The organism is Kastovskya adunca (assembly GCF_059505785.1).
The window spans coordinates 1-226411 of record NZ_JCACLG010000033.1 but is presented as its reverse complement, the minus strand read 5'-3'; the positions used below and the strand labels follow the sequence as shown (position 1 = coordinate 226411).

The 226411-nt window shown below is 46.9% G+C and carries 193 protein-coding genes and 3 pseudogenes; 100 read left to right on the top strand and 96 right to left on the bottom strand.

All coding sequences use genetic code 11. The features are described from left to right. Positions 1 to 346 (bottom strand): calcium-binding protein (locus AC5JR3_RS13880; protein WP_495846992.1); only part of this gene is annotated, 346 nt, incomplete at its 3' end. Between the two features lie 330 nt (positions 347 to 676). On the opposite strand from AC5JR3_RS13880, the gene AC5JR3_RS13875 reads away from it, so the two are divergent. Both AC5JR3_RS13875 and AC5JR3_RS13870 read left to right on the top strand, forming a co-directional pair. Then, entirely contained in the window at positions 677 to 1210 is a 534-nt protein-coding gene (locus AC5JR3_RS13875) for a hypothetical protein (protein WP_495846909.1), read from the top strand. Between the two features lie 180 nt (positions 1211 to 1390). Beyond that, the gene (locus tag AC5JR3_RS13870; RefSeq protein WP_495846907.1) at positions 1391 to 1564 is read left to right on the top strand and encodes a hypothetical protein; all 174 of its coding nucleotides are present in this window, start codon (positions 1391 to 1393) and stop codon (positions 1562 to 1564) included. A gap of 180 nt (positions 1565 to 1744) precedes the next feature. Here the strand turns inward: AC5JR3_RS13870 and AC5JR3_RS13865 are convergent, their stop codons facing one another. From AC5JR3_RS13865 to AC5JR3_RS13850, 4 genes are all read right to left on the bottom strand, one after another. Next, the gene (locus tag AC5JR3_RS13865; protein WP_495846905.1) at positions 1745 to 2116 is read right to left on the bottom strand and encodes a hypothetical protein; all 372 of its coding nucleotides are present in this window, start codon (positions 2114 to 2116) and stop codon (positions 1745 to 1747) included. 111 nt (positions 2117 to 2227) lie between these two features. Beyond that, on the bottom strand, positions 2228 to 3928 hold the full coding sequence (locus tag AC5JR3_RS13860; protein WP_495846903.1) for an ABC1 kinase family protein: 1701 nt from the start codon (positions 3926 to 3928) through the stop codon (positions 2228 to 2230). 408 nt (positions 3929 to 4336) lie between these two features. Continuing rightward, positions 4337 to 4960, bottom strand: coding sequence for an adenylate/guanylate cyclase domain-containing protein (locus AC5JR3_RS13855; RefSeq protein ID WP_495846901.1), 624 nt, complete (start codon positions 4958 to 4960; stop codon positions 4337 to 4339). A 166-nt stretch (positions 4961 to 5126) separates the two neighbouring features. After that, entirely contained in the window at positions 5127 to 7733 is a 2607-nt protein-coding gene (locus AC5JR3_RS13850) for a M1 family aminopeptidase (protein ID WP_495846899.1), read from the bottom strand. Between the two features lie 402 nt (positions 7734 to 8135). Here AC5JR3_RS13850 and AC5JR3_RS13845 point away from each other — a divergent pair, with 402 nt between their 5' ends. Continuing rightward, positions 8136 to 9068, top strand: coding sequence for a class I SAM-dependent methyltransferase (locus AC5JR3_RS13845; protein ID WP_495846898.1), 933 nt, complete (start codon positions 8136 to 8138; stop codon positions 9066 to 9068). Between the two features lie 100 nt (positions 9069 to 9168). Here AC5JR3_RS13845 and AC5JR3_RS13840 read toward each other — a convergent pair whose 3' ends face one another. From AC5JR3_RS13840 to hisA, 3 genes are all read right to left on the bottom strand, one after another. Then, the gene (locus AC5JR3_RS13840) at positions 9169 to 9750 is read right to left on the bottom strand and encodes a DUF421 domain-containing protein (RefSeq protein WP_495846896.1); all 582 of its coding nucleotides are present in this window, start codon (positions 9748 to 9750) and stop codon (positions 9169 to 9171) included. A 76-nt stretch (positions 9751 to 9826) separates the two neighbouring features. Continuing rightward, positions 9827 to 10897 (bottom strand): ion channel, encoded by a 1071-nt coding sequence (locus tag AC5JR3_RS13835; RefSeq protein ID WP_495846894.1) that lies wholly within the window; start codon positions 10895 to 10897, stop codon positions 9827 to 9829. Positions 10898 to 10936: 39 nt separating this feature from the next. After that, positions 10937 to 11710: a 1-(5-phosphoribosyl)-5-[(5-phosphoribosylamino)methylideneamino]imidazole-4-carboxamide isomerase gene (gene hisA / locus AC5JR3_RS13830; protein ID WP_495846892.1), complete on the bottom strand. Its 774-nt coding sequence runs from the start codon at positions 11708 to 11710 to the stop codon at positions 10937 to 10939. Between the two features lie 199 nt (positions 11711 to 11909). Between hisA and AC5JR3_RS13825 the strand changes: the two genes are divergently transcribed. Both AC5JR3_RS13825 and AC5JR3_RS13820 read left to right on the top strand, forming a co-directional pair. Continuing rightward, a complete protein-coding gene (locus AC5JR3_RS13825; RefSeq protein ID WP_495846890.1) occupies positions 11910 to 12260 on the top strand; it encodes a hypothetical protein in 351 nt (116 codons plus the stop codon). 115 nt (positions 12261 to 12375) lie between these two features. Next, positions 12376 to 13638: a PQQ-dependent sugar dehydrogenase gene (locus AC5JR3_RS13820; RefSeq protein WP_495846888.1), complete on the top strand. Its 1263-nt coding sequence runs from the start codon at positions 12376 to 12378 to the stop codon at positions 13636 to 13638. A gap of 139 nt (positions 13639 to 13777) precedes the next feature. Here AC5JR3_RS13820 and AC5JR3_RS13815 read toward each other — a convergent pair whose 3' ends face one another. Together AC5JR3_RS13815 and AC5JR3_RS13810 are read right to left on the bottom strand one after the other, a co-directional pair. Continuing rightward, complete coding sequence (locus AC5JR3_RS13815; protein ID WP_495846886.1) at positions 13778 to 14275, bottom strand: hypothetical protein; 498 nt, start codon at positions 14273 to 14275, stop codon at positions 13778 to 13780. Between the two features lie 203 nt (positions 14276 to 14478). Then, on the bottom strand, positions 14479 to 16158 hold the full coding sequence (locus AC5JR3_RS13810; protein WP_495846884.1) for a transglutaminase domain-containing protein: 1680 nt from the start codon (positions 16156 to 16158) through the stop codon (positions 14479 to 14481). A gap of 277 nt (positions 16159 to 16435) precedes the next feature. On the opposite strand from AC5JR3_RS13810, the gene AC5JR3_RS13805 reads away from it, so the two are divergent. From AC5JR3_RS13805 to AC5JR3_RS13725, 17 genes and pseudogenes are all read left to right on the top strand, one after another. Further along, a complete protein-coding gene (locus AC5JR3_RS13805) occupies positions 16436 to 17161 on the top strand; it encodes a DUF928 domain-containing protein (protein ID WP_495846882.1) in 726 nt (241 codons plus the stop codon). Between the two features lie 18 nt (positions 17162 to 17179). Continuing rightward, entirely contained in the window at positions 17180 to 18007 is an 828-nt protein-coding gene (locus AC5JR3_RS13800) for a DUF928 domain-containing protein (RefSeq protein WP_495846881.1), read from the top strand. A 753-nt stretch (positions 18008 to 18760) separates the two neighbouring features. Further along, positions 18761 to 20965 (top strand): ShlB/FhaC/HecB family hemolysin secretion/activation protein, encoded by a 2205-nt coding sequence (locus tag AC5JR3_RS13795; RefSeq protein ID WP_495846879.1) that lies wholly within the window; start codon positions 18761 to 18763, stop codon positions 20963 to 20965. A 159-nt stretch (positions 20966 to 21124) separates the two neighbouring features. Next, positions 21125 to 23929, top strand: coding sequence for a cation-translocating P-type ATPase (locus AC5JR3_RS13790; RefSeq protein ID WP_495846877.1), 2805 nt, complete (start codon positions 21125 to 21127; stop codon positions 23927 to 23929). A 110-nt stretch (positions 23930 to 24039) separates the two neighbouring features. Beyond that, positions 24040 to 25182, top strand: coding sequence for a DNA replication/repair protein RecF (gene recF, locus AC5JR3_RS13785; RefSeq protein WP_495846875.1), 1143 nt, complete (start codon positions 24040 to 24042; stop codon positions 25180 to 25182). A 170-nt stretch (positions 25183 to 25352) separates the two neighbouring features. Next, positions 25353 to 25514 (top strand): annotated as a pseudogene (locus tag AC5JR3_RS13780) (WD40 repeat domain-containing protein); the annotation flags it as partial. Then, positions 25509 to 25778, top strand: coding sequence for a hypothetical protein (locus AC5JR3_RS13775; protein ID WP_495846990.1), 270 nt, complete (start codon positions 25509 to 25511; stop codon positions 25776 to 25778). The pseudogene AC5JR3_RS13780 and the gene AC5JR3_RS13775, both read left to right, overlap by 6 nt. Positions 25779 to 26114: 336 nt before the next feature. After that, positions 26115 to 26519: a hypothetical protein gene (locus AC5JR3_RS13770; protein ID WP_495846873.1), complete on the top strand. Its 405-nt coding sequence runs from the start codon at positions 26115 to 26117 to the stop codon at positions 26517 to 26519. Between the two features lie 119 nt (positions 26520 to 26638). Beyond that, entirely contained in the window at positions 26639 to 27586 is a 948-nt protein-coding gene (locus tag AC5JR3_RS13765; RefSeq protein ID WP_495846871.1) for a fused MFS/spermidine synthase, read from the top strand. A gap of 230 nt (positions 27587 to 27816) precedes the next feature. Next, on the top strand, positions 27817 to 29982 hold the full coding sequence (locus AC5JR3_RS13760) for a CBS domain-containing protein (protein ID WP_495846869.1): 2166 nt from the start codon (positions 27817 to 27819) through the stop codon (positions 29980 to 29982). A gap of 469 nt (positions 29983 to 30451) precedes the next feature. Beyond that, positions 30452 to 31063, top strand: coding sequence for a hypothetical protein (locus AC5JR3_RS13755; RefSeq protein WP_495846867.1), 612 nt, complete (start codon positions 30452 to 30454; stop codon positions 31061 to 31063). Between the two features lie 554 nt (positions 31064 to 31617). Further along, positions 31618 to 32229, top strand: a complete 612-nt coding sequence (locus AC5JR3_RS13750; protein ID WP_495846865.1) for a hypothetical protein — start codon at positions 31618 to 31620, stop codon at positions 32227 to 32229. Positions 32230 to 32320: 91 nt separating this feature from the next. After that, positions 32321 to 33040, top strand: coding sequence for a hypothetical protein (locus AC5JR3_RS13745; RefSeq protein WP_495846863.1), 720 nt, complete (start codon positions 32321 to 32323; stop codon positions 33038 to 33040). A gap of 540 nt (positions 33041 to 33580) precedes the next feature. After that, positions 33581 to 33715 (top strand): PEP-CTERM sorting domain-containing protein, encoded by a 135-nt coding sequence (locus AC5JR3_RS13740; RefSeq protein ID WP_495846988.1) that lies wholly within the window; start codon positions 33581 to 33583, stop codon positions 33713 to 33715. Beyond that, positions 33712 to 35001, top strand: coding sequence for an O-antigen ligase family protein (locus AC5JR3_RS13735; protein ID WP_495846861.1), 1290 nt, complete (start codon positions 33712 to 33714; stop codon positions 34999 to 35001). The genes AC5JR3_RS13740 and AC5JR3_RS13735 overlap by 4 nt, the downstream gene beginning before the upstream one ends. 135 nt (positions 35002 to 35136) lie before the next feature. Beyond that, entirely contained in the window at positions 35137 to 36333 is a 1197-nt protein-coding gene (locus tag AC5JR3_RS13730; protein ID WP_495846859.1) for an HhoA/HhoB/HtrA family serine endopeptidase, read from the top strand. 127 nt (positions 36334 to 36460) lie between these two features. Then, positions 36461 to 38185, top strand: coding sequence for a helicase HerA domain-containing protein (locus AC5JR3_RS13725; protein ID WP_495846857.1), 1725 nt, complete (start codon positions 36461 to 36463; stop codon positions 38183 to 38185). A 98-nt stretch (positions 38186 to 38283) separates the two neighbouring features. Here AC5JR3_RS13725 and AC5JR3_RS13720 read toward each other — a convergent pair whose 3' ends face one another. After that, positions 38284 to 38826 (bottom strand): hypothetical protein, encoded by a 543-nt coding sequence (locus AC5JR3_RS13720; RefSeq protein WP_495846855.1) that lies wholly within the window; start codon positions 38824 to 38826, stop codon positions 38284 to 38286. Between the two features lie 794 nt (positions 38827 to 39620). Between AC5JR3_RS13720 and ubiG the strand changes: the two genes are divergently transcribed. Next, a complete protein-coding gene (ubiG, locus tag AC5JR3_RS13715; RefSeq protein WP_495846853.1) occupies positions 39621 to 40406 on the top strand; it encodes a bifunctional 2-polyprenyl-6-hydroxyphenol methylase/3-demethylubiquinol 3-O-methyltransferase UbiG in 786 nt (261 codons plus the stop codon). 40 nt (positions 40407 to 40446) lie between these two features. On the opposite strand, the gene mutL is transcribed toward ubiG, so the two are convergent. Together mutL and purB are read right to left on the bottom strand one after the other, a co-directional pair. Continuing rightward, positions 40447 to 42189 (bottom strand): DNA mismatch repair endonuclease MutL, encoded by a 1743-nt coding sequence (gene mutL / locus AC5JR3_RS13710; RefSeq protein WP_495846851.1) that lies wholly within the window; start codon positions 42187 to 42189, stop codon positions 40447 to 40449. Between the two features lie 173 nt (positions 42190 to 42362). Beyond that, positions 42363 to 43658 carry an adenylosuccinate lyase gene (gene purB / locus AC5JR3_RS13705; protein ID WP_495846849.1) on the bottom strand — a complete coding sequence of 432 codons (1296 nt, stop codon included), beginning with the start codon at positions 43656 to 43658 and terminating at the stop codon, positions 42363 to 42365. A 391-nt stretch (positions 43659 to 44049) separates the two neighbouring features. On the opposite strand from purB, the gene AC5JR3_RS13700 reads away from it, so the two are divergent. Further along, positions 44050 to 44841 carry a cobyrinic acid a,c-diamide synthase gene (locus AC5JR3_RS13700; RefSeq protein WP_495846847.1) on the top strand — a complete coding sequence of 264 codons (792 nt, stop codon included), beginning with the start codon at positions 44050 to 44052 and terminating at the stop codon, positions 44839 to 44841. 79 nt (positions 44842 to 44920) lie between these two features. On the opposite strand, the gene AC5JR3_RS13695 is transcribed toward AC5JR3_RS13700, so the two are convergent. Continuing rightward, complete coding sequence (locus tag AC5JR3_RS13695) at positions 44921 to 45778, bottom strand: GNAT family N-acetyltransferase (protein ID WP_495846846.1); 858 nt, start codon at positions 45776 to 45778, stop codon at positions 44921 to 44923. Between the two features lie 126 nt (positions 45779 to 45904). On the opposite strand from AC5JR3_RS13695, the gene AC5JR3_RS13690 reads away from it, so the two are divergent. Beyond that, positions 45905 to 46807: a DMT family transporter gene (locus tag AC5JR3_RS13690; protein WP_495846844.1), complete on the top strand. Its 903-nt coding sequence runs from the start codon at positions 45905 to 45907 to the stop codon at positions 46805 to 46807. A 66-nt stretch (positions 46808 to 46873) separates the two neighbouring features. On the opposite strand, the gene AC5JR3_RS13685 is transcribed toward AC5JR3_RS13690, so the two are convergent. Beyond that, a complete protein-coding gene (locus AC5JR3_RS13685) occupies positions 46874 to 47365 on the bottom strand; it encodes a DUF4112 domain-containing protein (RefSeq protein WP_495846843.1) in 492 nt (163 codons plus the stop codon). Between the two features lie 36 nt (positions 47366 to 47401). Next, on the bottom strand, positions 47402 to 48301 hold the full coding sequence (locus AC5JR3_RS13680) for a YihY/virulence factor BrkB family protein (protein WP_495846841.1): 900 nt from the start codon (positions 48299 to 48301) through the stop codon (positions 47402 to 47404). A 148-nt stretch (positions 48302 to 48449) separates the two neighbouring features. On the opposite strand from AC5JR3_RS13680, the gene AC5JR3_RS13675 reads away from it, so the two are divergent. Further along, positions 48450 to 48974 (top strand): hypothetical protein, encoded by a 525-nt coding sequence (locus AC5JR3_RS13675; RefSeq protein WP_495846839.1) that lies wholly within the window; start codon positions 48450 to 48452, stop codon positions 48972 to 48974. Between the two features lie 231 nt (positions 48975 to 49205). Here the strand turns inward: AC5JR3_RS13675 and AC5JR3_RS13670 are convergent, their stop codons facing one another. Both AC5JR3_RS13670 and AC5JR3_RS13665 read right to left on the bottom strand, forming a co-directional pair. Further along, positions 49206 to 49661: a hypothetical protein gene (locus AC5JR3_RS13670; RefSeq protein ID WP_495846837.1), complete on the bottom strand. Its 456-nt coding sequence runs from the start codon at positions 49659 to 49661 to the stop codon at positions 49206 to 49208. A gap of 130 nt (positions 49662 to 49791) precedes the next feature. Further along, a complete protein-coding gene (locus AC5JR3_RS13665; RefSeq protein ID WP_495846835.1) occupies positions 49792 to 51033 on the bottom strand; it encodes a vWA domain-containing protein in 1242 nt (413 codons plus the stop codon). 203 nt (positions 51034 to 51236) lie between these two features. On the opposite strand from AC5JR3_RS13665, the gene AC5JR3_RS13660 reads away from it, so the two are divergent. From AC5JR3_RS13660 to recJ, 12 genes are all read left to right on the top strand, one after another. Continuing rightward, positions 51237 to 51896 carry an ATP-dependent Clp protease proteolytic subunit gene (locus tag AC5JR3_RS13660; RefSeq protein ID WP_495846986.1) on the top strand — a complete coding sequence of 220 codons (660 nt, stop codon included), beginning with the start codon at positions 51237 to 51239 and terminating at the stop codon, positions 51894 to 51896. 87 nt (positions 51897 to 51983) lie between these two features. Next, positions 51984 to 52580, top strand: coding sequence for an ATP-dependent Clp protease proteolytic subunit (locus AC5JR3_RS13655; RefSeq protein WP_495846833.1), 597 nt, complete (start codon positions 51984 to 51986; stop codon positions 52578 to 52580). A 154-nt stretch (positions 52581 to 52734) separates the two neighbouring features. Continuing rightward, a complete protein-coding gene (locus tag AC5JR3_RS13650; RefSeq protein WP_495846831.1) occupies positions 52735 to 53325 on the top strand; it encodes a J domain-containing protein in 591 nt (196 codons plus the stop codon). Positions 53326 to 53479: 154 nt separating this feature from the next. Beyond that, the gene (locus AC5JR3_RS13645) at positions 53480 to 55210 is read left to right on the top strand and encodes a glycoside hydrolase family 15 protein (RefSeq protein WP_495846829.1); all 1731 of its coding nucleotides are present in this window, start codon (positions 53480 to 53482) and stop codon (positions 55208 to 55210) included. Between the two features lie 54 nt (positions 55211 to 55264). Next, positions 55265 to 55525, top strand: a complete 261-nt coding sequence (locus tag AC5JR3_RS13640; RefSeq protein ID WP_495846827.1) for a MoaD/ThiS family protein — start codon at positions 55265 to 55267, stop codon at positions 55523 to 55525. 253 nt (positions 55526 to 55778) lie between these two features. Beyond that, positions 55779 to 57080 carry a threonine synthase gene (gene thrC, locus AC5JR3_RS13635; RefSeq protein ID WP_495846825.1) on the top strand — a complete coding sequence of 434 codons (1302 nt, stop codon included), beginning with the start codon at positions 55779 to 55781 and terminating at the stop codon, positions 57078 to 57080. Positions 57081 to 57179: 99 nt separating this feature from the next. Then, positions 57180 to 57455, top strand: a complete 276-nt coding sequence (locus AC5JR3_RS13630; RefSeq protein ID WP_495846823.1) for a MoaD/ThiS family protein — start codon at positions 57180 to 57182, stop codon at positions 57453 to 57455. 183 nt (positions 57456 to 57638) lie between these two features. Then, positions 57639 to 58454, top strand: coding sequence for a DUF2996 domain-containing protein (locus AC5JR3_RS13625; protein WP_495846821.1), 816 nt, complete (start codon positions 57639 to 57641; stop codon positions 58452 to 58454). A 281-nt stretch (positions 58455 to 58735) separates the two neighbouring features. Beyond that, positions 58736 to 59812: a magnesium-protoporphyrin IX monomethyl ester (oxidative) cyclase gene (gene acsF, locus AC5JR3_RS13620; protein ID WP_495846819.1), complete on the top strand. Its 1077-nt coding sequence runs from the start codon at positions 58736 to 58738 to the stop codon at positions 59810 to 59812. 474 nt (positions 59813 to 60286) lie between these two features. Next, positions 60287 to 60982, top strand: a complete 696-nt coding sequence (locus AC5JR3_RS13615) for a hypothetical protein (RefSeq protein ID WP_495846984.1) — start codon at positions 60287 to 60289, stop codon at positions 60980 to 60982. Positions 60983 to 61071: 89 nt separating this feature from the next. Further along, positions 61072 to 61503 carry a hypothetical protein gene (locus AC5JR3_RS13610; protein WP_495846817.1) on the top strand — a complete coding sequence of 144 codons (432 nt, stop codon included), beginning with the start codon at positions 61072 to 61074 and terminating at the stop codon, positions 61501 to 61503. Between the two features lie 255 nt (positions 61504 to 61758). Next, positions 61759 to 63810 carry a single-stranded-DNA-specific exonuclease RecJ gene (recJ, locus tag AC5JR3_RS13605; protein WP_495846815.1) on the top strand — a complete coding sequence of 684 codons (2052 nt, stop codon included), beginning with the start codon at positions 61759 to 61761 and terminating at the stop codon, positions 63808 to 63810. Positions 63811 to 63901: 91 nt separating this feature from the next. Here the strand turns inward: recJ and AC5JR3_RS13600 are convergent, their stop codons facing one another. Further along, positions 63902 to 64426: a pentapeptide repeat-containing protein gene (locus AC5JR3_RS13600; RefSeq protein WP_495846813.1), complete on the bottom strand. Its 525-nt coding sequence runs from the start codon at positions 64424 to 64426 to the stop codon at positions 63902 to 63904. 380 nt (positions 64427 to 64806) lie between these two features. Beyond that, complete coding sequence (gene psb30, locus AC5JR3_RS13595) at positions 64807 to 64932, bottom strand: photosystem II reaction center protein Ycf12/Psb30 (protein ID WP_495846811.1); 126 nt, start codon at positions 64930 to 64932, stop codon at positions 64807 to 64809. A gap of 203 nt (positions 64933 to 65135) precedes the next feature. On the opposite strand from psb30, the gene AC5JR3_RS13590 reads away from it, so the two are divergent. The 3 genes from AC5JR3_RS13590 (at position 65136) to AC5JR3_RS13580 (ending at position 66482) form a co-directional block, all read left to right on the top strand. Next, on the top strand, positions 65136 to 65486 hold the full coding sequence (locus AC5JR3_RS13590) for a YkgJ family cysteine cluster protein (RefSeq protein ID WP_495846809.1): 351 nt from the start codon (positions 65136 to 65138) through the stop codon (positions 65484 to 65486). Between the two features lie 60 nt (positions 65487 to 65546). Next, the gene (locus AC5JR3_RS13585) at positions 65547 to 65987 is read left to right on the top strand and encodes a TMEM165/GDT1 family protein (RefSeq protein WP_495846807.1); all 441 of its coding nucleotides are present in this window, start codon (positions 65547 to 65549) and stop codon (positions 65985 to 65987) included. A 204-nt stretch (positions 65988 to 66191) separates the two neighbouring features. Next, positions 66192 to 66482, top strand: a complete 291-nt coding sequence (locus tag AC5JR3_RS13580; RefSeq protein ID WP_495846805.1) for a TMEM165/GDT1 family protein — start codon at positions 66192 to 66194, stop codon at positions 66480 to 66482. A 51-nt stretch (positions 66483 to 66533) separates the two neighbouring features. On the opposite strand, the gene AC5JR3_RS13575 is transcribed toward AC5JR3_RS13580, so the two are convergent. Next, complete coding sequence (locus AC5JR3_RS13575; protein ID WP_495846803.1) at positions 66534 to 67493, bottom strand: phosphoribulokinase; 960 nt, start codon at positions 67491 to 67493, stop codon at positions 66534 to 66536. A 191-nt stretch (positions 67494 to 67684) separates the two neighbouring features. Beyond that, on the bottom strand, positions 67685 to 68041 hold the full coding sequence (locus tag AC5JR3_RS13570) for a 4a-hydroxytetrahydrobiopterin dehydratase (RefSeq protein ID WP_495846801.1): 357 nt from the start codon (positions 68039 to 68041) through the stop codon (positions 67685 to 67687). Positions 68042 to 68337: 296 nt separating this feature from the next. Here AC5JR3_RS13570 and AC5JR3_RS13565 point away from each other — a divergent pair, with 296 nt between their 5' ends. From AC5JR3_RS13565 to AC5JR3_RS13540, 6 genes are all read left to right on the top strand, one after another. After that, complete coding sequence (locus tag AC5JR3_RS13565; RefSeq protein WP_495846799.1) at positions 68338 to 70422, top strand: prolyl oligopeptidase family serine peptidase; 2085 nt, start codon at positions 68338 to 68340, stop codon at positions 70420 to 70422. Between the two features lie 144 nt (positions 70423 to 70566). Then, entirely contained in the window at positions 70567 to 71046 is a 480-nt protein-coding gene (locus tag AC5JR3_RS13560; protein WP_495846797.1) for a GNAT family N-acetyltransferase, read from the top strand. A gap of 161 nt (positions 71047 to 71207) precedes the next feature. Then, positions 71208 to 72566 carry an AAA family ATPase gene (locus AC5JR3_RS13555; protein ID WP_495846795.1) on the top strand — a complete coding sequence of 453 codons (1359 nt, stop codon included), beginning with the start codon at positions 71208 to 71210 and terminating at the stop codon, positions 72564 to 72566. After that, the gene (locus AC5JR3_RS13550) at positions 72559 to 73356 is read left to right on the top strand and encodes a ParB N-terminal domain-containing protein (RefSeq protein WP_495846793.1); all 798 of its coding nucleotides are present in this window, start codon (positions 72559 to 72561) and stop codon (positions 73354 to 73356) included. Before AC5JR3_RS13555 ends, AC5JR3_RS13550 begins: the two co-directional genes overlap by 8 nt. Positions 73357 to 73437: 81 nt before the next feature. Then, on the top strand, positions 73438 to 75006 hold the full coding sequence (locus tag AC5JR3_RS13545) for a rhomboid family intramembrane serine protease (protein WP_495846791.1): 1569 nt from the start codon (positions 73438 to 73440) through the stop codon (positions 75004 to 75006). 455 nt (positions 75007 to 75461) lie between these two features. Then, positions 75462 to 78140, top strand: coding sequence for a family 10 glycosylhydrolase (locus tag AC5JR3_RS13540; RefSeq protein ID WP_495846790.1), 2679 nt, complete (start codon positions 75462 to 75464; stop codon positions 78138 to 78140). A gap of 182 nt (positions 78141 to 78322) precedes the next feature. Here the strand turns inward: AC5JR3_RS13540 and AC5JR3_RS13535 are convergent, their stop codons facing one another. Beyond that, positions 78323 to 80977, bottom strand: a complete 2655-nt coding sequence (locus AC5JR3_RS13535) for a DUF3536 domain-containing protein (RefSeq protein WP_495846788.1) — start codon at positions 80975 to 80977, stop codon at positions 78323 to 78325. 385 nt (positions 80978 to 81362) lie between these two features. Between AC5JR3_RS13535 and cax the strand changes: the two genes are divergently transcribed. The 4 genes from cax to AC5JR3_RS13515 all read left to right on the top strand — a co-directional run bounded on the left by cax (position 81363) and on the right by AC5JR3_RS13515 (position 84263). Beyond that, complete coding sequence (cax, locus tag AC5JR3_RS13530; protein WP_495846786.1) at positions 81363 to 82481, top strand: calcium/proton exchanger; 1119 nt, start codon at positions 81363 to 81365, stop codon at positions 82479 to 82481. 58 nt (positions 82482 to 82539) lie between these two features. Further along, on the top strand, positions 82540 to 82695 hold the full coding sequence (locus tag AC5JR3_RS13525; protein ID WP_495846784.1) for a hypothetical protein: 156 nt from the start codon (positions 82540 to 82542) through the stop codon (positions 82693 to 82695). An 81-nt stretch (positions 82696 to 82776) separates the two neighbouring features. Continuing rightward, positions 82777 to 84147 (top strand): serine/threonine protein kinase, encoded by a 1371-nt coding sequence (locus tag AC5JR3_RS13520; RefSeq protein WP_495846782.1) that lies wholly within the window; start codon positions 82777 to 82779, stop codon positions 84145 to 84147. Between the two features lie 35 nt (positions 84148 to 84182). Beyond that, on the top strand, positions 84183 to 84263 hold the full coding sequence (locus AC5JR3_RS13515) for a hypothetical protein (RefSeq protein ID WP_495846983.1): 81 nt from the start codon (positions 84183 to 84185) through the stop codon (positions 84261 to 84263). 90 nt (positions 84264 to 84353) lie between these two features. On the opposite strand, the gene AC5JR3_RS13510 is transcribed toward AC5JR3_RS13515, so the two are convergent. Then, the gene (locus AC5JR3_RS13510) at positions 84354 to 85190 is read right to left on the bottom strand and encodes a pentapeptide repeat-containing protein (protein ID WP_495846981.1); all 837 of its coding nucleotides are present in this window, start codon (positions 85188 to 85190) and stop codon (positions 84354 to 84356) included. Positions 85191 to 85534: 344 nt separating this feature from the next. Between AC5JR3_RS13510 and ilvD the strand changes: the two genes are divergently transcribed. Next, positions 85535 to 87226, top strand: a complete 1692-nt coding sequence (ilvD, locus tag AC5JR3_RS13505; protein WP_495846780.1) for a dihydroxy-acid dehydratase — start codon at positions 85535 to 85537, stop codon at positions 87224 to 87226. Between the two features lie 342 nt (positions 87227 to 87568). Beyond that, a complete protein-coding gene (locus AC5JR3_RS13500; RefSeq protein WP_495846979.1) occupies positions 87569 to 87862 on the top strand; it encodes a DUF4342 domain-containing protein in 294 nt (97 codons plus the stop codon). Positions 87863 to 87902: 40 nt separating this feature from the next. On the opposite strand, the gene AC5JR3_RS13495 is transcribed toward AC5JR3_RS13500, so the two are convergent. From AC5JR3_RS13495 to AC5JR3_RS13485, 3 genes are all read right to left on the bottom strand, one after another. Beyond that, positions 87903 to 89699 (bottom strand): peptidoglycan D,D-transpeptidase FtsI family protein, encoded by a 1797-nt coding sequence (locus AC5JR3_RS13495; RefSeq protein WP_495846778.1) that lies wholly within the window; start codon positions 89697 to 89699, stop codon positions 87903 to 87905. 255 nt (positions 89700 to 89954) lie between these two features. Further along, positions 89955 to 90476 carry a hypothetical protein gene (locus tag AC5JR3_RS13490; RefSeq protein ID WP_495846776.1) on the bottom strand — a complete coding sequence of 174 codons (522 nt, stop codon included), beginning with the start codon at positions 90474 to 90476 and terminating at the stop codon, positions 89955 to 89957. A 227-nt stretch (positions 90477 to 90703) separates the two neighbouring features. Then, positions 90704 to 92866, bottom strand: coding sequence for a GAF domain-containing sensor histidine kinase (locus tag AC5JR3_RS13485; RefSeq protein ID WP_495846774.1), 2163 nt, complete (start codon positions 92864 to 92866; stop codon positions 90704 to 90706). Between the two features lie 597 nt (positions 92867 to 93463). Between AC5JR3_RS13485 and AC5JR3_RS13480 the strand changes: the two genes are divergently transcribed. The 3 genes from AC5JR3_RS13480 to glgB all read left to right on the top strand — a co-directional run bounded on the left by AC5JR3_RS13480 (position 93464) and on the right by glgB (position 97056). Then, positions 93464 to 93598 carry a hypothetical protein gene (locus AC5JR3_RS13480; protein ID WP_495846772.1) on the top strand — a complete coding sequence of 45 codons (135 nt, stop codon included), beginning with the start codon at positions 93464 to 93466 and terminating at the stop codon, positions 93596 to 93598. A gap of 509 nt (positions 93599 to 94107) precedes the next feature. Continuing rightward, positions 94108 to 94407: a hypothetical protein gene (locus AC5JR3_RS13475; RefSeq protein ID WP_495846770.1), complete on the top strand. Its 300-nt coding sequence runs from the start codon at positions 94108 to 94110 to the stop codon at positions 94405 to 94407. A gap of 348 nt (positions 94408 to 94755) precedes the next feature. Next, positions 94756 to 97056, top strand: coding sequence for a 1,4-alpha-glucan branching enzyme (gene glgB / locus AC5JR3_RS13470; RefSeq protein ID WP_495846768.1), 2301 nt, complete (start codon positions 94756 to 94758; stop codon positions 97054 to 97056). A gap of 296 nt (positions 97057 to 97352) precedes the next feature. Here the strand turns inward: glgB and AC5JR3_RS13465 are convergent, their stop codons facing one another. The 15 genes from AC5JR3_RS13465 to AC5JR3_RS13395 all read right to left on the bottom strand — a co-directional run bounded on the left by AC5JR3_RS13465 (position 97353) and on the right by AC5JR3_RS13395 (position 121026). Next, positions 97353 to 97958, bottom strand: a complete 606-nt coding sequence (locus tag AC5JR3_RS13465) for a pilus assembly FimT family protein (protein WP_495846766.1) — start codon at positions 97956 to 97958, stop codon at positions 97353 to 97355. A gap of 211 nt (positions 97959 to 98169) precedes the next feature. Beyond that, a complete protein-coding gene (locus AC5JR3_RS13460) occupies positions 98170 to 98886 on the bottom strand; it encodes a pilus assembly FimT family protein (protein WP_495846764.1) in 717 nt (238 codons plus the stop codon). 55 nt (positions 98887 to 98941) lie between these two features. Beyond that, the gene (hpsC, locus tag AC5JR3_RS13455) at positions 98942 to 99904 is read right to left on the bottom strand and encodes a hormogonium polysaccharide secretion pseudopilin HpsC (RefSeq protein WP_495846762.1); all 963 of its coding nucleotides are present in this window, start codon (positions 99902 to 99904) and stop codon (positions 98942 to 98944) included. Positions 99905 to 99969: 65 nt separating this feature from the next. Beyond that, entirely contained in the window at positions 99970 to 100701 is a 732-nt protein-coding gene (gene hpsB / locus AC5JR3_RS13450; protein WP_495846760.1) for a hormogonium polysaccharide secretion pseudopilin HpsB, read from the bottom strand. Between the two features lie 58 nt (positions 100702 to 100759). Next, entirely contained in the window at positions 100760 to 105406 is a 4647-nt protein-coding gene (gene hpsA, locus AC5JR3_RS13445; protein ID WP_495846758.1) for a hormogonium polysaccharide biosynthesis protein HpsA, read from the bottom strand. Between the two features lie 828 nt (positions 105407 to 106234). Further along, positions 106235 to 106471 (bottom strand): 50S ribosomal protein L28, encoded by a 237-nt coding sequence (gene rpmB / locus AC5JR3_RS13440; protein ID WP_495846756.1) that lies wholly within the window; start codon positions 106469 to 106471, stop codon positions 106235 to 106237. Positions 106472 to 106646: 175 nt separating this feature from the next. Further along, on the bottom strand, positions 106647 to 108665 hold the full coding sequence (gene htpG / locus AC5JR3_RS13435; protein WP_495846754.1) for a molecular chaperone HtpG: 2019 nt from the start codon (positions 108663 to 108665) through the stop codon (positions 106647 to 106649). A 116-nt stretch (positions 108666 to 108781) separates the two neighbouring features. Continuing rightward, positions 108782 to 109999, bottom strand: a complete 1218-nt coding sequence (locus AC5JR3_RS13430) for a hypothetical protein (RefSeq protein ID WP_495846753.1) — start codon at positions 109997 to 109999, stop codon at positions 108782 to 108784. Further along, on the bottom strand, positions 109999 to 111804 hold the full coding sequence (locus AC5JR3_RS13425; protein ID WP_495846752.1) for an asparagine synthase-related protein: 1806 nt from the start codon (positions 111802 to 111804) through the stop codon (positions 109999 to 110001). Before AC5JR3_RS13425 ends, AC5JR3_RS13430 begins: the two co-directional genes overlap by 1 nt. Before the next feature lie 17 nt (positions 111805 to 111821). Further along, positions 111822 to 112931 (bottom strand): polysaccharide pyruvyl transferase family protein, encoded by a 1110-nt coding sequence (locus AC5JR3_RS13420; RefSeq protein ID WP_495846750.1) that lies wholly within the window; start codon positions 112929 to 112931, stop codon positions 111822 to 111824. 98 nt (positions 112932 to 113029) lie between these two features. Then, entirely contained in the window at positions 113030 to 113950 is a 921-nt protein-coding gene (locus AC5JR3_RS13415; protein ID WP_495846748.1) for a glycosyltransferase, read from the bottom strand. A 217-nt stretch (positions 113951 to 114167) separates the two neighbouring features. Further along, a complete protein-coding gene (clpB, locus tag AC5JR3_RS13410) occupies positions 114168 to 116924 on the bottom strand; it encodes an ATP-dependent chaperone ClpB (protein WP_495846746.1) in 2757 nt (918 codons plus the stop codon). 229 nt (positions 116925 to 117153) lie between these two features. Continuing rightward, positions 117154 to 118362 (bottom strand): 4-hydroxy-3-methylbut-2-enyl diphosphate reductase, encoded by a 1209-nt coding sequence (locus AC5JR3_RS13405; RefSeq protein ID WP_495846744.1) that lies wholly within the window; start codon positions 118360 to 118362, stop codon positions 117154 to 117156. Between the two features lie 175 nt (positions 118363 to 118537). Continuing rightward, entirely contained in the window at positions 118538 to 119383 is an 846-nt protein-coding gene (locus AC5JR3_RS13400; protein ID WP_495846742.1) for a GDSL-type esterase/lipase family protein, read from the bottom strand. Positions 119384 to 119508: 125 nt separating this feature from the next. Then, positions 119509 to 121026 carry an ammonium transporter gene (locus AC5JR3_RS13395; RefSeq protein ID WP_495846740.1) on the bottom strand — a complete coding sequence of 506 codons (1518 nt, stop codon included), beginning with the start codon at positions 121024 to 121026 and terminating at the stop codon, positions 119509 to 119511. Between the two features lie 698 nt (positions 121027 to 121724). Between AC5JR3_RS13395 and AC5JR3_RS13390 the strand changes: the two genes are divergently transcribed. Then, positions 121725 to 123071, top strand: a complete 1347-nt coding sequence (locus AC5JR3_RS13390; RefSeq protein WP_495846738.1) for an S-layer homology domain-containing protein — start codon at positions 121725 to 121727, stop codon at positions 123069 to 123071. A 60-nt stretch (positions 123072 to 123131) separates the two neighbouring features. On the opposite strand, the gene AC5JR3_RS13385 is transcribed toward AC5JR3_RS13390, so the two are convergent. The 4 genes from AC5JR3_RS13385 to gcvT form a co-directional block, all read right to left on the bottom strand. Next, positions 123132 to 124436 carry a pentapeptide repeat-containing protein gene (locus AC5JR3_RS13385; RefSeq protein WP_495846736.1) on the bottom strand — a complete coding sequence of 435 codons (1305 nt, stop codon included), beginning with the start codon at positions 124434 to 124436 and terminating at the stop codon, positions 123132 to 123134. A gap of 287 nt (positions 124437 to 124723) precedes the next feature. Next, positions 124724 to 127594, bottom strand: a complete 2871-nt coding sequence (gene gcvP / locus AC5JR3_RS13380) for an aminomethyl-transferring glycine dehydrogenase (RefSeq protein ID WP_495846977.1) — start codon at positions 127592 to 127594, stop codon at positions 124724 to 124726. Positions 127595 to 127882: 288 nt separating this feature from the next. Next, positions 127883 to 128272, bottom strand: coding sequence for a glycine cleavage system protein GcvH (gcvH, locus tag AC5JR3_RS13375; RefSeq protein ID WP_495846734.1), 390 nt, complete (start codon positions 128270 to 128272; stop codon positions 127883 to 127885). Between the two features lie 668 nt (positions 128273 to 128940). Further along, positions 128941 to 130089, bottom strand: coding sequence for a glycine cleavage system aminomethyltransferase GcvT (gene gcvT / locus AC5JR3_RS13370; RefSeq protein WP_495846732.1), 1149 nt, complete (start codon positions 130087 to 130089; stop codon positions 128941 to 128943). 389 nt (positions 130090 to 130478) lie between these two features. Here gcvT and msrB point away from each other — a divergent pair, with 389 nt between their 5' ends. Further along, positions 130479 to 130877 carry a peptide-methionine (R)-S-oxide reductase MsrB gene (gene msrB / locus AC5JR3_RS13365; RefSeq protein ID WP_495846730.1) on the top strand — a complete coding sequence of 133 codons (399 nt, stop codon included), beginning with the start codon at positions 130479 to 130481 and terminating at the stop codon, positions 130875 to 130877. A gap of 74 nt (positions 130878 to 130951) precedes the next feature. Here the strand turns inward: msrB and AC5JR3_RS13360 are convergent. Further along, positions 130952 to 131092: pseudogene (locus AC5JR3_RS13360) on the bottom strand (CO2 hydration protein); the annotation flags it as partial. Positions 131093 to 131252: 160 nt separating this feature from the next. On the opposite strand from AC5JR3_RS13360, the gene AC5JR3_RS13355 reads away from it, so the two are divergent. After that, positions 131253 to 131909, top strand: coding sequence for a hypothetical protein (locus tag AC5JR3_RS13355; RefSeq protein ID WP_495846975.1), 657 nt, complete (start codon positions 131253 to 131255; stop codon positions 131907 to 131909). 53 nt (positions 131910 to 131962) lie between these two features. Here AC5JR3_RS13355 and AC5JR3_RS13350 read toward each other — a convergent pair whose 3' ends face one another. The 5 genes from AC5JR3_RS13350 to AC5JR3_RS13330 form a co-directional block, all read right to left on the bottom strand. Further along, complete coding sequence (locus tag AC5JR3_RS13350; RefSeq protein ID WP_495846728.1) at positions 131963 to 133255, bottom strand: CO2 hydration protein; 1293 nt, start codon at positions 133253 to 133255, stop codon at positions 131963 to 131965. Positions 133256 to 133360: 105 nt separating this feature from the next. Then, positions 133361 to 134908, bottom strand: a complete 1548-nt coding sequence (locus AC5JR3_RS13345) for an NADH-quinone oxidoreductase subunit M (RefSeq protein ID WP_495846726.1) — start codon at positions 134906 to 134908, stop codon at positions 133361 to 133363. Positions 134909 to 135040: 132 nt separating this feature from the next. Next, a complete protein-coding gene (locus AC5JR3_RS13340; RefSeq protein ID WP_495846974.1) occupies positions 135041 to 136882 on the bottom strand; it encodes an NAD(P)H-quinone oxidoreductase subunit F in 1842 nt (613 codons plus the stop codon). Between the two features lie 987 nt (positions 136883 to 137869). Further along, positions 137870 to 139228, bottom strand: coding sequence for an MFS transporter (locus AC5JR3_RS13335; RefSeq protein ID WP_495846724.1), 1359 nt, complete (start codon positions 139226 to 139228; stop codon positions 137870 to 137872). A gap of 517 nt (positions 139229 to 139745) precedes the next feature. Further along, positions 139746 to 140177 carry a ketosteroid isomerase family protein gene (locus AC5JR3_RS13330; protein ID WP_495846722.1) on the bottom strand — a complete coding sequence of 144 codons (432 nt, stop codon included), beginning with the start codon at positions 140175 to 140177 and terminating at the stop codon, positions 139746 to 139748. Between the two features lie 227 nt (positions 140178 to 140404). On the opposite strand from AC5JR3_RS13330, the gene queG reads away from it, so the two are divergent. Beyond that, on the top strand, positions 140405 to 141358 hold the full coding sequence (gene queG / locus AC5JR3_RS13325) for a tRNA epoxyqueuosine(34) reductase QueG (RefSeq protein ID WP_495846720.1): 954 nt from the start codon (positions 140405 to 140407) through the stop codon (positions 141356 to 141358). 96 nt (positions 141359 to 141454) lie between these two features. Then, positions 141455 to 142117: an HAD-IA family hydrolase gene (locus AC5JR3_RS13320; RefSeq protein ID WP_495846718.1), complete on the top strand. Its 663-nt coding sequence runs from the start codon at positions 141455 to 141457 to the stop codon at positions 142115 to 142117. Between the two features lie 223 nt (positions 142118 to 142340). Here AC5JR3_RS13320 and AC5JR3_RS13315 read toward each other — a convergent pair whose 3' ends face one another. Next, positions 142341 to 142748 carry a hypothetical protein gene (locus AC5JR3_RS13315; RefSeq protein WP_495846716.1) on the bottom strand — a complete coding sequence of 136 codons (408 nt, stop codon included), beginning with the start codon at positions 142746 to 142748 and terminating at the stop codon, positions 142341 to 142343. Between the two features lie 282 nt (positions 142749 to 143030). On the opposite strand from AC5JR3_RS13315, the gene AC5JR3_RS13310 reads away from it, so the two are divergent. The 3 genes from AC5JR3_RS13310 to AC5JR3_RS13300 all read left to right on the top strand — a co-directional run bounded on the left by AC5JR3_RS13310 (position 143031) and on the right by AC5JR3_RS13300 (position 147127). Continuing rightward, positions 143031 to 143915, top strand: a complete 885-nt coding sequence (locus AC5JR3_RS13310) for a phosphatase PAP2 family protein (RefSeq protein ID WP_495846714.1) — start codon at positions 143031 to 143033, stop codon at positions 143913 to 143915. A gap of 85 nt (positions 143916 to 144000) precedes the next feature. Beyond that, a complete protein-coding gene (mgtE, locus tag AC5JR3_RS13305) occupies positions 144001 to 145392 on the top strand; it encodes a magnesium transporter (RefSeq protein ID WP_495846712.1) in 1392 nt (463 codons plus the stop codon). Between the two features lie 151 nt (positions 145393 to 145543). Next, positions 145544 to 147127, top strand: coding sequence for a WD40 repeat domain-containing protein (locus AC5JR3_RS13300; RefSeq protein WP_495846711.1), 1584 nt, complete (start codon positions 145544 to 145546; stop codon positions 147125 to 147127). A 55-nt stretch (positions 147128 to 147182) separates the two neighbouring features. Here the strand turns inward: AC5JR3_RS13300 and AC5JR3_RS13295 are convergent, their stop codons facing one another. After that, positions 147183 to 147437, bottom strand: a complete 255-nt coding sequence (locus AC5JR3_RS13295; RefSeq protein ID WP_495846709.1) for a hypothetical protein — start codon at positions 147435 to 147437, stop codon at positions 147183 to 147185. A 161-nt stretch (positions 147438 to 147598) separates the two neighbouring features. Beyond that, positions 147599 to 148774, bottom strand: a complete 1176-nt coding sequence (locus tag AC5JR3_RS13290; RefSeq protein ID WP_495846973.1) for a M20 family metallopeptidase — start codon at positions 148772 to 148774, stop codon at positions 147599 to 147601. A gap of 269 nt (positions 148775 to 149043) precedes the next feature. Between AC5JR3_RS13290 and sfsA the strand changes: the two genes are divergently transcribed. Both sfsA and AC5JR3_RS13280 read left to right on the top strand, forming a co-directional pair. Next, positions 149044 to 149769: a DNA/RNA nuclease SfsA gene (sfsA, locus tag AC5JR3_RS13285; RefSeq protein WP_495846707.1), complete on the top strand. Its 726-nt coding sequence runs from the start codon at positions 149044 to 149046 to the stop codon at positions 149767 to 149769. A 58-nt stretch (positions 149770 to 149827) separates the two neighbouring features. Then, positions 149828 to 150286 carry a protein tyrosine phosphatase family protein gene (locus AC5JR3_RS13280; RefSeq protein WP_495846705.1) on the top strand — a complete coding sequence of 153 codons (459 nt, stop codon included), beginning with the start codon at positions 149828 to 149830 and terminating at the stop codon, positions 150284 to 150286. 205 nt (positions 150287 to 150491) lie between these two features. On the opposite strand, the gene AC5JR3_RS13275 is transcribed toward AC5JR3_RS13280, so the two are convergent. The 6 genes from AC5JR3_RS13275 to AC5JR3_RS13250 form a co-directional block, all read right to left on the bottom strand. Next, entirely contained in the window at positions 150492 to 151229 is a 738-nt protein-coding gene (locus AC5JR3_RS13275) for a phytochelatin synthase family protein (protein WP_495846703.1), read from the bottom strand. A gap of 196 nt (positions 151230 to 151425) precedes the next feature. Next, a complete protein-coding gene (locus tag AC5JR3_RS13270; protein ID WP_495846701.1) occupies positions 151426 to 152487 on the bottom strand; it encodes an endo-1,4-beta-xylanase in 1062 nt (353 codons plus the stop codon). Beyond that, the gene (gene dprA, locus AC5JR3_RS13265; RefSeq protein ID WP_495846699.1) at positions 152481 to 153599 is read right to left on the bottom strand and encodes a DNA-processing protein DprA; all 1119 of its coding nucleotides are present in this window, start codon (positions 153597 to 153599) and stop codon (positions 152481 to 152483) included. Before dprA ends, AC5JR3_RS13270 begins: the two co-directional genes overlap by 7 nt. Positions 153600 to 153613: 14 nt before the next feature. Then, positions 153614 to 154696, bottom strand: coding sequence for a WD40 repeat domain-containing protein (locus AC5JR3_RS13260; RefSeq protein WP_495846697.1), 1083 nt, complete (start codon positions 154694 to 154696; stop codon positions 153614 to 153616). Positions 154697 to 155185: 489 nt separating this feature from the next. Further along, entirely contained in the window at positions 155186 to 155479 is a 294-nt protein-coding gene (locus tag AC5JR3_RS13255; protein ID WP_495846695.1) for a hypothetical protein, read from the bottom strand. A gap of 168 nt (positions 155480 to 155647) precedes the next feature. Then, positions 155648 to 155818, bottom strand: coding sequence for a hypothetical protein (locus AC5JR3_RS13250; protein WP_495846693.1), 171 nt, complete (start codon positions 155816 to 155818; stop codon positions 155648 to 155650). A 314-nt stretch (positions 155819 to 156132) separates the two neighbouring features. On the opposite strand from AC5JR3_RS13250, the gene ald reads away from it, so the two are divergent. The 3 genes from ald (at position 156133) to AC5JR3_RS13235 (ending at position 158042) form a co-directional block, all read left to right on the top strand. Beyond that, positions 156133 to 157224, top strand: a complete 1092-nt coding sequence (gene ald, locus AC5JR3_RS13245; protein WP_495846691.1) for an alanine dehydrogenase — start codon at positions 156133 to 156135, stop codon at positions 157222 to 157224. Between the two features lie 156 nt (positions 157225 to 157380). Beyond that, positions 157381 to 157623 (top strand): hypothetical protein, encoded by a 243-nt coding sequence (locus AC5JR3_RS13240; protein WP_495846689.1) that lies wholly within the window; start codon positions 157381 to 157383, stop codon positions 157621 to 157623. Positions 157624 to 157625: 2 nt separating this feature from the next. Continuing rightward, entirely contained in the window at positions 157626 to 158042 is a 417-nt protein-coding gene (locus tag AC5JR3_RS13235; RefSeq protein ID WP_495846971.1) for a PIN domain-containing protein, read from the top strand. 100 nt (positions 158043 to 158142) lie between these two features. Here AC5JR3_RS13235 and AC5JR3_RS13230 read toward each other — a convergent pair whose 3' ends face one another. Next, entirely contained in the window at positions 158143 to 159021 is an 879-nt protein-coding gene (locus tag AC5JR3_RS13230) for a carbohydrate ABC transporter permease (protein WP_495846687.1), read from the bottom strand. Between the two features lie 114 nt (positions 159022 to 159135). Between AC5JR3_RS13230 and AC5JR3_RS13225 the strand changes: the two genes are divergently transcribed. Together AC5JR3_RS13225 and purN are read left to right on the top strand one after the other, a co-directional pair. Beyond that, positions 159136 to 160068: a type IV pilin-like G/H family protein gene (locus AC5JR3_RS13225; RefSeq protein WP_495846685.1), complete on the top strand. Its 933-nt coding sequence runs from the start codon at positions 159136 to 159138 to the stop codon at positions 160066 to 160068. A gap of 4 nt (positions 160069 to 160072) precedes the next feature. Next, positions 160073 to 160726, top strand: a complete 654-nt coding sequence (gene purN / locus AC5JR3_RS13220; protein ID WP_495846683.1) for a phosphoribosylglycinamide formyltransferase — start codon at positions 160073 to 160075, stop codon at positions 160724 to 160726. Between the two features lie 103 nt (positions 160727 to 160829). On the opposite strand, the gene AC5JR3_RS13215 is transcribed toward purN, so the two are convergent. The 12 genes from AC5JR3_RS13215 to AC5JR3_RS13160 all read right to left on the bottom strand — a co-directional run bounded on the left by AC5JR3_RS13215 (position 160830) and on the right by AC5JR3_RS13160 (position 169625). Then, entirely contained in the window at positions 160830 to 161420 is a 591-nt protein-coding gene (locus tag AC5JR3_RS13215; RefSeq protein ID WP_495846682.1) for a CPBP family intramembrane glutamic endopeptidase, read from the bottom strand. Positions 161421 to 161423: 3 nt separating this feature from the next. Continuing rightward, positions 161424 to 162485, bottom strand: coding sequence for a DUF3326 domain-containing protein (locus AC5JR3_RS13210; RefSeq protein ID WP_495846680.1), 1062 nt, complete (start codon positions 162483 to 162485; stop codon positions 161424 to 161426). Beyond that, complete coding sequence (locus tag AC5JR3_RS13205; protein ID WP_495846678.1) at positions 162482 to 162676, bottom strand: DUF8621 family protein; 195 nt, start codon at positions 162674 to 162676, stop codon at positions 162482 to 162484. Before AC5JR3_RS13205 ends, AC5JR3_RS13210 begins: the two co-directional genes overlap by 4 nt. Before the next feature lie 124 nt (positions 162677 to 162800). Then, the gene (locus AC5JR3_RS13200; RefSeq protein ID WP_495846676.1) at positions 162801 to 163121 is read right to left on the bottom strand and encodes a 2Fe-2S iron-sulfur cluster-binding protein; all 321 of its coding nucleotides are present in this window, start codon (positions 163119 to 163121) and stop codon (positions 162801 to 162803) included. Between the two features lie 228 nt (positions 163122 to 163349). Next, positions 163350 to 164297 carry a F0F1 ATP synthase subunit gamma gene (locus AC5JR3_RS13195; RefSeq protein ID WP_495846674.1) on the bottom strand — a complete coding sequence of 316 codons (948 nt, stop codon included), beginning with the start codon at positions 164295 to 164297 and terminating at the stop codon, positions 163350 to 163352. Between the two features lie 101 nt (positions 164298 to 164398). After that, on the bottom strand, positions 164399 to 165916 hold the full coding sequence (gene atpA / locus AC5JR3_RS13190; protein WP_495846672.1) for a F0F1 ATP synthase subunit alpha: 1518 nt from the start codon (positions 165914 to 165916) through the stop codon (positions 164399 to 164401). Positions 165917 to 166008: 92 nt separating this feature from the next. Continuing rightward, the gene (gene atpH / locus AC5JR3_RS13185; protein ID WP_495846670.1) at positions 166009 to 166566 is read right to left on the bottom strand and encodes an ATP synthase F1 subunit delta; all 558 of its coding nucleotides are present in this window, start codon (positions 166564 to 166566) and stop codon (positions 166009 to 166011) included. Next, complete coding sequence (locus AC5JR3_RS13180) at positions 166563 to 167114, bottom strand: F0F1 ATP synthase subunit B (protein WP_495846668.1); 552 nt, start codon at positions 167112 to 167114, stop codon at positions 166563 to 166565. Before AC5JR3_RS13180 ends, atpH begins: the two co-directional genes overlap by 4 nt. A 134-nt stretch (positions 167115 to 167248) precedes the next feature. Then, positions 167249 to 167740, bottom strand: coding sequence for a F0F1 ATP synthase subunit B' (locus AC5JR3_RS13175; protein WP_495846969.1), 492 nt, complete (start codon positions 167738 to 167740; stop codon positions 167249 to 167251). A 136-nt stretch (positions 167741 to 167876) separates the two neighbouring features. Continuing rightward, positions 167877 to 168122, bottom strand: coding sequence for an ATP synthase F0 subunit C (gene atpE / locus AC5JR3_RS13170; RefSeq protein ID WP_446338636.1), 246 nt, complete (start codon positions 168120 to 168122; stop codon positions 167877 to 167879). 125 nt (positions 168123 to 168247) lie between these two features. Further along, a complete protein-coding gene (gene atpB / locus AC5JR3_RS13165) occupies positions 168248 to 168988 on the bottom strand; it encodes a F0F1 ATP synthase subunit A (RefSeq protein WP_495846666.1) in 741 nt (246 codons plus the stop codon). Between the two features lie 64 nt (positions 168989 to 169052). Further along, positions 169053 to 169625 carry an ATP synthase subunit I gene (locus tag AC5JR3_RS13160; RefSeq protein ID WP_495846664.1) on the bottom strand — a complete coding sequence of 191 codons (573 nt, stop codon included), beginning with the start codon at positions 169623 to 169625 and terminating at the stop codon, positions 169053 to 169055. Between the two features lie 263 nt (positions 169626 to 169888). Here AC5JR3_RS13160 and AC5JR3_RS13155 point away from each other — a divergent pair, with 263 nt between their 5' ends. From AC5JR3_RS13155 to AC5JR3_RS13135, 5 genes are all read left to right on the top strand, one after another. Further along, the gene (locus tag AC5JR3_RS13155) at positions 169889 to 170569 is read left to right on the top strand and encodes a response regulator transcription factor (RefSeq protein WP_495846662.1); all 681 of its coding nucleotides are present in this window, start codon (positions 169889 to 169891) and stop codon (positions 170567 to 170569) included. A 140-nt stretch (positions 170570 to 170709) separates the two neighbouring features. Further along, positions 170710 to 171981 carry a sensor histidine kinase gene (locus AC5JR3_RS13150; protein WP_495846660.1) on the top strand — a complete coding sequence of 424 codons (1272 nt, stop codon included), beginning with the start codon at positions 170710 to 170712 and terminating at the stop codon, positions 171979 to 171981. 125 nt (positions 171982 to 172106) lie between these two features. Beyond that, positions 172107 to 172307 carry a hypothetical protein gene (locus AC5JR3_RS13145; RefSeq protein ID WP_495846658.1) on the top strand — a complete coding sequence of 67 codons (201 nt, stop codon included), beginning with the start codon at positions 172107 to 172109 and terminating at the stop codon, positions 172305 to 172307. Positions 172308 to 172598: 291 nt separating this feature from the next. Next, positions 172599 to 173375, top strand: a complete 777-nt coding sequence (locus tag AC5JR3_RS13140) for a fasciclin domain-containing protein (protein WP_495846656.1) — start codon at positions 172599 to 172601, stop codon at positions 173373 to 173375. Positions 173376 to 173569: 194 nt separating this feature from the next. Further along, complete coding sequence (locus AC5JR3_RS13135; RefSeq protein WP_495846654.1) at positions 173570 to 174214, top strand: fasciclin domain-containing protein; 645 nt, start codon at positions 173570 to 173572, stop codon at positions 174212 to 174214. Between the two features lie 171 nt (positions 174215 to 174385). On the opposite strand, the gene AC5JR3_RS13130 is transcribed toward AC5JR3_RS13135, so the two are convergent. Further along, on the bottom strand, positions 174386 to 175546 hold the full coding sequence (locus AC5JR3_RS13130) for a glycerophosphodiester phosphodiesterase (RefSeq protein WP_495846652.1): 1161 nt from the start codon (positions 175544 to 175546) through the stop codon (positions 174386 to 174388). A 317-nt stretch (positions 175547 to 175863) separates the two neighbouring features. Beyond that, positions 175864 to 177057 (bottom strand): class I SAM-dependent methyltransferase, encoded by a 1194-nt coding sequence (locus tag AC5JR3_RS13125; RefSeq protein WP_495846650.1) that lies wholly within the window; start codon positions 177055 to 177057, stop codon positions 175864 to 175866. 351 nt (positions 177058 to 177408) lie between these two features. On the opposite strand from AC5JR3_RS13125, the gene AC5JR3_RS13120 reads away from it, so the two are divergent. Then, on the top strand, positions 177409 to 180822 hold the full coding sequence (locus tag AC5JR3_RS13120) for a phycobilisome rod-core linker polypeptide (RefSeq protein ID WP_495846648.1): 3414 nt from the start codon (positions 177409 to 177411) through the stop codon (positions 180820 to 180822). 281 nt (positions 180823 to 181103) lie between these two features. Here the strand turns inward: AC5JR3_RS13120 and AC5JR3_RS13115 are convergent, their stop codons facing one another. The 3 genes from AC5JR3_RS13115 to AC5JR3_RS13105 all read right to left on the bottom strand — a co-directional run bounded on the left by AC5JR3_RS13115 (position 181104) and on the right by AC5JR3_RS13105 (position 182276). After that, positions 181104 to 181346 (bottom strand): hypothetical protein, encoded by a 243-nt coding sequence (locus AC5JR3_RS13115; protein ID WP_495846646.1) that lies wholly within the window; start codon positions 181344 to 181346, stop codon positions 181104 to 181106. Between the two features lie 15 nt (positions 181347 to 181361). Further along, a complete protein-coding gene (locus tag AC5JR3_RS13110; protein WP_495846644.1) occupies positions 181362 to 181622 on the bottom strand; it encodes a tetratricopeptide repeat protein in 261 nt (86 codons plus the stop codon). A 231-nt stretch (positions 181623 to 181853) separates the two neighbouring features. Next, positions 181854 to 182276 (bottom strand): hypothetical protein, encoded by a 423-nt coding sequence (locus AC5JR3_RS13105; RefSeq protein WP_495846642.1) that lies wholly within the window; start codon positions 182274 to 182276, stop codon positions 181854 to 181856. Between the two features lie 375 nt (positions 182277 to 182651). Between AC5JR3_RS13105 and apcA the strand changes: the two genes are divergently transcribed. The 4 genes from apcA to AC5JR3_RS13085 all read left to right on the top strand — a co-directional run bounded on the left by apcA (position 182652) and on the right by AC5JR3_RS13085 (position 185670). Next, on the top strand, positions 182652 to 183137 hold the full coding sequence (gene apcA / locus AC5JR3_RS13100) for an allophycocyanin subunit alpha (RefSeq protein ID WP_495846640.1): 486 nt from the start codon (positions 182652 to 182654) through the stop codon (positions 183135 to 183137). Between the two features lie 63 nt (positions 183138 to 183200). Then, the gene (apcB, locus tag AC5JR3_RS13095; protein WP_495846638.1) at positions 183201 to 183686 is read left to right on the top strand and encodes an allophycocyanin subunit beta; all 486 of its coding nucleotides are present in this window, start codon (positions 183201 to 183203) and stop codon (positions 183684 to 183686) included. Between the two features lie 353 nt (positions 183687 to 184039). Continuing rightward, positions 184040 to 184243: a rod-capping linker protein CpcD domain-containing protein gene (locus AC5JR3_RS13090; RefSeq protein ID WP_495846636.1), complete on the top strand. Its 204-nt coding sequence runs from the start codon at positions 184040 to 184042 to the stop codon at positions 184241 to 184243. 215 nt (positions 184244 to 184458) lie between these two features. Further along, positions 184459 to 185670 carry an FtsW/RodA/SpoVE family cell cycle protein gene (locus AC5JR3_RS13085; protein ID WP_495846634.1) on the top strand — a complete coding sequence of 404 codons (1212 nt, stop codon included), beginning with the start codon at positions 184459 to 184461 and terminating at the stop codon, positions 185668 to 185670. 156 nt (positions 185671 to 185826) lie between these two features. Here the strand turns inward: AC5JR3_RS13085 and AC5JR3_RS13080 are convergent, their stop codons facing one another. Both AC5JR3_RS13080 and AC5JR3_RS13075 read right to left on the bottom strand, forming a co-directional pair. Further along, complete coding sequence (locus AC5JR3_RS13080) at positions 185827 to 186162, bottom strand: hypothetical protein (protein WP_495846632.1); 336 nt, start codon at positions 186160 to 186162, stop codon at positions 185827 to 185829. A gap of 30 nt (positions 186163 to 186192) precedes the next feature. Continuing rightward, positions 186193 to 186807 (bottom strand): superoxide dismutase, encoded by a 615-nt coding sequence (locus AC5JR3_RS13075; RefSeq protein ID WP_495846630.1) that lies wholly within the window; start codon positions 186805 to 186807, stop codon positions 186193 to 186195. Positions 186808 to 187659: 852 nt separating this feature from the next. On the opposite strand from AC5JR3_RS13075, the gene AC5JR3_RS13070 reads away from it, so the two are divergent. Continuing rightward, on the top strand, positions 187660 to 188163 hold the full coding sequence (locus AC5JR3_RS13070) for a hypothetical protein (RefSeq protein WP_495846628.1): 504 nt from the start codon (positions 187660 to 187662) through the stop codon (positions 188161 to 188163). A 692-nt stretch (positions 188164 to 188855) separates the two neighbouring features. Then, on the top strand, positions 188856 to 189824 hold the full coding sequence (locus AC5JR3_RS13065) for a TIGR03885 family FMN-dependent LLM class oxidoreductase (protein ID WP_495846626.1): 969 nt from the start codon (positions 188856 to 188858) through the stop codon (positions 189822 to 189824). 233 nt (positions 189825 to 190057) lie between these two features. On the opposite strand, the gene AC5JR3_RS13060 is transcribed toward AC5JR3_RS13065, so the two are convergent. The 5 genes from AC5JR3_RS13060 to acpP form a co-directional block, all read right to left on the bottom strand. Continuing rightward, complete coding sequence (locus tag AC5JR3_RS13060) at positions 190058 to 190390, bottom strand: XisI protein (RefSeq protein ID WP_495846624.1); 333 nt, start codon at positions 190388 to 190390, stop codon at positions 190058 to 190060. Further along, positions 190378 to 190797: a XisH family protein gene (locus tag AC5JR3_RS13055; protein WP_495846622.1), complete on the bottom strand. Its 420-nt coding sequence runs from the start codon at positions 190795 to 190797 to the stop codon at positions 190378 to 190380. The genes AC5JR3_RS13060 and AC5JR3_RS13055 overlap by 13 nt, the downstream gene beginning before the upstream one ends. Before the next feature lie 339 nt (positions 190798 to 191136). Then, positions 191137 to 193140, bottom strand: a complete 2004-nt coding sequence (gene tkt, locus AC5JR3_RS13050) for a transketolase (RefSeq protein WP_495846620.1) — start codon at positions 193138 to 193140, stop codon at positions 191137 to 191139. Positions 193141 to 193478: 338 nt separating this feature from the next. After that, positions 193479 to 194738, bottom strand: a complete 1260-nt coding sequence (gene fabF, locus AC5JR3_RS13045; protein ID WP_495846618.1) for a beta-ketoacyl-ACP synthase II — start codon at positions 194736 to 194738, stop codon at positions 193479 to 193481. Between the two features lie 139 nt (positions 194739 to 194877). Then, positions 194878 to 195126, bottom strand: a complete 249-nt coding sequence (gene acpP, locus AC5JR3_RS13040; RefSeq protein ID WP_495846616.1) for an acyl carrier protein — start codon at positions 195124 to 195126, stop codon at positions 194878 to 194880. 270 nt (positions 195127 to 195396) lie between these two features. Here acpP and AC5JR3_RS13035 point away from each other — a divergent pair, with 270 nt between their 5' ends. Further along, complete coding sequence (locus AC5JR3_RS13035; protein WP_495846614.1) at positions 195397 to 196302, top strand: CoB--CoM heterodisulfide reductase iron-sulfur subunit B family protein; 906 nt, start codon at positions 195397 to 195399, stop codon at positions 196300 to 196302. A gap of 48 nt (positions 196303 to 196350) precedes the next feature. Here the strand turns inward: AC5JR3_RS13035 and AC5JR3_RS13030 are convergent, their stop codons facing one another. Continuing rightward, on the bottom strand, positions 196351 to 196647 hold the full coding sequence (locus AC5JR3_RS13030; protein ID WP_495846612.1) for a PepSY domain-containing protein: 297 nt from the start codon (positions 196645 to 196647) through the stop codon (positions 196351 to 196353). 417 nt (positions 196648 to 197064) lie between these two features. Here AC5JR3_RS13030 and AC5JR3_RS13025 point away from each other — a divergent pair, with 417 nt between their 5' ends. Together AC5JR3_RS13025 and AC5JR3_RS13020 are read left to right on the top strand one after the other, a co-directional pair. Then, positions 197065 to 197775, top strand: coding sequence for a response regulator (locus tag AC5JR3_RS13025; RefSeq protein WP_495846610.1), 711 nt, complete (start codon positions 197065 to 197067; stop codon positions 197773 to 197775). Next, complete coding sequence (locus AC5JR3_RS13020; protein WP_495846608.1) at positions 197775 to 198896, top strand: sensor histidine kinase; 1122 nt, start codon at positions 197775 to 197777, stop codon at positions 198894 to 198896. The genes AC5JR3_RS13025 and AC5JR3_RS13020 overlap by 1 nt, the downstream gene beginning before the upstream one ends. 480 nt (positions 198897 to 199376) lie before the next feature. On the opposite strand, the gene AC5JR3_RS13015 is transcribed toward AC5JR3_RS13020, so the two are convergent. From AC5JR3_RS13015 to AC5JR3_RS13005, 3 genes are all read right to left on the bottom strand, one after another. Beyond that, a complete protein-coding gene (locus AC5JR3_RS13015) occupies positions 199377 to 200216 on the bottom strand; it encodes a GGDEF domain-containing protein (protein ID WP_495846606.1) in 840 nt (279 codons plus the stop codon). A gap of 397 nt (positions 200217 to 200613) precedes the next feature. Beyond that, positions 200614 to 201906 carry an HhoA/HhoB/HtrA family serine endopeptidase gene (locus tag AC5JR3_RS13010; protein ID WP_495846605.1) on the bottom strand — a complete coding sequence of 431 codons (1293 nt, stop codon included), beginning with the start codon at positions 201904 to 201906 and terminating at the stop codon, positions 200614 to 200616. Between the two features lie 250 nt (positions 201907 to 202156). Further along, positions 202157 to 203011: a prephenate/arogenate dehydrogenase gene (locus AC5JR3_RS13005; RefSeq protein WP_495846603.1), complete on the bottom strand. Its 855-nt coding sequence runs from the start codon at positions 203009 to 203011 to the stop codon at positions 202157 to 202159. Positions 203012 to 203230: 219 nt separating this feature from the next. On the opposite strand from AC5JR3_RS13005, the gene AC5JR3_RS13000 reads away from it, so the two are divergent. From AC5JR3_RS13000 to AC5JR3_RS12985, 4 genes are all read left to right on the top strand, one after another. Next, the gene (locus tag AC5JR3_RS13000) at positions 203231 to 204805 is read left to right on the top strand and encodes a pentapeptide repeat-containing protein (RefSeq protein WP_495846601.1); all 1575 of its coding nucleotides are present in this window, start codon (positions 203231 to 203233) and stop codon (positions 204803 to 204805) included. A 228-nt stretch (positions 204806 to 205033) separates the two neighbouring features. Continuing rightward, positions 205034 to 206620, top strand: coding sequence for a helicase C-terminal domain-containing protein (locus AC5JR3_RS12995; protein WP_495846599.1), 1587 nt, complete (start codon positions 205034 to 205036; stop codon positions 206618 to 206620). A 130-nt stretch (positions 206621 to 206750) separates the two neighbouring features. Next, positions 206751 to 206963: a DUF2839 domain-containing protein gene (locus tag AC5JR3_RS12990; RefSeq protein WP_495846967.1), complete on the top strand. Its 213-nt coding sequence runs from the start codon at positions 206751 to 206753 to the stop codon at positions 206961 to 206963. Positions 206964 to 207465: 502 nt separating this feature from the next. Next, positions 207466 to 207810 (top strand): DUF1815 family protein, encoded by a 345-nt coding sequence (locus tag AC5JR3_RS12985; RefSeq protein WP_495846597.1) that lies wholly within the window; start codon positions 207466 to 207468, stop codon positions 207808 to 207810. A gap of 478 nt (positions 207811 to 208288) precedes the next feature. Here AC5JR3_RS12985 and AC5JR3_RS12980 read toward each other — a convergent pair whose 3' ends face one another. Continuing rightward, positions 208289 to 209935, bottom strand: a complete 1647-nt coding sequence (locus AC5JR3_RS12980) for a DUF1565 domain-containing protein (protein ID WP_495846595.1) — start codon at positions 209933 to 209935, stop codon at positions 208289 to 208291. A gap of 363 nt (positions 209936 to 210298) precedes the next feature. Continuing rightward, positions 210299 to 211333, bottom strand: coding sequence for a pyruvate dehydrogenase (acetyl-transferring) E1 component subunit alpha (gene pdhA / locus AC5JR3_RS12975; protein ID WP_495846593.1), 1035 nt, complete (start codon positions 211331 to 211333; stop codon positions 210299 to 210301). Between the two features lie 34 nt (positions 211334 to 211367). Between pdhA and AC5JR3_RS12970 the strand changes: the two genes are divergently transcribed. From AC5JR3_RS12970 to AC5JR3_RS12930, 9 genes are all read left to right on the top strand, one after another. Further along, positions 211368 to 211589 (top strand): hypothetical protein, encoded by a 222-nt coding sequence (locus tag AC5JR3_RS12970; RefSeq protein ID WP_495846591.1) that lies wholly within the window; start codon positions 211368 to 211370, stop codon positions 211587 to 211589. Positions 211590 to 211647: 58 nt separating this feature from the next. Then, entirely contained in the window at positions 211648 to 213984 is a 2337-nt protein-coding gene (locus tag AC5JR3_RS12965) for an IMS domain-containing protein (RefSeq protein WP_495846589.1), read from the top strand. A 231-nt stretch (positions 213985 to 214215) separates the two neighbouring features. Further along, the gene (locus tag AC5JR3_RS12960) at positions 214216 to 214602 is read left to right on the top strand and encodes an IS630 transposase-related protein (RefSeq protein WP_495846587.1); all 387 of its coding nucleotides are present in this window, start codon (positions 214216 to 214218) and stop codon (positions 214600 to 214602) included. A 36-nt stretch (positions 214603 to 214638) separates the two neighbouring features. Then, positions 214639 to 215091 carry an IS630 family transposase gene (locus AC5JR3_RS12955; protein ID WP_495846585.1) on the top strand — a complete coding sequence of 151 codons (453 nt, stop codon included), beginning with the start codon at positions 214639 to 214641 and terminating at the stop codon, positions 215089 to 215091. Between the two features lie 86 nt (positions 215092 to 215177). After that, a complete protein-coding gene (locus tag AC5JR3_RS12950; RefSeq protein ID WP_495846583.1) occupies positions 215178 to 215330 on the top strand; it encodes a hypothetical protein in 153 nt (50 codons plus the stop codon). A 400-nt stretch (positions 215331 to 215730) separates the two neighbouring features. Then, positions 215731 to 216999 (top strand): DUF4912 domain-containing protein, encoded by a 1269-nt coding sequence (locus tag AC5JR3_RS12945; RefSeq protein ID WP_495846581.1) that lies wholly within the window; start codon positions 215731 to 215733, stop codon positions 216997 to 216999. Between the two features lie 81 nt (positions 217000 to 217080). Next, the gene (locus AC5JR3_RS12940) at positions 217081 to 217647 is read left to right on the top strand and encodes a hypothetical protein (RefSeq protein WP_495846580.1); all 567 of its coding nucleotides are present in this window, start codon (positions 217081 to 217083) and stop codon (positions 217645 to 217647) included. Between the two features lie 61 nt (positions 217648 to 217708). Beyond that, positions 217709 to 218098 carry a C6orf136 family protein gene (locus tag AC5JR3_RS12935; RefSeq protein WP_495846578.1) on the top strand — a complete coding sequence of 130 codons (390 nt, stop codon included), beginning with the start codon at positions 217709 to 217711 and terminating at the stop codon, positions 218096 to 218098. A gap of 42 nt (positions 218099 to 218140) precedes the next feature. Further along, the gene (locus tag AC5JR3_RS12930) at positions 218141 to 219331 is read left to right on the top strand and encodes a TRC40/GET3/ArsA family transport-energizing ATPase (RefSeq protein WP_495846576.1); all 1191 of its coding nucleotides are present in this window, start codon (positions 218141 to 218143) and stop codon (positions 219329 to 219331) included. 158 nt (positions 219332 to 219489) lie between these two features. Here AC5JR3_RS12930 and dnaN read toward each other — a convergent pair whose 3' ends face one another. Both dnaN and dnaA read right to left on the bottom strand, forming a co-directional pair. Beyond that, positions 219490 to 220656 carry a DNA polymerase III subunit beta gene (gene dnaN / locus AC5JR3_RS12925; RefSeq protein ID WP_495846574.1) on the bottom strand — a complete coding sequence of 389 codons (1167 nt, stop codon included), beginning with the start codon at positions 220654 to 220656 and terminating at the stop codon, positions 219490 to 219492. A 533-nt stretch (positions 220657 to 221189) separates the two neighbouring features. Next, positions 221190 to 222560: a chromosomal replication initiator protein DnaA gene (dnaA, locus tag AC5JR3_RS12920; RefSeq protein WP_495846965.1), complete on the bottom strand. Its 1371-nt coding sequence runs from the start codon at positions 222558 to 222560 to the stop codon at positions 221190 to 221192. A gap of 276 nt (positions 222561 to 222836) precedes the next feature. Here dnaA and def point away from each other — a divergent pair. Continuing rightward, positions 222837 to 223370: pseudogene (gene def / locus AC5JR3_RS12915) on the top strand (peptide deformylase). 13 nt (positions 223371 to 223383) lie between these two features. On the opposite strand, the gene argS reads toward def, so the two are convergent. Next, a complete protein-coding gene (gene argS / locus AC5JR3_RS12910) occupies positions 223384 to 225141 on the bottom strand; it encodes an arginine--tRNA ligase (RefSeq protein WP_495846572.1) in 1758 nt (585 codons plus the stop codon). A gap of 264 nt (positions 225142 to 225405) precedes the next feature. Further along, a complete protein-coding gene (gene nadC / locus AC5JR3_RS12905) occupies positions 225406 to 226293 on the bottom strand; it encodes a carboxylating nicotinate-nucleotide diphosphorylase (RefSeq protein ID WP_495846570.1) in 888 nt (295 codons plus the stop codon). Between the last annotated feature and the right edge of the window lie 118 nt (positions 226294 to 226411).

The window sequence follows — 226411 nt, the reverse complement described above, 5'->3', positions numbered from 1 at the left end:
TGAGGATGTCATTCCCCTCATCGCCGTTGAGGACATCATTACCATTACCACCATTGAGGATGTCATTCCCCTCATCGCCGTTGAGGACATCATTACCATTACCACCATTAAGGATGTCATTCCCCTCATCGCCGTTGAGGACATCATTACCGTTGTCACCGTTTATAGTGTCGTTCCCGCCCTCACCAAATAATTGAGAGTCACCAAAGATTAAGTCGTTGCCGTTATCACCATTAAGTTTGTCATTTCCACCGCCACCGATAATGATGTCAACCCCATCGCCACCAGAGACGAAGTCGTCGCCATTAAGAGCAAACAAACCATCATCGCCAGCAAATCCAAAAATTTCATCGCTATCAAGAGTCCCAATGATCAGATCATTGCCAGATCCTCACCTTTCTTAGGCAACCTTCACTTTTAGTTCTTGGTTATTGGTCACTCATTATTCGCTGGTGACAGTTTGTGATTCATTGTTCCTGACTTCAAATAACGAACATCATCTCAATCTCGTTAATCGCCATGCAATGAAGTTAAAAATCTTTGTGGCTCAATTGTTATGCTCTGTTTTGCTTTCCCTTTGATCGCTGAAACCTTAGCGCCTATCAGTAATCATCTACTCGTCGATAGTGCCTCATTCAAAATTCGTCAGCCTTAGATTTAACCGCTTAAACGCTCCATGAAACGTAATTCCTTGTTGATGACCGCTCTTTTCACCCTTTCTCTGATCGGCTGTACAAACACTCCCAATGCTCAAAGCCGCATACAACCATCGCCTTCTGAAGCGGTGGGTGCTGTCCAGACGCAAACAGACCCTCTCGCTCAAGCACAAAGGCAGCCCAATATTAAGTTTGACGTGGAACGTCAGGCGGGGACTTGTCCCGACACCGTTGGACTTTGGATGTTCGTTCAGGGATTTGAAGGGGGTGCCGATCACACTGTTGTCGCCGATACGCAGGCGATCGCCTCTCAAAGCGCTAAGTTAGTAGTGAATCAGCCAAAACGCTTAGAATACGAAGCTCCGTTACGCAGCGAGTACGCTTCTTGTATCGGTCAGGCAAAATCTGACCAATTCCGCGCCTACAATTTCCAATTTGGCAATGGCAAGGTTCGTTTCCGCACGGATGTCGGTTGGTCGGATGGCTATACCGAAGTCTTGTATAAGGGCATATCTGCTTCTCGCCCCTATATCCACTGGCAAGCCACTGAGTAGTAGAAACTAAGATTGCTACTTTAGTTGAGGGTTGATTGCTAGATATGCCATCAACTCTCAACTAAACTTAACTATTCAATTGTCTTATTGGGCGCTAATCTGATTAGATTAAGTGATTATACGCATGTCAAGACGTTAACACCTCGATCTAGCAGATAGCAAAACAGGAGGGCAAGCTCGATGATTCAGTCTGCACAATCTAGACGGTTTAAGAAAAATTTGATGCTGTTTTCGGCGTTGATTTTTGGGGGATTGCTTCAAGGATTGTTGGTGCTTGCCCTCACCGCAAACTGGACTGGGGACGAGAGAGTTCAGGATTCAGCGTCTTACGTGATCGCGGCTCAAAATTCTTAGCAGGTCTGCTCGGTCGAAACCGTAATCCTACTTAAGGTGATTCTGTAACGTTCAGTGCGATCGCAAAACAGATCGCCCTTAGAATCACTGCATAGAAAAGCTAGCTTCGATTTCTCCAAGTGGTCGCAGTCCCCTTAACCAAAGGGGACTTTCCGAAGTGTTCAGAGTTTTTCCTCAAGGCTAGTTAAAGCTATCTAAATCGAGGGCTTTTGAGCCTCCCTGCTCTAGCTGTAGTAGAAGCTGACCGAGTTGTGACCAAACCAAGACGGCGATTAAAATGGTCATCGGCAAGGAGAGAGCATAAGACAGCCACATAGGGAATCCAAAAATCTCTAAGCCAGCCACTAGGAAGATAGAAATTCCCAGCACTATTCCTACAAATGGCACCAGTAACTGAACTCCCTGCATTTGAGCCAGGGTACGTGTCGAGCGACTTTTTACCCATTCCTGCACTTGTTGTTTGAGAGTGGCTTCAAAGGCTACACCAGAAGCAAGTCCAAAAAACAAACCAACAACAAGCAAAAAATAAGGCGGTTCTGGAAAGGTAAACACAAAGCACTCCTAATGTTGTTTGGGATATGGGCAGATTTTACATTGCTAAGTGCAATTCAATATTGTCCTAGCGTGCTTTGTATTAAGTAGGCAACTACGACGAGAGTACCCTTACTTGCCGATCAAAGCTGCAACTCCTTCCGTGGAGATTCCTGCTAGTGATCCGAGAGCAACATTAAACAGGCGTCCCGGTTTCAAATCATCCTTTACCAAGTTCCAGAGGCGTTCCACTTCAGCCGTATGCAAACGGTCATCTTCCGTTAGGGCTAGCAGTAATTGACGCCGTAGAAATTGCCCTTCTTCAGAGAGGAGATACTGCAAGGCAAGTTGAGCCGTGGGTAAGAGATCGAAGCTGCCGTCAGAACGAGCGATCGCCAGCATATTTTCCAGGCGCATCCACTGAAATCTGTCATCTTTAAATAGCACTTCAATCAGACGCCGACGCATTTCGGGTGATTCCCCTGTCAGTAAGCGTCGTGCTACATAAGGATAGGCAACTTCCACAATTTTGAAGTTGGGATTGAGGCTTAGTGCCAAACCTTCTTGGGTAATTAAGGAACGGATAATCAGGGCAAACTTTGCTGGAACCCGGAATGGATAATCATACATCAACTCCGAGAAGTGATCGGTAATCGTCTTCAAGTTGAAATTAGCCACACTTTCGCCCATCGCATCCCCTAAAACTGCTTCTAGGGCAGGGATAATCGGGTATATGTCTGTATTTGGGGTAAGAAAGCCGAGCTTAACAAAGTCTTCTGCCAGGTGACGGTAATCTTGGTTGATCAGGTGAACAATGGAACCTGCCAGAGTTTCTTTTGTGTACTGTTCAAGCTGATCCATCATACCGAAGTCGATGTAAGCCATCCGACCATCGGGAGTGGCAAACAAATTACCTGGATGAGGGTCAGCATGAAAAAAGCCAAACTCCAAAAGCTGACGTAAACCAGCCGTAACACCCGTTTCAATAATGGTGTCTATATCCAAACCCGCCGCCAAAATGCCAGCAACATCATTTAGTTTGTAGCCATTAATCCACTCTAGTGTCAGAACGCGAATACTACTGTAGCGCCAGTAGATTGCAGGGACTTTTACTGTCGGGTCATCGCGGAAGTTATTGCCAAACTTTTCGGCGTTGCGCCCTTCGTTGACGTAGTCAATTTCCTCAAATAACTTGATGCCAAATTCATCGACAATCAAGGTCAAATCATGCCCTAAATTGAGGGGAAGCCAAGGAGCAAGCCAGCTTGCTGCCCAACGCATCAAATACAGGTCTAGAGTGATAGTCGGCAGCAAGTTTGGTCGCTGCACTTTCACCGCTACTTCTTCACCCGTGTGCAAGACGGCTTTGTAAACCTGACCAAGGCTAGCCGCCGCAACAGGTTGGGGCGAGATCTGACGAAACAGTTGTCCGATAGATTGCCCTAGTTCCGCTTCAATAATCGATAGAGCAAGGGCACTAGAAAATGGTGGTAGCTGGTCTTGTAGCTTAATTAGCTCGTCTAAAAAGTCTTTGCGAATCAAGTCCGGGCGTGTAGAGAGGGCTTGACCAACTTTGATAAAGGTGGGGCCAAGGCGGATGAGCATCTGCCGCAGTTGAACAGCGCGTTTATACTTGTTTTCTTCAGCTCGGTTGAACCATTCATCCAACTTTAAGCCTAAGACAAATCTGATAAAGAACCAAAGAACAGTAAAAGTGCGTCGGATGACTAACCAGGGACGGTTGCGGTAATACTTCGCGATCGCTTCAGAGTCATAGCTCCGCAGTTTCTGTTCGCGTATCTCACTAGGAGAAATGAGTTGATACTGACTCACGCCTAATCTTGGCCTCTCGTTAAACTGATGACGTTATTTAAAGCAACCGACTATCCATAGCTCTGCTTTTGGATAGAACCCTTTGGGTTGAAATCTCTCACATTCTTTCGGTTGGAAGTCATCCCTTCAGGGTTTAGCTGAACTGGGTCAGCTTCTAATTCTTATTATTTCCTTAAATCTAGTATATAAAAATTTAAAAAAAACCCGTTTATTTTTACAAAACTTTGCCTAAAGTTAAACTGTATAAAAATTTTGTTAAAAGTGCAGATTTAGTGGTATAAAACGATCCCCTTCACTCAGCCTTGATCGATCAACAGCGATCGCCTGTCGGTTTTGGGCACTGGTTGAGGGTTGGTTGATTGAGGCGATCGCGTTGTCCCTTTAGCTGAGTAATAAGGGATGATGTCGTCAATAGCCTGGTGTGATGATCGCCTTATACGCCAGCAATTCCAAGCCAGAAATAGAGAAGTCTAACTGTTCCCATTGCTCGGCAGCAGGCTCCTGAAGCTGTCCAAAAGCTGATTCTGTAATCAAAACTTCATTGCGTTCCGCCAAATCTTCTCCTAGCTTTGCCGTTAAATTAAACTCGGAGCCATACATATCTTCCTCTTCGAGCATCAAAACATCTCCGTAGCCAATGCCAATACTCAGATAGATATCTTGTGAGTCAGGCAGCATTGTATTTACCGCCACTGCACGCTTGAGCAGATCACGAGCGCAATCCACCGCCGCTTGTACTTCAGGAAAGACGGCAAAGACGTTATCAGCTTCCTGTTTGACAATACTGCCACCATATTCTGCGATCGCTGGAGTAACAATTTCCTTCATACGATGAACCATCGCCAGGAAATGGATAATCCCGTAGCGGATGCTCGTCCGTGAAAAACCAGACATATCCAGCACAAAGAGTGCATGAGTTTGTTTGAAGGTGGCTTCGATTTGGCGATCGATCGCCTCACTCCGTTCTGGATGCTCGTTGCGTTCTTGCAGCAGTCGATTGAGTTCTAGACGGGTGTTCTTGTTTTTGTTCATAGAAGCTACAAAATTCATTAAAAAGTTTCCGGAACTAGCTATATCAGCCAGTGAAAACAAAGAGTAGTAGATACACCCTGATAATTGCCCCTAGCTCATCGCCAGGGGCTTTTTTTCTTTGAAGCACCACTCACCGCCCGCCGACAGACTGAAATCTGCGGCTACATTACGCTTGACTAACGACGGATAGAGACTTCGCTTCTAGATTTTCCAGGCGGCTTTTGAGTTCTTGGTTTTCTGTTTTGAGCTGATCCAGTTCTTCCCGGAGCTGCTTAACGGCTTGATCTGAACCAACATGCTTCTGGACTTCCTGGATTGATTCTTCCGCAATGCGGCGGACACGTCCATCGGGAGTTTGATCAGCAAGCGATCGCAACACGCCAATTGCCTTGGCTGTCTCCATTTGCCCCAAAGCCGAAGCCACCGCCACTTGCGTTAGGAAGAAGGGTTCCCCGGAAAGTTCTTCCAGTTGTTCCAAAATCCACTCAATATTATTCGGGGTTTGACCCGTCGAAATCGTGCCTAATGCCCGAATTGCCATTAACCGTAAAGCTTGCGGGACACTCACAGTGGTATATTCCAGAATCACTTCTAATGCAATTGAGGAAGTCTTCATCTGACTCAAACCACCAATGGCACCGCCGCGCACCACTTCATTCCAGCCAATCTTTTCTCTGAGGACACCAGTTAGCAACTGGAGAACTTCATCCTCTTTCTGCTTGAGGTTACCTGACACCAAGCCTCCCAATGCCCTAGCCGCAGACGCTTCTACGTAGTAGCTGGCATCGCCTTTTTCGACCACCTGCTTCAAGGCATCATAGCTGACAGTCGTCTTAATACTACTGAGGGCTTCCACCACCGCACGACGGACGCGGGCGTCTTCATCTTTTAACCCAGCAATTAAAGCAGGCGTTACCTGATCGAGTTTGATCGAGGCGAGTTGCTTTGCCACTTCCACCCGAACGCCCCAAAAAGCATCGCTCGTCAGGGATTCAGACAGTGCTTTGACAGCCTCTAATCCTCCCTTCTTCGCCAATGCCTTTGCCCCATAGATGCGGGAAATTGGGTTAGGGTCAGATTTTAGCTGTGCCTTTAGTTCCGGTGTGGGGTACTCTAGGACGACAGTTTTTAGATAGCTGTTCTCGTAGTCAAAGCTAATCAACTGAGGCTTTTTCTCTAGAGGGAAGTAGAAACTTTGCTCCCGTTCATGTATCCGTAGAGTGAAAGTTTTTAGCTCCGGAGAAGTACCGTCTTGCGTAAAACCGAAAGCAATGGGAATTTTTAGGTCAAAGAGTCCAATATTGCTGCCATTTTTACTGTCTTTGGCTTGTGTTTGAGTGACGGTTACTTTCGCTAAATGACTATCAGCATCCCAAGCATAGGCAACTTTGTAATCGGGATGACCGCCTCGGAAGACGTATTGATCGAAGAGGAAGAGAAGATTGCGCCCTGTCGCTTTTTCAATTGCCCTTAATAAATCAACGGTTTCTACTGTGTTGTGGGCATTATCTTGCACAAAGGTGTGGATTGCCTTCCAGAACAACTCATCGCCTAATTCCGCCCGGATCATGTGATAGACACAGGCTCCTTTTTCGTAAAGGTGGCGATCGTACAGTTCGATTGCTTCCCGATAGATATTGGTAACAATGGGACGGCGATAGCGGGAAGTGTCCTCTGCTAAATAACTACGTGCTTCATTCAAGAGGTAGTAGGCGGCATCGTCTTTGCCGTACTCCTCTTCTGTCCAAAACACCTCAGTATAGGACGCCATCCCTTCTTTAATCCAAGCGTGAGACCAGTGCTTGATGACGACTAAGTCACCGAACCACTGGTGGGCGAGTTCGTGAACAACAAGACTCTCGGTGCGCTGATTATCCAAAGCTGCGCGTTCGTCCAGCAAGCAGCGATCAGTTAGCAGGGTGGTGGAGGTGTTTTCCATCCCTCCAAAGATGAAGTCATCAACGCAGACTTGGGCGTATTTAGGATAGGGGTAAGGATAGCCAAACTTCTCGCTGAGGAATTCCATCATCTGAGGCGTTTTGCCCATGCTGCGACGAGCCTCTTCTTCCCGCAGTTTTTCGACGTAGTAGGTGACGGGTTTGCCGTTCCACTCATCTTTGATTTCCGCAAAGTCACCCACAGCTAGGGTCATTAAATAGGTGGGATGAACTTGCTGCTGCAACCAATGATAAATTCTGTCATCCCCAGCCTCTTCAGTAGCGATCAGTTCGCCGTTGGAGATTGCAATAAAGGGTTTGGGGACTTTAACCCGGATTTCTGAAGTAGCTAATTGTCCGGGATAGTCGAAGCAGGGGAACCAGAAGCGAGAGTCTTCATCTTCGCCTTGCGTCCAAACTTGGGTAGGTTTGTTGGGGTAATGTTCGTTAGGAGTGATGAAGTAAAGACCACGTTGAGGTTTTTCGACATGGTAGGCGATCGCTACCTTAATTTCTTTTTCGGCTTCTGTGGGGTTCTGTAGCTGAATATGCAGTTGTTCCCCATCATGGTCAAATTGCTGAGGCGTTTCCTCCACCTCCACGGAATCAATGGTTAAACTCACCGCATCTAGGGTAAATTGTTTGATGCCGTTACGTACTGGCATCAAGGTAATGGTGCAGGTTCCACTGAAACTCTGGTTAGGAATATCTAGAGTTAAATCTAGGAAAATGTGTCGGACTTGTCCAGGGCGATCGGGGTTGTAATGGGGTTTTGCCCCTGGCAATTCAAAGGATCTGTGACCGTTATTATCAGTATCAAAATAGGACTGTGGCATCGAAAATTTAAACCTTATATCGTTGATCCAGTTCCAACCCATTAGTAGGTATTCTTTCAGCGTACCGCGACTTTCTCAGTGCATCAGCTCAGAGAAAGGGGTGTTTTTGGGGCAAAGACAGGGTTGGAGTTGACAAACCCCAGACTACACGGAGGAGGAACAACAGAGGGTTGTCCTCTGTTTCTGAATTTTGAGTTTGCCAGAATGTCACAATGGGTCTAAATAGTATTGCCACCAATGGCAAGTCAATTTAAGCTCAAAGGCTGAAGCTCATAGCCTGTGTTCGGCGTAGCCGTTCTCGAAGAGTAGGCAAGCTTTGTACCTGTAGCCCCAGACTTCTAATCTGTGAGCTTTATCGCAAATTGCCACTAGTAATTAAACTAACTTGAGCGATCAAACTTTATGACGACTGCTGTAAACACTACTCCTCGCCTCTCTTCTCGGATAGTAAATGGCTTACTCTCAATTAAGCCTTTGGCAGACTTTGCCAAGCATAAAGCTCGTAACATGATGATTCAACGAGCGGAGAAAATTGGCGTACCTTGGACGCAACAGGTGCAGGAGTTACGGACTCTTGATTGGGATTCCCAGCTTCAGTTGGTGGAGAATCCGCAACTCGTCTACCCAGACTATTATGTGCGCTCATTCCATGCTTACGAAAAGGGCAATCTAAGCTGGGATGCGGCGTTGGAGGTAGAAGTTGCTGCTCATGCGGTTCACGCAGGGATTTGGCCCGGTGCGGGTGCTGATGGCGATCGCCAGCTTCGCCAGAGTTACCATGAGGTTCTCAAGGCCAATCTGCCCCAAGACCCCCAAGATATTGTTGATTTGGGATGCAGTGTCGGCATGAGTACTTTTTCTTTCCAGAAAACCTATCCGCAGGCAAAGCTAACAGGTGTAGATTTGTCGCCTTACTTTCTCGCTGTGGCTCATTACCGCACTCAGCAACGCCAATCTGAAGCAACTCAACCCTCTCCCCAATGGGTACATGCAGCGGCTGAAGCAACAAGTTTACCGGACGCTTCCTACGACTTGGTTTCGGCTTGCTTGATGTTCCATGAATTGCCCCAAGACGCCACTCGACAAATTTTTCGGGAAGCACGGCGTCTGCTGCGTCCCGGCGGTCATTTGGCAATTATGGACATGAATCCTCAGTCGGAAATTTATGGCAAGATGCCTCCCTACATCCTGACCTTGCTGAAGAGTACGGAGCCGTATCTGGATGAGTATTTCACCCTTGATATCGAGCAAGCAATGATGGATGCCGGATTTGAGCAACCGACGATTACAACTAACACTCCTCGCCATCGCACAATCATTGCACGGGCAAATTAGGTTAATTCTCTAGGAATAGGGTAGTTCCGTATCTGCTACAATGCCTCGGCGATCGCGTTGGGGCATTAATACTTCTTACCTCCCGAAACACCGAGCTGCCTTACCCCAGTTGAATTCTCACTGTCTGTACACCTGCTTCCACACTTACTTCCACTACCTGCGGTGACTTGTCTTTAGGCAGCACGCTAATATCACCACTGCTCTCTAAACGGGCAATTTTAACCTGTGAGGGGTCGCTCAGTTTTCCTGTCAAACGCAGAGTCGCATCTAAATCACCTTGGCTAATGTGGCTGTATCCCATTGCTTGTCGATGCAATTGACCATCTTGAATTAGCACGCGGGAGCGTCCTTTAAGCAAGGTGTCAAAGTATTCAAAACGAACAGCGATCGCATTAAACAACCAGTGCATTCCTACTAGTCCTGCTACCGCTGCCAAGGTGGAAAAAAAGGGTGCAGAGCCATTGATCGTCCGACTCAAAGTAGAACCTAAAATAACTGTCAAAAGAACATCAATTGCCGCATGTTTACCAATGAAACGGCGATCGCCCACCAGCCTAATTAAAGCAACAGCAAAGCCATAAACTATTACTGCTCGTAACCCTATCTGCCAGAAGCTGCGTTCCTGCGGACTGATACTGATTCCCAGCAGCCAGTCGAGTATATCTCCGAATCCTTCAAGCATTAAACTTTCTCCTTCCTTGACGAACCGACTTTATTCTTTTCTAGTAGTCGGTGCGCTTTTCAACATTCGCTTGGCTTTAATGCAGTACAACATCATCAATTAACGTTTCATCATCTAAGCTAGTCGCTCGATTTGTTGTTTGCATTGACGCCACTGCATCCCAAGTCCAACCGTCGTTTTGAATCAATGCCAGCAGCAACCGTCGCCGTAGAGTTAAATGCTTCGTGGCGGCAAAAAATTCCTGGTCGCTAACCGTGGGAATCCCTTCCTTCCGTAGTGGTTCTAGAGAAGGAAGCGGTGGATTTTCTGAGGCAGCTTCGATATAAGCTGACCGGATTGTTTTTATAAAGGCAGCATTGGAACGGCGCAGGGGACCAACAGCAGCGGGATCGAGTTGATGAGGCTCTTTAACTCCATATTGCAGCAGAGTCAGTGCCTCATCAAGAACGACGAAGCTTTGCACCATCACTCTTGAGCGCTCAATACCATGAAAGTAATGGAGGATTGGGTAAGCTAGGTGGCTTTCTCCTTGGAGGGTGATTTGAGACGTTAGGTTAATTAAATGTTGGTCAAACTGCCCAAAATCCTTTCCATTCCAAGCTCTAATCAGAATATCTTCAGCAGTGCCGCCTAATGAGGAGATATAAACAGCGAGTTGGCGTTTCTGGGTGGCGGCGGAAACGACAGGCAACAAATAAGCGATCGCCAAAGTTACTAAGAAAAATCCATTAGCCGCGGCAACGGCGGTGGCAATTTGCCAAACCACTCCTTGGGGCTGATAATCACCCAGCCCCAAAGTTGATAGGGTATACCCGACAAAGTAAATTCTTTCCACAATTCCTGCTGGCTGCTGAGTTGTAGCCTTCACTACAGCAGACTCAGTAGCACTAAACAGTAACACCCATCCTACCCAGGTCAGTCCAAACCACAAGAGTGCTGTCTGAGTCACTATGATCCAGCTAGTAACTAGTAAAAGCCGATGACTAGAACGCTGGCGATGAATCCGCAGTGCTACTTCCCACAGCCCCTTCGACACTCGGCTTGTTAGAGGACCACCACCACCACCCACCGTTAGGGTAGTCACAAGGACATCAATTGCCACTACCAAAAGAATTAACAGTCCTAAAATAACCGAGCCAAGTGTCATTACAGAAGTCTAAAGTGATGAAATCCTCCCAACGATACTTCAAGCAAATGTTGAAAAACCTGTATCGGGAGGGATATCCTGAAGGCGTCCGGAACCAACAGCTTGCACCGCTTCTTTGAGAGAGACATCCCCGGTATACAAAGCACGACCGACAATTACTCCCGTAATCCCTAAGCGTTCCAAAGCCAGCAGACTGAGCAAGTCTGTAATCGAACTAATCCCGCCAGAAGCGATGACAGGAATGGAGATCTTACTCGCCAGTTCCCGGAGGGCGTCCAGATTTGGTCCGCTCAAGGTGCCATCGCGGTGAATATCGGTATAAATAATTCCGGCTGCGCCGTACTTTGCCATCTGCTGGGCAAGGTCTGTTGCATTGACGCTGGATGTTTCTAGCCACCCGCGAGTGGCAACTTGTCCGTTGCGGGCATCAATACCGACGAAGATGTTACCTGGAAACTCCTGACACAACTCCTGTACAAGTTGCGGTTGTTCTACCGCAACGGTGCCGAGAATTACCTGACTGACGCCGCTATCTAAAAGTTGAGCAACGCTGATGCGATCGCGCAATCCTCCCCCCACCTGAATCGGCACGGAAACCGCCTGTACAATTGCCGCGATCGCTTGCTGGTTAACGACTTTTCCAGCTTTTGCCCCATCCAAGTCAACTACATGTAGCCGCGACGCACCTTGGTCTACCCACTGTCTGGCGACTTCTACAGGGTTATCATTAAACACTTGCGATCGCGCATAGTCTCCCTGATACAGCCGCACGCATCGCCCTTCAAGTAAATCAATTGCCGGAATAACATCCATAGATTCAGTTGTCCGTAGTCAGTTATTAGTGGTAACTCAAAGCCATTTCATCAATGACTGCAAGGTAAAGATAGGTTACATGAGCAACTAGCAAACAACAAAGAGATTTATCCCAGTCTCCGTTCATCGCAGCTTAAGCGCTAGCATAAAACATGAGTCAGTAGACTGGCGAAATACAAGCAAACGGAGCATTCAAGTTATGGTAGAACGTCCTATAAAGAAATCCGAGCGTCAGGCTGATGCTCCATCAAGCAAGAGTGATCGCCCTACCGAAGAGCGCCTTGACTCAACCCCCCGACGAGCGTTCCAGAAAACAGATAGATCAAAGGGAAGAGGTAAAGGTAATCAAGAGGATTCGCGTCCAAGTAATGTGAATCCAGCCTTGGTGCGGGGAAAGAAACCGACAAAACCCAAACCGCCAGTACTAGAAGAGACGCCTGAGCCAACAGCTGAGGATGCTGTTACCGAAACTTCTCCAGAAACGACAGCTGAGCCAACCACGGAGGATGCTGTTACTGAAAATTCTCCAGAAACGACGGCTGTGGAATAGGAATTAGTTCATTCCCCATTCCCAATCACTGCACTTTTGGAATTGGCGATCGCTACTTCCTTTATTGTTCAACTACCCTGCCTGAAGACAGACAGGGTTTTTTGGAAAAATTCTGATGACGTACACAAAAACCTTCACTACTTGGCTACTACTTGCCTTAGGCTTGATGGGCTTGGCGTCCTGCACCACTGCCTCTCCCAACCTCAACAGCTCCGGTAATGAGAACGCTCCGGCATCAACAACAGCCGACGATGCTAATCAGACCGAAACAGCATCGGCAACAGCAGATTCTGGCGATCGCGCCTGTACCCTAGTTGAAGATAACGCTAGTCCCCAAGGTCAGGTAGAAGTAAGGGCAGAAGAAGTTGTTTCTGGTCTAGAAGTGCCTTGGGGTATTCTCTTTCTATCAGAAGGAGATATGTTAGTCACCGAACGAGCGGGACAAATTCGGTTAGTGCGAGATGGGCAACTGCAAACTCAGCCCGTTGCTACCGTTGCCGTGACAGATCGCGGAGAAGGGGGGTTGCTAGGCATCGCCGCTCATCCCGACTTTACCCAAAATCGACTTTTTTACCTGTACTACACCGCCGATCAAAACGGGACACCCATCAATCGGGTCGAGCAGTGGCAGCTATCACCGGACGGACAGAGCGCCTCGCCCAACAAAATCATTCTTGACAATATCCCCGTCGCCCAATTCCACAATGGTGGTCGCATCCGCTTTGGGCCCGATGGAATGCTCTACATCGGTACTGGCGATGCTAGAGATCCACAACTTGCCCAGAATGTCGATAGTCTTGCGGGAAAAATTCTGCGCGTCACACCAGAGGGACAAGTTCCAGACGATAACCCCTTTCCCGGCAACCCCGCTTTCATTACAGGCATTCGTAACACTCAAGGATTTGATTGGTTCAACGACTCCATACTCTGGATAACCGATCACGGTCCCAGTGGCGAACTGGGCAGAACCGGGCACGATGAAGTCAGTGTTGCTCGTGCAGGCGATAACCTTGGCTGGCCCACCATTTACGGCTGCCAAACCCAGCCAGGATTAATTCCCCCTTCTCTTGCCTGGCGCGAAGCCTTGCCTCCGGGTGGAGCAACCATCTACACAGGAAATTCTATCCCAGAGTGGCAGGGTAGCCTGATAGTCAGTGGCTTGGGAGCCAGACATCTACATCGTGTTACTTTTGATCCAGCATCTCCTTACCGAGTTCAAAGTCATGAAGTATACTTGCAGGGCGAACTCGGTCGCCTCAGAGAAGCGATTATGGGGCCAGATGGCGAACTTTACGTCACAACCAGCAACTGCGATGGACGCGGAAGCTGTCCCCCAGACAAGGACAAAATTTATCGCATCACTAGCAACCCTGGATAAGTAATTACCCGGCTTCTAAAGTCTACGGTTAGGCAACTACAGACGCGTTATAAGCCATTCTCAAATAGTACTTCTGCATAGAATCAAGTGCCCTAGTTGAATATTCCAGATCAGTGCTATTTTGATTCGTTAGCGACCACTATCGCATTTTCAACCTGTAGAAGTAGCTGGAGATTAATGCTAGCAAACCAGGAGCAGCAAGCCATAACCAGAAACCCGGAAGCAGCTTATTTAGTGCTAGTTCACTAAAGGGATTACTACCATTAGGTAATCTTAACCAAAACGCTGATACTGTTCCTAGAAAACCCAAAGTAATCGCAATAAGTGCAACAATTGCCGAAAACTTATCTTGTTGTCGAGCAAAGAAGATACAACATAGCCAATAAGCTGGATTAGCCAGCCAACCGACTGCTGGAATTTGAAGAAAAATTAACCCAAATATTCCAGCAATAGTCAGCTCAATGCCTTTCACCTCATAGATATTATCAGGATATCCATAAGCATTAAGTTCACCTGTAGGTAAATTCGCTCCAGAAGCACCCGGCTTAGGAACAATATCAAAAAGAAGACAAGGTAAGCTAAGCGCTATTCCGTATAGTAAAAGTAACAATCCCAGAAACGCTATCCTGTACTTCACCGCCTACACTCCTCCATTCAACACCTATAGTTTTCTGTTGGTTCAATCCTTTAGAGACTGGAGCAACTGGCTAGGACGTGCCATCTTTACATCAAGATAAAGATCTGGATGATGAACGAACATGTAGTGTTCGTACTCATACCAATTCATCTCCCCTTTTCTTTGTTACAAATTTGGCAAATTACCTAACTACGATTAATAACTTATCTCTCCGGCTGTAACTCATTTAAGATCGTGAAGCGTACATGATTAATCGCCAGTTCTCCAATAGAAGCCGTTTCTTTTTTCACAGGAATTCCGTGGCTTCTAAGAGTTTCAAAAGGAATGCTTTTACCAATTTCTATGTGATACCAGGATAATCCCATAAAGAATCGATTGGGGTAGGGACCACCTTCAACAGTGTCGTCAGGATTTGACTCCATCGGTAGCCAACCGAAGCCAGGGATAAAAAATTCCATCCAAACATGATTAAAATCTGGTTCTAAAGGCACGCCTAGTTTATCGGGGTGGGCGGGACATTTGTAGCGCCCAACTGTCCGGCAAGCAATACCATTTAAGCGCCCAAATGCCAGTAAGAGTCCTAGATATTCGCCGCAGGAACCAACGCCGCGTTCTAAAACAACATCCGGGGTATCAATATGGGGCTTAATACCGTAGGACAGTTTGTCATAGACATAGTTGCGAATACTGTAGATTTTTCGCAGTGGATTCGTCTCACTACCTATGGCTTCCTTAGCCGCATCGCGGATGATACTGGTATCCATCGCCAATTGGTCATTATCCACCAAGTAACGAGATTGAAAATCGGCTGAGAGTTCGGGGATATTTTCTACATCTCTAGGGGTTAAGCGATATTTGATACTCCAGACTTCAAGTAAGGCTTTCCAGCCAAACAGATGACGTTCGCCTGCTTTGAGAGTGTCGAATTTAAAGACAGCAACTCGTTGACCGTCTTGGACTTCTTCGCTAAAAGGTCGTCCTACAGCTTCAATTTTTCTGAGTTTCTGTCGGTCGGTTTCTGCTGGTAAGGCAATGCGCCATTCTATGTTTTCCAGTTCTACATCTTCGAGGGGGGAAAGTTCCTCCACGTAGGACATCTCAATTAAATATCCATTGGAGAGGGTATAGCGCTGCTGAGGATCGTAGTGGAAGTAGAGGGGATGAATGAAAGTGCGATCGCGATATTGTAATTCATAGTTGGGTTCTGCATTTGGGTTATCCCGGATGTAGGGTTCCTCATCTGCATACGCTACAAAAAGAATCTCTTCCCCTGTTTGGGGATCGGTATAAAAGGCTAATCCAGTCGGCGATTCAAAGGGTGTCAAAACACTATATTGAATTTCTCCAGTTGCCCGATCTAGGCAGTAAACTGTTTGTTCAGTAGTATCTGAAACCCAAAGCTCTTCGCCGCGCACTGTGATATTCTCTACACCCACACCAGGGGCATACAAGCGCGTAATTTCACGAGCCGTGCTTTGGCTAAAAATTAGAATATATCCAGCTTTTTGACAGGTCACATAAATGGTGGAGTCTTTAACAGCTACCCCATCGACTAGATAGGGTAACGTGACAAAGTGCTGGGGTGACAAGCTACCGTTTAGCTTACAAAAGTAAACGCTGTTGTGTTGCGTTAGCCAGAGGGTATCTCCCGCTATGGCTAAACCACTGGCATCAAGAAAGTCTAACTCCCGCTCCGGATTTAAAATAGTTGTGTTATCGCTATAGGGATCAATTTGCAATAGGTAGCCGCTGGTAGCATCAATCGCTAGCAGTTTTTCTTGGTAAAACGCTATACCCTTTAAAGCAGAGGCACTGATGGGTCGGATCGTGCGTAACCAGGGATGGCGTTTCGAGGAGCGTGATGAAACAGAATCAGGAATCATGCTTAGTCCAGGTGAAGAATAGATTGGCTCGTCGATTGATAACTTGGGTTACTAGTGCTGCCGGCAATGTTGTAAATTCCTTTAACTTGCTGTCAGGACAGATACTCTTCCTTAAGGTTGATCTTATAAAGTTGTTGCATAGTTAGTGGAACTCTAGCTTTTGTTCTGCCATCTTTAATAAAAACCCGCTCTACCAGAAAATAGTTTTATCATGGCTTGCATTAATCGTTCAGCATGTTTCGTAACCTCGGCAGTGACTCTGGCACTGGGACTAGGAATGAATATTTCAGTCGGGGCGCAGACTCCTGCTGAGGTGCAGGCTCCGGTGTTTGCTCCCTCTCTTAGTCGTCGCTTACCGAACCAATGGGAGTTTACCCCCCCCAGACGAGGAACTCCCGGCAATACAGAAGGAGGAGCAACGCGCAGCCCTCAGCAGTGTGTTCAGGGAAAGAAGATGCTGACTGCCTTGGTGCCAGCGTCTGGCGGAGGAGAGACAATTAGCGCCTATCCAACATTTTTCTGGTATCAGCCTGAAACCTCGGCAAAATCCGTAGAGTTTGTGCTGCGGGATAGTAGAGGGCAAGAGGTTTATTCTACTCAGTATGCGATCGCTGGTAAGAAAGGCATCATGAGTCTAGAATTACCCGCTTTTGCTACCATGTCCCCGCTAGCGGTCGATCAAGAATATTACTGGCAACTGGCATTAATTTGCGATCCGTTTGATCGCTCAGCCGATTATCTCGTGGAGGGCTGGCTACAGCGAGTAGAAGCAAATCCTCTATTGGCGACACATACTAAGATGGCAAATCATCAAGACCGGGTTGCCATTTATGCCAATGAGCGGCTTTGGTATGAAACGCTGTCGGAATTAGTTGCACTTCGCCGTCAGCGTCCGAATGATGTCGCTTTAGCCGATGCTTGGGCAAAACTGCTCAATTCGGCAGGACTAGACATGATCTCCGAAGAGCCTTTATTTCAGGGTGCTGCAAGGACAAACAATTAATCACTATTTGTAACCGTTATGGCAGGCATCAAGTCTCTTCCCGTTAGGCTTTCCCTCGTCCTTTCCCAATCCCTGGCGATCGCTACTGTATTTTCCTTGATGCCACCAACTGCATCAACCGTTTTGGCGCAGGGAATTCCTCAAAGGTGGGAAGCTAACAAATATCAACCCCCAGCCAATATTGGCGCACCCGATCGCACCGAAACAGCAGGAACGCGTAGCGCTTCTCTAGGCACGGCTAACAGTTGCCCGGTTACTGGCAAACCGCTAACCGCCTTAATTCCTCGCAACCGCTTTGGTGTCACAGTTGCCGCCTATCCAACATTTTTTGTTTACCTACCTACGACAACGCCTCAGGCATCACCTCGCCTTGTTGAGTTTTTCCTCCAAGACGAAGCTGGCAACGAGATTTACAGAAGCACATTCCAAGCCAGTGGCAACTCAGGCATTGTTAGTCTCAGCCTTCCTAAGCAAGGGGATTTGTTGCCCTTAGCGATTGGAAACAACTATAAATGGGCTTTTTCAATAATTTGCCGTCCTGATGATCGAGCCACAGATATTGGGGTTGAAGGATGGATTAGGCGCGTTCCTATCAAAGCTGTTCTCAATCGTCAGCTAGTACAAGTCCCACCTAAACGACAGGTGGAGATTCTGGCGGAAGCGGAAATTTGGCACGATGCTCTGGCAATTCTTGCCCAGCTACGGCGTGATAACCCCAATGACTTAGCCGTTGCCGCTGAATGGGAAAAACTCCTGGGTGCGGCGGGTCTTGACAATATGGCGAGAGAGTCCCTCGTTCCCAGTGGCACAACCTCCGATCGCCAAATGAGCCAAATACAACCCTAGCAAGGTACAGTAACGTTGCCCCTTTGCCAAGAATTGCACAACCCACAAATGACGCAGTTCTGGCAATGCTTTGCTGTTACGATTTTTGCTTGATTTCGGACATATCGACTCAAAACTTAGTACTATCTTTCAGCAAGGTAGTTCTAGAAACATAATGTTTTCTCATCTCTTGTCAGGGCTTCTAGATGGATAAAGAACCGGAGGCTGTCAGCAACCAGAAAAACTCATCAGGTTTTTGAGAGAGATTATGGAATCTTGGACAAAATGCTTGTGGTGAGCGATAGGACAAGTCTGTCTAGTTAATACTCCCTTACCGTTTCTGGGAGGGGATTCTTTCTTCATTGAGAGTCCAACAACCTAACCTTCAGAAAGCCTATCTATACCGACTACCCGACGGTGTTGGGAGCGAGATTTATCAAATTCTCATTTCAATGCCTTCCACGTTTGTACAAAAAATACAGATTCTTGCTATCCGGGTGACGGCTCAGAAGCTGACCGCTAGACCTACTTCCCTTTTTAGATATGCGCTTTACCGCTTCTCTAACTTTATTACTATCAACTCTCCTAAGAATTCAACTCTGATTAACTTGAGTAAGCCGCCCTAGAGGTTACTGACTTGTGACTTCGGCGTGAGCGCTCAGTCGAACGCTGAACTTAGTCGAAGTAGCCTGTTTTACCTTGAGCTAGCCGAAGGGTCGAAGTAAGGGCAGGGATTTAAAGCGATTTTTTTGGTGAAAGGAGAAAACAAACCGAATGAACTGGAAGCTAGGAAGAGTTTTGCATCGTGATCCCCACCCGGAAGCAATAGGACTAAAAGATTGGGAACTAAAACAAGTCAGCTTTAACCGATCCTGCTATGACTTTCTTTTACAGCAATACTTACCTAAGTGTCGTACAAGTCACTCTTTCCCTCACTTCCTGACTCAGAAAGAGCCTTCTCAACTGAAAATAGCTGTAAATCATTCTCTATCTCTGCCAGAGAAAGCTAAAAACAAAGCGCTTTTGTCCTCCTACAAAAACTTAGTCAAGCAGGCATCAGGATTAATACCACTAGGTACAGCCAGGAAGCTAGTGTTCGGCATGACACCCCTTTGGGTAGGAATGGCTTGTGTTTACACTTCAGGAGCTTGGGCAACGTCCTTGGGGGAGCAGGTAGCTCAGCCATCTAACACCTCAGAACTGTTCACTCCTCTGGAATTTGTCCCCACCCCCTCAGTGGCATTTACTGAAGCCGTTACACACGAGACGACATTCACCAGCCACCCACTTCCAGCAATGCGTCAGTTGCAGGCGCAAAATTTGCCACCCAACCCACCCAACCCAGAAAACCTGCAACGTGACCCTAATCGCGATCGCTTTTTGCAACCGACCCCAACACCACTTCCATCGCCAGCCACTGAACCAGAAGCACCACTGATCACACCGCCAGCGCCAACTCGTTTACCCACAGACCCTGCTGAAACAGTTCAGATCGAGCGGCTCAATATCACAGGTAGTACAGTTTTTGATGCCGATGACTTTGACCAAATCACTCAACCCTTTGAGGGGCGTGCTGTTACTTTAGAAGAACTGCGAAGTGTTGCTGATGCCATTACCCAGTTGTACCTCGACCAAGGCTATCTCAACTCTCGTGCCATTCTGGTAGACCAGGTGCTTTCTAATGGAGTTGTAGAAATTCGCGTCTTTGAAGGCAGTTTAGAGCGCATCGACATTGAAGGGATACAACGCCTCAATCCTGAGTACATCCGCTCGCGCCTACGACTGGGTGCCGGAACACCTCTCAAACCGTCTGAACTCGAAGATAAACTGCGACTGCTACGGAATAACCCATTATTTGAAAACGTCGAAGCCAGCTTGCGGGCAGGAACGGGCTTGGGTCAGAGTATCTTAGTCGTTCGCGTGACCGAAGCTAATCCCTTTGAAGGCAGCCTCGGTGTGGATAACTACTCGCCGCCTAGTGTCGGTTCTGAGCGTTTGGGCGTTAATCTGCGCTATCGCAACTTGACAGGGAATGGAGATGAAATTGCCGCGTCCTACTACCACACCACTCGCAGTGGTGCAGATACCTTCGACTTTAGCTATCAGGTGCCAGTGAACCCAATGAACGGCACTCTTCAATTACGGACAGCCCAAAACCGCAATGAAGTTGTCCAAGAACCCTTTAATGCTTTTGGTATTGAAGGCGAGTCAGAACTGTACGAAATTAGTTTCCGGCAACCGCTAATCCGCAGCTCTCGCGAAGAGTTCGCTTTATCGTTAGGGTTTACCCTTCAGGATGGTCAGACCTTTACCTTTGCGGGAGGGACTCCCTTCGGTAAAGGGCCAGAAGCCGACGGACAGACCCGTACCCGCGTGGTGAAGTTTGGGCAAGAGTACGTCCGTCGTGATATCTCCGGTGCTTGGTCAGTGCGATCGCTCTTTAACTTCGGCATCGACGTACTCAACGCGACTCGTAACCCTGATCCTACTCCCGATGGAAGTTTTGTTAGCTGGCTGGGTCAAGTCCAGCGGGTGCAAGTTCTGAATGATAACAACTTTTTGATTATTGGTGCTGACCTGCAACTGACCCTCGATAGCCTCTTATCGTCTCAACAATTTGTCATCGGTGGCGGTCAATCTTTGCGTGGCTACCGTCAGAATGCCCGTGCTGGCGATAATGGATTCCGTGTCTCTATAGAAGACCGCATCACCCTAGAACGCGATGAAGCGGGTATCCCCACCTTTCAACTCGCTCCCTTCATTGATTTAGGTACAGTTTGGAATGTCTCTGATAACCCTAACAATGGCTCCTTACCGCGACAGCGATTTCTAGCCGGGATTGGCGTTGGCGTTCTTTGGCAACCCCTACCAAAAGTTAACTTGCGCTTAGACTACGGTCTTCCCCTAGTTAATCTGGATGACCGAGGCAACAATGCTCAAGATAACGGTTTTTACTTTAGTGTCAATTATCAGTTTTAGGGTGAACTTTAGTTCATAAAGAGTCTGCGCGTCAGTTGGTGGAGGATTGGTACCATGCCTGCTACACCAAACATTGCTTGTGTTAGCTAATAACAACAGACAATTGACCGCTGACCAACTTATGATTGAATCCTGTAGGTGTTATATTACACAGATCCCGTGACCCAATTAAGCCATTCCAATTCCCTGCCTAATCGGGCAAACGCCTGGCACACTTTAGATGTTGAGAAAACACTATCGAATCTGAGCAGCAATGCCGAAACAGGTCTGACTTCTCAACAGGTCGAAGAACGATTGCAGCAATACGGTTTTAATGAACTTGAGGAAGCTCCTGGTCGCAATTCCTGGGAGATTTTTCTTGAGCAGTTCAAAAACATCATGTTGGTGATGTTAATTGTAGTAGCGATCGTCTCAGGTGTTTTAGATCTGATCTCGCTACAACAAGGCAATGTTGAGGGAATTCCCTTCAAAGACACGACCGCTATTTTGTTGATTGTGATCCTTAATGGGGTTTTAGGTTATCTCCAGGAAAGCCGTGCGGAAAAAGCTTTGGCTGCCCTGAAGCGGCTTTCGTCTCCTAAGGTCAGGGTGATTCGGGATGGTAAGCCAACTGAGGTTGATGCTAAACAATTGGTGCCGGGAGACATCATGTTGCTCGAAGCCGGTGTCCAGGTATCTGCCGATGGGCGCTTGATTGAGCAAGCTAATCTACAAATCCGGGAAGCGGCGCTAACAGGAGAAGCCCATGCTACTAATAAGCAGGTTAATGTTCCTCTTTCGGAAGAAACCCCGTTAGGCGATCGCATCAACTTAGTCTTTCAAGGAACGGAAGTCATTCAGGGACGTGGCACCGTCGTTGTTACGAACACGGCGATGCAGACAGAACTTGGCAAAATTGCCGAGATGCTGCAAGGGGTAGAAAGCGAACCGACACCCCTGCAACAGCGGATGACCCAACTGGGTAATGTTTTGGTGACTGGCTCTTTAGTACTAGTTGCCTTAGTCGTGGGAGGGGGGTTACTTCAGAGCTACTTGAACCTAGGTCGTTTCGATTTAGGTGTTTTCCAAGAACTGGTGGAAGTTTCTTTAAGTATGGCAGTGGCAGTTGTTCCCGAAGGCTTGCCCGCTGTCATTACCGTCACCCTAGCGTTGGGAACGCAGCGGATGGTACGTCGTAATGCGTTAATTCGTAAGCTGCCAGCGGTGGAAACCTTGGGGTCTGTTACCACAATCTGCTCCGACAAAACTGGCACGCTCACACAAAACAAAATGGTTGTGCAGCGGGTGGATACCCTTGGTGATACATTTCGCGTTACTGGGGAAGGCTATGCTCCTGTAGGAGAATTTAGAATTAGCGATCGCCTCATTAATGCTGAACAGTATCCTGCCCTGCAAATGTTGATGATGGCTTGTGTCCTTTGTAATGACGCCATCTTGCAGCATGAGAACGACGAATGGGGAATTTTAGGCGACCCTACCGAGGGGGCGCTGATTGTCTTGGCGGGGAAAGGTGGCGTTGATAAGGAACCCCTAAGGCGGCAGATGCCCCGCGTTGGGGAGATTCCCTTTTCCTCTGAACGCAAGCGCATGAGCGTAATTTCTGAGTCTTCTGAACAAGGGCAATCAAGCCGTTACCTCATGTACACCAAAGGCTCTCCAGAGTTAGTTCTGGAGCGTTGCACAGCCTATCAAATGGGGGAAAGCGTAGATTCCCTTAGCGCACAACAACGGCAGCAGATTCTCGAACACAATGACCAGATGGCAGGATCAGGGTTGCGGGTGTTGGGTTTTGCCTACAAACCTTTAGACACTAAGCCACCAGAAGGACAAGAAGAAGGCATTGAGCAAGAATTGATTTGGCTAGGGTTGGTAGGAATGCTCGATGCCCCCCGCCCGGAAGTCCGTGAGGCAGTAAAACGTTGTCGGGAGGCGGGAATTCGCCCGGTGATGATTACCGGGGATCACCAACTCACGGCGCAGGCGATCGCTCACGATTTGGGAATTGCCCAACCTGGCGAGCGTATCCTGAGCGGCAGGGAATTGCAGCGACTCACCCAAGAGGAACTAGGGCAAGAAGTCGATCATGTCTCCATCTACGCCCGTGTCTCTCCAGAACACAAGCTACGCATTGTGCAAGCCCTCCAGAGTCGCGGTAAATTCACGGCGATGACGGGGGATGGGGTAAATGATGCCCCCGCTTTGAAACAAGCAGACATCGGGATTGCCATGGGCATTACAGGCACAGACGTTAGCAAGGAAGCTAGCGACATGATTCTCCTAGATGACAACTTTGCCACAATCGTTGCTGCTACTGAAGAAGGGCGAGTCGTATATACCAATATTCGCCGCTTTATCAAATACATCCTAGGCAGCAATATTGGGGAAGTGCTAACCATTGCGGCAGCACCGATAATTGGTTTAGGAGGAGTTCCCCTAACGCCCTTGCAAATTCTCTGGATGAACCTCGTTACCGATGGTTTACCTGCTCTGGCTTTGGCTGTAGAACCGGCTGAACCAAATGTGATGCAGCGTCCGCCCTTTAACCCTCGTGAGAGCATCTTTGCTCGCGGTTTAGGGTCTTATATGGTGCGGATTGGCATTGTTTTTGCGATTATCTCCATTAGCGCGATGGTAGTTGCCTATCAATACTTTCCTGGAGAGTGGAAAACCATGGTATTTACAACTCTCTGTCTTGCCCAGATGGGTCACGCGATCGCAGTCCGTTCCAATACTCAGCTCACCTTCCAGCTAAACCTCTTCTCTAATCCCTATCTGCTATGGGCGGTGATTGTAACAACAATCTTGCAGTTAATGTTGGTCTACGTCCCCTTATTGCGCGATTTCTTTGGCACCCAGTCCCTAACACTGACACAACTTGCCATTTGCGTCGGCTTTAGTAGCTTGTTGTTTGTTTGGGTAGAGCTAGAGAAGCTGTTTATTCGCGCCTATAAGCGGGGGAGATAGTAGGAGGGAACGGGGAAAAGGACGAAGGATGAAGGGAACAAGCACGACTCGCTTCTTACTAATCCCTAGTCGCTAATCCCCAAGGACATCCCATCGCCGACAATTGACCAATGTATTTAAAAATCCTGCACCTTCGACAATTTCGTAACTACCAAGATTGCCAGGTGCAGTTTGACGCTCCCAAAACAATCTTGGTGGGGAACAATGCTCAAGGCAAGTCAAACTTATTAGAGGCGGTAGAGTTACTCTCGACCTTAAAAAGTCATCGTTCTGTACGCGATCGCGATCTAGTTTTGGAAACTGCCTCAGTTGGGCAGATTCGCGCCCAGCTCGAACGTGCCTATGGTTCTATGGACATGGCCTTGACTCTCCGCAGCCAAGGACGCCGCACTGTTGCCCTGAACCGGGAATCTCTGCGACGGCAAATGGACTTTTTAGGCGTCCTCAATGCCGTTCAGTTTTCCAGCCTAGACTTGGAACTAGTACGTGGTGCCCCCGAACGGCGTCGCAGTTGGCTCGATTCTCTTCTCACCCAACTTGAACCAATCTATGCCTCTATTTTGCAGCAATATAACCAGGTACTACGGCAGCGCAATGCCTTACTAAAAGAAATCCGCAATGTGGACTCCGCAGACGAAAATTTTCCCTCCAGTCTGGGAAGTAGAAAAGAGCAACTGGCGCTGTGGGATGCCCAACTTGCTACAACAGGTTCGCGGGTGACACGACGCCGAGCCAGAGTATTGAAACGACTTGCTCCCATCGCTGCCGAGTGGCACACCAGTATTAGCGGCAAGACGGAAGTACTAGAGATTACCTATGCTCCCAATGTTACCCCTTCCAATGAGGAACCTGAAGAAGTACAAAAAGCATTTTTAGAAAAAATTCAACAACGTCGCTTCCCAGAACAACAGCAAGGAAAGACTCTCGTTGGGCCTCATCGCGATGAAGTCGAGTTCACCATCAACCAAACCCCCGCTAGGGCTTATGGTTCCCAAGGTCAACAACGAACCCTAGTACTGGCATTAAAACTCGCAGAACTCAAGTTGATTGAAGAAGTGGTAGGGGAGCCGCCGCTATTGCTCCTTGATGACGTTCTCGCCGAACTTGACCTCAACCGTCAAAATCAGTTATTAGACGCGATTCAAGACCGTTTTCAAACGTTGATTACCACAACTCATTTGGGAGCATTCGATTCCCAGTGGCTTAAATCTTCCCAAATCCTTTCCGTAGAAGCGGGGAAAATTTTTGCTTAGTTGAAGAGGTTTAGTATGTGAATATAGCAGCTTTTTGAAAGAAATGAATCACAGAAGATGTAGAGAAACCAGAGAATAGAAAAGAGAGTCTTATAACCCATTTGGATTGCTATGAAAATTTTATATAGCAGTCTTCGTAGAGGTTAAGACGCTCTTATTCCCTCAAACAAGCGTACCGATTGCAAGGTCAACAGGGTTGGGTGTGGTCGCTTCGCTTTAGCCCAGATAGAAACATGTTAGCCAGTGGTAGCGATGACCAAACAGTGAAGCTGTGGGATGTCAGTACTAGGGAATGTCTTAAAACATTAGCAGGGCATAGCGATCGCATCTGGTTTGTTGCCTTCAGTCCTGTAAATCTCTCTGAGCCTAGCTTTACCGTCAGTGGAGCATTACAAGAAAATGCTTACATTTTGGCTAGTGCTAGCCAAGATGAAACGATCAAGCTCTGGGATATTCATAGTGGTAAATGCTTGAATACGCTACGAGCGGATTGGCTCTACGAGGGGATGAACATTACTGGTGTTACGGGGTTAACACAAGCTCAGAAAGCCACACTGAAAGCTTTGGGAGCTGTGGAGTTAGACGATATTCTTTAATTACTAAGGAGTCGTTATGGCAACGTCCACCAGAATAGATGAAAATTGCCCTTGCAAGTGAGCCGCCTATTGGTCTCGCGCACAACGTAACATAATAAAATCTCTCCTCTTACTCAGCATCAAAACGTTCAACTAAGACGCCACAAGCCAAGGCTAGCAAGGAGTTTGGATAAACTTGTCTTCTTCCTTATCCCCATCTACCAATTCCAGCATCCGGAGTGAGTTTCAGCCACTTTGTATAAATAATTACCCCTATCTTCTTATGACTCCCCGGTCTCTGACATGCTTAAGAACTACTGGTTTAACCAGGCTGCTCGATACAAAATGGTTACAGTTATGAACCGAGATAAGATTACAGCTCTGGGTGCTTCCTTACGCTGGATCGATCAGACACTTTTATCTCCACCCAAGGAAGAGGGCGCAGTTAGAGTCTGGTATCAAGGTGGGGAACCTTATTTTGATGTTTTTGTGGACTTGCGCGACGATCAAATTGAGTGGTTTCAGTTTACCTTCCGGGGAAAATCGCTGTCGTGGCATAAAAAACGCGATCGCTGGCAAACTGGGGTAACCAATGAACTAGCCGTGAATGACGTAACCTATTTTCCGGCTAGCAAGGTGATCGAGAACGATACGGTACCCGATGCCGAGTTTATTAAGCTAGCTCATGCGATTTTGCAAAGCCGTGCCGGGGAAGAGATTTTTGACAAAATCCTGAAGCTGTTTGAATCTAAGCCCGAGTAAGAAAATACGACTTACCGACTAGCCTTTAAACAAGCTCCCTCATTGCGACCGATAGAAACTTAACCAACTTTTGTGATAATGACTATCTGTTTGTTCAATGAGCGCCAAGGAGGTGTTTTATGGCTGGTAGTAATACTGGTGCTGATTTATGGATTACGGAGTACATCACACCGTGGGATATATATTCTCACGGTGTAACAAAAGTGCTAGCTTACAAAAAAACGCCTTTTCAGGAAATGTACATCGTTGAAACAGGTGCCTATGGTAAAGGGCTAGTTTTGGACGGTAAGTGGCAATCCTGTACAGGCGATGAATTTCTCTACCATGAGCCATTGGTACACCCGGCAATGATTTGTCATGGTGCGCCTAAAAAAGTACTCGTACTAGGGGGCGGTGAAGGCGCGACGATTCGCGAGATTCTGCGCTGGAACACCGTCGAACAGGTAATGATGGTTGATATTGATGGCGAGGTGGTAGAAGCCTGCCGCGAACATCTGCCAGAGATGCATCAAAATGCCTTTGATGACCCTCGTACCAATTTAGTAATTGGTGACGCTTTGGAAGTGCTGGACAACACCACAGAGCAATGGGACGTGATCATTTCTGACTTGTCTGACCCGATCGAGTCTGGCCCGTCTTTCCAGCTTTTCACCAAAGAGTACTTTGAGAAAGCCAAGCGGGTATTAGCTCCTGGAGGCTTCTTTGTTCTGCAAGCAGGACCTGTTTCCCCGTCGGAACTGAAGCTACATGCCCGTTTGGTCAAAACTATGCAGGCAGTGTTTAGCAACGTTCACTCCTTTGCTTCTGCGGTTCCGACTTACGCTGTTCCTTGGGGATTTATTGTCGGTTCTGAGCAGGCGATCAACACTCGACCTGAACCCGATACTATCGACAAGTTGCTGGCTGAAAACACCACCGGAGGACTCCGCTTCTTAGATGGCATCACTCTCTTAGGCATTTTCCAAACCTCTGCCTATGTGCGTCGCGCGATCGCTGAAGAAACTGAGGTGTTCACCCTAAAAGAACCCCCGAAGTTCTTCGGTAAAGGTGCTGTAGAGGAGAAATAGGTCTTTCTCAAAAAAGATCGCCAAAGGTAAAAAGTCAAAAACCTTCTTAAGCAGATTACTTTTTGACTTTTGCCTTTTTTTGTTTTGACCACAGTAAAATCTGAGGGTGATGTAACGATTGATACCGTAATGTACTAATTTATTACAGAGTCTAAGGATTAATCACAAAATAGGGCATTGCCGCTTACAATAGCGGGCATTAACATACTTGGTATTCCCAGGCGGGACCCATGCCAGAAAAAGGTCTGCCTCTTCACTCTTTATCTTTAGATCCTGCAATTGACTCTCAGTTTTTGAGCGTGGGAGCAGATACTCCTTTAATTGAAGTGTTGGCTCTAATGAGTCGGGTTCGCAGTAGCTGTGTATTGCCAACGGAGAATTTGCAGTCACCACAGCTCAACCATCACGAAAGTGAAACGATAGAAGCTTCAAAATGTAACGGTGACTGTGTCTTAGTCATGCAAGGGTCTCAACTGCTAGGGGTGTTCACCGAGCGGGATATCGTGCGGATGACAGCGGCGGGCATTTCTTTAGGAGAAGTTGAGATATCTGATATTGTCACCTACCCGCCCACTACCCTAAAGCACTCCCAAGCACAAGATATTTTCACTGCATTGTCTTTATTCCGCCAGCATCGGATTCGCCACCTGCCGATTCTGGACGACCAGGGACGACCTCTAGGAGTGGTCACCCACGAAAGCATTCGCAAAAGCTTGCAACCTGTCAACTTACTGACACGGTTGCGGTATGTGGAAGACGTGATGACAACCCAAGTCATTCATGCACCGACAACTGCCTCTGTTCTGAAGCTGGCGCAGCTCATGACCGACCATCAGGTGAGCTGTATTGTGATTACTCAAGAGGAGCCGGGGAACCAGGGAACAACAGACTCAGCACTCAGTACTCAACACTCTCTTTCCAATCCCACTTCACCAATTCCCGTCGGCATCGTCACCGAGCGAGACATTGTACAGTTTCAGGCATTAGAACTGGATTTGCAGCGGACGCCTGCGGCTACGGTGATGAGTACACCCTTATTTTGCCTTCAGCCGTCTAATCCTCTATGGCAGGCTCATGAAGAGATGCACCGCCGTCACGTCCGGCGTCTAGTTGTTGCCGGGTCTCAGGGAGAACTGATCGGTATTGTCTCCCAAACGAGTCTGCTGCAAGTACTGAACCCCGCTGATATGTACGATGTCATTGAGGTGTTGCAGCAGGCGGTGGAAGAGCGAACCTCAGAGATCGAAGCCACAAATGAGTGCTTGCGCCATGAGATTTTAGAGCGTCAGCGAGCGGAGTTAGCCTTGTTGCAGGCGCATGATGAACTAAAACAACAAGTAGAGGAACGGACGGCACAACTGAGAGCGGCGAATGCCCAACTTCACCAAGACCTGTTAGAGCGTCAGCAGGTAGAGGCGGCGCTGCGGGGGAGTGAATCAAAACTTCGCCAAAAAGCCAGCCAACTAGAGCAGGCGCTGCACGAGTTGCATTCCTACCAGATGCAACTGATTCAGACAGAAAAAATGTCTTCTCTTGGTCAATTGGTGGCGGGGGTAGCGCACGAAATTAATAATCCAATTAATTTCATCTACGGCAATCTTGCCTACGCGCGTGAGTATGTCCAGGACATCATGCAGCTTTTGAAACTCTATGCCCAACATTATCCACAGCCCGTGCGAGAGGTTCAGCAAGCTGCGGAAAAGATTGATTTGGACTTTGTCAAGACTGACCTGCCAAAGCTGTTGAGTTCGATGAAGGGAGGGGCTGACCGGATTCGCGATTTGGTGCTTTCCCTACGGAATTTCTCCCGACTGGATGAAGCGGAGATGAAATCCGTAAATCTGCATGAGGGTTTGGAAAGTACGTTATTAATTGTGCAAAATCAGCTCAAAGGACGTAGCGATCGCCCAGAGATTCAGATTGTTAAAGAATATGGGGAACTTCCCCTTGTGGAGTGTTATGCAGGGCAACTCAATCAGGTGTTCATGCATCTATTGAGCAATGCGATTGATGCGCTAGATGAGTCAGTGGCGATGAGTCAGTTGTCAATCGTCAAGGGCAAAACAACCCACAAGAGACAACGCACAACGGACAAACAACAAACTATTCGTATCTCCACTAATGTCTCAACGGATGGGTTGAGCATTTTAATCCGGGTTGCGGATAATGGCTCTGGAATGACGGAAACGGTTCATCGGCGTTTGTTTGACCCGTTTTTCACAACCAAAACTGTCGGCAAAGGGACAGGGTTGGGTTTGTCGATTAGCTATCAGATTATCGTAGAAAAGCATGGTGGGCAGATACAGTGTGTTTCTGCGCCGGGAGAGGGGACGGAGTTCGTTGTGGAGATTCCAATCCGGCAACAACAGCAAGTAGCAAGATTTGCGATCGCCTAAGCCCAAAAGCACAAACTCTCAACTTCTACTACTTGCTTTTGTTCAGCTTGCTCTCTTGCTGAGAAAAACTGTCACTCCACATTGGCTGGCATCTTGGTTACCTCAAAAGCAATTCTCCTAATAGAAATTTGTCAACAAACCTTGACACTTCTCTGTAGCCTTCAGTCGCTACAGAAATTTATGCCGCTTCAAAGCTTCAACACTGGTGCCACGCCAACGTGAAGTTCATCATTACTTCCCAAATTTTAGAAAGCGAGCTATTGGTTCACACTCTCTTGATAATTCCACGCTCAACCCTTCAATAGATTTCTGGTTTGTAGTAACTCCAGCCAGAGCCTAGATTGATCTTCACCAAAGCAATTTAAGAGTGAAGATAAAAATCTGGCTGAAGTAGTTCCTGTTCTTAAGGAAGGAAATTTATGAGAATTGATGGTATGTAAAGATGTGATTTTTGAGAGGGTCACTTTCCATGACATCAGGACAATCAAGCAACAGCAATGCCGTTGAAGTGGATGGCATTGAGTTTGAAACTGTATTACCAGAGCAAGTGTTGAGCGTACCGAAAAAAAACGTTGTGCAGAAACTTCTATATGTATTGCAATGTCTATCACCGACACTACCTCAACACCCCTCCCCGTCTGTTTCCGTACAGATTGGTCTTCGTATAACTAATAACACCTCAATCCCTTATAACTTTCGCTTTTTTCAGACTTGGATTCCAGAACTTGTAGGAGCTAAGGGTCAAATAGAATTTGATGCTTCCTGGTTTCGCCCCGGATTTCTTAGAGACTCTGATTTTTTATTCATCATGCCAGGGGAGAGTAAAGTTTTCTTTCCTGATTCTCAAATTTATGAGATTTGGGGCAACCAATTTAGCCTGAACATGGCTATCGACAGCGAGCGCACTTTGACATTTAAACCTCTCAGGCTAGGGATATATCAATTTCGGTTTATCTATAGCAACCAAGACCCAGAGGTAACCGTATATGACTATGTTACTGAACAGGAAAAGTTAATCAAAGGGCTTTGGTTAGGCGTATTTACTACCCCTTTTGTAGAGTTTTACATAATCAAGTCTTGATTTATTAGGTCGCTCTTAAAGGGCAAGTCGGGGTCATCTCAATGAAGCGTTAGAAGCGGTAAGATTGGCGATCGCCTAAACCCAAAAGCACAAACTCTCAACTTCTACTATTTGCTTTTGTTCAGCTTGCTCTCTTGCTGGAAATAACTGTCACGCCACATTGGCTGGCATCTTAGTTACCTCAAAAGCAAATCTCATCAAGAAATCTGATATCTGTAAACAAACCTTAATACTTGTTTGCAGCGCCTCAGTAGCTACTGAGATTCAGGCAAAAGAGAAGCTTAAACCTTGAGGTAACGCCAACTTGAAAGCAAGGATACTTATCTCGCTTTAGATAAATGATGCCACTAATTCATAATTCCTTGATAATCTCACGCTCAAATATTCAGTAAATTTTGGGTTCTGAATTACTACAAGCAGGAATTAATTTTTAGTCATCAGATAAATTTCCTGGCTTTTTGAGAGCATGACCTCTCATGTTGCTTGTTGGTAGTAGGTGAATTGATGAGAATTAACGGTAGATGAAGATGTAGTTTTTGAGAGGGTAGCTTTCTATGTCATCAGAGCAATCAAGTGACAGCAATGCCGTTGAAGTGGATGGGATTCGGTTTGAAACTGTAGTACCAGAGCGAGTGTTGAGCATACCGAAAAAAAACGTTGTGCAGAAACTCCTATATGTACTGCAATGTTTATCACCGACATTACCCCAACACCCCTACCCGTCCGTTTCTGTGCAGATTGGTCTTCGTATAACCAATAACACCTCAACACCCCTTCGCTTTAGCTTCTATTTCACCTTAAGCCCGGAACTTATAGGAGTAGATGGTCAAATCCCATTGGAGGGTGGATGGTTTAGTACCACAGCTCCCATAGAATCTGATTTTCCTTCCATTATGGCTGGAGAGAGTGCAACATTTTTTCCTGATGCAAGAATCTTTTGGCTTTGGGGCAACCAGTTTGGACTTAGCCTTGCTACTGGAAATGGCGGCACAGTAAGTTTTCAACCTCTCAAACTGGGAACGTATCAGTTTCGTTTTACCTATAACAATCCAAACTCGGTAGAAACGAGTTATGGCTCTGCAAGTACAGATAAGACCTTAATAGAAGAACTCTGGACAGGGCACGTACCTACACCCTTTGTGGAGTTCTGCTTGGTCAAATCATGAACTGAAGTTGAATCACAATTGTAATTTCCACCTGAATTTCACCCTAAGGTTGCTATTCCTTTGAAACCTGATACATTGAGGAGCTACAAAAATGCTATTACGACACTATCCCCTAATCTTCCTAGCGTCTGCCTTGCTCGCTGCTTTAACTGGTCGGGCAAGTGTTGCATTTACCGTCATACCCGGAGGAGCTAATGCCAGTGAATTCTATAGAAAAGAGTCTCCTTACGAGGTAGATAATCTTCTGGGCGAGACAGTGCTGGATACGAGACTATGGTGGGACCCTGCTACATGGAATGATGAAGTTGGTGCTATTACTCCGATCAAACGAGGTGGGACGGGGGAGTTTCTACGAAATCTGAGTTTATGGTCTCTTACGTCTGAACTAGGCTTGTTTGGCTGGGATTTTGAGATTGCACAAGAGGACTTAGAGGGTAACTTTGAGATCGTAACTAATGAGGCTTGCGGTTATGACGATGGGTGTGGCGGCGCTAGTACACCGATAAGACCCATCCTAAGGGGAATTTACCGTGGAGTCGGCTCTCTTTTTCATGTAAAGTACCATCCAGCAGGCAACGATCCAAGACCAAGTGAAAGAAAACTCCACTGGATTCAGATGGTGCAAGCTAACTACAAGGGTACTCTTCCTGGTTTTCCTGTTGTTGTCATCGACAATGGCAGAAGGAAAGACACTCCCTACTATGACTATCCCAACTTCCGTTTTGCAGGCGAAGATTTCTTGATGGATCAAGCATACGCTTCAGGGAGAAGTAATGCTCGCAGCTCTAGATACTTCAATGCCCAACTATAGCTGGTTCAGGAGACTATAACTCCGGGAAGCGAGAAAAGGACAGTCACGATTTACAACGGGGTCAGATGGGGCTGGAAAAATAGAGTAACTCATCGCCGTTGTCCACGTTCTGCTCCCCCTCCAGTTAGCGCTGGTGGTAGCGGGGGTGGCGGTTTCGGTGCTGAGGGGCTGACGCAGCAAAATCCCCTACTGGCATCTGCAATCGAGCAAGGTTGGCAAGTCTTCCAGAATGTTCCTAACTGTCTTTGGTACGATCCACCAACAACTTACGGAGTTGAATTTCAGGCGCTTGGAGACACACTGTTTACTGATATTCTTGATTTTCCCAATGACATCGATACAGATAATCTTTTTACCGTTTCAGTGGGAGACACCATCCTTGGCGAGTTTAGCCCTGGAACTAGTGTAGATTTTGTTTCCTTGTTTGGTGAGGGAGTTCCAAGCTTCAAGATTGGTAGCATTAATTCCTTATTTCCTCTGGAAGGACCAACAGCTTTTCCTATTCGGCTAGGATTCAATAATGAGGTAGCAAGCTTCAAAATGCGTCCGTTTTCTGAGTCGGAATCCCCTGAACCGGAGTCGGTTCCTGAGCCGAGTTCTATCTTTGGTCTTTTTGCCCTGGGTTTTTGGGGTGTTAGGTCGCTCTTAAAGGGCAAGTCGGGGTCATCTCAATGAAGAGTTTCTACACCCTGCTATTTGCCCTCAGCCTCCTTCTCATCAATCCTTGGGGCACAAGCCGAGGCGAAATCTGGACGACGCCCAAGGTCTTGGTAATTGTACTCATTGTTATCGCGAACTTCTCACTGATTTGGTGGTCGGAGTGGTGGGAAGAAAGGAAAGCTTTGACGATACCCCGTAGCTGGTATATCAGCCTACTTCTATGGGGGCTATTTCTCTCTATTGGACTACTGGCAACGCTATACAGCCCTTTCCCACTACGCTCTTTTCTCGGTCAAGAGCAAATGGGCGATGGCTGGTTGTATTGGCTAATCATTGCCGCCTTTACTCTGAGCAATACCCTACTACTAAGAATTCACCCAGAACTACTGCGTCCGCAACTTATCGGTTTACTCCTCGGTGGGGTGATTCTGGCGATAAGCATTTTCCCCCAACTCATCGACTGGAGAATTGACTACACCGCGACAACGGGTCAACTCCTGAAAGAAAATATCCTGGCTAGTACCATATTCCGAGGTCAGCAGCCGATTGGTTTGTATTCCCATCGCGGTCATGCATCTTTTGTATTAGCAGCAGTGGCAGTGCTAGGGGTGGTTGCTTGGCGATGGGGTTGGTTTTCTGGAAAAGTAATGACCGCAATTCTCATCCCGATTATCTCAGCACTGCTGCTGACTCAGACTCGGATGGGAATTGTGGCGCTGTTGGTAGCTTTGGCGTACCTGTTAGGCAGGAAATACTACAAGCTATTAATTTCTGCGGCTTTGGTTTGTCTGCTTGTGGTTGGGATTACAACTACTACCCGACAAATTGCTGGTTTGCCCGCAATTAAACAAGTCACCTCAGACCGGGTTTATCTGTGGGAACTGTCTTGGCGTGGCATCAGTTCGCGTCCACTCCTGGGATGGGGGTTTGATGGCTTTGGTACGGCTTATCCCTATGTATTGAACCCGAAGCGATCGCTCAATGTTGTTTCTTTGGGTAACTTTAGTTTTGACTATGTTGGCAAAGATGGACGGCTATACGCGCTTCCTATCCCAACGGTGAAAGCCCACAATCTGATTTTGGATGCGACTGTCTCTGCGGGCGTTTTGGGGATGTTGACCTACTTGACGCTGTTGGGATTGTGTGTTTGGGGTGTTATCAATTCCCCTTTCCGTGGCATGGAGGCGGTAGCAGTTGTTTATCTCGTCTTCACCCTCACTTGGTTTGAATGCGCCCAGTTCACCCATCTCGCTTGGTGGGCGCTTAGTTTCTGGGGAGTAAGTAAGAAGGTTGTCGGGTAATAAACCAAAAAAGACCTGAAACCAAACCAGGATAACGACAATTTGTCTAGCAAGGGCAAGTAAGACTGGTCTTTCTCGAACATTTTTGATTACAGTGGAAAGAATAACCGAAAGCTATCGTTGAAGCCGAATACCATGAGTTTATCCGTGAAGCAACTGGCTATTTATCTGACCTTGCTAGGCTTGGGCGGTGGCGCAGGAGTTTTAGGGGGTCGCTATCTCATGGAGGAGCCGCTGTATGCGAGACGTCCTGAGGCAGTACAAGCGGTGTTACAACCTGCCCCGGTAGCTCCCCGTCGCGATCCTGACGAAAATCTTAACTTTATTGCCGCTGCTGTAGAAAAGGTGGGCCCTGCTGTTGTGAGAATTGATGCAGCGCGGACAATATCACCACAACAAATTCCCGAAGCCTTTAAAAATCCATTTTTCCGGCGCTTTTTTGGTAGTGATGCCCCAGAAGCGCCTGAAGAACGGGTAGAGAAGGGGACGGGTTCCGGTTTTATCCTCAGCGAAGATGGGCGAATGATTACCAATGCCCATGTTATTGCTGGAGCGGATACGGTCAAAGTCCGGCTCAAAGATGGGCGAGTTTTTGACGGAAAAGTTGTGGGGACTGACTCGGTGACTGATGTGGCAGTCATTAAGATTGATGCCAGTGATTTACCGACGGTCAATCTGGGCAAATCAGAAAGTCTGATACCCGGAGAATGGGCGATCGCCATCGGTAATCCTCTCGGTTTAGATAATACAGTTACGGTTGGCATTATCAGTGCCTTGGGTCGCTCTAGCACTCAGGTTGGGGTTCCAGAAAAACGGGTCAGCTTCATTCAAACCGACGCCGCGATTAACCCTGGAAATTCTGGCGGTCCCTTATTAAACGCCCGTGGCGAAGTAATCGGCATTAATACGGCAATTCGAGCGGGTGCCCAAGGTTTAGGCTTTGCCATTCCTATCGAAACTGCCGAACGTATTGCCAACCAACTCTTTGATAAAGGACGAGTTGAGCATCCCTATTTGGGGATTCAGATGGTGACGTTGACCTCTGATATGAAAAAAGAAATCAATGCTGATAAAAATTTGGCATTGAAAGTGACGCAAGACCAAGGTGTGTTGATTGTTCGTGTGGAGGAAAATTCTCCTGCCGCTAAAGCCGATTTACAACCCGGAGATATCATTCAAAAAGTGGGCGGTCAAGCGGTCAAAACGGCATCGGAAGTACAACAACAAGTTGAAGCTAGTGAAGTTGGCGTAGAATTGCCCCTGGAAGTGAAGCGCAATAATCAAGTCAAGCTAATTCAAGTCCGTCCAGGAGCGTTTCCATCAGACGAATAAACGATTGAGCTTTTCTCGGATTCAACTCCCAAGCGAGAGGGTAACTTAGGACTCGCTTTGGGCGATCGCGCTAAGTAATTAAACGGAGACGATAAGATAGGCTTGCCATCGTTGAGCAACTTCTGTCATGAACTTAGACAAGCCACTTGGTTCAGTAATTCAAGGTTCCCTCTCCTCAGGGCTGGAAGTGCGCTTGCATCCAGATGTGCTGGTGGAAGATATGCGGGTCGGTAAGTTTTTGGTAGTACAGGGAATGCGATCGCGCTTTTTCTGTATGCTCACGGATGTCTGTTTAGGAACATCTAGCCAGCGCATTCTTGCCAACCCTCCCCATCCGAACGACGACTTTTTGCGGGAGGTTCTGGCGGGGAGTGGCACCTACGGTACAGTCAGCCTCTCACCCATGCTGATGTTTACCCCCCAAGACCCCAGCGTCGCCTTCAGAGCTACTACACCAGATGGGAATGGGAATGGGAAAAGCCCCCTCGCTTCCTTCCAAGCACAAAGCAGCGAGAGCATGGAATTGCTCCCGGTTAAAACGGTTCCTAGCCACTTCTCTCAGGTCTATGAGGCAAGCGATCGCGACTTTCGAGCCGTTTTTGGTTGGGAAGATGACCCCCAGCGCCGCAACTTTGCCATCGGTCAGCCTCTTGACATGGAGGTTCCCGTGTGCATTGACCTCGATCGCTTCATTGAACGTAGCAACGGCGTCTTTGGTAAATCCGGTACGGGGAAATCCTTCCTCACTCGTCTCTTGCTCTCTGGCATTATTCGCAAGCAAGCGGCGGTGAATTTGATTTTTGATATGCACTCCGAATATGGCTGGGAAGCTGTATCCGAGGGCAAACAATTTAGCACCGTCAAAGGCTTGCGGCAACTATTCCCCGGACAAGTCCAGATTTACACCCTCGACCCCGAATCAACTCGACGCCGGGGTGTGCGCGATGCCCAAGAACTTTACCTCAGCTACGACCAAATTGAAGTTGAAGATATCATGCTAGTCCGACAGGAGCTGAACCTGTCGGAGGCAAGCCTGGAAAACTCGATTATTCTCCGCAATGAGTTCGGCAAATCCTGGATCACGCAATTACTCTCGATGACGAATGAAGAAATTCAGGAATTTTGCGAAGAAAAGCGGGGCAATAAGTCTTCTATCATGGCATTGCAGCGCAAACTGCTACGCCTAGATGAATTGAAATATATGCGGAGTGCCTGTCCGCACAACTACGTCAATCAGATTTTGCAATCCTTAGAAGCGGGTAAGCATGTAGTAGTGGAATTTGGTTCCCAGTCCAACATGCTCTCCTATATGTTGGCAACGAACGTAATCAGCCGCCGCATCCACGCCTCCTACGTGCGGAAAGCAGAACAGTTCTTGCAGTCAAAAAATCCCAGCGATCGCCCCCGTCCCCTCGTCATCACCATCGAAGAAGCTCACCGATTCCTCGATACTGCTACCGTCCGCCAAACTATCTTCGGCATCATTGCTCGTGAGATGCGGAAATACTTCGTTACCCTCCTCGTTGTGGATCAGCGTCCCTCCGGCATCGATAACGAGGTGATGTCCCAAGTAGGTACCCGCATCACCGCCCTGCTCAACGACGACAAAGATATTGAAGCGATTTTCACAGGTGTCTCTGGTGGTCAAAGTTTGCGTTCTGTACTATCCAAACTTGACTCCAAGCAACAAGCTTTGATTCTCGGTCACGCCGTTCCTATGCCTGTGGTAATTAGAACTCGTCCCTACGACCAAAACTTCTACGCAGAAATTGGCGATCCGGCTTGGGAAGAAATGCCAGATGAAGAAGTTTTCGCGGCGGCTGAAGCAGCAAAGGCAGATCTGGGGTTTTGAGTTAAAACAAGTTGTTAAGCATCTTAAGCTCACATATCGTCAGCCTAGGAGCATACAGCTATATAGTTTGGCAATGTGGCTTTTCCTGTAACGAGCTACTAGCTTTTTTCAAACTTTCTCATAAAGTCACGTATTAATTCTCTGCCAAGATTTTCATCATCCTGGTTCAGCCTTTTTGCTATTTCTGCAAAATGCTCTCTTTCCTTAGCTGTAGCAAACTTAATGATGAGCCAGTCAGGGTGTTTGTCTCCAGCAGAAAAGAACCAAAGTTGATTTAACTCATATTCATCAGCAAATCCTGATAATTTTTGTAACTGAGCTACACCATCTATTCCATAAAGACGAAACTCGTAATGTTCGTCATTGTGATTAAAGTAGTCTTGTCGTTGATATTTACTTTTTCGAGAAATTTCCTTGAGTTTTTCAACTATGGCATCTTTCTGTTCTTTGTTAGATGGCTTTGACCGCTCAATAAATTTTTTTAGCGTTTTTTCCCAAACCTCATCGAAACGAGCAATGAGTTCTTGCTCATTCATTACCTTCCGTTCATCTATATCTTCTCCAAAAATCTTATTTAGTCCCCATTGAGCGTGATAGACTTTCCCCTTGTTGGCAAAGGATTCACTAAACCGAATTTCCATATTTCTTTTATAGTGTAAGTTCTAAACTCAATCGCCTGACCTAACATAACCCTCTTCTGTCACTCTCCGGTTTTTCGTAGGATTAGTAATTCCCAAAGACAAGGTATGCTGAGCCATGCAGGGGTTGGCGATCACATTTTGACCAATTTCGTATCTCCAAGAATTTCTACTCAGAAAAAATTGCGCGATCGCTTGCTCCGTCTACACTCTAGGATTCAGAAAACGCAAGGCTTTTCGGAGAGTGACAGAAGAGGGATAACCTAGAGTTCAATTAAATAGCAATCTTAGTAAAGAAATACAAATGAGATACTCTTGCTAAAACCTATGCTGGTCAAAACTCCTAAGTAACCAAGTTACGGAACTGCCCTAGGGAAGGGTTAAACAGCACCTTCAAACCTCTATAAGGTAAGGGCAAAGTTAGCAAATTGGGATCGCAAGGCTTTGGAACGTTGAGAAAGGAGAACCAGACCTGCGTCTAATACTTTAGTTAGATTTTTCCCAAAATCTTCTAGAATCTCCCCTCAATTGGGGTAAGCAACAGCCGGATTAACCCCTCGGCAAATACACCTAATGGGTAGGGACGAAGAACCGTAGGCACTTCGCGTCGGTTTCGCCAACGTCCCTACTATATGTAGTGTATTTGCATAAGTTCGGTTTTTATAAAAGCAGCCGTCAAGTCTTGTATAGAACAACACACTTTTAAAATAAACCGAAAGTTTGATGAAAGTTTATTAGGATTTTGACCACTATTAAAGATGGCGGTATTTTTATTCAATCACAGCAGGAAAAGGGCAATGACGACATTATATAAAAGAGCAAATAATCAAAAAAACGACCTAGAATACTATGATTTAAACGCTGACGCCTGGTGGGACGAAGGGGAAGTTTTAAATTTACTCGATCATTTCAATAAGTCAAGATTTGAGTTTGTAACTGATTATGTTCGTAGTTGGCAAGGGCTAAGAGTTTTGGATGTTGGTTGTGGGGGAGGATTAGCCTGCGAGCCTCTAGCCAAACGAGGAGCTAATGTATCAGGTATCGATCTATCTCAAAACTCAATTAACGTCGCTCAAGCCCACGCTACAGAAAATCATTTGCCTATTGATTACCGAGTTGCCAATGCTGAAAACCTTCCTTATGAGGACAATACATTCGATGTGGTTTTATGTTTTGATGTCTTAGAACACGTTGCTGACTTGGAACGAGTAGTTTCTGAGATATCTAGGGTTTTGAAAAGCAATGGAATATTTTTATTTGACACAATTAACAGAAACTTTAAATCCCGAGCAGTGATGATTTGGCTGCTGGAGGATATTCTTAAGCAAATTCCACGCGGACTTCATGACTGGAATAAATTCATTAAACCTGATGAGTTAGCTGATATCTTAAACAGAACTGATTTCATAGATGTTGCAATTAAAGGATTTGATGTGACTAATGGCGCTAGCTTAAAAACACTGCAAGATGTCATATGGAGCGGGTTAACCAATTCTGGAAAAGGTGAAAAATCAGAACCATTCAAAATCCAAATTAATGAGGATACTTCTATTTGCTACATCGGCAAAGCTGTTAAGTTATAGCGGTTCTCGTTAGGTGTAACACCCTATCTAAGTACTGCTATTAAATTCCATGACTCTTTCCAATTACCCAATGCCGCTTGAAGAAACGCGCCAGCGCTGACTCTTCTAGGGATAAATAAATCGGTCGTCCGTGGGGACAGGTGCGGGGATTGCGCGTGAGTTTCCACTGATCGAGTAAGTCTTGCATTTCTGGAAGACTTAGTGATGTGCCGTTACGGATGGCACTACGACAGGCGGTTGCTACTTGTGCGGTTTGTAGATCGCCTCCCCAACTCAGTTCTAAAAGTGCCTCGGTACACTCATCTCCTGCTTGCAAGGGAGCCGGGGCGCTGCGGACTGCCCACCGTTGTTCACCAAAGGGTTCGACATCTAAGCCGAGGCGTTGGAGTTGTTCGACTTGGGCGGGTGTGAGATTGCTGAGGATAGCCGGAGGTTCTAGGGGAACTATCTGCCAGCGATCGCATAATTGCTCGTACAATACTCGCTCATGGGCAATGTGCTGTTCTACTAACCACATTCCCGTAGGATGTTCAGCGAGAATGTAGGTATTGCGAACTTGGGCGATCGCTTTTAATTCAATCAGCCCCATTTCCTGAGATTTTTGGGTATTTTCGGCTTTGATGCTGCGGCTGACGCTGTAATTCCCTTTTTCTTCAGATGCCTTGAGTAATGTTACTACTCGTTCCGATTGCACGGCTTCTGATAAATTTGCCGGACTAATTTGCAAGGCTTTCTCAATCGCTTGGGCAACTTTTTCTTGCCAATAACCGATCGCGTGTAGGTAAATCTCTGCCTTGCTGGGATGGCGATTCCAATCAATTTGGCTAGGGCAAAGCTGGAGGTGCAGAAAACAAATCGGGTAGCGATCGCGCGGAACAGTCCGGGCGAATGCCCCCAAAATCGCTTGTTCTAATTCTGGCGATCGCACTAAACGGTTATTTGCTGCCACCTTCACCCAATCTGGGCGGCGGCGATGACAGCGATCGGGTAATCCCATCACCAAGGAGAGTTTGGCATCGGCGAGGGTTTCTTGCTCAAGTTCAGAACTGTCAAGCTCCATAGTAGAGCCACCCTGCGGTTTATTGCTCGGCGTCGGCACATCCACTACTAAGTGATGCAAGTCCCCCTGTCGCACCTGTCGCAAAATTTGCGGCAAAATCTGCTGGGCGGTTGTTCCGGGACTAATGGCGAACCAGAGGCGATCGCGTTGTTGCACTTGCCAGGTAACGTTGGGATGGCAAAGAGCGATGTGGTAAATCGTTGTCTGCACCGCCCGCAACTGTTGTGCCATGGCGGGTAACTTTTCTTTCCGCGCCGCCCAGTTGGCAAATAAATTAGAAACCGTGACTACTGTACCCGGAGCGATCGCGGCGGCTTCTTCCACCACAGGTTCCCCTTGGGAGTCGTAGATGATGCGCCACCCCTCTGTTGCCACTAGGGGACGACTCAATACCTGCAAATCTGCTAGCGTTGCTAAGCTGTGCAATGCCTCCCCGCGAAAGCCCAGACTCGTAATCCGCCACAAGTCTTCATAGCTGCGGATTTTGCTCGTACTATGAGCCGTAGCACAGCAACGCAAATCGCCTAAGCTCATGCCCCAACCGTTATCTGCTACGCGCACTCGCCACTGTTCCGGTGAGATCGAAATAGCAAGGCGTGTCGCCCCCGCATCGAGGGCATTTTCTACCAGTTCCCGCACCACGGCAGCAAGGGAATCAATCACCTCCCCTGCCGCAATGAGGTTGACGACCTCTGAGGGTAGGGTTTGAATACTAAAGGTCATGAGGGAAAGAGTCCTGAGTCCTAAGTAAGGGTGCGGGGGAGAGGGAATAAAGTTTTAATAAACCACAGAGGCACAGAGGACACGGAGTTTGGAAGAAGAGAGGGGGATGAGGTGATGAGGTAAAACGATAACCTCTTACCCCTCATATTTCATACTTCATACTTCACCCTTCATTAAATGCCTAAGCGTTGATACACCTCATCTAAATGTCGCAAATGGTGCTGTGGGTTAAAGCACTCCTCAATCTCTTCTGGCGTTAGTTTCGCCGCTACCCGCTGATCTTTGGCAATCAGCCCGTGGAAATCTCCTTCCGGTTTATTCCAGGCTTCATGAGCGCAAGACTGGACGATCTCGTAAGCATCTTCACGGTTGATACCTTTTTCTACTAAGGTAAGCAAAACTCGCTGGCTAAAGACAACGCCACCGTAAAGATTCATGTTCCGCTTCATGTTCTCTGGGTAAACCAGCAGATTCTTCACCAAATCAATCGTTTCCACCAGCATGAAATGCGTCAAGGTGCAAACATCAGGCAAAATCACTCGTTCCACAGAACTATGAGAAATATCCCGTTCGTGCCAGAGGGCAACATTTTCTAGCGCCGCCACTGAATGAGCGCGAATGATGCGTGCCATTCCGGTTAAGCGCTCAGAACGGATCGGGTTGCGCTTGTGTGGCATAGCGGAGGAGCCTTTTTGTCCTTTAGAGAAAAACTCTTCCACTTCCAAGACATCGGTTCTTTGCAAGTTGCGAATTTCCACAGCAAAGCGTTCGATTGAGGCGGCGAGTAACGCTAAGGTTTGGACAAAGTCCGCATGGCGATCGCGGGAAATTACTTGCGTCGATGCCGTATCGGGTTCGAGTCCCAATTTCTGACAGGCGATCGCTTCCACTCGTGGCTCAGTGTTAGCGTAGGTTCCCACCGCACCGGAAATCTTGCCAACAGCAATATCACGGCGCAGACGGCAGAGGCGATCGCGGTTTCTCAACACTTCCGCCAACCACCCTGCCAGCTTAAAGCCAAAGGTAATCGGTTCAGCATGAATACCATGGGAGCGTCCAATCATCACAGTGTGACGATGCTGCTGCGCCTGGTAACGAATCGCCTGACTCAGCTTTTCTGTATGCTCCAGTAAAATATCGAGACTCGCCACCAACTGAAGCGCTAGCGCCGTATCCAGCACATCAGAACTAGTTAATCCTAAATGGATGTAACGTCCTGCATCCCCGACATACTCATTGACGTTGGTGAGAAAGGCAATCATGTCATGGCGGACTACGTTCTCAATTTCCAGCACTCGCTGGGGATCGAAATTTGCCTTCGCCTTGATTTCCTCAACCGCCTCAGACGGGATGTAACCCAACTCCGCTTGCGCCTCGCAAACGGCAATTTCCACTTGCAGCCAGGTTTTTAATTTATAAGTTTCAGTCCACAATTCGCCCATTTCGGGCAGAGTATAACGCTCGATCAATGCCTGTATCGCCCAATACAACCGTCATATTGTAGCGCTGATGGTTGAGGTAATCGGTAGCAAGAAGAAAGAGAACTGCTTTTGGCGATCGCTAAACCTAAGGGTTCAGCTAGTCTCTCTTAAACTATCTTAATAGTTTGGAGGTTAGAAGAAACATCTCAAAAACCTTTCAAACTTTCTCTAACTCAGTAAATTAACTTGGGTAACTACTGAAAAAACCTTTGTAACTCTGTAGTAATTACGTAAAAGTACGGTATTTAAATTCCTAGAGATTTGTGCCAAAATAGACCATAGCATTTAAATATCAGCTTAAATTCATACCATCCATTAATCTTCTACAAGCTACCTTGATTTACTGATTTATTCCTACTAACAACGGCTTATGTTCACAATGGACACAGAATATAGAAACCTCCTTGTTTCTAGAGCACTTCAAGAAGCTAACCATATTCTCGATCAAATTCCTCCAGAAGCCAGAGAATGGGCAGAAAGCTTGCCCTGGGAGCAGCGGCGCTACGTGCTGTCGTTGTGTCATCTGATCTGCGCGGCTCCACCAGAGGTGCAGGCGGAGTTTTTAGATGAGTACACGGCAGACGGCATACTTTCAAGGATTATTTATGACCGTGACACTCAACAAAAAGTAGAAAAACATCTCCGACGGTTTCAAATTCAAACTGCACTTGGTGAAACAATTTTAAGATCTTACATCAAGCAGTTTTATATTCACTCTGCTCAAGATGTTCGCCGCAAACCTGACGTTTATTTAGAGTCAGCTCTGCGACTAATTGCCAGCACAGAAGAACGCAATCATGTTTTTAACTACATCTTAGGTTTTGAACTCATCAAAATGATGTTCAAAATGAGTTGGTTGCAGCATGAGCGGCTATACAGGCTGCAAAGAAATCAAGAAGAATTTACCAATCTTTATATCAAACCTATTCAACACACCCACCGCATCAACGGGATTGTTGTACCTGTCCGAGAAAAAGAATTCTTTTCTAAACGAGATTATTTTGTGCAAGAACCGCAAGTTTCAGTTAAGAAGCTCACTGAATTAGTTATTGCTACTTTCACAACAGACGTCGTGACGAATCTAGGATTTTCTATAATTCGACATCCGCAATGCTTGCATTTTGACTACGAATATATCTTTACTACCGAACAAGAAAGCCTTTTCATCTAATATCGTGCTTTTTGTAGGGTAGCAAGCGATCGCATTAATCCCTTAGTACGTACGACATCAGAAAAAACTAAGCACAGCATCAGTAAGCCACCGAGGGAAAGAAAAATTCCTGTGGTTCTTGATAGTCACCCATTGCCATTAACGTTATTGGCTTAACCATACGGAATCCCTCCTTCAAACACCAACGTAAGAAGTTTCCCTGTCGCAGAGGTGCGATGAAGGAGATAGGTTGCTCGCTTTTAGCTCCAGCACCCAAGATTAACGCCTGCAAGTCTGCTTCTGTTTCAGCCACACCGTGGCCAAAAAAAGCAACCGCCGAGGCATAGGCTGTGAGGCGACCTGAACGGAAAACGGCAAGGGGAGAAAAATAATCGAGAGCCTCGATTAGTTCACCAGTCCGCAGAAATCCGTAGACTTTTTGGCAAAGAGCAGCACACGCCTCTAAATCTGAATGATTGAGAAGCCGAACTTCAACGGCGGGATCAGGTGGGCTTTCCGGCTTTCCACTCAGCACCACCGCTAGCTCTTTCGCCTCAAAGCCGAAGGAAGTATACAGAGAAAGTGATGACAGATTAACTGTATCCTGGCTGAGGCGAATGCCAAAGGAATCCTGACCCCGTTCTAGTAAAGCTTTCATCAATTGCCGTCCAATTCCCTGCCCTTGAGCATCTGGAGCGACAGCGATTGGCCCAATAGCGTAAATTAGATTACGTTCGTCGAGGAAATTGACTCCAACTACCTGATGATCTAAAAGGGCAACTACACTAAAGACTAAAGGATGCTGAATCAAAAATGCCGCTGTCTGAGTCGCAAATTCTAAGGTCGAGAAATCAGAGGGAAACTGATAACGTTCAGCGATTCCTGCAAAGGCTTTGTAAATAATCTGTCCGCAGACTTCAATATCAGAGGCAGTAGCAGAGCGAATTGTCACATTCATGTTGACTCCTACAAATTGCCATTTTTCATTGGTAGAGCATTGAGGGATCAAGGAAGCCGCTTACAACTAGGGATAAACAGATTCATTTTCCTCCATATCCTGAGAGAGAAGTAGAAAACAAAGAAGTTGAAGAAAGAAGGCACGTTAGAGGCAAGTCCGGACGGTGTGGGAGTGTTGCTAGTTACGCTGTCTGCCACAGGTTTTGCAACATTGGCAATCTTTGCCAAGCTTGCCTACAGCGAAGGATTAGATTTAGCTAGCACCCTCTCTTGGCGATTTGCAGGGGCGACAGTTGTTCTTTGGGCGTGGTTGTTGTGGCGAGGAGATTGGCGACTGTCTAAACGAGACGCGATCGCGGCAACTCTATTAGGCGCAGTCGGGTATGCTATTCAAGCCGCGCTGTTCTTTAGTGCCCTTGCCCATTCCAGTGCCGGAGTTTCAGCCCTGTTACTCTACACCTATCCTGCTTTTGTCACCCTTCTTGACTGGCTACAATCTGGCAATCCTCCAGGTTTTCGGCGAACAATTGCCCTTAGTTTAGCCCTCGTCGGCTGTCTTCTGACAATCGACCTCAGCAATGCCACCCTTAAGCCGCTTGGCGTGGTGCTAGGGATTGCCTGCGGGGTTTGGTATGCGCTCTACCTGACTTTCGGGGCAAGCTTAGTGCGATCCGTCTCGCCTGTAACAACCAGTGCTTATCTTTCCTTCGGTGCTGCCCTGTCCTTTCTAGGAGCGGCTTTCCTAGGACAAGGTTTAGTAGTGCCAGAAAGCTCCACTGCCTTATGGACTGTAGCCGGATTAGTACTACTAGCAACAGTGCTGCCGATTGTCGCCTTATTTTCTGGAATCCAACGCCTCGGCACCTCCCAGACAGCGATTTTATCTACCATTGAGCCAGTAGTAACTGTTTTATTAGGGATTGTTTTCTTGGGTGAACAATTGGTTGCCAAACAAGTTATTGGAGCTTTGTTGGTTGTTATTTCTGTAGTGTTATTACAGGCATTTCCTATGAAAAATTCAGTTAGTTAGTTTAGCTAGAAGTTAAAAATTTTGCCTCTTTTGCTAGCAGACCTAAGATTGTCTGTGACTTCCTTACTAGCCACTGATTGCTTGCACTAAAAACTTCAGAACTATAAAACTTACAATGGTGATCGTCATTACCACTAAAAACAATCCAGCCAGCAGGAAACTCAGAAATAACCAATCCACCCGGCGGCTCTCTTGAGGATGATTTAGGTGGGCTTCTAGCAGTGCCATGTTTTTCATGTTGGCTTTCCAGCCTGCATCCACCACATCTCCCAGCACAGGAATAGAACCCACTACTGTCTCAAAAAGGATATTGAGAGCCATTCGGGTCAAGGTAGCGCGAGGAAGCCCCCAGCGAGCAGCTTGCACGACAATAAAGGCAGAGGCGGCTGTCCCAGCCAAATCCCCCGCTCCTGGTAGCAGCCCTAAAATCGGATCAATACCAATTCGATACGATGTTCCAGGAATAGGAATGGCATTGTCGAGCAGGTAACTGAGTTGACGTAGACGCCTGAGGCTAGCCGCTCTAGGGTCACTGGGCACAAAAGAAGGTTTAGTCATTTTAGGAAGTGTCCTTAGTTAACTAAGGTTTGATTTTTATACCTTCGTTATTTTCAATGCTGTTCTATCTACGCTTTTTTGCATCGCTTCACCAACTGTGACGTTAAGTTGGTCGCCCAGCAACAGGACAAGCGAACTCATGTATAGCCAAAGTAGCAGCACAATTACTGCACCAACAGTGCCATAAACTTTGTTGTAATTGCCGAAATTAGCAACATAAAGTCGGAATAGGGCAGATAGAATTGCCCAGGCTACGGCGGCTAGCACTGCTCCTGGCAAAATTGGCATGCCCTTGTTCCAGCGACTGGGGCCATAACGGTATATAAAGGCAAAGGCAATTGCCACAATTCCTAAAGCAAGAGGCCAGCTTAGAAGTCGCCAAAGCGTTAAAAACAGCGAAACGCCACTTTGATCGGCAACCAGTTTTATAATCCAGTCACTGATAAAAACGAGAAAGGAGGCAGTGACAAAGAGTAAAATTGTGCCAATGGTTAAACTAAGAGAAACCAGTTTTGCTTTCCAGAAGGGTCGCGTTTGTTGGGGCGGAATTTGGTGGATTTGATCGAGGGCATTCATGGCGGCACTGAGTGCTCCTGAAGCGGCCCAAAGTGCCAGTAAAAAGCTAAAGGAAAATAATCTCGGGCTTTTCGTCTGGCTAATTTCATTAACGAAATCACGGATTAAATCCAACGCATCTACCGGGGCAATTTCACTGAGTTGACTCGCTATGTTATGAAAGGTAGATTGTAAGGATTCTTCAAACAGACCAACCGCTGTGAGTATCGCCAGAACAGCCGGAAACAGGGCTAACATAGCGTTGTAAGCTATTTCTGAGGACAAACCCATTAAGCGCCGCTGGAAGGCACGCGTAAAGGTTCTCCTAAGTGCGACTACATTTAAATATCGAAAGAAGCGGAAAAATCGAGCAGGAATCATAGATTTTTTTATTGATAGCAATAGTTTTGTGCAAATTATAAGAGTGGCAAGTTGATCAAAAAATATCTATACCAAGTGGTCAGTGCCAATAGTTACACATAGGTAGATTTAACTGAATTTTGCAAGGCGAATGAGGAGTAATTGAAGGGTGAGCAACGACGTTACGCAGTGGTTAGCGCAAATCCGGGCAGTGAGGCAGCAGTTAGCAGATAGCATACGCGATCGCGATGCTGCCCATGAAAGTGCCGCCAATTGGCGAGAACTTTACAATACCGAAGCACAACAACGCCGTACTGAAACGCGGCTTGCCCAGGAGGAAGTGCAATCTCTCAAAGCCCAAATCCGTCAGTTACAGGCGGAAGTAGCGCCACCCACGAAAGCACCCGATGACCCTGAAGCCGCTGCCGCGATCGCTCAAACCGTATCACAGGTGGAGACAGTAGAGGAGTTGCGGGCTCAACTGACTGAGGCATTAGTAGAACGCGATCGCCTCCTATCCGCTTTAAAAGCAGAACAATCCAATCATTCCCAAACTCGTAAAAGCTTGACGGCTGTTATCGGTGACACCATCGATCAACTGGCGAAGGAAAGAGGCACTTACGTAGACAAACCCGGAGGCAGTTCCAGTGAGGTTTCTGGGCTTGATCAGCCTGGACAAGGTGAGACAAGCTAAACGGTTGCTTGATCAAACATGTTGATTTTTAGTGGCGAGAAAGTATAGCTTGCCTTCTTGATCGCTGACGCAGTTAATAACACTGCCAAAGGTACTAAGAGATTGACGTTCTAATTCAGGTAGAGGTACAGCAATGTGTACTCCTAATGAATATTGTAATTAAGTACCACAATCAAACTGGTCTTTCTCTCTAATAACCAATAACTAAAAACTCCTCACCCATCTAACCGCTTAGATCCGCGACGAAAGCAAATGGTGAAAACGCCAAGTGAAAGTTCCGGCAGCGGCAGCCAATCCTAGTGCCAAACCGAACCCTAAACCGACACCACCCCAATTGAGCTGCAACCCCATTGAATATCCTGCAAATAAGCCAATACACCAGTAAGCAAAAATACCAATAAACATTGGCACCCGTGTATCTTTTAGCCCGCGTAACGCCCCCGCCGCAATGATCTGAATGCCATCGAAAGCAGAGACAATACCTGTCCCAATCAAAATTAGGGTGGAAAAGGTGATCGCTCCCAATGCCCCAGCCGCTAATACTTGGGTGCCGAGTAAGCCCATCATGATAGTGTCGAAAAAATTAGTCGCCGCTTGTGAGAGTTGCGCGGCGGCTAAAGGAATTGCTAGTTGTAGACAAGCTTGGGCTTCTAGTATCAGTTTTGACTTAAGCGGAGCGTGCTTCACCAGAATCGTTTCCTGTTATAGGGATGGTGAGATGAGGAGAACATCGTTCGCCCTAGCCTCCGGCAACGGCTTCGCTGAACACACTTTCTACCCTACTCACTGACTCCGGACTCAGCACTCAGCACTCTCTTCATTCCTGTAATATCGTTTTCGAGACGATTCGCGTCTTCTTCCGGTCGGCTTCTGAGAGGTCTTCGCCAGACTGTAAGCGAGTGGCATTGGTTTGGAGAACGGTAGCTGCGCCTTTGTCGCCCATTTGAATAGCGGTTTTTGCTGCCGTTTGTAGCATTGTGGCAGCCCCAGCGCGATCGCCTTGTTGTAATTTTGCTTCGGCAATTTGCGTCTGCCGATATTTGGCTAACGCCAAGATAGACTGTTGCACCTGAGCATTGGGTGCGGGTTTGTATACACTCTGGACTTCCACTTCCACAGACATCGGCTCAGACAAAATGGCTTCTTGATCTGCTGCGGGGTCATCATAACGGACTTGCAAATTAGTGATCGCCTGCCGCCCTTGGGGGAGTTGACCAATATAAAGATTTGCCAACACCACGCGCTCGGTATCCGTCATCAAATCTCCCAAGCGAACTTTGAAGCGATTATTTTCCGGTTGTACAGGCAGCTCAATCGTATCGGGTGCTACTTGCGCGACGGGTTTAAGTTCGGCGAAACGAACCTTGGGCATTAAATCAAATAACAAATAGGCATTCGTCAAGCCCACAGCTTGAATACGATTAAACAAGCGTCCAAACTCATTAAGCGCTTGTTCTGGTTGCTCAATGTAAGATAAGGTGCCACCGCCAATATCGGCAATTTTTTCTAAAATATTCTGGTTCCAGTGGGCACCAAATCCCAAAGTATTTAAGGTAATTTTGTACTCCGTTGCCACTTCTGAAAGTTTCAAGCAGCGAGCATTATCTCCATGCTCATTTTCACCATCTGTCAGCAGAAAAATCTGGGATACCGTCTCCTGCTTGCCCTTAGCGACTTCTTCCATTCCCAGCTTTAGTCCTTCATCAATCGCCGTTCCCCCATCAGCTGACAGCCGATTGATTTGCTTTGTCACGCTCTGCGGATCAGTGACAATCTGATTTTTAACCAAAACCTTCGCCCGGTGGTCAAAGGCAATCACCGAGAGCCGATCCTCAGGGTTGAGACGCTCAATCAAGCTAATTGCCGCTTTCTTAACAGTTTCTAATGGGCGTCCGTTCATTGAGCCACTGTGGTCGAGAACTAGACACAAATTGAGCGGGAGATTGCGGTCTTGCCCGGTGGAAATCGCACGTAGGGCGATCGACAGTTGACGCTGATTGCTAGGTTGCATTGCGTCTAAATGAATATCATTGAGGGCTGGGTGCAAGCCAACTTTCATTAGAAAAAGCTCCTGTTAAGCGCAAAATCTAGGGAGTGAGTAACTTCAAGACGCAACTTTGACGCTACGGAATAATCACAAATAGCCTGACAAATCAGCGGCTGTTGGGCGGGAAAGTCACTATCTCCCAGAACTGCCACAGGCACGCTCACAGGCACGCTACTATGTTTAAAGATAGCGCCATTATTGCAGCCCCCAACACCATGAAGATACCCATTCAGGCTGTTCAGTCCAGCTACTACGGTCGTAGCACATACCGGACACCGCCGCCAGACTTACCCTCGCTACTGCTGAATGAGCGGATTGTTTATCTGGGTATGCCTTTGGTGCCAGCGGTAACCGAATTGATCGTAGCGGAACTTTTGTACTTGCAGTACGAAGACCCCGACAAGCCGATTAAAATCTACATTAACTCCACAGGCACCTCCAGTTACAACGGCGAACCTGTTGGCTTTGAAACCGAAGCCTTTGCCATCTGTGACACGATGAGCTACATCAAGCCACCCATCCACACCATCTGTATTGGTTCAGCAATGGGTATGGCGGCGATGCTCCTTTCTGCGGGGACAAAAGGATGTCGGGCAAGCTTACCGAATGCCTCCATTGTCTTGCATCAGCCGAAGGCATATGCTCGCGGTCAAGCCACGGATATTCAAATTCGGGCGAAAGAAGTGTTGGCTAATAAATCAACGATGCTTGATATTTTGTCGCGCAACACTGGTCAATCCGCAGAGAAAATTGCCAAGGATATGGATCGAATGCTGTACATGTCACCTCAAAAGGCACAAGAGTACGGCTTGATTGACCGCGTACTAGAGACTAGCGATCTTGCTAATCCACCGCTACCTGCTGGGGTTTCTTAAGACTAGTTTGCAGCTTTTTATGATCTTTCTGCCTCACTTATGAAGGCATTCAACTGATTATTCTTTTTTTAATTCGGAGCAAATGCAATGCCAATCGGCGTACCAAAAGTTCCTTATCAAATGCCTGGGGAACAATATACTCAGTGGATTGATATCTACAATCGTCTTTATCGGGAACGGATTATTTTCTTAGGTAAAGAAGTTGATGACGAAATTGCTAACCAGATTATCGCTGTCATGCTTTATCTGGATTCAGAGGATTCTGGCAAAGATATCTACCTCTACATCAACTCGCCTGGTGGCTCTGTTACCGCAGGCATGGCAATTTATGACACCATGCAGCACATTAAGTCTGATGTCGTGACCATTTGTGTGGGCTTGGCGGCATCAATGGGTTCCTTCCTGCTGGCTGCTGGTAAGAAGGGAAAGCGCCTTGCTTTACCCCACTCGCGGATCATGATCCACCAACCATCTGGGGGCGCACGGGGACAAGCCACAGATATTGAGATTGAAGCTAGAGAAATTATCAGAATCCGGCATCAACTCAACCAAATTTACGCCGACAATACGGGTAACTCCATTGAGAAGATTGAAAAAGACATGGATCGTGACTTTTTCATGTCTGCTCAAGAGTCGAAGGAGTACGGTTTAATTGACCGTGTCATTGAAGAGCAAACCCTGTAGAACCGCAGGGTAGGAAATAAGGGCAGCCCTTGTTGAGCTGCCCTTGTTTTATGGGAATTTATTTGGCTATCAGTTGCCCATTGTCTTTTGTCTTGAGTAAGGTATTAAATGACACATGATCAACGATGGTTGACATCTAACGAATGGCGTATCAATGGATCTGGCAGATTGCTATCGACTATTAGGAATTACTTCTGAAGCGTCTGTCGCTGAAATCAAATCCTCTTATCGACGCTTGGCACGACAATATCACCCGGATGTCAACCCGTCGGATCGGCAAGCGCAAGACAAGTTTATCGCCGCCACCGAAGCTTACCAGTTCCTCCTCAAAGAGCTGGATCGAGTTACTGTGGCGCAAACCCTGTCTACTCCTCCCTTCCCAACAGCCCCCACGACTGAGGTTACTCGAAAACCAAAACCGACTCCTCCGCAGCCGCCATTGACAGAAACGGAACAGCTACTCAAGCGGCAGTCTTATCTGCATTTACAGCAATTATTAAAAGAGCAGAGATTTCCTCGGGCGATCGCGCTGGTAGAAGGGTTAGCACAGCGCATTCCTCAAGATCTGGAAGTGCGACAGTGGCAGGCGATCGCCTATTCTCGCTGGGGACGTTATTGGGTAAATGAAAAGCAGTTCAATAAAGCTAGGAGTTATCTGAAAAAAGCCCTCCGCACTGACCCCCACAACAAGTCACTCTGGGCAGAAGTGGAACACGAGTTTCGCCGCATAGAGCAGAAACTCTGAAAGTACTCTGAAAGCAAAACAGGCTATACAAAGCGTTTAGCTGGTATTGAAAAGCTATCTTAAAAAATCATCTTTAAGCTGTGACTACCAGACATTAATCCTATGTTCTTCTGTGGTTAGGAATTTCTCACATCTACTTTCGGATAGCTTTTTAATGGGAGAGAACGACTTCCCCGATATTCGCGATTTGGGGATTATTGGCGATCGCCGCACTGCTGCCCTCATCACTACAAAGGGGGCTGTCGTCTGGTATTGTCCGGAACGTTTCGATTACCCTTCCCTGTTAGCGGCATTGCTCGACCCAAAACGGGGTGGAATCTGGATAATGCGATCGCCCGATACCACTTTTGCCCGTCGCCGCTACCTAGAAGATAGTGGGGTATTAGAAACAACCTTCGCGACCCCTAATGGCGAACTGCGGGTTACAGATTGGATGCCTTTGGGAGAAAATACGCCGCGTGGGATTTGTCGTCAGTTTTCGCCTGCACCAAACGAAGTTACAGTGACCTTACAGGCTGCGCCGGACTACGGGCGGCGTCCGCTGAAACTCCAAAACATCGCTCAGGCAGTACAAATCGACGATCGCCATTATCTCTACGCCTCCCATCCACTTGCGATCATAGGGGAATGCGTCCGCTTCACGATTCCTCAAGGCGAACCCGGTTGGGCAGTGCTGGTGAACGAATCCCTCACCTCCCCCACCAGCAAAGAGGTGGACGCTTGGCTCGAAACAACCCTCGAATGCTGGCGGCAGATCGCTTCCCACGCCACGTATCATGGCCCCTACGAGCGGGAAGTTGCAGCTTCGCTGCGGGTACTGCGTCTGCTTACCTTCGAGGAAAATGGCGGTATTATCGCTGCAGCTACCACCTCCCTGCCAGAGGTTTTGGGAGGAAAGCGGAACTATGACTACCGCTACGTCTGGCTTCGGGATGCAGGCATGATCGCCAGCGCCTTGATCCGTGCAGGCAGCAACGGAACTGAGGAGCAACGCTTTCTCGACTATATCTGCGGCTTCAGTCGCGATTCCGGTAACATGCCGCTACTTCCCTTTTCCACCCTCAGCGGTGAAATAGCTCCAGAGGAGGAAACCCTCAACTTTGTCGGCTACCGTGGCAGCCAACCTGTACAAATCGGCAATAGCGCCAACGAACAGCTACAACTTGATGCCTATGGGAATGTGCTGCTAGCTGCCAAGCTCATCTACAGCCACTGTGGAACAAAAAAGCATTGGTCGCTCATTGAACGTATCGCTGAATTTTTAGCCGAGCATTGGAGTGAGCCTGACTACGGGATTTGGGAGGAACGGGAGAAACTCCAGTACACCTCCAGCAAGGTTATCGTCGCCTGCGGTTTAGACTACATTGCCCAGTTTGCCGAGTGTGAAGCGCAAGCGCAACGCTGGCGGGGAGCCGTGCAGGACATTCGACACTTCGTTGCTGAGAAATGTCTGACCTCAGAGGGGGCTTACGCAGCGATCGCAGGCGGCGAAGCCGTGGATGTTTCAGCCGCACTCTTTCCCGTATGGGCGTATACGCCGCCTGATACCCCGGAGATGCTAGCTACCATGAAAGCGTTAGAGCGCGATCGCGCTACTGGATATCTGTACCGCCGCCACCTAGAGAAATTCGACTCACTCCACGAAGGAGCCTTTCTAGCAGGAAGCCTTTGGGTAGCACAGTACTGGGTAATGCGTCGGGATTTCCAACGAGTTTATGCAATCCTCGACGCCGCCCTAGAATATGCCAACGACCTCGGATTATTTGCCGAAGAAGCCGATCCAAAAACTGGGCAGATGCTAGGAAACTTCCCTCAAACCTTCGTTCATGCCGCCTTGATCAGCACAGTTATTGACCTCAAAACTGCCCTAGAACAAAAAAGTTGATCAACCTCCTTACTCTCCGTGCCCTCTGTGTCCTCTGTGGTTCATATAAATGCCATGCCGGAATCTCCAATCACCATCACCATCAAACTCTTCGCCGCCTACCAGGAAGCTTACGGTGTACCTGAGTTGGTGCGGCAATACCCCCCAGAAACGCAAGTAGTCACTGTACTAGAGAACTTACTTACCGAACATTCAGAACTCAAACAGTGGCGAGATGTCACCCGCTTCGGCGTTAATCTCCAATTTGTAGAACCCGACACAATTCTCCACGATGGTGACGAGGTAGTCTTGATTCCCCCCGTTAGCGGCGGCTAACAGGAGTGCAGAGTTAAGAAGAGGTAGAGAGAGCCTATCAGCCGCCTCAAAAAGTGGGTTTGAGAACGAAAATTCAAGGTTTATAAGTGACACGAGGGGCAAAAATCCAGTAGAGACGTTGTAGAAAACATCTTTACCTTCAGATTTCCTGTCTAGTTCAAACCCGACAAAAAGAGTCGGGTATATTTGACGGGTATTTTTGCTTGTGTTACTGTTAATCGACTGTTGACAGATATATTAAGAAAATTTACCCATGACCCAAGCAACTCAACCCCAAACATCGCAGACTGCTGCTACGAAAGCCCTCAAGTGTAAAGAGTGTGGTACTGAGTACGAACTGCAAGCGATGCACGTTTGTGAGTTGTGCTTTGGGCCATTAGAAGTGAGCTACGACTACGACCTCCTGCGCCGCCGCGTTACTCGCGAAAGCATTCAAGCCGGCCCTAACTCCATCTGGCGCTACCGCGATTTCTTGCCCGTTAGTACTCAGACTCCTATTGATGTCGGTACGGGAATGACCCCGTTAGTAAAAGCAAACCGCTTGGCACGCCGCCTAGGTATTAAAAATCTCTATATAAAAAATGATGCCGTCAACATGCCCACCCTCAGTTTTAAGGATCGGGTGGTGTCTGTTGCCCTAACCAGAGCGCAGGAATTAGGTTTCTCGACCGTATCTTGTGCTAGCACGGGAAATTTAGCTAATTCTACCGCCGCGATCGCAGCTCATGCTGGATTAGATTGTTGTGTCTTCATCCCCTCCGACTTAGAATCTGGAAAAGTGTTAGGCACCCTCATCTACAACCCAACGGTCATGGCAGTTGAGGGCAACTACGACCAAGTCAACCGCCTCTGTTGTGAAGTTGCAAATACACATGGTTGGGGATTTGTCAACATCAACCTGCGACCCTACTACTCCGAAGGTTCCAAAACCCTCGGCTTTGAAGTTGCCGAACAACTCGGCTGGCAGCTACCGGATCACATCGTTGCTCCCCTTGCCTCCGGTTCCTTGTTCACCAAAATCTACAAAGGCTTTCAAGAATTCATCAAAGTTGGCTTAGTTGAAGATAAAGCCGTTCGCTTCAGTGGCGCACAAGCCGATGGTTGTTCTCCCATTGCCCAAGCCTTCCGCGAAGGACGTGACTTCGTTAACCCCGTCAAGCCCAACACCATCGCCAAGTCCATTGCCATCGGCAACCCGGCTGACGGCATCTATGCCCTAGAAGTTGCTAGAAAAACCAACGGCAACATCGAATCAGTCAGCGATGCTGAAGTTATCCAAGGCATTAAGCTACTGGCAGAAACCGAAGGCATCTTCACCGAAACCGCAGGTGGCACCACAGTTGCCGTGCTACAGAAATTGGTAGAAGCAGGAAAGATTGACCCCGACGAAACTACCGTTGTCTACATCACGGGCAATGGTCTGAAAACTCAAGAAGCCGTTCAAGGCTACATTGGCGAACCTCTAACCATTGAGCCAAAGCTGGATAGTTTTGAGCGGGCACTAGAACGTTCTCGCACTCTAGAGCGCCTTGACTGGCAACAAGTATTGGTTTAATCAGTTAGTGGCTTTTAGATGTTAGTTTTGCAAAGAACAACTAAAAACCACTAATCCAAAGCTTCTAGCAACCAACAACTAAGGTTTAACTACTCACCCATGGCTGTTACAGTTCTAATTCCTACTGCACTGCAAAAATTCACCAACGATCAAGCAACGATTGAATGTAATGGCAGCAACATTACTGAATTGCTGAACTCTCTAGAAACTAGCTGTCCTGGCATTAAGGCACGTTTGTGTGATGAAGAGGGTAAGCCTCGTCGCTTTTTGAACTTCTACGTCAATAGTGAAGACATTCGCTTTTTAGAGGGGCCTCAAACCTCCCTGAGCGATGGTGATGAAGTCAGCATCGTACCTGCCGTAGCTGGAGGCTGAGCAAGCTCAATTTATCTACTCCCGATCGTTTCCTTGCCAAAAGCAAGATAATATTGCCGCAATGCTGCCACTTAAGAATGGCTTTAACCGCATTGCGGCAATCAGTTTAAGATGGTTACGAAGGTTTATAGTTCCAGGTATTATCTGGGCGAATGCTCCACTAATAGATTATTTATTTGAACAATGGCAGACGAAAAAAATTCCAATCAAAACGACGAAACCGCACAAGATGCCAGAATTTCGGAAGAAGCGCCTGACAATCCTGCGGCTGGGGAGGCACGGACTCCCAGTGTTTCTAAAGAAAATGTTGCTAGTACCGATGAACCGGAGGCAACTGACATTCCTTCGGCGAATGCACCCGATCCCAAAGCCACAAATCCAGAAGTAAACCCTAATGCTACTGAAGACAAACCCACAGAAGTAGCAGGGAAGCAACAAAAAGGGGCGCAGGCGCTAAAAGAAGACGAAAGCGGAGAAACGTCGCCTAATCCCAAAGATGCCGATAAGGAGTCAAAGTCAGCAACCAAACCTGCCGCAGAGAAAAAGCCTCGAGCTAAAGCGGAAGAGGGCGCAGACGATAAAGCTAAAAAACCTGCTGCCAAAGCTAAAAAAGAAAAGCCTCCTGCTCCTGAAGATAAGCCTTTTCCAGAGTTTATTGAACAAGAGTACATCCCAGCCTTACAAACTGCCTTAGCTGAGGAAGGCGCTAAGGAAGTGGATTTAACGTTTGTTAAAGACAAATTTCAGACGGCTGGTTTGGAGGGAGGAGAAGACTGCTGGCAAGTGGCGGGTTCCTGGAAAAATGGTCAGCGGAAGTTTCATGTCTATTTCCCTGAGGAAGATATCAGTAAACAAAAAGCCTTTTCCTGCGCGGCTAGTGGTGGCAAGGCTAGTACTCTGGAGTCGTTCATGATTGATGAGCGCCGAGTAACGCTAGACCTGCTGGTGATGTACACTATCCAGCGCCTGAATGCCCAGAAGTGGCTGACGTGGAATTAGGAATTTAGGGAGTAGGTTGCGGTAAGAGCAAACAGCCTCTCTAGTAGAGAGCGATCGCCACCGTAGGATTAGCTTTTCTCTATAACATTGCAGCCACAAAACAAGTCACAATGTCATATAACTTGACATGATGTTGCAACTCTTAATGCCAAAAGAGGCTTCTGCTCACTGAGTTCCTTGGTAGACTGGAACGCAGCCCAGTCTGGGTAATTTTGTGAGTTGCTCGTAGTATCGCCACACTACTCCCGCCCAGAGTCAAAAGACAAGTGAGCAATTAAGTTATGGTAGATTCCCTTAAAAAACCCAGTTCTGAAGAGATACGACCCGGGGTGAAAGTCCCGTCAAAGGAAACCCTGTTGACGCCCCGGTTCTACACCACCGATTTTGATGAAATGGCGCGGATGGATCTTTCGCCCAATGAAGAGGAGCTGCAAGCGATCCTGGAAGAGTTCCGTGTTGATTACAATCGCCATCACTTCGTCCGGGATGAGGAATTTGAGCAATCTTGGGATCACATCGACGGTGAAAAGCGGCAGCTGTTTGTTGAGTTTCTAGAGCGTTCTTGCACAGCGGAATTTTCAGGCTTCTTACTCTACAAGGAACTTGGACGCCGCTTAAAAGATAAAAATCCTGTCTTGGCAGAATGCTTTAATTTGATGTCGCGGGATGAAGCGCGTCACGCGGGATTCCTCAATAAAGCGATGTCGGACTTTAACCTGTCGCTGGATTTAGGCTTCCTGACAAAGAGCCGCAAATATACTTTCTTTAAGCCCAAGTTCATCTTCTACGCCACCTACCTATCTGAAAAGATTGGCTACTGGCGGTATATCACCATTTATCGGCACTTAGAAGCGCATCCGGAAGATAGAATCTATCCGATTTTCCGCTTTTTTGAAAACTGGTGTCAGGATGAGAACCGCCACGGTGACTTCTTCGATGCTCTGATGCGCGCACAACCCCAGTTTTTGAATGACTGGAAAGCCAAGCTGTGGTGTCGATTTTTCTTGTTGTCGGTGTTTGCGACAATGTATCTCAATGACATCCAACGTGCTGACTTCTATGCCGCTTTGGGATTGGAGGCGCGGGAGTATGACAAGCATGTGATCTTGAAGACCAATGAAACCGCTGGACGGGTGTTCCCACTGGTTCTGGATGTAGAGAATCCGGAATTTTACGATCGCCTAGAAAAGTGCGTGCAAAATAATGAGAAACTAAGTGCGATCGCCGAATCGAACACACCAAAATTCCTGAAGTTCTTCCAGAAAGTACCTCCAATCGCTTCTATAGGCTGGCAATTGTTGCGCCTGTACCTAATGAAGCCGATTGATGCGGTAGCAACCCATGGTGTTGCTCGCTAAATAACTTTTCTGCTGACTTTGAAAATTAGCGGTTCTGCAATCTGTAGAACCGCTTTTTTGTGCCACGGAAACTGATAGGAAAGGATGTAAAGAATGAGATTGGGAGAAAATGCTTGGCAGTTAAGACAAGCTTTACTTATAGCCCTCCTCAAAGAGGGTTGGGGGTCTATCCCACAACTGCCAGTCCATGGCTGGTGGGTAAGTATGATTTTACTAGCCGTGGCTACTCCAGTTTGGGGTGAAGCATTGCCAGCAGAGTCTCCTAGTCTTGTTCTGGATGCAGAGACGGTTGGGGTAGAAAACCAGGATGACTTCAATCTAGAAAACCTCACACCCCAGCCCCCTTCTATTTCAGGAAAGGCAGAAACCTTCTCCTCGCTAACGGGTAGGGGTCTAACTCCTAACAGTGCCATCAATATCCTGCCACTTGAGGGCAATTCTATGGCGGTAGATGCCCCCCAGCCCTCCTTAAAAATGGGGGAGGAAGAGGACGCAATACAGGTAAGCCAAACAGAGCCTACTCCAGCAGATTTACTCACACCTCAACCCGCAGCGACGCCCAACTCAGCAGCGGAACAGTTGGATTTGAGTCCAGAGATTATTGAAAACAGTCCGGTATTACAGCGGTGGTTGGAGGAGGTACCAGATGTTTTAGACGCCATCCGCAACGATCCTAGTTTTCGCACTCGGCTGCGGTTGGGCTATTCTCAATTTCCCTCAACTAACCAGGAAGGGGGATTTAATGTTGGGGTAGAGGATGTGTTTCTCGGTCGTAGTGGTTTGACGGTAAGTGCAGATTACCAGGCAACATTTAAAGGCAACCGAGAATCAGTCGGCGCAGATTTACGTTACTACGTGCGTCCCCTCGGTAGTTATGTCAATTTTGCCCCGCAGGTAGGCTACCGCTATATAGAAACGGGCAATTACTCGACAGATGGTGTAAATGTGGGGGCGCGGTTGATGCTGGCGTTGTCTCGAACAGGTGCGGCTGATGTTTCTTTAACTCAGAGTTTTGTCTCTCCCGGTAGCAGTAATGAAGTGGGCATTACCACGCTTTCTGTGGGCTATGCGGTGACTCGCAACTTGCGCCTTGCTACAGACATCCAGAAGCAAAATTCTAGGGAAGCAAAAGATAGCCGGGTAGGGATTGTTTTGGAGTGGATGCCTTGATGTACTAAGTTCGCCTAAATTAGTCAGAAAGGCGATCGCATTTCTCTGCCAAAATCAAAATACACAGAAGTGATGCCCAAGAGGAAACGATGTATAAACTGCTACCAGGTGTCTTAATGGCAACTGCCTTAATGCTGAGTGGTGCTGAACAGCCGAAGTTAGCCCAAGCCGGAACCTGTGTGGCGGCGACAAGTTGTGGCCCGCAGCCTGTGCAGTTCATTCCAGGGCAACGGATCACAGTGGAGGTTGCCAACCTTACCTCTGGTGTGCTGCGAGTTCAGCAAGTCTACGGCACTGATGCGCTACCTGTGAGTCCGGGACAAGTGCTTTCTTTCCTGCGCGGTGGCACCGTTGACCCCAATTTTTCTGTAGTGTTTTGGGATGCTCAGGGAGCGCCATTGCAAGTTAATATCCGCAAACCAGAAGCACGACTACTAAGGATTGAGGTGCGTCCGGGGGGGAGTCTAACGGGCGATCGCTCAGTTTATCTCCGCGATGATGGTCGGATTAATATTCTTTGACATCTTGCCGCCCCTATTTGCAGTACCGAATATAGTAGGGGATTCCAAAAATCACTGTATCGATTTAGACCGTTTCCTGTTCTTGATGGGTGGAAAGTAAATATTTGCTAGCTTACCCTTCTTGTTTTAATAACACTAAAAAGGGCAAGCCAAGCTCGTTCAGCAGATGCTTCTCTCAGGATTTTAGGAAATAACACCGATCCCTTCAGCAGGCTAATGATTCATAATCGATCGGTGCTGTGATTTTGAGCGACAATGCCTGTGCAAAACTTACTTCCCTCTGAGTCCTACCGCCCTACGCCCAATTTACCTAATCAGCGGTGGCAAATCGCTCCATTGCAGACGCGAAAAGCGACCCAACTTGCACAAGCAACAGGGCTTTCCCTGGTGTTGAGCCAGATATTAATTAACCGGGGGATCGAGACAGTCGCGCAAGCGCAAGTTTTTTTAAATCCAGAATCGCAAACGATGCCCGCGCCACTGGAGGAGTTTCCAGATTTGGCAATTAGCGTACAGTTTCTCAAAGATGCGATCGCTCAACAAGAAAAAATCGCCATAGTAGGGGACTACGACGCTGACGGTATGACTAGCACAGCGTTATTATTGCGGGCATTGCGGCAGTTGGGAGCAGACGTTGATTACGCCATTCCTAGCAGGATGAAAGACGGCTATGGCATCAATCAACGCATTGTAGAAGAGTGTGCTAATGAAGGGGTGGGGCTGATTCTCACCGTTGATAACGGCATCTCTGCCTATGACGCGATCGCCCTAGCTGTAGATTTAGGCTTGACCGTTATTATCACAGACCACCACGACCTCCCCGAAAAACTTCCCCCCGCCGATGCAATTCTTAACCCCAAGCTGATTCCCGAATCTTCTCCTTACCGAGGAGTAGCGGGCGTAGGAGTTGCCTATATTTTGGCTGTGACGTTGGCGCAGGAACTAGGACAACTCAAAGGATTGACCGCACTGTTACTGGAACTGTTTACTCTGGGAACGATCGCTGATTTAGCCCCCCTAACGGGTATCAATCGCCGCTGGCTCAAGCGAGGTTTGCAACTCTTACCCCAATCTCAACTTGCTGGGGTACAAGCACTCATTCAGCTTGCAGGTGTTAGTCCGGAGTCGGTCGCCCCAAGTCCAGAGTCGGCGGTAAAACCTCAATCATCCTTGAAGCCAGAGGATATTGGCTTTAAACTGGGGCCAAGAATTAATGCCATTGGGCGGATTGGAGATCCTCAAATTGTCATTGATTTACTGACAACCGATGAGCCTGGGATAGCGCTGGAACGGGCGATGCAGTGCGAACAAGTTAACCAACATCGTCAGCAGCTATGCGAACAAATTGAACAAGAAGCGATCGCATTAGTTGAAGAACAGCAACTTGATTTACACCAACAACGAGTATTAGTCATTGTAAAATCTGGTTGGAATCACGGCGTCATCGGTATTGTTGCCTCCCGCTTGTTAGAACGCTATGGCGTTCCTGTATTTATCGGCACCTACGAAGGGGAAACCGCCGAACATATCCGGGGTTCAGCACGGGGAATTCCAGAGTTTCATGTATTTGAGGCGCTACAGTTTTGTCAGGATTTACTCGGAAAGTTTGGCGGACACAAAGCCGCTGGCGGTTTTTCCTTACCCGCTGAAAATTTGGCAGCTTTTCAAGCCTCCCTCAGTACCTTTGCTCATCAATGCTTAGAACCAGAACACCTCAAGCCGCTAGTCGCCATTGATGTTCAGGCAGATTTGAGCCAAATCACCCTTGACCTCTATCAGCAAATTGACACTCTTCATCCCTGCGGCATTGGCAACCCCGATCCTGTTTTCTGGACGCCCAATGTAAAGGTGCTTGAGCAAAAAACCATTGGTAAAGGACACCTCAAGTTAACGCTGAGTCCATTTAATCAATCGATGACTATAAAAGCGATCGCGTGGCGTTGGGGTGACTACTATCCCCTCCCCTCCCTCGTCGATATTGCCTATAAACTCAAACGCAATGTTTGGAACGGCAACATCTCGATTGAGTTGGAGTTAGTTGGCGTGCGCTTACCTGTTTCTCCCCCGCCTCCTCCCAAGACAGCTGAGTTTCACCACAACGAACGCCACTACACTTGCAGTCTTTATGAGTTAGACAATGAACTGAAAATTCAAAACCCAGAAGGAAAAGTTCTGGCAATCCAAAAAGGACAACGCCTAGGGCTTTTAGGCAAGCATCGGCAAGAGGCAAAGGAGGTGGATGTCACCCAGCCGCACTACTTCCAACTTATTAAAGCCGCTATTCACGCCTTGGAACTGTCGGAGTAGGTATACTAATATCCCTCAAGAAATTCGGGAAGTTCTTAGGGAAGACAGCACGAGCAATCCTTTTGCTGCTCCCCTACTAGCAGAAATGGGGCTAGGGAACTATTTTGGAGCCGTCGGGTAACTCAATCTCATCAGTAATAACTTCCCCGTTTGGCATGATGGTATTTTGTCTGATGGGTTCTCCCACAACGTCTTCCCAGATAGCTCCCTTAAGATTAGCGTTGGTCAGGTTGGTAGTTTCTCCCCAGATAGTGCCTCTGAGATTGGCTCTTTCCAGATTGGCATCATGCAGAGCAGTCTCAACCAAACTCGCTCCTTCGAAGTTGACCTCCCTGAAGTTAGCTCCAGTCAAATTGCTCTCTTGGAAGGTGGCACCACTCAAGTCAGCTCCTTCCAAATTGGCGTTACTCATCCAAACACCAGCCATATTTGCTCGTCTTAAAATTGATTGACTGAAATTGACCCTCTCGAGGTTAGCCCCCCCCAAGCTGGCATTGGTCAAATTAACCCCACTCAAGTTAGCCCCGCTCAAGTCAACGTACTTCAGCTTGACTCCCGTGAAATCTCTCTCCCCAGCAGCGTAGCGCCTGAGCAACTCTTCACCAGTTATATCCATACTCACCTCTTGTGTCAGAACAAATGTACTATATGATTGCCTCAGTTAATTGAAGATCTAGTCCAAAGGCATTCAATAAAGGACGTGTTCGTTTAACCTCAAGCAAAAGGAGGGACAGCACAACTTCAGGCAACAAGGTTTGCAATGCGCTAGCTGGGAACAAGCTCCCCAGTCGGGAAGTTCAAATGGGTCGGTAGATAGGTAAGCGTAGTGAGCCAGGGTAAAAGCAATCAGCGCTTCTCACGAGCCAACGATACACTCCGAGCAGGGTGGTCTGACCAAATCGATGCACTCAGGACTCAGGACTAAAAAAAGAGCGACACCAGTGAGTGTCGCTCTTAAAGATTTATTAATTTTTAATAGACTGGGTTAACAGTGATCTATAGGTCGCCGCCGAGAGCAGCTAATGCGAAAATCACTATGGGGCCAGAAAGAACGATCGCCGCTAGCATGGTGAGTTGAGCGATGACTTCCCAGTTAATATTTCCTAGAAAACTTAAATCCATATATCCTCCCAATCTTGTTCCAAAGAATTTGATAGAAAACTGAAAAACTTTAAGGTTATTAAGATTTTACCCGGCAATTGGTAGGATTTTTTAATTAATTTTATAAAAATATATAAAACTCAATGAAAGATTGTGTATCGGGCAGAAGCGGTGAAAACTCGATAAGCTGAATGGGCTGGGAATTTTGAACAAAATTGTAAGTAATGGCGAATTGGCGTTGTGTAAAGCAATGTGGTGCGTGCTGTCATCTTGACCCCTCAGAACGACCGGGGCTAGAGGAGTATTTGTCACCCGCAGAATTAGAACAGTACCTGAGTATGGTAGGGGAGGGCGGCTGGTGCATAAACTTTGAGCAGGAAACGCGAGAATGCCGCATCTATGATGACAGACCGCGTTTTTGTCGGGTAGAACCGGACATTTTTCAGGATATGTACGGTATTGAACCGGAGGAAGTCAATGATTTTGCTATCGACTGTTGCCAAGAGCAGATTGATGCCGTCTATGGCGATCGCAGTTTAGAACAAATTCGCTTTAATCAGGAAGTCGGCATTTGAAAAGGTTGTGGTAAAGTTTGGAAAAGATGAGATAATTATGAAAATAATTTTCGAGCTGTTGTGAAACTTTCTTCTCGACCGACTCTCTCCCTAGCCGCGATTGAACCTCTACTGAAAAACCAATCCGACCTCAACTGGTCAGTGATGAAACAAAAGCGATCGCAACAGCCGACTCTCTCCAATCCCCAGAAACAAGAAAAACCCGTACAGGCGCAAAAACGGGAGAAATGGGCGATATTCAGCTCCACATTTTTGACCATCTTTTTTGCAGAAATGGGAGACAAAACTCAGTTAGCCACGTTGTTAATGAGTGCCGAATCCCAATCTCCTTGGCTCGTTTTTACAGGTGCAGCAACGGCACTAGTTGCAACTAGCTTACTAGGAGTGTTGCTCGGTCGCTGGCTAGCTAGTCGTCTTTCTCCCAGAACACTAGAAGTCGCCGCCGGAACCCTTTTACTTTTCATTTCTGTGCTGCTGCTGTGGGACGTGGTGCAGATTTAGGAACTAGGAACGAGGGTGAGTCCTGAGTCGGGGAGAAAGTATGAAGTATGAAGGGTGAAGTATGCGATTGGAGTAATGGCTAATCGTCGTCAATTTTTCTCTCCCCTGCTCCCCTGCACCCCTGCTCCTCTGCTCCCCGGCTCCCCATCACCCCTGCTCCTCATCTCCCTGTTAAGGATTAGCACTAAACACATATCAAACAACATGGACTGGCAACTTCTGGGACTGAGCTTTATTACCGTATTTTTGGCGGAGATTGGAGACAAAAGCCAACTGGCGGCGATCGCATTAGGGGGAAGTTCTCCTTCTCCCCGCGCCGTCTTTTTGGGTTCTGTAACGGCACTGCTTCTCACTACCCTGATCGGTACTTTGGCAGGAGAAGGAATTGCCCAGTTACTGCCTGTACGAATATTAAAAGCGATCGCTGCCGTAGGATTTGCTCTAATAGCAGTACGTCTCCTTTGGCCCTCAGAAGCAACAACGGAAGAAGATTAGGTGTTGTTGTAGGTAGAGACGTTACGGTATACGTCTCTACGGTTCCATTGCCTACTCGGCAGTTGGCACCACTTGATACATGTTTGCCGCTTTGAGCATGTGATAGGCAACAAGGAGTTGTGTCATAGCTAGAGGGTAGCTTTGAAGAATTTCTCCGGTTGTCCCAACTACCTGACCGAGGTTGGTATTGCCTCCCAAGCTACAGAATTTTCCTAAATAAGGGACTTCGTTGCACAACATCCGCTCCATGTCCCGCACTTGTTCGCCAGTAGCATGACCATCAATTTCTAAAACATCGACGGGTTTACCCATATCGCGGTCAAGATCGAGCCGAACCGCAGAGGGGGAATGCTCCTCGCCAGGTGCCAAAATCTTATCGAGTTCTGGGTGAGGAATAGTCGGTCTGAGTACCAAGCGCACATTTAGGAGTAAATCGTTTTGCTCGGATTCACTCTCAGACGGATAGAAACTAACGACAATATCTGCCCACTTGCGTTGGGGGCGGATAAACGCTTCAGAATCCGCCTCTCGTTTTTGTAGTTGTTCGAGAACCTGTTCTTTGCTGTAGCCCCGTTTCATCGTGTCGCGCTTGACTTTCCACTGAGTACGGACTGACTCCGGAGGTGCCAAAAACACTTTCACGTCGTACTCATCACGGGCTCCACGAGTTGAGTAACCGAGTAAGCCTTCCACAATCACAAACTTATTCGGCTTGATGTACTCTGGCGGATCAAACATCCCCGTGCTGTGGTTATAAATTGGCTTGAGAATCGGTTGTCCACTACGGAGCAAAATCAGATGCTGCTCAATGATATCCATATAGTTGCAGTCGGGATGTAGTGCAGAAATCCCTAATTCTGCCCGCTGCGTCCGGTCATAGCGATGATAGTCATCTGTACAGATTACTGTGACATCATCTTCGCCCAATACTTGAGCTAGTCCTCGTGTCAATGTGGTTTTACCAGCGGCACTGTCACCAACAATACCAAGGATAATTGGGCGATTAGTCATAATTCCTCCGAGTCAAGGGACGGTCTTGTGTGGGGCTGCGAATTGGTTTAATTCTATGTGGGAAGGGGAATTGAAGCAATCTGTATTTTGGGATTGGCTTGTGGCTGCTAGTTCATAGCTAATGGGGAGATGAGGAGAACCAATAACTTTATTTATACTTCACCCTTTCTCCCAATTAACCCCAGCCTTGCTTACTTTTTAGTAACAAATTCTTTAGCGATCGCATCCGTTTTAGCTGCCATGATAAAGTCGTTTTTGTGCAACCCAGAAATAGCGTGAGTCCACCAACTGACGCTTACTTTGCCATACTCAGTGAGCAGTGCGGGGTGATGCCCTTCTTCCTCTGCGGCTTCACCAACTTTATTAGTAAAGGCAAGTGCTGTTTGAAAATCAGGAAACTTATAGCCACGCTCTAGACGAGGCTCTCCATCTACATCAATCAGGTTCCAGTCGGGAATTATCGGCTTGAGTTCAGCAATTTCTTCTTGGGTAACAGACGGCGCATCTTTATTACAAGCCGTGCATTTTTGTTCAGTTAGGTCTGCCATGATTATTTCTCTGATTGAACTGCCACAACTTTAATACACTAGGTCTTTCCCTCAAGCATCCATCTCATGAAAAAACTGACAAAGGCTGGAAAATAAGCATAATTCAGTCCCTAACTTGAGCAAGCCATTCCTTAGTGACTGCTGTTGTGCAATATCTCAGTTATTTAAACCAGTTTTACTTATTTTTCAGATGCGATCGCGAGCAACATATCATCGCTTCTTAACAACGCTACAGAGGGATAAAGTCCCAAGGGTAAGAGCGCTAGACTATACAATGCTGCCTACAATCCCGTTTCATGACATATCCGGATCAACCCCTCACTTATCCTTCCACCCGCAAAAGCGATCAAGTTGATAATTATCACGGTACAAAGGTTGCCGATCCTTACCGTTGGTTAGAAGACCCAGATTCAGAAGAAACAAAAGCTTGGGTGGAGGCGCAGAACCAAATCACCTTTGGCTATCTCAATGAGATCCCGGCGCGGGAGAAGATTAAGCAGCGGCTGACACAATTGTGGAACTACGAGAAGTTTGGAATTCCGTTCAAAGAAGGAAATCGTTACTTCTATTTCAAAAACGATGGCTTACAAAACCAAAGCGTTCTCTACACCCAAACCTCCCTCGACGCAGAGCCGAGAGTATTGCTCGACCCCAACACGCTTTCTGAAGATGGCACGATCGCTTTATCCGGTTTAGCTATCAGTGAAGATGGCAACCTGATGGCTTATGGGCTATCCACTTCCGGTTCAGACTGGAAAGAATGGCAGGTATTGGATGTCGAAACCGGAGAAAATCTGCCAGATCATCTTCAATGGGTGAAGTTCTCCGGCGCATCCTGGACGCACGACAATCAAGGCTTTTTCTACAGTCGCTACGATGAGCCGAATCAGGCAACGCAGTACGAAGACGTTAACTATTATCAAAAGCTTTACTATCACAAACTCGGTACGCCTCAGTCAGAAGACCTGCTGATTTACGAACGCCCAGATCAAAAAGAATGGGGCTTTAGTGGTGGTGTTTCTGAGGATGGACGTTATCTAATTGTTTCTGTTTGGTTGGGAACGGATTCGAGAAACTTGGTTTTCTACAAGGACTTGAGCAACCCCAATGCTGAAGTTGTGGAACTCATCAGCGAATTTGAAGCGAGCTATGGCTTTATCGATAATGACGAAAGTGTCTTCTGGTTCCGCACAGATTTAGATGCGCCTCGCGGTCGCGTCATGGCGATTGATATCAACAACCCCGCGCGGAAGAATTGGCGGGAAGTGATTCCCCAAGTAACAGAAACTCTAGAAAGCGTCGGTTTACTGAATAATCAGTTTGTTGCCGACTACCTGCAAGATGCCCGTTCCGCGATTAAGATTTTTGAGCTGGATGGGTCTTTTGTGCGGGAGGTTGAATTACCAGGGATTGGTTCAGCCGGGGGCTTTAACGGCAAGCGTCATGATACAGAGACGTTTTATAGTTTTACCAGCTTCACCACTCCGGCAACCATCTATCGCTACAACATGGTCAGTGGGAAAAGCGAGGTTTTCCGTCAGCCGGAGGTGGACTTCAACCCGGATAGCTACGAAACAAAGCAAGTCTTTTACCACAGTAAAGATGGGACGCAGTTGCCGATGTTTGTCACCCACAAAAAGGGATTGCAACTCAATGGCAATAACCCGACGTTCCTTTATGCCTATGGTGGCTTTAATGTTTCGCTAACTCCCAGTTTTTCAGTCAGTCGCTTGGTGTGGATGGAGATGGGTGGCGTCTATGTAATGGCGAATCTGCGCGGCGGTGGCGAGTACGGCGAAGACTGGCATCAAGCGGGGATGAAGCTAAAGAAGCAAAATGTTTTTGATGACTTCATTGCGGCAGCAGAGTGGCTGATTGATAACCAGTACACTTCTCCAGCCAAGCTAGCCATTGGCGGCGGGAGTAATGGGGGATTGTTGGTGGGTGCCTGTATGACGCAGCGCCCGGAGTTATTTGGGGCAGCATTACCTGCGGTGGGGGTAATGGATATGTTGCGCTTCCACAAGTTCACGATTGGTTGGGCGTGGTGTTCTGAATACGGTTCCCCAGATAATTCAGATGAGTTTGAGGCACTTTACGCCTATTCCCCATTGCATAATCTAAAGCCTGGAACCGCTTACCCCGCAACGATGATTACCACGGCAGACCATGATGACCGAGTGGTACCTGCCCATAGTTTCAAGTTTGCCGCTGCGTTGCAAGAGGCTCATGCGGGGGAAAAACCTGTGTTCATTCGAGTGGAAACTAAAGCAGGACACGGAGCTGGGAAGCCTACCACTAAGATTATTGAGGAAATTGCGGATGAGTGGGCATTTTTAGTCAGGGTGCTGGATGTAGAAATTGATAGTGCTGAGTCCTGAGTCCTGATTTCACACTTTCTGTACCACAAGGGTAGGGGCGCAAGGCAAGAGTGCCCCTACGACATTCTGTATTGCAGCGAGTTGAAAACTGCGATAAGAATAGACAGACTTTTATCCCTTGTTGGCAGCGCCAGGTTAGTTGGTATGACGGAGCGAAATATCAATTTTAGGGAGGCAATACAGGAAGACTCCCTCATTGCCGAACACTTCTATCAAATGTGGCGGGATAATGATGTTCCCGCCGATTCTATCTGCTCTGACTGGCATGAGATTACGCTCCAGTTTATAGAGAACGCACGCCGAGAGCTAGGCTATAAGGCTTTTGTGGCGGAAGTTGACGGGGTAGCGATCGCTTCTGTGAGTTGTCAGCTTTTTGCTGGTCTCTACCCTCATATTCTCCAAGAAGAATACCGGAAATATGGCTATATTTGGGGTGTTTATGTGGAGTCGCCTTACCGAAATCAGGGAATTGCTAAAAAACTCACTTGTCTAGCCAGCGACTACCTGAAATCCCTCGGCTGCACGCGAGTTGTTTTACACGCCTCGCCACCCGGCAAACCTGTCTACTCCCGCCTCGGCTTTATAGCAGGGAATGAGATGCATCTAGACTTAAAAACGCTGTAAATCGCAGGGCATTGTTTTTGATGGAAGCGTTTTTGCCAAATTTATAGTTTGTGTTGCTTTTCGGTGAATTTATATCGGGAGAAATACCGAGGTGGTTTTAACTAAAAGTTTGATTATATAGAAGCTGACCTAAATAATCTTCAGCCTTCTAAGTAAAACTAATGACAAACACAGACTGGAGCCGAATTTTGGCTTATCTTCCACCAAATGCAACAGAATCTATCGTCAGCAGCCAGTTTGTAGAGCCACTTTTAGACGCACTAGGATTCAACGATCTAGAGCGACATCCACAATTTAAAACTGGGGACGGTGCTAAATCAGTAGATTTTGCCGCTCGGGAAAATTCTGATGGTGATATTTTTTTATCTTCTCCTAATAACCCCTATTTACTTGTTGAAGTCAAGGGTAGAGCAATAGCCAGTGGAGCTACGATTAACTTAGCAGAAGATACTCCTCACTACAAAAAGACAAAACATCAAATTCAGCAATATCTTCTTGCCCCTAAATGTAAAACAGCTCAATGGGGCATTATTACTAATGCAAATCATATTCAACTATTTCGGCGACACGAGAAAGTTGTCGTTCCTGCTACCCCTAATCTTTTAATTAAGGAAAGTAATATTAACAATATCATTTCTGGAATCAAAACTTTATTAGAAAAACCTCCCAAAGCTTTAACAGTTTGCATTTACAACAATAAGGGAGGAGTAGGTAAAACTACAACAACTATAAATTTAGCGGCTACTTTCGCTAAATTAGGCAAAAAAGTTCTTGTAGTCGATTTTGATCCGCAGCAAAAAGATTTAACTAACTCTCTGGGGCTACAAGAAGGAATCGTAACTCTATCGAATTGTTTAATAAATCCTACCCTGAGTGTTCGTAAAGCAATTCAGCCTTTTCAGGTTCAATACAAATGCGGAAACAAGGTCAAGTTTGATGTTATTCCTTCAGATTCAAACTTAGATGCTCTTAGCCATATAACTACAAGTATACAGAAACGCGCTGCTAGACTGCGAGACTTGCTTAAACCATTGGTGAATGATTATGACTACATACTGATTGATTGTCCTGCTAACTGGATGTTTTTTAGTCAAAGTAGCGTCTACTCAGCTGATGTCATTCTCATTCCCACAAAACACAACAGTTTAACATCGTTAGAGAATGCAGCTAAAGTTATTAAACATTTCATTCCACAAGTAAAAAATCAAAGGGGAGACGGGGGCCCAGTTGCACTTCCAATATTTTTTAATGGCGAAAAAATAACTGACCCTCAAATAGAGGCAGTAAATACGGCTATATATAAGCTTATTATTACCATTAAAAGAACAAAGAATTTTGATTTATTGCCCTATTACTGGCCGAAATATTGTACAGGAGATAAAAACCAAACAATATTTAGTATTCCTGGATACGCAATTGTTTCAAATTCGGTATTTTACCGAGTTCCAGCAGCTTTAAAAGATATTACTGCTTACAAATACTATCACAAATTAATTGAGGAGTATTTTTGCCATGGGTGATTTTGACAATCTTGGTAATTTGATGCACTTACCTTTAGAAGATATAGAACCGGGAGAAGATTATTCTGGTTCAGAGTTTATTGTTGACGCAGCCGCTAAGGCTGTTTTGCAATCGGGTGGTCGAAATTGGATTCCTGTTATCGTTAAGGAAACTGGTGACTACCAGTACCAAGTTGTTAGCAATCATTTTGTCTATGCAGTTGCCCAACAAGCTGAGTTAGAAAGGGTTTGGTGTATTGTTATCGATCCAGAGCCGCAAAACATTGAGCAAGCGAAAATTCTGGCGCAAGAAGTTTCTCCCAAGGTAAATCTCAATACAGCGTCGAGAGATACCATCCTGTCTGCACTCAGATATTTAGTTTCAGAACCAACTAGCCCATTAAAGGGATTGGATGTTCTTAAAGCTACCAATCGCATCGCGGAAACAGATAGAGAAACCTGGAAAAACTTTAATGCTATTCCTAGCCTCAAGTGTGGAATAATTAAAGGTAAGAAATTAGATGCTCTAAAACAAGTATTTTTCTTCTCACCTACACCCAAGTTGAAAACGCCACCACCACCAGCAACTATTAGTGTAAAACGCGCATCGAGAGAAGAAATTTTTGAGCGTCTCAACTACTTATCAACCTATAAGATAGGTGATTTTGAAGCTATCAATCCCGATAAGGTAGCTGATGCTATATTTACGGCTAGCAAAGGAAAATGGAGAAGCTTAAATCCTATAACCAAACTGGAATGCGGCATTGATACCGCAAAAATTAAGTCTCTAAAAACTGTATTGACTCTCTAAGCAGAAGGAAAAAGCCAGGTAATCTAATATCAACGGAGACACTACAGACAAAGACATAACTGTCATCCCGTTAAATTACTTATGGATCTTGATCGCATTTTGATTTGGATGGTCTGCCTTTCCTGCCTTGCGCTCTTACTACAGGCAACTCGTTTGCCTTTAAGAGATAGCCTTGGCTGGATTCTCGTCTCTAGTTTCATCTTAACGATCACCGCCGCCACGTTCTATTTTTCCCCAGCCTGGGCAGCTTGGGTGAGTGGTAGCCTGTGGGCAATTTTGGTGATGATTCCCCTCCTCGGTAGAGCCAAGGTAAACCGACTGTTCTATCAACAGCGTTACAGCCAGGCGTATAAACTCGCAGCACTTCTGCGCTGGCTGCATCCCGCCGACGGATGGCTCGAACAACCGCAATTCCTGCGAGCGCTGGAATTAGGGCAACAAAACCGGATGGACGACGCCCTAAAAATTTTCCATCGTGACCAGAACCATAAAACTCCCTTCGGTCGCAAAACTATCGCCTCGCTCTACCACATGGGGGCGCAATGGGAAGAACTACTGGTATGGGTTCGGGATAGCTTACCGGAAAAGGTGTTGCTGCAAGAACCTACTTTAGTGGTTTACTACCTACGAGCTTTAGGAGAAACCGGGGATTTAAATAGTTTGCTTCAGGAGTTAAAGCGTTTTGAGAGGAGCTTAGAGAAGTCAGGCGATCCCACAACTATAAATCTAGTGCGAATGTATGCCCTAGCCTTTTGCGGACAAACAGAACAAGTTAAGCAAATGTTCGAGCATTCCTTGAGGATATATTCCCCCAACAGCCGCACCTTCTGGCAAGCGACAGCGGAGATGGCGGCGGGAAATGCTGCAAATGCTGGCGAACAACTGCGGAGTCTGGAGAATAGCAGCGATGTGGTAACTAGGAATGCGATCGCTTGGCGATTGTCTCATCCTGGGAGCGCTCAAAAGGTACTGACAGAGTCATCCCAGCAAATTCTCTCCCGCATTGGCACGGAAATTAAGCAAGAAGCACGCTACAGCGGTAGAGCTTTCCCAGGCACGAAAGCCTATGGAACCTACGCACTAATCGGGTTAAATCTGTTGGTATTTGCCCTAGAAATCCGATTAGGCGGTAGCGAAAACATCGAAACCCTCTATCGTCTCGGTGGTTTGGTTCCTCAATTAGTTTTAGCGGGAGAGTGGTGGCGGTTAGTTAGTGCGGTGTTTCTGCACTTTGGGGCTTTGCACCTGGCAATGAACATGCTGGGATTATATTTTCTCGGTACTTTTGTAGAACGGATTATAGGTATTTGGCGATATCTGCTTGCTTACTTTATTAGTGGAGTCGGCTCGATGTTCGTTATTGTCCTTCTGGCTGTCAGAATGGATGCTGCACCACAAATTACCGTGGGAGCCTCGGGCGCGATCATGGGAATGATTGGCACAATGGCAGCCATTTTGCTGTGGGGTTGGCGTCAGGAAAAATCTCGCGTTGCAGCAAGAAGACTGCGGACGATACTCTTTATTGTTGGCTTACAAGTCGTCTTTGATTTAACAACGCCGCAAGTTAGCTTTGTCGGTCACGCTTCGGGATTAGTTTTAGGCTTTCTAATAAGTCTTTTGTTACTATGGGTTTGGCAATTTAAAGATTAGGCTTAGTCAAGATCGACATGAATTTATTAAAATTTAAATACTCGCTAAATATAATAGTTTAGTTTTTTTTAACTGTTTGCGCTATCTATTTATAAAAAAGCTTGGTACAGGATAAAAGCTTACCAAATTAGAAGAGCAAAAAAGAGTTTATGACAATACTATATATTAGATAAACTCAAATACATAAATAAGAAAATAGTATCGTTCTCAGCAAGTTTCCCCCTTAACGGCTAGTCGATAACCTCTAGTAGTAGTTTAAAGTCAATTTAAAGATTTCATCTTTTGTTAACCTTTTAAGTAATGAGCTGCTAACGTTTGGGAGGGAGTTAGAGATTATGGATTAAGGAAGATGTTCGAGATTGAACGTTCAAGGGTTTTTGACAAAAACTAGAAACCTTGAACCACTATAAAGACGACGGACTAGTGACAACTGAGCAATTCGTGAGGAGTAGTGCGTGTTGAGAATAGGTTTTAGTGCTAACCGAGCGCCAATCCACAAGCGTATCGGCAAAAGCCTATGGACAGGTTGGAAAAATTCTGTCTTACTTTTACCATTTGCCTTACTCTTTACAGTCTCTGCCAATGCCCAAACACCTAGGCTCGGCGTTGTGAAAGCGCCAGAAAATGCTGGGCAATGGGAAGGAATTTCGGCTCGATTACAGGCGACAGGTGTTAATTATTGTGTGGTTGATTTGCCTCAGTGGTCGCGGGCTGCTGATTTAGGCGGAACAAAGTTGCTATTTTTGCCTAATGTCGAAATTCTCAATTCTCAACAAATCGTCGCCTTACAAGAATGGATGGAAAAAGGTGGGCGAGTCATTGCTAGCGGGCCAACAGGTAGTTTATCCCAACCCGATGTGCGAACTCGGTTGCGATCGCTTCTCGGTGCCTACTGGGGCTTTGCCCTCACTGCTCCTTCTTCGTTGGAACCCTTACGGGTCAATACCCAACCCTGGGTGCGCCAGGATGGGCTAGCAGGCAATGTCTCCGGTGGGGTTGTAATTCCTGCCGGGTTGAACTCGTCAACAGTTGCGGTTTGGAAGTCTAGCGACACTCCACCTGCGGTTGTCACCACCGATAAATCCGTCTTCCTCGGCTGGCGCTGGGGGGTGGATGCAGTTTCGACTACTGCCTTAGATAGTGCCTGGTTAACAGCCGCCCTAGGGCGTTATGGGGAAACCCCAACGGCGGGCGGTTCCGTCTCGACAGACTCTCAACAATCCTGCTCCTCAGGCGGTACAACCGCTAACCGCAGTCCGAAATCGGGAACCACCACAGCGCAAGTCGGCACGGATGATGTCGTGTCTCCCCCAGCCACCGTGCTACCTCGTGCAGGAGAGCGTCTCTCTGCGGCCCAAGTAACGGCGATGCGTCAGGAACTAGAAAATCTCATCGGTCGCTTTGAGAGTGCCTTACTCGCTTCTGAGGCGACCAGTAGCAACATAACTTTGCAAGCCGCAGCATCTGCTGCTCAATCCGGCGATGCTAGTCCTAAAGGAGCGATCGCTCAAACCGTAAGCAACCGCACCCCACCCCTCAGTTCCGCCCAGCGATCGCTTGTTGCCGCGAGAGCAGGTCTGCAAAACTTCCTCCAACTAGTTGAGCAAAAAAATTACAATCAAGCTAGACAGGAGTGGTTGCAGGTACGACGCATCCTTTGGGAAGGCTACCCCACCGACCGCCCACAAGCCTCTTCAGAAGTGCGGGCGATGTGGCTAGACCGAGGTACGATTGTTCGCGCTGGCTCAGAAAAAAATTTAGCGAAGGTTCTGGACTCCCTGGCGGCGGCGGGAATTAATACCGTCTTTTTGGAAACGGTGAATGCAGGGTATCCGATTTATCCCAGTCAAGTAGCACCGGAGCAAAATCCTCAAATTCAGGGCTGGGACCCCCTAAAATCGGCGATTAAGCTAGCTCACGAGCGCGGGATGGAACTGCACGCCTGGGTGTGGATTTTTGCTGCCGGAAACCAGCGCCACAATCTGTTGCTCAATCAACCCGCCAGTTATCCTGGCCCAGTCCTGTCTAAGCATCCCGATTGGGCGGGGTATGATAACCGGGGACAAACGATCCCCCTAACCCAGACGAAGCCATTTTTTGACCCTGCCAACCCGGAAGTGCGTCGTTACTTAATTGCACTACTAGAGGAAATTGCTACCAACTACGAAGTTGATGGCATCCAACTAGACTACATCCGCTATCCCTTTCAAGATGAGAGCGCCAATCAAACCTATGGCTACGGGATGGCAGCACGGCAGCAGTTTCAGGCATTAACCGGAGTTGACCCTGCAAAGATTTCACCGCGCGATCGCCAGTTGTGGAAAAAGTGGACAGATTTCCGCCTCCAGCAAATTGATTCCTTTGTGGCGACTGCATCCCAGCGCCTGCGAGCCAAACGACCTTCTCTAATTATCTCCGCCGCCGTCTTTCCCATCCCCCGAAGGGAACGTCTGCAACGACTACAACAAAACTGGGAAGATTGGGTCAATCGCGGCGATGTGGATTTGGTTATCCCGATGACTTACGCCCTAGAAACTAATCAGCTCCAAAACTTGGCGCAGCCGTGGTTAATGCAATCCAGCTTAAGTTCAGCACTGGTTTTACCAGGAATTCGGCTGTTGAACTTACCGGATATTGTCGCTGTCGATCAAATTCAGCTTCTCAGGGATTCGGCAGCAGTGGGTTACTCCTTATTTGCCGCAGAAAATCTCAACACCAATCTCCACAGCATATTTAGCCGCACTCAAGGCAGAAACGATAAAACCCCAAATCAGCCTTTACCTCACCGTCAGCCGTTTGCCGCTGCCAGTGTTCGTTACGGAGCGTTGCAACGGGAATGGAGCTACCTGTTGTCTACCAATCAATTACGGGTTGAGCAAGACTCTCTTACAGCTTGGAGTAGACAAGCCGATGCTGTGAATGCGGCATTAAATCAACTAGCAACTGAACCTTCTAGCCAGAACTTATCGGTAGCCAAAACTAAGGTGGCGGCATTCCGCAGACAATTTTCTAGATGGATGCAACTACAAACGGCAGAGCAACCCTATCAAGTCCAGGTTTGGAACAACCGTCTAGCGACGATTGAGCAGTTATTGAGCTATGGAGAGCGGGTGCAGTTGCGAGGGTCTAATTAACGTAAGTTCGGGATCAGCATTGGGAGCAATTTGGGATCAATTCTTACCCTAAGGTTTCAGTATTGGCGATCGCGAAGCGCTGCCGCAATGCAGCAGCGCACCCCGTTTGAAAACAGAATATTAGCTTAGGCTCAGAAACCCAGATAAGAAGACATTTTCTGAGCTGGGTTGACAAGGATTAGCTACGGAAACTGATTCATCCAGACGCGGACATCAACTGCCAGCATTTCACCAAGTTGCAGGAGTTGGCGCAGTTGGATTGTGTCCCAATTAGTGATAGATTTCAACTCTGATTCATCTCCCAGATCATTTTTATCAGAGACTAACTTTGCTTGCTTCGCTAGCTGGCACTGAGGCCCAATACGCGATTGCAGTGCATTAAAGTAAAGTTCTTGGCAGCGATGTAATGACAAATCTAGGCGCAATTGCTGCCCGACTTTAATGAGAGACACGACGTAAGCGATATCTGACTCTATTTCTGGATTGGCATCATGTAGTAGTTGCCAAAGCGATCGCAAAATTAACCCTTCTAAGGTTTCCTTTGCTTCGGGAGTGTTCAACCTCGTCCGTAGATGATCAGCCTCTGTTGCCAGGGCTTGCAACTCTGCCAGGTGATTCAAACTGGGTTGCCTTTCGCTGGTTTCTCGATCTAGTGCCCGGATGGAAGTCAAGCAGCGATTGGATAGGGCAATCTCTGCCGCCACTTGCAATTCCTGCGGGACTGGCAACTCATCTCGCTGGAACGCCCGCAAGACTCCGTAGTTGTTGCGGTAAACCTGGCTGTAGAGCTGATCGAGGCGCGTCAATGTGTCTTGACTCAACAGCCGCATAATCCGCTGCCGTTCTTCAGCAAACAAATTTTGTAAGTTGAAGGTTTGATCCCCGAAAAGTTTGGACATTGCCAAAATCAATTGTGCGGCGCTGGCTTGCTTGAGAACATCAAATAGCTTCTCTTTCAGTTTGCTGTAGCTACGTCGTCCGGCAAAAGGTTGAATGCAGCAGTGGAAGTCCCAGCCTCCCAGGTGCAGCACGGCAAACACCAAATGAGAGCTTTCCCAGGTAATTTCTGATGTTAGTCGCAGTTGCCCTACGGCTAGTGTCAGCAGCCCCATGCGTTGCAATTGGTAATCGAGCTGTTGAGCTTCATAACAGTAGACGCGTTGTTGGGAGGTGTAGTTAGTAAATAGTGAGCTAATCGCATAATGGGCTGCCACTTGCTTAAAGCTCACTTGTGCCGATACTACTAATTGCCGATAGACTTCCGCCCCATGTCTAAATTGTTCAACATTGCTCGGTGCTAAAGCTAGGCGCTTGAGGAAGCCTCTTTCTAGCTGCACTCCGGCAACATCACCCGCCAATTCCAACGCACGGGCAGCGTAGCGGAGAATCTGCACGCCTTCAGGACGGGAGATTTCTTCAAAGAACCAACCGCAACTGGTGTACATCAGCAAGGCATGACGCTGCATTTCCAACAAACACAGAGCGTCAATTTGTTCGGTGGGATTGAATTTGTGGGTGCGATGACGAGCCAGGAAATCCTCTATATTGGCAGCGGAGCGGTCGCGAATGACCTGAATATACTCATCCCGCGCTAACCAGGGATCACGGAAGAACTGGCGACCTGTATCTTCGTAAACTCGGACTAGGCGATCGCGCAACCAATCTAGGGCGTTCCGCAGCGGACGCCGCCACTTCTGGTTCCAGAGTCCACCACCTCCACAACCGCAGTCATCCTGCCAGCGGCTCACTCCGTGGGAGCAACTCCAAGCCGTCACGGGTTTTAACTCCACTTCCCACGTAGGCGGATTGATACTGAGGTAATGGGCGTAGTTCGTCACCGTCCAGCCCCGGTTAGGGAACTCTTGGGTAAAGGCATAAGCGATACACTTCTCGGTGCCGTATTTGTGATGCCCAAAGGTTTCTCCATCAGTCGCCACGGAAATCAGTTGGGAGGGTCGATGGTCTCCCCGCACAGCTTGACCCAAACGTCCGGCGAAGCAATCGGAACTACCGAGGACTTCATTGAATCCCATGTCGCGGGAAATTGGGCCATCGTAGAAAAAGATATCGATGTATTCGCCACTCTCCAGGAAGCAGCGGTAGGGACGGGTGGGATCGATTTGACCACCACCGACTTCTAACCACTGGGGATCGCTTTGGTTGGCAGTGGGAAACGCTCGACAGCGCTCGGCTTGTGAAGGCGCAAGAATGATGAACTTAATGCCTTCGGCAACTAACACTTCTAAGGTGGGATAGTCTACGCCTGTTTCCGCTAGCCACATGCCTTCGGGATCGCGTCCGAAGCGGGAACGGAAGTCTTCTTTACCCCAACGAATTTGGGTATATTTATCTCGCTCGTTGGCTAAGGGCAAGATTATATGGTTGTAAACTTGAGCGATCGCATTGCCATGACCATTGAGGCGATCGCTACTTTTGCGGTCAGCTTCTAAAATCCGTTGATAAACCTCAATATCGTAGCGTTCTAACCAGGACATCAGCGTGGGGCCGATGTTGAAGCTCAAATACTCAAAATTATTGACGATCCCCAGCACATCTCCCAACTCATTCAAAATTCTGGCAAACGCATTGGGGCGATAGCATTCGTGGTGAATCCGTTCATTCCAGTCGTGAAAGGGAGAGGCACTCGGTTGACGCTCAATCGTGTTGAGATAAGGATTTTCCCGTGGCGGTTGGTAGAAGTGACCGTGGACTGTTATATATACGCCAGTAGCCGTTTTTAGAGGCTCCATTTCGACCTGGGGATCATCTTTAAAATCTGCAATAGTATTCATTGCAACAGCTTCCTGTGAAGCTGGACGCTCGGCAGCAGAAGTCATAAAGTCACCAAATTGTAAAAAATGTAGGTACAGCTCCCTCAACCTGAAAATTTAAAGCCTAGGTTAGGAGGCAGCGATCGCCTGTTGATAGAAAACTAAAGAAGGTTCGCAATCTTGACAATTACTGATTCAAACAGGCTGTCGCAATGACTTGGTAAGCGGACAGATGATGCTTGTCTCAGGGAGATAATGGTTCAAGGTTTTTACGCTTTTCCCATTGAAACCCATTACCTATCTTACACAGCCGATTAGTTCATGGAACTTAACTGCCAAGGTAGTAACTACTCATGATCGTCACACCTACCCAAGAACATACCCTCTAAGAGATCAGAAGCGAGTATTCTAGAGTCGAATTACGTTGTGCTCTTTAGGTACAAAAAACTGGATGCTGAACAAAAACACGATTTTGTCCATCTTGCTGATCTTTCTCCCCATCTCGATTGCCGCACATTTTTTGGAATGGGGAGCGACGGCTGTTTTCATCACCTCCGGTATAGCAATCATCCCTTTAGCGGCGTGGATGGGGACTGCCACTGAAGAAATCGCCGTGTTTGTAGGCCCGTCCTTGGGAGGACTACTCAACGCCACCTTTGGTAATGCTACAGAACTAATTATTGCCTTGATTGCTCTCAATGCCGGACTAGTCGATGTTGTCAAAGCAACGATTACAGGTTCAATCATTAGTAACTTACTACTGGTGATGGGCTTTTCGATGCTGCTGGGCGGCTTGCGCTACAAAGAACAGGAGTTTCAGCCGGTTGTGGCACGGGTGAATGCTTCGTCGATGAATTTGGCAGTGATTGCCATTTTGGTTCCGACTGCCGTTGATGTCACCTCAACCGGGATCGATGAATCGATCTTGCAACGCCTTTCTGTGGCAGTAGCAGTGGTCTTAATCTTGGTTTACGGGTTGACCTTGCTGTTTGCCATGAAAACCCACAGTTACTTATTTGATGTGGGAGTTGCAGAACTAACGATAGAAGAAACTGAAACAGGAGAGCTTATAGAAAAACCGATTGAGCATAAACCAAATCTGTGGCTGTGGATAGGGGTATTGCTAGGAGTGACGTTGTTAGTTGCCTTGGAGTCAGAACTACTGGTTGATTCCTTAGAAGTGGCGACGACGAAACTTGGGTTAACGGCTTTCTTTACAGGTGTGATTGTGCTTCCTGTGATTGGTAATGCAGCCGAACACGCCACAGCAGTGACTGTGGCAATGAAAAATAAGATGGATCTATCGGTTTCCGTTGCGGTGGGATCGAGTCTGCAAATTGCCCTATTTGTTGCTCCTGTGTTGGTGCTGGTTGGATGGTTGATTGGTCAACCGATGGATTTGGACTTCAATCCTTTTGAGTTGGTAGCGGTAGCAGTAGCGGTGCTGATTGCCAATTCTATTAGTTCTGATGGCAAGTCCAACTGGCTAGAAGGGACTTTGCTCTTGGCTACCTACGTCGTGCTGGCACTGGCGTTCTTCTTTCACCCGGTGATTGAAGGCTGGGTTTAGTGCCGTCCATAGCAGAAATTTTGTGCAAGAAGCCGTTTAAGGAAGATTAAGGAAAAAATTGCCTCCTGAGCTTCCTTGTCCTCAAGGATTGTACAAATGGTTTTTGGCGTTGCCTGCTAAACGAGCGCGATCGCGTTTGTTTAGTCCTTCGGTAGGTGGGCATTTGCCCACCCAAACTAAAATATCCTGGATATTGAACCAACAAGGAGAATAGATTCCATGAATCTACCCTTGTGCAGCTCCAGAAAAATCCGCCATCCTAGTATTAGAGATAAACATAAACCGCAGGCGTCCCATGAGCTACTGCATCAATCCTAAATGTTCTCAGCCATCTGACCCTCTAAATGCCAAGCTCCTCGTTTGCTGTCACTGCGGCTCTTCGTTAGTGTTGCAAGGGCGCTACCAAGTCAAGCAGCTTCTGGGAGAAGGGGGATTTGGCAAAACCTACGAAGTAGAAGACGAGCAAGGAACGCCGAAAGTCTTAAAGGTACTGCTGCTCAATGAAACTAAAGCTGTTGCCTTATTTCAGCAAGAAGCGCAGGTATTGAGCAGCTTAAATTCCCCAACAATTCCCAAAATTGAGCCGGATGGCTACTTTACCTTTTTTCCGAAAGGCAGACACCAGCCCTTGCACTGTCTGGTGATGGAAAAAATCGAGGGAATTACCTTAGAAGCATGGCGACAGCAGCAGCCAGAGGATGAACCCCTCTCTCAAGAGCAAGCGATCGCCTGGCTGAAGTGCTTAGTGGAAATTTTGCACCAAGTCCACAAACAACTGTATTTTCACAGGAACATCAAACCCTCCAACATCATGCTCACACCCCAAGGGCGGTTGGTGTTGATTGACTTTGGTAGTGCTAAGGAAGTTACCCATACTTATCTAGTAAAAGTCAGTGGGGAGCGCAACGTCACGAGAATTATTTCTCCCGGCTATACGCCGATTGAACAAGCCAATGGCAAAGCCGTCCTGCAATCCGACTTTTTTGCCTTGGGAAGAACCTTGGTTTATCTCCTGACAGGCAAATCTCCTAACGATTTTCCCGAAGATCCCCGCACAGGGCAGTTACTCTGGCAGCACCGAGCACCACAAGTCTCCAAAGCCTTGACGGATTTGATCGATCAGTTGATGGCACCCTTTTCCGGCGATCGCCCCCACGATGCTGAGATGATTCTGCCGCGCATCTCTACAATCGAGCGTAACTGTCAAGTCCCGCCGTTTTTGCCCCAGAGTTCTGTCTTTGACAACTCCCTAGCTGGGCTGCGACTGCAAGCCTTGATGAGTCAACACCGTTCTTCCAGTAGTCGCCTCAAACGCTTGTGCAGCAACGTTATTAAGTTTCGCTACCCGATCGCGATCGCTAGCCTCCTTTGTTCTGTTGGATTAGCTACCACTCAACTTGATGAAGATTTTGTCGCACGGCTCAAGAAACACCTAGAGATATTCACCAATCAACAGTCGTCGCTGCCCACTCCCGCTAGTAATCCCAATTTTGTCACCACAACGCCTCAAAATCCCTCCTCAAACACGGCGATCGCGCTATTTTACTCTGGAGCCTTAGACGGCATTAACATACCGTTGCTTTTGAGTCCCGATGGACAAACCCTTACTAGTGGCAGTGGCAATCGAGACAGCATTAACTCTAAAATATTGGCACCGGAAGATTAAGCCGTACTCTAAAAGGACATTCCGAGCATGTCCGATTGATAGCGTTTAATTCCGATAGCAGGGTGTTAGTTAGTGCTAGTTTTGACAACGCGATTAAAGTTTGGCGGCTGCCTTGATTAGTTATTAGCAATCGTATCGACGAATAATGTTCAAAAAACGGCTAATGACTAGTCATTAAAAAGCGTAAATAGCAACAACTGACAAAATTACTCATGACTGGAACCACTTGGCATAATAGTACCCGTTAAGTCGGCATTTCGCAGGTTGACCTGATTTAATTTAGCGTCGATGAGGACGGTTTCTTTGAGAATTGCTCCGGTGAGATTAGACCAGTAGAGCTTAGCTCGGTACAAGTTAGCTCTTGTCAAATTTGCGCCTCGTAGAGTTGTCCAGCTAATATTTGCACCTCTCAAGTTGGCATCAATTAAAATAACATTGGTAAAGTTCGTACCGCTCAATTTTGCTCGACTTAAGTCGGCTTGCGTAAAGTCAGCACCGCTGGCATTGACCCCATTTAAAATGGCATTGGCTAAATTAGCTTTTTCTAAATTGGCTCCAATTAAAATCGCGTTTGATAAATTTGCCCCTTCTAAATTGGCTCCTGTAAGGATGATATTGGTTAAGTTAGCGCGGCTTAAGGGAGCGTTAATCAATTTTGCTAAACTTAAATTCGCTTCTCGTAATACGGCTTCACTTAAAAAGGCTTCTGTCAAGTTAGCTCGGCTTAAATTCGCTTGAGTCAAATTCGCGGCTCGCAGGCTGGCATCGCTCAAGTTTGCTTCACTTAAATCAGCTTGACTGAGATTGCTGCCAATTAAGTTTGCCTGACTCAAATCGGCTCGGAGAATGGCTTGGTTCAAATTTGCTTCCCGTAGATTGACTCTGACTAGAGAAGCTCCTGTTAAATTTGCCTCGCTTAAATTGGCTCCCCGCAGGTTCGCTTCGCTCAAGTTAACTCCGATCAGAGACGCCTTTTTCAAATTCGCCTCTCGAAAGTCCCGTTCTCCTGCCGCATATCGCTTCAGCAGTTCTCCGGTATCCATACTCATTCGCTTCCCGCTCTCCTTAAACTAATATCAAACACGGTCTTAGTGTTCCCTGGTTTTCTGGTTTAACTTATCCCATCTATCAATTCTCAGCAGCCATTCCGATTGGGCAAGCGTGAAACTTAGCTTCCCTATAGACGCAGGCTCAAATAGCCTTGCATTCTGAGACAATTGAAAAAGCTTTTACAACTATCAATTTGGTCAGCTAATCAATCGGGGGACTTTTGGAGAGACTCTTGAAGAGAAAGGGAACTGATCTCTAGATTAAGAGCAATAACCCCGACCGGACTTCTTCGGAGTGCTGAAGAGCCGATCGCCAAATGCTACAGGAAGAATACATAATGCCGGACAACTTAAGAAGCAAAGTCGTTACCCAAGGGAAAGAGCGATCGCCGAACCGCGCCATGTTGCGGGCGGTTGGTTTTGGCGATGGGGATTTTACTAAACCGATTGTAGGCATTGCCAACGGTTACAGCACGATTACTCCTTGTAATATGGGACTCAATCAGCTCGCTCAACGGGCTGAAACAGGCGCTAGAAATGCCGGATCGATGCCGCAGATGTTCGGCACGATTACGATCAGCGACGGCATCTCAATGGGCACGGAAGGGATGAAGTATTCCCTCGTGTCGCGGGAAGTAATTGCTGACTCGATTGAAACCGTCTGCAAGGGTCAAAGCATGGATGGCGTGCTGGCAATTGGAGGCTGCGACAAGAATATGCCCGGAGCGATGATTGCGATCGCCCGGATGAATATCCCAGCAATTTTTGTCTACGGCGGCACGATTAAACCCGGTCACTACAACGGCACTGACCTCACGGTAGTGAGTGCGTTTGAAGCAGTAGGCGAGTACAGCGCTGGGAAGATGACCGAAGAGGAACTTTTGGAAGTCGAGCGTCGCGCTTGTCCGGGTGCTGGATCTTGTGGTGGGATGTATACCGCCAATACGATGTCTTCTGCTTTTGAGGCAATGGGAATGAGTTTGCCCTACTCCTCAACAATGGCAGCAGAAGATGCGGAAAAAGCTGACAGTGCGGAAAAGTCGGCGTTTGTGCTGGTCAATGCTATTCAAAAACAAATTCTGCCCCAGCAGATTCTTACCCGCAAAGCTTTTGAAAACGCGATCGCGGTGATTATGGCAATTGGCGGTTCGACCAATGCAGTATTGCATTTATTAGCGATCGCTCATGCCATTGGGGTGGAGTTAATCCTGGATGATTTTGAGATAATTCGCGCCAAAGTCCCAGTGCTGTGCGACCTCAAACCTAGCGGTCGCTTCGTCGCCACTGACTTACATCGAGCCGGGGGCATTCCTCAGGTCATGAAAATGCTCTTGGTGCAAGACCTGCTCCACGGCGACGCCCTCACCATCACTGGACAAACAATTGCAGAAGTCTTAGCAGAGGTTCCTGAGGTGCCGCGCGCCGATCAGTTTGTGATTCACCCTTGGAGCCAGCCAATGTACCCCCAGGGGCATTTAGCCATTCTCAAAGGGAACCTTGCATCAGAGGGTGCAGTTGCCAAAATTACGGGGGTCAAAACGCCAGCGATTACTGGCCCAGCGCGGGTTTTTGAATCTGAAGAAGAGTGTTTAGACGCTATCCTCGCAGGCAAAATCCAAGCGGGGGATGTGCTTGTGGTGCGCTACGAAGGACCAAAAGGTGGCCCAGGAATGCGTGAGATGCTTGCCCCCACCAGTGCCCTTATTGGTGCTGGCTTAGGCGATGCCGTAGGCTTGATTACCGACGGACGGTTCTCTGGCGGTACCTATGGTATGGTAGTCGGTCACGTCGCACCAGAAGCCGCTGTAGGGGGCGCGATCGCGCTGGTAGTTGAAGGCGACAGCATCACCATTGATGCTCCCAATCGCTTGCTGCAAGTGAATATCTCCGAGGAAGAATTAGCTCATCGCCGCGCTAGCTGGCAACCGAAGCCACCCCGGTACACAACTGGAGTATTGGCAAAATACGCTAAGTTGGTTTCTTCTAGTAGTGTGGGTGCCGTAACCGATTTGGATTTGGATTTGGGTTAACACTAACTCCAAGGTTTATCGCTCTACGCTTTTACAAGGTGGGCATTGCCCACCTTACAACCCTGTACTTGATTGAAAAGAGAAAATTACCAAAAAATATCAACCACTCTGGTGATGTCCTTTCAGGTCTACTCAACTTAACGTAAGTTATGGTGACAAACTGAAGGGATTAAAATAATGGATTCAGAATCAGAACGCATACAAAAGAACATCAGTACTGTGGATGTTGAGGCGACAACGATAGGCGAAACCGAGCCTCAGGATGAAGTGCAACTTCATCCCATTCCCAATAGTGCCTTTGAGCAGTTTGAAGAACTAGGCAAAACTGAGCCTCAGAACCAAGTGCCACTTGAGGCTGTCATACCAGAAGTGCAAAGCCACGAACGAGTAAGCGTGGAAGAGTTCAAGATTAGCGGTGACGCCCTAGTGGGCAAAGTTAAGCAACTGCTTCATCAAGGAAACATCCGCCGCATTATTGTTAAAAACGAAGAGGGACGAATCCTAGTGGAAATACCGCTAACTGTTGGAGTGGTTGGTGGAGTCATTGGTGCGGCAATGTTTCCTGTTGTCGCCGCTTTAGGAGCCATTGGGGCAATGGTGGCGCACCTTACCTTAGTGGTCGAAAAAAAGGAGTAGTTTGAGTTCAATCCGCTTTTTGAGGAGTAGATTACCAATTTTACGGCGTTGGTTCTGCCTCTTGTGGGCTGGGAGGAATACGCTCAATCGTAATCAAAGCTTCCATTACTGACTTAACGATCGGTGCCGCCACAGACGAACCGAAGGCATCATCCCCTTTGGGTTCATCAACTACAGCAACAACAGCATATCGAGGAGCCTCGATGGGTAAGATACCAACAAAGCTGGTGATTTTAGCATTGCTGTAGTAACCACCTCTGGGACTAGCTTTTTGGGCCGTTCCGGTTTTGCCGCCAATTCGATAGTCTGCAATTTGGGCATTCTGCCCTGAACCGTCAGTGACAACACTTTCCATCATTTCGACTACTGTCTTAGCAGTGGTGGGGGAAAAGACTTGTTTGGGAGCAGGAAGGCTTGGCTGCCAGTAGAGCTGTCCTTTTGTATCAAAGAGTCCTTTGACGACATGAGGGGTGACAAGCTTGCCTCCGTTTGCCAAGGTTGCCTGTAATTGTACAAGTTGGATGGGAGTGAGGGAAAAACCCTGACCGAAAGACGTAGTTGCAGCTTCAACAGGAGAGGAGGAAAATTGTTTTTGACTTTTTAGTTGAGAAGTTGCGGCAAAAGGCAGGTCTGATTCCATAGGGTGCCCTAGCCCCAAACGTTCTAGCCAGTCGTAGTAGGTAGCAGACTTCACCCGTTGCATAATTTTTACCATCCCAACGTTGCTGGAATGTTGCAGAATCTCTGTAATGCTGATGGAACCTCGACCTCGCTTGTCAAAGTTGAAGATTTGTCGATCGGCGACTTGAATTTGACCGGGGTCACTGAATACACTATTCGGCTCGATGGCATTGGCTTCTAACGCGATCGCCACATTAATTGGCTTGAAGGTTGAACCCGGCTCATACAAGTCTGTCAGCGCCCAGTTTTTGAATAAGCTGACATCAAACTTTGAATACTCGTTGGGATCATAGGTTGGTTCAGCCACTAACGCCAACAAGGAACCATCCCGCACATCCATGACAATGACAGCGCCACGTTTGGCATTAAACTGCTCTATTTTTTCTTTGAGCGCCGAGCGGGCTGCTCGTTGCAAGCGGCTGTCAATTGTCAGTTGCAGCCGTAACTCATCAAAATGCAGAAATCCTTCAGGTACATGATCGGGCATTAGTAGACCGTTCCCCGCTCTACTAAGCCTGAGTGTGCGTACAGTACGTTCTAGTAGACTTTCCTGGCTGTATTCCACTCCGGCTTGACCCCGATGATCGATATCAACATAGCCGACAACGTCGGCAGCCAAATCCTTCTGGGGGTAAAAGCGAGAGTACTGCCGAATTAGCTCCAGACCATCGGCTTGCAAACGGCTTACCTGGTCAGCCATCTCTTCGCTTAGGGCATGGGCAATCCGAATTCCACTAGATCGTTTATTGAATTGCGCTTCTAAATCTGCTGGCGTGGAACTGAGAATCGGACTTAGCGCCGCCGCCATCTCTGTCTTTGTTTTTTTAAATAGCTTGGGGTGAGCATACAGAGTGTAGACAGCACGGTCAACCGCCAAAATATTGCCCTCTCGGTCTACAATCGGACGCCGAGGGACAAAGGGGCGTAAGTATACCATCTGCTGGTTTCTAGCTTTTTGCTCAAGGCTAGAGGCTTGTGACACTTGTAGCGAGTACAAATTCAGTGCTAACCCAAAGATGCCTGCAATCATCAATCCCCAAACCAATAGCAATCGCACGCGGGGCAGTTGAGAGAGCTTTTTTCTTTTTAGAGGCACTTGCCTTTTACCCGCTTTGAGTTGTGAGTTAGCTTTTTTCTGCCTTAACTCATAGTCCATAACTCTTTAATGATTACTCGCGATTGACACGCCCCAGCCCAAATGCGAAGGGATTCTTTGTTCTTAGACCTAGCTTACTGAAATAGGTTTACACCTAAAATAGTAGAGGCTAAATCTCCCAAAGCGTTCGGATCTAATATTCAGGTTCTTACATGCCCTGTAGTACCTAAGGCTAAATTCAGGATGCTTAGCCGTCCTGGAAGGTGACTCTTATCCAAGTCAGAACGGGGATTGAATCCTATTAATTTTGGTCATTTAGTACCCCATAGGAGCCTCAGGAATGAGATTTGGTTCGGAGTTTTGGGGAGGAGCAATAAAGACTTGGCGCGGGGGGGCGGGGGGCAAAAAGATGGTATTAGCTGGGGAGGGGGTCACTAAACCTGTTCCGGGTTTTTCCGCTTGTTGTGCCAACTGGTCTTTCATTACTTCATTAGTGGTTGTCAAGTTACGTTCTTGACGTTGCAACGTCTCCAATTTTTTGAACTCCCGCATCCACTGTTGTTGGTTGTACACTGTCCAGGAATAAATGGTCAGGGTCATGGCGACGAGAAAAAAAGTTGCTAGTGAGGAACCGCGCTGCAAAAATAGAAGCGATCGCCACCACCAGGGAAACTGTTGCTGCCCAATCTTCAGCTTCTCCACCTTACGACTTCTAGAAGACGTATTCCTCATGCGGGACGCCGAATGCTCCCGTTTTTGAGTCCTGCGGGAGGGAACAGCAGCATTTCTAGGTCGATGTTGCTGAGGAGGAACAGCATAGCGAGGGGCAACAGACATAAGCAGTTAGGAGTTGGTTGCTAGTGGTTATGTTAAGCTCTCATCAGCTAAAAGAGCGAATCATCCCCAGCGAGGTTTGGAATCTCGCGGCTAAACGAGGGAGTTTTTTCTCCTGACTGACTGAGACTTGACACGCACATTCAGCCAGCATCCGCTCTCGTTAAATTTAAAGCAAATCCCTTCAATGAAGGTGATAAATCGAACTCATCCTAGCATTAGTCTGTAGATTATCTAGATGAGCAGGGAGTTGGGAGGGAGCAGGGCGGAGTTGGCGCGTATACTAATGCCTCAGCTTTTGGGGCGGGAGCAGTTTGTTGCACGGGGATTTTGATCACAAATTCAGTACCCTGACCTGGTTTTGACTGCACAAGTAATTGCCCACCGTGTTGACTGACAATGCTTTGATAACTTACCGCTAGCCCTAGTCCTCTACCTTGACCTGTTTCTTTTGTGGTAAAAAACGGATCAAAAATGCGAGACAGCAGTTCTGGCTGAATACCGAATCCATTATCAGCGATCGCAATTTGCACCCAGTTAAACTCTGTTGGCACAGCAGCGGGTAGACATTCTGTACGCAGCACAATAGTTTTATTATCCCCCCCTCCTCGATGCAACGCTTCAATTGCATTCGTCAGAAGGCTCAAAAAGACCATGTTGAGTTGTTGGGAATAGCACTCCACCTTCGGTAGGCGATTGTAGTGCCGCTCAATGTTAATCTCCCCATCGAGTTGATGGTGCAGCATCAGTAGCGTACTCTCCAAGGCGGCGCTGAGGTCAACGACTTTCAGTGCCGCTTCATTCTGCCGCGAAAACTTTTGTAATAACTGCACGACCTCATGAATGCGTTCTGCGCCCGATCGCATTGACTTTAAAATTTGAGGTAAGTCTCTCAGTAAAAAATCTAGCTCTGCGGCTTCTGTCAGTTGTTGGATTTGCGCTGGGGGATTAGAATACTCTGTCTGATAAGCTCTGACCAAGGAAATTAGGTCACTTACATAACTGTCAACGTAAGGAATATTGCCGTAGATGAAATTAATCGGATTGTTGATTTCATGGGCAACTCCTGCCACCATCTGACCCAGACTCGACATCTTTTCACTTTGAATTAACTGCGCTTGGGTATGACGCAGTTCTTCTAGCATGACGGACACGGTTTCTGCTTGAGCAGCACTATGGGCAGCTTGACGCTGGGTTTGGGCATACAGATGGGCTTGTTGCAGAGAAATTGCTAGTTGGTCAGCGACAGCTTGGGTTAATTGCTGATCGTTTGGTGACCAATAGCGAATGTGAGAACATTGGTTAAGGTACAGCAGAGCATGGAGAGTGCCGTTTGCCTGAACGGGGATCACGAAAGAGGATTTGATTTGCGCTTGTTGGTACTCAGCATTAGCAATACCGATGCGTTCATCTTTCGTAATATCAGCAATTTGTACTGACTGCCGATGCTGAATGACCCATTGCGTTAGAGGGCCATGAGTGTCAAAATCCTCCAAGCAGGAGGGGAAAGGTTCGCGACAGACTTCGTAGAGATGTTTACGTCGAAAGCTAGCAGAGGCTGATTGGGGAGGTTGGGGTTCGTCTCGATCTTCAACGAGATGGACTAAACAGCGATCGATTTGCAATGCTTCTAGGAGTTCTGCGATCGCAGCGGTTAAAATTTCTTCGAGATCGAAGCTGGCAATCAGTTTGCTCGTAATGGAATTGACTAACCGTTCTTGCTGCGCCTGCTTTTGGGTTTGTTCGTAAAGTTGGGCTTGATGAATCGCAATTTCCAAAGGCGGCACAATTGACTGCAAGAATTTCACTTCAGCCGTTGACCAGGAACGGGGCTGTTGAGAAAGATAGGCAATAAACCCCCACTGACCCGCAGTTCCGGCGACCGGAATCAGGAGATAAGCATCAAATCCTAGGAGCTGATCCCTGGGTTGGGTGACGAGAAATGGGCGTTGCGGTAACAGTCGTCTCAAAACTTCAGGAATTTGTAGTTGGGAAGCTAGCGAACCAGAATTGAGGATTACTTCCCCAGTAGCGATCGCTTTTGCCTCTTTCCCAAAACTTTCTAAAGAGTAATAACCCAAAAGCGATGTCTCTAAGGTGCCGTAGCGGCGATCGCAGACAACTTGTACTTGTTGGGTGTCCTCAAAGTACCACAGGAAGCTACAGCACTCTAAACGCCACAACTGGGCAATTTCATCTACCACTGTTTGTAAAACAACGTTGAGTTCCAATGAATTACGGATGCGCTCAACAATCTTCTGGATCATTTGCATTTGCTGCCGGGGATACTTTCGCCAAGCTGGAAACAATTGCCGCACATTGTCAATAATCACGGAACACAATGCCTCTAGCGTTAAAAATACTTCTTCTCCCCCTTTGTTTGGCTTTGGCATAATAGTCAAGACATTGACGACTCTAAATGCCTAGACGGATCGGGAGGGTTGTAATGTTACCTGAGAGGTTCTTCGGGGACATTTCTCAGTTTCCGGTAGCAGCGCATTGCCTGAGACCGCTTCAAGGCTTGCCAATAGGTTTCTTAAAAAACTAGTAACTGTTGCTGTGCTACCAAGTTAACGTTTCCGAAAGGTCACCTATGTCTAAGTTAGGAAAAGTGCAATGACACCATGCAAACCCTAGAAGCCTGTACTAGCCTGCGATTGCTCATGAGGTCTACACCCTAATCAGCAAGTTTTATTAATCTACTGGATGCTTTTATTGAAGATTGTATTTGAAACAACAAAAAATTGGCGCGATTTAGTTATTGATTAATCTGTTGTTCATGGTTCTGCCATGATCGGGCAAGCTTTTGATAGCAAGGCATACATAAGCTAGTCGCTCAATCCTTGTTCCCCAAAAAGTTGAAGAATGGACTGACTGAAGTTGAATCTTTCCAGCGGGATAGCGGAAAAAGCAAGCAACCATGATAAAACTATAGAATTGTAATGGACTGGCGAAATTTCCCTTTACAGCCGTCCTTTGAAGAGGAGTGTATGAATAAAAAATTACTCAGCTTGGCTCTTGTACTTGCCGTGGCTACTACCTTAGGAGCCTGTGACCAGGCGGCAGAAGATGAAACGATTGAGCCATCTCCTATAGAGACTGTGTCTCCTGCTGGTGCCCCCTAGCTCGTAACAATCGTGTAGGGCTATATCGTTGCTTTCATAGCACCAAATAAAACACAGTAGATTGCTACCTTACAGACTTACGACTCCCAGGCAACTGTCTGGGGTCGTACATTATGCCTAAGGACAAAATGAAAAACTGCTGTTAGAAGTAGAAGCAGTCTACATGTCCTACAAGATAGAGGAGGGTTAGCTTGAAAATTTGCTGCCCCTACCTCTGTTATTCCAATATTTTGACGATCTAAACGCTGTTAATTATGGGTGGGGACAGAAAAAGCAGATCAACTTATCTTATGTTCAGTTGATTAGTGATTCAGGTTCTTAGACGGCAGAACGGCTAAAGGGTGCAATGAACGGGTTGGGCGATCACTCTTCAAAATTAGGGTGATTGAGTTGGAGACTACTTTAGCGCAGGCGGATAGAGCAATGGTGCTTTTGAGTCCTCTAGCCCTTGGATTCCTCCATATCGTTAAGCCTGCCTATCCTTGGCTATTCACGGAGCGATTAGGTGCATGAAAAACTCTCAATTTCCCCTACAATTACTTTTTGGGTGGGGATTAGCGATCGCTGTGACTGCACCCGTAGGAGCACTACCGCCACCAGAAGAGACGCCAGAAGAGGTGCTGCGAACAGAGATTATTACGGAGGCGCGATCGCCAATTGATGGCAAGCCTCTGACAGCGGCTGAATATGCCCAACTGCAAGCAGAGTTGGCACAGCGTTCAACCCCACCGCAGTTGAGTCCTGACATTCGGCGAAATATCTTTTTGTTGCGTCTACGTAATTTTCTGAGAACTGTGACTCCGTTTTAAGCACATAGGCTTGATGTTTGAAGAGGGAGAACCTTTACTAGACGCGACTACCCTTTCTGGTATAACCGATCAGAACTGTGGCGATAGACCACTAGTGATGTGATGCTCGGTAGTGGATTTTACAACAGGCGATCGCATTTAAAGTAATTCTAAAAATTTCTTGCCCCGTCGCTGATAACCCACTTCAACGTTAGAGGGATTGGCAAGATAGAAATACACTATTAGCAATATTTATGGAATCCTGCTGCTCTACTAGGCTGGATAAAGCTCTGTAGAAAAAAGCAAAAATGTATATAAATATTACAATTGAAGCGCTCTTGACCAATGTTCATTGAGGTAGATAGCTGAATGTCCCCAACGATTGCCCCTGACCAAATTGACAAAATTGTTTGGAACCAACATCATGACCCTTTTGAAGTCCTGGGTTCCCATCTGATTGAGCAGAATGGCAAAACTAGCTGGGTGGTAAGAGCCTATCTACCCAATGCCGATGCGGTCTGGGTCGTTCGTCCAGAAGAGCGAAAAGAGTATCCTATGCAATCGGTGCATCATCCTCATTTTTTTGAGTGCATGATTGAAGCACCTGAACTTGTAAATTATCAGCTACGCATCCAGGAAGGAGAACACGAACGAGTCATCTACGACCCCTACGCTTTTCCCTCTCCCCTACTGACTGACTTTGACCTGCATTTATTCAGTGAAGGGAACCATCATCGAATTTACGAAAAACTCGGCGCTCACTTGGCAGAAATCAACGGTGTCAAAGGTGTTTACTTTGCTCTCTGGGCACCTAATGCCCGTAATGTCTCCGTCATGGGAGACTTTAATTTCTGGGATGGGCGAAAACACCAGATGCGGAAAGGTCATACCGGCATTTGGGATTTATTTATTCCTGGATTGAGCGCTGGCGATCGCTACAAGTATGAGATCAAAAACTACGACGGTCACATCTACGAAAAGTCAGATCCCTACGGTTTTTATCAAGAGGTGCGACCAAAGACCGCATCGATTGTTACTGACCTCAATACTTACAAGTGGAACGATACTGAGTGGATGGAACAGCGGCGTCATACCGAACCCCTGACGCAGCCAATTTCTGTTTATGAAGTTCACCTGGGTTCCTGGCTCCATGGCTCTTCTACTGAACCCGCCAAACTGCCTAACGGTGAGGATGCCCCAGTCGTTACTGTCTCAGAACTAAAACCGGGAGCGCGTTTCCTCACTTACCGGGAACTGGCAGAACAGCTAATTCCCTATGTTAAAGACTCAGGATTTACCCATATTGAGCTGCTACCAATTGCCGAGCATCCCTTTGATGGGTCTTGGGGGTATCAGGTAACAGGGTACTATGCCTGCACGTCTCGCTATGGAACGCCAGAAGACTTTATGTATTTTGTAGACCAGTGCCACGAAAACGGCATTGGTGTCATTGTGGATTGGGTACCTGGTCACTTCCCTAAAGATGGTCACGGGTTAGCCTTTTTTGATGGCACCCACCTTTACGAACACGCTGACCCCCGCAAGGGCGAGCATAAAGAGTGGGGCACCTTAGTCTTCAACTATAACCGCAACGAAGTCCGGAACTTCCTTGCAGCCAATGCCCTGTTCTGGTTTGATAAATATCACATTGACGGCATTCGGGTAGACGCAGTGGCTTCCATGCTTTACCTCGATTACCTCCGTCCTGAAGGGGAATGGCTCCCAAATCAATACGGTGGTCGAGAAAATATTGAGGCGGCTGACTTCCTGCGCCAGACTAACCACATCATTTTTAGCTACTTTCCCGGCGTGCTCTCAATTGCGGAAGAGTCCACAGAATGGCCAATGGTATCTTGGCCAACCTACGTCGGCGGCTTAGGCTTCAACTTGAAGTGGAACATGGGCTGGATGCACGACATGCTGGACTACTTCAGCATGGACCCCTGGTTCCGCCAGTTCCATCAAAACAACGTCACCTTTAGCATCTGGTATGCGTTTACAGAAAATTTTATGCTGGCGCTGTCTCACGATGAGGTAGTTCATGGCAAGAGCAATCTTCTAGGAAAGATACCGGGTGATGAGTGGCAAAAGTTTGCCAATGTGCGCTGTTTATTTGCCTACATGTTTACTCACCCTGGCAAGAAGACTCTCTTCATGAGCATGGAGTTTGGTCAGTGGAGTGAGTGGAATGTCTGGGGAGACTTGGAGTGGCACTTGTTGCAGTACTCCTCCCATCAACAACTCAAGCAGTTTATGACTGAGTTGAATCAGCTATATAAACAAGAAATCGCACTCCACACTCAAGATTTTAGTCAAGATGGCTTTGAGTGGATTGACTGTAGCGACAATCGCCATAGTGTTGTCTCGTTTATTCGTTACGCTAAAGATTCCGAGGAGTTTATCGTCACCGTCTGCAACTTCACACCGCAACCTCACAGCCATTACCGCGTCGGCGTACCGCAGCCAGGGTTCTACACCGAACTCTTCAACAGCGACGCCCGCGAGTACGGTGGCAGCAATATGGGGAATCTGGGCGGGAAGTGGACGGATGAATGGTCGTTCCACACTCGTCCCTACTCCCTGGATTTGTGCTTGCCTCCTTTGGGCGTGCTGGTGTTGAAGTTAGACCGGGAGAAAACAGCCGCAGCGATGCGGCAAGCTGGGCAATAGGGAATGATCTTTGTAGGACGGGTGAAAAGAGGATCAACTCAAGCCCAAAGGCACTGACTTAAGCAAAGCTTGTTGCTCAGATCCCTGACTTCTTAATGAGGTCGGGGATCTAGCCCCAGTTTGTTTCAGTGATATTCAACTTAAGCCCCATGGCGCATATCCTGGGGCTATTGTATTCAAAACCTGTCTATGTAGTCTAAAGCAGAGGGCTTGAGTCGGCAGGTTTGTTTACCTATAGCCTCTGGCTTCAGCGCTGCGGGTATTGTCAGAACTAATGACTGACCTCGCTGCTCAATTTAATAGCAATATTTACCCTCTTTATTTGGTTTAGGACGCTCTTTTGCCGTGCGTACTGTCCCAATCAGAGTAGAGACAATAACGCAACGCTTTATTTTGCCAGTGTACGGAGTGCGTAGCGCAATCCTCCCTAGCTGCCCGTTAGTATTGCCGTGGTAGTTAAACTGAACTCTCCAAGGCCCTTCTATTGTTTTGTTTCCTGGGCTGTCAAGGGTTGTCTCATATTCACCTTTATCGTTCTTCTTTTTATCGATGCGAAGATTTGTTCCAAGATTATTCCACCTAACCCCTGACGGAATAAATGTTCCTGGTTTAGCCGGATGTACTGCCCACTGCACAACAACCCTGTCATTAACTGTTACTTCTTGAAAGCTTGTTTGCCAAGTTAGTTTGTCTCGCTTGGCGTTGCTTTGAGCGGCTTGCATGGCTCGATAGACTTGATTTTGACCAGTGTTGAGGGTTTGAAGGTTCAAAAACGTCAGCCAACTCGGAGCAGCGATCGCGCCCAAAATCCCAATCAGCACTCCTACAATGATAAGTTCCAGGAGCGTATATCCAGCTGTTGATGAATGCAGTCCTTTGCCGATAAAAGAGCAACGTCTCACTTAGAACCACCCTGATATTTAAAACTTTCTCGGCTAACTCAATTTATTCAAAAGTTTGAAATTCATTGAGAGTCTATACAAGTTTTACTTTCATTAACTGGAGAAAAAACAGTAAAAACCCTGAAAAGCAAAAAGCTCTGAGTTGAAAACATCAGAGCCTTTTAGGTTGTCTTTTTATAAAATAATGCTGTTATAAACTATTTTTTTATATTCATGGTAAGCATTGAACTTCTCCTGATTCTGATATTTTTCTTCCTGTTTGAATTGAGCCTAAAAGAGTACTTACCTTGACGCATCTCCGTGTTGAGGGGATTGCTTCTTTAGAACTACTTCCTCTAGGTACCGCTGTCACTATAATTAAACCTTCAGAAGTCCCATTATTATTGCCGTCGAGATCTGACTCAGGCGGTAAACTGCCTAAATAATCAAAGGTAATTGTTCTGACAGGAGCATTACCTGAGGTGGAATATATCAGTGAAGAACTAGCATTATTTTCTTTGCTAACACTACCATCAGTACTGGTAGTAATATTGCTACCAAGTATCACTTGCCCAGGCTTGATTCCTAACTCCTTACCCAAGGACTGCCACTGAGGTGAAGCGTTATCCCGACGATGAACAGCCACAAAGGGAGTGTCACCTTCTACCTTAAAACTGAAGCTGTAGCTTAGTTTAGTTTTTTTGGCTTGATTTTGAGCTTCCTGTAACTGTCTAAAAATAAAGTCATTAGTTGCACTTGCTCGTCGTTGGTTGAGAAAAGTCAACCAACTCGGAGCAGCAATTGTCGCTAAAACGCCGACCATTACCACGACGACTATGAGTTCAATAAGAGTAAACCCGGCATTGCTTTGAGGCAACGACTCTGTGTGTTTAATTTTTCTGTTTTGAGACTTTTGTATAAAATTTAGTAATAAAGCTATGTTTTTCATAATACCTACCCAACTTTTGATGTGGAAGTGGCTGTTCGATTAACAATTCTAGAAATTAGTTATCACCGAGTAAACCACGTCCTTTCACTGTGACATTGGCACTAGGGAAATAGGCAGAGTTACTGGCACTGTAAGTAGGAACGGCAGTTTTTGGTCTGATGCGAGCTAAGGAGTTACCTCTTAGAAAAACTTGCGCTGTTGTTTTACTTGAGTCTACACAAGCGTAGAAGCTACTTGTTTGAAATCGAGCGGCAACTGCCCCAGTGCCTGTGTAACTAGGTACTTGCTGTGTAACTGTTGGGCAAGATGGTGTAGGAAATCCCCCTGTCGTGCTTTGGTCAACAAAATCAATCAGAGTATCAACGTTGCTAGTGTAATTACTAGTCCCTTTTGTCCAAAGATTCATCTTCTCTGCCAGGGTCGGCTTATTTAGGGTGAGGTCAAAACGCTTAAAACCTGGATCGGCAGCTCTCACTTCCGCACCATTTGAGGCATTCACACTATCTTTAATTTGAAACCTACCAATGCGAGCAGCACAAGACCAAGTTGAGGTAGCAACACAGCTACTATCTTTAATCAGGTAGTAAGCAACAAGGGAGTAAACAAATGCATCGTCAAATGTACTGCCCCCCATGTCAAAAGCATTTGGTATGAACTGTCGCTTCCAAAATACGAGAACTGGGACTCCATCGACAGTGGTAGGTGCAACCGTAGGAGGCAGTTGAGCTCCTATCGCCGCTACTCCAGGCGCATCATAAATGTAAACAGCCTGCTCTAAGTCTCTAGCAATGTAATCTAATGCCGATTGAATTTCCTGTTCTGAAGTTGTCTTGGCTTGTTCTTTGCGGTCTGTATCCAGGATATTAACCATGAACCCTAGCAAAGGACCAATGACGAGGAATGCTAGAAGTAGCCCAACTAGCAGCTCAATTAGAGTAAAGCCGCTAATGTTTCCGTCTAATTGAGATCGTTTTCGCTTTGGCTGACTGTTAAGAACAAATCTAATTAAAGCGGTCATTTTGCGGTTTACTCCCTGTGCCTACAAGTAATGAGCTGTTGAAGTTTGACTATCAGTTTTCTGATTTATGGAGAAGGAGCTTTACAGCCACCGAGACGATCGCAAAAATCCTTATAGGCGGTATCACTGGAAGTGGGAGGAATCTCTGTCACCATTTCTACCAATGGGGATTTACGATCGCCACCTCCCCCTGCAAAGGTTGCTGATGGTCTACCTGCTCTACCTACAGTAGCTCTAGTGTTAAGAGCGCTTCCACCATCAAAGGCATCTGCTCGATAGACTCTGACCCCAAGAAGGTAGCCTTTAGCTCTGTCAGCTCCATTTACTGCCGGGTCGGAACTAGGAGGGTTGATAGTGGTACTGCGAAATGCTTGAATTACTAAGTCTCTAGCACTGTTGGTGCTACAGCCAGCAGTGTTATCAAGATTGACACAGGTTAAGCTTGCTGCGGCTAAAGTAGCTGCGGGCGCAGCTATGTTTGTGCTGGCAGCAGGAGGGTCTACAGTTAAAATTCTCTGAGCATCAGGCGCTAAGAAAACTGTTTCCGTAATCGCCGCAGCGTCCGGGTTAACAGCAGCGTCTGGGTTACCACGGACGCTGTTGATATAAGCTTTAGCCGCTTGGGTTCCTATTTCTACCCGTCGCGCCTGCACTCTAGTTGCTACAGAAAGAGCAATAGCAGGCGCAATTCCTGTCATCAAAATCCCCACTATGATAATTGCCAGTAAACACTCAATAATCGTGAAACCTGACTGACTGGGTTGGGGTGGAAGTTGCTTTAGTTTGAGCTTCATCATCGTTTGGTCACCAGCTACGACTTTAAAAACGCTACCTCACTATCTGTAATCATCGAGGTTAGGAACAGGACAGCCCCTCAACAGCAGGCTCGTCCGGGTCATTGACGTGCACTCCACACAGCAAGCTTTCAACCCAGGGGTCATCTCGACCCACTTCTCGGTAGTACTCGTTAGGAGTACCGACATCCGGTGAGGCAAATCGTTTGGAGAATAAATCAGGAGTCTGAGACAGCAAGCCAACATCATAACCCCATGCCCGGTCAGGTGCGCGGTAGTAGGGTGCTCGTCGGGAAGCACCACCACCTCTGTATCTGTAGTCGTTTAATCCGCCAAAGTTCGCACTGGTATGGTCAGGATTTGCACCGTCGAAAAAGAGGGAGTTGTCTACAGTAAAGCTATCTACTGCCTCAAACGGTGCAGTAGCAAAGAGGCTCTTCTTGAATTGGATAAAGCTACCATTGATTCTGGCTGCAGCTGGAGCGCCTTCATTTACTGCCTCCCAGGCTTCTAAGAAACGTGGGAAGTTAACCAGTCCGCCTCCAGTCTCAGCTTCATAAGAAGCATTAGCTGGTCTGGCGGGAGAGTCGCCCATGACGAAGACGCCATTGTATCTTGTCTCTGTAGCCCGCTGCATCCATGAGTCGTTGATGTAACCGTTAAAAGCCGTACCGTTATTACCAGGTGCTCCGTTTGGAGAGTGTAGCTGTAGTACTGGTACTAACAGGGGTTGACCGTCAGGGTCAGGGGTACCATCGTTATTTAAATCCGCAGGAGGTAGATAGAACAGCGGTCGGTTTGCGGTGTAAACGCGATCGCCGATTGCTCCTGGATTGGTAGTGGAATTTGTTGTCCAGAACCAAAGGGCATTGTCATTAGGGGTGCCATAGTTAGTACCTACTGTTGTACCACCGTATATACATCCAGTAGTTGGGCAACCTACCCCTAAAGGTCGGTAAGGGCCACCAACCGGAAGAAGATTTTTAGAAACCGGATCTCTATCAAAAGCAACTCGACGGGGATAGATTTGATCGGCTAGAGCTGCTGGTGGTGTTGCAGTTGTACCTGCTCCTGCCAAATCCCAGTCAGTGGGAGTACATTCGGAGACTGGGAGCTTCCGGCAAATTTCCATTCGGTACTCAGGGAAGTTTACCCGACGTTGAATTGGTGTTACACCATTTGCTAGATAGGAAGTTAGCTGTGTTGTTGGTTCTGGAACACTGTTGGGGGTGGTGTTCCAGTAAGGTCTACTGGTAGCAAACCCATTCCACCAGAAGCCATTCTTCAGACGCTTTTCTACAGCTAAGTTCCCAGCATTGTTGTTTACGTCGTAGCTACCATTACTGCGAACACCATCCTTGAAGTCTCCTGATAGCAGGGTGACAGCATCCGAGAGAATCCTTACAGCACGCCACTGGTCACCGTTACCACTGCAACCTTGCTGGTTTTGACGGCAAGCAAACTTGTCATTACGGTTGTTATTCGCTCCCGTACTACCACGGGTATAGAAGTTGTTGTAATTAGCTGCTAATGCATCTGAAGCCTTGAACTCTTCTAACCTAGTAGTAGTTCCGAACTCTTGGTGGAGGTTGAATTCTCCCTTGATATAGACTGGCAAGTCTGAGGCGAGAATCAAGCCCTTTTCATCAGCGTTGTATGCATTGTTAGCGCCACGGGCTAAAATGCGACCGTTAATTAGTCGAATACCATTAGGGCGACGAGTGGGATCGAGTTTGAAGTCTGTGGCACCTTCTAACTTCCCCTCACCAGCACTAATATCTGGTAGCGCATCATCCCGTGTAGCGTAAATAATGCCGCTGTTGGGTAATAAGTATTCTCCTAAACCAATTGTTGTTGTCCTGAGTGAGTTTAGATCGATCTCAGTAACCCGTATTTCTAGAGGTTGGCGCTGTTCAATTGGCAAGTCATAGTCGGTTGTCAATGCTCCTAGTTTAGCTATTCTCAGTTGCTCCGGAGTTCTAGCATTTGCGAGTGTCGTAGCATCAGCAATAGGATTTCCGGTAGCATCCTCCTTCGGCTTGTGAAGTGCCTTCACTTGTCTGGCATCTAGAAAAGTCGCTTCTTTGATTGCACCATCCGCTACCTTACCAGCAGTTCCAGCCGGAACAGGTGTAGCAGCTGCACCATCTAAAATGCTCAGAGCGCACAGGGCAGAATCAACCGCTGCATTGTCTGCAAGGGTGCGATCAGCAACAGCCCTGTTTAGAGCATCATACAAAGGTTTATTTGCCCAGCGTCCATCTGGGAAAACCATCTTAGATTGTGCTACGAGCCTAGCATTGGTGTAGTCTCTTGCTGGAATGGGGTAATTTTTGCCGTTATTAAATGCCCCGGCTGTAGCTTCAGTGGTGGGGTCATAGTAACTGTTAATGCAAGCAATAGGTGTTTGGTCTTTACCTTTATTAGCGGCGTAGTGATAAACGACAGTTGCCCGCATTTGCAGGTCGCCTTTTAAGTCTGTGGCGTTAACAATGTTGTCGCCATCATCTTTATACATCGGCATGGTGTCGGGCCACACCACATTTGCATCAGTTACCCCTGTTGGTAAGCCAGTTATGCCGTCGGCTGTTAACGCTGCCACAGTTGGAGGAGCAGGCAAGAAGGAATTTGTTCCGCGTATTCCTGTTCCAGTTGTTCCTTGATCTAAACCATCAATGTAAATTCCGGCACCTGTTACCACTCGCAACCCACCAGACAGTTGTTCTTGGTCAAACGCAGGGCTGTTTTTGGCAGCCGCTCGTTCCCAGAAGCCATTCCGGCTGGTATCACCCAAGTCATCCAAGATTTGCACACGACTAGGGCGTTTGCGCTGGTTACCTGTGTCAGCAGTGCCATCCGCCTTATTCCACGCGACAGCAGTTGTCGAGCCGTCACTAAATACATCCTGTTTTATTCCTGGCTCTTGGAATGTCGAACCGTTATACCAGCGATAGGGTAGGTTGTTACCTACTAAAATGCGATCGCCAATGAGTGATTCCTTTCTTTCCGCTACCTTATCTGGATCAACTGCCTCCAAATCCATTGGTTGGGCGTCAGTTGCATTAATCCTCAGCGCCAAATTAGTGTAGTTTCCGACAGCACCAGTACCTGGATCTGCAATCAACATCCACTCTGGAGGCGGTTTAATCTCACCCGCACTCCCAAAGACAAAATCGCCAGAAGCCGGATCGTCTGTTTTTGCCGTAGTTGCCGGTTTTACTGCAGTAGCTATTCCATTAAGAGGAACTTCCGCATAGGGAACTCGACGAGTCCGTTGCTTAAAGTAAGACTCTAGTACATTCTCTAGGTTTTGCTCTCCGGAAGCGTCAAACCTCCTTTTAAAAAAGTCTTTGAGGTCTTGTGGATATCTGCCTACGGCATTAACTTCCGTGACGGTTGCTACTGCCGGGTCAGCGCCACCATATAGATTAAGAGCGCCCCTCACCATTACACCAATGCGCTGATCATAAGCCGTCTTGTTGTAGGCGACGGTTGCGCCGCCTAATGCTGTAGTCGTCTTATTTTTGTCATTGATGCTAGAGGTGCCCGGTGTTACACCTTGTCCTCTGTACAAATAAGCTTTGACATTGTCATTGGCCACCGCATCGGTATTTCTTATATCTCCAGTCGCTACGTTACCAGCAACAACAATCTTGGCGTTGTCTGGGTCGTAGTAGCAGGAGTAGGCGCTACTGACTTGATGCAGCTCTAGGGGATTAGCAGACCGCAACATCAAGTTGCCGTTGGTGTGGATTCGACCATTGACACGAAAGGTCGGAGCGTTACTAACTTGAATATCATCATCAAACCAGATAGCGTTGTTATCCAGCGCTATTCTTGCCTGGTCTTGTTGTAGCTCCAAGGCAGAAAAGCCTCGATTACCTCTATAAGTTTCAAATTGAGTCGGTGGAATACTTCTCCCTGAATCTGTAACGACAGCGGTGGTAACTTCTTCCGTAATCGGCACAGTGGCAACATAAGTAAAAAATGCTTTCTTCGACTTACCACCCGTACTAAACCAACCGGCTATGTTGCCAGCCCCGACAGAACACCCTGTTGCCCCCCCAGACATTGGTAGCGCCCTAGCTTCTAATGGCCCTTTCTTCCTGCCTTCGGGGTAACGGAAATAAATTCCATAGAGTGTGTAACTATCAAACCGACCGTTGTTATCAGTATCAACCGGAAACTTCCAAGCTGATTTCAGCGTTTCTTCGTTAGTGTTTATACCCGCTGTTCCATCAAAGTCAGCTTCCAGTTGTAGCTGAATCTCATCTCCAAAGGTATAGGTACCCTCCGACCCAACTTCCTCTTCAAGGATGTCCGCAATGTTGAATTCTGGGGGAGTATTGCCTTGTCTATTAGTCTCATCTACAGAAAACAGACGATTTATCTTCGCCTTAGCACGGTCTAAGGCGGGCTGGGTGGCATTCAAAACCGCCTCATTTACCCGGTAGTTGCTGGCATTCTTCGAGCGGTCAAACGAACGAATCATGATTGCTGTAGTCAGCAAAATGACTACCAGCATCACCATGATCACCGTTGGCAGCACAAAGCCGGCTCTACCAAGATTTGAAGAGCGACGTCGTCCCAGAAGCATTAAGCTTCGCAACAGCCAGTTCATCAACCCTTTGGTCAGGATTCTACTTAACCTCAAAAGGTGCTGAAATATTTTCTGAAGCGTGTTGACTGGTTTTTTGCGGCGTGACATGGCAGGTTTCCTGTCAGACATGTAGATACTTTGGAGATGGAGTTAAAACGCGATGCAGTAACGGTCTGTAGAGGCGATTAAAGATTTTTGAGTAATACCCGATGACTATTTTATAAAGATTTAATAGAGTTCCATTAAATCCAGCAGCTTCTACTCTGTCGTAACAACTGCAAATCTTGTCGTCAACCGGGAAGATACAAATAGCTTTGTTAATCCTGTTGCTAAATCATTAAAGTTTTCCGTGATGTTCCGGAGAATGGCAGATTCAGCGGGATTCATTATAGAAGTTATTTTATTCGCCATCTGCCTAAAGGCGTAGGTTAAGTCCTTGGATAGGCAGTCTTTAGCAAAACTCAGCATTAAGCTGGTAATGCCACTAACTGCTTTTATACTACCCAGCTAGACTAAAAAAAATATCAAGCTTTTGCAAAATATTAAAAAAAACCGCCATGAGCAGGTATTTTGAGCAATACCAGACATCAAGCGGCAAAATGAGACTGGAAAGTCACGATTTTCCGGTAGGGGTGTTCCTGCTAATTATCCTTTTTACCCCCCTAGCCCCCCTTGGCAAGGGGGGAATCGGAGTCAAAGTCTCCCTTGAAAAGGGCGATGCGAGGGGGAATCTCTAAGGATTTCGGTTCTGTACAAAGATGTTTGTACATCGTAGATTGCTAAGGGGGCTGGGGGAGCGATCGCTGGATAACAACTGACGCGATCGCCTAAGTGTAGGAGAGAGGAGGAAGCCTTTCTTTGCAAGCTAGGTGCAGTTTTTGATGACACAGCTCATCTACCAAAACAGCACCAGCTTTCTCCTCCTGCTTCGGTAATTTAGTACTTATTTAGATTAAGTCCCGCTTCGTTTGCCATGGCTTGCAAACCTTTCTTTTCTAAAGTCTTGATTGCTTTAGTAGAAAGTTTGAGCTTCACCCAACGGTTGCCTTCCGTCCACCAAACTCTTTTAGACTGCAAGTTAGCTTCTTGTAGCTTCTTCGTGCGTCGGTGGGAGTGGGAAACAGCGTAGGCATTGTTTGCCCTTTTGCCTGTTAGTTCGCATTTACGGGACATGAGATTCCTCCAGATTTTAGTCCATTCTCCATCATATCAAGAGCCTTTGAATTCCTTGGCAAGCTCTACTGCCTCATAACCCTTTGTGCCTTTACGAAATCAGGAGTCACACGATAAGCCCAAAAGCTAGAAGCCTTGGGCTATATAAAACTAAGCCTGTCTGCGTGGGCGTTATCTAACGCTCTGTCAGGCGAGTGAGTACCTGATTTGACCGCTCCACAAACGTCTTCATTCCCTCAGCATCAAAGCCTTTTTGTGCCATCAGTGCTAGATCATAAACGTGCTGACAAATTAAGTTAGCTAGTTCACCAGAAGGCGACTGACCTGCCCCCTGCACAATACTGCTTTGGCTCAGCTTGGCTAAGTTCTCAATCAGTGGGTGCGCTGTATTGACAACCAAGACATGTTCTTCGGGAAACTGTGCCGCTTGTTGCTGCATGAGCGCCGTCATATCCCGTAGTCGTCGCAAGGCTTCTGGTAAAAGTACCATTGCGGGTGGAGTTCCTTGGGGGTCATCTGATTTGAGCGCCTGAGTACGAATGTCAACTTTTGGCTTATTAAGAGATGTCTCAAACAGCTCTTTAATTACTTCGCTGCGGGTTTTGTTAGTTGTGGGGTCAACAATTTCTCCCGCCTGATCCTGGTCAATCAGAGTTTGATCTAAGTCAGAGTCTACGCGAGAGAACTTGACATCAGAATATTCCCGCTCTAGGAAGCTGATGAAGTGAGTATCAATAAAGGAGTCCATAAACAGGACTTCCAAACCTTGATTCTTGTGCAGTTGTACATAGGTCGCTTGGGCTACCGGGTCGGTGCAATAGAAGACGCGGTTTTCATAATGCTCTTTGTTGCGTTCTAGGTACTCTTTGAGAGTGGTATAAGTCTCTCCCTGCTGAGTAACGGTAGGTTCAGAGGGAGTAGCTGAGGTGACATCTTGCCAGACATCGCCTTCTTGGGATTGCACTTCAACTTCTGGAGCTGTTTCTGGAGTGGCTACGGGGGGGGTGTTCTGGCTATCGTGTTTTTCTCCTTCATAAGTACTGCGGAAGATGACGATATCTTCAATTTGTTTTTTGAATTTTTCGTCGTTGAGGGAGCCAAACTTGACGAAGGTGCCGACGTCTTGCCAGCAGCGAATGTATTCTTGGCGATTTTCGTTGTAGAGTTCTTTGAGGCGATCGCCTACTTTCCGAGCAATATAGTCAGAAATTCGCCTGACTGTGCGGTCATTCGTTAAGGCAGAACGGGAGACATTAAGCGGAATATCAGGACTATCAACAACACCCCGTAGTGGCATCAGGAAGCTGGGAATAACTTCTTCACAGTGGTCGCTGACAAATACCTGGTTGCAGAACAACTTGATTTGTCCCCTAGTCACATCCACATCCGGCTTCAGCTTAGGGAAATAGAGGATGCCATTGAGTAGGAAGGGATAGTCGGTGTTCAGATGCACCCACAGAAGCGGTTCTTCCTGGAAGGGGTGCAGGTAGTTATAGAACTCTAGGTAGTCTTCTTTAGTCAGATTTTGGGGCGATTCTTTCCATAGAGCTTTGGGCTGGTTAAGGACTTCACCCTCAAGCTTGATGGGTACTGGCATGAAATCGCAGTAGGTTTTCACCAACTGTCGAATCCGAATCGGTTCTAGATACTCAATCTCTTCGTCTTGGAGAGTGAGAGTTACTGTCGTTCCGCGCTGGCTAAGGCTTGACTCTTCAAGTTGAAAGGCTGGCGAACCGTCACAAGACCAGTGAACGGCGGTGGCTCCTTGTTTATAGGAAAGGGTATCGATTTCTACCTGACTCGCCACCATAAAGGAGGAGTAGAAGCCTAGACCGAAGTGACCAATGATCTGCTGGTCAGCGTCTTTTTGATATTTCTGAACGAATTCCTCAGCGCTGGAGAAGGCGACTTGATTGATGTATTGTTTCACCTCATCGGCGGTCATGCCGATACCGTTGTCAGAGATGGAGAGAGTCTTTTTGTCTTTATCAATGTTAATGACAATTTCCGGCTCCTCCAGCTCACCGTCAACTTCGCCTGCAAAAGATACCATCTTTAGTTTCTGGATGGCATCCACGGCGTTAGAAATCAGTTCCCGCAAGAAGATCTCATGATCGGTGTAGAGAGACTTCTTGATGATGGGAAAGATGTTCTCAGTATGGATAGTAATGTTGCCCTGTTCCAGGATTGTCATAAGTATGGCTCAATTATTAGAAGGACTTTAAGACTGATTTTGCGCGATTTTGCCGAACTTTGCTTCTCGGATTACCCCCTCAGAGGGATTCGGATCTCCCTACTTTATGAAGTGAGTTAATCCTTATAGCGGGATTGAGAAGACAGGCGCAACTGTAGCGATCGCCACTGCTTTAGTAGAGTCGGGGGTAAGCTCTGTTTTAGGGTTGTCCAGTTCTGTTCCCGTACCATTTGGCGACGGTTACGAGTAATGCACTTTTCCAAGGCATTAACCCAGGAATCTGTCACAGAGCCTTTCACTGCTTGTAAAATTAACTCCATTTCATAAAGCTGAATTGCAGTTAATCCCTTGATCCCTATAATTTGCTCGTCTGTTACATCTTGATCAAAGCAAGCAGGCTTACTCAAGCCTAGGGCGCGAAAACCTAGAATTGTCCGAATACACTTCTCGCATCGCCCACAATTACGGTCTTTTTGAGCGCCTTGCCAGCACACTCTCAAATGTTGAGTCGCTTCTTGCCAGTGACCAATTTCCTTGATTTTCCCTAAACGATCAAAGCCGGCACCATCATGAATAATTTGAAAAGCTTTGCTGGATAGGAACGGATCGGTAACTGGGTTAGAGCCACGAGGCAACAGCAGATTGTGGTAAGAGAAGGCGCTACCGATTAAACCAACGTTATAGCTTCTTGAAAGCAACATTAAACTAGAAGCGATCGCGGGTCCATAGGCATCTAGCCAATTGATGCTTGGCAGCACCTGTCGATAATTGGTTGCTATCGGAATTAACTTCATTCCTAAGCTGTCCAAGATTAATCTTGACTTTTCAGCGGCTCTATCAAATACCAAAGATTCTTCTAAGGGAATATCAAACCCATGAACCATTAATCCGGCTTGTAAGTTGCGTGCTTGTCTGCCACAGCGATTCTCACGGTGGCGAAATGCGGTAAAGCAGCTATCGACTCCCCCGGAGAAAGCAGCAACTGCTACTTCTGAGGCAATAATAGGTATTTCTTCCTCTACTTCGGCAGAGATTTCAATGGGGTAATACTCATTAGGGCGCCAGCAAGCCCAAGCAGCTTGAAACTCCACTAAATTTTGCAGGAGTGAGGGCGAAACTTTGCCATGAACGATCAATGGTGCTGAATGCCGCATTGCTGGCAACATCATCGCCACTAAAAATGGGTCACAGCTATCGGTAAGTAGAGTACTAAACTCAACGGGGATGCTGTACCACAAACGAAGAGATTTTTTAGGAAGCTCAATCTTGGCACTAACCGTAACTGAGCCATTAGCTTCAACAGATGCTTCTTGCCAGATATGAGTTTGTAGCATTACAGGTGATTTTTTGACCAGAGCAAGAATCCTAACAAAGCTTTGCGCCCAGAAGCACCAGCAATCAAGTCATCATTCAACATCATTTGACAATCAGGTGGTGGAAGTAATGCCTCCAATGCTGATTGATGAAAAAGATGCTGTACCACTTCTTTATAAGGTTCTACGTGATGCCGCACACTTGACCACCCGGCGTTATTGATGTCATACACTCGGTAGTAGTAGCGTCGCTCATATCCTAATTTATGCTGCCAGCGTCTCCATTTTCGCTGCAAGCGAAACAAATAATTTATTCGCTGTCGGGTACGGCTCGGTAGAAGTGGCTCAACATTGAAATCATTACGATCCAGAGGTAGTGCAGCTAGCTTTGGAAATCGAGAACACAGCAGTTCATTTTGACCGCGTCGATTACCAACGCTCTTAGGAGGTAAAACAGCAGTAGTTTTTAAAAGCTGCCAATCTAGATGTGGTAGCGTTGGCCAAACCCCAAAACAGAGCTTCCACCCAGAAGAACCGATATGAAACCTTTGGCGATGATAAATATCAAACCACCACGCCCGCCTAAAATTTTCATCAGAGTATTGGTCATAAATGCATTGAAGGCGATTTAGAGTCTCTGGTACTAAGTTGCCAAATACTTTTTTGTTCAGTAGTTTATCTAGCAACTGTGGCGATAAGCCCCAACGGTTGATACCACTACTAAAGAAATCTGTAAATGATGGAGCTTGTTTTGATTGCGGGTAGGCTAATTTAACTCCTAATATCGGGCCGAGTGAATAACCTGCAATAGCTCTATTTGCTACGTTGTTCAACTCAGAGTACATTCCACTACGCCGAATACCGTTACAGCCACTAGCAAGATGTTCCCACTTAGCGATTAGGTCAACATAGAAAGGGTAGTTACCTAATCCAGTGTTAGCAGTAACATGTTTTAAGCTAAGGGCGCGAGCAACTGGAATGGCACACTGCATTTCTATATCACTTTTGTTTCCAAAGGTTAAAGCGATAGGCTTTTTGCCTTGGCGGTGAAGGAAACCAGCTAGCATCCGGGAATCAAGCCCTCCAGATAACATGAGAGCGTATTTCTCCGAATCTAAGACGTGACGCTTGAGGGTTTCGTCAAGAGTTTGATCGAGGATATCTAGATGCTCTAAGAATGAAAGATTGCTGTAGGAGTCATTTTCGCTATTTCCTGGTATTTCGTATTGTTTGTATTCTTTGGGAGCTTGCGACGATTGCCAATGGAGGGAATGTCCAGCATCTAGCCGTTTAACTCCCTTCCATAAAGTTTGTCCATCAACCAATCCATTTGTCAGAAGAATTCCGACTAAGCCAGCGGGGTTAAACTCTGGTTTAAAGAGTGGGTGGTAGCGAAAAAGTTCGGGGCTAGAAGCGACTAAGGCAACGTTTTTGTGGGTGTAGTAGTAGATGGGAAAGAGTCCCAGAATGTCTGCACTTACAGCTAGTCCAAAATGAGGATGAAAAAGCGCGATCGCATGAAAACCATCGAAAAAAGGTAAGCTCTCTTTGGGTGATTCTTTCCACTGTCGCCTTAAATTAAAGGCATCCATACGAGTCGATTCACCTTGAACGATTGCTTCTCCCCAAATTACCGCTGCGCCATCATCATCACCTATCTTGCTAATGGGAGCATTAGGATTCGCTGCCCAAACGCAGTGAAAGTCTCCAACCGCGCTCATATTGGTGACTAAGCCTTCTACTGGAGGAAGTAAAGGTTTGATAGTTTGAACGAAACGCGAGCGCCTATCTAGATCAGGATCTACAACTACAACAAAATTTGCCATAAAATCAACATCAATTACTAATTTATAAACTTTTCTCTGAGTTCTTTAACCGCTTCATTTATCTGAGAAGCATCCTTAATAAATCGACAAAAGGGAATTTGACTAGTCCATGTTTCATAAAAAGAATCATTTTTGTGGTAAGAGTTACTTAAGAAAACATGGGGAATCTCTAATAGCAGGCAGAGAATATGACCATGCAATCGGTTAGTTATTACTAATTGATGACGCTTAAACTGGTAAATTCCACTATGCAATAAACTCCATGATTCTAGCTGTCTCTCTGGCTTATAAATAGCGTCAAATTTGTTTTTATGCTCTATCAAACTTTGCCATTGATTCCGAGATAACCACTCTAAGGGGCGCGATAGTCTTTGCTGCCACCCTTCCCGAACTAGCTTGACCATTCCTGGTAGTTTCCAGTACAAAGCTGAAGAACTGGTCAGCATTTCACGAGTAATCCACTGGTAGGAAATCCAATCTTCTACTACAAGATTTGGAAGGTTTACCAACTCTGGAGAAAAGCGCTGATTAAACTCACGGTCTTGCCTACAGTGATACAAGATAGTTTTATTTTGTTCTACAGGCAAACCCAGCTCTGGCATATTTACCATTTGAAAAGCCATGTCAGGCGCTTTAATTATCCGGCAGTTATGGAAAAATTTGTGAGCAATGTCATAGCTGTAATTGTCTCTGACAAATAAAATTAGGTTTGGATGTGAGTTAAAAATCTTGGCAGTGTTTATTAAATTTTCTTTGTTCTCAAAATAAATTGTTTGAGGCAATATGATAACGGGGCGGTCTTGATAATGAGAAATAATATATTCGCGAAACTGCTGATAAGGGAGCCAAAGATCCCCCAAGTTCCCACCACCATTTAGGAAGATAGGAGATTTTCCGACCTTTTGCTCCATTAACTCTCCGGAAAAATCCTTGATACTTGCCGTGTAGTTAATTTTTGTTTTTAAAACATCTGTTAAATAGAAAACCGTGCCTAGCCAGATTAGATGATCGCCAATATTGAGATAGTCGGGATAATCTAACAACGCACATTGCTCAAAGGATTCTAAGTTCCCACAAGCTTGATGCAGCAGTTCTTTAATCTTGGTTGGGGTTGAAAGATCTGTCATATCAGGCTCTAAATTTCCCCACAGGAAAGGAGTAAACGGAGCGTTTGTAGCACTGTGTCACAGTTTAAGCTACCTGAAGTACCGATGCTTGAGGAAATTTACTGAAACCAAGCTTGAGAAAAGTATCCCCAACTCCACGCCAGCCAGACTCGCGTTTTGATGCGAATTTTGGGATCGGGTAAAACTTGAGCAACCAGCCTTCTGAGGTTCATCCAGTTCATCACTGTCCAAATGCTATTCCAGCGTTGTTGAGTAAAAGATTTTCCTAGTATTTGGTCAACTAAGGCTTCCGATCTTCCTTGCCAATAACTGCGGCGGATTATCCAAACAGGGTTGATACGTTCCTTGGGAATCCAGTGCTGAACTGAGGCTTGGGGATTGTAGTAAAATCGCTCTCCCTGTTTTTCTAGTAAACGATTGAGCAGGCGTTCTTCTTCAGAAAGCAAGTTTTTTCCCTGACGACCTAGTTGTTCGCTGAAGCCTCCTAGTTGGCAAAGAGCCTCACGTCGATAAGTCATATTCGCCCCGTAGGGAAACTTCGGGTAACTAAACCAGCAGGGCTGACTGCCATAGTCGAGAATACTAAAAAGCGGTTCTATATATTCATGCACCCAATCTGGTTTGGGAATTTCCCAGAGGGGGGAAATTAGTCCACCAACACAAACAGGTTTTGGCTCAACGGTTTGAAAAGTCTGCAAGATTGTTTCTAACCAGTTCTCGCAAGGGATAGCATCATCATCCAAGTAAGCGAGGTATTCCCCTCTCGCCTGATGGAGAGCGGTATTTCTTGCTTTCGATAGTCCTTGAACTGGTTCGTAGATGTAATGAAAATTGGGTAGCTTGGTGGCGAAGGTTTTGCAGATTTCCTGAGTATTATCTGTGGAAGCGTTATCCACAACTAAAACTTCAAACTGTTCAATTGGCAACGACTGGCAGCAAAGCCCCTCAAGGGTGAAAATTAAGCGGTCGGCTCGGTTATAGGTACAGACTGCCACCGAGATTAAGGGATTAGAGTTCATACAAGCTCAAGATGGATTGGCGGTTCAAACCACAGCTACACAAAGTAAACCTGCTTACACAGGTTTCAAAGCCTTTGATTTTTCGGTTAGTCCTAGGCAAGCGGACTTCGTTTGTCTGACTGCGAATTTCCTTCGCTAGGTCTTAAATTGACCAGATGAAAACTTTACGCCCCTACAGAAGAAATCACCTCTTCCATTTAGTACTAAATATTTACCCTCAGCTTTCGGCGTTGGGGACGATGGTAATTGTGTTGGATTCTGTATCACTATCAATCTGACTGATCGTTGCCAAATCGTCAACAGAATTATCAACTACAACTTCTGGAGGAACTACTTTCTCCACCGCTTTTTTGCGGAATTTGAGGATGTTTTTAACGCAGTCCACCAAAATTGTGTCGCCTTCAGTGAAGGTGTTTTCCAGTAGCTTTGTAGCAATGGGGTTTTCCAATTCCCGCTGGATGGCTCGTTTTAGAGGACGAGCGCCATAGACGGGGTCGTAGCCGACGTTGGCAATGTAAGTCAAGGAGGCAGGGGAGAGTTCAATTTTGATTTTTTGATCGCGAAGTAGGCGCTCAATGCGTTGCATTTGAATCTTCACGATGGAGCGCAGTTCGTTGCGGCTGAGGGTGTGGAAGATGATAATGTCGTCAACGCGGTTGAGGAATTCGGGGCGAAAGTGCGATCGCAAAGCATCCAGTACCCGTTTCTGCATTTCTTCGTACATTGAGTCATCCCCGGAAACATTGAGGATATGCTCACTGCCGATGTTACTGGTCATGACGATAATCGTATTGCGAAAATCTACCGTTCTTCCTTGGGAGTCGGTGATACGTCCATCATCCAGCACTTGTAGCAAGATGTTGAAAACATCCGGGTGGGCTTTTTCCACTTCATCAAGGAGGACAACGGAGTAAGGACGCCTGCGAATCGCTTCGGAAAGCTGCCCTCCCTCTTCGTAGCCAACATATCCTGGAGGCGCACCAACGAGTCGCGAGACAGCGTGTTTCTCCATGTACTCCGACATATCAATCCGCACTAGGGCGTCACTGCTGTCAAAGAGGAACTGGGCCAGTGCCCTAGCGAGTTCGGTTTTACCCACTCCGGTTGGTCCCATAAACAAGAAGGAACCGATCGGGCGTCCGGGGTCTTTCATCCCTGCTCTGGCGCGACGAATCGCCGCCGCTACAGAGGAAATAGCTTCCTCTTGTCCAATCACGCGTTTGTGTAGATGGGATTCTAGTTGCAACAGCTTTTGGCGCTCCGACTCCATCAAGCGGTTCATCGGAATACCTGTCCAGTTGGCGACGATTTCTGCAATATCGGCTTCGGTAACTTGTTCGCGAGATAAAGCGCGTCCTTGGGACTGCATATCCAGGAGGATGCTCTCTTTGGTTTCGCGATCGCGTTGTAAGTTTTCCAACCGTCCGTACTTCAGTTGCGCGGCCTTATTGAGGTCGTAGGCGCGTTCTGCCTGATCAATTTGGAGCTTGATCTGGTCTTCTTCTTTCTTCAGGTTATTGATATCTTCGCGCAGTTGTTTCTCCCCTTCCCACTGTCCCTCAAGGGCAAAGTGTTTTTCTTCCAAACTGGCGATTTCTTGCTCAATCCGCTCTAGGCGTTCTTTGGAGGAGCGATAAGCACTGCTAACCCCGGGCAGACCATTTTGTTGATTTTCGGCATCAAGAGAGAGCTTTTCCATTTTGAGCTGCATCAACCGCCGCTCAATCGACTCTAACTCTACAGGCTTGGAGGTAATCTCCATTTTTAGCTTGGCAGCAGCTTCATCCACTAAGTCAATCGCCTTGTCGGGTAAAAAGCGCTCAGTAATGTAGCGGTCAGATAGCGTCGCTGCGGCAACTAAAGCGGAGTCGGTAATGGTGACATTGTGGTGAACTTCGTAGCGTTCCTTTAGCCCTCGCAAAATCGAAATTGTATCTTCGACTCCCGGCTGTTTAACAAAAACTTGTTGAAAGCGACGTTCTAGCGCCGCATCTTTTTCGATGTGCTTGCGGTATTCATCTAGAGTGGTTGCACCAATACAGCGTAATTCTCCCCGCGCCAGCATCGGTTTGAGCAAGTTCCCGGCATCCATTGCCCCTTGGGTCGCTCCCGCACCAACGACAGTGTGTAGTTCGTCAATAAACAGGACAATGTTACCTCCTGATTGGGTAACTTCCCGCAACACGGAGCGTAGTCGGTCTTCAAATTCCCCTCGATACTTGGCACCTGCAATCAAGCTGCCCATGTCTAGAGAGATTAACTGGCGGTTTTTCAAAGATTCGGGAACGTCGCCACTAATAATACGTTGGGCGAGTCCCTCTGCGATCGCCGTTTTTCCTACCCCAGGTTCCCCAATTAGCACGGGGTTATTTTTTGAGCGGCGGGAAAGCACCTGCACCACGCGGCGGATTTCTTCATCCCGCCCAATCACAGGGTCAAGTTTTCCCGCTTTTGCTTGTTCTGTTAAGTCTCGTCCGTACTTCTCTAGGGCGTCAAAACGGGACTCAGAACCTTGATCGGTGACTTTTTGAGAGCCACGGATCGCTTTAATTGCTCCCTCTAGCTTTTGAACATCCAGGTTAAAGGTTTTGAACAAGCGCCGTCCTACGCGCTCGTCGGAGGCTAAACCCAGCAGCAAGTGATCGACCGCGATAAAGTCATCCTGCCAAGCGGCTCTAGCTGCCTCCGCGTTATCTAGCATCACATCCAAGCCACGCCCTAGGTACAGTTGGTCAAGGGTGGCAACTTTTGGCTGACGATTGATAAATGCTTCTAAATGTTGCTTGAAAGCCGGAATATCAACAGCAACTCGACTAAGAATCTGAGCAGCTAATCCTTTGTCTTGTTCCAGCAGGGCGATTACTATGTGCTCGACTTCTAGCTGCTGATTTTTGAAGCGGCGGGCAACATCTTGAGACTTAACAATTGAGTCCCAAGCTTGATCGGTGAACTTGCTAGAGTCGGTAGGCTGCATGGGCTAAAACTAACTTCCATTAAAATAGTATCTCCCAGTCGCAGTATAACAATCTGCTCTCCTGGGATAGATATTTAGAACAAAGCCTAGAGCAAAATGCTCTTTGCCTTTCATTTTTTATTGTGGGGAGTCACCCAGATCTAGAGCTAACTAGTTGATACTTAGCGCTTTCGTTGGAGACAGGAGGAATCAGACCAGCGATCGCACTATTTTGCAATCTTCCTGCCCATTAGACCGTGACGGTTGCAGCTTTTAGCTCAAAAATTCTGGCGATCGCATCTTCCACAACCTTATCAGGGGTTGAGGCTCCGGAAGTAACACCGACAACAATCTCCCCTTCAGGAAGCCAGTTTTCTGTTACTTCCAAATCGCGATGTAGGGGTTTATGCTCTACCCGATTGCCAGGGCCGATTCGCTCAGCACTGTCAATGTGGTAGGAAGGAATCTGGCGCTCAATGGCGATTTCTTGCAGGTGAGTCGTGTTGGACGAGTTAAATCCCCCAATAACCAGCATTAAATCCAGCTTTTCGTCCACCAGTTCAAACATGGCATCTTGCCGCTCTTGGGTAGCGTCGCAGATGGTGTTGAAGCTTTGGAAGTGATTGTTTAGTTCGCTAGGGCCATACTTTTTCATCATCGTCCGCTCAAACAACTTCCCGATTTGCTCGGTTTCGCTCTTGAGCATGGTGGTTTGGTTGGCGATGCCAATTTGCTGCAAATCCTTGTCAGGATCGAATCCAGGAGATACGGCGCGGCTAAACTTAGTGAGAAATTCAGCACGATCGCCGCCGTTGAGAATATACTCAGCTACGTATTCCGCTTCTTTTAAGTTCAGCAATACTAGATATTTGTCAGCAAAAGAACTAGTGGCGATCGTTTCTTCGTGGTTGTACTTACCGTGAATGATCGAGGTATAGGATCTTTTCTTGTGCTTCTCAACGGTATTCCAAACTTTCGACACCCAGGGACAAGTGGTATCGACAATCTTGCAGCCCTTATCGTTGAGCAGTTGCATTTCCTGCACGCTAGCTCCAAAGGCGGGCAAAATCACCACATCCCCTGTACCGACAACAGAAAAGTCTTTGCTATCCTCCTCAACGGCAATAAAGCCGACTTTCATGTCCCGGAGGCGCTGGTTTACTGAAGGGTTGTGGATGATTTCGTTGGTAATCCAGATTTGCTCTGTGGGAAACTGTTGTCTCGTTTCATACGCCATTGCCACGGCACGCTCGACACCCCAGCAAAAGCCAAAGGCTTCAGCCAGACGGATACTTACTAGTCCGCGTTTCAGACGATAGTTATTGTCTCGAATTTCTTGAATCAGGTGGCTTTGGTATTCCGATTGTAGTTGGGTAGCCACTTCAGCTTCACGACCAAACCCTTTGCGGTGGTAGTTTTCGGAGCTATGAAGCGAACGTTTGAATGCTTTTGTATCCATATTTTCCTTCAGTTGTAGCGCGATCGCTTGTCTGTAGTTGAGTTTGTCAGCAACTCCGCCGACTTTGCCCCCACTGTGTCAGCCTTGGCATTTCCTCAAAAAGGTAGAACTGACAGCTAGTTGAGCAAGACAACACCCTCAGTGTAGGTTCATCTCGATCGCGATGTACAGCGACCTACTTATCAGTATCAGTTGGCGTGTTCAGTTGCAGTTGGCTGAGAACTTGCAGGGCGTAGTGCCAAACTTGATAGCCTTCGGGACTCAGGTGCAAGCCATCACTACTTAGCTCGGTTTTTAGCTCACCTTCTTCATTGCTGAAGAGGGGGTAAAGATCGAGATAGATCACCTCTTCGGCTTTGGCGATCACTGCTAACTTATCATTGAGTTCTCGGATGCGGCTATTGGGGATCTTTAAGAAGCGATCACGTCTTTCCTCACTCATTTCTTCACCACCGTGAGGCAAAATCGACTGCACAACAATTTTGGTGTCAGGATGCACCCGCCGCAGATAGCGAATAATTGCTTGCTGATTTGCTAGCAGCGTCACATCATCCACTCCCCGGGCTAAATCGTTGATCCCAATCATCAACAAAATTACCTCTGGTTCTGTGCGATCCAGTAGGTTTAAACGGTTCAGCAATCCAGCGCTGGTTTCACCGGAAATTCCTTGATTGAGCCAATAACGATCAGGAGGTAGCAACTCAGGCGGAAACCAGAGGCTCAGAGAGTCGCCAAGGAGGATGGTTAGATTTTTGGGCTTTGAACGGGCAACTACGGTAGCTTCCTGCTTCAGCAGCCGCACCCACTGCCGATAACTGAGCTGATGCCGAGGCCCCAACTCTGGAGGGAGTTCTGGTGGCGGCGGCAAAAAACGGACGATAGATCGCGATTGATTATCGATAGGAGGGGTGTCGAAATAGTACTTGCCCACTAGCACCCAGGCGATCGTCAATGCGAGTAGCCCATTGGCAGCGAGGGATAAAAAAGCCCAACCGGGACAATTCTTCAAGTCGATAGACACACAAAAAGCACTTCAACTCTGTTCTACCAAAAAAATACCCGCCTTTTGCTTAAACAGAAAATGTTAATTTCCAGGCGGGATAAGTTAATTCAATTTAACCATCAACAACAACCGTTGCTTAAGGTTTAAACTTCTGAGCCACGAGCGATATCACCAGTGGTACCTCTAATTCCGGTAGTGGAGCTACCTGCAAAAATATCGGCTTCTTTGACAAAACCGCTGTAGGCTTCCATCCCGTGTTCGCTGATATCTAGTCCTTGGATTTCTTCTTCCTGTGACACACGGATACCAATGATGGCTTTTAGTGCTAACCAGACAACGGTGCTAAACAGAACTGTGAAGCCTCCAATTGAAAGAATGCCAAGGAGCTGAGTGCCGAATTGAGCAAGGCTAGCTTCCTCGTGAAAGATCCCCACGGCAAGCGTTCCCCAGATACCGTTGACTAGGTGAACTGAGAGTGCGCCCACTGGATCGTCAATTCTGATCCGGTCAAAAAAGCTAACGGCGAAGACAACAATGATGCCACCAACACCACCAATGATTACAGCCTCCAGGTAGGAAACACCAGCACAGCCAGCGGTAATGGCCACCAAGCCAGCAAGGATACCATTAATAATCATCGACAGGTCAGGCTTGTGAGAGGTCGCCCAACTGGTAAATGTTGCTGTAATCCCTCCGGCGGCGGCTGCCAGATTGGTAGTTACGGCAATAGAAGCTATTGATTGATTTGCCGCGAGTTCTGAACCAGGATTGAATCCAAACCAGCCGATCCAGAGAATCAAACATCCCAGTGTGGCAATGCTCATATTGTGACCGGGGATGGCGTTGGTGCGACCATCTGTATACTTGCCCTCACGAGGGCCTAAGAACGCCGCACCCATCAAGGCAGCCCAGCCCCCTACTGAATGCACTACCGTTGAGCCTGCGAAGTCAATGAAGCCTCTTTCAGCCAGCCAGCCACTAGCACTCCACACCCAGTGTCCCGTGATCGCGTAGGAAAGCCCAACGAGCAGTAAGCTGAAAATTAAAAAGCTTGTAAACTTAATTCGTTCAGCAACAGCACCGGAAACGATAGTTGCCGCTGTCCCAGCAAAGGCAGCTTGGAAGAGGAAAAAGACGGCGACAGGAAGACCCGATGGGAAAGGATCTAACCCGTAGGTGGCAGATTCGCCGGATAAGAACCAGCCGCCTAAACCGATAAATGCATTTCCTACACCAAACATCAAGGAAAAACCAATCATCCAGTAGGCAATGGTGGCTAGGGCAAATACAATTAGGTTCTTAGCTAGGACGTTGACCGCATTCTTCTGGCGACAGAAGCCAGTTTCTAGCATGCCGAATCCGGCATTCATGAAAATCACCAAAATAGCCGCTACTAAGATCCAGACCGTATTGAGGGTGCCTTGCAGTTCCTCTGTGGTGATCGGCGTTGCATCCTGAGCCTGAGCCGCCACAGCCCAGAGGACAACAATTAATGCTGCCAAAGGGATGCAGACTAACCAGACAGAAGAAAAGGATTTAGCGATCGCTTTCAATGGCTTGAAATAGGACGCATCCCAAACAAATGGAGATGGCTGTTGTGAATAAGGTCGCCGACCTTTGGCAGGTAGCTGCCTCTTTTTGGACGTTAATCTAGGCATCATCACGCTCACTTTGCTGAACTGGGTAAAACAAATACCAACCTTGAGTCAATAAGCTGTAAATTAAGTCATTTAATAATGTGGAATCCGCTTTATTGGGAGAGTCGCAGTATCTGGAAGTCTGCTCCCATTTATACGCTTTACTACCAACTGCTCAGTCGCTGATTGCTTAAGAATTTAGGGGGTTCGGGGATTAGAACCGTCATCTTAAGACAAAACCGTACAAACAACTGGGCAGATCGTCAAGTGACTTAATTCCTCTTCATAAAAGGTCAGTGCTCCATAGGAAACCCTCAAATCTTGTATTTTCTCCCTCGCTATTTTCTGTATCAGAGTATACAAAGATTTGTATCAAAATATACAATTTGTTGATCTAGAGGCAAAATAGTTAGAAATTACCCGAAAAATACCTAAGTAGGGAGTGATTTTCAATAAATTAGTGTTTGGGGAACTTTTTTAGTTAAAAACCTTCTTCTATTGAAGTTTATGTACAACTTCGTTTAAAGCCAGCTAAATAATACTTTTATGGAAAAGGTAAATAACTAGGCTTTAGATTTGCTATATCTTTTGTTTTTGGTAAATGGAGAAACTTCCGTTTATGCGTTACATAAAATGGTTTATAAATCAAAAGTTATAAACTGCTTCAAATACAAAAGATATAATTTTAGATAGATATTGTGAGGTTACAGAGGATATTGTTTATGTCTAGTTTTTCTCGTTGGACATCAAGAAGTGCTGGATTGCTGGCATTAGGACTGACAGCTAGTGCTATTGCGCCCCTTGTTGTCTTAGCACCAGCCACAGCCGCAACCTTTGTGGATGTTCAGAGTCACTGGGCGCGTCCATTTATTGAAGCCTTAGCACAAGAGAACATTATTGACGGGTATTCAGATAGAACCTTTCGACCCGATCAACCTGTGACACGGGCTCAGTTTAATGCCATGGTTCAGCAAGCTTTTGACGAAAATAATGTGATGTTGCCCCGCAAATTTGACATTGAGGCAGCAAACTATTGGTCAAGTCGCGACTTTGGTAGTACTTCATCAACTCGTCAGTTACGTGCCTCTGATCCACTGTCTAGAGGACAGGTATTGGTGTCTTTAGTCAATGGTTTGCGATTGAATGCTAGTGGTTCGACAGCTAATACCTTGAACGTCTATAGAGATGCGTCGAAAATCCCCAACTATGCCCGCGACAGCATTGCAGTGGCAACGCAGAAGGGATTCGTTGTCAACTATCCCAATGTGACGTATCTTGAACCCACTAAAGTAGCAACGCGTGCAGATGTTGCTGCTTTCATTCACCAAGCTTTAGCTAACGAAGGCGTTTTAGCTCCGATTTCCAGCCGAGCTGCGGCATCTAACTACATCGTGCGGGTAACTCCTGGTACGACTCAAGCGACCAACTCGGGTACGACTCAAACGACTAACTCAGGTACTAGTCAAAGCACAACAAGCGGCTCCAACAATCAAGTTATTGTTACTAACCCCAGCAATCGCACTCCTCAATATAAAGTCTCTAGAGGGACAGCGATTGATGTGGAGTACCTAAATTCAGACAGAGTTGTTGTCGCTCCTGGCGAAACAATGAAGATGACGCTTGTCGTAGCCAAGGAGATCAAAAATTCACGGGGAGAAATTCTCATTCCCGCTAACAGTCAAATTGAGGGGCAGTTAGTGCCTCGTTACGAGGGTTCCCGGTTCCTGGGTACGCAATTTGTCGCGCAGCGGTTGATGGTGGGCGATCGCGTTTACACCAACCTCAATGCCACTTCCCCGTTGGTAACAGGCGAAAAGGCGGCGGAGGTGCAATCACAAATTCCGGGAGGTGCGGCAGTCAGTGCAGCGGCTAGAGCCATCTTGGGCACCGTACTGGGAGGCGGTGTCAGGGGAGCCGGTAACATTTTGGGTACGATTTTGGGTCGCAACCCCAGCCCTCAGCAAACTCAAACTCAAAATACTTTGATCATTATTGACCCCGAAAAAGATCTAAAGTTGACCCTCGGTTCTGACTTCTATGTCGAGGGCGCGGTTAGTTCGAGCAGGTAGTAGGTAGCAAGGGGAGTTTGGCGCTTTGACTATTAACAAGGTAGATAAAGCGCCAACTTGCTATCTTCCTAGCTTATTAGGAATGCCGTCGCAGCCGCCGGGGATTGTCTTTCTGGAGCGATCGCCACACCAGGAACAGCAATAGTAACGCTGTTTCTCGTCTAAGCGTTGCACACCTGTAAAGTCGGCGTTTTCGACAACAGCACCAGTAAATGCACCTGTGCGGTAGTCGGGAAACTCGGTACGGCTGCGAGGACTAGCGGTTTCGGCGGCACCGTAGAATAAGCGTGTGCCTTTTATGTCAGTATTGGATAAATTAGCTTCGTACAAAATGGCGCGAGAGAAGTTGGCTCTGACTAAGTCGCAGCCGGTGAGGTTGATGCGGATCATGTTCGCCTCGCTCAGGTCTGTCCAACGCAGGTCAGTTCCTACTAAGTCAGTTCCCGCTAGCATGACGTTCAAGTCAATCACGCGCACCCCATAAAGGCGGTCTTCTTGGTAGCCGCCATTACCATCAAGTATCGGGCGTCCTAGGTGGCGATCGCGTTTTAAAGGCGATAGTAACCGCGACTGAGACAAAAATCGTAATACTTTTGCTTTCCCTAGAGCATCAACACTACCCAGAATTGCAGCGGTGCGTCCTTCGCAAAAGGCACGTTCTTGGGGCCAATCTTCCAGTAATCCCTCATCATCCAGCGCTAGATCGCTAATCCCCTGGAAGTAGGCATCAATGGTTTGCTGCTGGGTAATAACGTTTTGCTGAATCGTTAAATCTCTAGAAATAACGTACTGTCGCCAAGCGATATAAACAGCTAGGACGGCAATTAAAATTTGTCCCAAAGCTCCAATCCACTCGGCAAGGGAGCCAACAGAGTCGGAGTCTAGCCCTCTAAGTACAGTGTCAAACCGCTCGTTAATCCCGGTGAGGGATGCCAGACCGAAGAATGCGGATAAGATACCGAAGGTGGCGACAAAACGCGCCCCCTCCTCCGGAGACAGGGCGCTACTCAGCCAGCGCCGCAGTGGCGTCCAAATTACAGGTAGCGATACGAGTAAGGTGACAATCGCGCCTGAGATACCAATCCAGAAGTTATTGAGGGTTAAACCAACAATTAAAGTGGCGATCGCGGCTAGAGTAATCCAGGTAAGTGGTGGATTAGGATTAGCCTTACCGTGGGCAAGAGCCTCTCGATTTGCTCGTTCTGATACTGGCAATGCTGCCAAATATTTTTCTGTTGTACTCTGCGTCTCTACCGTTGATGACAGCTCATTGCTGCTACTTTCTGTAACAGCTCCGTTATTAACAGCATTATCGGAACCATCGGGCGCGGGGCTAGAAGTGCGAGAATCAGGCTCTGGGGTCATAATTTCAAGTAGGCAGGCAGGGTGAAAGGCTTCGCCTCTTACCTTGAAGATTTTAACCAACCCAAGCCTTCGGTGAATCGCTGCATTTATTGCTCCTCCCTCATCAAATCAGTGGATAGTTCCAAAGCTTTTGAATTAGGCTATGAGCCACCATCCTTACGAGAAGAGTTAGAACTTCTACGGGGAAAGTGATGACAGTACCGCAAGGCAGGGGCGCAAGACAAGAGCGCCCCTACAACTGTCATAGAGGTGATGAGGAAACGATAACCTCTTTCATCCTTCATACTTCATCCTTCATCCTTCAAATACGCTTCCATCGGTTCACAAGAGCAGACGAAGTTGCGATCGCCAAAGGCATTATCAATTCGTCCCACTGGCACCCAGAACTTATGCTCTCGCGTCCAGGGGGCAGGATAGGCGGCTTGTTCGCGGGAGTAAGGATGATTCCATTCTGCACTGAGCAAGCTTTCAGCAGTGTGGGGGGCGTTCTTCAAGAGATTGTCTTGAATGTCCGCTTGTTGGCGTTCAATTGCCTCAATTTCCTGGCGAATCGCTATCATTGCATCGCAAAAGCGATCCAGTTCTGCTTTTGATTCGCTTTCTGTCGGTTCTACCATCATCGTTCCGGCGACGGGCCAAGAGACGGTTGGGGCGTGGAAGCCATAGTCCATTAGGCGTTTAGCGATATCATCGACTTCGATTCCGGCGGATTTTTTGAGCGATCGCAAATCCAAAATACACTCATGAGCAACTAACCCTGACTTACCCTTGTACAAAATCGGGTAGTAAGGCGCAAGGTGATGGGCGATGTAGTTGGCATTGAGAATTGCCACTTTAGTCGCTGTCGTTAAACCCGCCGCCCCCATCATCGCGATGTACATCCAGGAAATCGGTAAGATGCTCGCACTTCCCCAAGGGGCAGCAGAAACAGCCCCAATCGCCTGTTCGCTCCCTAAAGGTATAACTGCATGTCCGGGTAAAAACGACAGCAGATGGGGCATGACGCCGATTGGCCCCATCCCTGGCCCGCCGCCACCGTGGGGAATGCAGAAGGTTTTGTGTAAGTTCAAGTGACAGACATCAGCACCAAAGTCTCCCGGACGGCAAATCCCCACTTGAGCGTTCATATTGGCTCCATCCATATAAACTTGTCCGCCGTGGGAATGGACAACAGCACAGATTTCCTTGATTTGCTCCTCAAAGACGCCATGGGTAGAGGGATACGTCACCATCAAAGCAGCCAGGCGATCGCGATGTTTCTCTGCTTTCTCCTGAAGATCTTCTAAGTCAACATTTCCCTGTTCGTCACAGTTCACCGCTACCACCTTCATCCCACACATCACCGCGCTGGCGGGATTGGTTCCGTGAGCTGAGGTGGGGATTAGGCAAACATTTCGATGTTCTTCGCCCCGGTGTTCGTGGTAGCGACGAATAACGAGTAAGCCTGTGTACTCTCCCTGAGAACCCGCATTTGGTTGCAGCGAAATTCCGGCAAACCCCGTGATTTCGGCTAACCACTCCTCTAGCTGCTGAAAGAGAATTTGATAACCTGGGGTTTGCGATCGCGGAGCAAAGGGATGAATCTTGCCAAACTCTGCCCAGGTGACAGGCATCATCTCGGCTGTCGCATTCAATTTCATCGTGCATGAACCCAAGGGAATCATTGAGGTAGTTAGCGACAAATCCTTAGCTTCTAGCCGATGTAGATAGCGCAACAGCTCAGTTTCCGAGTGGTAGCGGTTAAAGACGGGATGAGTCAGATAGTTGCTGGTACGGGCAAAGGGTTGATTATCTAGAAGCGGATGACCATCCCTGACAACATCTTCCACAGTGAAGGGTAGGGAATCTGAACCCGCGAAAATCTGCCACAGGAGGAGCAAATCCTGTACCGTTGTTGTCTCATCTAAGCTGATGCCAACAGTCTTTTCATTCAACGTCCGTAAATTTACCCCCTGCGCCTGAGCCGCTTCGAGAATAGGTTGCAGAGATTTTGTCCCTAACTCCACCCGTAGGGTATCGAAGAAGGCTTCTGATCCCATCTCGTATCCCAGGCGATTCAATCCTGCTGCCAAGATTACAGCTAGCTGATGAATCTTCTGGGCGATGCGTTTCAAGCCCTGGGAACCGTGATAAACCGCATACATACTCGCCATCACTGCCAGCAGCACTTGGGCAGTACAGATATTGCTCGTGGCTTTCTCGCGGCGGATATGTTGTTCGCGGGTCTGAAGTGCCAAACGTAGGGCAGGTAACCCTTGAGCATCTTTCGAGACTCCCACAACGCGCCCTGGTACTTGGCGCTTGTACTCTGCTTTTGTGGCAAAGTAAGCAGCATGAGGCCCGCCGTACCCTAAGGGAACACCGAAGCGTTGGGTGCTGCCAACGGCAATATCCGCACCAAATTCACCGGGGGGAGTAAGTAAAGTCAGGCTTAAAGGATCGGCGGCGACAGTGACTAAAGCGCCTGCGGCGTGAGCTTTTTCTACAAACTCTCGGTAGTCGTAAATCGTGCCATCAGTTGCCGGATACTGGAGCAGGGCACCAAAAATTCCTGGCTCGAAGTTAAAGGTTTGATGGTTGCCGACAATTACCTCAATTTCCAAGGGTCTAGCGCGGGTTTGCACTACATCAATTGTTTGCGGGTGGCAATCTTGGGAGATGAAGAAAGCATTTGCCTTGGTTTTGCAGATGCCGTAACTCATGCTCATCGCTTCAGCGGCGGCGGTGGCTTCATCTAGCAAAGACGCGTTGGCAATTTCCAACCCAGTTAAGTCAATAATCATCGTCTGGAAATTGAGTAGTGCTTCCAGCCGTCCTTGGGCAATCTCTGCCTGATAAGGGGTGTAGGCAGTGTACCAGTTAGGGTTTTCTAGGATGTTGCGCTGAATGACAGGAGGAGTGATGCAATCGTGGTAGCCCGCACCGATAAATGAGCGGAAGACTTGATTTTGGGAGGCGATCGCTTTTAATTTAGCAAGAGCAGCATACTCACTTTGGGCAGAAGGAAGTAATAGCGATCGCTCCATACGAATCGCCTGCGGTACGGTTTTATCAATCAACTCCTCAAGGTTTGAAAGCCCCAACACCTGAAGCATTTGCTTGACTTGATCAGGAGTTGAACCAATGTGCCGTTGAACAAAAGAAATTGGTTCCTCCATCTCTTTGAGTAGCGCCAGCTCCTCGCCTGTATAGCGCTGATGATTCAACTCCTTACCATTTGCCACGTTGAATGCTCCCAAGGGGACTACGTTACTTCTTTATTCTTTGTAACAATTTTTCCCGTTAGGAAGTGAAATTAGTCCTGAGTCCTGAGTCCTGAGTCCTGAGTCGGGGAGCGGGGGAGATTGGGAGATGAGGAATAGGTGCGGGGGTGCAGGGGAGAAGCAACAACCTTATTCATACGTCCTTCTCTACTCAAGACTCAGCACTCTGTCTTTATCTCTTCCCTACTCTCCTTCTACCAACGCTTGATACTCAGCGGCAGATAGAGCCTCTTCTAGTTCATCAGCATCATTTATACGCAACTTTAGTAACCAGCTTTCGCCATAGGGGTCTTCTCCTAAAAGTTCCGGAGAGTCCACCATCGAATCGTTACGCTCCACAACAGTACCGGAAACTGGAGCATACATATCCTCTACAGCTTTTACCGATTCTACAGTGCCAAAACTTTTACCCCGTTCTAAAGCATCACCAATGTCTGGTAGCTCCAGAAACACAACGTCACCAAGCTGATCGATAGCGTAGGCACTAATCCCAATCGTCGCAATTTCACCGTCTAAGCGGACATACTCGTGGGAGTCTTGATACTTCAAATCTTCAGGATATTCCAGAGACATTAGACAATCCTCAGCCTACTAGAGCTAACTTAAACAGCTTCTAAGTTTACAGCTTCCAATCAGGTTGTTAGCTCCAGCTTTTGTAAGCTTACTCCCGGCTGAAGCACGGGAGCTTTCGCTCTAATACTTCAGTGCGGTCGTTTTCAGCAGCCCTAAACCATGTACCCGCAACACCCTTACGTGGAACTGACACATGGTTTGAACCTCTAGGCTGGCTTGCATTCTGGGTTCCCACCAAGGAACACGAGACCCTGGACTCCAGATGTTGTTTCTACAACCGAGAAAACTCTCGGACAGCCCCATTTTGCTCTGATTTGCGTGTCTTCTCGCCAAACACTGACCTACTGCCGTAGCTGTTAACTCCAGAGCGAAGAGTGCCTTCAGTGCATTTCGGTCTAGACTAACTGTAGTCTATTGAGGACACACATGGTCAGACCAAATGTATTTAAAGTTAGACTTTCGGACGAAGAGTTGCACCAGCTTGAGGTTTATGCAGAATTAAAGCAATTATCATCAGCAGAAGTGATACGAGATTTCATCAAACGACTACCAAAATCTCAAGCTCAAGGCGACTAAAGTCGCAAATTGCGTTCATCCCCGAACTGAAGTTACGGGGCTTCCCGCTGCGAGGTCTTATTCGTGAATTAATTGTTATTGAGAGGTATTGCTTATTTACTAATCAGGCGACTCGGCGAACGATAGAATGGCTTTTTGACTACAACGGCGGGGTAAGTTTTGCCGCGAATTTCTACCTCTAATGGCTGACCGACTTTTGAGAGCGTCGTGGGGATATAAGCGAGCGCGATCGCTTTTCCCAAGGTTAATGACATTGTCCCGCTAGTCACTTCTCCTACAACTTTCCCATCTGACAAAACTGGGTAGCCATGACGAGCAATGTAGCGCCCTTGCATCTCTAGTCCTACTAGGCGCTTTTCCACTCCCTGAGACTTTTGTTGTTCCAGAATCGAACGCCCGATAAAGTCCCCTTTACTGTCTAGATGCACCAACCAACCCAAACCCGCTTCTAAGGGAGTTGTGGTTTCGTCGATATCTTGCCCGTAAAGTGCCATCGCCGCTTCCAGCCGTAGCGTATCTCTCGCCCCCAAACCGCAGGGAACGACACCAGCCGTAAAAAGCGATCGCCATAATTCCAACCCCACATCTGGCTCTACCATTACTTCAAAGCCATCCTCACCCGTATAACCAGTCCGGGCAATAAACCCAGGCTTTCCTAACACCGTCGCCTCCAGATGCCCAAAAGCTTTAATCGACGTTAAATCTTCCTGCACAAACTGCTGAAGCAAACCCACAGCTCGCGCTCCCTGTACAGCAATCAAAATCTTGTCTTTAGTCAAGTCTTGCAACTCCACCGAAGTACCTTCTAAATGCCCCAACAACCAAGCTTTGTCTCGTGTGCAAGTTGCCGCATTAACAATCATCATTCCTCGCTTTTCCCCTGCTTCACCATCTCCCTGGTAGTAGATAATGATGTCGTCAATAATGCCAGCTTGAGGATTTAACAAAACCGTGTACTGCGCTTCCCCGGCTTTCAGACGAGTTAAGTCGGAAGGTACCAAAGGCTGCAAATGTTCTAACAGTTGCCTACCTTTCAACGCAAACTTCCCCATATGGGAAATATCAAACATCCCGGCTGATGTTCGCACGGCTTCATGTTCTGAGGTGATACCGCCAAACTGCACGGGCATTTCCCAGCCCGAAAAGGCCGTGAGGCGAGCTTGTTGCTCTAGCGCCAGTTCGTAGAGAGGCGTCCGGGAAAGGAGGGGGGTTTCGGTTTGCGCTGCTTTTGACTCTGCCACTGATTTTCCAAATTGCCGTTAAATATCTTTCATCTTAGGAGAAGCCAGATCAAAGTCCTGTTATTAACAAGGATTTAGGCTTCGTTTTGCCTCCTGACTGACAAATTTTTTTGAGTAGATGGAGTTGAACAGCGTGGAATCCAACGCAGCTCATACTTTTGGTGATTTATGAGGTTTCCGGACAGCAGACGCCAACAAATGGGTAAATCAAGACGTGTAGGGTTTTTGTCAGTCAATCAAGCCCCTAAACCTACGATATCTGTTCAGATGTCGGCAATCCTCACCTGCATTGATGTTGAGTCACCCTTAAAATTAAATTGTGGAATGTTCTCACGCTTTTGTTGTGAACCAGAACACTTCACAGAATTCCTAAAAATAAGTATTAACAAATGGTCAACAAAGTACAAAAATCTGATCAAGAGTGGCAGCAACAACTCACCCCACAACAGTTTCAAGTAACGAGAAAAAAGGGGACGGAACGCGCCTTTACAGGCGAACACCATGACCGCAAAGAGACAGGTGTTTATAAATGCGTCTGCTGTGGTAATCCCCTGTTTACCTCTGAGACTAAGTACGACTCTGGTACGGGTTGGCCGAGTTTCTGGGCAGCAGTCAGTGAAGACAGCGTCAAGGAAGAAGAAGACCGCGCCCTATTCATGCGAAGAACGGAAGTCGTCTGTGCTAACTGTGATGCTCATTTGGGTCACGTTTTTAATGACGGGCCTCAGCCAACAGGTCAGCGCTACTGCATGAACTCTGCTGCTCTGGAATTTGAAAAGAAAGCGTAATTGAGCGAGTAGCTAATCTACTAATTAATCTTTTAGCTAAGGGCTAGTGGTTTTTCTCCATTACCCCTTAGCTTTTAGCGATACTCCTGACATTGAATATCGCGCAAACGAGCTTTTGGACGTTTAAAGCAGTCTAGCTCCTCAAAGAAGGCTCGATTAGCTTGTAGAGGCTGCGGGTTGGGATCATCCAAGGGATGAAGTAGCGCCGTCCGCATCAAAACTCTTGAAGGATGGTGTTGGGTCTGGATAGATTTTTACCGTGCAAAAACTGACTTTTATACAAAGTCCAACTTAGCAATCCGTCCTGAGAAAGTGTTTGAACTTAGACCAAGCCTCAACAATAGAGGCGTGAAATCGCTTCGAGACTTGGAGAAAATGGGACGAAAACTTTTGCTTTGGTTAGTGTGGCTGGGATTTATCGTCTACGTGCTGCTGTTTGCTCCTCCGCTACAGCCGGATACCTTCCAACCCATTCAGACCCTGTTTGCAGGACAAATACCGAGTATTAATCCGGTAATTGTGTCGTTATTCAGTATGATCGGCATCTGGATTTTGATCTACAGTTGTCTAGTCTTTACTGATGGCAGGATGCAGCGATTACCTGCCTGGGCTTTCATACTGGCGTCTGTAGCATCGGGAACGATCGCACTGATTCCCTACCTAGCACTACGCGAACCGAATCAAAGTTTCTCTGGAGAAAAAGATGCCTGGTTAGCGTTACTAGATTCGCGAACGACTGGAGCGATTTTGACAGTCAGCACCGTTATTCTGCTTGTCTTTGCGTTGTTCTTTGGAGATTGGTCTGCCTTTGTGCAAGAGTTTCTAACCAATCGTTTCATTCACGCTATGACTCTGGCGTTTTGCCTGTTTGCACTGCTGTTTCCCTACCCAACGTTATTGAGCGACGATATGGCACGTCGGGGCTTGACCAGCAATTCTCAACTCTTTTGGCTGGTGGCATTAGTGCCGTTGTTTGGCCCACTAGCCTATCTGTGCCTGCGTCCTCCGTTACAGAGGTTTAGAGCAACTTGATGTAGATCCCTGACTTCTTGAAGAAGTCGGGGATCTGAGCGGCACTAACCCAATTAGCGATACTCCTGATTTTGAATATCGCGCAAACGAGCTTCTGGACGCTTGAAGCGGTCTAATTGCGCCTCAAAGAAGGCTCGATTGGCTTGCAGATGCTTCGGGTTGGAGTCATCCAAGGGATAAAGTAGCGCCGTCCGCAAGGCTTGAATTACAGCGGACGTGACGCAGTACATCGAGCGTTGGAAAGTAACCCCTAGCTGAATTAGGATGTCATCCTTACCCCGGCAATGCTGGTGATAATACTCCACCAAGTAAGGGGGGAGAAAGTGGAGCATATCTTGCATTAGCTGTGTCGGTGGAATGCCAGCCGTCCCGACGGGGAAGACATCCGCGTAGAGAATTCCGAAGTGGAAGTCCTTTTGGTCTTCAGGAACCTGCTCTGCCTGAGCATTGTAAGACTTGGTTCCCCGAAAGGGAGCAGTCCGGTAAAATACAGCTTCTACGTAAGGAAGTGCGGCTTCATAAAGCCAAGTAAAGCCGCAAGATTTGGGGATAATTTCGTAAAGTTCGCCGCGAATATAGACGTGGTGATAAATGGGACGACCCGCGATCACAAAAATCCCATTAACCAGAAAGTCCATTGCCTCTGGGACGCTGGTAATTTTGCCTTCATCATAAAGGTCAGACATTTCAAAGAACACCGGAGCCATCACTTCCCAGAACAAGCCCAAGTTGCTGTAGTAGGATAGCTGCCGCACCTGTTCGATGAACATTTCTGGGAACAACTTGTAGAGACCCAGCATTGCCGGATTGCCTTGGAAGTAGGCTTTAATCGCTTTATCGGCAGCGGCTTTGTATTCTGGGGTATCTAGATAGGGGTCGAACTTTCCACCCATATCTCTATGCCAAAGCATCGCCCGCATACAGGCTTCGGCAAATTCCATGTTTATCCGGTCGTGCCATAAGTGATGAAATAGCTTCGGCGCTTTGAAGGTTTCACCTTTTTCCATAAAAGCTAATAATTCCGGATGGGCGGTGGCTTCCCCTCGCCAAATCCGCAAGTCGGCATCATCGCCTGCGTAGTGATTGTGCAGTTCTAAATATTCTTCAGGCAGAAAGTATTTAAAAAAGGGAAACGGTTCTAGAAATACTCGTTCGGCAATATAAAGTAGGTCGCGCCAGTAGAAATCCATCGGCACTGCATAGGCTTTGTAAATGCCGATGATCTGCATCAGGTTTTCTGGCGTATCTGGCAGCATTGCGCCGCCTGCTTCTAGGCGGTGAATGATGTCAGCAAATTCATGCTGGGAAGGTGGTAACTTCGTTTTAGTTGCAGCAGCACTAGTCATAGTCTTTTTTCAGTTTCTGGGAATAATAATTTTTTTGGGAAGCTTTCGGTGAGATCCCCCCTAGCCCCCCTAAAAAAGGGGGGAACCGGAGCAAAGTTTCCTTTTTTAAAAGGTTTGACTGTCTACAGTAGGAATTACTGCGGGTAGTTCTGAATTGAAGTCAGGGTTTAGGATAATTTTTTGATTCGGTTGGGGGGGTATGGCTGCTACCATTGCGGCGATGGTGGGTTCGCTCCAACGCACTAACCAAGTAGGTTGAATGCCTAAGAAGAATATGGTTGCTGCCAAGACTAAGGCGGGAGTATGTTCTTGCCACTTCACTTTAGGGAAGTAGGCGATTTTGTTGTCGAGTTTGCCGAAGCAGGTGCGGTTTAGGAGGATGACGAAGTAAACAGCTGTTAAGCCGCTAGCAAGGACGCAAAGCAGGGTAGGAATAGGGAATACTGAAAAGCTACCTTGAAAAACGAGAAATTCTGCGATAAAGCCGACGAGTCCGGGAATTCCCGCGCTTGCCATTCCTCCAAGAATTAAGAGGGCGCTGACAAGAGGTAAGCCACGAATCGGGTTCATTAAGCCGTTGAGAACATCCAGTTCGCGGGTGCCGACTTTGTTCTCAATAATGCCAACGAGATAGAAGAGGATTGCCAGGATTAAGCCGTGGGCGACCATTTGAGAAACCGCACCGACTAGACTCATTGGTGTACCCGCCGCCGCTGCAACGAGGATGTAGCCCATGTGACCGATGGAACTGTAAGCAACCATGCGCTTAATATCTTTTTGGGCGATCGCGCTTAATGCTCCATACAATACACTCACTACCCCAATAACTGAGAGTCCAGGGGCAACAGTCGCCCACGCGTCGGGAAATAGCCCCAACCCAAACCGCACCAAGCCATAGGTTCCGAGCTTGGCGAGAATCCCCCCTAAAAGAATAGCAACGGGAGGAGACGCTTCCACATAAGCATCGGGTAACCAGGTGTGGAGGGGAACCAGAGGGATTTTGATGCCAAAGCCAATCAGCAGCAGGGTGAGGAGAATCAGTTGCGTTTGTTGGGGTAAGCCCTGAGTAACAATCGACGCATAATCAAAGCTGCTAGATCCGCTTAACCAGGTTATCCCTAGGAACGCTACCAGAATCAAAATTCCTGAAACTGCCGTATAGATAAGAAATTTCGTTGCTGCGTAACCCCGCTTTGGCCCTCCCCAGATACTAATTAGCAAGTACAAGGGGATGAGTTCTACTTCGTAGAAGAGGATGAATAGCAGCAAATTCTGCGAGAGAAATGCCCCAGCTAAGGCGGCATTGACGAGCAAAACCAAGGCGTAATAAAGCCGGGGACGGGCAACGGCTTCGCCAGTGCCATAGAGGGCAATCCAGGTCAACAAACCGCTTAATGCTACCAAGGGAAAAGATAAGCCATCAATGCCCAAGCGATAGGTTAAGCCGAGTTGGGGAATCCAGGGAAGATACTCCTGCATCTGCAATCCTGCCATGCCTTGGTTGAACTGGCTTCCCAACCAAAGCGTCAGCAGTAAGATCACAGTAGCGATCGCTAACGCTACAAACCGTAGTCGCTTTGCTGATATAGTTCCAGGCGAAAACCCAACAATTAGCGCCCCCAGCACGGGCAACCAGATTAAGGTACTCAGCATTAACTTAATTTGACTCCTTCCAAAGCGTTTTTAAGGGATTAGTGAAATTAATTTATCAGGGCTAACTCGTGCTTCTCTATGTAGGCTTGGAGTTCGTTTCCAAACTAAAAACCTAGGAAACAAAGCTTTAGTTTAAACCCATCCAACTGTTAGCAAGCCCAGAAAAAGCGAGACAGCTAGCAAAATGGTTAGGGCATAAAATTGAGTTTGTCCTGTGACGTTGTACCGCAAGCTTTGTCCACCAAAAATAGTAGCTAGTCCAACAAAATTAACTGCACCATCAACAATGTGGCGGTCAAACCAAGAGGTAATTTTGGAAACCAAATCAACGGCAAAGACAATACTCAGGCGATACAGTTTGGCAGTGTAAAAGTCATACGCTAACAAGTCTTGCAATGGTTTCCAGGGAAGCTGCACGGGCTTTGGTAATGTGTTGCCTAGGTAGACCACTGCACTGATGCTGCAACCGAAGATAGTAGACCAAATCAGCAGTAGGGCAAGGTCTTTGTTGAGGATTGCCCAGTCGGGTAGTAGAGATAAGCTTTGCAAGACTAAGGGGAGGTGTAAGACGAACCCCAGCAAGAGCATCATCGGGAACGTCATTGGCCAATGTACTTCTGGCGATCGCACTGCCATTTGCTTTGGTTTACCGCCAAATACCAAACAGAACACGCGAGTCAAGCTAAAAGCTGTCAGCAAATTAACGACTAATAAAACACCGACTAACCAAGGTTTCGTCGCCCATAACCCATCCGCTAGCTGTAATAATGCCCAAAAGCTACCAAAGGGAGGAAAGGCAATCAACCCCAAAATTCCGGTAATGAAGGCAAGTGCGGATACAGGTCGGCGCGACCATAAGCCACCGAGCTGCGTGAGATCTTGGGTGATGCTACTCCAAATCACGGCACCGATACTCATTACCAAAAGGGCGATCGCTACTGCATGGGTCAGTACCAGTAGCAGTGCGGCTTCCGTTTGCTGCATTCCCACGGCAATGAATACCAAACCCATGTAGGCACTAACGGAATAAGATAAGGCGCGTTTGATATCAATTTGGGCGATCGCAATCAAGCTTCCCCCAAGGGCTGTTACCGCACCAATTCCTACCGTTACGGATAAAACAAAGGGAGAAAGGGCTAATACAGGTTCCAGTTTCACCAGCACCCAAGCCCCTGTTGCCACCACCACAGAGTTCCGCAAAATCGTTGAGGGTAATGGCCCTTCCATCGCTTCATCTAACCAGAGGTGCAACGGAAATTGAGCGCATTTACCCATCGGGCCCGCAATTAAGGCTAAACCTAACAGCGTGGCGACTTTCGGGTCTAAGTTCGCTGTTTGTGCCCACACTGCCAACTCAGAAAAATCCCAGGTTCCGGCGATGGGATACAACGCCACCACCCCCATCAGCAGCACCAAGTCTCCAACCCGCTTTGTTAAGAAGGCATCTCTCGCCCCTGTCACCACCAACGACTGATTAAACCACAGTCCGATTAGGAGGTAAGTCCCTAAGGTGAGGATTTCCAAAATTACATAGCTAAAGAAGAGGGAGTTGCATAGGGCAAGGGCAGACATTCCCGCTTCAAACAGGGCTAACAAGGTGTAGAAACGCGCCCATCCCCAATCCATCTCCATGTAACCGATGGCGTAGGTCTGTGAGAGTAGGTTCAAACCTGTAACTAAAATAAGTGCGCCCACTGTGACGGTAGAAATTTCAATAGGGATGATGAAATCTAACCCCGTCGTGGAGAACCAGGTAAAGGCAATATGTTGGGGAGGCTGGTTCCAAATGGCTTGCAGCGCGATCACGCTGTGAACAAATCCCAATAGAGTCATCAAGAGATTGATATATCCTGATGGTCTTGGCCCGGTGAGGCGAATAATTCCAGGCGACCAGGGTATGGCGGCGATCGCACCAATTAAGGCGTAGCAAGGTACTAACCAGATGGTATCGACAAAAAGTTGAGGAATTGGCATCACTTCTAAGTCATTCGTCACTTCAAACGCACTAGACGCTTACCCGATCCAGCTAAGAATCTAAGTCGTTTGTTTACTTAAGTTTGTTTTAATCTTTTCAAACAGCTTAGTTGTTCGTCAACCAAAAGTAAACTTTATAGCTAGAGGATTAATTCATTGGAAATACTTTTGAAACCACCAAAGCTTTTAAATACAAAGCTTTGCGCTTCCGGCAACCGTCATATTCATAATCGATATGCAAACCATAGAGAATTCTCTATATAAAAAATTTATTTGGCTTAGATTAGTAATTGTAAATAAATGATCTAATTACAGAAAATAATCTGTAGCTAAATTCATTTGATGCTTACATCTTGCTCAACAAGCTTCTAACTTCTGCATTCTTTAACGCAGAGGGATACAAAGGGGAGAGTATGTCAATAACATGGCTAACAAATAATACTTACTCCTTAGGTAGTTGTGCTTGTTGAGATCTTTTAGAAGCTCCTTTGTAAGCGATCGCTCCTTTTCAACAATCAGTACTCTCATAAAATCTTGCACCCCAAAAAAGTTCAAGTTCTGATTCTTGTTGTCAAGGTATCTTTCCGAATTAATGAAAAAAGTGAAGAACTTGTGAATTTCTTGGGAAAGATTTACTAAAAAATGTAGGAAGCCGACAGTAATATAGAAGAAAATGTGGGGGAGGGGATATAAAAAGACAAGCATAAACGGGTTAACTAGTGATTAGCCTGGTTGACTGACAAAGGTGCTAAAAGCCTAAAGATTCGTTGCTTATCCGCCCAGAATGACTTTTGAGCCAATAGCCTAAGCCCATTTAGATAGCCCTAAATGCGTTTTAATCCTATGAAGATGACTTTAGCCTTGAGCCAGGAAGTTTATTTCCTGGTGAACAATAAGGCAAACCGAAGATTTGTCAGTCAACCAGAGTGATTAGCTCTGGATTAATCACTCTGGGCTACTTTGAAATTGGAAACATTAGCCAAAAAGCTAAGTTCTGACAACAGATTTTTCTGGTATCTCAACGACTTCAAGCACTTCTTCTGGTACAACTTCCTCTACCCGTTGCATGAGGATCGCAGCAACAATCAAGAAGCCACCGCCGATAACAACGGCTAAGAGGCGATTGTTGTCGAGGAGATGATCCATTACCCAGCCAAAGCCAAGGGAGATAAAAATCTCTGGTAAGACGATAAAGAGGTTGAAGATGCCCATATAAATCCCACTTCGCTCCGGCGGGAGGGAACCTACTAGGATTGCATAGGGCATTGCCAAAACACTTGCCCAGGTAATGCCCACTCCTACCATTGGCAAGAGCAATAGGTACTGGTTGTTGATGCCAATCAGGGAAATCAAACCTGCCGCACCGCACAGTAAGCAAAAGCTGTGGGTGAGCCGGGGGCTAGTTGCTTGTGCTAGTTGGGGTAAGACAAAGGAAAAAACGATGCAAACCGCATTGTAGGCAGCAATGCATATGCCTGCCCATTCGATCCCCTGGATATATAGCGGTGAATTTTCGTGGGTAGCACCAAAGATATTGTGGGCAACGGCGGGGGGAAAGTAAAGAAAGAAGCAGTACAATCCAGACCAGGTAAAGCACTGTACCCATGCCAACTGTCGCATGGTTAGCGGCATTGCTTGCAGTGCCGTACGAATTTCTCGGAAGCTATTGGTTAGACCCCCATGTTTTGCCTGTTCCTGTTTGAAGGCTTGCATGTCTTCTGGTGGGTACTCCTTGGTGCTGAGTACTGTCCACAGCACAGTTCCTAAGAAAAGCGCTGCTCCAATATAGAAAGAAATTTCTACTGTTGGGGGAATTTTCTGTTCTTGACTGACGGTAATGCTGGGAACCCCAAAAACATGACTCAGCAACCAGGGAAAAGCAGAGGCTGACACCGAACCGATGCCAATGAGTAGGCTTTGCATCGCAAATCCTCTGGTGCGCTGGTCTTCCGGGAGCAAATCAGACACAAATGCCCGAAAAGGCTCCATGCTGACATTGGCGGAGGTATCCAAAACCCAGAGCAATCCCGCCGCCATCCAGAGGGTGGAGGAATGAGGAATGAGAATTAGTGCTAGGGAGCTAAAAATGGCACCGACGAGGAAGTAAGGTCGCCGTCTGCCGAGTCGTCCCCAGGTGTGGTCGCTCATATTGCCAATAATCGGCTGGATGACTAATCCTGTAAGGGGAGCAGCAACCCAAAGGATCGGGATATGGTGAGCATCAGCACCGAGATACTCGAAAATGGCACTCATGTTTGCCATTTGCAGACCCCAGCCAAATTGGATGCCAAGGAATCCAAAACTCATGTTCCAGAGTTGCCAAAAGTTTAAATGCGCTTTTTTCATCTCTACTTCTCCCTATACGCTGAATGGTCTGATTGGCAGCCATCCAGGCGGGAGAAATAGAGGTTTTAGAGTCTCCAAAAAAAGGCGCAAATAGCTGCAAACTGTCTTGCAGTTTTCTGTAGGTTTTTTGTGCTTCATGAAATACTTTAGAAATCAACATCGCAAGCGGTAACAGGATCTGTCTCGCTGTTGCTTGCATTTATGAGCCAAATTGCGATCGCGCAGGACTCGCAAACTTTAGCTCTTCGATCAGGCTTTGCTAAACGTCAGTGTTCCCAGCTTAAGCGAAGCCTTGCTCCCTTGACTTGTTCCTCTCCCTAGCAATTCAATGCACTGAGGGGGTTAGGGAGGAATAAGGTGAATCATTAAACCTAGACTTGGACTATTTTATTTTTAACTGTTTTAGTAGCTAGGCAGCAAAGAGTGAACGTGTCAGAAACCCTGACGAGTTACTAGTTCTCCCGGCTCCAAATATTTATCCAGCAAGAATAATTTTTGGGGTCTGGCTGAATTTCGGTTAGCGGCGAAGCTTGAGTAATTCCTGGGGAGAAGCCAAAAGCTTAATGCGGGTATAAAGAATTTCTTCTTCGGCATTGAGGAGAAAGTGCCATGCAACATTCACTCCAAACAGGGGCGTCTGCACTTTACCGGATACCTGAACTTGCAGATTGCCGTCGTCTAAATTTTCAGTAACACCTTGGCGAGGGTAGAGTTGCATTTCTTTGGCTTCTGCCTCTAAAAAAGTAGTGATCGCTTCTGATCCTACAATCGGCTGCTCAAAAGGTGGCTGCATCGCTCCCGTCTGGGCAAACAACTCCGCTGTTGCTGTATATTCCCCCGCATTCATCGTCTCAAAGTAACGCTGAATAACGAGTAGAGAAATTCCTTCAATTGTTAAGTCGGGAGAGGCAACTTCAGGAGTTGGAGTCGAATCGTCAGTAATTGTCATACAACTTATCTTTGCCTACAGCTATTAGAGTAAACACAAAGGCAGCTTGATACCTGCCCTTATAGAGGGATTTTTTAAAAGCTATCAACTCAGACTGTCTCAATGGAGAGATTGGAGTCTCTTACCTGACCTTCAAAATGCTACGTTTTGTAAAAAATACGAATAAATCCTTCAACCCTATCTCCCTAGATACTATATTTGTTCGTTTTCTCTATAGTGAGAGAACAATGTCACCACCCGTAAAATTGCCAGTCAGCAGCACTCTAATTAAGCAGAAAGCTCAGGAGTTGGGTTTTCATAAGGTAGGGATTGCGGCAGTAAATCGGGACGTCGCACAGACAGCCGTGCAGCGGCTGCAAGCGTGGCTAGCTTTGGGGTACCAAGCAGACATGGAATGGATGCAGAACCCCAGACGGCAGGATATCTATCAAGTTATGCCAGAGGTGCGCTCTATCCTATGCGTTGCCCTCAACTACTACACTCCTCACCAACGCCCGAACAGTGACGAATACGCCAAGATTTCCCGGTATGGATGGGGACGGGATTATCACAAAGTGATGCCCAAAAAGCTGAAGGCGTTGAACACTTGGTTAGAAGCGCAAGGAGAAGGAATACAGGCGCGTTACTACGCGGATACTGCACCTGTGCAGGATAAGGTTTGGGCGCAACAAGCAGGTATTGGCTGGATTGCGAAAAATGGTAATGTGATTACACGGGAATACGGTTCCTGGGTATTTTTGGGGGAAATACTGACGAACCTGGAGTTGACACCAGACAAACCCCATACCGAACATTGCGGTACCTGTACCCGGTGCTTGGATGCTTGTCCAACGAATGCCATTACTCAACCCTTTGTAGTAGACGCCAATCGCTGCATTGCCTACCACACGATAGAGAATCGGAACGAAACCTTACCTGAGGCGATCGCTCCCCACTTAAAGGGTTGGGTAGCAGGTTGCGACATTTGCCAGGATGTTTGCCCTTGGAATCAGCGCTTTGCAAAAGAAACAGATATTAGTGAATTTCAGCCCTATCCGCAAAATATTGCTCCTAAACTGGCAGAATTAGCAGTAATCTCTGATGAAGAGTGGAACCAGCGCTTTCCTGCTTCTGCCTTACGGCGCATCAAGCCCGAAATGTTACGGCGCAATGCTAGAGCAAACCTGGAAAATAGGGGATAAAGTTCTGCCCCAATCACGGTAACTGCTGCAATTTAGCGCCATACCAAGGCAAATCTTGAGAATAGAGAATATCAGTTTGGCTAAGGATCTGTCTCCATGACAAATAAATTAATAATTTTCGATTTTGATGGCACCCTCGCTGATACTCTCGATACCCTTTTAAAAATTACAAATCGTCTGGCACTAGAATTTGGTTACGTGCCAGCCACTCAAGAAGAATTCGCACTAATTAAAAATTTAAGCTCTAGAGAAATCATCAAGCAGTCAGGAATTTCTATCTTTAAGTTGCCATTTTTACTGAGAAGAGTAGAAAAAGAGCTTAAGAGAGAGGTTAAAAATATTAATTTGATCTCAGGAATTAAAGAAGCTCTTATAGAGTTACAAAATCAAGGCAACCAGCTGGGTATTGTTACTTCTAACTCAGAAGAAAACGCTAGACTTATCTTGCAACAGCACGAAATGCAAGAACTGTTTGATTTTATTTATTCAGGAACCACGCTGTTTGGTAAGCATAGAATCATCAATAAGTTGCTGAGACAAAGGAATTTGCAAAATAATGAAGTTATTTATGTGGGTGATGAGACTAGGGATATTGAGTCAGCGCAAAAAAGTGAAATCAAAATAGTTTCTGTAAGCTGGGGATTTAATACTCCAGAAATTTTAGCAAGTTACAATCCAGATTTTTTGATTCACCACCCTAGGGAATTAATCGAAATAATTGCCAATCTTCAAGGACTAGGTGAGGTGCCGCGAGTTTGATAGATAGAACGGTATAAGTAAGTAGGCGAAGCTCAATTAAATTATGTGGTGGAATGTAAAATTTTAAAGTAGGTTTTTAGTTGGGACTGGGTTTTATTTTGAGTGCTAAATCCCTGCTATAATTTTTTAGTTATTTGCTTCGTCCTATGTAATTAAAAACCTCCGCTCAACTGTTAGTTAAAGCGGAGATTTTCTATCTAGATTGGTACTACAACAAAGAAAGTTACAGATTAGAATCAGGGCGAGGGGCGGTTAGGGCATCCCAGGCAGCTTTGGCGGCATCAGCGAGGCGATCGCCAAGCGTTGAAACCTCTTTAAGAGTGGACTCCCAATTCTTCTCGGCATCCATTTGCAGCAGCTTAATCGAGTATTCAATTCGCTCAGGATCGAAGAGTTTGTTTTGTTCGATCGTTTCTCTGGCTTGTCTTACAGCATTCAGGTAGGTGTCACGAGTTAGATCGCCTGCACCTTGGGCTTCTGATTGTGCCCTTCTTTTGATGGCTTCGATCAGCGCTTTGGTTTCGTTTTTGATTTCATCAGATTCTCCTACCATTTCAGTTTCGACAAGAGCATTGGTTTCTTCGCTGTACTCAACTAGAGCGCGTTCTTTAGGAGTAGGATCGGTTGTCATAATTAGCTTTCCTCAAGAGAGTTGATTGCAAAGACTCAAAGATAAATAGAGTCGCTATATTTAGTCAAACGATACACTGCCGATTAAAATAGCGCCTTTATTTTACCTACCTACTTCCAAAGACGAAGGAGGGAGAACTCTAAGCTGGAGGTACGGATTAACCAACTTAACGTCCTGAGTCTTGAGTTTGGAGTCGTGAGTATTACCAAAAGTCTGGTACTCACCTCATCTCAAGAAAGAGGATAATCAAATCTAATTTAGTGGTGACGGGAGTGATTGTGGATGGGGATTGAAAAACTATGGTCGCCAGAGCCTATTATTGCCTTCCAGCGCTTCTTGGGGACGGGTTGGGAGCGGCTGTTTGAGGGAATTTCTCTATTAGGGAGTATTCCAGCGATCGCGATCGTTTTTGCCCTGGCATTATGGCTTTCTGGACGGCGGCTTGCTTATGGATTGCTGGGAGCAATTTTGCTGGCAACTCTGACAGATTTGTTGATATGGAATCTTGTCAGCTTACCTCGCCCTAGTGACCCGCGTATCACCCTATATATCAAGAAGCCTGTTGTATCGTCCTTTCCCAGTGGACATACGGTAACAGCAACAATGCTTTGGGGTTCGCTGGCTGCGTTTAACAAACTCCCCATCGCCGTTCCTATAGTCATTGTTCTGGCAATGATGCCCGCCCGGTTGTATCTGGGCGTCCATTACCCAGGAGACTTGCTAGGCGGCGTCATCATTGGCACCACCTTGGTAGTTCTCTACCAACGTCTGTGGTCAAAGATTTTACCGTGGTTCAAGAGTCGTCCCTTCCGCTTTTTCCTCACCATCGGACTTGCCTTCCCCATTGGCGCACTCCCGGTTATCTTTTTGTCTGATAGGGGCTGGGAAGTCTTTGGCGTCGCCTTAGGGGCAGGTATTGGAATGCCTTTAGAACACTGGTATGTTCACTACTCTCCCGCCCAAGTTCCGAGGAGCAAGCAAGCCTTGAAGGTCGGAATTGGTTTAGGCGTGTTAGCCATCCTAGGAACAATTCTTTATCTCACAAAGGATTCTTCGCCTGTTGTTAATGTAGTCACACTTGCTCTTGCCGCCCTATGGATTACATTCCTTGCCCCGGCATTATTTTCCTACATGGGGTTATCCCAACCTTCAGGTCGCAAGTTTTAAAAGAGTCCCTCGTCGGTGGTCTAGAAACAGGCTAACGGCAACGTAAACTAAAGGCAAAACCTAACTATTTCGGCTGGAGTTTAACTTGACTGAGAACATAATCCCCCTCCAGACCATATCGCGCAACGAACTCAGGCAGTTGGTGCGAACACAACTGCAAATGTTGCTGGAGCAGAATAACTTCCAAGGAGCGAAAGCTCTGCTGGTACCCGTGCAGCCTGTGGATATTGCCGAGGCGATCGAAGGGCTACCTGAAACAATGCAGGCGATCGCGTTTCGCTTGCTATCAAAAGCTGAGGCGATCGAAGTCTACGAATATCTCGACTCTAGCGTCCAGCAGGCGCTGGTTGAAGAATTTAGACGCCAGGATGTTTTGGACATTGTAGATAAAATGTCGCCGGATGACCGGGCGCGTTTGTTTGATGAACTTCCAGCGAAAGTGGTTCGCCGTTTGGTGGAACAACTTAGTCCCAAAGAACGCGAAGCAACAGCTCTATTGCTGGGTTACGAAGCGGGTACGGCAGGTCGGATCATGACCCCCGAATATGTTTCGCTAAAAGAAAGCTTGACTGTTGCCCAAACCTTAGAACGGATACGTAGCTTAGCCCACGTTACTGAAACCATTTACTACCTTTACGTTACGGATGCGGCAAGACAACTGACAGGAATTGTGTCGTTGCGAGATTTGGTGACTTCACCGCCGCAAGACACTCTGGCGTCAATTATGGCGCGGGATGTCGTGTCTGTTCACACCGATACCGATCAAGAAGAACTAGCACGTCTAATTCAACGCTATGACTTTTTGGCTGTCCCTGTAGTAGACCGGGAGCAGCGTTTAGTGGGGATTGTCACTGTCGATGATGTGATTGACATTATCGAAGAGGAAACAACGGAAGATATCTATGCCTTAGGCGGTGGCGTTCAATCAGGAGGTGACAATTATTTTCAAACGAATTTAATCACCGTGGCTCGTAAGCGGGTGGTTTGGTTGTTCGTCTTGCTACTGACAAACAGCATCACTGCCACCATTATTAAGTCGCAAGAGGCAATATTGCAGCAAATGGCAATCCTTACTGCCTTTATTCCCTTGCTCACAGGTACGGGGGGTAATGTGGGTGCTCAGTCTTCAACGGTGGTGATCAGGGGATTGAATACTGACGAACTTCGAGATTTAGGGCCACTTAAAGTCATCTTGCGGGAAGCGATGGCAGGAATACTCCTGGGAACGATTCTAGGGAGTGTGGCTACTGTATGGGCATATATACTGCAAGGAAATTTATTAGTTGCTTTCTGCGTCGGAGGTAGTCTAATAGCGATCGCTCTTCTAGCTTCATTGGCAGGCTCGGCACTACCTTTTCTCTTTAACCATCTCCGTTTAGATCCTGCTCTGATGTCAGCACCGTTTATCACCACCGCCGTTGATGTCTTGGGGGTTTTAATTTACTTCAACATTGCGCGAGCAATCTTAAGGTTATAGAGGATGAAGTATAAAGAAAGTCCTGAGTTGGTGAGTTGGTCAGTCGGTGATTTGGTCAGCAGGGATACGGCATCCCCGTACTCCTGCACCCCACAAGGACAGGTAACAGAATATTAGCGATTAGTTTTGAATCTTGAACCCTACCTAACTAATGACTAATCAGCGCCACTGGCTAGAAATTATTGAATATGTCGCGATCGCGGCGTCGATTTTGGGGACAGCCGTGGCGATGGAGTTGGGACAGGTAGGCTATGGATTGGTGCCAGTGTCGCTGGCGTTGTTGCTGAATTTAATTAATCGGCTACGCATTGAGCAGCGAGTGCGACGGCTGACAAATGGGGCGATCGCTCATCTCTATCGCCAAGCAGAAGAATTAGCAGATCAACAGCAGTTGGAATTAGAAGCCGCCCTCGCTAAGTTAGAAACTCAACAACCAAAAGCCCTGACGCCACCGGAAGCTCCTACTGAGCCACAAAGCCCTCCAACATCTGCCCAACTTCGACAACAGTATGCCAGCCTAGAGGAATCTCTCAGTGGCGTGATTCAATACTTGAATCGTTCCTCCCTACCTGGCAGAGTGGAGATGTTAGAGACAGCGATCGCTAAACTAAAAGTAGAAATTACTCGAATTAACCGCCAGCCCCTCCCCTCATCAGACAGCTCCCTCAACCTACCTGAGCCGCGACAACCTGCCCTTTTTACCCCAGGATTGGCATCCCCCACATCCAGCACAGCAAAAGCCCCATCTGAGCCTTTCCCAGTACCTACCTTATCAGAAGTAACGCCACCACCTGAACCCTCCCCAATACCTACCTCATCAGAAAGGACAACGCCTCCCAATTGGAGCTTTGTTTATACCCTAGCCGCCCATTCTGATTGGGTTCGTAGCCTTGCTATTAGCCCCGATAATCAAGTGTTGGTGACAGGTAGTTTTGACAAAAGCATTAAAGTTTGGAACATCGTCAGCGGCAAGCTGCTTCGCACCCTATCTGAGCATTCTAAGGGGGTATTTGCCATTGCTATCAGTCCTGATGGGCAATACTTGGTCAGCAGCAGTTGGGACGAAACCCTTAAACTATGGCAGCTAGAAACCGGGGAATTAATTCGTACATTGAGGGGTCATACGAGTTCCGTGCGATCGCTATCTATTAGCCACGATGGGCAACTGCTGGTGAGTGGTGGCTTTGACGAGACGATTAAGCTGTGGGAATTGGAAAAGGGTGAGCTGATTGATAGCATAAGCGAGAACAAAGGAGGGATCGAGGCGATCGCGTTGTCCCCCGATGCTCAGCTCATTGCCAGTAGTGGCGGCGATGGCATCATTACCCTCTGGCAACTACAAAGCCGCTCTCAACTAGGTGTTCTGAAAGGAAATATTAGCTCGGTTTCTTCTCTTGCCATCAGTCCTGATAGTCAAAGGTTGGCAGCAAGTTGTGCAGACGGAACCGTAAAGTTGTGGCATCTAGAAGACAGAGAACAGCTCCACGTTGTCTACGCCCATGACGCACCTGTAACTAGTGCAATATTTAGCCCCGATGGACAGATGGTAATCAGTGGTAGTTCTGATGGAACAATACACCTTTGGCATTTAGAGACAGAAGAACGAGTTACTGTCCTTACTGTCGAACCGATGAGTTCGATTATGTCCGTCGCTATCAGCCCCGACGCTCAAATTATCGCCAGTGGCAGGGTAGATGGTACGGTTCAAATCTGGCAACGAGAAGGTAAGAGCTAGGGATAGAGAGCGAGAAACTACTAGATCTTCGCGCTATTAGATATGAATCGATGTTCTACAACTCGGACTCAGTAGAAGGAGCAATAATTTCCCCTTCATCTCTAATCAAATTATCTTGATCGGTAATTAAATCGCTCAGCTCGTTGACTCTAACGCCCATGTCTTGGCACGCTTGCTTGAGTTCTTGCTGAAAAACTTGCAGCTTATTACCGTAGCCACATTGGTGAGCTGCCGTTTCAATGCCTTGCTTTGCATTTGCTTTGGCGCAATCAACTAGCTCTAATCCTGTAAGAGGGGTCGGCGAAGCCATAAGCAATTTTCTAATCTATAGATGTTCTACAGACGCAAGCTATTGCATCTTGGTAGCCTATGATAGCTGGAGCTACTGCCCAATTAATCCTCCTAGGGTTAGAAACTAGAGGATTAAACTTTTAATGCTCAATTTTCTGGAATTTTCAAGGTCAGGACTGATTAACTCAACCAATATTTACAGGCGGAATAAGCCATAGTAACGACGCCAGTGACGATCGCGGATTCATCTACCTCAAATTGAGGATGATGTAGAGGATAGTTGGGCTTGTTGTGATGACCGACGCCGAGGCGGAACATGGTGCCGGGAGCATGTTCCAGATAGAGGGCGAAGTCTTCTGCCCCTAGGGACGGTTCAGGTAAGATTTGGACGCGATCGCTTCCCCATGCCTCCCTAACCACATCTTCCGTCATCTGCGTCAACACCAAGTCATTTTGCACCGACGGCACACCTCGGCGATAGTGAAATTCATAGCGTGCGCCGTGAGTTTGGCAGACGGAGGAGACAAGGTGCTCAATCCACAGGGGTAAATTGGCATGGGTTTCTGGATGGAGCGATCGCACTGTTCCCGTTAATCGCACCTGATCGGCAATCACATTAGGTGCTCGACCCCCGTTGATTTGCCCAATAGTCAGCACCACAGGTCGCAGCGGGTTTTGCGTCCGGCTAATTGCCTGCTGAAGCGTTGTAATCACCTGCGAGGCAATCCAAATCGCGTCAATCGCTTCATGGGGACGCGCACCATGTCCCGATTCTCCCATGATCAATATTTCCAGATCGTCTGCTGCTGCTGTCAATGCCCCATAGCGAATCCCAACGCAACCGGAAGGAATAGAAGGAAATACGTGCAAGCTCAAAATAGCATCCACTGTTTTCATCACACCCGCTTCCACCATCCAGCTCGCACCTTGGGCAATTTCCTCAGCAGGTTGAAAGATCAAGCGTACCTGTCCTGGCAATTGCTCTCCCAACTGAGACAACACCATCGCCGTTCCTAGTCCAACTGTTGTATGAACATCATGTCCACAGGCGTGCATGATTCCCGGTAGACGAGAGGCAAACTCAATCGGGGCGCGTTCGTGAATAGGTAACGCATCCATATCAGTGCGGATCGCCAAGCAGCGCCGATCAGTTCCCAAGTTCGGTAACTCGCCCACTACGCCAGTTCTCCCCACCGCTTCTTGCACATGCACCCCACAGGACGAAAGCACGCCAGCAACATAAGCTGCTGTTTGGTACTCCTGACCGCTTAATTCGGGATGAGCATGAATATGACGGCGAATTTCAATCAAGCGAGGGGCTAGTTTCTCTGTTATGTCTTTAATCCGATTCAAAATCGGAGATTCCGACGGTTTTAGAGCATCAACAGAGACAGAGTTAGGATTAATATCTTGCATAGATGACGTTAAAAGGAGCTTATGGCGGAAACTTTGCAATGGGATTTATTCTAAGACTTTCAGCTTAGTTCCAGCTTAGACGCTATTTCTACAACGCTTTGTGCCTAGAAGTGACTGAATTCAATTTGGCATTGTTCTTAGTTTATTGACGAATTCCTGATGATGCTCCAAAATTTAACGGTTTTCTCTTCCTAATATTTCCCTGTTTAATGACTTGGCTTTACCACTATCCCACTCTCTACCCAGGAACGCTGCTCCGCCGCTACAAGCGTTTTTTTGCGGAAATTCAGTTAACTTCTGGAGAAATTATTACCGCTCATTGCCCGAATACAGGGCCGATGACGGGGATGTGCATCCCTGGCAATCCGGTGCAAGTTTCCCGCAGCGATAACCCGAAACGCAAGTTAGCCTACACCTGGGAAATGACTCAGGTTTATGACAATGAACCGACTTGGGTTGGTGTGAATACCGCAATGCCTAATCGGATTGTGAAGCTGGCTTTGGAAAAACACTTGTTTGCAGAGTTAGGCAGCTATTCAACGATTCGTCCTGAGGTGCCTTACGGGGTAGATAAGAAAAGTCGGATCGATTTTCTCCTCACCAGTGAGAGTGGAGAGTCGCCAATTTATGTAGAGGTAAAAAGTACAACCTGGGCGGCGGGTGAACTAGTGTTATTTCCCGATACGGTGACAACTCGCGGTCAAAAGCATCTACGAGAATTAATGGCACTAGAGCCACTAGGATGCGCTGTGATGCTGTACTTCATTAATCGTGGTGATTGTACTCACTTTGCTCCTGGGGACTGCGCTGATCCCCTCTATGGTCAACTATTGCGAGAGGCGATCGCCTTTGGGGTCAAGCTATTACCCTATCGCTTTGAAATTACCCCGGAGGGCATTCGTTATCTGGGTTTAGCCGAATTGGGGTTCACCTAAAACTACTAAATTTGCCGTTGTAACCCAGCAGTTTTCATGTCTATAAATACAGAAGAATATGTCTGTTGACGCCCTTGGAAACATCTATAACTTTCTAAAAATATCAGATTCTATCGCCACGGCGGGACAACCAATGGAAGCACAGTTCTCAGCAATCAGAGATTCAGGCTACCAAGTTGTTGTTAATCTTGCCTTACCAGAATCATCAAATGCCCTGCCGCAGGAGCAAGAAATTGTTGAAAATCAAGGGATGCAGTACGTGCATATCCCTGTAATTTGGGAAAATCCTACTCTCGAAGACATCGAGCATTTTTTTAGCACCATGGACGCTAACGCTGACAAAAATGTTTTTGTTCATTGCGCTGCTAATATGCGAGTTTCCGCCTTTATGTATCTACATCGTCGCCTCAACGAAGGCATAAGTGAGGAAGAGGCAAAGCAGACTCTAGATCAAATTTGGGTTCCTAATGAAACTTGGCAAAAATTTATGGAAGAGGTAATCGAGCATTACCAGTAGCTGAAAGCGCAGAGACAAGTAGAGGCGATGCGATCGCCATAGGTTTCTTACCTCATCCATTCGTTGAGGAGATAGCGATCGCGTTTTAGCCACACAACTAAAGGCGATGATTTACAGCCATTCTTCCTAGTTCCCACTCTAGTGTTGGAAGATTGGATATAGACGCCTCCATCGCTTAGAAGAACTAATCTCTCAGTAACCCTCTCTATTTACGGCTAACCAAAACAAACCCACGAGTCTTACCTGAAGTGGAATCGACCGTTGCCATTGACTGCCACAAATCCTCTGCTTCTACCCAGACAGGAGGGTACTTGTAGCGAGCAACATCCAGAACTAAAAAGCGATCGCTCTCTTTGTTGTATGCCGCTAAGGGTGAAATATGGCCGCCGCGTTCTTGCCCAATTTCGCTGCGAAGATAGTTAATAACAACAAAATTTCCCGGCTGGTCTAAATTCTCCACAACTAATCGGCGAAACTCCTCTAAGCTGGTGTCGGCGCTATGGTATACCTGCACGTTGACAGCATGACTGTCAAACAATCTTCCTAGTTCATCTAACGTCATACCCTGACGTTTAACAACAGCAGGACTGAGCGCTTGTCGAGTCGCTTGATTGTCAAAGAAGTTTTCTTGGGTAAACACGCGATAAGGTGCATACTGAGGTGATTCTGGCGCTGGCATCTCTAAACCATTCAGTACCATCACCATACTGGCAACACCGCAGTAGGCTTGGTTGATTTGCGTGACGAACTGCATACTCAGGTTCCAGAAGTCCTGCTTCGCATCGCTTTTTAGCAGGAGTTCCTCGCCTTCTGGTGAGTTGAAAGCAATCAAGTCGGGAGCTAGAGGAAGTGTCTGGGCGATCGCGCTTGCACTGGCGATCCCCACGCTTAGAACTAGCCCTCTGAGAAAATTATTAGCAACTTTGAACCGATTACACTGCATACACCGCTCTTGAGTAGTGAATTGAGCTGTATTCTATCGCTTCAAGAACTAGGGTAAATACGATGTGCAAGGAAGCGTATCAATAAAAAAACTCTATACTAAATACCTGTTACGACAGTGAAAAAATTACACTGATAAGTTGAAAAACCAGGAAAATACTAATGATCGCGATCGCCATGAAGTTCTAGAGCTAGCACTAGTTGAGAACTTCTACTAAGGCATCGTAGGCTGGCTTAGGGTTGTAAAATTTGTCGAAAATTAGTGGCGAGTCTGGCTGCTTTAAGTAACGGGGAATCCAGGAATGGAGGTCTGTAAAGCCCCACAAAACGAAGGTGTCGCAATTTTCTGCCGTTAAGCACACCTGCATCATGTCACGATACACATTGGCTTGCGCGGTTAATTTCTCTTCTAAAGTGCCTGTTGCGTGCTCGATTTTCACGTCCATTTCAGTAATATGCACTTCCAACCCTAGTTCGCCCAAGCGTTTCATATTGGCGGCGACCTTTTCCGCTGATGGGGGCTTATCGGCTCTTACATGCATCTGCAAGCCAACGCCATCAATGGGAACATGGCGATCGCGCAAACTTTTCACCAGAGCATAGATAGCGTCAGATTTGGAATTTATCCCTTCGCTGCCATAGTCGTTGTAGAACAGCTTGACTGTAGGATCAGCCTCATGTGCCCAGCGAAATGCCATTTCAATATAGTCTGAACCAATTACGTTCAGCCAAATGGATTTCCGCAGCGAAGCATCATCGGCGATCGCTTCATTGACCACATCCCACTCCACCACCTGTCCACGATACCGCTCGACAACGGTGTAGATGTGCTCTTGTAAAATCGCCATCAATTCTTCCCGCGTCCACTCTCCTTTTTCTAACCATTCCGGTAAAGAATGATGCCAAACCAGGGTGTGACCCCGCACCTGCATGTCATTTTCTTTCGCAAAGTCCACTAGGACATCAGCCGGAGCAAAGTCGTAGCGATCGCGCTCTGGATGCAGAGGCTTGAACTTCATGTGATTCTCAGGTGTAAGCATGTTAAATTCCCGTGCTAACACCCGCCGATAGGTCGGTTCTTTCTGTAATACTCCTGTTAGCACCGCCGCACCAATATTCAAACCTTGTTTTTGCGCCAGGGAACGCAAGTTGAGATTTGTGGCTTGAGTACTGCACATCAACGACAAGGTCAAAACAGCGCCTAATGCTAGCAGCATCAAAGAGCTAAATTGCCGCCATTTTTTATACCGTTTTAACATCGCCGATATATCATTCCTGGCAACTGAATCACCAATCCCTCCAGCTCTAACTGTAGTAGTGCCCCAGAGACAACTCCCGTGGTTAAGCCAGCTTCTTGAACAATGATATCAAAGGGAGTTGGTTGCGTGGCGATCGCCTGCAATACCTGGGCGAGTTCTGATGGCAGATCCGGTGCAGGGGAGGGGGAAAACAGTGATAATTGCTCAACCGGATCGAGTTTGGGAATGGCTCCCAGCATTTCCATCAGTTGACCTTCCTCTCTGGGAATAATCTGCGCTCCCTTATTAATTAGCCCTAAACAGCCTTGGGACTGCTCATCATCTAATCGTCCCGGTAGTACGTAGACATCTCGACAATAATCATTAGCTTGGTGCGCCGTAATCAAAGCACCCGATTTAGTTGGTGCTTCCATTACCAAAATGGCACGACATAACCCCGCGACAATGCGGTTGCGTTGGGGAAAGTGAGCGCGGTCTGGCTTGGTTCCTGCGGGATATTCGCTCAATACCAGTCCCTGCTGCTGAATTTGCTCATAAAGCGTTTGGTTGCGTGGGGGATAGACAACATCCACTCCCGTTCCTAACACCGCTAATGTCCGTCCTCCAGCCTCTAAACAACCCCGATGGGCTTCAGTATCAATTCCCGCTGCCATACCCGAAACTACTGTAAACCCATGCCGCGCCAGGGCAGTACTAATTTTCCGCGTCCAATGTTTGCCATAGTCGGTAGGTTCCCGCGTGCCAACAATTCCTACCATTGGGGCGATCCCTTGACTCTCCTGGGGCTGCACTTGCCCGCGATAGTACAACACACAGGGGGGATTAGGAATTTCTAGCAGTAAACGGGGATAATCGGCATCGGCAGGTGTCCAGAAATGAGGATTTTTGGCGGTATGTTGCTCTAGAAGTTGTTCAGGATGGATGCGCGATCGCTCCTGCACGACTGTCTCCACCAGCCGCCGCCCAATCCCTTCAACCGACGCCAAATCATTTCCTGAGGCTGCCCAAGCCATTGCCAACGTTCCAAAGCGCTGTTGCAATCGCCTCAATAAGATTGGCCCAATCCGCTCAATTTTTGACCATGCTAGCCAGTAGGCGCGTTCTTCTAGCAATCACCCTTACCTCTCTATTTTCTTGCCACTGCGGCGGCATTGTGCCAAAGCTTGATGGTTCTATCCACACCGCCGCTGGCTAATAAACGCCCATCGGGGCTGAAAGCAACGGATTGTACCCAGTCTCTGTGTCCAGTTAGTAGGGCGAGTTGCTCTCCAGTATTCAGATTCCAAAGGCGGATGCCGTCGTTGCTGGTGCTGGCGAGAGTTTGCCCATCGGGAGAAATAGCGATCGCGCGAATCTGTCCGGTGTGTCCGGTGAGGGTATAAATCGGTTGTCCCGTCCGCATATTCCACACTTTCAAGGTGCGGTCATCGCTACCACTAATGAGAGTTTCGCCATCGGGGGTAATTGCGATCGCCTTGATTTCTCCCTGATGCCCAGACAAACTACCTATAAGTCGAGCCGTTGTCAAATTCCACAGCTTAATGACTCTTTCTTTGCCGCCACTTGCCAAAATTTCGCCATTCGGATGAACAGCGAGGGCGTAAGTTTGATTGTCATAACGTACTAGCGTGTACAAAAGATGCTGGGTTTTTAAATTCCACACTCTAATACCATCTAAGGCACCGGAGACAAGGTTTTCACCATCTGGAGTCATGGCTAAGGCAAGTACATTGCTCGTATGGTCGAGAAACGTCCGCTTATATTCTCCGGTTTGCCAGTTCCACAAGTTAACGGCTGCGTCGTCACCGCCACTAGCAAGAATTTCGCTGTTGGGATTTAACGCCAAAGCACTCACAGCAGTCCGATGAGCGCGTAGGCTTTCAATTTGCGTACCTGTTCTCACCCACCACAATTTGAGCTGACCATCATTGTACCCGCCGCCACTGAGGATAATTTTCCCATCTGGGCTAAAGCTTAGGGAATCTACACCTGCTTTGTGACCCTCTAAAGTTTTCAGCAGTTCAACCTGCGTCCAGTCTGGGACGACAGGCTCTTCTACGGGTTGGATGAGGATTTGGGGTTCAGCAGAAACTATGGGAGAGTCGATAGCACGGGATACGGATGCACTGAGTGCGATCGCTCCTATCCCCGCTATCATTCCTAAGAAAACTAGCCGTCTCTTATTGCCACGATGAATTAAGGAGTTCATCCACAAATACCTGCTGAATATCCCGTCCGCGATCGCCTGTTCAGTTAGAACGGTTGGGAGAGTTTTTTGGAATGGGAGGGCAGATTGTTTAGTTAATCCGTTCCGGTGAAAGTTGTTCTTGCCAACCAAACGGCAAACCTAGCAACTCAGACTTGAGAATTTCTCAAGACTCAATTTGTTCCGTAATCTCAGCAACTTTCGCCTGAAAATGCTACTTTACTTCACCACAATCTAGCTCACCGTTACCTGTAAACGGCAAGAAGTTCTTGAATTTAGCTCACACTTAATCTCTCAAACCCTGCGCCCGCTTCATCCATGCCAGGCAATTAACAATTTGGCTCTAGCACATTCGGTAGCCAGACGCAGAGCTTTTTAATCAGGTTTTAGGGTTGAATGTCTCTGTGTAGTAGCAAATCGTTTTTACGGCAAGCGGAGGAGACGGGCGAAATCGCTAATCTAGAGCCATTCACCAGAAGCTACAGAACGCATTTAGTGAGGCGGCTGACGCTTGGTTGTACTTAACATCGGTAAGGGAGTCCGCGAAGGGCTAGCAGGGAGAAACCGGGTGGCGGGGCGATCGCTATATTCTGCTTCCTGCTGCTGCGTTTGCCACCAACGCAGGGCAATGGCAATTCCCACCATCGCTAGCCCAAAGGTCATTAATGACCAGCGTTCTCCTACACCCCCAATGACTGCATCAACGGCTCCAAAAATAACAACAAAGCTAGAAATTGGCTCTTTGCGGTAAGCTACCTTTAAAAATCGAGGCCATAAAGCATTCATCACGGCTGCTACTTACTCTATTCCAATTAGTCTTAATCTAACTTAAGGTTATCCTATCAACGCCCCAATCATTGTGACCAATGAACCACTGAGGGCTTTACTACTATGCTAACTTGCCTCGAATCGGCGATATTTAGTTACCAGTAGAGAAAACTCAGCCTGAGTAGTCTACTGTAAGCCTAGCCAACTTAGGATTCCTTGGTCTGAAATGTATTCGATCAGTAGCGTCAAAACAAAGCCAATCATTGCTGCTCGCCCGTTTAAGCGCTCGGCGTATTCGTTAAAACCAAACTTAGGTTCTGCTAACTGGGGAGTAACTGGGGGTTGAGGTTGTGTCATAACGTTTCCAATCTCCTACTTCTAGTAGGTTACAATTCTTTACTAATTGTAAATCCTGCATTACACCTCAAGTCAAGCCCGTAGGTTTTTCTCCTGAGAGCGTCACTTTTTTGAGGCGATCGCCCTTATGAGGTGGCAGCGCTTTAATATTAAACTTCTCAACAAATCGTCATACTTATAATTGACAGCCCTTGGCTCAAGTAACTGCTTTACTCGCAATCACGGGCTGTTTACTCCCATCGGTGTAATTCAGTAACAAAGCTGTTGCCCTAAAAGTAGGCGTGAAACGCACTGATTATTGATAGAGGTAAAACATGGAAATAGGTGTCCCAAAAGAAACTAAAGATCAAGAATTTCGCGTCGGCTTAACTCCGAGTAGCGTGCGGGTTTTGTGCGAAGCAGGTCATACACTTTTCGTAGAAACCAATGCTGGTGAGGGGGCTGGGTTTAGCGATGCCGACTATGAGCAATTCGGGGCAAAGATTGTCTCTAAAGCAGCAGACGCATGGAAGCGTGAGTTGATCGTCAAAGTCAAAGAACCCCTGAAGCCGGAATATCAGTTTCTTCAAAAAGGACAGCTGCTGTTTACCTATCTGCACCTAGCAGCAGACCGAGCTTTGACGGAGCATTTGATTGATTCTGGCGTCAGTGCGATCGCTTATGAAACCGTAGAATTCCCCGACAAAAATATCCTCCCCCTCCTCACTCCAATGAGTATCATTGCGGGTCGGTTATCGGTGCAATTCGGGGCAAGATTTCTCGAACGTCAGCAAGGTGGCAGAGGCGTGCTTTTAGGCGGCGTACCGGGAGTTAGACCGGGGCGAGTCGTCATTTTAGGTGGCGGGGTTGTCGGTACAGAAGCCGCTCGGATGGCGATGGGAATGGGGGCGCGAGTTCAGATTATTGACATCAGCGTTGAACGGCTGTCTTATTTAGAAACTTTGTTCGGTTCTAGAGTTGAGTTGCTCTACAGTACCTCTGCCCAAATTGAAGCCGCTGTACCTGAGGCTGACTTACTTATTGGTGCTGTACTAGTGCTAGGACGCCGTGCACCTGTGCTAGTAAACCGCGAGTTGGTTAAACAAATGTGCCCTGGTTCTGTGATTGTCGATGTGGCGGTAGATCAGGGAGGCTGTATTGAAACCCTACACCCGACTTCTCACACTAACCCTATTTATGTTGAAGAAGGAGTCGTTCACTACGGGGTGCCCAATATGCCCGGAGCCGTTCCCTGGACAGCAACACAAGCCTTGAACAACAGCACCTTACCCTACGTCCTCAAGCTGGCAAATCAAGGGCTAGGCGCATTGAAACGCGACCCCGCTTTAGGTAGAGGCGTCAACGTGCAGAATCATCGTTTGGTTCACCCAGCTTTACAGGAAGTGTTTCCAGATTTAGCAAGTTAAAGGTCAGCAACAATTTTCTGTTCCTGAATTTGATGATTACCATCTACTTTGGTTGGAGCAATCCTGTCGAAGCAAGTTGGCTCGTAGATTAAAGAATCCCTGTACCGTCAGGTGGGGGAGTGTCAAAATAGATAAAGAGGTGTTAGGAAAGGGCTAATGACATTGCAAGAATTACAAAACCAGGCGTTGCAATTGCCCATTGGCGATCGCTGGCGTTTAGTACAGTCGTTGTTGAGTTCGATTCAACAAGAAACGCTGGTGTTTAGTCCTCCAACTCCAAACGTGAACTCCTTGACTGGTCTTGATCCCTGGACTCAAAGCCTAATTGGTGTAATTCAGTTAGATACAGAAGAGCCTACAGAGTCCTATGTGGACTACCTGGAGGAGAAATACAGTTGAGACTGAGGCGCGTATTGTTTGATAGTGACGTTTGGCTCGATGTTCTAGCTCAGCGACAGCCATTTTTTGTTGTCTCTGCACAGGCACTAAATAGGGTGGCACAGCCGCAAGTGCAAGGGTATGTTTCCGGTCATGCTGTGACGAATATTTTCTATATTTTGCGTCGTCAAGTTGGTAGTGAAACAGCACGTAAGCTTTTGTCAAGGTTGTTACAGCATCTTCAGGTCGCTAGCGTCACAGATGAGGTTATTCGGGCTGCGTTACAAAGTTCTATGACGGACTTTGAAGATGCCGTGACAAGTGAAGCTGCAAACGTCGCAGGATTAGAAGTTATTGTGACCCGAAATACATCCGATTTTGCTACCTCTTCAGTCTCCGCAGTATTGCCAGAGGAGTTTGTGGTTACGCTATCAGAGTAAGTGAGGTTGATCGCGCGGCATAATCAAGTTGCTGCACCGGAGAGCCGCGATTTGGTCAATTAAGACATCAACTCTGAATTATTGCCTTTCAAGTGGGGTCTTAATCTTCTTCCCAGGTTCTCAATTGTAAGTACACCAGTATTAATGTGACTCCTAGTAATACGGTGGCGGCGGCGGCAGCATAGCCAAAATCAAACAGAGCAAAGGCTTCTTCGTAGATGTAATACACCAGGACATTTGTAGAGTTTAATGGTCCACCCCCTGTAATGATGTAAGCTTGCTCGAAACTTCGTAGAGTGAAAATGGCTGTGGTAACGGCGGCAAAGACGAAGGTGGGGCGTAATCCTGGTAGAGTAACATGCCGGAACTGTTGCCAAGAGTCGGCACCATCAAGTTCTGCTGCTTCATAACGATTTAGGGGGATTGCCTGGAGTCCTGCTAGAAAAACAACCATATTGAATCCTAGCTGCTTCCAGCTACTCAGCAAGATTAATACAGGCATTGCCCAAGTTGTACTGCCAAGCCAGGAAATCGGTTCTACTCCCAGAAAGCCTAGTAGCAAATTGACGGGGCCTTCTGTTTGAAATAACCAGCGAAAGCCTAAACCAACGGCTACGAGAGAGGTGATTGAGGGAATGAAATAGGCAGTTCGCAAGATTCCCTTCAGGGCAAAGGAGCGGTCTAGTAACACGGCTAAACCTAGCGGGATGATTAGGCTAGGAATCACTGTGGCGATGGTGAAATAGGCTGTGTTGCCCAACACTTGCCAAAAGTCTGGGTTGAGGATGAGGCGGATATAGTTTCTTAGTCCTGTCCATTGAACGCCTGCGGCGGTGAAACTACCCGTGGTAAAACTCAAGTAAAACAGGTAGGCGATCGGTGCTAGAAGGAAGATGCCAAGCAGAATTAGAGCTGGGGCTAAAAACACCCAAGCAGCAATGGCATCATTGTCGAGGAAGCGATCGCGCTTTAATATCATGCAAATTTTGACTAATAGTCAATTGTCAGCATAGGGCTATTCTATAGAAGGCAAATGCTAAAATACTCGGCTTGCCATCGCCATTTGACCTTGAGGAAGAATCTGAAGAACCTGATGAGTAATTTCCGTCCTCTGCAAGCCAATCGTATCTCTGGTAAATGCTTAACTTTTAGTTTCCTGCTGGGGTTGCTTTTTACATTCCCCACTGTTGATGCTCAAGCCTTACCCGGTCGCGCTATTGCTCAAAACACCACCCAAACCAGCGATGTACAAGCAGCACAAACGAGATTGAGGGGTCAATGGGAAGCCAAAGATAGCACCTCCGGTCAGACGCTGAAGTTGGTTTTTGCAGAAGATGGTAGATTTTTCATGCTGTTGCCTTTTGATGAGGAAACCAATGTGGCTTTACCTTTGGGATACAGCATTGAACCGACATTTCAGCCGATGCATCTGGATATAAAGTTACCCAATGCTGAAACGGTGATGACCATTTTTGAATTCACAGCTGATAACCAGCTACGCCTGCAACTAGCGGATACCAGTCCCGGACAACCCAGACCTACCGCTTTTGCTTCTAATGCCGTTTTACTAGAGAAAATTTCTGAGGAAACGACATTACCTGAAGATACGCAAATTCTGGTTGACCCGGAAGCTCAGGCAAATGATTCTAGGCAAGAGGAAGCTAAGGTTTATGTGGGTGCGCTGAATCGTGCTCAACAGGCTTATTACATTGAATATGGTAAATTTGCTCAAACAATTGAGGATTTAGGCATCGGTATTGAGCCGGAAACCAGCGATTATCGCTATGAGATTGTGCCGCAGGATGATTCACAGCAGAGCGTGATAATCGCCGCAACCGCTAAACGCCCTGAATCAACAAGCTTGACAGGTGCAGTTTTTCTTGTCGAAGTTGATGAAGAGGATTTAACAATAGCAGGGATCTGCGAAACGGAGGCACCGTCATCAACTCCTCCAGCCATGCCGACTATTTCCAGCGATCAAGCTGGTGAAATACAATGTCCTGCTGGCTCTCGTCTGGTTAAGTAATGTAATGACTAATTTCGACTCAGCGATCGCTCAAACCACTCAATCCCTCATTTCACCTCCTGTTTTTCCTCCCCAAACGAGCACTACTCCTTTGAAGCTGGGAGTTATGGCGTCTGGAAGTGGCAGTAACTTTAAGGCAGTTGCAGAAGCGATCGCCTCTGGGCAACTCAATGCCCAAATTCAGGTGTTGATTTACAACAATGTAGGGATTAAAGCGGCGGCTAGAGCCAAAAGTTGGGGAATTCCAGCAGTATTACTCAATCACCGCGACTACGAAGCACGGGAAGAGTTGGACGCGGCGATCGTTGAGACATTACGGCAGTATGAGGTGGAGTATGTCGTGATGGCAGGTTGGATGCGGTTAGTCACGCCTGTGCTGATTGATGCCTTTGGCGATCGCATTGTGAATATTCATCCGAGTTTGCTGCCAAGTTTCAAGGGAATTCGGGCAATAGAACAAGCTCTAACAGCCGGAGTGAAAATTACAGGCTGTACGGTGCATTTGGTGAGACTAGAAGTGGATAGCGGCCCGATTTTGATTCAGGCGGCTGTACCTGTACTACCGGACGATACTTTAGAGAGCTTGCATGCCCGAATTCAAGTGCAAGAACATCAGATTTTACCCTTAGCACTAGCACAGCTTGCTGCCAAAAAATAGAGGAGAAATTAGAGTTTTGGCTGTCGTCTATTGTGTCTATAGCTATCTTAAATAAGGATGGCTATACCTTAAGAAGTCAGCATCTTGCGATCGCGAAGCCTGCCTAGGCAGACTTTGTCTTATCCAACTTCCACAAGCAGCTAGAAATCAGATTGGCAGCGACGTGTGCCACGATTGGGACGAGCAAATTACCTGTTGCCAATGCACTGAAGCCTAAAAGCAACCCGACTACTGATGCCCAGACGACGTAAGACCACTGCTGGGGGCTACTCAGGTGCAAAATACCAAATACCACACTGGAAATGATAAGACCTGCCGCATTCATCCCAATCGCAGGTAACATCACGCCCCGAAAGAGCAATTCTTCACTCAATCCAGGCAGTAATCCTAACCAAATTAGATCAGGAAATACTAGGGGTTTAATGACTAAATGTAAGTAAAAATCTGCGCTCTGGCGGTAAGCTGGCCAAAGCTGGTAGACTACGCTACTCGCACCCGTAATGAAGACAGCGATCGCTAAACCGAGGAAGATGGCTTCAGTAGTTCCTTGTAGGGGAAGGAGAGGAACAGAACCTAGGTGCTGCCAAAGTTTGGCAACAGCAAGTAACACGATCGCGGTGAACCCCATAGCGATTAAGACTTGGGTACGTGTCAAAGGTTCTATCTCAGGGGAATTGGGAATCTGTTTAGACACTACCTAAAGAGGGGATAAGTAACGCAATGATGATAGCGAGGGGCTGAGGGCGTCTGTACTGATACCAGCACGATGAGCAACTAAAACGCCAAGCGCCTCTAAATATGAGTGTACCTGTATTACTTTCATCCCTAACGCTTCTGGGGAAACTCGCATTGAAGTTTTATTTTCCTCAACGGCAATAATTTGTGTGCGCGATTGGCTAAAGCTTAAAGTTGCACTTCCTCCACAAGCGGTAGCGGGAATCACGAGGGCATCAACGGCATCTGCCCAGATAGTTTCTGAGTGGGGAGAGGGTTGAGTCACAAATTGCGGTGCCCGACTTAGTCCTACGAGAACGCAGGGTAGGAAGGTATAGCCAATTTCTTCTGCGGCTGAACGCGGTGATAAATCGGGATCGAGGGGGAGGGGTAGCAGGGCTGGGGCGTGGGCACAGGGAACTTGGAAGGTTTTGACCACTAGATGACTAATTACGGCTTCAGCACCTGCTAGGGGGTCTACACCCTGCCCATGACGATAAGCCTGCAGTGCCTCGTTACCGAGATCGTCAGGGAAACGGGCAACAACAGCGATCGCCTCTGCCTTAGCTTGGGTAAGCAGTACCTCAGCCGCCCGTAATAAACTGCCAGGATTGCCAATTGTTCCCCAACTTGCCCCGGAAGCAGCGGTTCGCAATTCCACGTTTAAAGGGGCATCCGTCACTACATAATCAGTGAGATTTAACCCCAAGGTGGCTCTGGTGGCATCTGCCGCCTGAAGATGCCGGGTATGCAGTTCTGGTTCAATGCCGCTATCAAGAATTAATCCCACCCGATTCTGATGGACGGGGCGTAGTCCCCAGTTTCCAGCAGCAAATTGATCGAGTCCATAGCCTTCCACGTATAGGGAATTGGGGAGATTCCAGTAGAGTTGGGCACCGTTGAGGACGTTGGGATGGGTAATCAGGCGATCGCAAATTTGCGCGATCGCTCGTGCCACTGGCAAAGCATCTCCAGCATATCCCCCAATTGATGCCCCAATACCCGTAGGAACAATTAAGACAACGGTGTAAGGACGTTGATTCACGCTTGAGGTTGATGGGCTTCTGCTACGGTAACAATTGCCTCAACGGAGGCTTTTTGCTGCTCTACGTCCACATTCGTAATTGCCCAGCGTAGAGGTTCCCCAGGCGCTTTGAGTTCCGCCTCAATCGCTTCTTGAAGCTGAGTTGGAGTTTCTTGTAAGTCAATTTCTGCCGTAATAAAGTGTGTTGTCATGATGACGCTTTTCTGTTTGGGTGTATATCAGAGCTTAATTAGTGTATCAATCACCGACGCTCAGGATTTAGCGATCGCCCATTCGCCTGGGAGCCAGAATTAGTTCTGATTTGCTCTGAGGTAGTTACTTAGGCGCACCAAATTGGCGATCGTACACCTCCTCTTCTTTGTTGGACTCCACCTTTAAGTCAGAGCGAGGATAGGCAACACACAACAGTGCATAGCCTTCTGCCTGAAGTTCTGTGCTAACTCCCATACCCTCACCTTGTTCGACAGTTCCCTCCAAAATTTTCGCCGCGCAAGTAGTGCAAACACCAGCGTTACAGGAATTGGGCAAATCAATCCCGGCTTCCTCCGCTGCCCCAAGAACAGTTTTATCTTCGGGTACTTCAATGGTGTAGGTTTGTCCTTCGTGTTGGATTTGAACGGTATAAATGTTAGACATGAATCAATACGGTTCTGACAAAATAAAAATTGCAGTGGATGGAAAGAGAAGCAAGACGAACTTTAGTGTAAGCCCGGTCACGCTTAATATCGCTAGTCTTAGTACAAAATAATCAATTTTACCTGAGAAAATATCATCTTGTAGTTGTAGGGCAACGGGTTAAAGCTACTTAAAAAAAGCGCCTGAGCATTCTCAGACGCTTGTGGTTTTTTAAGTTAGAAACTGACTTTATCCCAACGCTTCGGCACCGCCGACAACTTCGAGGATTTCCTGAGTAATTGAGGCTTGCCGTGCTTTGTTATAAGACAGCGTTAAGGTGCCGATCAATTCTGTGGCGTTTTCACTAGCGTTGTTCATTGCTGTCATCCGAGCAGCCAGTTCGCTAGCGGCAGACTCTTGCAATCCCCGCAGTAACTGGTTGTTTAGATACAAGGGCAAGAGGGCGTCCAGAATTTGCACGGGGTCTTGCTCAAAAATCATGTCGCGGGGTAAGGGAGCAAGTTGAGATGTGACTTTCTCTCGTTGCACTTCAAATCCACCACCACGACTAGTCAGCCTAAAGATTTCATCATCTCGTGCTTCTAAACCTTGTGGGGTTAGTGGCAGTAGAGTTTGAACCACTGGGCGAGAACTAATCAAGGAGACAAACCGGGTGTAGACTAACTCAACCCGGTCTACAGTTTCTGATAGGAACAGAGACAGCAGTTCATCCGCAATCATTGATGCTTCAGATGCTGTGGGAATCTGCTCTAGGTTGATGTATTTTGCCTCAATTGGTTGCTCCCGGCGCTGGAAGTACTGAGAGGCTTTGCGTCCAACGATGACGAATTTATAGTCCAACCCTTCTTTTTGCAGTTCTTTAGCACGGTTTTCCGCACGACGGATAACGTTGGTGTTATAAGCACCACACAAACCGCGATCGCCGGAGACTACCAAAATGCCGACAGTCTTGACTTCTCGTTGCTTTAAGAGGGGCAAATCCGCATCTTCAAACCGCAGACGGTTCTGTAATCCGTAGAGCACTTGTGCCAAGCGGTCGGCAAAAGGACGGGTAGCAGTGACCTGTTCTTGAGCGCGTCGCACTTTGGCGGCGGCGACGAGGCGCATCGCTTCGGTAATTTTTTTAGTATTTTTGACCGACTGAATGCGATCGCGAATTGACTTCAGATTAGGCATAATTCTAAATCCTGAGTATTGAGTAAGGAAGTGCTGAGTCAGGAATAGGAGTAGGGAGTATCTTTAGTCTCCCTAGCCCCTAATCCTTAGTCCAAGCGCCTCTAAGCAGATACAAGGAAGGTCTGCTTGTACTCAGCGATCGCTTCTTTGAGAAGGTTCTCCGCCTCTTCCGTCAGCGCCTTATCATTTTGGATAATTTCACGGAATCTGGTCTTGCTGGTCTTGATATACTCCCGCAGTCCTTTGGTGAAGCTGCTGACCTTATCAACCGCAATATCGTCCAGATAGCCATTGATACCCGCGTAAACAATTGCTACTTGCTCATAAACCGCTAGCGGCGAGTACTGAGGCTGCTTCAAGAGTTCCCGCAAGCGCTGACCCCGTGCCAACTGGTCTTGTGTTGCTTTATCCAAATCGGAAGCAAACTGGGAGAAAGCTTGTAAGTCGTCAAACTGTGCCAAGTCCAGCTTCAACTTACCCGCCACCTTTTTCATTGCCTTTGTTTGGGCAGCAGAACCGACTCGTGACACGGAAATACCAGGGTTAATGGCAGGTCGCAGACCGGAGTTAAACAAGTCAGAGGAAAGGAAGATCTGACCGTCCGTAATTGAAATCACGTTGGTGGGAATGTATGCCGAAACGTCACCCGCTTGGGTTTCAATAATCGGCAACGCCGTCATACTACCACCACCTAGGTCATCACTGAGCTTCGCAGCCCGCTCCAACAAGCGAGAGTGGAGATAGAAAACGTCTCCAGGATAGGCTTCCCGTCCGGGAGGACGACGCAATAGCAAGGACATCTGGCGATAGGCTTGGGCTTGCTTAGAGAGGTCATCGTAGATTACCAACGTCGCTTTGCCTTTGTACATGAAGTACTCCGCCAGCGCTGCCCCTGTATAAGGAGCCAGGTATTGTAAGGTAGCCGGATCGTTAGCGTTGGCGGCAACAATAATTGTGTAAGCCAATGCGCCCCGTTCCTGAAGCTCGTTTACCACCTGGGCAACAGTAGAAGCTTTTTGACCGATGGCAACGTAGACGCAAACTACGTCCTCTTCTTTCTGGTTGATGATCGTGTCTACCGCAATGGAAGTTTTTCCGGTTTGACGGTCACCAATGATCAACTCCCGCTGACCACGTCCAACAGGAATCATCGCGTCAATCGCCGTGATCCCTGTTTGCATCGGTTCATGCACCGAGCGCCGCTCAATAATTCCTGGTGCTCCTGATTCAATCCGGCGCGTCTCGCTTGCTTGGATGTCTCCCTTACCGTCCAGAGGGCGGGCTAGAGCATCTACGACGCGACCGAGCATGGCGTCACCAACAGGAATCTGGGCGATCTTACCCGTGGCGGTAACGGAGCTACCTTCTTGGATACCGCGACCAGCACCCATTAATACGGCACCGACGTTGTCTTCTTCTAGGTTAAGAACAAGACCGATGGTGCCATCTTCAAATTCCACCAGCTCCCCAGCCATGCACTTTTCTAAGCCATAGATCCGGGCTGTGCCATCACCGACTTGTAAAACAGTACCGACGTTAGATACTTTTACGTCTTGGTCGTACTGTTCAATTTGCTGCCGAATAATGCTGCTAATCTCGTCAGGTCTAATGCTAATCATGTCAATTATTAGTCGTTCGTTGTTCTATTATCAGCGGAAGATCAGAGCTAGACGCGCTGCTCTTAGCCTCAGCGCCCTTTGAGCTTTTGTCTCTAACTAGCGCTGCTCAGGCGCATACCAATGCGACGAAGTTGTCCGCGTAGACTGGCGTCTATGACCTGAGAGCCTACTTTAATGATCACACCACCAATCAAATTCGGGTCGATGCTTGTTTCTAGTTCCACCTGCTGAGCGTTGGTCATCGTTTTGACTCGCTCACAGACAGATTGCCGTTGCTCATCGCTGAGTTCGACAGCGGAGGTTACTTCCGCCAGCATCGTCTGATTAAGCTTCCGCAGCAAGGCTTGAAAGTGCTTACAAACCCCTTCTAGAAACTGAATGCGCCGTCTATCGACCAGCAGCTTCAAGAAGTTCATCGTCAAGGGATGAACTTGTTCTCCAAAAACTTGCTGCATTACAGCTTTTTTATCTTCCGCTTTGACTATCGGACTAGCCAAGAATTGATTCAAGTCTTCTGAATCTTTCAGTAAGCTCAACAAACCGGCGGCATCTTCTGCCATTTTATCGACGATGTTACTGGATTGGGCCAGAGACATCCAGGCCTCTGCGTAAGGCTCTATTATTTCAGCGGTTAATAAACTACCTTTCATGAGCCACCTCCCACCATACCAATGCTGCGATTAATCAAGTTTTGTTGAGCAGAGTCATCTAAGCGGTCTTTGAGTTGGGACTCTACTCGCTGCATTGCCAAAGCTGCCACTTGTGAACGAAGTTCAGCGATCGCTCTTTCTCTTTCTGTATTTAAGTCCTGAGTTGCAGTCTCTTTCATGCGCTCAATGTCTTTGGCAGCAGCACTTAAGACTGCCTCTCTTGCTGCTGAGGCATTTTCTTCTGCCGTAGCGCGAATCTTTTCTGCTTCTGACTGAGCTTTTGCTAACTTTTGCTGACCATCTGCCAAAGCAGAGGCAGCATTTTTAACACGAGCTTCAGCGTCTTTGATAGTTTCTTCAATTTTGGCGCGTCTCTGGGAGAGGACATTTCCCACAGTTTTACGCCCAAAAACAAATAGAACCCCGATGACAATAACGAGGTTAATTAGATTGGTTCCTAGAATATCGAAATTTAGACCGAAACCGCCTTCTGAGGCGCTCTCTGCCGCTTCCGTTGCTAGGAATAAATACGTTCCCACGATCGCCATTTTTACAACTGCGCTTGCGTTTTACTTGTTAATACTTTGACTACAGAAGTGTGAAGTATGACTTTTTTGTATATCTTGCTCCTGAGAAGAACAAGATAATATAGTTTTTCATCCTTCAACCTTCTAGAGTCGCTTTACTTTACTAGCTCAGACCCGAGGAGTTTTTCTAAGATCTGGCGACTGAGACTGTCCACTTCTTGCTCTAGGGAAGCCATTGCTTGAGCTTTCTGCTGCTCGATCTCTTGAGCGGCTTGCTCTCGTTGAGCTTGTGCTTCCTGTTGTGCGGCTGCCATTTTTTGGGCAGCAATTTTCTGGGCGTCCTCTTGGGCTGCGGCAATAGTGCTTTGAGCCTTGCGTCGCGTTTCACCTAACTCTTGTTCGTACTGCAGCGCTAATTTGTCTGCTTTCGTTGTCCGTTCCTTGGCGTCCAACAAGTTTTTGCGGACGTATTCCTCACGGCTATCAATTGCTTTTGTTAGGGGTTTGTAAAACACAATATTTAACAACACCACTAAAAGCAAAAATTGCACTGCCATCAACGGGAGGGTGGCATCAAAATCAAATAAGCCCCCTTCAGCAGCAGTTTCCGTTGCTTCAACGGCTAGCAAAATTGTCCAATAGGTCATCATGATTAGTCGGTTCCCAGAGCTTACAAAAGGTTGAGACTAGAGCTGGGAGTTGGATGCATTTTATGGGCTGTAGTCACTGAGCTACAGCGCTCAGACCGCAATAGCAAAGCAAGTCTGAGCGCTGATAAAAGCCTTACGAGAAGGGGTTAGCAAATAACAACACGAGGGCAACTACAAGACCGTAAATGGTTAGCGCTTCCATGAACGCTAAGCTCAACAGCAGCGTACCCCGGATTTTTCCTTCAGCTTCTGGCTGACGAGCAATACCTTCTACTGCCTGACCAGCAGCATTTCCCTGACCAATACCAGGGCCAATAGCAGCAAGACCAACAGCTAAGGCAGCAGCGATAACGGAAGCAGCAGAAACTAATGGATCCATGATTAATTTTCCTTGAGTTAATTAAAGTACAAAAAACAGAGGCTTCTACCTCCAAAAAATCCGCACGGGTGGGCGGACTGGCAACAGGAGGTATCTAGAGTTGGGAAACGCGAGTGTTGCCTTGACTAATGATGCTCTTCTAGTGCCTCACCAATGTAGGCGGCTGCTAGAGTAGCAAAGATCAGCGCTTGAATGGCACTCGTAAATAGACCCAATGCCATTACGGGAATTGGTACAAATAGGGGAACCAGTAGCACCAAAACAGCCACCACCAATTCATCGGCGAGAATGTTTCCGAAAAGTCGGAAGCTTAGAGACAACGGTTTAGTGAAGTCTTCTAAAATTTTGAAGGGCAACAAAATTGGTACTGGCTGCGCGTAACCTGCAAAGTATCCCAACCCCTTTTTACTGATACCCGCGTAAAAGTAAGCTAGAGAAGTGAGTAATGCAAAGGCAACCGTTGTATTGATATCACCTGTAGGAGCCGCTAACTCACCTTCAGGGAGTTCAATGAGTCTCCAGGGAATTAGTGCCCCAGACCAATTTGACACAAAAATGAACAAAAATAGAGTGCCGACAAAGGGCACCCAGGGACGATATTCTTTCTCCCCGATTTGGGTTTTCGCCAAATCCCGAATAAATTCTAGGGCGTACTCCATAAAATTTTGAATACCCCTGGGAATTCGTTGGGGATTGCGACTAGCGGCGATGGAAGCAATCAGGAGAAGGCCGATCACAAACCAGGACGTTAGAAATACTTGTCCATGGACTGTGAAATTGCCAAAGTGCCAGTAAAGATGCTTCCCAACTTCTAATTCAGCAAGGGGGAAAGAATTGATAATGCTTAAACCGTGGATCATTTCCATTAGGGAGATTTACCCAGATACCTATCAAGAGTGAACCCTGTTGACTAGCTTAAAGCTACTTCTACTACTTATTAGAAGAAGGAGGAAGTAGAGTGCTTTGCAGCACATAAGCGATGAGGGCGGCTTTATACGTCAGAAATCCTAAAAATATGGGCAAAATTTGCAGTTTTTGCCACTGACTGGCAACGACAAATACTCCAATAAGCAGCGCCAGCCGGGTAGAACTTGGACGCCTTTTTTGTTGACCGAGCCGCTCAACCTCTTTTGCCAACATTCTCAAGTAAATCATACCTGTGCACGCCCCGATTAAGTAATTCAAGGCGATGTCAATCGAGTAAAAAATCCAAACCGAGATAAAAATAACTCCTGTCATTGCCAGGGTTATCACCAGTAAATTTCGCTTGAGTTGGTAATACTCCTGCATGGAGGAACCAGCAGTAGTTGGTGAGGCGCTTTCTTGAGAAAGTTCCTCGTCGGGTGCTGGTGTCGGTGGAAGAGAGTCGTCTGACAAGTTCACGGGTAGCAGCAAAAGACCTTTAGAGAAAGCTGGCTCGATCGCCATAAGCCAGAGGTAATCATACCATGCGCTGGTAACAATACTTAAAGAAGTTTCAATCTTTGGTATGCTTGCAACCACTGCCTTATAGGGGGCGATCGCCAATCTATTTGTTGACCAAAAGTCTCTCTAGATGACAAAAACAGAAATAATCGGGAGAAACGGGAACATAGTAGTCCTTTGTCAAGCCTTATTAACCAAATTGGCTTAAACCCATTAATAAACACTCTGGGTTAGAAAGATTGCCAATGCTTATAAGTTGACGATAAAACTTACAAGTTATAGGTTCGTCACGTACTTCTCTAGCTCGGCTCAAAAAATTACCTTAAAGACAGGGGTAAACTATGACAAAGATTTTGCTCATAGAGGATGATGAGCGGATTGCAGAAGCGCTTGCCGAAGACCTCACCGATCGCCATTATGCTGTCGATATTGCTCATGACGGTCAACTGGGTGCAGAACTGGCAGAAAGCTTCAGTTATGACTTAATTTTGCTTGATGTAATGCTGCCCAAAGTCGATGGTATTACCCTTTGCCGGAAACTCCGCGCTGAAGGGGTAAGTCTCCCCATTTTGATGCTGACGGCTCGTGATTCAGTAGATGACCGAGTAATTGGTTTAGATGCGGGGGCAGATGATTATCTGGTCAAACCCTTTGAACTTCAGGAGTTGTCAGCACGGATTCGAGCGCTACTACGTCGGGGAAATTCGACATTTTCACCTCTACTGGAATGGGGAGACTTACGACTTAACCCCAATACCTGCGAAGTTTTTTACGAAGCTCGTCTTCTCTCTCTAACCCCGAAAGAATACAGCCTGCTAGAACTTTTTCTCCGCCACAATCGTCGCGTCTTTAGTCGCGCTCAAATTCTGGAACACCTCTGGTCTTTTGAGGAGATTCCCGAAGAAGCAACCGTGAAGGCACATATTCGCGGCTTACGGCAAAAACTTAAGTCTGCTGGGGTTCCGGTTAATTTGATCGAGACGGTTTATGGTCTGGGCTATCGTCTCAAACAACATTCCTAAAATTGCCCGTTTATTCCCTATTGTTTAACTCAATCTAGCGTTAACTTTCCCTGTCAATGTTGCTGGCTGGGGGAGGAAAGTTAGTTTGATGTATGGGAGAGTTTTAGTCTTGATGTTGATGTACTCATTGAGAGAACTGCATGTTTCAAGGCTTACGCTGGCGTCTTTTGTTGTCATATCTAATCGTAATGGCAGCCATTATGGGCGCATTTGGTAGTGGCGTCTATTTGTTCTTTATTCACAGTCTCTATCGCCAACTTGATGAAAAGCTTCTGACTGTTGCTCAAGCTGCGGCTCCCTCATTAACGGAAGTTAAAGTCCAAGGAAGTGAGTATCTTGATCAGGTAGAGGAAGTGCCTTGGCGTGATATTTTTAACCGCAACCAACAAAGCTTGGAATGGTTTAACGCTGAGGGCAAAGTGTTAGCAAGTAAAGGAACACTTTCGTTAAGCTTTCCTCCCAAAACAGGTTCGGTGACATTAAAGCGATCGCAAAGACCAAGACATATTCGCACCTTCACCATTTCCATCTACAAAGGCGACCCTAACTCCAGTAAGGCTTCTCTGGAAGGGTACATTCGCGCCAGCCAGTCTACAGAGGATTTAGAAACCGTACACAGTCAACTGCTGTGGGGGCTAGGAATGGGAGGAGCGATCGCGCTTGGACTGGTAGCTGTTGGCGGCTTATGGCTGACAGAGCGAACCCTAGAGCCAATTGAGCAAAGTTTCAGACGATTGAAACAATTTACTGCCGATGCATCCCACGAACTTCGCAGTCCTCTGACGGCGATTAAAACCTCAACTGATGTGATCTTGAATCACCCAGAACGCATTCATCCGAAAGATGTTAAGAAGTTGTCTGCTATTGCCCTGGCTACCTCTCAAATGAGCACATTGGCGCAAGACTTGCTTTTTTTAGCACAGACGGATGCTTACGCCTCAGTTCCACTGCGGGAGTCCATCCCGATTTCCCTCAACAAGCTCTTACAGGACTTGTTGGAATTACTCGAACCCTCCGCACAATCCAAGGAAATTACTCTGCAAGCACGATGGTTGGCGAAGGTGTCTGTCGTGGGCGATAAAGCACAACTTGCCCGCTTATTTTCTAATCTTCTGGAAAATGCCCTGCAATATACTCCTGCGGGTGGCAAGGTAGAGCTTTGTCTAGCTAAACAGAATCGGTTTGCTTTAGTGAATATCAAGGATACAGGCATCGGTATTGCCAAAGACCAGATTCCCTTTATATTTGATCGCTTCTGGCGTGCTGATCCGGCTCGCACTCGGCGGGCGGGAGGGACAGGGTTAGGGCTGGCGATCGCTCAGGCGATCGCGCAACGTCATGGCGGCAAGATCTCCGTCACCAGCAAGCTAGAAGTCGGCAGCTGCTTTCACATTCGTCTCCCAGCGTTTTGAGACGTTATTCCACAATTCTGGGGATTTTTTCAATAACGTTGCGGATCTTATCGAGTTTTTTACTTTTGAGAGCTATTCTCAAGACCAGACAGAAGAAAGCATCAATTTCATCAGGAGTCACTGTGATGATCAACACACAGCACCTCTCAACTCGCACCGATGAAGCTAGATTGGAAGGCTTAATTCTAGCTGGTCTGACGCCTCAGCAGGCGCAAGAGATGAGAAATCAGTTAGATTCTGACACTCTTGAATTCGAGGAGTTGACGAAAACTCCTAACGGCAGATTGGCACTACAAAGAAGTAGTTGGATTGATGTCTGGATTTAAAACTGCTAGCTAAAGAGCAGTGAGTAAAAGCGACCAATATGTGAGGGGTTCACAAGACTGCCAACGTCAGCCCTTGTTCAAATCAGTGACAGTCCGCTTCCCTAAGTCCCTGCTCAGAACCTGCCTGCTACTCAACCACTCCAGATAACGCGATCGCGCTTTTCTCAAGCTTTATTCCGATATCAATAGTTCTCATGCCGTCTTTCGGCAGCTATAGGGCTTAGAAAAAAGCCTGTCTTGAACTGCGGGCGTAACGTTTACAAAACATAACATTCAGTAGGTATTTGCAAAATGAAAACTCGCATTCAACTACTAACCGCTATTTTCGGCTTAAGTGCTCTAATCAGTGCTCCGGCATTTGCCCAAGCTAATCAACTTGAAGACGCCTTCACTGGCATTCCTGGAGCAAGAGAAGAAAGTACCTCGGAATCTCTCAATCCACCTGCTAAGAAGAAACAAACTCTTCAAGAGACGCCTACTGAGACGATCCCTGAAAGTGCCGACGAAACAGAGATTCCCGTGGATGATGCCCCACAGGTTCCTGTTGATGCAGTTCCAGTGTCCCCTACAGACGAAACATTAGATAGTTCTGTTGATGCTGAACCAGCAGGCAACAACTTAGTCGAGCAAGCAGCTGACAGCGAACAATTTCAAACTCTTGCCAAAGCCATTGAGGCAGCTGGGTTAGAAGAAACCCTATCAACCGAGGGGCCTTATACCCTTTTTGCACCGACGGATGAAGCCTTTGCCGCCTTACCAGAAGGCATCCTGGAGCAACTTCTACAACCGGAAAATAAAGAAATTTTGGTGCAACTGCTGAGTTACCATGTCGTTCCTGGTGCAATTACTAGCAGTCAAATTGAGTCAGGAGAAGCCGAAACACTAACGGAAGGGACACTCGAAATTACCAAAAATTCAGATGGGACAGTGAGCGTCAACAACGCCACCGTAACTCAAGCTGATATTCAAGTCAGCAACGGCGTTATTCATGCTGTTGACCAAGTAATTTTACCGCTACAGGCTCAGACTCAGTTAAAGGTAGAACCTGAAGTAGCCAGCAATAACTAAAAGCAAGCTTCTTTCAGTGCAGTTTCAAGTTAGCCATTCCTCAGTTAAAGCTTTGAAGTCTCCAGTTTTGCCCCTGGGGGCTTTTTCTTTGTTTTAACAACTAGTTCTAAAGAAGTACCTCGATTGCAAGAGGTGACAACTTGAATGCCTCCCCTAACCTGGGAGGATAGTAGACTTTGTATTTAAAAAGTATTATGAAATTGCAAACTCCTTTGCTGCTCGGTATTCTGGCAGTCAGTGCCCTGTTCAGTTCTCCGGCAGTGGCTCAAACAATTCGGATAGAAAAGTTCTTTGGTCATACACCTCCTTATAGAACAGAGGGGTATCGCTCTGAGTCTCTCAACCCAGTCGAACAGAGGGAAAGTTCTAATGACCGATCAGTAACAAACAATAATTTGGTCGAAATGGCAGCTAGAAGCGATCGCCTCCAGACATTCGCCACAGCAATTAACGCCGCTGATTTAGAGAGTACTCTTCTGATGGAGGGGTCTTACACAATTTTTGCTCCTACGGATGAAGCCTTTGCTAAGCTGCCACCTAGAACCCTAGAACAGCTCCTTCAGCCAGAAAATAGAGACTTACTAAGACAGGTGCTGTCTTACCATGTGGTACCTAGTGAGATCAGAGGAGGCGAACTGCAATCTGGACAGCTTGAAACCTTAGTTGGCAGCCCACTAGAGGTACAAGTTGATGCCAGTGGTCGGATTCGTGTAGAAAGAGCCAGGGTAGTTCAACCCGATATTCAGTCAAGCAACGGCGTCATTCACGCAATTGACCGAGTGATTTTACCTCCCGCCGTTCAATCACAGTTGTCGGAGACGCCAACAAATTCCTTTTAGGTTAGATACTTTGGTAAAAGACTAAAAGCGATCGCTTCTTAATTGCTACAGCTCAGGACTTACGCAATAGGCTATTTCTGCGTAAGTTCTGAGTGACAACGACGCCCACAGCACCGAATAGGACTATAGATGTCAAGCCTGTCCGTGCAGCTCTTTAATTTTGTCCAATGCTTATACTTTTTGGGCTTTGTGACGGCGTAACAATTCCGCTACGGGTAAAACGCCAAAGGCTAAGAAAGAACCAGGTTCAGGAACCTGTGCGTTGGAGTCACCAGCCACACGGTTACGAACAGCAACAGCCGTATCGGGATTGTCACTGAAGACACCATCAACGCCCAGCTTAAAGAACTGTTCGTATTCCAGTTCGGGGTTTCCGTTATAATCCGGAGCCAGAAAAACATCTTCATTGCGGAAGGTGTACGGATGCACAAGCAAACCAGCGGCGTGAGCATCGCTGACTAGTGTTGTTGGCTCAAGTAGCTGTCCATCCTCGCCTGTGGGAACAATCAAGCGCTTAGACGGGCCAATCCCACTCGCATAGTCAGCAATGTTGCTCAGTTCTGTTGGAGCAGTTAGATTGCCATAGGTACGAGAATCGCCATTCAAAACAAAGTCATAAGGTTGAGCATTTGCGCCGCCAAATAACTGAACCAGAGGCAAATTGGTTAACTGAGCCAGGTTTAGCAGGTTGCTTACTTCAAAAGACTGGATAAACACAGCGTCGTCAGCGTCTGTGTAGCCATTGGTACTGAGAAGTTCAACTAAAGGTTCTTCCAAAGATAGACCGATGGAGTCGAAGTAGCTAGGGTGCTTGGTTTCTGGATATATTCCAATGGTGCGACCTGTTTCGGCGCTTTTTTGCTTGGCTAAATCAATAACTTCCTGAAGCGTCGGGACTTCATACAGACCGTCATACTCAGTCCCTCGTAGTTGAGGAAGGCGCTCTTTTGCTCGGAGTGTCTTGATTTCTGCCAGGGTAAAGTCTTCGGTGAACCAACCCTCTACTTCTACGCCATCAATCACTTTAGTCGTTTTGCGATCCGCAAACTCTGGGCGAGAAGCAACGTCTGTCGTTCCAGAAATTTCATTTTCATGGCGAGCAACTAGAACGCCGTCTTTCGTGGAAACGACATCAGGTTCAATGTAGTCAGCTCCCAGTTCAATCGCTAGTCGATAAGCTTCTAAGGTGTGTTCTGGTCGGTAGCCGCTCGCCCCCCGATGTCCAATTACAATCGGAGGTGCCCCTGTCAACGTTGCGGCTACGGCTTCACCAACGGGTGAAAGTGTGGCAACGGCTGTTGCTAATAATGCTAATTTGCAAAAACGAAACATATTGCACTCCAAGATTAATCGGCGTTGCGTTGATGTGAATATCAATTTGGGTAGGTTAAGACTTAGTGCTGCTGTTAACTCGTTTGATATTGAGAACAAGGCAAATTCAATTAGCCAAATAACCTGAGACAATTTCCCTACGTAAATATACGAGTTAGACATTAAGCTTTAGGGCAATGTTGAGTTAATTTGTGTATAAATACTGGTTAATAAAGGATTAAAAGTCAATAAAAATTGCCTCAGTCTGTAATTAGAGTGAGGCAGGAATTTGGTAGTTCAATCGAAACGGAAGCCGATTGTCTACGTTGTTGTATTTTTTAAGCTGGTGTCAGTACAACCAACTGACGTTGGAGTAGCGATCGCACTTCTTCTAACCCCAATTTCACCTGAGCCAGAATTTCTCTCACCGTCTGCTGTTGGGCTACATTCGCATCACAAGCTTGGAGAAACTCAAATTCTGCTTCTGACAAGTTAACAATCTGATAATCGTAGTTAAATAGGCATTTACTGGGCCAACCATCCATGCAAGGATTCCGTTCGGGAATGGCGGCTAAAAGCGCTTCATCAGTAGACCAGTCTGCTTTTGGTAGAGGAGGACGTGCGAGGAAGAATTCGTAATGGCTGACTTCTGGATCTAAGAGTTCTATTAAACGATAACGTTCGCGATCGCTTAGTTCTTTGGCTCGCTCTATTAGGGTCGGATCTTTCCCGAAAAGCCGCTCTAACTGCCAATAACTTGGATTAGAAAAGCCCAAAAACTCTAATCCTGACGCATCGATCAATTCAAACAAGGTGTCAATGTTATAGTCAATTTCCTGAGGATGCACGTACATATCTGCAAAGTTGGCATCCCGCTGATTTTCCATTGACCAGCGTTCTTTTTCTCGCTTTACTATACGATTGGTTTCCGGTAGAGAGGCAAAGAGCGATCGCCCCAACTGTACCCCATCGCGATAGTCGCCTCGTTTGTCCCCTTGCAAAAGCGCGATCGCTTTCTGCATCAGTTGAATTTCCCAGCGCCCCAACTCAGCATAGACAAAGATATGCATCAATCCACCGGGAGCCAACTTAGGGGCGAGGGATTGAATACCTTTAATCGGATCGGGCAAATGGTGCAGCACTCCGACACAATTAATCAAATCAAACTCGCCGTCGAGTTGGTCTGCATTGTACAAACTCAGGTGATGGAACTCAACGCGATTTGCCCCAGAACGCTGACAGCGTTCCTTGGCGACAGATAACGCCCCCGCACTCAAATCAATGCCCACTACCTGCGCTTCCGGATTTAGATGCACCAAATACTCTGTCCCGACACCCGTTCCACAGCCCGCATCAAGAATACGGACATCCTGCCTTTGAGGTTTTTGTCCAGTGCAAAAGTTATAAGCGGCAAGCCAGTTCCAACGCCAGTTGTACCCTGGTGGGGGAGCGTCGAGTAAGGGTTCTGGCGGAAAGGGATAAGTATCGTAAAGCCGCTGTACCGCAGCACTCGGATCAGGAGTAGTGTTCATGAACATTGGGCAGTAAAAGTTTTCAATAATAACGGAGAACGTAACAAAACTTATAGAGTCTCTCAGTGATATCGCTTTGATCCACTATGATGACCCTGGGAAGCCATTAAGAGAGTTCTATAAACTTCTTAACAAATAACCTGACAACATCCGAAACGTTTTAATCTAGAAGCTGACCTGGTAAGTCCAGGGCATTCGTTTGATGAAGGCATCACCGTTGCTTTTATCTTTTTTATAAAAGCAAAACTCAACGTGTGTGTCAGACCGACCTAAACAAACGAAAGTAAACAGATTGGCAAACTGGTCAGGCTTAACGCAGCAGCAAACCTGATGGGAGATTATTGAAAAATAATGAGTGTTAAGGCAAGTGGTGGAAGCTCAGTTGCACGTCCACAACTATATCAAACGGTTCCAGTCTCAACGATTATCCAAGCCGAACAACAAGACCGCTACTGCGGTAGTGGTGAGCTAACCGAGCTTGCCAGTTACTTTAGCTCTGGAACAAGACGCTTAGAAATCGCAGAGGCTCTCAGTGAAAATGCTGACCTAATTGTCTCCCGCGCCGCCAACCGAATTTTTGTCGGCGGTTCACCGATGGCTTACCTGGAAAAACCCAGGCAAGATGTTGGTCAAGAACTCGTCATGGCAGGCGCTAATCGCGATAGCGACGAAGCCCGAGAAACGATGCGATTAGGGACAGCTACTTATGTAGAAAGCACAGGTGGCTTTCTAGAAGGTTTGCGATCGCTCTTTTCGGCAACAGGTGGCGGCCCGACTCCAGCAGGATTCCGACCGATCAACGTTGCCCGCTATGGCCCAAGAAACATGCAGAAGTCTCTGCGTGACTTGTCTTGGATGTTACGCTATTTGACCTACGCGATCGTTGCGGGTGACCCCAACATCATCACCGTTAATGTTCGCGGTCTACGAGAAATCATTGAGAATGCTTGCTCTGGGGCAGCCACACTAGTCGCTCTCCAGGAAATGCGCCAAGCCGCTGTTGGCTACTTTAAGCGGGAAGACGACGCCAAGGATATTGTTAACCAGTACTTTGAAATCCTGGTTAACGAATTCAAAGCGGCAATTCCTTCAGACCAACTCCGGCAGCGTCCTTCTGGCGACCAGCAAGGTCTACAACTACCCCAAAGCTACTCTAATGCAGCCGAGCGTCGTCCTAAATTTGTGATGAAGCCCGGCTTGTCAGCAACAGAAAAGCAATCTGTTGTCAAAGCAGCTTATCGGCAGGTTTTTGAACGCGATATTACCCGCGCTTATAGCCAAGCCATTTCTTATCTAGAATCACAAGTTAAAAACGGCGACATCTCCATGAAGGAGTTTATCCGTCGCTTGGGTAAATCTCCAATTTATCGGAAACAGTTCTACGAGCCTTTTGTCAACAGCCGCGTTCTAGAACTTGCCTTCCGTCACTTCCTCGGTCGGGGCCCAAGTTCTCGCGAAGAAGTCCAAACGTACTTCTCTATCGTTTCTGATGGCGGTCTATCGGCACTGATAGATGCTCTGGTGGATTCCTCAGAATACTCCGACTACTTCGGTGAAGAAACAGTCCCCTATCTGCGGGGTCTGGGTCAGGAAGCCCAAGAATGTCGTAACTGGGGAATGCAGCAAGATCTGCTGCGCTACAGTGCGCCCTTCCGCAAAGTACCTCAATTTATCACCACCTTTGCCGAATACGATAAGCCGTTACCTGACCAGCACGTCTACGGTTCTGGCAATGATCCATTGGAAATTCAGTTTGGGGCAATCTTCCCGAAAGAGAAGAAAAATCCTAGCACCAGTCCTGCACCTTTTGGCAAGGATACCAGACGCATCCTGATTCACCGGGGCCCTGGTATTAATAACCAACTCGGTAATCCTGCGGCGCGGGGTGAGTTCCCTGGTTCTTTGGGACCGAAGATCTTCCGTCTAGACCAACGCCCCTTCTCTGGTATTGGCAGCCGTGGCAACAATGCCCAAGGCATCAAGTTCTCCGAAAGCTCTACTCAAGCATTAATTCGGGCTTGCTACTTCCAAGTCTTCGGACGGGATGTTTACGAAGGACAGCGGCTGAAGGTTGCCGAAATCAAGCTGGAAAACGGCGAGATTACGGTGCGCGAGTTTATCCGGATGCTGGCAAAGTCTGACTTGTTCCGCAAGCTCTACTGGACATCTCTGTATGTCACTAAGGCGGTTGAATATATTCATCGCCGCTTGCTGGGTCGTCCTACCTACGGACGCCAGGAAATGAACAAGTACTTCGATACCTGCTCCAAAAAGGGCTTCTACGCCTTAGTGGATGCCATTCTCGATACTTCAGAATACTCAGAGGTGTTTGGAGAAGATACCGTTCCTTACGAGCGTTATCTCACTCCCGGCGGCGTACAGTTGCGCTCCTCACGTCCGGGTAGCCTAGGTAAGGATATTGGCACCCGCGTTGATAAGGAAGTCACCCCACGCTTTGTGGAACTGGGTCAAGTTGCGGAAGTGCGGTCAGAACCAGATCTTCAGTTCCGCATTAACCAAGGTGTATCGGCGCAACGCCAACAGACTAAGGAATTTAAGCTGACTGATAACACCGATAAGACGGCGGTACAAACCCTGATTCGGGCAGCCTATCGGCAAGTGTTTGAGCGAGACATCGAGCCTTACGTGAGCAAAAACGAGTTTACGGCTCTCGAAAGCAAGCTCGGTAACAATGAAATCAATGTCAAAGAGTTCATTGAAGGCTTAGGTTGCTCAGACCTCTACATCAAAGAGTTCTATGCTCCCTATCCAAACACTAAGGTGATTGAACTAGGAACCAAGCACTTCCTAGGACGGGCACCGGAAAGTCAGAAGGAGATTCAGAAGTATAACCAGATTCTCGCGGCTGAGGGTATCCGTGGCTTTGTCAGCGCCTTGGTCAACAGTACGGAGTATTCCCAAGTCTTTGGCGAAGATACGGTACCTTATCGTCGCTTCCCGACGCTCCCAGCAGGAAACTTCCCGAATTCTGAGAAGTTGAATAACCGTCTAACGAAGCAAAGCAAGGACATTGTTGTTCCTAGCTTCGAGACTGTTAAGCCTCGGATGGATACCTATAAGCTGCCCCTAACTGGCAAGGCGATCGCCGACTTGGCAGCCAAGGGACGGCAGATGGACATGAGCAAGCCGAAGTTCATCGAACTCGGTCGCTCCTTCCAAGATGGTGAAGGTCAGTCGGTGGAAGTGGGTGTTGGTACAACTCGCCGTAAGCCAGCACGGATTTTCCGCCTCACTCCCGGCACAAATAGCCAGGAAACAGAAAAGGTAGTTAATGCCATCTACTGTCAGGTGATGGATATCTTTAGCGGTCAGGTTCCACCAGAAATTCGTCGTTCTGAGTTGGACAGCAAGCTTCGTAACGGGGAAATCTCGGTGCGGGAGTTTGTTAAGACCTTGGCGGGTAGCGAAATCTACCGTCGTCGTTTTTACACGCCGTATCCCAACACTAAGGTGATTGAGTTCTTGTTCCGTCACCTATTGGGACGTGCGCCTGCGACTCAAGACGAGATTCGTCAGTACAACAAGCTGCTTGCTGAGAAAGGGCTACAGGCGGCTGTGGAAATGATGGTGGATAGTCAGGAATATGCTCGCTTCTATGGTGAGGATGTTGTGCCTTATCCCCGCTTCCCCTCTTTACCTGCGGGTAACTACATCGGTAGCGTGAAGGCGCAAACTGATTTGGTGAAGCAGGCGTGGTCTGATTTGTCGCCGTCTTCTCTCGCGACGCGCTTTGGTCGCAAGTAATTGTTGATTTAGGGGTAGGTTTAATATCTACTCCTAGAAAGATTAGTTAATAGTTCCCCTCTGATTTGTTAGCAGGTCAGGGGGATTTTTTACTTTGAATTTTGAACCGTAAAGATGCATAGACGCGCTAGCAGCTTGCCGAAGGCTAGGACGCGAAGAAAGAGAATAAGATAAATATTTTGGCTATCTCAGTTTGTAGGACAATAGAGCAACAGTAAAACCTATCAAACCTTTACAAATAGACGATATTATTGCTGTCTAAATTGTACGCGTACTAATCGTCATATGTTTAGTGTCACAATAAAAACTAAAGCAAAGGGAAATGCTACTAACCCGACAACAAAGCACGCAGTTAGTTGTAATTTGCCGCGTTGAGCAAATTTAGCTATCGATTTTTGCCACTGCGGTATTGGCAAGGCATCAAGTCCCCCAACCTCAATTAATATCTGACTTGCTTGATTCTTACATATAAATGCTTGTTGGATTTTACCTATTTGTTCATATGAAGCAGCTAATAAAAACAAACAATTAGCTTTACCTTACTTATCTCCAGTTTCTTTTCTTAAGTTCAAAAGTTGCTGACAGTAATCAATTGCCTGCTGGTATTGCCTTAGAGAAGTGTAAGCATTGCCCAAGGCTGTAAAAGCACCTACAATTCGCCACTGTTCATCCTTATCTTGTTGTAAGAGTTGTACTAGCTGGCTGTACAGTTCAATGTGGATAGCATTGTAGCCACGCAGAGCTAAAAAGTCATTAATGTTATTAGTAATTGTGTCAAAAGCTTGAGCATATTTTCCCAACTGGCACCAGTGATAAAAGACTTCTAAGTATTCTGTAATGTAATCTATGGCTTGCTAGGGTCATTGTTTCAGTTTTAAAAGATAGTAATAAATATCTTTCTGGTGCGCCTCAGTCAGATTTTCTGCCTTGTGTTATCTGCTAACCAAACCTTTAGTTTTTGGATCTCATCAGTACGTCCATGCCAGTTCGTTACACTAGGGCGATTGTCATCAAAAATTAGAGAATAGTTTTTATGTCTGTTGCACTCGGTTAGCAAAAAGCTCGGCAAGTTGATCGTCTTTAATTGCGGCAAAATAATCTTCTGGCGCATCTTTAGTGGCATTAGCAACAGATGACCAATACTGAGTAGCCGTTTTTGCCAGTTTTCTTAAGTCTCTTCTGTAATTTGGGTAAGTTTCAGCTTCTGCCGCAGTCAGAATAACTAACGCGATCGCTTGTCCTACCGCTTTCGTTAAGTCATCATTACTGCGATCGTCCTGACGCAGGCGCTCTGTCAGGCTCCCTAAATCATTGGCGACAATCCCACTTAAAATACCTGTGACAGTGCTGATGGCGATCGCCACAGTATTGGCATCGGGCAATCCACCTAAACATAAAGCCCCACTGATAATTACTGAGCCGCTAGCCAGGAGTCGCCCGCGTATCTGTCCCAAGTGATGCAGAGGCGTGGGCTGAAGGAATTAGAAGATTTATAAACGATTCTAGACTCAACCCTTATAGGTCTAGGGAAGTAGCAATGCCCGCCTGCATCCACCAATCTGAGGAAAAATGTTACAAACTATTGCGAGGGTGGGATTAATGTGAACGATCTATCGCAGAATGTTTGCGGAAGGTGGCTGTCTCCCCAACCTACTGTATTGGTTGTTACTTTAGAATTATGAGACTACTGAGATTTAACTTAGAAGGTCAGATTTCAAACAGTAACTGCATGCTGATTTCGTAGGCAGACAGGAGAATAGCTCCATCATCAAAAATGCGACTGCCAGTTTTAAATACACCTGGTTACCTTTTTCTGGAGGAATCCATCGATGAGTATCGTCACGAAATCCATCGTGAATGCAGATGCTGAGGCTCGTTACCTGAGCCCTGGCGAACTAGACCGGATTAAGACTTTTGTTACTTCTGGTGAGCGCCGCCTCCGCATCGCTCAAACTCTAACTGAGTCTCGCGAGCGTATCGTCAAGCAAGCTGGCGATCAACTGTTCCAGAAGCGTCCTGACGTAGTTTCTCCCGGCGGCAATGCCTACGGTGAAGAAATGACGGCTACTTGCCTACGCGACATGGACTACTACCTACGTTTGATCACCTACGGAGTAGTTGCTGGTGATGTTACCCCGATTGAAGAAATCGGTTTGGTAGGTGTTCGCGAAATGTACAGATCTCTGGGAACCCCAGTTGATGGTGTTGCAGAAAGCGTTCGCGCCATGAAGAATGTTGCCGCCTCCATGATGACTGGCGAAGATGCTTCTGAAGCTGGCGCTTACTTCGACTACGTGATCGGAGCGATGCAGTAGAGAGACACTGTCTCTACTCAAGTTAAAGATTCTTAGAATCGGTGCAATAAGGAAATAACAATCATGCAAGACGCAATTACCTCGGTTATTAATTCCTCCGACGTTCAAGGTAAGTACCTCGACAACTCCGCTATGGAAAAGCTCAAGGGCTATTTCCAAACTGGCGAACTGCGGGTTCGTGCTGCTAACACCATCAGTGCTAACGCTGCAACTATCGTTAAAGAAGCTGTTGCTAAGTCTCTGTTGTACTCGGACATCACCCGTCCCGGCGGCAACATGTACACCACTCGCCGCTACGCTGCTTGTATCCGCGACTTGGACTACTACCTCCGCTATGGTACCTACGCTATGTTGGCAGGCGATCCTTCCATCCTAGATGAGCGCGTGCTCAACGGCTTGAAGGAAACCTACAACTCCCTAGGTGTACCTATCTCCGCTACCGTTCAGGCAATCCAAGCCATGAAAGAAGTCACCGCTAGCCTAGTTGGTGCTGACGCTGGTAAGGAAATGGGTGTTTACTTTGACTACATCTGCTCTGGCTTGAGCTAAGTCAACTTCCTATCTAGACTTCTAAGTTAGGAGTCTGCTGTTAAGGTCTGGGAAGTCCGGAGTGAGTGCTAGCTCGCGATCAGGCTAATGCGGCTTGTACGGTCTAGTATTGACTCTTGACTCCCGACCTTTGCTCTATCTACACCAAACCCTTAATGGTTTCAAAACTGATTATCTCGCTATAAATTAGGCTTTGACTTCAGGAAGAAGCAAGACTGAATAGCCTGTAATGCGATCGCCTAATTTAGACAAGTAGCAGATTCAGTTTCCTACAAAAAGTTTTGATAATTGCCTTTTGGCAAAACAGAGATCAACATTTAAAATTTCTCAACCTGATTAGGAGAGATCGACTCATGCGGATGTTCAAAATAACGGCTTGCGTTCCTAGCCAAACCCGGATTAGAACGCAGCGCGAGCTACAAAATACCTATTTCACCAAACTAGTTTCCTACGATAACTGGTTCCGTGAGCAACAGCGGATTATGAAGATGGGTGGCAAAATCATGAAGGTGGAACTAGCTACTGGTAAGCAGGGCGTTAACACCGGGCTACTTTAATTCCACAAGTTTTTTATGTGAATTGCTGAGAGGTCTTTGTGACCTCTTTTTTTATTTCTCTCTGCGAACAACTTATCACCCTGTTTCCGTCTGGCATTATTACTGTTAAGCTATGCTGTGCATCTGAGCATAGACTTTATCTGAAGCCTGGGTCATCATTAGCACTTTTATGCCCATGACCCATGACTAATGACCAACAACACCAGTAGTAATTAGTGGCTCTATATAACCTGATTCCATTTGGCAACTCCTCCGACCTCCAGGAATGGGCTTTGGAAGCCCGATTGTTACGGTGGCTGACTTTCCTGTGGATGTCTGTCGGTTTGGTTGTTTTGTTTTCAGCCTCCTATCCAAATGCTGATGCTGAGTATGGAGATGGTCTGTATTACGTCAAGCGCCAGGTGGTTTCAATTTTTCTGGGCTTAATAGTTTTCAACTTTTTAGTGCGATCGCCTCTTCGCTATATTCTAGGAGTCGCCCGTTGGCTCTTACTTCTACTGTTAATGCTCATTGGCGTTACCCTGATTCCAGGATTAGGAACTACAGTTAACGGAGCGACACGGTGGCTATCGCTGGGGATATTTCCCTTTCAACCCTCTGAGCTGATCAAGCCTTTTCTAGTTCTGCAAAGCGCGCGGCTTTTTGGGCAGTGGGAGCGGCTGAGTTGGAAAATCCGAGGATTCTGGCTGTTGGTTTTCTGTGCTGTACTCGTGGGGATCTTGCTCCAACCTAACTTGAGTACAGCCGCCCTCTGTGGCATGACCTTGTGGTTAATTGCCCTAGCTGCTGGGTTACCCCTTTCCCAGCTAGGAGGAACAGCCATTGGGGGTTTTCTCCTAGCTCTGCTCAGTATCAGCATTAAAGACTATCAGCGACGACGGGTAATGTCGTTTCTCAATCCCTGGGCTGACCCAATGCAGGATGGATACCAACTTGTTCAAAGCCTTATGGCTGTTGGTTCCGGGGGAACCTGGGGAGCTGGTTTTGGGCTGTCGCAACAAAAATTGTTTTATCTGCCGATTCAAAACACCGATTTTATATTTGCAGTCTTTGCTGAAGAATTTGGCTTCGCAGGTAGCCTGTTGTTGCTTCTATTACTCGTTACCTATGCCACTTTGGCATTGATAGTCGCGATGAAAGCGCGAAATATTGTTCATCGATTAGTCGCTATTGGAGCAATGATTCTGCTCGTGGGTCAGTCCCTGCTAAATATTGGCGTTACAACAGGTGTGCTTCCTACAACAGGTCTCCCCTTGCCACTATTTAGTTACGGTGGCAACTCAATGATTGCCAGTTTATTGGCAGCCGGATTATTAGTTCGGGTAGCTAGAGAAAGCAGCGAAGCAGAAGTGGTCTCCATAGCGCATCGCCGCGCTGAACAAGGACGAAAGCAACGAACTAGACAGCAACCTCAATTTCCTCGGTAATATCCTCTTTTGGTTGCAAAGGTATTGTTGAGAGTGATCAGGAGCAGGGGTGCGGGGGAGATGAGGGGATAGGGAGAACCAACAACCTCATTTATGCTTTATCCCTGCGTCCCTGCTCCGAGTGCTGCACAAGCCGATAAGAATTGAACGCAACTGTCAGCTTTGCCAGTTTTGAGGATCAGTTGCTGGGTCAATTTCCTGATATCCCGCTTCGTTCAGTGCGTGTCTAGCTAAATCTAAGTCAAAAACACCCTGAGTGTCGTTAGCACGGAGATGATCTACGGCTTTGAGTAAATGAGCGATCGCATCTAGAGAAGCAGTGAATTTTGTTTCCAGTTCAATAACTCTGTCGATTAGCTCTTGGTGGTTTTGGTCACTCATCACAGGTGGTAGGTAGATAGGTCGATAGGTATTTTTCCTGTCGGGGTGACAAAAAAGGGCGACGGTTGTGTCACCGTGCGCCCCTAACTTATTGGTATGAGGTGCAACCACAAAAAGGCTGCGCCCCACAATTGGCAATGTTTAACGGCTTGCCATTTGGAAGCGATCGTTGATGGCGTTCCAGTTAACGACGTTCCACCACTGCTTTAGGTACTCAGGACGCTTGTTTTGGTACTTGAGGTAGTAGGCGTGTTCCCAAACGTCGTTACCCATGATAGGGAAGTGACCAGCGGTCAGAGGGCTATCTTGATTGGGAGTACTAATCACTTCCAATTTGCCACCGCTATTGCGGACTAACCACGCCCAGCCACTACCAAACTGAGTAGCACCAGCATCATTGAACTTCGTCTTAAAGCTCTCAAAGTCCCCAAAGGTGTCACTAATCGCTTCAGCGATCGCGCCTGTAGGTTCTCCGCCAGCATTAGGAGCCATGATCGTCCAGAACATCGAGTGGTTCACATGACCGCCACCATTGTTACGCACTGCAGTCATGATGTCAGACGGCAGGTTGTTGAGGTCGCGAATCAGTTCTTCAGGGCTTTTGCCTTGTAACTCAGAGTGCTTTTCCAGTGCCGCATTGAGTTTATTTACATAAGCCTGATGATGCATATCATGGTGAAGCTGCATCGTTTGGGCGTCGATATAAGGTTCTAAAGCGTCAAAGCTATACGGTAAAGATGGTAATTCGTGTGACATAAGTCTTTTTTCTTCGTTACTACTAAATAGCCAAACTGGCGATCGGGTTCTGGCACACCAGATGTCTACCCTTGCCAATTTGCTACTTTCAAATTTTAAGTGTATATGCGATGCCCGAATATAGGCAAATATACACTTATTTCTCCCTTTTGACGCAGGAAATCTCCTTCTTTCGAGCCGTAACCTCAGCAGATAAATATGTTACAAATTTTTATCTAAATACTGTCGCTCATGAATAAAGAACGGAAGCAAATCTGTTGATTCTAAAATATAGAGAAAACGTTAAGATTTAACTGACTTACAATTGGAAATTGATAAATAATTGCCGCGAAAGCATAAGTGCTATTTCACATAAAAACAATAGATATTAAAATAATTAATAAGTCAAATTCGTTACACTGTAGAATAACAATTTATGTAGGTAGTAAAAGGCTAAATTAAAAACAGCAGGCAGCTTAACCTAAACCTAATTCGTGACACGTTTACTTCCTACGGCATTGTGGACAAGTAAAGTTTTTACAAAATGAAAATTTGTCATCCATCTTTTGAAATAGATTTATCACGTACATGAAATCAGAATTTTGTAGAAAATACCATTTTTCTTCAAAGCAGTGGTAGGAGGTTAAGAGGGTAGTGTAGGTGGCGATCACGCTTTTTCTACTCAAAGCCTCTTAGTCCACGAGGCTACAACCCTTACCAAATTTTCTACATACGGAAGCAGAGATTGTGAAGAGGTTGCACTGTGTTTTAACGAAAGTACCGAGCTGCTGTTAGAGAAGCGATCGCAGGCAGTACTACAGTTCCATTAGAGCTGCAACCCTCTAGCAAAAACTCCCCTTTAAAGCCTGAAGGATGGGCTATAAATCTTCCCCTCCGCTGTTTGATAAATCTCCGCTGCTTAGTAAATCTAATACCCACGAAAGAGTCAAGAATGGTACAAATCGAGTTATCTTCGTAGGGAACTTAGAGGTTCAAACAATACATTCGTCTGTAGGCAATCTCAATTATTCTGCTACAGGCTATGGAAGCTTGTTTAAAAATATACAGAGGATTCATCTTATGACTGAAGAAACCAGACAAAATTTACCAGAAGATCCTAAAGAAGCTGAACCGGGTAGAGGTGCTCCAGGTAATAACCACTACGGCGTTCAAATGGCACAAACAATCGGCGTAAACGACCCTGAAGAAGTCATTCCTTCTAACGTTGATGTGGAAAAAAACGTCAAAGAAGTAAAAGCCTTAGAGGAGCAAGAAGAAGGTTCAGGAATGGAGACAACTGGTGGATATGTTCTCGACGAAGCTGGCAGACTAGACAATGTAGCTGTTGAACCAGAAATGTATGTTGAAGAAAAGTAATCTTTCTCTTTAATTATTTGCTGGGAGACTATCATACCGTTAATCTCCTAGCATTTTTTATGCTGTAAGGTAATTTGCTGGCACTGAAAAACTGGCATTTCACTAAGGAAACTCTTAAATAGGAGTTACGCTAAGTCACCATTGCTTTCCTTCAGCAAGCTGAGTTGACTTAGCTCCGAGGTAATTTATGTTGCTATAGAAACAATTGCTTCACCTAAAGGTAGAAGAAATTTGTCAGCAACTATTGTGAATTCAGTAGGTTATGTAGTTACGCTGAAATTGCGATCGCAGCGCTTTATTTTAGAGGTTTAGATACGAATACTCGCGGTGTCCCCAGATAGGGGTATTTCATTGTCATCTTTTTACCCGCGTAGTCTAGATTGACGATTTTGCCGATAGTACTTTCCGATTCTTGGACAAGACTACCTTTAGAAAGTCAACATGTATGCTGTCGAGAAGATACGTCTGACATCCACCTTAGAACTTCTGCAATTTATGTCGCAGGTAATATCTAATCAGCCAAGCGATTAAATATAAATAGTAGAGAGCAAATGTCTACAGCATGGCTTTGCCTAGAACGGTGGGCTATATTCCCGCTTACCGCTTATTAATTGTGCAGTTGTTCATGCGTCAGCGTGGCATGTGCCAAGCACCATCGTGATTTTTAAAACAGCATTATTCAAGGAACTGTTATGGCAAAGTTTGGGTACCACGCCTCTCATGAGCAATTCAAGCCGAGTAAGCTAGTAGAGTACGTTCAAGCTGCCGAAAAAGCTGGATTTAACGCTGTTCTCTCCTCTGACCATTTTTATCCTTGGAGCGAGCGTCAAGGAGAAAGCGGTTTCACTTGGTCTTGGCTAGGCGCAGCCATGCAAGTCACTAACTTACCGTTTGGGGTCGTGAATGCTCCAGGGCAACGGTATCACCCCGCAATTATTGCTCAAGCTGCCGCCACTGTAGCGGAAATGTTTCCTCAACGCTTCTGGATAGCTCTAGGAAGTGGTCAGGCACTCAATGAGCAAATTACCGGGGAAGGTTGGCCGGCTAAAGGTGACCGAAACCAGCGCTTACGAGAATGCGTTGACGTGATCCGCGCTTTATGGGCAGGAGAGACGGTGACTCATTACGGTCTAGTGACAGTGGAAGAAGCTAAACTCTACACGCGTCCTGAGGTTCCCCCTCTGATTATTGGAGCCGCGATTACTCCCCAAACAGCAGAGTGGGTGGGAGGATGGGCAGATGGGCTGATTACTGTCTCCCACCCCTACGAGAAACTTCGAGAAGTTGTAGAAGCCTTCCGTCGAGGTGGGGGAGAGGGCAAGCCGATGTACCTAAAGGTGCAACTTTCCTACGCACAAACTGAGGAAGCCGCACTCCAGGGAGCCTACGATCAGTGGCGCACAAACATCTTTGCCAGTCTTGTCTTGTCAGATATTCGGCTTCCCAAACAATTTGATGCAGCAGCAAAGTTTGTTAAACCGGAGGATATGCACGAATCTGTGCGGATCTCAGCCGAACCAGAACAACATATTGAGTGGTTGCAGAAGTACATAGACCTAGGATTCAGCGAACTCTACCTGCACAATGTCAATCGAGAGCAACAACAGTTTATTGAAACTTTTGGGGAAAAGGTGCTTCCTGTTTTGGCAAAGATAAGCTAAAGCCTAGTATGTAGGTTTTTGTATTTTGTACTGTATTGCCGTAGCAATACAGCTAGAGGATTATTATTGGCGATCGCATAACTGCCGTGGGCGGAGTGCGATCGCATTTTTCAACCTCCTCACCCTAGTGGTTGGCGGGTGGTACGGTACGAAATCGAATTTGGCGAGCGCTGTTTGGTAACGACTGTCAGTTAGTCATCAACGACTTTAACATGACCGATTGTGCTTCCTAGCTAGGCAATGGCAAACTCACTAAATTTCCTGACAAATGGCGATCGGAAGCTCAAGACAATATCTGACTTTGGCACACCTTGTTCAACTAATTGTTGAGCAATCCCTGCTTCAGTAAAGTCCCGTTGAATCCAAATTTTTCCATCCTTAATATCAATATGGATTAGGCAAGCATAAATTCGCTTTTCGTCCTGCCAGCCAATATGCACTAGTTGATAGTGGTCATTTTCAGTATTAAAAATGAGTTGTTTTTCGATAGATTCTTCTTTTAATGGGTATTTTGCGTGTTCTTTTAATAGATTCTTGATCAATTGGCTATAGTCTAATTTTTCCATAGTACGATCGTCTCCTGTACAGGATTAAAGACAATTAGATTTAGGTGATACGCTTCGGCTGCTTGCTGGATAAACTCATCTGTAAAAAATTCACTGTAGGCATCTTCTGGAACCGCTAAATATAACATTCGCTCTGGCTCTAGTTTTTCCAATGCCAATCGATAATTTAAGAATTGACCCAAAGCCAAGTGAAACTCATTAATTGCTGAAAGTCCCAGAAAACTCTTGATCTCAATGGCTATTTTCTGGTCATTCCGTTCAGCCGCTAACAGCTTTTGTGCCCCCAAATCAATGTACATCCCAATTTTGGGAGAAGCTTTGAGATAAAGTGGATCGTCTGTTATCACCCATCCATCTTTTTCTAGGGCTAACCGAACTACATTGTGGAAGACATCCTTGGTAGACATTTGGGACTTCTCAATACCCTCGTAGCCACTATTCTAAGTTGTCGGGCGATTTTCTGAGCCATCTGTTTGCAAAATAATTGAGGCAGGTAGGCTGTGTCTTCTTGTAGAGTGTCACTTGCCTTTAAATGCTTTTGGGTGATTCGCTGTTGGAGCTGTATTACCCGCGATTCGCAACGCGATTCCTTCGGGAATCTCTGAAAAAAGAAAGCTTTACTAGCCGCTAATTAGGGCTGTTCTTATCAAGTAGATTCATCAGCTTCGGGCGATCGCGTTCGATCAATTGCTAATAAAAAAAGGTGAGCTTTTGGGCCCACCTTGCAAGTCATCAATGATTCGATATTAGCCTAGCAATTGCTTTGCCTTAGCAAGTACGTTATCTACCGTGAAGCCAAACTTCTCTAAGCAGACATTTCCGGGAGCGGAAGCACCAAAGCGATCGATACCAATAGCGATTCCTTCATCGCCAACGTAACGATGCCAACCAAAGGTAATACCTGCTTCCACAGAGATGCGCTTCTTAACCGCTTTTGGCAAGACTGATTCGCGATACTGCTCATCTTGCCGATTGAATAGTTCCCATGAAGGCATAGAAACAACGCGGACTTTCTTACCTTGATTGCGTAGCTCTTCGGCAGCTTTCACACAGAGTTGGGTTTCGCTTCCTGTACCCATCAAAATGATATCAGGAGTACCCTCACTGTCTGAGAGGATGTAAGCACCTTTCTGTGTTCCTTCAATTGAACTACCCGCGAGGTTCGGCAAATTTTGCCGTGAAAGTCCGATTACTGTGGGTCCACGACGGTTTTCAACAGCAGCTTTATAAGCTCCAGAGGTTTCGTTACCGTCAGCGGGACGCATTACCACTATTTCAGGAATGGCACGCAGGGAGGCAAAATGTTCAACCGACTGGTGGGTAGGACCATCTTCACCCAGAGCGATAGAATCGTGGGTCATGACATAAATGACACCCGCACGCGCCAAGTTTGAGAGGCGCATCGATCCACGCATGTAGTCGGTGAAGGTCAAGAAGGTGGCGCAGTAGGGAATTAAGCCACCATGAGTCGCCAGACCATTGCAAATTGCGGCCATTCCGTGCTCTCGTACCCCAAACCAGAGGTTGCGGTGCTCGTAAGAACCTTTCTGGAAGTTACCAGAAGACTTCAATAGAGTTTTGTTGGAGGTGGAAAGGTCAGCAGAACCGCCAATCAGTTGAGGAACAACTTCGGCGATCGCATTCAAGCATTTACCAGAATGGTTCCGCGTTGCATCTCCTTTATCATCTGGAGTGTAGGTGGGAAGGCACTTGTCCCAACCTTCAGGGAGCTTTTTGCTCCACATTTGCTCTAGGGTTGCCGCTTCTTCGGGGTACTGTTCTTTGTACTTACCATAAAGCTGATTCCACTCGTCTTCCAACTTAGCGCCGCGTTCGACTGCCTTGCGCCAATGGTTGAGGGCATCTTCGGGAACCTCAAACGGCTCGTATTGCCAACCTAGCTGATCGCGGGTAGCTTTCACTTCGTCAGCACCAAGAGCTGCACCGTGGGAGTCGTGGGAATTGGCTTTATTAGGAGAGCCGTAGCCAATAGTTGTCCGGACTTTGATTAGTGAGGGTTTATCCGTGACTCCCTTGGACTCTTCAATCGCTTGAGCAATTGCCTCAAGATCAGTGTTGCCATCCTCAACAGCTGTTACATGCCAGCCATATGCTTCAAAGCGCTTGCCGACATCTTCGGTGAAGGACATATCGGTGTCGCCATCAAGGGAGATCTTGTTGTCGTCATAGAGAACGATCAGCTTGCCCAAGCCCCAGTGTCCTGCTAAAGAGCAAGCTTCTGAAGCCACACCTTCCATCATGTCGCCGTCACTGGCAATCACATAGGTGTAATGGTTAAAGATCGATAAATCTGGCTTATTGAATCGAGCCGCAAAGTGTGCTTCAGCAGCAGCAATACCGACAGCGTTAGAAATGCCTTGCCCCAAGGGACCTGTTGTCACTTCGACGCCTTCGGTCATAAAATCTTCCGGGTGTCCTGGAGTTTTTGACTCCCACTGCCGGAACTGCTTGAGGTCTTCAATTGTCATGCCCTCATATCCACTCAGGTAGAGCAGGGCATACTGCAACATACTGCCGTGACCCGCCGAGAGAATGAAGCGATCGCGATTGTGCCAGCCAGGATTTTTGGGGTTTATCCGCATAAAGCGGTTCCAGAGCACAAAAGACATCGGAGCCGCTCCCATTGGCAGCCCTGGATGACCGGAATTTGCTTTTTCTACGGCATCAATTGCCAGAAAACGAATGGAATTAATACAAAGTTCTTCGAGAGATTGGGTTGCAACGGCCATAACTTCTATTTATTTAATGACTACAGTGTGAACTCAGGTTTAACGCAAGATCTTTTGTGAGTTAATACTCAATGGCTCTCGGTTGCCCAAAGACTATCACCCATCATCCCATTAGCGGAATCGATGAGCAAGGCTAGAGAATAAGCATTAGTCATATTTTGAGCGTTGAATCAGAGCATCTTCACCCGATAACTCATCACTCATCACGCCATCACTCTCTAGCAGTCTATTTTAATAGTATTAACGGGTTGTAGAGATGTTATCTACAGTATTTCACAGGTTCTGAACCCCTAAAATTAGGGGTTAGGTCACTAGTCTGCTGCTCTCGGTGTAGAAAGTCAGTTAGCTGGGTTGTACTTTTTAAACACTAACGTAACGTTATGACCACCGAATCCAAACGAGTTAGAAAGGGCAACATTGACAGTTTGAGAACGGCTTTGATGAGGCACATAGTCCAGATCGCACCCCGGATCAGGATTCTCTAAGTTGATCGTCGGCAGGACTTTGTCGTTGGCGATCGCCATAGCTGTCGCTACAGCTTCAATACCACCAGAACCTCCCAATAAATGCCCAGTCATGGACTTGGTAGAACTGATGGCAACTTGATAAGCGCTCTCACCTAGGGCCGTTTTAATAGCTGCGGTCTCGGTGACATCATTCATAGCAGTACTAGTGCCGTGAGCGTTGATGTAATCCACCTGATCGGGTGCAATTCCAGCATCCTTCATCGCTAGTTGAATTGCCCTGGCTGCACCTTCCCCACCCGGAACGGGAGAGGTCATATGGTAGGCATCGCAGGTCATGGCATAGCCGATAATTTCTGCATAAATTTTTGCCCCTCGGCTTAGAGCATGTTCTAGCTCTTCTAAGAGCAAAATTCCAGCTCCTTCTCCCATCACAAACCCGTCGCGATCGCGGTCGAAGGGGCGACTAGCATGAGCCGGGTCGTCATTACGCGTTGAAAGCGTCCGGGCAGAGGCAAAGCCTGCAAACGACAAGGGAGTTACCGCTGCTTCTGTCCCACCACAAATCATTGCCTGAGCATAGCCACGCTGCACTAAGCGAAAAGCGTCGCCAATCGCATTAGAACCAGCCGCACAAGCCGTAACCGTGCAGTTATTTGGCCCTTTAGCACCTGTATGAATTGCCGTCAAACCCGCTGCCATATTCGCAATCATCATGGGAATCATGAATGGGCTACAGCGGTCTGGCCCTCGCGTCAGATAGATTTCTTGCTGGTCTTCTAAAACCTTTAAACCACCGATTCCCGTACCGATGATTGCCCCCACCTGCTCTGCATTCAAGTCATTGATCACAAAGTTGGCATCTGCAAGCGCCTGTTTACTTGCCGACACTCCAAATTGGGCAAATCGATCCATGCGTTTGGCTTCCTTGCGCTCCAAATAGAGATGAGGGTCAAAACCCTTTACCTCACCAGCAATCCGACAATTATGCCGGGACGCATCAAACAAAGTAACTGGGCCAATGCCATTACGCCCACTGAGCAACCCTTCCCAGTACTCTTCTAAGGTGTTGCCTATCGGTGTAATCGCACCGAGGCCAGTAACCACAACACGCTTCAGTTCAGAATTCGTCATGATGGCAGTAAGATAGGGCGCGATCGCCCATAACATAAAACTAAAGAAGGCATTAGGCTTAAGAGCCTTGAGTTTAGATCCTCAGAGCTAGACTAATACCGCTCGCTAATGCCCTTATTTTTACACTCAATCCCTACCTCTACGCAGAGGCAGTAACCTTCCCACTGATGTAGTCTACAGCAGCTTGTACTGTAGCAATTTGCTCGGCTGCCTCATCAGGAATTTCAATATCGAACTCTTCTTCCAACGCCATCACCAGTTCAACTACATCTAGAGAATCGGCGTTCAAGTCGTTGGCAAAGTTTGCTTCGGGTGTTACATCAGCCGACTCAACTTCTAGTTGTTCACAAACGATCTTCTTTACTTTCTCAAAAATTTCTTGGTTCATAAGCCTTCCTTAACCCAATTACTCGAACCTTATAAGCAGTGTTGCCTAGTTCTAAGCATTTTTTAATCTTATCGGAAAGAGGAACCATCCATCGCTGCCATGGTCGCTTCTTCAATTGGCACTCCCGCCTTAGTTGCCGATAAACGACCAAAAACGTTGAAATGCTCACATTTTGAAGGTCAAAGGGATTCCAGAAATTTCACTAAAAGCTCATTGGCAAACGATGATAGAAGAAGAGGTCAAGATTTACGCAAGCCAAAATAAAGAATCATGGCATCCAAAATACTGAAGTACGCTTATTTTCCTGGTTGCGTCGCTCAAGGAGCCTGCCGGGAACTCTATCAATCGACAGCCGCCCTTACACAGGCGCTAGGAATTGAGCTGGTGGAACTCAAAAAAGCATCTTGTTGTGGTTCTGGCACATTTAAAGAAGACTCTCAACTCCTCGAAGATACAGTTAATGCCCGTAACATTGCTTTAGCAGAGTCTTTGAATTTGCCCCTACTGACCCATTGCAGTACCTGCCAAGGAGTAATCGGTCATGTTGATGAGCGCCTGAAGGAATTTCAACACACAGACCCGGCTTACATTGAGCAAATTAATGGTCTATTAAAAAAAGAAAGCTGTTCACCCTATCAAGGCAGCACAGACGTTAAGCATTTGTTGTGGGCGTTGGTAACAGACTACGGTTTGGACGCTATACAAGAACGAGTCACCCACAAGTTGGCAAACTTGAACTGTGCTGCCTTCTATGGCTGCTATTTACTGAGAGCGCAAAAGTCTATCCCCTATGACGACCCCTTCCATCCTGAGTCGATGGAGGATGTCTTTCGGGCAGTGGGGGCAACACCAGTATATTATCGGGGACGTACTCAATGTTGTGGTTGGCCGATTTCTAGCTATGCACCGCAGCAATCCTTCAAGATGGCAGGCGCGCACATTCAGGAAGCCATAGAGGCAGGGGCAGATTGCCTAGTGACTCCCTGTCCTTTGTGTCACCTCAATCTTGATTCTCGGCAACCAGAAGTTGAGAAAGTGATTGGGCATCAGTTAGGATTACCCGTGTTGCACCTGCCACAGCTTATTGCTCTAGCGTTGGGGATTAGCCCTCAGCAGTTGGGATTAGACAAGCACATTGTCTCAACGCGACCTGTACTAGAAAAGTTGGGGTTGTAGGAAGTTACAGTTATTTTCGCTACGGCGACTTAGTAACAGACAGTAACCTCAGGCATCTTCAGGACGCGGCTTCGACCTACGACGCTGCCGAAACCACATTGAAATTCCTGTAATTGCCAAAGTAAGTAAACCAGCCGCGTTCAAAAACGGATAAATTGCTTCCAGGTTGAGAATGCCGAAGTTTCCTTTATGCCAACTTAAAAGCCACCCAAAGCCTCTGTTATGGTCTGTAAGCTGCATGATTTGATAAAGAGAGCCTGTAATTAGAGTCAGGAGAATGGGTAAAAGCATAATCGGTGCCAAAGAACGGTGCAGCCGACGAAGAAGACTAGAATTAATGTTCATGACAATTCCTTTAAGATCAGAAAAACGATCTGAATCGGCTAACAAAAGTTCTCAGCCCCTAATTTACTGATTTGTCGGTGGCAACAAGACACCAATAGATTAGTAAAAGTGTTGTCTGGGTTGGGTTCTATGCCGTCAATCTCATTTACCCAAAAAAATGTTAGTCAACTAGGAGAAACTATAGAAGCGCCGGAAACATCAATAGGTAAACAATGTGTACAAACTTCACATTCGTCTTTTAATATACTCATAAATTTGATTAAAATTATAAACATTAAATTTTACCAAATCTAGTTTTAAAAATATTTTGTTGCCAAAAGAATTGGAATAGTTTGCGCATTAATCTTAATAATTAGACTTTTAGAATAAACTCAAATACAACCTTTATAAAAAGACACGATTTAACCGGAATGAGTTATGAAGATTTTAATTGTTGAAGATGAACAAGAAATTGCTCAACTCATTTCCTCAACCTTGGAAAGAGAAGGATTTTCCTGCTATCACTGCCGGGATGGATTATCTGCATTACAGGTATTCCAAGAGCAGCAACCTGATGTTGTCCTCCTTGACTTAATGCTCCCTGGTTTGGATGGGCTGGAAGTTTGCGCCCGTATGCGGCAGAAACCCGGCGCAAAAGACCCTTACATCCTAATGTTGACAGCTAAGGGAGAAGAAATTGATCGAGTAATTGGCTTATCAACTGGTGCTGATGATTATTTAGTTAAACCATTTAGCCCTAGAGAGTTAGTAGCAAGAGTTCGAGCATTGTTACGGCGTAGTCTCCGCCATGGGGGAGAAACATTGGTTTATCGTACTCCCCATTTTACTGTTGATGTAGACCAGCGGCAGGCTTACCGTAACTTAGATTCTGAAGAGTCAGAAGCTCTAGATTTAACTACCTTAGAATTTAATTTATTAAGCACATTTGTTAGTCAACCTAATCGGGTTTGGAATCGTACTCAGTTGATAGATAAGCTTTGGGGAGATAACTTTTTTGGAGATGAGCGAGTCGTTGATACTCATGTAGCACGGTTGCGAAAAAAGATTGAACCTGACCCAGCCAATCCTAATTTTGTTAAAACAGTAATTGGTGTGGGCTATAAATTTGAAGATTTAGTAACTCAATAATGTCATTCAGAAGAGTTGGCTCACGTAAGAGAAAAGCCTTACCCTTAACCTCGCGTTTACTGCTTTCTCACCTTCTGGTAATGATGGTGGCAGTTGGTACTATGGTGATTGTCGGTAAGCTTTCTTCGCCCCGCTTGTTTGTCCTACACCTACAGCAATTAGAGGGAAGGGGATTTAGTTTACGCTATGCCCGTACTTATCTTGTGAAAGGATTTGAAACTGCCTGGAACCGCAGCACTTTCTGGGCTGTGATTGTAGGTACTACTGCTGCAGGTGGACTCAGCTACTGGGTATCTAAACGGATTACCCAACCTCTAACTCAAATCGAACAAATTACTCAGAAGTTTGCCGCTGGACAGCTTGATGAACGCTTACCGCCCAGTGAAATTCCTGAACTTAACCAACTCAGTGCTAGCTTTAATCGCATGGCTGTCAGCCTAGAGGGAGTAGAACGCCGTCGTCGAGAATTAATTGGAGATTTAACTCATGAGTTGCGGACACCATTAACGGTAATTCGCGGATACTTAGAAGAGTTGGCGGACAGTCAAATTGAACCTAGCAGCGAAGTTTATCAGCGACTTATTAGAGAAACTACTAGGCTCCAACGACTGGTCAACGATACGCAAGAATTATCAAAAGCGGAGGCAGGGTATCTGCCAATTCATCTTCAAGCGATTAACGTGTGTCCTTTTTTGAAGTCTCTGGTAGAAAAATTCTCTGATCAATTACTTGATGATGGTCCAGCTTTACAGTTGGAGTGTCCATCCAAACTTCCTTTAGTAATGGCTGATGCTGACCGCTTAGAACAGGTGTTGATGAATTTATTAGGAAATGCAATTTCCTATACAGAGGAAGGTTCAATTACTGTTCGGGCTTGGTTAGAAGCCCGTCGATTGTGGATTGCAGTTATCGATACAGGTTCAGGAATTGCACCAGAAGATATACCTCACATATTTGAGCGTTTTTGGCGTGCTGGTCAAGCCAGTGCCCGTAATACTAGGGGAACAGGTATTGGACTAGCGATTTCGCAGCGATTGATTGAACTACAAGGGGGCAGGATTCAAGTAGAAAGTGTAGTTGGTAAAGGTAGTACATTCAAGTTTTATCTACCTTTGGTGTAGTAGCCGTTCGTTAGAGATTGCTGATAAAATGCTTCTTTTAGGCAGAATAGAAGGCAGTAAAGTTGTTTAATATTTATTTTGTGAATTACATCAACTCTTTCTTGACTCTTACAGAGTCGTCTCCCAGTTTCCTTTTATGGAAGTGAGAAAATTGTTTGTAGTAAAAACTTAGAATATTGGTATTACTTCTGGTAAAAACTAATGATTGATGAAGAGTTACTTCGCTTTTTGACACACCCAAGTCACAGTGATGTTATATAAACTTGCTAAATTTGAAAGACCATAAGGTTTGGCAAAAGCTTGAGTGAGCTAAACTTCAGAAAAAATTAATTAAAGCTGGTTAATTAAAGAAAGGGTTTTAGAATGTTTTCTACTATTTTGGCAACTACGTTAGTTATCACGCTTACTTTGTCTGGAGGGGCAGCGATCGCTTATTTATTTCCTAATCATCACTCCTAACAAAAATATCAACTTGTTACTTTAGGTTACAGTAATGTGTTTCAGGCATTTTTTACCATTATTTTTCAAAGAATACATTAGGTGATCTGCTTTTGCGAGCATTTCATCTACAGCCTCGGGTGGCTCTAGAAAGGTGATCATGCCAATACTAAAGGTAGTACCTAGCTTTTGTCTTTCTACTGTCTTTTGAAGACATTTTTGCAATCGCAGTACTACTCCTTGAGCTGGCTCATATCCACTACCTGGCAAAAGAATCAAAAATTTATCTCCTCCTAGTCTAGTAACGAAATCTGTCTCACGAATATTGTTCTTAAGGACTTCAGCTACTTGTCGTAAGGTTCGATCTCCTGCCTGATGTCCGTAGTTATTGTTAATTAAGCGGAAGTCATCAATATCAATATAAGCAATAGTTAAGGGATGTCTATATCTAGAAGCTCGTTTAACTTCTAAATTTGCCAATTCAAAAAATATTTTTTTATTGATCAGCCCGGTGATCAAGTCAGTTCTTGCTAGTTGTTTTCCTGACTCTAAGGATTGATGTAAGGCAGATAATAAGTAACTAAAAGCTAAGAAAAAGCTTAGTTTTGATGCCGCATTCCAGATAACGACTAGCCAAGACTGTTGGTTGAGTTGTTGTTCATTGGCGAAGTACCAAATGGCAACACTACCCGTAGCGCTGAGAAAACCCATCCAACGCTCAACGAACCAGGTGATAAGAGAGACCGGAAATAGATAAAAGATATCAACAGAAATGTCAGCAGAAATTTGATGATCTAAGAAACCTAGCAAGAGTAGCAATATAACCCCGACGAAGATCGCCAAGCGTTTTGGTGACTTCGCAAAGTAAGTGCTGAAAGGCATGGGGAATCTTTGGCTTAGTTAAAACAGATTATAGTCACGCTTTTTTGCAATTACAACGATTTTTCAGGATTTGTGGCAACCTTTATAGAAGTATTACAGTATGTCCCTAGGTTAAGTTGAACGTATCACTACAGAGAATTGTTAGGCGATCGCGCCACTACAAACGGAAACTACGCTAGAGTCTCGATTCCAAAATCCGGACTTTTACCAGTAAAAGTGCTGAGTCTGTACCGCTTATCTAGCTCACAAAGTTGGTTTGGTAACACCCTGGACAGGGAGATAAAATTTTTCTACCTTAAACAAAAAAAAGGATGGGCAAATACCCATCCTGATCGACCTGTCGAAACTTTTATTTTAGTCGAGGCAACTGCTGCCGATACAGCAACTTAGGGATTAGTTAGGAATTTTGTTGCGTAGGGACAGCGCCTGGTTGCACTACTAAATCAATAGTTTTCCCGGCTCGACTGAGTTCCATTGGCAGATTGCTACCGACCTTACTACTTTCTACAAACTTTTGGACATCTTTAGAATCTGCGATCGCCTGGTTATTGATCTTTTGAATCACATCACCTGCACGGATTCCCGCTCTTTCTGCTGGAGAATTCGGCATTACTCTGGCAATCAGAACTCCTCGATCGGCATTGATCTGAAAACCAACACTGGGATTACTGTTGATGTTCTGTTTGATTTCCGGTGTTAGTTGCACCATTTGAATGCCTAAATAGGAGTGTTCTACTTTTCCTTGAGCAATCAACTGGTTAGCAATGTTTTGTGCGGTGTTGATAGGAATTGCAAAGCCTAATCCTTGAGCACCTTGAATAATTGCGGTGTTGATCCCGATAACCTGTCCAGAGGCATTGAGAAGCGGGCCGCCAGAGTTACCCGGGTTGATGGCAGCGTCAGTCTGGATGAACTCAACTCGTTTATCTGGGACACCAACTTGGCTGCTAGAACGACCAGTCGCGCTGATGATGCCAGTTGTGACTGTGCTATCTAAACCTAGAGGGTTACCGATCGCTATTGCCCATTCTCCAGGCTTAAGTTCATCGGAGTTTCCTAAGGAGATGGTAGGCAGATTATCTGCCGTAATTTTCACAACAGCAATATCGGTGACGGAGTCAGTTCCCAAAACTGTGCCTTCAAAGCTGCGACCATCTTGCAGCGTCACACTCACTTTATCAGCGCCATCAATCACATGGGCATTGGTGAGAATCTGTCCCTCTTGGTTGAGAACAAATCCCGATCCCGTCCCGCGCTCAACCCGCTCACTCGGCCCTTGGGGAACCTGGGAACCGAAGAACTGGCGGAAGGCGGGATCATTAAATATTTCAGGACGCCTGCTAGCTACGGTTCGTGAAGCATTAATGCGAACAACAGCAGGACCTACTTGTTCAACAACATCGCTGATAAAGTTGGTGTTTCCTACCGATGCGATCGCCGTTGCTCTAGTGGGGATGCCAAGGTTGGGTACTGTTTGAGCTAATAGGGCTTTGGAAGCGATGGGGTTTTGTACGTTCAGGGAGTTGACCGAAACAACAGTCCCAGCACCAAGCAGCACTAAAGAAACATAGGTTGCTGCTTTTCGCAATGGAGAAGCCTTGCTGGTGCGAGTTACAGATTGATTATTGTCAAAACCTAGACGATTCGTTTGTTCAGGAGCGTTGTCTTGGTTCGGTTGATCAGTTTTCATAATTGCTTCTTGGGAGCAGGAAATAGAGAGTTAATAGATCGGTATTGCAGCTAGCACCAGCTATCAAGCTTTGATCAGCGAAATTCGCAAATCTTCTTGACATCTCTTAATTTAGCTAGCGTCTATGACATTCCGATGTCAGGGATGTTGCACTTTTATGAAGGTTGTTCGCCGTTTTATATAGCTGTGGTGAACACTACAGCCAAGATTGAAATCAGATGTAAAGATCTGGTACAGAACGTTTCTACAGCTAATCTCTAACGTCTTCAGAGAGAAACGACGGACGATTTTTACGAGTATCTTGTAAGCGTTGTTCCAGAGCGTGCCAATTTTCCTGCTCAATTTCAGTGATCAGCTGGTCGAGACAGTGGCGGTAAGATAACAGCGATCGCCACAGTGACTTGTGGTTGTAACGTGCCATCATCACTCCTAGCTCCGGATTGCCTCCACCAACACGGCTAGTGTCTCGAAAACCAGAACTGGCAAGATTTTGGGCAAGCTCTAACACAGAAGTCTCTGATTCGCTCATACATGCCTCAATTAAGCTGGCACTTACCATCACTGGCAAATGGGAAATCCAAGCCACGGCGCGGTCATGCTCCTCAGGGCGGCAAAAATAAACCTGGGAACGGAGCGATCGCACAATTTCTTCCACAATTTTGACAGCAGCCGGGGGCGTTGTATCTAGAGGCGTTAGCACGTAAGGATTTCCGGCAAACAACTGAGACTGAGCGGCATCAATGCCACTATCCGCTGTGCCTGCCATTGGATGACCACCCACAAAGTTATGCCAAAGCGGAGTAACAACCTCAACGACAGCAGCTTTGACAGAACCAACATCAGTGATGATGGCGTCAGTGGCTAAATGGGGAACCAGTTGCTGAATAGTTGGCGCGATCGCGGTAATGGGCGTACAGACAAAAACAACATCAGCAGCTGCCAAGAGCGTTAAATTCACACTGGCATCATCCACAACTCCTCGCTCAATAGCCAGTTGGCAGGTTAGCGAATTGCGAGAAACACCTAACACCTGATGTCCTAGCGATCGTAAATCTATCCCCAAAGAGCCACCAATCAACCCCAGTCCAACAATCCCAATATTCATTGTCTAGCGCTATCAAAGTTAAGCTTATGCAAGCATTAAATTAATTGTTATGCAACGCCAAGACTTAAGCGGCGAAAACTGTCTTAACCAGTTGATGCCCGGGTTGTCGCTACCAACCAGCTTGCTCCCTTCCTTGCTCCTCCGTGTACCAGGAACTGCCAAACTGTCTAGTAGCGCAAGTTTTCACCTATCGATCGGGAGTCAGTTTAGGGTAGCCCCATGAATGTTACGGAAATCCTCAAAAAATATGCACAAGGAGTTAGAGACTTTTCTGGCGTTAATCTCACTGAAGAAAACTTAAGTGGCGTTAACCTCAGCGGTGCTAATTTGATCCGAGCCAACTTGAGTGTAGCTAACCTCAGTGGTGCCCATCTGAGTGAAGCGAATTTGACTGATGCCAAGTTGAATGTGGCAAGACTAAGCGGTGCCAATCTCTCCAAAGCAAAATTAGTACGGGCAAACCTCAACGTCGCTAACTTGATCCGGGCTGACTTAGGAGAGGCAAATCTAGAAAACGCCTCCCTAATTCGTGCCGAGTTGATTCGCGCCAAACTTAGTCGCGCCAATCTTAGCCGCGCCAATCTCAGTGGTGCTGATTTACGAGAAGCCGCCCTCAGACAAGCTAATCTTAGCGGCGCTACATTAACTGAAGCCAACTTTCGAGGTGCTCTCCTAACCGCCGCCACCTTAGAGCAGGCAAATGTAAACGGTACAGACCTGAGCCGCACCGACCTTCGGGGCGCAAATCTTCGTGACACTGAACTGCGCCAAGCAAATCTTAGTCGCGCCGATCTCAGTGGAGCCGATCTTAGTGGCGCAAATTTACGCTGGGCTGACCTCAGTGGGGCGAATCTGAGCTGGGCTGACCTCAGCGAAGCAAAATTAAGCGGCGCAAACTTAATGGGCGCTGACTTGAGCAATGCTAATTTGCTTAACACTAGCTTGGTACATGCTGACCTCACCCAAGCCCGGTTAATCAAGGCAGATTGGATTGGTGCTGATTTGACGGGAGCAATTTTGACAGGGGCAAAGCTGTATGCCGTTTCTCGGTTTGGCTTGAAAACAGAAGGCATGACCTGTGAATGGATTGATTTAAGCCCTGGTGGCGATCAAAGCGAGATCTTTCGTTTTACGTCTGAAGGCTCGAAAAAGTTTTTTAATGAAACTCTACCAACGGTAAGAATTGTTATTGATGCGCCTTTAAGCCTTGATGCCAACCTGGTTCTTGCCTCTACTTATCATCAAATTGCTCAACAATACCCCACCATTAAGCAAACTCCTAGTATTGAAGTTAGCTCTCGCCGCACGGCTTTAACCTTTCGCATCGACAGCAATGATCAACTGTTTAGCGTTGCTTATCTCGCCATTCTCCCCTTTCAGGATGCGGGAATAACCCAGCAAAATATCCTGACTCTAGTCAATACCCTGGAGTCTCAAGCTCTAGAGGATTTGGGAATCAAGTCCGAACAGCTTGAGCAATTAATTGCCGCCATTAGTCAAGGGCTTGACCAAGTTCGCTCTATTAAAGCCCTCAAAACTATTTCCAACGTTACAGAGGCGGTGAGCTTCTTTCAGGCTCCTACACAGACAGCGATCGCCAACTCCAGCGACCAGACCCTCACTGTCTATCATCATCCAGGGTTCGGCAAGCATCTGATGCATCAATCTAGCTTGCTCAAACCCCCAAAAAATGGCACTGACCTAATGCCAGAATCAACCCTACCGCCTATAGGTGAAGTGGTGGAATTTATCAAAAAATTCGATTATTTGGGAAAATCGTCGAATTTGGTTTAAACCAGAACACTAAGGTCAATCTTGAGTCCTAGGTATCTCAAGGAACTGTCATGTCAGGACTCAACATTATTTTCAGCTTAAAAACGAGAAGCTAAAGGCAGCCTCAAGGACAATATTCGTCCTTGCCATAATGAAAATGGCATTACTCAGTTGCAATGCTAGTGTTTGCTATCAGACAACTGCTGCCAGCTTCAACCTTCGGAGGGCGTCTAGGCGCTACACAAAATTGTGATTGAGGCAACAGTCCATTCCTCCCTACGTACCTTTCTCAGAAAGCAGGGCGAACCAAGCTGGCCCCATCATCTCACCATGGCACGCTTGGTTGCACGAGCTTTACGCTTAGAACGTTCTGCTCTAATTCAAACGGGAAGTCCCCAGCGCCGTTACTGTCTGAGCTATCTTGCTTCGGCGTTGCTCTGGAAAGGCTCTGTCTTGTTAGTTGTACCAGAATTGATTCAGGAGTGGTTGCTACAGGTTGAGATTCCTCGTTTGCAGGCGTGGATGGGAACAGACAAGGCGGTGGCAATTGGTGATCGCTTTGTTGATGAGCTGTTCCAAGGGTTATTGATTACTTCCCCCCAATCCTGGCTAGCAGACCGATTAGAAGGACAGGGACGTTTTCCGGCTGGCATTCCCACGATCATTGACGGCGCTGACGACCTAGAATCGTGGACACGCGATCGCCTCACTGCCTGCCTACAACCCGTTGATTGGGATGAATTGATGCAACGTTGCCCCGATCAAGCTGATGCCATCCGGGATGCCCGCGTTAGGCTGACAAAAGCCATCTTTCAACATCCACCGAATCCCTATCAATGCTGTCTCCTTGAAAAACCAGAGCAGGAAATTTTACAAACGCTCTACGAACAACTGGGAATGAGGAATAGATTAGCGATACAGGACGCTAAAGACAATGGTTCCCAACTCTGTGAGCTTCCTGCACCCATTCCGATAGCTTGGAAGAATTTTTGGCACCAGTGGCAAGAATCAGCCCAACTCATGTGGGCAGCGATCGCTCGTTCCCAAGGGCAATTTTCGCTGTTTTGTGGCCCCGTTGAGGTGGCAACAGCTTTGGAAAAGGTTTGGTTGCAGCAACCTGTGGTAGTGATTGGTGAGGCACTTGATTTAGAACGTTCAGCCTCTATTTATCGCCAGCAACTGGGGTTGGGTGACTTAACTTGCATTAAGTTTTCCCCAGATCGACAAAGAGAATTGATTCAGCTTTATTTGCCGGATAGGTTGCCAATGCCCAACACGCCACAATTTCAAGAGATGTTGAAGCAACAAGTGCAAATGCTGTTAAAGATCGGCGCTAATCTCAACACTCCAGTAATTCTTTTGGTAGGAGATATGCCCCTCAAAGCCCAGCTAGGCGCGGTTCTAGCAGCAGAATTCGGTTCCCGCGTCCAAGTCGAAACGACAAAGATGGACGGCAACGGCATCCTTGTCAGTGGCTGGGAATTTTGGCGGCAGCATCACGGTGCGTTTCCTGCGCCCCAGTTACTGATGATTGCCACCTTGCCGATCCCGTCCTTAGAAGATCCCTTAGTCGCAGGCAAAGTAGCATACTACAAGCAACGGCGTCAGGACTGGTTTCGTTTATATCTTCTGCCTGCTGCCTTGAGAGAACTGCAACGGGCGATCGCACCTGTACGAGAATCCCAAGGTGTTGTTGCCCTACTAGACAATCGCGTTAATCACCGCAGCTACGGACGTCAAGTCCTATCCGCCCTCAGCCCATTTGCCCGCATCAACTACTTGGATGCCACATGGTTTAGTTCCCCTAATTCCCTGCCAGAAGACAACTGGCTGTAGATTTTAGCTAGAAAATAAAACCTACTAAATGTTGAAAAGTTAGCCTAGAAAGACTTGTCATTTCATGAACAATCTCACCTCAGTGTCTGACAAGGACGCTATGATCTATTTTTATTTAGGGCAATGGGTTATGGGTGAAGCCAAGCGTCGTAAAGCTGCATTAGGAGATAAGTACGGCAAAGAAGCCAGGATGTTTCCTTGGCTGCCGTTTACTAAGAGCCAGGGTCAGCAGTTTGTAAAATGGACAACTACAGGAGCCTGGTATGGTATTACTCTCATGGTAGTTGCCTGGTTAACTATTCGATTTGTAGGGCCAGCATTTGGCTGGTGGAAAGTTCATTAACTAAACCTCCCTTTTTCACCTAGGCTCTGTAAAGTTTGAATTGACGGTAATCAAAGATTGTAGGGTATGAGGTCTAGGAAAATATTTTTATCCTCAATTTAACTTTGATACTTTACTCTGCTTGTTTGCTGCCTCAGGCATGACTTCAGGGGCAGCAAATTGCTAACTTAGTTTCCGGAATCATCAGTATAGTTGATGTTTTATATTAATGATTCCTATTACTAGAACAGGTTTAATCCTTTGATAAGTCTGTCTAAGGACAGAAATAAGCTGGTATTAATCTGGCTAGACTTTACTAGACTTCAATCAGCAGCAAGAACTACCTATTATGTTGTTGCTGATACCTTAGAATGAGGAGAACTTAAGTTAATCTAATGCGAAGCTAGCCGAAACCTCTTCGCAAGCTTATGGTAGTTTAAACTAACCCGCCTAAGTTCTCAAAATTAAATTCTTAAAAAAGTATAAAGAGTTTAAGATTAGGTGTGGTGCTAGGAGAAAAAACGTGTTTATACGACTTGCAGAGCAACACCGTCAATTCGTTCAGGACTTGGTAATGAACCTTCAAGCCCTGGCGATCGTTTTAGAGAACCGAGGCTATTTAGCCTCCTGCTATACCTGCGGGAGTCAAATGAATAGCGCATCTTTTATGGTCAGCTTAGGAGACAATCATCTGATTCGCTTCCTAGTGTCAGACTACGGGATTACTTGGACTGAGATGCGAGATGACCGCGAACTAATGAAGCTTGAAGGCGCTGAAGCTATCAGCCAATTGCAGGATTTAGCTAACCTGGTTAAATATCAAATCAAACCGTCGGAGTTTTGTCCACCTGTAACCAGCCGAGCTTGAGCGCAACTAATGATTCCCTATGACGGCTAGCTGTTCACTATTAATGCCTACCTTAGACTGTTTCTTGACACTCTGTTGCCAACAGTAGCAACAGCCAGTCGCCTTGGCTCTTCACTGGGAACACAGCTTCATAGCTGGTGTCTCCTACCGTTAACAGCGGGTGGTCAAGGTGCCGCGCTCGCGCTGTGACAGAACTACACAATTCATCAAGAAACAAATACAAAGAAAATATTACGAAACACACTATTCAGTGAAATTCCTGAGAAATTAGTATCAGTTCAAATGAGGTCAGCCAATATAAAGACCTTAACCATATAATAAACCTGATAAATAACAGGAGAGTGCCAACCCCCACCGTCGAAGGATTGGCACTCTCTGTTTTCATGCACTTTTGTTAAGGGAATGTGCCAAACGGAGGCACATTCGGCTTACTGGCGTTAAAACCGTCAAAACGAAGCTGAACTAAGGATGAAATAATTTAGGGAGCTGCTACCAGGTAAGGGGAAGGAATTGCTTCTGCCCGACCTGAATTTACAAGTGCCTGGTAGACGAAAGCTGCTACTTCCGCCCGGGTTGCTTCACGATTAGGATTGAGCTGATTAACGTTGGGATAGTTTACAACCAGTTGTCGTTGAGTAGCTCCGGCGATCGCACTCAACGCATAATTAGGAACTTGTCCTGCATCGTTATAGACCGACAAAACGCTGGTATTGTCAGAGCGTTGCTTTAAACCACTAACCAGAGATACCAGCGCCTGTACCCTTGGAATACGCTGATTGGGCTGAAAAGTTCGGTCAGGATAGCCAGAGAGGAAGTTGCCGCGATACGCCGTCTGAATCGCTTGATATCCCCAGAAGTCATTGCGGACATCAGTAAAATTAATCGCAGTTCGCTCAGGTGCAGGAGCGAATGCTTTATTAATAATGGCGGCAAACTGAGCACGGGTAACGGGTTCATTAGGTCGAAACGTGCCATCCGGGAAGCCAGCAATAACGTCTCTGGCGGCTAATGCTTCGATATAGGCTTGTGCCCAGTGTCCTTGAACATCGAGCAAGGTTCCACCTGGGATGGTAGCGGCAACAAAGTCTACAGAACCTGAAATGCGACTTTGGTCAATATCGTTACCAACGGCAACAATAGTACCTTGACGGGTGGCATTGTTGAGATCAAAGCTACCATTATTGCGAATACGATTTTGACCAGGACTATCGGCAGTTCCAAGATTTGGTTGAGCACTGCTAGTTGCCACTACACCGTTGCGCTGGTTGCTCTCAATGATGTTATTCCGAAGAGTAGGAGTAGCAGTGCCCGTAACGACAACGCCGTCCACATTCTGCAAAATGCGATTTTCTACAATCGAGGTTGAGGCAGTATCTCCAATGCTAATGCCAATTCCAGTGTCCTGAAAGAGATTGTTGCGGATTTCTCCTGTAGCCGCCCGCGCTACTGAAATACCATTTCCTTGGTTCTGGGTAAAGATGTTGTCCTCTACTTTGGCGTTAGCTGTACCTGTGAGGAACACCCCCTCCCGTTGACTCCCCGAAAAGGTGTTATTGCTAATAATTGGGTTAGTTGATTCGACCCAAAGGGCGGTGCCTCTACTGTTGGGATTAGTAGCGGTAATGCCGCTAATTTCACTATCCCTTTCTGCCCGAATTGCTACGTTTTGACGTGCCAAAGTGGGGCTACCATAAAAGCCGCCGCCGATAATAGCCATTCTTTGCCCTTTTGTTGAGGGTTCGCCCCGTAACCTAACACCGCGTTTAACAACTAGGGGAAAAACTTCACCTGTATCAGCTGTATAGGAACCGGGCGCTAGTTGCACGGTGCTGCCAGATGAGGCTTGTTGGAGGGCATAGGTGATGGTGCGGACGGGTGTCGCTTCACTACTACCAGCGCCTGCAGTATCGCTGCCAGTATTGGGATTGACATAAATAATTTGGGCTCCTATGGGAGGAGTCTGAGCAATTAAGGATGACGTTACTGGGTTAGCGAATACAGGAAGTGCCGTAGTGCTACCGGAAACCAGGAGTAGCGCCGATAGCAAGGTGTGGACAGGGAAGCATTCCATAAATCGTTGGGAAAAATGAATCGGGTGACAAGAGGAAAATCCCTGGTTTGTCATAGCTGGCGTTAGGTGTTTGTTTTTGATGAACATTGGGAGCAGCAGAAGCTTGATTCAGGAGTTTGCGATCGCCTCTTGGGCAGTGGTAAAACCAATCGCTCCACATGTAGACGTGCTGACAGCTAAAAAGACAAAGGATGAAGTACTCATCTATTGAGCCTTCTGTGTGATTAACAGCATTGAGTACCGTTGTCTAACTTCGGGTAGCCAAATGGCAAGTTTAGTGAGTGACTTAGTCACAAAACGTTGCACCCGATGAATTTGTTGTGGGCAATCGGGTGAGTTTTGTAACTAAGTTATAGCAAAGCGTAGGGATTGATGTTGTGGCTTCAAAGCGATTAGCTATCAGCCATTGAGTCGGTTTTAGTTATCTTCCGCAAAAATATAACGGCGCAGCTCACTAGGGTCAGGTTCAGGGCTTTCTTCGGCGAAACGTACTGCCTCATTCACTCTTTCCTGGATTTTTTGCTCAATTGTTTTAAGCTCCTCTTGAGTTGCTAAGTTGTGTTCCGTCACATGGGCGGCAAGCTTCTTAATGGGATCGCGGGTAAACCAGAATTCTTTCTCCTCTTTGGAGCGCAGTTCATCTGGATCGGCCAGAGAGTGCCCTCGGAAACGATAAGTTAATGCTTCAATCAATGTTGGCCCTTCACCTGCTCGTGCCCGTGCGATCGCTTCTTTGGCGGCGGAGTAAACCGCTAGTACATCCATGCCATCTACTTCCACGCCAGCCATGCCAAACACGCTAGCTTTTTTGTAAATTTCTGGCTGAGAAGTTGCCCGTTCGTGAGCCATGCCGATTGCCCACTTGTTATTTTCTACAACATAAAGGATCGGCAGTTTCCACAGGGCTGCCATATTTAGGCACTCAAAAAACTGACCATTGTTGCAAGCACCGTCGCCAAAAAAGCAAGCTGTTACCTGATCGGCATTGCGATCGCCTAAAGCTTCTCTACGGTATTTGCTTTGAAAAGCTGTCCCTGTAGCCACGGGTATGCCTTCGGCAACAAATGCATAACCGCCTAAAAGATGATGCTCGGCGGAGAACATATGCATCGAGCCACCACGACCTTTACTGCAACCCGTCGCCTTGCCAAATAACTCTGCCATCACTTCTTTGGCAGGTACACCAGCACTAAGAGCATGGACATGGTCGCGATAGGTACTGCAAACATAATCTTCATCAGGACGCATTGCCTTGATGACACCACTTGCTACCGCTTCTTGACCGTTATAGAGATGGACAAAACCAAACATCTTGCCCCGGTAGTACATTTCTGCACATTTATCCTCAAAGAAGCGCCCCAGAATCATATCCTCGTAGAGGAGCAATGCTTCTTCTTTGGTAATTTGGCTCTCGCTAGCATGAAAAACAGGTAAAGTTCGTTCCTGAACCATTAGTTTATAGTATCCTTGCAGCAACACAATAATTGTGATTGTTACTCAACTTTTGTTAGATCAACTCATCAAAGTTGAGCAACAATGTGGTTTAAGTCAAAACAGCATTGTCAGTTTAAGATCTAACTGTCTCATCATGGTGGCTAAACTTGACGGTGTTGCTAGAATTGCTAACAGCTCACTTTCTGGCAACGTCATCAGTAAGCCAGCTTCTACCGAAACAAAAAGCAAAAACTCTAGCGTTATAGCGGCTTAAAAAACCACTATCGGCTAATATACGTTAATTCAGTTGCTCTGTGCGTGTAAGGTGAACCGTGCGAATCCCGCTCGATTACTACCGAATTTTAGGACTGCCCATCCAGGCTACGGCTGAACAGCGAAACCAGGCGTATCGCGACCGTTCGCTGCAACTTCCGCGTCGGGAGTATTCAGAAGCGGCGATCGCCGCTCGGAAACAACTGCTCGATGAAGCCTATGCCGTTGTGTCCGATCCGGAAAAGTGCGCCGCCTACGACGCCAGTTTTCTTGCGAAGACTTACGATCCAGACTCACCTCATCAACACGCGGCAACTAATACCACCGTTACAGAGCCAACTGATTCTCAAGGCGGTTCTCAATCACCCAGTATCGAAATCGCAGGCGACCAGTTCGTTGGGGCGCTGCTGATTTTGCACGAACTAGGAGAGTACGAACTAGTACTAAAGCTGGGAAATCCCTATCTCACTAACAGCAAAAGTATCAGTCTTGATAAGGGTCGCTTGGGAGATCCCCACTTAGTCCGAAGCGATATCATTTTAACGGTAGCTCTAGCTTATTTAGAACTAGGTCGCGAGCAATGGCAGCAAGGTCAGTATGAAAATGCCGCCGTTGCCCTAGAAAACGGTCAAGAATTGCTACTGCGGGAAGGTTTGTTCCCCAGTGTCCGAGGAGAAATTCAATCGGATCTCTACAAGTTACGTCCCTACCGGATTCTGGAACTATTGGCACTGCCAGAAGAAAATCTGGTCGAACGACGCAACGGATTACGGCTCTTGCAGGACATGCTCCAAGAGCGCGGTGGTATTGACGGGACAGGGGACGACCAGTCTGGGTTAAGTATTGATGATTTTCTCCGCTTTATTCAACAGCTAAGAGGCTATCTCACTTCAGCGGAACAGCAAAGCCTATTTGAAGCTGAAGCTCGACGTCCTTCAGCGGTAGCTACTTACCTTGCTGTTTATGCCTTGCTCGCTCGCGGGTTTGTGCAAAGACAACCCGCCTGGATCACGCGTGCCAAACAGATGTTACTGCGCTTGGGAAGGCGTCAGGACGTCCATTTAGAGCAGGCAGTGTGTGCGCTGCTATTGGGTCAAACGGAAGAGGCAAGCCGTGCCTTAGAACTGTCTCAAGAGTACGAGGCTTTAGCCTTCATTCGCGAACAATCTCAGGGAGCCCCTGACTTACTGCCTGGATTATGCCTGTATGGCGAACGGTGGCTACAAAAGTCAGTGTTTCCTCATTTTCGTGACTTAGCGAATTTGAAAGCGTCCCTGAAGGAGTACTTTGCAGATGAACAGGTACAAGCTTTCTTAGAAGAACTTCCTGCTGAGGGAGATGCTAGTAATGAGTGGGCGGTAGTACAACCGCAAAAAATCTCCTACGCAGCTACGGCTCCCTCTTCAAGCCGGGGAACAGGCACGACATTAAGAACAGACTCTGCTTCAGGAAGCGATCGCATCACTAAGCAAACCGCAAACTCTCCCTTAGCTGTTGCCAGCTCCCCTGGTGCTTCAATGGGTAAAACAGCAGCGGTGGGAGCAATGCTAAATACCTCATCAATCCCTAGTGTCTCTACGCTATCGCCACGGGCTTCCCAGCTATCTTCTGGTAATGGCATCCCTAAAGTGTCTCCTCAACCCGTTTCACCTTCCCAGGAACGGAGTGGTGATTTATCAGCGCCTCGCGCTCGTCGGACGGAGCCAGTTGCTGAAGATCCCTCCAAGAATGGCAATGGGGCTTTGCACTTACCTCCTGCTCGGAGTAATCGCGCTTCAGAACGTGTTGATCCAGCAACTAAGACAAAACGCCTAGTGATTTTAGCGATCGCGGGTATTTTGGGGCTAGGAGCTTTATTAATGCTGCTTGCAGGTCTTTACAACTTATTCCAACGTACTATAGGCAGCTCAGCATCAGCCTTAGAGGAAAATCAACCGCAAGTGCAATTGGCTCAACCACCAATTACTATTCCTGCACCTGATAGTCAAATTACGGCTCCTGAAGGACCTTTAACAGCAGATACCGCACAACAAGTTATCCGAACTTGGTTATCAACCAAATCACAGGCTCTAGGACGCGAGCATCAGATTGAAAACTTAGAAAAGATCCTCGTCAATCCCACCCTATCGACCTGGCAGAAACGCTCTCAGGCAGCGAAAAATAGCAATACTCACTGGCAGTACAATCACGATGTTCAAGTTACCAACGTGAGCACAAACGAGGCTAACCCTGACCAAGCTAGCGCGGAAGCGACAGTGAAGGAAGTTGCCGAGTCTTACCAAAACGGTAAGTTAAATCAAAATGATTCCTATAGTAATGACAACCTGAAGGTACGCTACGACATGGTACGTAGAGATGATCAGTGGCTGATTAGGGATATGGCAGTGTTGAACTAAGGACGGCTCTAAAACGATACTGATTTCAGTTAGTTCCTACTGACTGCATTGCCATAACTACTAGATCGCAGCCTCTGCTGGGTTAGAGTTCTTCTAGAAATTCTGACCCTTATTTGTCGCACCCAGTTATTCCCAAGATTAGTTTAGCTGTCGGCGTTAATATAGCAACTGCCAAGGCGGTTAGGACATAGAATGAAGGTGTTATTGTGACTTGTTACCGTTTGCTCTGCCATGCCTAAACCCTACAGTTACGACTTTCGTCAGAAAGTGCTCCAAGCTATTGAATTAGATGGACTCAAGAAAAGCGAAGCGAGTGAACTGTTCAATATCAGTCGCAACACGATAAACCTGTGGTTGCAACGCAAAGCCCAAACGGGAGATGTTCAAGCATTGCCCAACCGACCTCCTGGCAACAATCATAAAATTACAGACTGGGAGAAGTTCCGGACGTTTGCTAAGACTCATGGAGATAAAACCCAGGTGGAGATGGCGCAACTGTGGGAGGGAGACATCAGCGATCGCACAATCTCACGAGCCTTGAAGAAAATTGGGTTCACACGAAAAAAAAGACCTATGGCTATCAAGAACGGGATGAGTCAAAACGGCAAACGTTCATAGAGCAGTTGGCTAAGTGGGCAGATGAAATGATTGTTTATGTGGATGAAGCAGGCATGGACAACCCTTGAAGATTACAGTTATGGCTGGAATGAGAAAGGACAACGCTTTCATGCCTTGAAATCAGGGCGACGGCAGGGGCGAGTGAATATGATTGCAGCCTTTTGCAACCGGAAACTGATGGCTCCCTTTACCGTCGAAGGTTCCTGCAATCGGACTGTAGTTGAGATTTGGTTGGAAACCTGCCTGATTCCTCTGCTGAAACCGGGGCAGGTAGTGGTTATGGATAATGCCACCTTTCATAAAGGGGGAAACATTGAGCAACTAATTCAGGAAGCTGGCTGTCAATTGCTCTACTTACCTGCTTATTCACCAGACTTCAATAAAATTGAGCAATGCTGGTCTTGGCTCAAAAGTCGAATTCGCAAGCAACTCAACCAGTTTGATTGTCTACGTGATGCAATGGAGGATGTCTTGCACCTGGCGTCCTAACCGCCTTGGCGGTTGCTATAATACGACTTGAGTCATGGGTTTGCAGTATTTTGCAGACGAGTCACCTCTCTAATAAGGGTAAGAAATTGTGCTTTGCTCTACAGGATGTTGCAGCGAATACAAGCAAAAATCGCTGTATTGGTTTAGCGATCGCTTGTTACTTAGCCGCGAACAAGGCGATTGAGGTAGTGATTTTTTATTATCTTACCCAAATTATCGGCACATTAGGGTTGTCATAGTTTCATAACATTCAATTCAAGACTAGTTTTTGCTACGAGGAGCATCCTTGTCAGCGATCCCCATAGGTTTTTATGTCATGATATCTTGACAATTGCGATCCCCAATTATGCTTAAATCCGTTAATCTATCAAAGACAGCCTGAACAACCCCTTGACCACCCCCTAGTGTGATTTGGTACATATAAAGCGCGAGGCGATCCTAAAAAAAGCTTTCTTTTTGCTTTTCTTGAGCAATTAGCCGCTAAATCACTTGCAGTACTACTCGCTAGTAGCCATAGCAGGCTGGGAATCTCGATTGATGTAGATTTGCCCAATTCGGTGATTGAACTTTTTTCTGTAAGCAAAAAATCTTAAGACAGGAACACCTACCTGCCGTTTTAACTACTGGAGAACATAAATCATGGCAAAAGAACGCCCACCTTTAGAAGAGATGACCTTGCGACAACTACGTAAAGTTGCCAGCGAATACGGTATCTCTCGTTATAGCCGGATGCGGAAAGCGCAATTACTGGCAGAAATTCAAAAAATTCAACAAATTAAACGAGCTAACGCTCCGATTAGTTCATCTCGTACAGTGGAGGCACAACCAGAAGTGGAAGCAGCGAAATTCGATTTAGGTCAAGAAGACCGCACGGGTGGCACTCTTGCATCTGTAGATGAAGGATTACCAGACTTACCATCTGGCTACGGTGATAGTCGAATTGTTTTGATGCCCCGCGACCCCCAGTGGGCTTATGCGTATTGGGATATTCCTAACGATCATAAAGAAGATCTGCGGCGTCAAGGTGGACAGCAATTAGCTTTGCGAATCTATGACGTCACCGATATCAATCTTGACTACCAAAGCCCACACAGCATTCAAGAATATCCTTGCGATGAGCTAGCGCGGGAGTGGTATTTGCCAATGCCCGTGAGCGATCGCGATTATGCAGTTGATATCGGTTATCGTTGTGCTGATGGTCGCTGGCTGATTCTGGCTCGCTCTGCCCCTGTACGCGTTCCACCTGTCTATCCCTCTGATTGGATTGAAGACCAATTCATCACTGTTAATTGGGAAGAAGAACTGCGCGATCAAACCTTCCTAGAATTAATTCCTCCCAGCAAGAAAGCATCGGCTGACGTCAAAACAAGTGAGACTCAGACGGGAACTGGAGTAGATGCCGCTGGCAATCCAATTTACGATGCCATCTTCGGAATGGCAAAATCTGCTGAAGCTCAAAGAGTTGCTGGCTCTCTGTACGGTTCAATGCAGCAAGTTCCAGTTCATGAGCAAGCAGTCAGTTCTTATGTCTTCCCCTCTGGTGTTGGCATGTGGGCAGTACCGACAATGTCTGGTCTCACCATGTCTGGTGCTGGGATGTCTGGAGCCGGATTCTCCACCCCTATGCAGCCGCGCCAATTCTGGCTAGTTGCAGATGCAGAACTAATTGTTTACGGTGCAACTGAACCAGATGCAACCGTCACTATTGGTGGACGCCCGATCAAACTCAATCCCGATGGTACATTTCGCTTCCAGATGTCCTTCCAAGATGGTTTGATTGATTACCCCATCAAGGCAGTAGCCGTCGATGGTGAGCAAACTCGCTCGATCCAAATGAAGTTTACCCGCGAGACGCCCTCTCAGAATACCAACACTAAAGAAGAAGCTATTCCTGAGTGGCTCTTCTAAATAACAGGCACCAACAGTGTTGAATTAATATTTTTCGCCTCTCCCCCGTGCTTCTTGCCGGGGTTTTTTTATGATGAAGCTATGACACCCGAAGAAATAACTCAAACCCTTACAAATTCTTTTGAGCCATCGATGGTTCAATCTCCTGACCCTAGTTCGTGGCAAGTGGAAACTCCTCAATGGCGGCTGTTAGTGTTGCTGTCAGAGGATCAGACTTGGTTGCGAATGCTTATTCCCATTGCGCCTGCTTCAGAAGCGCAACCATTTTTTGAACAATTATTAGAGGCAAATTTTGATGCAACCCAGGAAAGTCGTTATGCCATAAGTCGAGAAGTGTTGTGGGGAGTTTTTCAGCACAGTTTGGCAAACCTGAGTGTAGAAGATTTTAAAGCAGCCAGCGATCGCTTAATTTCTCTTCGTCAACAAGGTCTATCCCCAAGCTTCGATCAGTTCGCAGATAGTCGCATTCGGCAGATTATTCAGGTAGCCAAGCTTCAAGGACAATCCTTAGAAGCAACCATGCAAACCCTAGACCGCTTTTACGAAGAAGGCTTGATGGGGGGACTGGAACAGACCACCCCAGAGCGAGAACAGGTGCTGGCGGCTTGGCGGCGTCGCTTAGAAAGCCTGTGGTCAGAAGTTGATTAAAAATCGTTAGATTCTCTTTAGGCAGGCATGTCGCCTGCCTAAACCCTACAACCTGGCGCTAATGGATATTATTGAAACGCTAAAAGCAGACTATCAAAAATTCCCCACTGACCAAACTTACAGCCTTTATGCCAAAGACATTTACTTTAAAGACCCACTGAACGAGTTTCGTGGGCTTGAGCGCTACAAAATGATGATTAGGTTGATCAGCATATTTTTCCTGAACATCCGCATGGATCTCCATGATATTCATCGTTCAGGAGACACCATTAAAATGCGTTGGACTCTTAATTGGAATACTCCCCTTCCCTGGAAACCTCGCATTGCTATTCCCGGTTGTAGCGAACTCCAACTCAACGCCGAGCAGTTAATTATTTCCCATATTGATTACTGGGACTGTTCGCGTCTCAATGTTCTCAAACAACATGTTTTATCAACAAAAAATCGTTAGAGTGTATAAAAGTAAACATTTTTATACAAGGCTAAAGTATTCATGCGTATAATTCTGATGACTGGGAAAGGGGGCGTGGGTAAGACTTCCGTTGCAGCAGCAACAGGGCTACGCTGCGCGGAACTGGGTTATCGTACGCTGGTTTTGAGTACCGACCCCGCCCACTCCCTGGCAGACAGTTTTGATCAAGAATTAGGGCACGAACCGATAGCCATTCGCCCGAATCTCTGGGGTGCGGAACTTGATGCCCTGATGGAATTAGAAGGAAACTGGGGAGCGGTAAAGCGCTACATTACCCAAGTTTTGCAGGCGCGGGGATTAGATGGCGTCCAAGCTGAAGAATTGGCAATTCTTCCCGGTATGGACGAAATCTTCGGCTTAGTGCGGATGAAACGGCATTACGACGCCAACGAGTATGATGTTCTGATCATTGACTCAGCCCCTACGGGTACAGCGTTGCGCTTACTCAGTCTGCCAGAAGTTAGTGGTTGGTACATGCGACGTTTTTACAAGCCATTGCAAAAGATGTCTGTGGCGCTTAGACCACTTGTTGAACCGCTATTCCGACCAATTGCTGGGTTTTCCTTACCAGACAATGAAGTAATGCAAGCGCCCTATGAGTTTTATGAACAAATTGAAGCCTTAGAAAAGGTACTTACTGATAACACCCAAACTTCGGTACGTTTGGTGACCAATCCTGAAAAGATGGTGATTAAGGAGTCCTTACGGGCTCATGCCTACTTGAGTTTATATAATGTTGCGACTGATATGGTCGTTGCTAATCGGATTATTCCCGACGAAGTGACTGACCCGTTCTTCAAGCAGTGGAAAGAGAATCAGCAGCAGTATCGTCAGGAAATTCACGACAACTTTCATCCTCTACCCGTTAAAGAAGTTCCTCTCTATTCAGAAGAGATGTGTGGCTTAGAGGCTTTAGAACGGCTAAAAGAAACCTTATACGGCTCAGAAGATCCTACACAAGTTTATTACAAAGAAAATACTATTCGGGTGGTACAAAACCAAGGTCACTACAGTTTGGAACTTTATCTACCAGGAATTCCTAAAGACCATGTCCAACTGAGCAAAACAGGGGATGAACTCAACATCCGCATCGGCAATCACCGACGTAATCTAGTTTTGCCCCAAGCCCTAGCTGCCTTACAACCCTCTGGAGCTAAAATGGAGGAAGATTATTTGAAGATTAAGTTTGCTGCTACGACGGCGCAGGTTTAAGCGTTGGCTAGAGTTGACTGTCGGCGAACTAAGATGAGTTTTATGAGTGAACGCGATCGCTTAATCGATCTCCGTTCTGAATCTTGTTCGCCTTCTTCCTCTTGTTCCCGGAATTATCGGGCGTTAATCTTTGGTGTAAGCCTATTTAGTAGCTCATTTCAACTTCGGATTTGCACAGGCATAACCAAATAAGTCATCTTGACGCCTCCTAAAGGAATTAAAATGACTGGACTACTGCCTGTATTAAGCTGCATTTGAATATCAGAAGTAGGCAAAGCCTTTAAGCCGTCTAACAAGTACTTAACGTTGAAGGCAACCTCTAAGCTCTCGCCAGTAATTTGTGCTGATAGTGACTCTCTACCACTACCGACATCTTGAGCATCCACGGAGAGGGAAAGCTGTTGGTTGTCGTTGTCGATAGTAAATTTAATAATGTTGTTCTTCTGATCAGCAAGGACAGCAATTCGCTCCACCGCACTGAGTAACTGACGCCGATCGATTGTTACCTGCCGTTGAAACTGATTTGGGATCAGTTGACGGTAGGCTGGGTACTGTCCTTCTAGGGTACGGCTAGTTAAGCGATCGCCTTCTGCCTGGAAAACGATCTGTCCTTCTTCAAACTGTAGCGCTACCATACTCCCTGCTGGACGACTAGCTAGCATCCGCTCAAGCTCTCGCAAGGCTCTGGCAGGAATGGTGAATTGTAGGGGAGTATCAATCGTTATGGGCTGTTGATCCTCCTCTTCTCCCTGATTACTGGTTTGCACGACGGCTAACCTGTGACCATCTGTTGCTGCAAACTCTAAGCTATCTGACCCAAGTGTCAGATGAACTCCAGTTAATACCTGTTTTGTTTCATCAGAGCTAGTGGCAAACAAGGTCGAACGTAACCCTTGTACTAAGACTTCGGCGGGAAGCTGAATTGCTCCCTCTATTGTCACTTCGGGAAGTTCGGGGAACTCTTCTGCACTAATTCCCCGTACTTGGTAGCGTCCGGAACTAGAGGTAAGAACCGCGATCGCACTATCCCCACCTTGTCCATCAGCTACTTCCTCTAGCGCGATCTCTCCTTCCGGTAGACGAGAGACAATGTCGTTGAAAAGTTTTGCCGGAAGTGTGATTTCCCCACTCAACTCAATGTTGGCACTAAAACTAGTCTGAATCCCCAGACTCAGATCGAAGGCGGTTAGGCGCACCGTTGAAGTTTCTGTATCTGCTGTCAGCAAAACATTGCCCAAAACTGGGTGCGTCGGTCGAGAGGGAACGGCACGACTGACAAGAGAAAGGTGAGTGCTAAGGTCAGATGAAGTACAGACCAGTTTCATGAGCAAATTGAAGGTGTTCTGACTAGGTCGTTGTTTGTAGGCTACAGTGGCTACCCAGTTGCGAAACGAAGCTAGATTTATTTTTCTAGCTTGAACCACGCTAACGAGCTATATCAGGATAAGTCTGAGATGGGTTTTGGTCAATCACCAATTGCTAGTGAAAATGCCGTTAACGTTCAATAGGAGCTACCTAGGAGAAATTAAACAGTTTGTTGCAGAGGTTACAAAGTGATTTTCTGGCGATCTCCTTAGCATCTTGATCACTACTACTAATTATTAATTATTCTTTAATAGTAGTAGTAGGGGCTGTGGAAAATGTGGAAAAACACGGCTGTTACTTGATCGCCAACCCCTTCAGCGATTTGTACCCTGTGGAAAACCTGTGGAAAAAAGGGCAAGTTTTCCACAGGGTATTTATACGTAGTCAAGATTTCCCCAAAAATAATCAACTTTTCCAGGAGTTTTCCTCAGGTTTTCCCTAAAAAACGAGAGCTTTTCCACAAGCTGTAAACTTGAGCGTCCAAGTATTAGGGTTAGTTTTGAGTTCTGCTGACTAAATTAATGCGATCGCTAAGTTGGCGTAGAGTCTGGTCTAGTGTTGCATCGGTTTCTCGCAACTGAGTAATCTTGTCGCAGCTATACATTACGGTTGTGTGGTCTTTGCCACCAAACTCCTCACCAATTCTTGGTAGACTCAAGTCGGTATGTTGGCGCATCAGATACATCCCAATTTGTCTTGACCAGCTAATCTCTCGGCGTCGGGAGTTACTTTTTAGGTCTTCAATCGAAACATCAAAAGTATCTGCGATCGCCATTAAAATGGCTTGTGGTGACGCCTGAACCTTGTAAGCCGGTTGATTCAACACTGGCGTGATATTCTCCACCGTCATCGGTAGCCCTGAAATTGAGATATAGGCAACCGCACGAATCAACGCTCCTTCCAACTCCCGAATATTGGAAGTGTAGTTGGTTGCGATGTATTCAATGACAGCGCGCGGTAATCGCATGTTTTCGTACTCTGCCTTCTTTTGCAGAATTGCCATCCGGGTTTCCAAATCCGGCGGCTGAATATCTGCAATTAACCCCATCGAAAAACGCGAACAAAGACGTTCTTGTAAGCGAGGAATTTGATTGGGAGGACGATCTGATGCAATGACGACTTGCTTCCCTGCTTCATGCAGAGTATTGAAGGTGTGGAAAAACTCCTCCTGGGTATACTCCTTCCCTTCAATAAACTGAATGTCATCTACTAAAATCACATCCGCTGCACGGTAGTGCTCCCGGAAGCTCTGCATACTATCCTTACGAATGGCAGCAATTAAGTCATTAGTAAATTGCTCAGTGGAGACGTAGAAAATTTTGGCGTTCGGGTCGATTTCCAATCGATAATGACCAATCGCCTGCATCAAGTGAGTTTTTCCTAAACCAACGCCACCACATAGGAACAATGGATTAAACTCACGTCCCGGAGATTCTGCAACCGCTAAAGAAGCCGCATGTGCCATACGGTTGTTGGAACCCACTACGAAACGCGAGAAAACATATTTGGAATTGAGTTCCGGAGGTCGTGGGTGATTATTCGACGTAGTTTCAGGAACGCTAGTCATCACAGGAAGTGACCAAGACGCCTGGGACTCATTGGTATTAGCCGTATCATCGCCAGCGGTAACCGTGAGTTGAATCTCAACCGCTTGACCCAAGATGTCTTGGACAACATCGGCAATTGTTTTGATGTAGTACTTTTGTAGCCAATTGCGAGCAAAAGGATTGGGGGTACGAATTACTAAGCGATTATTGTCCAATTGCTCGGCACTAGCCGTTTTAATCCAAGTTTCAAAGGTGGGTCGGCTCAGTTGTAGCTGTAGACGTTCCAGTACCTGGCTCCAAAGCTGTTCTGAGGACATTTCCACTGGCTTTCCTCCACCATAGTCTTGATATTTTCTTTCAGCGTCACACGGGCAGCTTCCGGCGATTTGTTCACATCTTGCTAGACAATCTGTAGAAGATGTATTGCCAATCTCAGCTTTACTCCCTTTTTGAGGTAGATAACATCATCGCCTACTTGTGCAAAATAGTATTATCTACCGCTATACAACTCTTCTTGGTGAACCACAGGTCAACTTTTGTGGTGTAAAGATTCTTCGTTAGTATAGCGATCGCCTATGAGTACAAAGTTCATCATGGCTGAATCTCTACAAATCGCTCAATTAGGTAATCCTATCCTGCGCCAACCTGCTCGGCTGATTGAAAACATTAGCGCTCAGCACATCCAACACTTGATCAATAACCTGATCGTGACAGTAACAGCAGCAAACGGCGTGGGAATTGCTGCACCACAAGTATCTGAACAGCACTGTGTGTTCATTGTGGCCTCTCGTCCTAATCTCCGCTATCCCCATGCCCCGTTAATGGAACCCACAGCAATGGTTAACCCCCGCCTGGTTGACCATTCTGAAGAAATAATTAAAGACTGGGAAGGTTGTTTAAGCATTCCAGGAATCCGGGGTTTAGTTCCTAGGTATCGAGTCATCTAGGTTGAATACACTAGTCGTGATGGCAAGCAACACCGACAAGAGTTGCAGGATTTTGTTGCCCGAATTTTTCAACATGAACTGGATCACCTTAAGGGCGTTGTCTTCCTCGATCGCGTAGAAAGCAATCAGGATTTGATGACAGAGCAAGAATATCAAAAACAAATTATTCAGAATCTGTAAGTAGTAATGGTTACTACATCCGCTCTAAAACAGGTATTCCCAGTAACGACAGCCCTAGTTTCAAAATTTGAGCTGTCAAATTGCACAGCGCTAATCGCGATGTCCGCACAGGTTCCTCGGCTTTAAGCACAGGACACTGCTCGTAAAACTGATTGTACTTTTGACTTAGTTCATATAAATACTGACAAAGGCGATTAGGCAGCAAATCGTGCTCAACTTCTTCGAGAATCTCGCTCACTTGTAATAAATGCTTCCCTAGTGCCAATTCCGTGTCTTCCTGCAACAGGATTTTGGTATCTGCTCCCAGCTGCTCAAAATCAATACCTCCTTCACGACTAATACTTTGAACGCGGGCATAGGCATAGAGTAAATAAGGAGCCGTGTTGCCCTTGAGAGAAAGCATTTTGTCGAAACTGAAAATGTAGTTGCTCGTACGGTTTTGGCTCAAGTCAGCATACTTAACGGCGCTGAGTCCAACCACCTTGGCAACATGGACTTTAAACTCTTCCGTTTCCTCGCGGTCTTCTTTCTGGAGTCGAGCTTCCAGATCGGCACGAGCGCGAGCGATCGCTTCATCCAACAAATCCCGTAACCGTACCGCTTCTCCAAAGCGAGTTTTGATTTTCTTTCCATCTTCCCCCAGCACCAACCCAAAGGGGACGTGTACGATCTCAACTTCATCTGTCAACCAACCTGCTCGCCGCGCGACTTGGAATACTTGAGCAAAGTGATTGGCTTGTCCAGCATCAGTGACATAGATAATTCGCTCAGCTCTATCCTGCTCAATCCGATAACGGATTGCGGCTAAATCAGTAGTGGCGTAGTTGTACCCACCGTCAGATTTCCGAACAATCAGGGGTAGCGGTTCACCTGCTTTATTGCTAAATCCTTCCAAGAAAACGCACTGAGCGCCTGCATCTTCTTTTAGCAAGTCTGCTTGCTCAAGGTCTTTCACGACATCAGGAAGCAACGGGTTGTAAAATGACTCACCCCGTTCCGTTAGCTGAATATCCAGCATGTTGTAAATTTCTTGAAACTCCCGGCGGGATTGTTCGCACAGCAACTGCCAAGCACGGCGAGAATCTTCCGCACCAGATTGTAACTTTACAACCTCCTGCCGAGATACTTCTTGAAAATCTTCATCGGCATCAAAACGCTGCTTTGCTTGTCGATAGAGAGCGACCAAGTCTCCTAAGTCCAAAACATCAGCAGTAGTCAAAGCCTCCGGGTGGGCTTCTCGCAGGTAGGTAATGAGCATTCCAAACTGCGTCCCCCAATCACCCACATGATTCAGCCGCAGGACATCATGACCCTGAAACTCTAAAACCCGAGCAATGGAATCACCAATGATAGTGGAGCGCAAGTGACCTACATGCATCTCCTTAGCAATATTAGGAGCAGAGAAGTCCACAATCACCCGCTGAGGATGCTTGGCTGTTGGAATCCCCAAACGCCGATCCATCTGAATATTATTAAGCTGTGCTTCCAGGTAAGCAGGTTTTACTGTCAGGTTAATAAACCCAGGACCAGCAATTGTCGGTGGTTCGCAGATATCCGACACATCTAAATGCCCAATAATTTGTTGCGCGATCGCTCTTGGCTGTTGACCTAACCTTTTTGCCAGTGACAAAGAGACATTTGACTGGTAGTCACCAAACTTAGGATTACTAGCTGCTACCACCATTGGATCTGTCCCTGCAAAATCATCACCAAAGGCGGCAACTAGTGTTTGAGTAAAGCGGGTCTTGAGTTGTTCGACAATGGAGTTCATGATGCAGGATCAAAGCCTTCTAAAAGTTTTATGTTTGTGATCAAAGCCGGAAAAATCTTACCTGTAAGGATTTCAGGCTCCGAATAGTAAGCTGCTAATAAACAAAATTAGCACTGGCTTGAGAATGGTTACTTCCCTCTACGAAGCTTGAAGCTAGGGCAGTACAGCACTCGATATTTAAAGACAGTACTTCTTTTTTACTATCTTGACATTTTGGAGAGTTAACTTATCAACGCAGCGGAACAAATCTCTCTTTATTGAGATTCAGGCAGAACTATCAACAACGCTAGTGTCCAGGTTCATGCTTAAGTCCAGCCAGGTTGAACGAGTAATTGGGGCGCTCGTAGAAATAAAATCAACGCCAGTTTCCGCAACCGCACGAATTGTCTCTAGGGTGATGTTACCTGATGCCTCGATCTTGATGCGAGCAGGATGTTGACGAATCAGTTGTACGGCTTTGTGCATCAACTCTACAGGCATATTATCTAGCATGATGATATCGGCAGCACTCGCGATCGCTGCTTCCACTTCTGTAATTGTGGTTGTTTCAACTTCTATACTCAGGGGGTAAGGAATTTGTTCTCGAAGCCGAGACACGGCGGCGGCAATCCCTCCAGCCGCAGCAATGTGATTGTCTTTAATCATCACCGCATCATCCAATCCCATCCGATGGTTGATTGCTCCTCCTACTTGCGAGGCATACTTCTCTAGCAGTCTTAAGCCAGGAGTGGTTTTGCGAGTATCAACTAATTGAGCAGGTAAATCAGCGATCTTCTCGACATACCTATGTGTGAAGGTGGCAATTCCGCTGAGGCGCATTGCCAGATTTAGGGCAACTCGTTCTCCAATCAACAGCGCATCCAGAGAACCATGAAAACGAGCGATGGTTTGTCCCGTTTGACACCGCTCCCCTTCATCAAGGGTTGGGGCAAAGCTAACTTCTTCACTCAGTAGGCGAAATACACGTGCAGCAACTGGAAGTCCTGCTACAACTCCGTCTTCTTTAGCAATCCAGTTAGCTTTTCCCAGGCGGGCCGCTCCAGCTAGTAATCCTTGAGTAGTGCGATCTCCTCGACCAATGTCTTCAAGTAGCCACTGCTGGAGGAGAGGGTCTAGAACGAGTAAAGGGGGTAAAGCAGCGATCGCACTCACGATAGAACTTCTTTAATTTCCACAACACATAGACCTAACTTAGCTTAGATTGCTTGCAGACAAAGGCATCGAGGGAATTGTCCCAAAAAGTTGTTCTAAATAGTTGACAGAAGGATTT

What these genes read in the sequence shown, in the direction of transcription:
- queG (WP_495846720.1), top strand. Translation starts at nt 140,405, where the DNA reads ATGTCACCACCCGTAAAATTGCCAGTCAGCAGCACTCTAATTAAGCAG.
- AC5JR3_RS13795 (WP_495846879.1), top strand. Translation starts at nt 18,761, where the DNA reads ATGAACTGGAAGCTAGGAAGAGTTTTGCATCGTGATCCCCACCCGGAA.
- gcvH (WP_495846734.1), bottom strand. Translation starts at nt 128,272, where the DNA reads ATGTCTCTGGAATATCCTGAAGATTTGAAGTATCAAGACTCCCACGAG.
- AC5JR3_RS13025 (WP_495846610.1), top strand. Translation starts at nt 197,065, where the DNA reads ATGAAGATTTTAATTGTTGAAGATGAACAAGAAATTGCTCAACTCATT.
- hpsA (WP_495846758.1), bottom strand. Translation starts at nt 105,406, where the DNA reads ATGTCACGCCGCAAAAAACCAGTCAACACGCTTCAGAAAATATTTCAG.
- argS (WP_495846572.1), bottom strand. Translation starts at nt 225,141, where the DNA reads ATGAACTCCATTGTCGAACAACTCAAGACCCGCTTTACTCAAACACTA.
- AC5JR3_RS12940 (WP_495846580.1), top strand. Translation starts at nt 217,081, where the DNA reads ATGACACCCGAAGAAATAACTCAAACCCTTACAAATTCTTTTGAGCCA.
- AC5JR3_RS13150 (WP_495846660.1), top strand. Translation starts at nt 170,710, where the DNA reads ATGTTTCAAGGCTTACGCTGGCGTCTTTTGTTGTCATATCTAATCGTA.
- AC5JR3_RS13355 (WP_495846975.1), top strand. Translation starts at nt 131,253, where the DNA reads ATGGGACGAAAACTTTTGCTTTGGTTAGTGTGGCTGGGATTTATCGTC.
- AC5JR3_RS13575 (WP_495846803.1), bottom strand. Translation starts at nt 67,493, where the DNA reads ATGACTAATCGCCCAATTATCCTTGGTATTGTTGGTGACAGTGCCGCT.
- AC5JR3_RS13055 (WP_495846622.1), bottom strand. Translation starts at nt 190,797, where the DNA reads ATGTCTACCAAGGATGTCTTCCACAATGTAGTTCGGTTAGCCCTAGAA.
- AC5JR3_RS13730 (WP_495846859.1), top strand. Translation starts at nt 35,137, where the DNA reads ATGAGTTTATCCGTGAAGCAACTGGCTATTTATCTGACCTTGCTAGGC.
- AC5JR3_RS13495 (WP_495846778.1), bottom strand. Translation starts at nt 89,699, where the DNA reads ATGGACTATGAGTTAAGGCAGAAAAAAGCTAACTCACAACTCAAAGCG.
- AC5JR3_RS13765 (WP_495846871.1), top strand. Translation starts at nt 26,639, where the DNA reads ATGGCTGGTAGTAATACTGGTGCTGATTTATGGATTACGGAGTACATC.
- AC5JR3_RS13835 (WP_495846894.1), bottom strand. Translation starts at nt 10,897, where the DNA reads ATGACACTTGGCTCGGTTATTTTAGGACTGTTAATTCTTTTGGTAGTG.
- hpsC (WP_495846762.1), bottom strand. Translation starts at nt 99,904, where the DNA reads ATGACCGCTTTAATTAGATTTGTTCTTAACAGTCAGCCAAAGCGAAAA.
- AC5JR3_RS13755 (WP_495846867.1), top strand. Translation starts at nt 30,452, where the DNA reads ATGACATCAGGACAATCAAGCAACAGCAATGCCGTTGAAGTGGATGGC.
- AC5JR3_RS13405 (WP_495846744.1), bottom strand. Translation starts at nt 118,362, where the DNA reads ATGGATACAAAAGCATTCAAACGTTCGCTTCATAGCTCCGAAAACTAC.
- AC5JR3_RS13250 (WP_495846693.1), bottom strand. Translation starts at nt 155,818, where the DNA reads ATGACACAACCTCAACCCCCAGTTACTCCCCAGTTAGCAGAACCTAAG.
- AC5JR3_RS13270 (WP_495846701.1), bottom strand. Translation starts at nt 152,487, where the DNA reads ATGTTAAAACGGTATAAAAAATGGCGGCAATTTAGCTCTTTGATGCTG.
- AC5JR3_RS13320 (WP_495846718.1), top strand. Translation starts at nt 141,455, where the DNA reads ATGACAAATAAATTAATAATTTTCGATTTTGATGGCACCCTCGCTGAT.
- AC5JR3_RS13800 (WP_495846881.1), top strand. Translation starts at nt 17,180, where the DNA reads ATGGCAGGCATCAAGTCTCTTCCCGTTAGGCTTTCCCTCGTCCTTTCC.
- AC5JR3_RS13870 (WP_495846907.1), top strand. Translation starts at nt 1,391, where the DNA reads ATGATTCAGTCTGCACAATCTAGACGGTTTAAGAAAAATTTGATGCTG.
- AC5JR3_RS13655 (WP_495846833.1), top strand. Translation starts at nt 51,984, where the DNA reads ATGCCAATCGGCGTACCAAAAGTTCCTTATCAAATGCCTGGGGAACAA.
- AC5JR3_RS13260 (WP_495846697.1), bottom strand. Translation starts at nt 154,696, where the DNA reads ATGAACTCCTTAATTCATCGTGGCAATAAGAGACGGCTAGTTTTCTTA.
- AC5JR3_RS13650 (WP_495846831.1), top strand. Translation starts at nt 52,735, where the DNA reads ATGGATCTGGCAGATTGCTATCGACTATTAGGAATTACTTCTGAAGCG.
- AC5JR3_RS13030 (WP_495846612.1), bottom strand. Translation starts at nt 196,647, where the DNA reads ATGAACATTAATTCTAGTCTTCTTCGTCGGCTGCACCGTTCTTTGGCA.
- acsF (WP_495846819.1), top strand. Translation starts at nt 58,736, where the DNA reads ATGGTAGATTCCCTTAAAAAACCCAGTTCTGAAGAGATACGACCCGGG.
- hpsB (WP_495846760.1), bottom strand. Translation starts at nt 100,701, where the DNA reads ATGATGAAGCTCAAACTAAAGCAACTTCCACCCCAACCCAGTCAGTCA.
- AC5JR3_RS12960 (WP_495846587.1), top strand. Translation starts at nt 214,216, where the DNA reads ATGCCTAAACCCTACAGTTACGACTTTCGTCAGAAAGTGCTCCAAGCT.
- AC5JR3_RS13180 (WP_495846668.1), bottom strand. Translation starts at nt 167,114, where the DNA reads ATGGCGATCGTGGGAACGTATTTATTCCTAGCAACGGAAGCGGCAGAG.
- AC5JR3_RS13600 (WP_495846813.1), bottom strand. Translation starts at nt 64,426, where the DNA reads ATGGATATAACTGGTGAAGAGTTGCTCAGGCGCTACGCTGCTGGGGAG.
- AC5JR3_RS13825 (WP_495846890.1), top strand. Translation starts at nt 11,910, where the DNA reads ATGGTAGAACGTCCTATAAAGAAATCCGAGCGTCAGGCTGATGCTCCA.
- AC5JR3_RS13630 (WP_495846823.1), top strand. Translation starts at nt 57,180, where the DNA reads ATGGCTGTTACAGTTCTAATTCCTACTGCACTGCAAAAATTCACCAAC.
- apcB (WP_495846638.1), top strand. Translation starts at nt 183,201, where the DNA reads ATGCAAGACGCAATTACCTCGGTTATTAATTCCTCCGACGTTCAAGGT.
- rpmB (WP_495846756.1), bottom strand. Translation starts at nt 106,471, where the DNA reads ATGTCCCGTAAATGCGAACTAACAGGCAAAAGGGCAAACAATGCCTAC.
- AC5JR3_RS13810 (WP_495846884.1), bottom strand. Translation starts at nt 16,158, where the DNA reads ATGATTCCTGATTCTGTTTCATCACGCTCCTCGAAACGCCATCCCTGG.
- AC5JR3_RS13280 (WP_495846705.1), top strand. Translation starts at nt 149,828, where the DNA reads ATGTCTGTTGACGCCCTTGGAAACATCTATAACTTTCTAAAAATATCA.
- dnaN (WP_495846574.1), bottom strand. Translation starts at nt 220,656, where the DNA reads ATGAAACTGGTCTGTACTTCATCTGACCTTAGCACTCACCTTTCTCTT.
- AC5JR3_RS13175 (WP_495846969.1), bottom strand. Translation starts at nt 167,740, where the DNA reads ATGACCTATTGGACAATTTTGCTAGCCGTTGAAGCAACGGAAACTGCT.
- AC5JR3_RS13580 (WP_495846805.1), top strand. Translation starts at nt 66,192, where the DNA reads ATGGACTGGCAACTTCTGGGACTGAGCTTTATTACCGTATTTTTGGCG.
- AC5JR3_RS13745 (WP_495846863.1), top strand. Translation starts at nt 32,321, where the DNA reads ATGCTATTACGACACTATCCCCTAATCTTCCTAGCGTCTGCCTTGCTC.
- AC5JR3_RS13350 (WP_495846728.1), bottom strand. Translation starts at nt 133,255, where the DNA reads ATGACTAGTGCTGCTGCAACTAAAACGAAGTTACCACCTTCCCAGCAT.
- AC5JR3_RS13065 (WP_495846626.1), top strand. Translation starts at nt 188,856, where the DNA reads ATGGCAAAGTTTGGGTACCACGCCTCTCATGAGCAATTCAAGCCGAGT.
- AC5JR3_RS13120 (WP_495846648.1), top strand. Translation starts at nt 177,409, where the DNA reads ATGAGTGTTAAGGCAAGTGGTGGAAGCTCAGTTGCACGTCCACAACTA.
- AC5JR3_RS13295 (WP_495846709.1), bottom strand. Translation starts at nt 147,437, where the DNA reads ATGGCTTCGCCGACCCCTCTTACAGGATTAGAGCTAGTTGATTGCGCC.
- AC5JR3_RS13255 (WP_495846695.1), bottom strand. Translation starts at nt 155,479, where the DNA reads ATGAATGCTTTATGGCCTCGATTTTTAAAGGTAGCTTACCGCAAAGAG.
- AC5JR3_RS13660 (WP_495846986.1), top strand. Translation starts at nt 51,237, where the DNA reads ATGAAGATACCCATTCAGGCTGTTCAGTCCAGCTACTACGGTCGTAGC.
- glgB (WP_495846768.1), top strand. Translation starts at nt 94,756, where the DNA reads ATGTCCCCAACGATTGCCCCTGACCAAATTGACAAAATTGTTTGGAAC.
- AC5JR3_RS13645 (WP_495846829.1), top strand. Translation starts at nt 53,480, where the DNA reads ATGGGAGAGAACGACTTCCCCGATATTCGCGATTTGGGGATTATTGGC.
- AC5JR3_RS13035 (WP_495846614.1), top strand. Translation starts at nt 195,397, where the DNA reads ATGGCATCCAAAATACTGAAGTACGCTTATTTTCCTGGTTGCGTCGCT.
- sfsA (WP_495846707.1), top strand. Translation starts at nt 149,044, where the DNA reads ATGACTTGGCTTTACCACTATCCCACTCTCTACCCAGGAACGCTGCTC.
- AC5JR3_RS13695 (WP_495846846.1), bottom strand. Translation starts at nt 45,778, where the DNA reads ATGAATGTGACAATTCGCTCTGCTACTGCCTCTGATATTGAAGTCTGC.
- AC5JR3_RS13390 (WP_495846738.1), top strand. Translation starts at nt 121,725, where the DNA reads ATGTCTAGTTTTTCTCGTTGGACATCAAGAAGTGCTGGATTGCTGGCA.
- AC5JR3_RS13820 (WP_495846888.1), top strand. Translation starts at nt 12,376, where the DNA reads ATGACGTACACAAAAACCTTCACTACTTGGCTACTACTTGCCTTAGGC.
- mutL (WP_495846851.1), bottom strand. Translation starts at nt 42,189, where the DNA reads ATGACCTTTAGTATTCAAACCCTACCCTCAGAGGTCGTCAACCTCATT.
- AC5JR3_RS13000 (WP_495846601.1), top strand. Translation starts at nt 203,231, where the DNA reads ATGAATGTTACGGAAATCCTCAAAAAATATGCACAAGGAGTTAGAGAC.
- AC5JR3_RS13700 (WP_495846847.1), top strand. Translation starts at nt 44,050, where the DNA reads ATGGACACAGAATATAGAAACCTCCTTGTTTCTAGAGCACTTCAAGAA.
- AC5JR3_RS13155 (WP_495846662.1), top strand. Translation starts at nt 169,889, where the DNA reads ATGACAAAGATTTTGCTCATAGAGGATGATGAGCGGATTGCAGAAGCG.
- AC5JR3_RS13760 (WP_495846869.1), top strand. Translation starts at nt 27,817, where the DNA reads ATGCCAGAAAAAGGTCTGCCTCTTCACTCTTTATCTTTAGATCCTGCA.
- AC5JR3_RS13565 (WP_495846799.1), top strand. Translation starts at nt 68,338, where the DNA reads ATGACATATCCGGATCAACCCCTCACTTATCCTTCCACCCGCAAAAGC.
- AC5JR3_RS13010 (WP_495846605.1), bottom strand. Translation starts at nt 201,906, where the DNA reads ATGAAAACTGATCAACCGAACCAAGACAACGCTCCTGAACAAACGAAT.
- AC5JR3_RS13555 (WP_495846795.1), top strand. Translation starts at nt 71,208, where the DNA reads ATGACAAACACAGACTGGAGCCGAATTTTGGCTTATCTTCCACCAAAT.
- AC5JR3_RS13845 (WP_495846898.1), top strand. Translation starts at nt 8,136, where the DNA reads ATGACGACTGCTGTAAACACTACTCCTCGCCTCTCTTCTCGGATAGTA.
- AC5JR3_RS13610 (WP_495846817.1), top strand. Translation starts at nt 61,072, where the DNA reads ATGTATAAACTGCTACCAGGTGTCTTAATGGCAACTGCCTTAATGCTG.
- AC5JR3_RS13665 (WP_495846835.1), bottom strand. Translation starts at nt 51,033, where the DNA reads ATGAAAGTTGGCTTGCACCCAGCCCTCAATGATATTCATTTAGACGCA.
- AC5JR3_RS13725 (WP_495846857.1), top strand. Translation starts at nt 36,461, where the DNA reads ATGAACTTAGACAAGCCACTTGGTTCAGTAATTCAAGGTTCCCTCTCC.
- thrC (WP_495846825.1), top strand. Translation starts at nt 55,779, where the DNA reads ATGACCCAAGCAACTCAACCCCAAACATCGCAGACTGCTGCTACGAAA.
- AC5JR3_RS13240 (WP_495846689.1), top strand. Translation starts at nt 157,381, where the DNA reads ATGACATTGCAAGAATTACAAAACCAGGCGTTGCAATTGCCCATTGGC.
- acpP (WP_495846616.1), bottom strand. Translation starts at nt 195,126, where the DNA reads ATGAACCAAGAAATTTTTGAGAAAGTAAAGAAGATCGTTTGTGAACAA.
- AC5JR3_RS13395 (WP_495846740.1), bottom strand. Translation starts at nt 121,026, where the DNA reads ATGATGCCTAGATTAACGTCCAAAAAGAGGCAGCTACCTGCCAAAGGT.
- AC5JR3_RS13510 (WP_495846981.1), bottom strand. Translation starts at nt 85,190, where the DNA reads ATGGATACCGGAGAACTGCTGAAGCGATATGCGGCAGGAGAACGGGAC.
- AC5JR3_RS13490 (WP_495846776.1), bottom strand. Translation starts at nt 90,476, where the DNA reads ATGTCTGTTGCCCCTCGCTATGCTGTTCCTCCTCAGCAACATCGACCT.
- atpE (WP_446338636.1), bottom strand. Translation starts at nt 168,122, where the DNA reads ATGGATCCATTAGTTTCTGCTGCTTCCGTTATCGCTGCTGCCTTAGCT.
- AC5JR3_RS13850 (WP_495846899.1), bottom strand. Translation starts at nt 7,733, where the DNA reads ATGCCACAGTCCTATTTTGATACTGATAATAACGGTCACAGATCCTTT.
- AC5JR3_RS13090 (WP_495846636.1), top strand. Translation starts at nt 184,040, where the DNA reads ATGCGGATGTTCAAAATAACGGCTTGCGTTCCTAGCCAAACCCGGATT.
- gcvP (WP_495846977.1), bottom strand. Translation starts at nt 127,594, where the DNA reads ATGGAGGAACCAATTTCTTTTGTTCAACGGCACATTGGTTCAACTCCT.
- AC5JR3_RS13420 (WP_495846750.1), bottom strand. Translation starts at nt 112,931, where the DNA reads ATGACAGATCTTTCAACCCCAACCAAGATTAAAGAACTGCTGCATCAA.
- AC5JR3_RS13855 (WP_495846901.1), bottom strand. Translation starts at nt 4,960, where the DNA reads ATGAACAAAAACAAGAACACCCGTCTAGAACTCAATCGACTGCTGCAA.
- AC5JR3_RS13460 (WP_495846764.1), bottom strand. Translation starts at nt 98,886, where the DNA reads ATGAAAAACATAGCTTTATTACTAAATTTTATACAAAAGTCTCAAAAC.
- pdhA (WP_495846593.1), bottom strand. Translation starts at nt 211,333, where the DNA reads ATGGTTCAGGAACGAACTTTACCTGTTTTTCATGCTAGCGAGAGCCAA.
- AC5JR3_RS13015 (WP_495846606.1), bottom strand. Translation starts at nt 200,216, where the DNA reads ATGCCTTTCAGCACTTACTTTGCGAAGTCACCAAAACGCTTGGCGATC.
- ilvD (WP_495846780.1), top strand. Translation starts at nt 85,535, where the DNA reads ATGCCGGACAACTTAAGAAGCAAAGTCGTTACCCAAGGGAAAGAGCGA.
- AC5JR3_RS13130 (WP_495846652.1), bottom strand. Translation starts at nt 175,546, where the DNA reads ATGTTTCGTTTTTGCAAATTAGCATTATTAGCAACAGCCGTTGCCACA.
- AC5JR3_RS13385 (WP_495846736.1), bottom strand. Translation starts at nt 124,436, where the DNA reads ATGACCCCAGAGCCTGATTCTCGCACTTCTAGCCCCGCGCCCGATGGT.
- AC5JR3_RS13425 (WP_495846752.1), bottom strand. Translation starts at nt 111,804, where the DNA reads ATGGCAAATTTTGTTGTAGTTGTAGATCCTGATCTAGATAGGCGCTCG.
- AC5JR3_RS13300 (WP_495846711.1), top strand. Translation starts at nt 145,544, where the DNA reads ATGACTAATCAGCGCCACTGGCTAGAAATTATTGAATATGTCGCGATC.
- msrB (WP_495846730.1), top strand. Translation starts at nt 130,479, where the DNA reads ATGGTCAACAAAGTACAAAAATCTGATCAAGAGTGGCAGCAACAACTC.
- AC5JR3_RS13020 (WP_495846608.1), top strand. Translation starts at nt 197,775, where the DNA reads ATGTCATTCAGAAGAGTTGGCTCACGTAAGAGAAAAGCCTTACCCTTA.
- atpB (WP_495846666.1), bottom strand. Translation starts at nt 168,988, where the DNA reads ATGGAAATGATCCACGGTTTAAGCATTATCAATTCTTTCCCCCTTGCT.
- AC5JR3_RS13550 (WP_495846793.1), top strand. Translation starts at nt 72,559, where the DNA reads ATGGGTGATTTTGACAATCTTGGTAATTTGATGCACTTACCTTTAGAA.
- AC5JR3_RS13335 (WP_495846724.1), bottom strand. Translation starts at nt 139,228, where the DNA reads ATGAAAAAAGCGCATTTAAACTTTTGGCAACTCTGGAACATGAGTTTT.
- AC5JR3_RS13225 (WP_495846685.1), top strand. Translation starts at nt 159,136, where the DNA reads ATGAGTAATTTCCGTCCTCTGCAAGCCAATCGTATCTCTGGTAAATGC.
- atpA (WP_495846672.1), bottom strand. Translation starts at nt 165,916, where the DNA reads ATGATTAGCATTAGACCTGACGAGATTAGCAGCATTATTCGGCAGCAA.
- AC5JR3_RS13070 (WP_495846628.1), top strand. Translation starts at nt 187,660, where the DNA reads ATGGGCTATAAATCTTCCCCTCCGCTGTTTGATAAATCTCCGCTGCTT.
- AC5JR3_RS12955 (WP_495846585.1), top strand. Translation starts at nt 214,639, where the DNA reads ATGTGGATGAAGCAGGCATGGACAACCCTTGAAGATTACAGTTATGGC.
- recF (WP_495846875.1), top strand. Translation starts at nt 24,040, where the DNA reads ATGTATTTAAAAATCCTGCACCTTCGACAATTTCGTAACTACCAAGAT.
- AC5JR3_RS13415 (WP_495846748.1), bottom strand. Translation starts at nt 113,950, where the DNA reads ATGAACTCTAATCCCTTAATCTCGGTGGCAGTCTGTACCTATAACCGA.
- AC5JR3_RS13230 (WP_495846687.1), bottom strand. Translation starts at nt 159,021, where the DNA reads ATGATATTAAAGCGCGATCGCTTCCTCGACAATGATGCCATTGCTGCT.
- AC5JR3_RS13680 (WP_495846841.1), bottom strand. Translation starts at nt 48,301, where the DNA reads ATGATTCCTGCTCGATTTTTCCGCTTCTTTCGATATTTAAATGTAGTC.
- AC5JR3_RS13805 (WP_495846882.1), top strand. Translation starts at nt 16,436, where the DNA reads ATGAATATTTCAGTCGGGGCGCAGACTCCTGCTGAGGTGCAGGCTCCG.
- AC5JR3_RS13145 (WP_495846658.1), top strand. Translation starts at nt 172,107, where the DNA reads ATGATCAACACACAGCACCTCTCAACTCGCACCGATGAAGCTAGATTG.
- fabF (WP_495846618.1), bottom strand. Translation starts at nt 194,738, where the DNA reads ATGACGAATTCTGAACTGAAGCGTGTTGTGGTTACTGGCCTCGGTGCG.
- purN (WP_495846683.1), top strand. Translation starts at nt 160,073, where the DNA reads ATGACTAATTTCGACTCAGCGATCGCTCAAACCACTCAATCCCTCATT.
- atpH (WP_495846670.1), bottom strand. Translation starts at nt 166,566, where the DNA reads ATGAAAGGTAGTTTATTAACCGCTGAAATAATAGAGCCTTACGCAGAG.
- htpG (WP_495846754.1), bottom strand. Translation starts at nt 108,665, where the DNA reads ATGACAATCCTGGAACAGGGCAACATTACTATCCATACTGAGAACATC.
- apcA (WP_495846640.1), top strand. Translation starts at nt 182,652, where the DNA reads ATGAGTATCGTCACGAAATCCATCGTGAATGCAGATGCTGAGGCTCGT.
- AC5JR3_RS13625 (WP_495846821.1), top strand. Translation starts at nt 57,639, where the DNA reads ATGGCAGACGAAAAAAATTCCAATCAAAACGACGAAACCGCACAAGAT.
- AC5JR3_RS13315 (WP_495846716.1), bottom strand. Translation starts at nt 142,748, where the DNA reads ATGACAACCGATCCTACTCCTAAAGAACGCGCTCTAGTTGAGTACAGC.
- dnaA (WP_495846965.1), bottom strand. Translation starts at nt 222,560, where the DNA reads ATGTCCTCAGAACAGCTTTGGAGCCAGGTACTGGAACGTCTACAGCTA.
- hisA (WP_495846892.1), bottom strand. Translation starts at nt 11,710, where the DNA reads ATGGATGTTATTCCGGCAATTGATTTACTTGAAGGGCGATGCGTGCGG.
- AC5JR3_RS13545 (WP_495846791.1), top strand. Translation starts at nt 73,438, where the DNA reads ATGGATCTTGATCGCATTTTGATTTGGATGGTCTGCCTTTCCTGCCTT.
- AC5JR3_RS13340 (WP_495846974.1), bottom strand. Translation starts at nt 136,882, where the DNA reads ATGCCAATTCCTCAACTTTTTGTCGATACCATCTGGTTAGTACCTTGC.
- AC5JR3_RS13005 (WP_495846603.1), bottom strand. Translation starts at nt 203,011, where the DNA reads ATGAATATTGGGATTGTTGGACTGGGGTTGATTGGTGGCTCTTTGGGG.
- AC5JR3_RS13430 (WP_495846753.1), bottom strand. Translation starts at nt 109,999, where the DNA reads ATGCTACAAACTCATATCTGGCAAGAAGCATCTGTTGAAGCTAATGGC.
- AC5JR3_RS12980 (WP_495846595.1), bottom strand. Translation starts at nt 209,935, where the DNA reads ATGACAAACCAGGGATTTTCCTCTTGTCACCCGATTCATTTTTCCCAA.
- AC5JR3_RS13480 (WP_495846772.1), top strand. Translation starts at nt 93,464, where the DNA reads ATGAATAAAAAATTACTCAGCTTGGCTCTTGTACTTGCCGTGGCTACT.
- AC5JR3_RS13195 (WP_495846674.1), bottom strand. Translation starts at nt 164,297, where the DNA reads ATGCCTAATCTGAAGTCAATTCGCGATCGCATTCAGTCGGTCAAAAAT.
- AC5JR3_RS12935 (WP_495846578.1), top strand. Translation starts at nt 217,709, where the DNA reads ATGGATATTATTGAAACGCTAAAAGCAGACTATCAAAAATTCCCCACT.
- AC5JR3_RS13615 (WP_495846984.1), top strand. Translation starts at nt 60,287, where the DNA reads ATGGGGGAGGAAGAGGACGCAATACAGGTAAGCCAAACAGAGCCTACT.
- AC5JR3_RS13275 (WP_495846703.1), bottom strand. Translation starts at nt 151,229, where the DNA reads ATGCAGTGTAATCGGTTCAAAGTTGCTAATAATTTTCTCAGAGGGCTA.
- AC5JR3_RS13485 (WP_495846774.1), bottom strand. Translation starts at nt 92,866, where the DNA reads ATGCCAAAGCCAAACAAAGGGGGAGAAGAAGTATTTTTAACGCTAGAG.
- AC5JR3_RS13720 (WP_495846855.1), bottom strand. Translation starts at nt 38,826, where the DNA reads ATGGAAATTCGGTTTAGTGAATCCTTTGCCAACAAGGGGAAAGTCTAT.
- AC5JR3_RS12945 (WP_495846581.1), top strand. Translation starts at nt 215,731, where the DNA reads ATGGCAAAAGAACGCCCACCTTTAGAAGAGATGACCTTGCGACAACTA.
- AC5JR3_RS13640 (WP_495846827.1), top strand. Translation starts at nt 55,265, where the DNA reads ATGCCGGAATCTCCAATCACCATCACCATCAAACTCTTCGCCGCCTAC.
- ubiG (WP_495846853.1), top strand. Translation starts at nt 39,621, where the DNA reads ATGACGACATTATATAAAAGAGCAAATAATCAAAAAAACGACCTAGAA.
- AC5JR3_RS13685 (WP_495846843.1), bottom strand. Translation starts at nt 47,365, where the DNA reads ATGACTAAACCTTCTTTTGTGCCCAGTGACCCTAGAGCGGCTAGCCTC.
- AC5JR3_RS13840 (WP_495846896.1), bottom strand. Translation starts at nt 9,750, where the DNA reads ATGCTTGAAGGATTCGGAGATATACTCGACTGGCTGCTGGGAATCAGT.
- AC5JR3_RS13345 (WP_495846726.1), bottom strand. Translation starts at nt 134,908, where the DNA reads ATGCTGAGTACCTTAATCTGGTTGCCCGTGCTGGGGGCGCTAATTGTT.
- AC5JR3_RS13310 (WP_495846714.1), top strand. Translation starts at nt 143,031, where the DNA reads ATGGGGATTGAAAAACTATGGTCGCCAGAGCCTATTATTGCCTTCCAG.
- AC5JR3_RS13735 (WP_495846861.1), top strand. Translation starts at nt 33,712, where the DNA reads ATGAAGAGTTTCTACACCCTGCTATTTGCCCTCAGCCTCCTTCTCATC.
- AC5JR3_RS13140 (WP_495846656.1), top strand. Translation starts at nt 172,599, where the DNA reads ATGAAAACTCGCATTCAACTACTAACCGCTATTTTCGGCTTAAGTGCT.
- AC5JR3_RS13135 (WP_495846654.1), top strand. Translation starts at nt 173,570, where the DNA reads ATGAAATTGCAAACTCCTTTGCTGCTCGGTATTCTGGCAGTCAGTGCC.
- AC5JR3_RS13205 (WP_495846678.1), bottom strand. Translation starts at nt 162,676, where the DNA reads ATGACAACACACTTTATTACGGCAGAAATTGACTTACAAGAAACTCCA.
- AC5JR3_RS13570 (WP_495846801.1), bottom strand. Translation starts at nt 68,041, where the DNA reads ATGGCAGACCTAACTGAACAAAAATGCACGGCTTGTAATAAAGATGCG.
- cax (WP_495846786.1), top strand. Translation starts at nt 81,363, where the DNA reads ATGCTGAACAAAAACACGATTTTGTCCATCTTGCTGATCTTTCTCCCC.
- AC5JR3_RS13875 (WP_495846909.1), top strand. Translation starts at nt 677, where the DNA reads ATGAAACGTAATTCCTTGTTGATGACCGCTCTTTTCACCCTTTCTCTG.
- AC5JR3_RS13060 (WP_495846624.1), bottom strand. Translation starts at nt 190,390, where the DNA reads ATGGAAAAATTAGACTATAGCCAATTGATCAAGAATCTATTAAAAGAA.
- clpB (WP_495846746.1), bottom strand. Translation starts at nt 116,924, where the DNA reads ATGCAGCCTACCGACTCTAGCAAGTTCACCGATCAAGCTTGGGACTCA.
- AC5JR3_RS13770 (WP_495846873.1), top strand. Translation starts at nt 26,115, where the DNA reads ATGAACCGAGATAAGATTACAGCTCTGGGTGCTTCCTTACGCTGGATC.
- tkt (WP_495846620.1), bottom strand. Translation starts at nt 193,140, where the DNA reads ATGGCCGTTGCAACCCAATCTCTCGAAGAACTTTGTATTAATTCCATT.
- AC5JR3_RS13750 (WP_495846865.1), top strand. Translation starts at nt 31,618, where the DNA reads ATGTCATCAGAGCAATCAAGTGACAGCAATGCCGTTGAAGTGGATGGG.
- AC5JR3_RS13520 (WP_495846782.1), top strand. Translation starts at nt 82,777, where the DNA reads ATGAGCTACTGCATCAATCCTAAATGTTCTCAGCCATCTGACCCTCTA.
- AC5JR3_RS13200 (WP_495846676.1), bottom strand. Translation starts at nt 163,121, where the DNA reads ATGTCTAACATTTATACCGTTCAAATCCAACACGAAGGACAAACCTAC.
- AC5JR3_RS13125 (WP_495846650.1), bottom strand. Translation starts at nt 177,057, where the DNA reads ATGAACACTACTCCTGATCCGAGTGCTGCGGTACAGCGGCTTTACGAT.
- psb30 (WP_495846811.1), bottom strand. Translation starts at nt 64,932, where the DNA reads ATGGATTTAAGTTTTCTAGGAAATATTAACTGGGAAGTCATCGCTCAA.
- AC5JR3_RS13330 (WP_495846722.1), bottom strand. Translation starts at nt 140,177, where the DNA reads ATGACAATTACTGACGATTCGACTCCAACTCCTGAAGTTGCCTCTCCC.
- AC5JR3_RS13590 (WP_495846809.1), top strand. Translation starts at nt 65,136, where the DNA reads ATGGCGAATTGGCGTTGTGTAAAGCAATGTGGTGCGTGCTGTCATCTT.
- recJ (WP_495846815.1), top strand. Translation starts at nt 61,759, where the DNA reads ATGCCTGTGCAAAACTTACTTCCCTCTGAGTCCTACCGCCCTACGCCC.
- AC5JR3_RS13535 (WP_495846788.1), bottom strand. Translation starts at nt 80,977, where the DNA reads ATGACTTCTGCTGCCGAGCGTCCAGCTTCACAGGAAGCTGTTGCAATG.
- AC5JR3_RS13475 (WP_495846770.1), top strand. Translation starts at nt 94,108, where the DNA reads ATGAAAAACTCTCAATTTCCCCTACAATTACTTTTTGGGTGGGGATTA.
- AC5JR3_RS12930 (WP_495846576.1), top strand. Translation starts at nt 218,141, where the DNA reads ATGCGTATAATTCTGATGACTGGGAAAGGGGGCGTGGGTAAGACTTCC.
- AC5JR3_RS12990 (WP_495846967.1), top strand. Translation starts at nt 206,751, where the DNA reads ATGGGTGAAGCCAAGCGTCGTAAAGCTGCATTAGGAGATAAGTACGGC.
- AC5JR3_RS13740 (WP_495846988.1), top strand. Translation starts at nt 33,581, where the DNA reads ATGCGTCCGTTTTCTGAGTCGGAATCCCCTGAACCGGAGTCGGTTCCT.
- AC5JR3_RS13560 (WP_495846797.1), top strand. Translation starts at nt 70,567, where the DNA reads ATGACGGAGCGAAATATCAATTTTAGGGAGGCAATACAGGAAGACTCC.
- AC5JR3_RS13075 (WP_495846630.1), bottom strand. Translation starts at nt 186,807, where the DNA reads ATGTCACACGAATTACCATCTTTACCGTATAGCTTTGACGCTTTAGAA.
- ald (WP_495846691.1), top strand. Translation starts at nt 156,133, where the DNA reads ATGGAAATAGGTGTCCCAAAAGAAACTAAAGATCAAGAATTTCGCGTC.